A 230,686-nucleotide genomic window follows, 5' to 3' on the forward strand; every position below is an offset into this window, starting at 1 on the left:
TTCCGATAAACGCAACGGAAGGAAACATGTTCTTCCAGCTGATATCCGAACTGCAGGAACGGACAGCAATCATCATAACAACAAACAAGGGATTCGAAGAATGGACAGAGTTCCTTGGGGACGCTGCGCTTGCGACCGCTATATTGGACAGACTCGCATATCAATGCGACAAGATCCCGATGAATGGGAAGAGCTACAGGCTCGAAAACAGAAAATCATTTTTAGAAGAAATGGCATAATGGCAGGGATGGAAAAAAAAATGCCGCGGACTATGGAATCTTAAATGCCGCGGATTATGGAAAATTATCTGCCGAAATTTATGGAAAAGTACTTGCCGGTTACAAATCCGCAAAAATGTCGATTAGAGTATCGAGATCCTGAAGTTTTATTTCCATATCTAATGGAAAAAATCGCTGATAAAGAAATGTAGAAGAACTTCTGAATATTTTATCCTCAGCAATTGGATCGCTTACGAATACCTCCATGGAAAAGGATATCACTCTTAGTGGAAACCTACATTTTTATTTTCCACTTTTACGAAATTTTTATATTATCATTTACATTTATGGAGCCTGCAAGCTACGAAACTTCGTTTCAGAATATTTGTGAAAGGGTGTTTTCAGCTAATTATGGAATGAAGTGGTCCAACGAGTGGTCGCCAAGTGGTGGTCAAGGTCGTTGAATTTCTGCGGAATATAAAGAAAACAACTTCTGGTCCAATGGACCAGAAGCTGTTCTTTTAGAATAAATCTTTTGTAAAGTCTTGTATGAATGTTTTAACTTCATTGTATGAAATGTCATCGCTTATAAGATTCTTAGTAGTTTTTTCATAATCATCTGCATAGAAATCTTTTTCGCAGAATTTTTTTATTAATGCAGGTATATCTATCATTATGCAAGTACATTGTCTAACCTCAATTCATAATAAAATCTAAATACAGTTAAGGGGAAGCATCTAATATACTGATCCACGTCATCCCTGGTAATTTTGTGAGCCTCAATATATTTCAGAAAGTATTTTCTGGCATCTTCATAAGCATAGTCTGAATAGGTGTCAAGATTTGATAACAAATCTAGCATCTGAAGTATGTAGACATTTTCATTCGTGATAGAAATCAGAGGCTTTCTAATATTGAATCTTCGGTTACCTATTTTAACATCTCGTGGGGCGGAATTCGTATTATTACTCACAATCTCAATTACATGGGGAACCTGAGTGGAAATACCAATTTGATTTGCAAACGTGTTGCCGGAGTAATATCCATCCGTTTTCCCATTTTTGGAGATGTATTTATATTTTGCGATTGTATCTGCTGTAGGACCGACGGAAGATTTTAAACGAGTCTTCTTCGGCAGATAGTAGATACCATTGTCGTACTTAGCTAGCAATCCTTTTTTACATAATGTGCTTAACTGCTGTGTAAGAGCAGATTTTGAAATCTCTCCGTTGTAAATATCGGAGAAGAATATCGGTTCGCCTTCTTTGTATTTTTCAGTTAGCATTTCATAAATCATATTATCACCACCTAAACAAAATGTATTCTATAATATAATTTGTTAAGTTAATTCTATCAAATGTATCATAAATGTGGAGCCTGGAATTTTTTTTTTTGATTTTAATTAGCACTCACCTCTTGACAGTGCTAACAATTGGTGCTATAACGAAGTTAGAACAAAGGAATAGAGAAGATTCCGATACAGAATCCAAACGCTCCTTCCCTTGCTCATGAAACTTATTTAATTATATTTTTCTTGAGAAGGAGGAATGACATATGTTATTACCTAGTATTTTTGGTGAGGATTTATTGGATGATTGGATGGATTTTCCAAGGATGGATTTCGGTGATATAGACCGTAAACTCTATGGAAAAAGAGCAGCACAGGTTATGAAGACAGATGTACATGAGCTGGGTGACAAGTATGAGCTTGATATTGATCTGCCGGGATTTAAGAAGGATGAGATTAAGTTGTCGCTTGATAATGGTTATCTGTCAGTGAGTGCATCTAAGGAACTTGATAAGGACAAGAAGGATAAGAAAGGCAAGATTATCCGTCAAGAACGTTACTCAGGTGCTATGAACAGAAGCTTCTACATAGGAGACGATGTGAAGCAGGAAGATGTTAAGGCAAAATATGAGGATGGTGTCCTGAAGCTGGTTGTTCCTAAGAAAGAATCAGAAAAGGTTCAGGAGAAAAAGTATATAGCTATTGAAGGATAAGTTCATAATTAAATCTTTCTATTAAGATAAAAGGGTATCGCAGTTCAGCCATTTGGTTGTGACTGCGGTATTCTTTTTTGTGTGGTGTAATATTTTAATTCAAATTTAACTCGATTTTAACTCGACAATATATCTTTATAGAGTTATAATTGAGTTAAACTCATATTAAGAAGGGAGTTAAAGATGAGAATAATTCCGTATAAAGAGGACTTGGTTACTGAATTTAAAAGTGATTTAAAGAGATATCCGGATAGTGATTTAATAGATGAAATTGTAGGTATGGCAAATACCAAAGGTGGAAATTTATATTTGGGCGTAGAAGACAACGGGCAGATAACAGGGGTAAGCAAAATACACAAAGATGCAATAGGCGTAACAGCTCTTGTGGCTAATAATACTGTGCCGTCCGTGTCTGTACGTGCGGAAATAATTACAGAAGAGGAAAAGGATATACTTAAGATTGAAATACCGATAAGCAGGACTGTAGTTTCCACAAGGTCGGGAAAGATGTTAAAGCGAAGATTGAAGGCAGATGGGACTCCTGAAGTTATCCCAATGTTTTCTTACGAAATAGTTACAAGATTATCAGAATTAGCATTGCTTGACTTTTCTGCCGGACCGTTGGCAGGGGCTTCTACTAACGATTTTGATCCAAATCAAAGAATCAGATTAAGAAATATTATACAAACAAAGCCTGGAGGAGAAAAAAATCTTCTTACATTAACGGATGATGAGTTAGATAAGGCACTACGTTTTACAACAGAAGTAGACGGTAAAGTTTATCCTACAGTTACCGGGATGCTTATTTTAGGGAAAGAAAACCGAATAGTGGAGTTAATGCCTACTGTTAAAGCTTCTTTTCAGGTATTGGAGGGAACAAAAGTTAGAATTAATACAGAGACATCAGCTCCTTTGCTTGAGGTGTTTGAAAAGTTCGAAACATATGCAGAAGCTTGGAATCCGGAACGAGAAGTTGAATATGGCTTATTTAGGGTTGCTGTGCCGGAATTCGACAAAGCAGCATTTCGTGAAGGATTGATTAATGCTTTTTGTCACAGAGATTATACTATGTTAGGAGCTGTGAGGGTGCTGATCGATGATGAGGGAATGACTATAAGCAGCCCCGGTGGATTTATTGACGGGGTGACATTAGAAAACTTGCTAACTGTCGAACCTCACGGTAAAAACCCTGCTCTTGCGGATGCATTAAAACGAATTGGACTTGCTGAAAAGACCGGACGCGGTATAGACCGTATATATGAGGGTTCTATTATATATGGAAGACCTTGGCCAGATTATTCTGAAACAACAAGCACGAATGTTAGGTTGTTCATTCAAAGAGCAAAGGCAGATGACACTTTTACAAAATTCATTGCAGATGAGCAAAATAGATTAGGAAAACCATTGTCAATCTATGCTTTAATGATTCTTTCGTTATTAAAGAATGAAAAGCGACTTACGATAGAACGCATTGCAGAAATGACTCATTTGGCAGAGGGTAAACTACTAGGAGCTATAGAAAACCTAATTGAAGATGGACTAGTGGAAGGGGCAGGAAGCGGTAAATCAAGATCCTATATTCTTTCTGTGAAAGTGTATAAAGAAAACAATAGAAGTATTCAATATGTGAGACAAACAGGAATAGATAGAGTTGCTTATCCTGAAATGATTATTAAACTTGCAAGGGCGCAGGATGGATTTATTACTAAACAGGACGTGGCAGAACTTTTAAAGATAACTCCGGACCAGGCATATTCTGAAATAAAGAAGCTAGTCAGTGAAGGAAAGATATACAAGTACTGTGGCGGAAAATATACTAAGTACAAATTGAGGTAATGATTTTGTGACAGTAAGGTGGAATCATGGCTTGTCAAATAGTGGAGATGTGAAAAACACATGCAAATTAAAATAGGTGAATTTGATTGCACAGAATGTTGGGATGGAGTTTTTTATAAAAAACTTTCAAATTACCCTGCCATTTCAGAATGGGAAATCCAAACCGTATTGGATTTTGAGCGTTATGAAAAACAAAATGGTAGGGATTGTTTTATAGAGGCTGACCATGACATTTTAAAAGCAATTGAAGATTATAAGAGAATATATGAATCTGGTAAACGTGTAAATGCTCCAAAAAAGATAACAGAGTGCGTAGCTTGCCCTAAATATAAAGGGTGTATGACGGATTATGTTTGTCATACTGCACCTGTTGAGAATGCTGTTAATATTTTAAAATGTGGTTCGCTTCAAGCACCTACAAAATGGAAAGGTATATCTGCTTTAGTGTTAAAAGCAGAAAATAAAAATGCTGCTAATGATCCTGAAGACTATTTTGATTATGTAATGTTTTCTTAGGGGAATTGCCAGGCCGGAGACAGATTAGTTATGGAAAGAAAAATGAAGCGTTTCCCTACGGAGGCAGATCTAAGTGTAGATTTCACTCCTGGAGTAAGGTTCTTCTTTAAGTATGATAAGATTGTTAGCCATCCAAATGCGACAATTGAGGGCGTATTACCGCTAAAGATTAAGGAAGACGTAATATTATCAGATTGGGTAGATACAATTATAATTCCATCTGCGGAACGAGGAGTATTTGAAGCAATCGTTCCATACGAGCTGAAGAGTAGGCTATTTTATTTGGAAAATGATTGTAAGGATATCTGGAGTTGGTCAGAAAAGGTATATGAGTTTGTAAAAAACAGAGAACGCTGAAAAGAATTTCATAGATATATTTTTAATTTTAACATTTGGATGAATTCCTGAAAGGTATAGAAATATAAAGGATAACGTGACGGCAGTATAAATAATTGGAGGCGATTAGAGTGATTTCAAAAATGGTTTTAAAAGAGGTAGCAAGTTACAAAAAAGAGGCAGTGCTTGAAACTGATAAAAAAGTAAACTTGATATATGGATTAAATGGTACAGGAAAGAGTACTTTTTCAAACTTTCTTTATGATCAGACAGGAGCAAGATTTTCGCAATGTAGAGTAGAGGGACTTGAAGATAATGACACAATATTGGTTTATAATCAGAGATTTGTTCAGGATACCTTTTATGAACCGCAGGGAATACACGGCATATTTACCTTGTCAAAAGGAAATGCTGAAGCTAAAAAAGCAATTGATAACGCAAGTGCTGAAATGAAAAAGTTGATTGAGCAAAAGAGGAAAATTGAGGAGAAAAAGGCTAAAGATGAGCAGAAGCACTTGAGCGAGATTGAAGAATACAAGAAACAGGTATGGAAAATAAAGACAGAATATACTGGTGGTGATCGGGTTTTAGAATTTTGCTTAGATGGTCTAAAGGGTAATAAAGATACCCTTTTTAAGCATCTTATTTCCATAGAAAAACCAGAAGGTGAGATGGATTATTCTGTAGACGACCTAAAGAAAGAGGCACAGCAGCTCCAAGGTGAAGCTCAGAGTAAACACCCTTTATCAAAACTTTTGATTAATGTTGATGATATTGAGCAATCAGAATTGCTTTCTAAAGTCATAGTTGGAAATAAGAACAGTTCAGTAGCTACCGTGATTGAAGAACTAGGTAATTCGGACTGGGTTAATACAGGAATTAAATTTGTTCATATAGATGGAGAAAAGGGAGTGTGTCCTTTCTGCCAGCAGGAAACCATTACACAGAAATTCCTTGACCAAATCAGTGCTTATTTTGATGAGAGCTATAATCAAGACAAATTGCAGATAGAGCAGATGATTTCAAGATATGAGGCGGAAATAAAAAGAGTAACTGTTTTTTTAGATGCAATTAAAGAGGATGCCTTCCTTGAAAAAATGAAAAAAGAAATAGAAAATCTTAGCGCAAACTTTACTTCTGTATCAGAGCAAAATCTAAACACTTTGAGAGAGAAGGCAAAGAACCTTAGCATTCAGATTTCATTGCAACCAATTGAAGAAATCATAGCATCTGTAAACAGTATTATTGAAAAAGCTAACAGTGAAATTGCCCTGTATAATCAAAGAATTGCTGATATTAACGGATCTAAGAGTAAAATCAGGGGAAGATTTTGGCAACTTATGCGTAAAGAGCATAATTCTGTAATTGAGTTATATTTAGCAAATGAAAAGGCTTATGAGCAATCCGTAAAACAATCTCAAAAGGATTTACAAACAAAAATAACTGAGATTAACACCAATACTGCTCTGATAGAGGAAAATCGAAAGAAAACCGTAAATATTGATGAAGCGGTAGAGAATATAAAGAATGGGTTGATAGATATCGGAATTACGGACTTTACTATAGAAAAGTATTCCGAGGAGGAAGCATTATATAGACTAAAGCGCGAGGATTCTGATGATGATGTCTTTAAAACCTTGAGCGAAGGTGAAAAAATGGTAATAAGCTTTCTCTATTTTATTGAATTATGCAAGGGGGAATCAACCGCTGAGAAAGCTTCAAACAAGAAGATAGTAGTAATTGATGATCCTATATCCAGCCTGTCTCACATTTATGTTTTCAATATTGGAAGATTAATACATAATGAGTTTTTAAGAACTGAAAAATATGATCAACTCTTTATTCTGACTCATAGTCTATATTTCTTTTATGAGCTGACTAATACGAATCATAATGAGCGGAAGAAAACCCAGAAACTCTTTAGGCTTTGTAAGAATATAGAGAGTAGTTATTTCGAAGATATGAAATATGAGGATATTCAAAATGATTATCAGGCATATTGGCATATTATTAAAGATGAAAAACAAGCGCCTGCATTGATAGCAAACTGCATGAGAAATGTAATGGAATATTTTTTCAATTTTGTGGAAAAGCAAGATTTTGCTCAAGTATTCCAACGTCCGGAATTGCAAGAAACAAGTTATATGGCCTTTAATAGGTACATGAATAGGGAATCGCATTCGAAAGGTCAAAACATTTTTGATATAAAGGAGTTTGATTATAATAGTTTTCGACAGGCTTTTAAAAAGGTATTTGAAATTGAAGGATACATTGATCATTATAATAAGATGATTTGTATATAACGGTGAGGTGTAGGAAAGATTACAAGTATGAAGGATAGGTAAATATATTTGTGGTATAAATACTATTGAACTAAAAGATTACATAATTTGCCACCGGTGCCAGTGGTAAGGGAAACAATCCCCTTGCGAACGGGCTTCTTTAGTGTTATGAGACAAACTTATATAGAACAGCATATGATTCCGGAATTTATCTACTGATATTGAATAGAACCTATGACAGGAGAAATTGAAGAGCCGACATACTCGGAAAACCAATTGCTATGTGTGATAACATTAGCTGATACAGTCCGTGTGATATGGACAGCTGGAACCAAATGAAATCAAATCGTAACAGAGAACCTTAACAAAAATGTTTAAGACATAGGTTTGGTTAGGAGGATGAACTGAAAGCAGAAGAAAGATATTCATTAGGTATCGAGATTCCGGATGATATTATAGAGCTTGGATGTATAGAAGCGAAATTACAGAGAGAATAGATACATTATTTTTGACCAAGAAAGTGTGATGACTTGAATAAAGATTTAAAAGAAAAAGTATTCAAATATATAAAGAAAGAATACGGGGTTGACCCTGAGTTTCTATGGGCGCGTACACCGGATAGTGCGATATTCAGGCATGATGACAATAAGAAATGGTTTGCGCTCGTGGCGCCTATTCGATATGAAAAGTTAGGGCTGAAACGTGATGGAGACGTATATTTCATAAATTTGAAGATAGATGATCCTGTATTTTTGGATGTGCTGCTTCAGCAGGAAGGCTGCTTTCCGGCATACCACATGAACAAGAGGTACTGGATTACAGTCATACTGGATGGAACGGTTTCATTTAAGGATGTTTGCTCATTTATTGATTTTAGTTACGGTGCGACGGCGTCAGCGAAGAAGAAAGAAAAGAGCAGACCGCCAAAGGAGTGGGTGATACCTGCAAATCCAAAATTTTATGATGTTGAGCATGCATTTGACACTGAAACCGAAGTGAACTGGAAACAGGGTAATGGCATCAAAGCCGGCGATACTGTATTTATGTATGTGGCAGCTCCGGTATCGGCGATAATGTATAAATGCACGGTGCTCGAGACAGATATTCCATATACTTATCAGGACAAGAATCTGAACATAACGTCTCTGATGAAGATTAAACTTGAGAAGAGATATGATAGAGAGCTTTTTACATTCGATATTCTGAAGGAAGAGTATGGGATATACGCAATCAGAGGTCCGAGAAGAATACCGGATTCGCTGAGTCGGGATTTGTGATGATTGGAGTTCTTCATGTTGACGAACTTCTTAAGGATGCGGATGTAAAATCGCATACATTACATGATCCAACAAAGGCGATTAAGGACATTTTATAGGAAGGAATAATATGCAAGGTCAGTATAAGGTTATTACGTTGTGCGGAAGTACACGTTTTAAAGATGAATTTTTAGAAGTGCAAAAACGACTTACTTTAGAGGGTAACATTGTTATCAGTGTTGGCCTCTTTGGTCATTCCGGAGATTCTGAGGTTTGGGGAAATATGGATGAAGGTACATTAACAAAGACCAAAGCAATGCTGGATGATATGCATAAACGTAAGATCGATATGGCAGATGAAATATATGTAATCAATGTAGGCGGGTATATCGGAGAAAGTACACGTTCTGAGATTGATTATGCCATTAGACATGGTAAGAAGGTTCGTTATTTAGAGAATTAATATTATATAAATACTTAAGGATATGCTTGTATGAATCCAATCAATGGTTCGGTATCACCTGAAAGAAGACAGGAAATCATTGATGAATTTGATGCATATGCAGATAAATCAGTAGCGGCTATAGAAAGTATAGAACTTGATGAAAAAACAATGGGTGATATCATAAAAGAAGAAATCGATAGAATCAATGCAAAACGCAAAAATGAAATTAGTGTAACGTAGAATTGTAAATACTTGATCCTTTATAATCAAACAATCTACACAATCAAAATATTTATGCAAGGGGCAGATTATGAAATTTTTACATTTAGGAGATTTGCATTTAGGAAAAACATTAGGTGATTTTGATCTTATAGACGATCAGAAGTACATTCTGGATCAGATTATATCCATTATAGATGACGAAGCTGCGGACGCGGTCCTTATTGCGGGAGATGTCTACGATAGGTCCATTCCAAGTGAGGCCGCGACGCGGCTTCTGGATTCATTTTTGTCGAAGCTTGCTTCAAAGAATATAAAGACATACATGATCAGCGGAAATCATGATTCGGATGACAGACTGAATTACGGAAGTTCGCTTTTTGAAAGCAACAACATTTTCATTTCTGCCATATATAATGGGCGCATGGATAAGCACATTTTGAAAAACGGCGAAAATGAGATAAATGTCTATATGCTTCCTTTTGTCAAATCATCTCATGTAAAGCATTTCTATCCTGAAGAGAAGATAGATAATTACGAAGATGCGGTTCGGGTTGTGCTCGAACATTCTGATATAGATGAAAATAAATGCAACATTTTGGTTGCTCACCAGTTCGTGGCCGGCAAGGGTGTGGATCCGTCTCTTGGCGGCTCCGAAAGCGTGGCAACAAGGAGTGAGAGTGTTGGAACTGTCGAGAAGATCGGATATGATTTATTTGACAAGTTTGATTATGTTGCGCTGGGGCACATCCATAGGCCTCAGAGTGTGGGAAGAGAAGCGGTGAGATATTCCGGTTCCATCCTCAAATACTCTCTAAGCGAAGCGGGAAATGATAAGTCTGTTCCTGTGATCACAGTGAATGATAAAAATGAAGTGGATATAAAACTTGTTCCCCTGAAGCCACACCGTGACCTGAGGCATATCAAGGGCGACATGGATAAGCTTCTTGATAAGGCGAATGTTTCTGATCCGGACGACTATATCTATGCGACTCTCACGGATGAGAATTATATAAATGATGCCATGGGCATTTTCCAGCAGGTATATCCGAATACGGTTAGGATCGATTACGAGAATTCTCATACCCATGATGTGGAGCAGATTGATATTTCAACAATAGCCGAGGATAAACCATTTCCGGAACTGATCAGTGATTTCTATAAAATGATCTATGGTTGCGAGATAACAGATGAGGAAATGGATGTTATGATGAAGGCAGCCAGAGAGGCAGGTGTTATAGATGAAGCCAATTAAGCTTAAGATCTGTGCCATTGGACCATACGCAGGAGAAGTGCCTTGGATTGATTTTGAACAGTTTGAGAATAAGGGCTTATTCCTGATTTCCGGCGACACCGGAGCGGGTAAGACCACTATTTTTGATGCTATTTGTTTCGCTTTATACGGTAAGAACAGTGCTGTAGACCGAGATGAGAAGAAGATGCGAAGCGAGTATGCAAAGCCGGACGTGGAAAGTTATGTTGATTTTTATTTTTCTCATCAGGGGAAGAATTATCATATAAAGAGAAGTCCGGGATATGACAGACCGAAGCTGCGCGGTGAAGGTTTTATCACAGAACCTCCAAAGGCGACACTTTATCCTGAAGGCGAAACTCCGATTGAGGGAAAATTGAAGGTTGATAATGCTGTAGAGGAACTTCTCAAAGTAAATTATGAGCAGTTCAAGCAGATTGCCATGATAGCCCAGGGTGAGTTCCGCAAAATGCTTGTTGCTTCGAGCGCTGAAAGAACAGATATACTCCGAAATATATTTATGACTGACAAATATAAGAAAATCGGAGAAGTCTTAAAGGGCAAATTAGATGCAAGTTCGGGTATGAAAAATGATGCTGAGAAAAGTATAATCCAGCATTTTTGCGATATTACAGCTGATGAAAATGACGAATGCGCAGGCGAACTCTTTGAAATGCAGGAGTTATACAGAACATCGGTAAGCATCAGAAATGTGGACGACTTATTGGAGATAATCGACCGTATCACAGCATCCGATAATGTATCCTATGGCCGGGTTGAAGAAATCTTCAAAAAGAAGAATGCGGAATACGAAAAAGACAAAGCTGCACTTGCCATGGCAAGGAGCAATAATGAAATTATAGAGAGACTTAAAAATCTTGAGAAAAAGCAGGATGAATATAATCAGCAAAAGCCTTCTGTGGACGAGGAAAATGAATTGCTTGATAGACGTAAGAAGGCAACCAGAGAGGTTTATTCATTTTATGCTGATTGGGTTAAAACGATAAATGATATTTCGAAGACTAAGGATGATATTTCGAAGAATATCATTTTGGAGAAAGAGGCCGGTGAAGCTTTAGAATCGGCCAAGGTAGCTTATGAAGAGGCGGCTAAGAGTAAGCCGCGTCTTGATGAACTGAAGAAGATCATCAATAAAATTCAGGATGAGGAAGATAAATATAAAAGGCGTGACGATCTTAGGATATTGATCGCAGAAGGTGAGAAGAATAAAACGAATATCCTTCAGCGTGAAAATGAAATAACTGATAGAGAAGTTCGTCTTAAAGAGAGGATTTCGGAATTAAAGGACATCATAGATTCTCTTAAGGATATACATACAGAACGTGAGAAGATAAAGAATGCCGGAGAAAAGCTGGGCAGTCTATATAATAGAATAGAGAAGATCCTGACAGATGATAGCTGCGACAGAAAGGCTATGCAGGACAGCTTTGAGAAGTGTCAGGATGCATTTTTTAAAGCAAGAATTCAATATGATAAAGCAAAAGATGTAAGGGAAAAAGCTGAAAGGCAGATAGAATGCTGCAGAGCGGGAATCCTGGCTAAAGACCTTGCTGAAGGTATGGAATGTCCTGTATGCGGTTCGACTCATCATCCAAAACTTGCAGTGCTTACAGACGAATCTATCTCTGATGAAGAATTTAAGAGATTAAAAGAAGCTGAAGAGATTGCCCGTGCTAAAAAGGATGATTCATTAATGAAAGTCGAAGAGGCGAATATAAGAAAAGAAAGCCTTGAAGCAAAGATGAGAGAGGATATCCTGGGGTGCCTCGCTGATAACACATCTATCGGCGTAAGCAACTCGCTTCACGAACAAAGCGAATCCCTTGACGAACTCCTAACAAAACTTGGAGTCGCAGAAAATCTTGTTAAGAGTAAGATTGACGAGAATGAGCGTCTCATGAAAGAAGCAGAAGCATCTGCAAGAAAGTATGAGGATGCCACAGCTGAATTTGAGAAATGCTCAGGCGAAGAATCAAAAAAGCTGGACGAGGATAAGGCGAAGCTTCAAGATGAGAAGAAAAAGGTTGAGGAAAATCTCACCAGAGATAAAGCTTCTTTGGACAGCTTGAAAGATTTAAGTTATGAGAGTCTTGAAGTGGCAAATAAGAGTAAGAAGAAAGCTGAAGAAGAGATAGATAGGATAAATGCATCTATCGAACAGAGTGAGAAGAAGGTGCATGAAGCGGATAAGAATAAAACAGCTATCGAGACAACTCTTAGGAATTTACAGGTTTCGCTTGCTGATCTTGAAATAATGGAAAAGAAACAAAAGAGCGATCTGGATGAAAAATTGTCAGCATTTCATTTTAAAGATGCAGAAGAAATGAAGGGATATGTCCTTTCGGAGGATGAACTGAACAGAATAGAGAAGCGTATAAATAACTTTTACAATGAGCTTTCCAATAATGAAGTTCAGCTTAAGCAGGCAAGGATAGATGCTGAAGGTAAAGAAATAGTAGATATCGAAGAACTTCAGGCAAAATGTGATGAGCAGGAAAAAGTTTTAGGTGATTACACTCGAAAGAAAAATGATATCAGACATAGGATAGATGAGAATACCAAGAAGAAGGCCAGCATCATTTCGAAGAAATCGGAATATGAGAAGGCTTCCAAGGATTATAATATCTGTAAGACTCTTTACGAGCTTGTAAAAGGAAATACCGGAAATGGTAAGATATCTCTGGAAACCTATGTACAGGCAGCGGGATTTGACGGCATCATTGCAGCGGCCAACAGGCGACTTCGTCCTATGAGCGACGGTCAGTTTGTACTTTACAGGCAACAGGATTCTGTCGGAAAGCAGAAGAGTAATTATCTGGATCTTGAGGTTCTTGATAATTATACCGGACACAGACGTCCTGTGGGCAATCTGTCCGGCGGTGAAAGTTTTAAGGCTTCTCTTAGTCTTGCACTTGGTTTATCGGATACGGTTTCAACCAACTTAGGTGGAATACAGATGGATGCCCTCTTTGTGGATGAAGGCTTTGGAACCCTTGACAGAAAGTCCATAGAAAGTGCAATGGAAACTTTGATATCCCTTTCAGGAGCCAATAAGCTTGTGGGTGTCATAAGTCATAGAGAGGAACTTATAGAGAATATTCAGCAGCAGATCCGCGTTAAGAAGACGAAGGATGGAAGTAGTATAGAGATAGACACGGGGGTATAAAATGACTGAAAAAGTTTTGATGGGGCTTTTGCTTCCATTTATTGGTACAGGACTGGGAGCGGCTTGCGTCTTCTTTATGAAGGGGCAAATGAGTGACAAGATACAGAAAGCATTGGCAGGCTTTGCCAGCGGAGTCATGGTTGCGGCGTCCATATGGAGTCTTATCATACCCGCAATGGAGCAGTCCGGTAAAATGGGGAAATTAAGTTTTGTTCCGGCGGTTGTGGGATTTTGGATAGGTATCGCATTCCTTTTACTTCTTGATACAGTGATTCCGCACCTTCATTTAAATGCAGAGAAAGCGGAAGGTCCGAGAAGTAAACTGAAGAGATCGACTATGATGGTTCTTGCGGTAACACTTCACAATATTCCTGAAGGAATGGCGGTAGGTGTTGTATATGCAGGACTCATTGCAAAGAATGCTTCTATATCAACCGGCGCGGCGCTGGCACTGGCTATTGGTATCGCTATTCAGAATTTCCCTGAAGGCGCCATAATATCAATGCCGCTTTGTGCTGAAGGTAAGAGCAAGAAGGGAGCATTTTTTGACGGGGTGATGTCAGGTGCAGTTGAGCCGATAGGTGCGCTGCTTACTATATTTGCAGCGGGACTGATAGTGCCGGCGATGCCGTATCTGCTTAGTTTTGCAGCGGGAGCCATGATGTATGTGGTGGTGGAAGAACTGATTCCGGAAATGTCATCCGGCGAACACTCCAACATAGGAGTTGTGATGTTTGCGGTGGGCTTCACACTGATGATGGCTCTTGATGTTGCGCTTGGCTAAATGACGTATTTTCGTATATTTTTTAATTGTACACTTACGCATTATATGGTACAATCGTACTTGGGTTAATAACTATATATTGTATATAATTTTGTGTTTTCTTATGTTCGATACTATGGGGGTAATATATGGTTGATGATTTTTCAGCAGAATATAAAGAAAAGCTTAGAACTGCTGATGAAGCTGTGAAGGTTGTGGAAAGCGGTAACTGGGTTGATTACACCAGTACGCTTGGAAAACCGGTTCTTCTCGATAAGGCTCTTGCCCGAAGGAGAGATGAACTGAGTGATGTTAAGATCAGGGGGAATCTGATTGACGGACCTATCGAGGTTGTTGAATGTGATCCGTCACAAGAGCATTTCACTTACCATAGCTGGCATTGTTCCGCATACGAGAGGAAGCTTTGCGACAAGGGACTTTGCTATTACATTCCTATGGTATTTTCCAATAACGCAGCATATTATGAATTCTTTTTAAATGTAAATGTCGTAATGGTGAGCGTATCACCTATGGACAGACACGGATATTTCAACTTTTCTGTAAATACAGGAGTTGCCGCACCTATAACAAGGATGGCGGATATCGTTATAGTAGAAGTAAATGAAAATATGCCGAAGGTTCACGGCGGATATGATGAATGCATTCATATAAAAGATGTTGATTTTATAGTGGAAGGTCATCATGAGCCATTTAATCATGGCAGTAAGCTGCAACCGACGGAGATAGATAAAAAAATTTCAGAGAACATCCTTCCTTATCTGGTGGATGGAGCGACACTTCAGCTTGGTGTGGGCAGTATGCCGAATGCACTGGGTAAACTCATCGCTTCTTCGGATCTTAAGGATCTGGGCATGCATACGGAGCTTTGCTCGGATGCATTTTTAAGTCTTTATAAAGCCGGGAAATTAACCAACATCAGGAAGAATATTGACAGAGGCAAGGGAGTATTCGGATGTGCCATCGGTTCGGCTGACCTTTTCGACTGGCTCGAGGATAATCCGGGAATAGCTGCTTATCCGCTTGAATATGTAAATAGACCGAGCATCATAGCTCAGATAGACAACATGGTTTCTATCAACAGTTGTGTGGCTGTGGATCTTTACGGACAGGTGGCGGCGGAAAGCTCAGGCTCGAGACAGATAAGCGGAACAGGCGGACAGCTGGACTTTCTGGTCGGTGCTTCGGCGTCGAAAGGTGGAAAAGCATTTATCTGCATGAGCTCGACCTACAATGGGAAAGATGGATCGCTTCGTTCGAGAGTCCTTCCGCAGTTCAATGGCGACATCATTACTTCACCCAGAAGTCAGGTGTATTTCATAGTCACAGAGTATGGAATAATCAACCTTGAAGGGCGGTCAACATGGGAAAGGGCAGAGGCGATAATCAGCATTGCACACCCTCTTTTCAGGGATGAACTCATCAAAAAAGCCGAAGAACAGAAAATTTGGCGAAAAAGTAATAAAAAAATGTAAATTTATATAAAAAATATGTTTTTATTTTTTGAAAATGTGTTATAGTATGTTTATGCGTAAATGTGCACAAAAAGGATAATTCTTTTTGTGTAATTGTAAATATAGAGCATGGGGTGCAAAAATGATTCTTATCGATACTCAAAAGAAAGAGTTTAACAGACTTAAGGATATCAGGATTCTTGAAAAGGGTGCAGATGAGGTTGGTCTTAATGGTGATATACTTGTCATCGGATTGGGCGGAGTCGGAATAGAGACTGCGCGCAGTCTCAAAGGTATGCTTGCCAATAAGATGAAGCCTGAAGACAACATCGAATTCCTTGTTTTTGATTCAGATATTCCTAACATGGAGCAGACTATCGAGGACAGCCGAGAGGGGGTTGGATTCAATGCTACAGAGGTTATCAGTATTTACAGAAAGACGCTTGACGATCTTTTGATCAAGTCGGATACGAGAGCTTATGCTTATTCGGATCTTGCAAAATGGATGGATCCTGAGATGCCGGAACTTAATATCGGAATCAACGGAACCAAAGGTAACAGACAGATTGGTCGTCTTATGTTCTCGAATGCGTATGAAGAAGTGAGAGTATTACTCTTCAACAAAATCAATATGATGTATGAGAAGAGTAAGAGAAACGGCGGAGACGGTAAACTTGATTTTCTCATTATCTCAGGTGCCGCAGGTGGTACAGGCGGAGGGATCATAATCGATCTCGCATACAACATCAGAGCTTTTTGCAAGGCTAAGAAGTTTGAAAATGTAAGACTTGGTTCGGTTCTCATGACACCGGACGTATTATTTGCAGACAAAGTATTTAAGGAAGACCAGGATCTTACGGATCTCCTTAATGCAAATGGTCTCGCAACTCTCAAAGAGATCACATATTATATGGATCTTAAGCAGAGAGATGAAATGTTCTGCTTTGAGAGTACAACACATAAGCTTACGATCAAAGAAAATGTATTTGATTCATGTATGCTTGTGTCAGGCCGAAAGGATAATCAGGGTTATATCCCGGCAGGAGTTATCTATTCGGATGCGGCATATTTTATGCTTAAACTTGTTAGTAAGAAATTCATTGGTTCCGGTAAGACGGATGGTTCGAAGGAGCTTCTCAGAGATGTATTCTTCAGACCAAATGAAAATGGACCGTTTAAGATAATCAGTGAGACGGATTACCGCATTCCGATCAAAGAGATTGAGAATATCAGCGAGTATGAAGTATTCAAGGAAGCGTATAAGCTTCTGAATGAATCGGCTATAGATAAGCCGGGTATCAAGGATAAGATTGAGGAAATTGTCAGTGAGTTCCGTGAGTTTATCAATCAGCCTGCGGGAGAGCAGATCAACCTCAAAGCTAGTTTCCTTATCGATACTTCGACATACGGAAAGCCGTTATATAAGTCGATTAAAAAAGGAATCGACACACTTCAGCAGGATATTGATGTTGATCTTAATAAATTAAAGAACAACATCCTTGCTGTTCAGAGAGATATAAAGCTCAAATTCATGAGCAGTATTGAAGAACTTGTTAATTATTCGATGGTTCAGTATGGTCCGTTTGCCACTATGAAAATGATCGGTGCGAAGGGCTATCTCGGAATCGAAGAAGATACAGGTCTTGTGAAAGAGATCAAGACTCTTGAGGAAAAGGCACAGAGCTATCGTCCGACAGGTGAATTCGAAAGAATCATTCAGTCAATCAGAGATATTTGCGCAAAGAGATTTTTTGCATTCCCTTCTGCTAAGAGAGAGACTGAAAACGGATATTATGATGCTTGCATTAAAAATGCTCTTTCCAAAGAGAAGACAATCCTCATGGATGCTATAAATGCTGAAGATGTTTATGGCGATACAGTCAGATGGCTCTATAGAGTTGTGGACAGATATAATGATATATTCGGTCCGTTCTGCTCAGAACTTTATGTATCAATAGATGACCTTGCTTCAAATGCCAAGAGAACTCTTGGCTACATGATGAAGGAAGCAAGACAGAGTGAGCTTCTTCCGGTAGATTATGTGACACCTGAACGTATCGAAGATATGAGAAGATGTCTTGTAAAATTATTTGTTGAGAATGAAGCTAATATTGAGAATGACAGAAGCGTTTCGGTTAAGGAAGAAATGGAGAGGATTTACAAGAATCTCTTCGCCGGACTTGGCGCATTCGCTCCGGAGAAATTCATTTTCAATGCATTCAGTGATGAAAAGTCCGGGCTTCAGGAACTTATCACAATGTTCGTTGCGCAGGATAATGAAAAGCGTGACAGATGTCTTTACAGAGCAGCCAAAGCTTTTGTACAGGGAACTTATGAAAAGGTTGGACGTAAGAAGCTTTGCGTGACAGAGAAAGATATCGACAAAGAATACAGAAGTGAAAGATATATATCACTTCCTGATATGATGCCACATTTCAGTGAAGAGATTAAGAAGATCCTTATCAAGGAACCTTATAACATTTCTCCTGATCTTATAACTATGAATGTTGGTGAAGTATCAATCTCTTCAGATGAAATAGTATTTGATGTTCCATATACGGTTCTCGGCTGTGCAGATGATATGCTTTATTCATACGTACAGACTGATGCATATAAGGGACTTCATATAGATCAGGTTCATGACTATGAATCTGTAAGTTAATTTACTGATTGAAAGGGTTAAAAGAATGCTTAGATTTTTTATGAAAGCAAATGAGGTTGAAGATCATGATTCCTTCAATATATATAATGACAGCGGAAGAATCTGTTATTATACGAAGGATGACTTTATGACTACAGGTCATAGAATTAAGATTTATATGGCTGATACAATCTCTGAAGTTGCACATGTTCAGGAGAAAGCCGGAAATGGTGAAGTAAGATTCGAGTTCAGTGCAAGAGGAGATACGTTCGGAGATATCATTCTTAATGGTGGATCGGATCTTGATATTGATTTCGAAAACTGGCGTGTTGAAGGAAGTCCTTTCGATTGGCGTTACGATGTTTACATGGGTTCTCTTCGTATAATGTCAGCAAGACAGACTATGTACATGATACCGGGTCAGGCGCTGAGTATGACTAATACTTATATCTTGGGGGTTGCGAATGATTCCGATGCTTTGATAAGCATAGCCTTTGCTCTTGCAGTATATGCAGCGAAGAAATACCGTTAAATTATTCTTTTTGATTCTAATTAAACGTGGAACGCAGGGTTTAATCCCTGCGTTTCTTACTGTCCGAAATACGTATGATATATGAACCGGGGTGCGTGAAATCGTACACTGACCGGGCGATGGAATCGTACACTGACCGGGTGATTGTGTGATGTATTACCGGTCGATGGGATAATATGTTGCCCACCCTTTAAAATGTATTGTATGGATTGGTTCGATATAATTAATGATTTACGAGTAATGGGATCATGATATAAACCCGGCATGAAATGCACATGGGGTAAGAATATAGAATATTGCAAGTTTGGAAGGAATGGATATATGAAATTTGTTATACAGAGAGTCAGTGAAGCATCTTGCGAAGTTGACGGAAATATCACAGGAAGTATCGGGAAAGGATTCCTTGTTTTTGTGGGAGTCGGACAGGATGATAATAAAGAAATAGCAGACAAAATGGTGAAGAAGCTTCTCGGTATCAGAATCTTTAGCGATGAAAATGACAAGATAAATCTTGCGCTTAAAGATGTTGGTGGAAGCCTTCTTATGATTTCGCAGTTTACCTTATACGCAGACTGCAGTCACGGCAAAAGACCTTCATTTATAAATGCAGGCGAACCAAAGATGGCGGAAGAACTTTACGAATACATTGTTCAGAAGGTAAGGGATGAAGGCTACATCGTGGGAACGGGTATATTTGGCGCAAAAATGCATATCAGCCTAAAAAATGACGGGCCATTTACGATTATTCTTGACAGTAAGGATATTGTAAAGTTAAAGTAAGTAAGATAATGATTAAATTAAGATAAAGAGGGATAACAGGTGTCACATTTAGATCAAAATAAAATAAGAAATTTTTGTATCATAGCGCATATAGATCATGGTAAATCAACTCTTGCGGACAGAATTATCGAGAAGACCGGAACTCTTACAGAACGTGAGATGCAGGAGCAGGTTCTCGACAATATGGATATCGAGCGTGAGAGAGGCATTACCATTAAATCTCAGGCGGTTCGTATTATTTATAAAGCAAATGATGGGGAGGAGTATATCCTCAATCTCATCGATACTCCTGGACATGTGGATTTCAACTATGAAGTATCCAGAAGCCTTGCGGCTTGTGAGGGTGCTGTTCTTGTAGTTGATGCAGCTCAGGGTATTGAGGCCCAGACACTTGCGAATGTATATATGGCTATTGATCATGATCTTGAAGTTTTCCCTGTTATCAATAAGATAGATCTTCCTTCGGCTGAGCCTGAAAGAGTAAAGGCTGAGATCGAAGATGTTATAGGAATCGAGGCTGAAGATGCGCCTCTTATTTCAGCAAAAAATGGTCTTAATATCGAGTCGGTTCTTGAAGCGGTTGTTTCAAAGATACCTGCTCCGAGCGGAACTCTTGATGCTCCGTTTAAGGCGCTTATATTTGACAGTATTTACGATCAGTACAAGGGCGTTATCATTTTCTGCCGTGTATTTGATGGATTCATCACAAAAGGTTCAAGAATCAAAATGATGGCGACAGGTGCTGAAGTAAGCGTAGTTGAAGTCGGCATTTTCGGCGCCGGAAGATTTATCCCTACAGAAGAAATATCAGCCGGTATGGTTGGCTATATAACAGCAAGTCTTAAGGATGTATCCGAAACAGAAGTCGGTGATACTGTTACTGATGCGGACAATCCTTGTGGAGAAGCACTTCCCGGATATAAGAAAGCAAGACCGATGGTTTACTGCGGACTATATCCTGCTGACGGTGCGAAATATCCTGATCTTAGAGATGCTCTTGAAAAGCTTCAGTTAAATGATGCTTCGCTTTTCTATGAGCCTGAAACATCTGTAGCCCTCGGCTTCGGATTCAGAGCAGGTTTCCTCGGGCTTCTTCATCTTGAAGTTATCCAGGAAAGACTTGAGAGAGAATACAATCTTGACCTTGTTACAACAGCTCCGGGTGTTGTATATAAGGTGCATAAAACAGACGGGACAGTTATTGAACTTACCAATCCGTCAAATCTTCCTAGTCCGTCAGAGATTGACTATATGGAAGAGCCGATAGTTTCTGCAGAGATCATGGTTACAACGGAATTCACCGGTGCCATCATGAAGCTTTGTCAGGAAAGACGAGGAGTTTATCTTGGGATGGAATATATCGAGACAACAAGAGCGCTCCTTAAGTACGAGCTTCCTCTGAATGAGATCATTTATGATTTCTTCGATGCTCTTAAATCGAGATCGAGAGGATATGCTTCATTTGATTATGAATTAAAGGGATATGAAAAGTCTAACCTTGTTAAACTTGATATCCTTATAAATAGAGAAGAAGTCGATGCGCTTTCATTTATTGTTCATGCTGATTCAGCATATGAGAGAGCCAGAAAAATGTGCGAGAAATTAAAAGATGAGATTCCTCGTCACCTTTTCGAAATCCCAATCCAGGGCGCAATCGGAGGAAAGGTTATCGCGAGAGAAACTGTTAAAGCGATGCGTAAAGACGTTCTTGCAAAATGCTACGGTGGTGATATCTCTCGTAAGAGAAAACTTCTCGAGAAGCAGAAGGAAGGAAAGAAGAGAATGCGTCAGGTCGGAAATGTAGAAATTCCGCAGAAGGCATTCATGAGTGTCCTCCGTCTGGACGAGGAGTAGGACCAGAGTACTTGTTCGAATATTTGTGTTGGATCGTAGACAGAGTGTTTGCTCATGTATATGGGAATCGTCTATAGAAAGAGTATTTACTCATGTGTTTGGGAAATGCCTAAAAATAGAGTACATACATAAATATTTGTGACTCGCTTGGGATGGAGTGTCCGTGCGTATAAAAGATTCGTTCAGAAATATAAGTGGAAGTGATGGAATCATAAGATGAAAAAAAATCTCGGCATATATGTGCATATACCTTTCTGTGTAAGTAAGTGTAGTTACTGCGACTTCTTGTCATTTGATAACTGCAGCTACGCGGTGCAGCTTCAGTATATCGATGCGCTGATACAGGAGATCAAGCTTTACAAGGCATTTGCCGATCGTTATGTAGTTAAGACTATATTTTTCGGTGGCGGAACTCCGTCATTGCTTGATGAGGTATTTATAGGAAATATCCTTAAAGCCATAAGGAGTGTTTTCAATGTTGACAGATTTCCGGAGATAACTATAGAAGCTAATCCGGGAACGGTGAAATATACTAATCTTCTTGCTTATCAGTCACATGGCATCAACAGACTTTCAATCGGTTTACAGAGCACTGATGATGACTGCCTTATGATGCTCGGAAGGATCCACAACATGGATCAATTTGTTGCAACATATAATTCTGCCAGAAGAGCAGGATTTAAAAATATAAATGTAGATATCATGAGTGGTATTCCGGGACAGACTGAGCATACTTATGTTGAGACACTTATGAAGGTTATTGAATTCGGACCGGAACACATTTCAGCATATTCGCTTCAGGTGGAGGACGGCACACCGCTTGCGGAAAATGAGCCTGTTCTAAGTATGCTTCCTGATGAAGAAGCAGACAGAAGAATGTATGCCATGACCAAGAAAGTCCTTGGTGCAAATGGATACCAGAGATATGAATTTTCCAATTATGCAAAGCCGGGATATGAATGTAAGCACAATATAACTTACTGGACCGGCGGTGAGTATGTAGGACTCGGACTTGGTGCGGCTTCATTTTTTAAGGGAGAAAGATTCAGCAATATCAGAGATATCAATAGATATCTTGAAATAATGCAGGAAGCCCAGTCTGATATAGCATCATCAACCGACAAGATCAGTGTCTATGATGAAGTTACACATCAGCTTCGTGAAAATATCGAGACCATGTATATAGACAGTAGGATCGAAGAGTTCATGTTCCTTGGTCTCAGAATGACAAAAGGTGTCAGCAGGTCTGAATTCCTGAATAGATTTAATAAGGATATTTATGAGGTTTACGGACCGGTTATCAATAAATATGTTACTGAAGGATTCATGGTGGAAGAAGGCGACAGTATAAGGCTTAACGACCGCGGAATCGACGTCAGCAACATCATACTTTCTGATTTCATTCTGGATTAGAAATACATTACAAAGCATGTCATTTTGGCATGCTTTATTTGTTAACAGAAAAGGCTTTTTATCTGATAAAAAATTACGAAATATCTGTCAAAAATCTCTATAATAGTCTTGACAATAAAACATAGAGGCATTATATTAAGAATAGTGGTTAGCACTCAGATTGTTTGAGTGCTAACAAAAATAAAGGCGGTGATGATTTGGAGATAAATGATACTTTGGATGAACGCAAAGAAGTCATCCTAAAAGCAATCATTTCGAATTATCTTGAAACCGGCGAACCGGTCGGGTCAAGAACCATTTCAAAGTATACCGATCTTAATCTTAGCTCGGCGACAATCCGTAATGAGATGTCCGATCTTGAGGAACTTGGATATATAGTTCAGCCGCATACTTCGGCGGGGCGTGTTCCTACAGATAAAGGATACCGATTCTACGTTGACAGGATGATGGCGGAAAAGGAAGAGAGTGAAGCGGCTCAGGGAACACTTCTTGAGCGAGTGGATAAACTTGAAGCTCTTCTGAAGCAGGTCGCAAAGGTTCTTGCATTTAATACACAATATGCAACTATGGTTACATCACCAAGGATGCTGAATAAGAGAATCAAATTCATTCAGTTATCTCAGGTTGATGAGAAAGACCTGGTGGCGGTAATCGTTGTTGGAGATAATGTTGCAAGGAATCAGATCATTCACGTAGACCGACAGCTAAGCAATGAAGATGTGCTGAAATTCAACCTGCTGCTTAATACATTTCTTCAGGGAGCCATGGTTACTGAGATCAATATCGAACTCATGCAGACCATGAAGCAACAGGCAGGGGAATATGCGGATATACTTGAGAGAATATTCGAAGGAATAGTGGATGCAGTGCATCAGGCAGAAGAAACTCAGATTTATACGAGTGGAACATCCAATCTGCTTAAACTCGGAGAACCGGGTGATTATGATAAAGCCAGTGCGCTTCTTGAAACCTTTGAGGACAAGAATGAGTTAAATGAACTTGCGTCGGCGGCACTTGAGCATGTAGATGCAGATGGTGATGGAAATATACAGATATATATCGGTGATGAATCACCGGTTGAAAATATGAAAGATTATTCAATAGTTACTTCGACTTATGAACTTCCTGAGGGAGCGAAGGGAACTATAGGAATTATAGGACCTAAACGGATGGATTACAAGAAGGTCGTAAATACGTTAAAGAGTCTTACGGACGAACTTGATACCATATTCCGTAAGGAAGGAAAGAGGGGTGAATAGAGAATGGCAGAGATTAGTATGGCACAGATGCTGCAGGCGCTGCAGGACGAGAAAGAAGAGAACGTTGCTGAAAAGCCTTCATCCAAGACTGACGGTGTTATCAATGTAGTTATCGGTGAACCTATAGAAGGAACTATCGTAACGGTTGATGATGAGCAGTATGTGACTGAGAAAGACGCAGAAGCCAAGAGACCGAAGCCGGTACCAAAGAAAAACAGAAGAGGCAACAAAGAACTTATAGCCGAACTTGACAGGACAAGAGAACAAGCGGAAGGTAATAAAGAAAAATACCAGAGGCTTATGGCAGAGTTCGATAATGCAAGAGCAAGAAGTGAGAAAGAAAACTCCAAGATGTTTGATTACGGAGCAAAGGATACACTTGAAAAGCTTCTTCCGATAGTTGATGATCTTGAGAGAGCTCTTGATAATGTTCCGGATGCAGAAAAAGGTGCATTCTCAAACGGAATTGAAATGATCTACAAGAAGCTCATGGATACATTTAAGACTATAGGTGTTGAACCTATGAATGCAGTTGATAAACCTTTTGATCCAAATCTTCACAACGCGGTTATCCATGTTGAAGATGAAAATCTTCCTGAGAATACAGTAGTTGAAGAGATGCAAAAGGGATATATGTATAAGGATCAGGTTCTTAGACATAGTATGGTTAAGGTTGCTAACTGACGATTAATATAGATCATTCATTATTATTTAGAAATTCAGTTAATTGATTTATTAGGAGGAAATAAAAATGGGTAAGATAATTGGTATTGACTTAGGTACAACTAATTCATGTGTTGCTGTTATGGAAGGTGGAAAGCCTGTTGTTATCGCAAACGCAGAAGGTGCCAGAACGACACCATCAGTTGTAGGTTTCTTAAAGTCAGGTGAAAGAGTTGTCGGTGATGCAGCTAAACGTCAGGCAGTTACAAATGCTGATAAGACAATATCATCAATCAAGAGACATATGGGTTCTGATTATAAAGTAACAATAGATGACAAGAAGTACTCTCCTGAAGAGATTTCGGCAATGGTACTTCAGAAGCTTAAGGCTGACGCAGAAGCTTATATCGGTGAGAAGGTAACAGAAGCAGTTATCACAGTTCCTGCTTACTTCACAGACTCACAGAGACAGGCTACAAAGAATGCCGGAAAGATTGCCGGACTCGATGTTAAGCGTATCATCAACGAGCCAACAGCTGCTGCACTTTCTTATGGTCTTGATAATGAGAAAGAGCAGAAGATCATGGTATATGACCTTGGTGGTGGTACATTCGATGTATCTATCATTGAAATCGGTGAAGGCGTAATCGAAGTACTTGCAACAGCAGGTAACAACAAACTCGGTGGTGATGACTTCGATAATGCTATCACACAGTACATGCTCGATGACTTCAAGTCAAAGGAAGGAATTGACCTTTCAGGCGACAAGATGGCTATGCAGAGACTTAAGGAAGCTGCAGAGAAGGCTAAGAAAGAGCTTTCTTCACAGACAGTTACAAATATAAATCTTCCATTCATCACAGCTAATCAGGATGGACCAAAGCACTTTGATATGGATCTTACAAGAGCTAAGTTTGATGAACTTACAGCTGACCTTGTAGAAGCAACACGTGGACCTGTTAAGCAGGCTATGGATGATGCAGGACTTACACCGGCTGAGATCGATAAAGTTCTTCTTGTTGGTGGTTCTACTCGTGTTATCGCTGTTAAGGATGCAGTTAAGACAATCACAGGTAAGGATCCATTCCAGGGAATCAACCCTGATGAATGTGTTGCTATCGGTGCTTGTATCCAGGGTGGTAAGCTTGCCGGAGACGCTGGTGCAGGTGATATCCTTCTCCTCGACGTAACTCCACTTACACTTTCAATCGAAACAATGGGTGGTATCGCTACTCACCTTATTGAGAGAAATACAACAATTCCTACAAAGAAGAGTCAGATCTTCTCAACAGCTCAGGATAATCAGGATGCAGTTGATATCAACATCGTTCAGGGTGAACGTGAATTCGCTAAGGACAACAAGTCACTTGGTAGATTCAGACTTGATGGTATCGCTCCTGCAAGAAGAGGTGTTCCACAGATCGAAGTTACATTCGATATCGATGCAAACGGTATCGTTAACGTATCTGCTAAGGATCTTGGTACAGGTCGTGAGCAGCACATCACAATCACATCAGGAACATCACTTTCAGATGATGATATCGAGAGAGCAGTTAAGGAAGCTGCAGCTTACGAAGCTTCTGATAAGAAGCGTAAGGAAGGTATAGAAGTAAGAAATGATGCTGACGCTATGGCATTCCAGACAGAGAAGGCTCTTAAGGAAGTTGGAGATAAGCTTCCGGAAGCAGATAAGAAGAAGGTTGAGGCTGACCTCAAGGCACTCAGAGCTATCATCGATAGCACAGACATTGAAAATCTTACAGAGTTCGATGTTGAGAAGCTTAAGTCTGGTAGAGAGACACTTATGAATTCAGCACAGGAACTCTTCTCAAAGCTTTATGAGCAGAATGGTCCTGGTACAAATGCAGGAACAGGTGCAGGAACACCAAATTTTGGTGATGATGTAGTTGACGGAGACTTCAAAGAAGTTTAAAATATAATAGTAATTTAAGAATCAGCATGGATTCGTGTCAGCCTTTTTCAAGGAAGACTGGTACGAATCCATTGCGAGTATAAAGGAGAAAGTTAAAGGGGATAATATGGCAGAAGTTGCAGATAAGAAAGACGCGTACGAAGTCCTCGGGGTTTCAAGAAACGCGAACGACAATGATTTAAAAAAGGCATACAGAGTTCTCGCAAAGAAATACCATCCTGATGCAAATCCGGGAGACAAAGAGGCTGAGGAAAGATTCAAGGAAGCTTCTGAAGCATATGCTATCCTCAGTAACGAAGAGAATCGTAAAAAGTACGATCAGTATGGCTGGACTGCATTTGATCCAAATGGTAACGGCGGTGACAGCGGATTTGACTTTGCCGACATGGGAGATATCTTCGGTGATATCTTTGGAGACATGTTCGGTGGTGGTGCCAAGAAGACTCAGACAACAGGTCCTGTAAAGGGTGCTGATATCAAGACAACTATTCGTTGTACATTTGAAGAGGCCGTATTCGGTACTCAGACAGAGATAGAGCTTCCTCTTAAGGATGAATGTCCTGTATGTAAGGGAACAGGTGCTCAGCCGGGACATCCTGCTGAAACTTGTGGTAAGTGTGGTGGTAAAGGCCAGGTTGCATTTACTCAGCAGTCACTTTTTGGTATGAACAGAACTATTCAGACTTGTCCTGATTGTCAGGGTACAGGTAAGATTATTAAGTTCAAGTGTAGTAACTGTGCAGGTTCAGGTTTCGTAAAGAGTAAGAAGAATATTCAGATCAAGGTTCCTGCAGGTATCGATAATGGACAGAGTATCAGACTTCGTGAGATGGGTGAGCCTGGTATCAACGGCGGAGGAAGAGGTGACCTTATAGTTTCTATCCTCGTTGATAAGCATGCTATCTTCTCAAGACAGGAGTATGATCTTTATTCTACAGAGAAGCTTAGCTTTACACAGGCAGCTCTTGGTGGAAGAATTAATCTTAATACTATTGATGGTCCTTATGAATACAGCATTCAGCCGGGTACTCAAAACAATACAAAGATTAAGCTCAAAGGAAAGGGTGTTCCTACTCTTAGGAATAAGAATGTCAGAGGTGATCACTATGTAACTCTCGCGGTTGAGGTTCCTGACAATCTTACTGAAGAGCAGAAGCAGATCCTTGCAAGAGCTAAAGATCCGTATGGAGTTGAAGTAAGAGCGGCTACAGATTCGCTTGGCGGATTCTCATTTGGCGGACATAGAAAGAAGAAAAAAGGATTTAAAAATTTATGATATGGAAAAAGTTAACGATTGATACGAGCGTAGAAGCAGTTGACCTTATAAGCGAATTTCTTAATGAGCTTGGAGTAGAAGGCGTTATGATAGAAGATAATGTTCCTATATCAGAAGACGACCTTAAGTCAATGTTTGTTGATATACCTCTTATCGAAGGTGAAAATGATGGCACTGCCAAAGTTTCATGTTTCGTTGACGATTCATTTGATATTGATTCACTTAAGGCGGATATAGCGGCAGAGCTTGTCCGCCTTGAAGAGTTTATAGACGTCGGAAGTAAAGAGATTTCCGTGACTGATACAAGTGATGACTCAACATGGCAGAATAACTGGAAGCAGTATTTCAAACCATTTAGATTATATGACAATATAGTTATCCTCCCGACTTGGGAAGAGTATGAAGATATCAGACCTGACGATATAGTTGTATCTATAGAGTCGGTTATGGCATTCGGAACCGGTACACATGAGACAACAAAGCTTTGTATCGGCCAGTTAAAGAAGTATCTTAAGGAAGGTCAGTCTGTTTTCGATATTGGAAGCGGAAGCGGTATCCTTTCTATCATCAGTGTTTATCTTGGCGCCGGATATGTTCACGGCATGGATATCGATCCGGATGCTGTTAAGGCAAGTTTTGAAAATGCAGAAGCAAATGGATTCGATAAAGACAGAATCGAATTCACATGCGGAAATCTTCTTGACAGCAATTATATTGCCGGAGTTTCAAAGGAAAGAACCGGCGATATCGCTAAAACTGCAGTAAATAACAAGGTCGACAGACAGTATGATATAGTTGTTGCAAATATTCTTGCGGATGTTATCATGCCGCTTTCAGGCGTGGTACGACCATTTATGAAGGAAGGCGGACTTTTTATTACTTCAGGTATCATTGATACGAAGGAAGAGGAAGTAAAGGCAGAGCTTCTCAAGAATGGATTTGAGATCATAGATATAATTTACATGGGTGAATGGGTATCTATAGTCTGCAAGTAATTATGATAAGGTATTTAAATGAGTTTATATAGGTTTTATGTTGAGGGATGCAGCGATGCTTCCTACAAGATATATATATCAGGCAAAGATTATAATCATATAAAAAATGTCCTCAGACTCAGACCGGGTGAGGAGATCATAATCAGTGACGGTACATCAAGAGATTATCATTGCAAGATCGCGGATTTCACAGAGGATGAATCTGTAGCTGCAGAGATAATCGATATCACGGATAATGCAACAGAGCTTCCTGCGGAGATAACATTATTTCAAGGAATGCCCAAAGCTGATAAATTCGAGCATATAATCCAGAAGACTGTGGAACTTGGAGTTCATGAGATATATCCTGTTATGATGAAGCGATGCGTTGTCAAAATGGATACAAACGGTAATGATAACAAGAAAGAAGCGAAAAAGCTTCAGAGATTTAATTCCATAGCAGAAGCTGCTGCGAAACAGTCTCAGCGAGGAATCATTCCTGAGGTAAAGAACTTTATATCATTTAAAGAGGCGCTTACACTTGCAGGTGATATGGATGTGATCCTTGTTCCGTACGAGTCTGCAGAAGGCATGGACTACGCGAGAGGAATCATTGAAGATATAAGGAAGCTATGTGACAGCGATTCGAAGGTTTGTGATCATAAACCGAGGGTGGCTGTATTTATAGGACCTGAGGGAGGATTTGCTCCGGAAGAGATTGAGAGTGCAACTGAAAAGGGTGGCAAGATCATTTCTCTCGGAAATAGAATACTTCGTACAGAGACAGCCGGACCGACAGTTATGTCGATTTTGGGATTCATGCTCGATCGATAAATGTGATAAAAATAGAGTAATATAATTCAGATTAATAAAATTGATAAATCTGGGAATGTGATAGGTATTATGGAAGCATATTTTGATAATTCGGCAACAACAAGAGTATATCCTGCGGTTAAGGATATAATGATCAAGGTTATGGACGAGGATTATGGTAATCCATCGTCGCTCCATATGAAAGGCATTGTGGCTGAAAGATACATTAAGAAAGCGGCGGAAAGTATAGCAAAAACACTTAGGGTGAAACCTGAGGAACTTATATTTACAAGTGGTGGAACAGAGTCCAATAATCTTGCGATTATCGGAACAGCTCTTGCGAGAAAGAGACTTGGAAATCATATCATTTCAACACAGATTGAGCATGCATCGGTTCATGCAACTCTTGATTTTCTGAAGAGTCTTGGGTTCGAAGTTACGCTTGTTGGAACAAATGATAAAGGTATCATTGATCCGAAGGAAGTTCTTGATGCGGTGAGAGAGGATACAATCCTCGTTTCATGCATGTATGTAAATAATGAGATAGGTGCCATCGAACCTGTTGAAGAGATAGCTGCAGGTGTTAAAAAGATTAATCCTGAGATTTATATGCATGTTGATGCTATACAGGCTTACGGAAAGATACCTGTATATCCGACTAAAATCGGTGCAGATCTTGTTTCCATAAGTGGTCATAAGATTCATGGACCAAAGGGTTCGGGTGCGCTATATGTCAAGAAAGGACTTCTTATCAAACCTATCATTTACGGCGGAGGACAGGGAAATGGAATGCGTTCCGGAACAGAAAATGTTCCTGCTATCGCCGGATTTGGAGTGGCTGCAGAAGAGTCATTCAGAGATTTTGATGCAAAGATAGAACATATAAGAGATGTTAAGAATTATCTTATTGAAAAGATGACAAGCCTTCCGGATGTATTTAATAATTCCGGTGATGCTCCGCATATAGCAAGTTTTAGTTTTGTGGGAGTCAGAAGTGAAGTTATGCTTCACAGCCTTGAAGACAGTAATATTTATACATCTTCAGGTTCTGCATGTTCATCTCATAAGAGAGCGGCAAGTAATGTTCTTACTTCTATAGGACTCAGCAAGGACAGACTTGAGTCGACGCTTAGATTCAGTATCGGTGAAGATAATACAAGAGAACAGGTTGATTATATATTTGAAACCATTAGTAAGCTCCTTCCGGTACTCAGACAATTTACAAGAAAATAACTGTGATTAGGGTGCAATAAAGAATTTGCACCCTATTTATTTATATTTTTAAGCGGTTGCTTAATTTTGTAAAGAAAAAGCATTTAAATACATAGTAATTCGTGGGTTTTTTATTAATGAAAATATGTTATAATGCTACTTGTTTTTCATTTTATGAAACGAGATGTTTAATTCGGTAAGATGAATTCTGAAATACGTACACGATATTTGTTCACACAATATGATTTGTTTCAAGAACAAGTAGTGAAACGTGGTTACACAATGTTATTTGATTCAAAAAACAAGTAGTGAAACATGGTTACGCATTATGATTTGTCCAAATGTGATTTGTTTCATGAACGAGTAGTGAAACATGATTACGCGATATTATTTGTTTCATGAACGAGTAGTGAAATACGTACACGAGAAATTGTCATACTCGACGTTAGACATTAAGGATGAGTAAACAAGAGATGTCCTACTTGATATGAGACACATATTTGAGGATAAGATTTCAGGAGGAATAATTTATGGAAACATTTAAGAGTATACCGGAGTTTTACGGCTGCCTGGTATTTAATGACAGAGTTATGAAGGAACGACTTCCGAAGGATGTTTATAAAGCTGTTCAGAGTACAGCGAAGCAGGGCGTTCATCTTCAACTTGAGGTTGCAAATACAGTTGCAACAGTCATGAAGAACTGGGCACTTGAAAATGGTGCTACACATTATACTCACTGGTTTCAGCCTATGACAGGCCTTACAGCCGAGAAGCATGACAGTTTCATCACTCCGCTTGAGGATGGAAGCGTAATCATGGAATTTTCCGGTAAGGAACTTATCAAGGGTGAGTCAGATGCTTCCAGCTTCCCATCAGGAGGTATCCGTTCTACATATGAGGCGAGAGGATATACAGCATGGGATCCTTCTTCACCTGCATTTATCAAGGATGGCACATTATATATACCGACAGCATTCTGTTCTTACAGAGGTCAGGCTCTCGACAAGAAGACACCGCTTCTCAGATCTATGGATGCTATCTCGAATTCGGCAGTTAGACTTCTTCATTTACTTGGAAAGACAGATGTTACAAGAGTAAATGTTACACTTGGTGCCGAGCAGGAATATTTCCTTATCGACAAAGAATTATACAAAGACAGAAAAGATCTTGTGATGTGTGGACGTACACTTATCGGTGCTCCTGCTCCTAAGGGTCAGGAGATGGAAGATCATTACTTTGGTGTTCTTAAGCCAAAGGTAGCCGGTTTCATGAAGGAACTTGATAATGAACTTTGGAAGCTTGGCGTTCCATCTAAGACAAAACATAACGAGGTTGCTCCGGCTCAGCATGAGCTTGCGCCTGTATTTGAAAATGCAAATATTGCCGTTGACCACAACCAGCTCACAATGGAAATAATGAAGAAAGTTGCAGACAAGTTCGGATATGCGTGCCTTCTTCATGAGAAGCCATTTGCAGGTATAAATGGTTCGGGTAAGCATGACAACTGGTCTATTTCGACAGATAAGGGCGAGAACCTTCTTAATCCTGGTAAGACACCGGGAGAGAATACACAGTTCCTCATTTTCCTTATGGCTGTAATTGCTGCGGTTGATGATTATGCTGATTTCCTCAGACTCTCTGTAGCAACACCGGGAAATGATCATAGACTTGGTGCAAATGAAGCGCCACCTGCAATCATTTCTGTATTTGTAGGAGATGAATTAGATGCAGTGCTTAAGGCTATCGAGAAGGGTGAGCATTATATTGGTGCTGACAAGCAGAAGATAAGCTGGGCAGGCATTCTTCCACATATAACAATCGATACAACAGATAGAAACAGAACATCACCATTTGCATTTACCGGTAATAAATTTGAGTTCCGTGCACCGGGTTCTGCATTATCTGTAGCACAGCCAAATATCGTTCTTAATACAGCGGTTGCTGAAGAGCTTGATAAGATTTATGAAGTGCTTAAAGATGTACCTGCTGATAAGCTTGATAAAGAAATCTACAAGCTTCTCCAAAATCTTCTTAAAGAGCATAAGAAGGTAATCTTCAATGGTGATGGTTATACAGAGGAGTGGGTCGTTGAGGCTGAGAAGAGAGGGCTTCATAACTATAAATCAACTCCGGAAGCAATCCCTCATATAATTGATGAGAAGAATATCGAACTTATGGAGAAGCATAACGTTCTTTCCAGCGAAGAACTCCATGCTAAGTATGAGATTTTCCTTGAGAACTATAGTAAGGTTATTCATATTGAAGCGCTCACAATGCAGGAGATGGTTCGTAAGGATGTAACAGCCGGTATTGTACTCTACATGAAGGATGTTACAAATGAAGCGCTTAAGAAGAAGCAGCTTCTTCCAAATCTCAACTGCAATTATGAAGAGAATATAATCACAACTCTTGATGAGACAGAAAATGCAATGTTCGAAATGCTCGCTAAGCTTACTGAGGATACAAAGAAAGCTGAGGGTATCAAGGATGTGCTTGAAGCAGCTAAATTCTATCATGACACAGTTCTTGCAGATATGGACGAACTCAGAAAATCAGTTGATAAAGCTGAGGCTATCATTCCAAATAGCTACCTTCCATATCCAACATACGGAGAGCTTCTCTTCTCACTGAGATAATTAAACTGAAATATATGGCCGCCGCATTTTAGGATGTAGCGGCTATATTTGTGTGAAAATAAAAAGCTTGCGAAATAAAAATAATAGTATACAATAATTTTTGAGAATAAAAACGAAAGAGTGGATAATATGGAATACAATACATTTTTGATCAAGTATGCCGAGATTGGTACAAAGGGAAAGAACAGATATAAATTCGAAGATCATCTTTGCAAGAGGATGAGACAGAGACTTAAGGCTCTCGGTAATTTTGAAGTTAGACGTGAATATGGAAGAATTTTCGTGGTTGCAAAGTCGGACTTTGACTACGATGAAGCTATAAATAGACTTACAAGAATTTTCGGCATTTCCGGTGTTTGTCCGGTTATGGAAATCGATTCCCTTGAGTATGAAGATATCTCAGCGGGAGTTGTTAAATATGTAGATGAGGAATTCTCGGACATTTTAAAAACTGCAGCAAAGTTCAGAAGAAGTGAAGATGAGGCTGCGGTAACATTTAAAATGAATGTTAGACGTCACAATAAGGAATATCCGATCAACTCTATGGAGATGGCTGCAAGACTTGGTGGAGATGTGCTTGCTAAGTATGAAGATGCCGGCATGAAGGTTGACGTTCATAAACCTGAGTACGTCATCAATGTTGAGATTAGAAATGTAGTTTATATTTATTCAAAGATCATTCCGGGTGCCTGCGGTCTTCCTGTTGGTACAAACGGAAAAGCTATATCCCTTCTTTCAGGTGGTATCGACAGTCCTGTTGCAACATATATGATTGCAAAACGTGGTGTTGAAATGGAAGCTGTTTATTTCAATGCACCTCCATATACATCAGAGAGAGCAAAGGATAAAGTTAAAGAACTTGGAACTATAGTTTCTCAGTATGCAGGTCCTATCAAGCTCCATATCGTTAACTTCACTGATTGCCAGCTGGCGATATATAAGAATTGTCCGCATGATGAACTGACTATCATTATGAAGAGAATAATGTTCAGAATGGCAGAGGACATCGCAAAACGAGATGATTGCCAGTGTATAGTTACCGGTGAGAGTATAGGTCAGGTATCTTCACAGACCACATTCAGTCTTAAAGTTATAAATGATGCTGTCAAAGAAGTTCCTGTATATAGACCACTTATAGGAATGGATAAACAGGAAATAATAGAGATGTCGCAGAAAATCGGCACATATGAAACATCAATCCTTCCTTACGAAGATTGTTGTACGATATTTGTTGCAAAGCATCCTGTAACCAAACCAACACTTGAACAAATAATCGAATCTGAGAAGAAACTTGAAGGTATAATTGAACCACTTTATGAAGAGGCACTTAACGGAGCGGAGATAGTATACCTTAAATGATAATATTTTGCACAATGTAATATTTACTAAACAAATTGCTGTTATCGGATAAATATACTCACAGCATTAAGCTATTAAATCAATAAATAATTCATATCGAAAGTTTACGCATATCAAGGGCAGATCCAAAAGATCTGCCCTTGATCAGTTTAGAGAGAACAATATATGATTAACGGTGAATAACCGTTATCCCGCTATATAAAAGGGTTTTAGAAGAATCATGATGTGACATGTCATGATTCTTCTAGAATGGTTTTATCTGATTTTTTGGATTTTTATCAATAATTAGATATGTGTTGTACTGGGATAAGAAGGATATAAATTAATTTTTGGGGTTAATCATTCCTTAATAAGTCCTTAATAAACACTCCGAAAGTTTACTAAACTAAAGGAAAAACGCATATAATTATACAAAAAATCGCTTACAATATATATGAAATGAACAACAAAAAGTTTAAAAATAATTATGAAATTATGAATTTTTTGTTGACGAGACATAATAATTGGTTTAGACTTCACCTTAAGTGTTAATACTTTTTTATGGGGCGTAATTATATAAAACACGAGTAAAGTAAAAAAGGAGGAAAGTATGAAGTTAAAGAAATTTACTTTAGGACTCACACTTGCTTTTGCATTAGCTCTTCCTGCATCAGGACTTAAGGTTACTGTTGATTCTGCATCAAAAGTAGAGGCGGCAGAAGCATCACAGTGTGAAAAGGCAACAACAACGGTGACATTTAAGGCAGGGGGCAATATTTCTGTTACTTTCACCGACCTTACATCCGAGACAAAGAACGATCTCGCACTTGATCTTAATGATGCATTAGGAATTGCATTTGGTAGCGGATCCGTAAAGCCAATTCTGGTTGATGGTGTTGCTAAGAAGATCAAAAAGAGCGGAAGCACAATGCTCATTGGAGATGGAACTAAGTATGAACCACTTGTAGAATATGTTAACAGAACAGTTACTACAGAGACAACAGTTTCATGGACAACAAATACTAAGGTTGCTTCTTACATCAAGAGTTTTGCAGGAGCAAAATCTTATCAGTATGCGATTGTTCTTGAGGATGAGCTTAAGATTACAAACGTAAGCAAATCATCAATAAGAATTAATGGAAAGAATTACAAGTATGTCATCAAAGGTGGAAATCTTGTATTCGACGGAGATCTCACAGATCTTTTTGCTCCACTTGTTTCAGCAAAGGCTGTAGCAACAACGGCAGAAGGTCATGATATCAAGAAGGTAGATAAGGTTCTTGCAACACCATACAAGATGGGAACAAAAGAATATTATGAATGTTCTAAGTGTGGAAAGCTTTATAGCGATGCTGCTCTTACAAAAGAGATCAAGGCTCCTATCAAGACATCTACATTCAGCAAGTCATCAGGACTCCAGAAGAGTAAGAATGGTACAAATGCTGATGGAAAATGGTATGTTGTTAAGAATTGGGTTGTAGATAAAACATACACAGGATTCTGCAAGAATGAGAACGGTAACTGGTACATCGAAAACGGTAAACTTGATTTTGCCAGAAGAGATATCGTTAAGGGCAAGATCGATGGCGTTGAAGGATGGTATTTCGTTAGCGGTGGTGAATTCAAGAAGGTAACATCTATCGAGAAGAACGCAAATGGTTGGTTCTATATCAAAGATGGTAAGGTTGACTTCTCATTCACAGGTATCGCTAAGAACCAGTATGGTTCATTCTATTGCAAGAACGCTAAGGTTGATTTCAGCTTCAGCGGAACAGTTAAGTATAACGGAAAGACATACACTGTTAAGGGTGGTAAGGTCGTAGAGTAAACTAACTGTTTGATTCTAAAATATAATAATGTGCATCTGGCTATACCGGATGCACATTTTATATGAAAAAGTAGTAGGTAACACAAAAAGTGATTATTGATAACAAAACATCTATAAGACAGATGTCAATTAACGACAAGATGATGTCGAAAAAAGATAAAGACTAACCGGCAAGATATACCGGAATAAATACAGATGCACAAAAAACCGGGAGGAGGAAGACAAAATACTATGAAATGCAGAAAGCTTATCGTAGCGATTTCTCTCCTGATGATATCAGTTATATCAATATTTGCGCCTCGGTATTTGGTTCGGGCAGAGTCGGGCATAAACGGAAATGAAGCCTGGGTAATAGCAGTTGTTAATGGTACTTTTGAGTACAACGGCAGATACTACAGAGCTTACTCCGGTTATATAGGTCAGGTATGTGAATACCTAAACAGAGATGATGTTGATCTTGATGAAGGACAGGCTGCAAATGCTGTAAGTTACATATATAGACACGTAGCAGATGGTATTGCAGAAGGCTATATCTACGAGATAGATATTGAATCAGGCCTTCCGATAGAAGACGTTCAGACTACTGAAGAAGTAACTGAAACGACTACCGAGTTAAGCACAGAGATCACAACTCTTGATAATACTACAGAAGCTACCACCGAAAAAGCGGTAGTTACAGAGGAGTTGACTAACTTCGAAGGAACAACAGATCCTGATGAATTTGGCACAGAGCTTCCTACAGATGAGCATGGTGCATTCATCGTTCCGAATCCTGATAAGGATATAATCAAATATGATAAGGTCCTTGATGATGCTTCCATGGAAGAACTTGCGAAGTATGACAAGAAGAAGGATGACGGAATCGAAGACAGACCTGATGAAGAAAAGGCTGATGCAAAGGTTGGTTATGATGAGTCCGGAGATCTTTATATAGAGACTAAGGACGGTTCCAAAAAGATTGATAAGCTTTTCCCTGAATGGATAAAGCTTTCAATAAATATAATATGCATATCACTGTTTGCAGTATCGGTGATCATGCTGATCGTTTCTTTATTTACAAAATGTATTGTCATAAATGAAAAGAAACACAATAAAGCAAGAAAAGGTCATTCCAAGAGAAGAAAGATCAGAAAATGCTGCAGAAGAGTGCTTACGATAGCACTTGTATGTGAACTGTTAATACCGGCTATTGCCGGAGCGGTTTCATTTGCGATGTTCCGTAAAGGAACTATAATGCAGAATCTTAACAAGGGTGGTTACTTCAGATATGAATATATGAATTATCTGGCGGATTCTGTTAAGGATGTCTCAGCTGAAAAGCTCGAGAAAGATTCTGAAGATAAGGTGGATGTTCTGAGCTATGAAGTATTTCTCTTCAAAGCGAAGAATGAAATTTCCAAAACATTAAACGGCGGCAATGCCGGCGATAAGATACTTAAAGTAAATGCAGCTAGGAATGTTTATGATATTAAGCATGAATTTGTTATAGACCTCCTGCCGGCTATAATACTTACATTTGTAGGTGCATTTATAAGTATCATAACTCTTTATCTCGTTGACGGAAGAAGAAGCAGAGGTGTAAAGTGCATCGCATTTTCACTGGCTTTAGCAGGACTGTTGATACTGATTACAGGAATAGTCCTTATATTTACAAAGCTTCATACAAAGATTTATGCAGAACCGGATTACCTTTATTCATTCATAAGAGAGGTTATCCTTTCGATAAACAGATCAGTAGTACTTGAAGGTGTATTCCTTCTTGCGACAGGATTTATAGGACTTGGATTATACAGAAGCATAAGGAAGAGAGAAGAATGAGTTATATTATCGATATGCACTGCCATATAGTGCCGGGGGTTGATGATGGCTCACAGGATATCGAAGAGTCGATGGCACTTATCGAAATGGAATATGATGAAGGTGTTAGAAAGATTATCTGTACACCGCATTATATGAGGAATAAGAATGTTTATTCTTCCAAAGAACTTGATAAGAAATTTCAACTTCTCAGAGATAAAGTTGCTGAAAAGCACAGTGATATGATGCTTTATCTTGGAAATGAAGTTCTTATCGAAAACGGTATTGTTGATGACATCCGAAAGGGTGACATGATACATAGCATGGCAGCAAGTAAGTATATGCTCTTTGAATTTAATATCAAAATTCCATATCATGAACTTTACGATATGACGAAGATGATAGTTGAAACAAGAGTGTGGCCGATACTTGCGCATGTTGAAAGATATCATTGTCTGGTGGGACATCCGGACAGGATAGAAGAATTAAAACAACTTGGCATTTATCTACAGATAAATGCAAGCAGTCTGGAAGGCGGAATGTTTGATGAGAACACACGCTGGTGTAAGAAGATGATCTCTTCGGGGGTTATAGAGTTCATCAGTTCAGATTGCCACGATCCTGAAAGAAGGACACCAAGTTATAAGACAGCGGCATCATGGATCAAAAAGAAGTTGGGGGAAGAGATGCATGACAATCTCTTCAGAGAAAACGCAGAGAAGGTTATAAGGGGAGAATATATACAGATCGATATCTGACATCGACGTATAAATCTTCCGGTAATGATTCACTGAAGAAAAAGGCTTAGGGGAATGCATATGACAGAAAAGACCAGACAGAACAATAACAAAGAAGTAGAAATCGATCTTGCAGAGATATGCAGAGTTCTACTTAACAAAATATGGACACTTATCCTTGTCGTTGTAATAGCCGGTGGGTTTGCGGCAGGATATACTTCATTTTTCATGACGCCGATGTATCAGTCGACATCGCAGATATTTATCCTTAATACTAAGGTTGATCTGTCTTTGGCTGAATTACAGCTCGGTTCACAGCTTACTAGTGACTACATGGAGATCATAAAGAGTAGACCTGTTCTTGAAGCTACTATTCAGGAACTTGGACTTGATATGGACTATGCAGCACTTGGTAATTCTATTACGATCAGTAATCCACAAAACACGAGAATTTTATATATCACGGTTACTAATCAGGACGCTTATATGGCAAAGACTATAGTTGATAAATACACTGAAGTATCTGTTAATTATATCGCTCAGATCATGGATACAGAGAAACCTAATGTAATCGACTATGGACATATTCCTGAGGGTCCTAGTTCGCCTTCTATGAAGAAAAATGCGATTTTAGGTGCACTGTTTGGATTTGTTATCGCAGCAGGAATAATAATCGTTAGATATATGATGAATGACTCTATTCACTCAAGTGAAGATATTGAGAAATATCTGGGAATCAGTACTATAGGTTTGATTCCATTTGACGGAGCAGGATCTAAGAAGAAAATTCGTGGTAAAGACCGGACCGGAGGGAATGGTAAGAAAAAAACACAGAAAAAAAAGAAGATAGAAACAAAGATTGCAGCTGATGACAGTAAAACCTCAAGAGTAAAGCGCAGTGTTAAAGGAGAGGAGGCTGTATCATGAATATAGAATTTGAAAATCTTAATCAGCTGGAATTTAAAACGAATGAAGCATATAAAACTTTAAGAACCAATATAAGTTTTATGGGAGATGATGTAAAAGTCATTTCCATAACTTCCGCAAGACCAAATGAAGGAAAGTCGGAGGTTGCATTCAGACTTTCACAGTCTATGGGTGAAGATGATAAGAAGGTTCTGTTTATAGATGCTGATATACGAAAGTCAGTAACTGTAACAAGATATATGGTCGACAAAGAAACAGTGGGACTTAGCCATTATCTCGCAGGAAAGAAGAAGCTGGAAGAAGTTATATATAGTACGAACATAAGGGGGCTTGACATAGTCTTTACAGGTCAGGTTGCACCTAATCCTGCGGAGCTGCTTGGTAACAATAGATTTGAAGAGTTACTGAAGTATGCAAGAGAAAAATATGATTATGTAATTGTTGATTGTCCACCACTTGGCAGTGTTATTGATGCTGCGATTGTATCGCAGAAGTGTGATGGAGCAATCATAGTTATTGAGACAGATGGTGTTAGTTACAAAGCTGTTCAGGATGTGAAAAAACAACTTGAAAATAGCGGTGTAAGGATACTCGGTGCCGTACTTAATAAGATTGAAGTAAGCGGCAAAGGGTACGGAAAAGGTTATTACGGTTATGGCTATGGTTACGGCTATGGCTATGGAGAATAGTTAAATAATAAAATAATTTTGGGGTAAAGACAGGAGGATATAAACAGCAAGTAAATATACGCAACGGATAAGGGGTTATGAGTTGCGTATTTTTTTGCCTAGCCTAATTCATACATATAAGGGGTGTATGAAGTGATGGGGTCCGTGGGAAAGATTCGTCATAAAAGGTAAAAGAGCTGTATATATCAAGAGGTTTTAATTACGTTGGGGGGTATATATATGGATAAATCTGAGGTAAAAAATACAGTAGTAAAATCTCAGAAGAAGATTTGTATGATCAGCTTAATGCTGGTATTTTATGATATGTTTGCGGTTACGGCTGCTTACTTTCTGGCATTATGGGTAAGATTTGATGCTGATTTTGATATGATTCCAAGGTATTTTCTTGAATCTTATCTAAAATTTATACCATTTTATGTTATAGGTTGCGTATTCCTTTTTACAGCACTTAAGTTATATGACAGTATATGGAAATATGCAAGTTTTGTGGAACTTTTCAGAGTCATGGTTGCCACTATTATTTCAGGAATGGCTCATACAGTTTTAATAACAGCATTGATAAGAAGAATGCCGATTTCTTATTATCTTTTTGGAATGATATTCCAGTTCTTCCTTGTACTCGGAATAAGATTCGCGTATAGATTCTATCTCATCATGAGAAACAGATATACGAGGGGAACAACAATCTATAAGAGAGTTATGATCATCGGTGCAGGTGAAGCAGGTAAAAATGTTATAAAAGAGCTTCATCGTTCGGAAGAGATTAATGAAACACCTGTATGTATCATTGATAAAGATCAGAGTAAGTGGAACAGAACTGTTGAAGGTGTTCCTGTAGTTGGAGGAAAAGAAAGTATACTTCTTAATGTAGAAAAGTATAAAGTAGAAAAAATCTACTTTGCCATTCCTACAGCTAGTAAACAGCAGCAAAGAGATATCCTCAGTATTTGTAATGTTACAGGATGCGAGCTGAAAACCCTTCCGGGCATATATCAGATAGCAAAAGGTGATGTTGACCTTAAGGATATGAAGGATGTTGCTATCGAAGATCTCCTTGGAAGAAATCAGATTAAGGTTGATATGAAAGAGATATATAATCAGATTTCCGGAAAGGTGGTTCTTATAACAGGTGGAGGCGGATCTATAGGTAGTGAGATTGCACTCCAGGTTTCAAGACATAATCCAAAGAAACTTATAATTTTTGATATATATGAAAATAATGCTTATGCGATACAGCATAAGATTTTGAAAGAAAATCCTGACTGTCCGCTTGAAGTACTTATCGGATCGGTCAGAGACAGCAGAAGAGTAAATGATGTCTTCAGAAGATTCAGACCGGACATCGTATATCATGCAGCAGCTCATAAGCATGTACCTCTTATGGAGGACAGCCCTTGTGAATCTATAAAGAATAATGTGATCGGTACATATAAAGTGGCTTATGCAGCTATGATGTATGGAACAAGAAAATTTGTACTCATAAGTACAGATAAAGCTGTAAATCCAACCAATATCATGGGTGCATCAAAGAGACTTTGTGAACTGGTAATACAGTCATTTGATAAGATGATCAAAAATAGGAAAGAAGCTGACATACCTGTGCTTCATATACATCAGCAGGATGAAGATATCAGTATGTATCCTATTGCTGAAGGAACACAGAGATATGATGAATTGGGATATCCAATATTTACATTCCCGGGACAGGATGATAAAGGCCATAGAAAGGCTCAAACAGAATTCATCGGTGTAAGATTCGGAAATGTACTCGGATCGAATGGTTCGGTAATTCCGCTTTTCAAAGATCAGATAGCAAGCGGGGGACCTGTAACTGTAACTCACCCTGATATCATAAGATACTTTATGACTATCCCTGAGGCTGCAAGTCTTGTACTTCAGGCAGGTGCATATGCAAAGGGCGGAGAGCTCTTCGTGCTTGATATGGGTGAACCGGTAAAGATTGATGATCTTGCAAGAAATCTTATCAGACTTGCAGGATTTGAACCTGATACTGATATAAAGATAGAATACACAGGACTCAGACCGGGTGAAAAGATGTATGAAGAAAAGCTTATGTCTGAAGAAGGACTTACAAGAACTCCGAATAAGCTTATATATATCGGAAAACCGGTTGAATTCGATGAGAAGAAATTCCTTAGAAAACTTCCTGATCTTATGACTGTTGCATATGAAAATTCTGAATCAGTAAGACTTATGGTGGAAGAAATGGTTGATACATTTCATCCCACAGTAAAGTCTGAAGTAAAGGATAAGCAATATGCTAAAGAGATAGAAAAGATACTTAAGAAGAAAGTTGCCGGGAGTGGAAATGAATTATGGAAATTAGGGATGATGTAAGATTCAAGGGTATAAATCCTTTTGATAAAAAAATATGGCTCAGTTCTCCAACGATGCATGGTGAAGAGCAAAAGTGGATAAATGATGCTTTTGAAAAAAACTGGATAACTACTGCAGGCGAAAATATAAATGTTATTGAAAAAGAAGTAGCTGATTACATTGGTCGAAAATGTGCGGTTGCTCTTAGCTGTGGAACGGCAGCTCTTCATCTTGCTATAAAACTTGCTGCTGAAAAGCTATATGGAATGCCTAAAGCAGGTCATGGTTCGCTTGAAGGAAAAAAAGTGTTCTGTAGTGATATGACTTTTGATGCGACGCTGAATGGAGTTCTGTATGAAAATGGAGAACCTATATTCATAGATACAGAATATGATTCATGGAATATGGACCCTGTTGCGTTAGAAAAAGCATTCGAAATGTATCCAGAAGTAAAGCTTATAGTGGTGGCACATCTTTATGGTTCGCCTGCAAAAGTAGAAGAGATTAGAAAGATAGCTGATGAACACGGAGCTCTTATCATAGAGGATGCAGCAGAGAGTTTTGGTGCTACTGTAAATGGTGTTCAGACTGGATGCTTTGGTGATTATAGTATCATATCATTCAATGGAAATAAGATAATAACAGGAAGCTCAGGTGGTATGCTTCTTTGTGATGATGAAGAGGATGCTAATAAGATTAGGAAATGGTCAACTCAGTCTAGAGAGGAGGCTCCTTGGTATCAGCATGAAGAACTAGGATACAATTATCGTATGAGTAATATTATAGCTGGTGTTGTAAGAGGGCAGCTTCCACATCTAGAAGAGCATATAGCAAATAAGATGAGAATATATGAGAGATATAAGGATGGTTTAAAGGATTTGCCTATAAAGATGAATCCATTTCTACCGAACACAGAACCGAATTACTGGCTTTCTTGTCTTCTTATTGATAAAGAAGCTATGTGCGAGACGGTAAGAGGTGAAAAGAAAGCAATATATAATTTTGAATCTGGAAAGAGCTGCCCGACAGAAATACTTGAAGCTCTTAGTGCATTTAATACGGAAGGTCGTCCGGTATGGAAACCGATGCATATGCAACCACTTTATCGAATGCATGAATTTATTACTTCTACTGGGACAGGAAGAGCCAGAAGCAATGCTTATATAAAAGAAAAAGGGATGGTTGATGTTGGAGAAGATATTTTTACAAGGGGACTATGTCTTCCAAGTGATAATAAAATGAGTGTTGAACAACAAAATGTAATAATTGATATTATTTGCAAATGTTTTAGTTGAATTAATTTTGAGGGATAGTATTGTGGCTTTTATAAAATTAAAACCTAGTTTAAAGAGTAAGCTGATTAAAATATCTGATATTAATGATTATCAATTGTTAATGTATACTCCATCTATAATAAAAGCGTTTCCTTTTAAGATGGATAATTATTCTTTTTCTTATCGCATTAGATGTTTTCTTGAGTTTTTTTGTGGCTATAGAGTTTTTTATTTTAAATCAAAGGAGAAGTGGATTGGTTATTGCATTGTAACTAATGGTAAAAATATTAGATATAAGTTTTGTGACAAAGATGATATTACTTTTGGACGATATTACGTCAGAGATTCATTTAGAGGAAATGGAATAGGCAGAATAATGGTTGAATCTGTTTTGAATTTGCCAGAATTAGAGTATAAAAACGCGTATGCATACGTTCATGACAGTAATAAGACTAGTAGTTCATTGTTATTAAAAATCGGATGTAAACCTGTTCGGAAATTTAATATGGTTGGCAAATTGAGGAGAATTAAAGAAACAGAAAATGGCAATTATACATTATTCTGTTACTCTCAAAAAAAATAATAAAAATCTAAAAATAATGAAAGAGATTAATGATATGGGTATTAATATTTTAATTCTTGCTGCTGGAACAAGAAATAAGATAGTTCAATATTTTAAGAAAGCGTTGAATGGCGAAGGCAGGGTGATTGCCGCAGATGCAAGTGCTCTAGGACCAGCGATATACGAGGCGGATGATTTCTATATAGTTCCACCTATTACTGAAAATGGATACATAGATAAAATAATAGACATATGTAAAAAAGAAAAAATAAGAGCAGTATTAAGCCTTATTGATCCTGAGTTGAGTTTGCTAGCAGCAAATGAAAGACGATTTAAAGAAATTGGAGTTACTGTGCTTGGAAGCTCGTATGAGTTATGTGAATTGTCACTAGATAAAATGAAAATGTTTCATTGGCTTAATAGTCATGGATATTATTGTGCTCGTTCATGGATAGATAAAAAAGATTTTTATGAGTGTGTAGATTATGGTGAAATAAATTATCCCGTATTTGTTAAACCGTATAAGGGTTCAGCTAGTATTAATATATCAAAAGTTTTTAACAAGGATATGGTCGAGCAATTATTTTTGAGCGAGTCAGATTTGATGATTCAAGAATATCTTGATGGACAGGAAATTGGGGCGGATGTATATATTGATTATTTAAGCGGTGAGGTTGTTTCTATTTTTACAAAAAAGAAATTAAAAATGAGAGCTGGAGAAACTGATAAAGCTGTTAGTTTTAAAGATAATCAATTGTTTGCTTTAATTGATAAATTTGTTACAGAAGCTGGTTTTCGAGGACAAATTGACATAGATATATTTGATATAGATGGACATTATTATATTAGTGAGGTTAATCCTCGATTTGGCGGAGGATATCCACATGCATATGAATCAGGTTGTGATCATATGAAGTTAATTGTAGAAAATCTTAAGGGGAACATTAATTTACCGCAAATAGGAAATTATGAAGAAGGTATTTATATGATGAAATATAATGAAATTAAAATTCTAAAAGAAAAAGGTGACGAATATGAATGTATTAATAATAGCACCTCACGCTGATGATGAAGTGATAGGTTGTGGTGGTACAATATCAAAATTATCAGACGAAGGAAATGATGTGTATTTATGTATTGTAACTAATGGTTGTCCACCGATTTTTGATAATACTGAAGCAAAAAAGAATAATTGGCCACACAATAATTATATTGAGACAACGAACAGTAATAGGATTTTAGGTATAAAAGAAACATTTTATTTGGATTATCCAGCTGCAATGTTAGAAACTGTTCCACGTTATGAACTTAATGGTAGATTAATTGAAATAATAAAAAAAATTAGACCACTTGAGATTTATATACCTCATTTTGGAGATATGCAAAAAGATCATCAAATTGTAGCTGAAGCATGTATGGTTGCTGTACGTCCCAAGTATTCATTTGCTCCTAAAAGAGTTTATGCTTATGAAACATTATCAGAGACTGGGTGGAATACTCCTTCAATTTCAAATGAATTTATTCCAAATTGTTTCGTTGATATTTCAAGGTATTTGCAAAATAAAAAAGATGCAATGCAGTGTTATTCATCTCAATTAGGTGATTTTCCAGATGCTAGATCATTGCAAGCGATAGATTCTTTAGCAAAATATCGTGGAGCCAGTATGAATATGGATGCTGCTGAAGCGTTTATGGTTATTAGAGATATAAGATAAAATGGAGATAACAATAGATGTATTTGTTTTTTAAACGTTTCTTTGATTTAATATCCTCTTTGGTATTATTTATAATAATTAGTCCACTTTTTCTTTTGTTATGGGTATTAGTAAGAATAAAACATGGAAAGCCAGCTTTTTATAAACAAATTAGATCTGGAAAAGGAATGAAAAGTTTTACTATTATTAAATTTAGATCTATGACAGAAGAGAAAGATATAAATGGTGAATATTTACCTGATGAACAAAGAGTGACATCTTTTGGAAAGTTTTTAAGATCTTCATCTCTTGATGAATTACCTGAATTGCTTTCTATTATTAAAGGAGATATGTCAGTTATTGGACCAAGACCATTGCCTATTTCGTATGATGATTATTATACTGAAAGGGAAAAACTAAGATTTAATGTAAGAGGTGGATTAATTCCTCCAGAGGTTTTATATAATAATGTTCAACCAACATGGGATGAACAGCTTGAATATGAAGCTTATTATGGAGAAAACATTTCTTTAAAACTAGATTTTCAAATCATAATGGCGGTTTTTAAAGGACTACTAAAACGGTATAAAAACGACTATGGAGAATATGTTAGAGAAAGTCTTAATGTAGAACGAAAGGAAATGAAAAAGTGATGGTTGTTTCGATACATCAGCCAAACTATATTCCATGGCTTGGTTTATATTATAAAATTGCTCATTCAGATGTTTTTGTGTATTTAGATGATGCTCAATATTCTAATATTGGAGATCATAATGTTAATAAAATCAAAACACCACAAGGAGAATTCAAGTTAAAGATACCAGTTGAGCAGCATTTAGGAGATTTGATATTAAATGTTCGTACTAAGGATGAATTAAATTGGAAAGACAAGCATTTAAAAACAATAGCAATGAATTATTCAAAGACGCCATATTTTGATAAATTCTATCCTGACTTATATAGAATTATTATTAATCATAATGGATCAATTTCAGAATTAAATATGAATATTGATAGATTGATAATAGAAGGGTTTGGATTTGATACTGAAATAATTAAAAGTTCTGATTTGGATATCCATACATCTAAGGAGGAAAGAGTAATAGATATATGCGTAAAATTAGGAGCATCAGAGTATTTATCTGGAAATGGTGCTAGAGCATATGAAAGTGATGAACATTTTTTAAACAGAGGAATTAAATTAACTTATACTGATTATATGCCGATTGAGTATAAACAGATTTGGCCTAGAGTTGGGTTTTTACCTTATATGTCTGCAATTGATTATATATTTAATTGTGGATTTGATTGGGAATATGTAGAGAAAGAAGTTAAAAAATTAAATTATGGAAATAGGTAGTTTTATTGAGCTTCAGTTTGATAAAGGAAAAGAATATTATCGAGATAATAATATAATAAGATTAAATACTGGTAGAGCAGCTATTTGGCACTCATTAAGGATTTTGGGATGTGATTGTATATGGATTCCTTACTATCAATGTGATACTGTTCGAGATTTTCTTTTAAAAAAAGGAGTAACAATTAAATATTATCATATTGATAAAATGTTCAATCCATTAGATATTAATCAGAAATCTGGGGAAGCTGTATTACTTGTCAATTATTTTGGTGTGATGTCGTTTGACAGGATAAATGAATTAGCCTTGATGTTTCATAATGTAATTATCGATAATAGTCAGTCATTCTTTAGTAAACCGAATGAATCATGCTTGAATGTTTATTCTTGTCGAAAATTCATAGGGGTGCCTGATGGAGCCTATGTAATTGGATCTGATGTAAATAGATTTATTGAAGAGTATGATAAGTGCTTTTCTTCAGATACTTCTTTGTTTTTATTGCAACGTATTGAGTATGGATGTGAAGGAAAAGCTTATAAAAACAGAGAGCTAAATGAAAAACGACTTGATTCAGAGGACTGTATGATTATGTCGGATCTCACTAGGGTGATTCTTGATGGTACAGATTATGAATACATTATAAAAAAAAGAATTGAAAATTTTAATTATGCAAGAAAATTATTTGATGGGATTAATTGTATAGATGCATCTATGTATTATGACGAAACTACAATTCCAATGGTTTATCCTTTTGTTTATGAAGACGATGAATTAATGTTAAAACTTCAAAAAGCTAAGCATTTTCAGGGACATTGGTGGAATTATATATGTGACGAAATGAATGATAAAGCATTTGAGTATTGGTTATCGAGATTCATGATTCCAATAACTATAGATCAAAGATATTCATTTAAAGATATTGAATATATTTATTCAATTGTGACAAATAAGGAGGACTTTATATAATGGAACTATTTAATAAGATTATTAATAAAGAGGAAAGTATAGCTATTGTTGGACTTGGGTATGTTGGGATGCCCATAGCTGTAGCTTTTGCTAAAAAAGGAATAAGTGTTATTGGGTTTGATTTAAATAAAGAGAAAATTGAATTATATAGATCAGGGATAGATCCAACAAATGAAGTCGGAAATGATACTATTAAAAAAACATCTGTAAAGTTTACTTACGATGAAAAAGAACTGAAAAATGCAAAGTTTATTATTATTGCAGTTCCAACACCTGTTAATTCTGATCATACTCCGGATTTATCACCTGTTATAGGTGCTTCTGAAATTGTTGGAAGAAATATGGCGAAAGATTCAATTGTTGTTTATGAATCTACAGTTTATCCTGGGTGTACGGAGGATGTTTGTATTCCAATATTAGAAAAGCAGAGTGGTCTAAAGTTTGGAACTGATTTTAAAGTGGGGTATAGCCCTGAACGAATAAATCCAGGTGATAAAATTCATCGTTTAGAAAATATTCGCAAAATTGTATCTGGAAGTGATGTAGATTCGTTAAATGAAATAAAAGCTATTTATGATATTGTTATTGATGTAGGAACATATCCTGTTTCTAATATTAGAACAGCTGAAGCGGTTAAGGTTGTTGAGAATAGTCAGAGAGACATTAATATTGCTTTTATGAATGAGTTGGCAATGGTATTTGATCGTATGAATATAGACACAAATGAAGTTGTAGATGGTATGAATACGAAATGGAATGCACTAGGTTTTCGACCTGGTTTGGTTGGTGGGCATTGTATTGGAGTGGATCCTTATTATTTCACATACGAAGCGGAAAAATTGGGCTATCATAGTCAGATAATCCTTAATGGACGTATTGTAAATGATAGCATGGGCGCTTATGTGGCCAATGCTTCAATTAAGAAAATGGTTGAAGCTGGACAAGCCCCCAAGAATAGTAAAGTTGTAATACTAGGATTAACATTTAAAGAAAATTGTCCTGATACTCGAAATAGTAAGGTAAATGATATTATTAAACATTTAAATGAGTATGGCATAATACCAGAAGTTGTTGATCCATGGGCCGATGAAAAAGACGCAATAAATGAATATAATGTAAAATTATCTAAATTAGAAGATATAAAAGATGCTAATTGTATTATTGTGGCTGTAGCTCATGATGAATTTAAATCATTAGGGTTAGGTAATATATGCAAACTTTTCAAAAATATTCCTAATGAGGAAAAAGTATTAATTGATGTAAAAGGACTTTTTTCTGTGAAAGAATTAAATGCTTATAATATTAAATGGTGGAGATTATAAAAAATAGTTTGATTATATTATAAATAATTGAGGATTACGAATGAAAATAGTTATTTCAGCGTCAAAAGGAAATTCTCTGATTGGTTTTAGAGGCAAACTAATTAAAGAATGGATAAAACATGGAAATGAGGTTATTTGTACATCTATTGAAAGTAATAAAGAAATGGATGATTCAATAACCGATTTAGGGGCAAAATACTATCAGATTAAGGGGAGTAGAACTGGTACAAGCATAATTGAAGGATTTAAAATGATTCACGCCTATAAAAAGTTGTATAAAAAAGAAAAACCTGATGTTGCGTTTTTATACATGTCAAAACCCATAGCGTTTGGTGGGCTTGCAGCTATTTTTTCTAAAGTAAAACATATTTATGTTTTTGTAACAGGCTTAGAAATTGCTTTTTATAGTAAAGGGATAAAAAATGCGATTGTTCGTTTAGTATTAAAAACACTATTTAAAATTGTTCATAGTAAAGCAGATAAAGTGTTTTTTATGAATCAAGATGATTATAATACATTTTTAAAAATGGGATTAGTAAAAAAAGAACAATCACGGTTTGTAAATGGTTCTGGAATTGATTTAAATCACTATACATATAAACCATTACCAGATAAAGATGCTGTTTGTATGGTGGGAAGACTGGTTTGGAGTAAAGGAGTAGGAGAGTTTGTTGAAGCTGCTAAGATAGTTCATCAAAAATATAGAGATGTTGAATTCTATATAGTTGGTGGATACGATGAGAATCCAGAATCTTTATCCAAAAAAGAAATAAAAGAAATAAAAGAACAAGGTGAAGTGGTTTTATATGGTTATCAAAATGATGTTAGACCTTATATAGAAAAGTGTTCGATATTTGTTTTACCTTCATATCATGAAGGAAACGGAAGATCTATAGTTGAGGCAGAAGCAATGGGGCGACCAATTGTGACAACTTTAGCTCCAGGTTGTAGAGAAACAGTGGAAGATTCAATTAATGGATATTTAGTTCCGGTAAAAGATGGAGAGAAAATTGCTGATGCTATTATTCGTATTTTAGATAATCCCGAGTTAAAAGAACAAATGTCAAAGGAGAGTTTAAGAGTTAGTAAAAAATTTGATGTTAACGAAGTAAACAAAGTGTTTTTAAATGAGATGAACATATTATAAATACTAGGAGTCAGAATGAATATTTTGGTAGTCACAACAAGCGCATGGAGAAATGACGATAATGCTGGTAATACCATGACAAATTTCTTTTGTGATGATAAAAAAAATGATTATTATAATTTATACTTTAGATCTGACATACCAGATAATTCTGTCATTAAATCGGCATTTCATATTTCTGATCAGGAAATTGTAAAAAACGTTTTTAGACTAAAAAAAATAGGTAATAAAGAGGAATGCAAATATAGTAATCAGATAAAAAATGCTTCTATTATAGATTCTGTATATAAAAATCGTAGAAGCAAAAAAGGGAAATTTTTGTGGTTTATTAGAGATTTGTTATGGTTTTTAAATCTTAATAAGACAAATTTAAAACAATATCTTGAACAGGTTAAACCTGATGTTGTTTTTTTTACAGCTTCAAATTACATATATATTTATAGAATTGTACATTGGATAATAAAACATTATAATTATAAATTTGTTTCATTTTATGGTGATGACAATTACTTAATCAGAGAAAAGAAAGGATTATCCTACCAAATTTATTATCATTTTTTGCGTAAGTTTATTAAAAAAAATATTGAACTGTCTGATTTAAACTATTGTTCGTCGCCTATTCATTCAGATGCATATTCAAAAGAGTTCAATCGCCCTTTTCTATCACTTATTAAATCTCGAGATTTTATTAGTAGGGACGAATATAGTGTAAATAAAGATAATATAGAATTTTTATATATAGGAAATCTTTATTATGGAAGGTGGAAGACTCTTGTTGCATTGGCTAATACAATAAAAAAAATTAATTCAGAATTACAGACAAATCATATATTAACAGTATTCAGTGCTAATTCGCTTAATGATAAGGTTAAAGAAGAATTTGAAAAATCTGGTATTCAGTTTATGGGTAAAATATCACCGGAACTAGTTGATGGTTTGCAAAAAAAAGCAGATATTTTAGTTTATGCAGAAAGTTTTTATGATAGTACTGCAAAATACTCGTTTTCGACTAAAATAGTGGATTATTTATATGCAGGGAGATGTATTGCTGCATTAGGTAGTTTTGAGTTGGCATCAATTAAATTTTTTAAAGAAAACAATTGTGCTCAAGTAATTGATAATCCACAACATATTTATGATAATATTCTTGAATTACTTAATAATGATAATCTTAGAAGCAAACTTGCAGTGAATGCATGGAATACAGGAAAGAATTATTGTTCTAAAAAAGCTAATTCTCAAAAGATGTTAGAGGAAATAAATAAACTATGTCAATAGATTTTTTAAAAATTGGTATTTTAATTATTTTTATATATGCGTCTATTCTAAATCTGCATGGTAAAATAAATGTTGATCAAAGAAAACGGAGATTATTTTGTGCTTTTGCTACGATTGTATTGTCAGTATTAACAGCATTAAGAGCTGATTCTGTAGGATCAGATACTAGTGCATATATATATGAGTACAATAATTATTCAAATTATTCGTTTTTAATGATAATTAAGTCATTTCCTTCTTGTTGGGGATATTATTCTGTTGGAAAAATCTTTCATGGTTTAGGATGTGATGTGCATTTATGGTTTTTCTTCATTGCGTTTTGTTTTAATGCGGTTGTTTTTTATTTTATTTATAAAAATAGTGAAGATATTATTCTTTCATTTATATTATATATTTCTACCGGTATATTTAGTTTTTCTATGTCGGGACAAAAGCAAGTTTGTGCTATGACATTGTGTATTTTGGCATATAATATTTATCTTAATAAGGAAAAACGATTGATTCCAGTAATAATAATTATAATTGGTTCTTTTTTTCATCAGACTGCATTGATTTTTATGGTTGCTCTTTTTATTAAAAACTTAAAAATAAATAAAATTAATAACTTGATTGCTTTGAGTGTTTCAATCATTGTATTTATAAGTGGAAGTACAATTCTTCGTAATTTTATTACGGCTTTAGCTAATGCCGGGAATAGATTTGGTTATTATCAAAATAATATAAGTAATTATAGTCTTACTATATTTTTTATTCAATTAATGATTGTTTTTGTTTACTGCATATATTTCAAATCAATCAATGAATCAAATTATTCAGGGTTCTTTTATTGCTCAATAATTTCATTATTGTTCTTTTTCCTAAATAAATATGTGAGTTCAATGTTTAGAATTGGATATTATTTTTTGTTTTTTAATTATATTCTTTTTCCTAATTCAGTATGTTCTGAAAATGATTCAAGAACGAGAGTACTTTTGAAATTGGGTGCAGGTACGGTGTTTCTAACATATTTTATTATTTTTTCAAATATAAATTATCAAATGTTCATATAATATAAAAACTTCAACGGTTGTAGATATAAAAACATAGATATGAATGTTTACATAGTATAAAGGGAATTAGCATGAAAATAATCCAAATTAATTGTGTATATGGAAATGGAAGTACTGGAATGCTTGTAAAAAGCTTAAAGGAAGGACTTGAATCACAAGGAAATCAGTGTTTTGTTTTATATGGACGTGGAGAGTTTTCTAAAGATAGATTTACATATAAATTTTCGTCTGAAATTGAAGCAAAATTTCATTCTTTGTTAACACGTTTAACGGGCGTTGAATTTGGTTATTCTCTAATTTCAACAAATAGAGTTATTAAAATTTTGAAAAGAATGAAACCAGATGTTGTGCATTTGCATTGTCTTAATGGACATTGCATTAATGTTTATAAGTTGATTTCATATTTAAAGAAAAACCAAATCAAAACAGTTCTTACACTTCATGCTGAAATAATGCATACTGCAGGATGTGAGCATGCAATTAATTGTGAGAAGTGGAGAGAAAGATGTTATGATTGTGACATTATAAAAGGTAAATTGACGAGATATTTTAGAGATGACGCAGCAATATGCTATGATAAAATGAAAAGATGCTTTAATTGCTTTCCTGAACTTACGGTGGTTGGTGTATCAAATTGGTTAACGAATAGAGCTAAATCATCTCAAATATTTAGAGATTCTAATTGTAGATTCTCCACTGTATTGAATGGAGTTGACATTGATATTTTTAAACGAATCATTTGTAATGATGAGTATATAAAGAAAATAAAAAATGAGGGTAGACCATTACTGTTATATTTGACACCTAATTTTTATCATCATTTAAAAGGTGGTAATAAAGTACTAAAATTTGCTGAAATGCATCCTGAATGGGATTTTTTGATGGTAGGAGTGAATGAAAAGAAAAATGATTGGCCTGCTAATATAAAATGTATTAAACATACAAAAGATAAGAATGAGTTAGTGATGCTGTATAATATTGCAGATATAACGATTGTGATGAGTTTAAGGGAAACTTTTTCTATGGTATGTGCGGAGAGTCTTTGCTGTGGGACTCCGGTGGTAGGTTTTAAATCAGGTGGTCCTGAATCATTTTTACCACATAATAATTCGGCTTTTGTTGATCAAGACGATTATTATAGTTTGGGTGTTTCAATTAAAGCGTTATTAGAAAAAAAATATAGAGATGAGGATTATTATAGTAATCGTGATTTTTTATCTAAAAACAGAATGATAAAAGAATATTATGAATTATATTTAAGTAAATAAAAAGAGTATATAAACATAAGAATATAAAAATGGAAAATGAATCAAGAACAATAAAATCATTTAAAAATGCATATTTTAATCTTTTTAATCAAATCTTTGCTGTTGTTATCCAATTTCTAATTAGAACGGTTTTTATAAAAACACTGTCTGATGAATATTTGGGCGTTAATGGTTTGTTTAGTAATATTTTATCGGTTCTTTCACTGGCTGAACTTGGTTTAGGAACTGCACTTATTACAAATATGTATGGACCTATTGCAAGAGATGAAAAAAAAGAAATTGTAAAATATTTTAAGGCTTATAAAAAAGTATATTCATATATTGGGATAATTATTGGTGTTGGAGGAATAATATTAACTCCATTTCTTAATTATCTACTTGCCGATGCTGAGAATATTCCACAATTAAAATTATTATTTTTATTATATTTGAGTGATACTGTCGCCACTTATTTTTTTGCTCAGTATAGAGCTTTATTTAGTGCTGACCAAAAAGACTTTATAAATGCTAATAATAGAACTATTTTTTTGATTATTCAGTCAATTGTACAAGTGTTAGTATTATTTGCTTTTCATAGTTTTATTTTATATATGTTAATTAAAATAATATGTAATTTATTATCTGGTTATGTGTTGTCATTAAAAGCAAAAAAACAATATCCTTATATATTATATTCTCAGGAGACAGATTCTTTAGATGAGGATGAAAAAAATCAATTAATAAAAGACTCTATTGGCGTTTTATCTACTAGAATTGAATTAACTGTATTAAATAGCACTGATACTATTATTCTTTCCAGTGTTCTTGGAAGTGTGATATCTGGAAGATACTCAAACTATAGTTTGATTGTATGCACGGTAAGCACAATGATTGGAATGATTTTTTCTTCCATGCAGGCTAGTATTGGTAATTATTGTGCACAAAAAGAAGTTATTGAGTCAAAGGAATTATATTTTAAAATTAATTATGTTTATTATTGTTTATATGGAGCTGCAACAATTTGTTTGATTGGGTTACTTACGCCTACAATTATTACTTGGCTTGGACATAAATTTGAATTGGAGCTAATTATTTCAGTAATAATATCACTTAACTTTTATTTCAGTAATTCCCGTCAAAGTAATTTACAGTTTATTACAATATACCATCTTTTGCCGAAGATAAATGTAAAAAATATATGCGAGGCAGTTATTAATTTAGGTGTTTCGCTTGTGTTAGTAAATAAAATTGGTTTGATTGGAATATTTATTGGAACTGCAGTAAGTCTTATTATTACTTCAGTTTGGTTTGAACCATATATATTATATAAATACAAATGGAAAAACGGTCTTGTAGTTTATTATTTGAATTATTTACTTCGTTTCATTATTGTTCTTGTTGGTTCTTATATAACTGTTAAAATTAATACATTGATATATAATGAGAATATTATGTCGCTTATTATGTGTTTTATTATTTCTATTATCATTTCAGTTGTATTTGTTACATTACCATTTATATATACAAAGGAATTTAAGTTTGCTTTTAATTCGTTAAAAAATGTTATTATGAGAGTGTTAAGGAGAAGAAAAAGTGGATAATCAGTATATGTATAAATTGACCATTATTATTCCAACCAAAAATCGTCAATTTTATTGCATCGAATCTATGAAGCAAATAATAGATGCTACTAATGAAAGTGTCCAAATAATTATTCAAGATAATAGCGATGATGAAAAACCATTAAAAGATTTTTGTGATAGATTATCACTAGAGCGAGTTTTGTATCATTATAATAATCGAGTTTTGTCTTTTGTTGATAATTTTAGTGAGGCTGTAGAGTTTTCTCTAGGTGAATATGTTTGTATGATTGGCGATGATGATGGTGTATTACCTAGAATAATGGATATTGTAGAAATTGCCCAAAAAGAGGATATTGATTGTTTTATTCCTGGATTAAATTCGGTATATTTTTGGCCTAGTGATCCTCCTATTGTTAAAGGTGCAATTAACGGTTATGAGTACATTTCATATCTAGATGATACTATTAGAGTTGTTAATCCACAAAAATCATTGAAAGCATTGCTTAAGAGGGGATTTCAAGATTACCAAAAATTGGATGTGCCTAGATTATATCACGGTTTGGTTCATAAAAGAGTTTTGAATCTGATTAAAAATAAGGCAGGAAAATATTTTGACGGATTAACACCAGATATGTTTATGGCTGTTGCGTTGTGTTTTGTTTGTAATAAGGTTCTTGCGCAAAATGTTCCTGTAACGATATCAGGGATATGTCCTAAAAGTGGTTCTTCTGCTTCTGCGTCGGGAGCTCATACAGGAAGTTTAAGTGATGCACCACATTTTATTGGACATAATAATTATGAGTGGGATAAGCGTATTCCTTATGTTTATTCTGTAGAAACAATATGGGCAGAAACGGGATTGAAATCTTTTGATATTTTTAATTCGGATAAATTAAGTATATCATTTGATTCGATGTATTTTTTGTCTCGTTTATGGGCAAAATATCCTCAATTTCATAATGAAATTGCTCTTAGTGCAAAAGAACAAAAAATAAGTGTTTATAAGATTTGTTTATATTCTTATTATATTCGTATTTATCAATTATTTAAAAAAGTTATAAAACGGATAATGAGAAAGAAAAAAGATGTCATAAGGTTTTATGAAATATTTGATATGGTAAGTGCAGCAGAAAAAGCTGATAATTATATTATAAATTTTACTGAAAGGGTGTTGTGATATGAGTGATTTTACAGGAAAAACATTGTTAATAACAGGAGGAACGGGAAGCTTTGGAAATACAGTACTAAAACATTTTTTAACTACTGATATTGGAGAAATTCGTATTTTTTCTCGAGATGAAAAAAAACAAGATGATATGCGTCATGAATTACAACTTAAGTATCCTGACTTTGCAAATAAAGTAAAGTTTTATATTGGTGATGTAAGAGAGTTACAATCTATAAGAGATGCGATGCCAGGTGTCGATTTTATTTTTCATGCGGCTGCTCTTAAACAGGTGCCATCCTGTGAGTTTTTTCCGATGCAAGCTGTTAAAACTAACATAGAAGGTACTGATAATATGTTACATGCTGCAATCGAGGCTGGAGTGAAACGTGTAGTCTGCTTAAGTACTGATAAGGCAGCATATCCAATTAATGCTATGGGAATTTCAAAAGCTATGATGGAACATGTTATTACAGCTAATGCACGTGTTGCAGCGGAAAGAGGCGATACAATAATTTGTTGTACACGTTATGGTAATGTTATGTGTTCAAGAGGATCAGTTATACCTCTTTTTATTGATCAGATTCGTGCTGGTAAACCAATTACAATTACAAATCCTGAAATGACAAGATTTCTTATGAATCTGGATGAGGCTGTTGATTTAGTTAAATTTGCGTTTGAGCATGCTGAACCGGGCGATTTGTTTGTTCAAAAAGCTGATGCAAGTACGATTGGTGATTTAGCTAAAGCTGTTCAAAAACTGTTTGGGGATACAGGTACTCGAATTATTGGTACTCGTCATGGCGAGAAATTATATGAAACATTGCTTACCACAGAGGAACGTTTACGTTCTGAGGATATGGGGCAATATTTCAGAGTATCTGCTGATAATAGAGATCTTAATTATGATAAGTATTTTATTAAAGGACAAGTTCAAACACAGGCTGATGAAGCGTATACAAGTCATAACACAACTAGATTAGATATTGAAGGAACCGTAAACAAATTATTAACAACAGATTATGTTAATGAGCAACTACATATAGATTAATAAATGGGGGGATTAATATGCGCTTTCTTATTCTCGGCTGTAATGGTATGGCTGGTCACACCATAAGCTTATATTTAAAGGAGAAGGGACATGATGTTTTTGGTTTTGATCGTTCTCCTTCCAAATTTATAAATTCTGTTGCTGGTGATGCGATGGAGGAATCATTTATCAAAGAACTTATTGGTTATAATAAGTACGATACTGTAATAAACTGTATTGGTTTATTAAATCAATTTGCAGAAAATAATAAATCTAGTGCTGTTTATTTAAATTCTTATTTTCCACATCAACTTGCAGAACTAACGGCTGATACAGATACTCAAATCATACATATGAGTACGGATTGTGTCTTTAGTGGTGAACGTGGTCAATATACAGAAGAAGATTTAAGAGATGGAAGAACATTTTATGATCGAACCAAGGCACTTGGGGAGCTTGAAGATAATAAAAATATTACTCTTCGAAATTCTATTGTAGGACCTGATATTAATCCTAATGGCATAGGGCTTCTTAATTGGTTTATGCAACAAAATGGGGATGTGACTGGATATACAGGTGCTATGTGGACTGGACAGACTACCCTTCAATTGGCTAAAACAATGGAGGTGGCTGCTCAAGAGAGGGCATATGGATTGTTTAATACGGTTCCTGAAAGTAGTATTTCAAAATGTGATCTTCTTGTTCTTTTTAATAAGTATATTCGTAAAAATAAAGTAAATATTATACCTGTTGATAGAATGGCTGCGGACAAATCTTTAAAAAGAACGAGATGGGATTTTAGCTATAAAATTCCTGATTATGAATTTATGGTGGCTGAACTTGCTGAATGGATGAGAGCTCATAAGGAATTATATCCACATTATGAGCTTTAAAATGTATAATGTATAATCGAGGATATGATGAAAATGAATAAATTGAAATTGATGACTATAATTGGAACACGACCAGAAATAATAAAGATGTCTGAAATAATTAAAAAATCAGATAAGTACTTTAATCAAGTAATAGTACACACAGGTCAAAATTATGATTATGAATTAAATAAAGTTTTTTTTGACAATCTGGAAATTCGTGAACCTGATTATTATCTTGGAGTGGTGGGCGATAATCTTGGACAGACAATGGGGAATATTATTTCCAAGTCTTATGACTTGATGGTAAAAGTTAAACCAGATGCTATAATTGTTCTAGGTGATACAAATTCTTGCCTTTGTGTTATAAGTGCTAAACGACTGAAAATTCCTATTTTTCATATGGAAGCTGGAAATAGATGTAAAGATGAGAACCTACCAGAAGAGGTGATAAGACGTATAGTTGATGTTACTAGTGACATAAATCTATGTTATTCTGAACATGCTAGAAGATATATTCTTGATAGTGGAGTAAAACCTGAATATACATTTGTCGTTGGGTCTCCAATGGCAGAGGTGCTTGATATATATAAAAAGAGTATTCAAAATAGTACAGTACTTGAAGATCTAGGACTAATAAGTGGAAGGTATATTTTATTATCTGCGCATCGCGAAGAAAATATTGATATAGAATCAAATTTCTTTAGTCTTATGAATGCAGTGAATGCGATGGCTGAAAAGTATGATATGCCAATTCTTTATTCATGTCATCCGAGAAGTAAAAAGTATATAGATGAAAGAAATTTCAAGTTTGATAAAAGAGTGATACAGCATAAGCCTTTAGGTTTCTTTGATTATAATAAGTTACAGCAAAATGCTTTTTGTGTTGTTAGTGATAGTGGTACTGTTCCAGAAGAAGGAGCATATTTTAAATTTCCTGCAGTTTCTATAAGAACTAGTACAGAACGCCCTGAAGCAATGGATAAAGGGGTGTTTACGATTGGATCTATAACAACTGAACTGGTTCTTCAAGCTGTTGATTTGGCTGTATCTATGCATGCAAATGGAGATGATGCTATTGATGTTCCTGCTTATTGTGATAAAAATGTAAGTACTAAAGTTGTTAAAATTATTCAAAGTTATACAGGTATAATTAATAAAATGGTTTGGAGAAAAAATCCCATTATATAGTTTTGTCTAAATAAAATCAAAGGCTTATTTGCTTTTGATTTTATTTAGACTACATGTGTTAATTGACATGTGTTAATTGACATATTCTCGTAGAATATATAACTAAAAAGGGAGATACCGTTATTATGAAAATGAAAACAGCAAGAAATGCTCTAAAAGGGTATACATATCAAAATTATTTTTTTGTTTATCTGTTATCAAAAATGGATACAGAAAGGAATATAGAAATAATTATATCTGAAGCTACAGATACTCAAAATTTTGATGATTTCTATATAAAACTTTCTTCCGGTGTTGAGTACCGTATTCAAGTAAAAAACTATGACAAGTTAAATATTCAGGATTTAAAAATTGACAAAAAAAATGATATGTTCATTATAAAATCTAATAAAAATAGTTATAATCCGGAAGATAATAATATTGTGATTGTGAATTCTGATTTATTAGATTATTGTACCACCAAAGTGTTTGGGTTACCCGCATTTAAGATTGGTGAAATTAATGTGATTCCATTTCCTGAAAAAAATATTTCTGATGAATTGGATAAAATGTTTGAAAGTGAGGGGCGGGAGCTTCAGATAATCCAATTTGCAAACGAGTTAATATGTTCAGAGAAATTTGAAATACATATTGATAATTTACCACCGATTATAAGATTTTCTACAGATTTAGAACAAAATACAGTACTCATTCGTGAATTTAATAAACCTCTTAGTAATGGAATAACTTTTATAGAAGGAAAAGCTGGAGTGGGAAAGAGTCATTACGCAAATGAAATAATAGAACAATATCCAAATTCAATAATATATAGGTTTTGGATAAGTTCAAAAGATTCACAATTGACAGCTCGACTAAGATTTGATGTTTTTTTGGAACAAATTGGAATAGAAGTTTTTAATTCTCCAAAATCATTTTCTATAAACGAACTAATAGCTGAACTCGAAAAAACCAATAAAATATTAATTGTAGATGGATTAGATCATGTTGAGAATTATAACCCAATTGAATTAGACAAGTTTATTGATTTTTTTGAATTGTTAAATACATCGAAAGTGTCTGTCTTATTGTTATCCAGACCTTTAAGGAGGAAGATAATATGGAATAAGCTTGAATTGACTAACTGGTCTATGGATGAAACCTTTTTATATTTGTATTTGACATATGGTATAAATGATTATCATTTAAAGAATAATATATATAAATTAACTAAAGGTTATCCTATTATTATATATTATGTTGCTGAACATTATAAAAAAAGGGGAGAACTAGGTTTTGATAATCCAATAAGTGATATATCTGATTATTATGATAAATTACTCACAAATATTAAAGTAAAAGAATTATTAGGTGTTTTTGCAAATAATAATAGTTTTTTTACATATAAAGAATTGGGAGACTTTTCAGGTGCTTTTTTTTCTTCAATAAATAGTTTTATAGAGGATTATCCGTATCTTTTTAATATCGAAGTCAATAGGGTGTCTTTGTTTCATGACAGTTTTAATACTTATTTGCGCAATAGCTTTATTAAATCGCCGGATTTAAGCAAAATAATTATTAATAAGGTATGTGAATCGCTATATTCTGGAGAAGTTGAATATATGGCAAGAGTTTCATCTTTTATGTTAGATGAATCTGTTATTTCTAAACTTATTAGTCAATATTCTGATTTTGATTTTTTTGAAAAATTAATTAATAAGACTATTGATTTTAATTCGCTTTTTTCTTTTTATGATCAATTAAGATATTTATTAGAATGTAGGGCAAATATTCTAAATGTATATCAATATTATTCGTTTGCATTGATATATCAAATTGTCTCAAGAAATGATCTTATAGGATATGAAAACCATATTTATCAAGTATTATTATATCTTAATAAACAAGATGATATAGAAAATAGTATTTTTAGCTCAGGTATTATATGGAATGTATATTTGACATGTAAGTATAAATCAGACAAATACTTAAAACGTTTCTTTTCAAATACCATGTATGGTGCTAATCAAATTGATGACGCTATAAGATCCATATTAGATGAGGATAGTTTTTATGAATGCTTCGATAAAGAACCGGAATATCCACAAATACTAGATAAAATAAATCAAACTGATATTGATACAATAGAAAAGAGAGATTTAATTATTGATTATCTTGTTAGTATTTGGATACATAAAAAAATAGATTATCCATTGTTTATGGAAATTAATGAGTATATTGAAAACAATGATGATAAGGCTATAAATAAAAAGTTATTTAATAAATATATTAAAGATAGATTTTGGGTTGAAAGTATATGTAAAGCAGTAAGATATAAGCTTCATGAATTAGGATTCTTTGAGGAAAATAATATTTTTAGAAATTATAGTTCTGTAAAAGAGATAATAAATAATAAAGCTTGTGAAGGTTCTTTTAATGTTTCTTCGTATTTACTCTCATATATTCGGCTCTCAAATCATGATAATAAATCTATTGATATTAATAATATTAATTATTTTTGGATGATGTATTATCAAAGAAAAGATTATAGTGTTCATACCATAGATGTGGCTTTATATATATTTGAAAAACATGGTTTTTTAGATGAAGATGATTCTGTTTGTATAATTAATCGATTAATGAATCAGTCTGAAAAAGGGATACGCCATCTATTAGCTACCTATATAAATTTAAAAGGTCCTGAATTTACAAATAAACTAGTTGAAACAAATAAGATTTATGATAATAATCTAAAAATCAATTGGTTAGAAATCAGCCCGGAAAATATTAATTGTTTACCAAAGTGCTTTATAAATGAGATTATAAATGAGTTAATAAGTATCCATTATAATACAAAGCATATAGATGGTTGGGATATAAAAGAAGCATTAAAATCAAGGTATAGCAAAATGTTTGTTGATGCTCTTGATTACTATGATATAGCTGTATATGGTGGTTTATCAGAAAATGAAATTAATATATTAGAGTCTGCTGGCGTTCAATATTTAAGCGATGAAAGTAGTTCGTTAAAAAAAGAATATGTACCTTTCGAACATGGATATATTGGAGAAGAAGACTTTGACTATATAAAAAAAAGCGGAATGTCAGCATTGGAATGTTCGCGTTATGCAGATGGTTCATTTTCTTGTTTGCCATATGTTGAAATATATGATTTTTTTGACAAAGTTGTAATAAAAAAAGAATATCTTGCAATAATACATCAGGCTCTGTTTGCACGTGTTATAGATAAACAACATATTGGTAATTGGAACGAAATTATCGGTAATATACCAAACCTTATAGATCATTATGATATAGAAATAGAATGGAATAAACTTTTCTGTATATTTGTTAGATTCTTAGATTTGTCAGAAATATACTATCCGGATAGTTTATTAAAACTTATAAAGGGGGACAGCCATAATGCGTGAGAATTCCCCCTCAAAAGATTATATTGATTTTATTTGTGCTCTCTATGGAGATGTTTATGATGATAGATTAGAAGATTCAAAACCACCAACTGCAGGATACGAATCTCGTGTACCTGGTTCAGATTGGTCACCGGGAAAGTTTTCAATGCATAAAAGTCTTCAAGTTTTTCAAAAAGAATTAGAAGAAAAAGGTATAAAAATGTCAACATCGAAAATAAGAAAAATACTTATTACTGGTGGATGTTGGTCAACGGAAAGAAGTAGAGAAGTGGAACGACTTTTTAAGCTTTATACATTATCTGTATCAAATGGTGGATTAGGATTTAAAGAAGATATAGCTATAAAAAGAATAGCAAATGAACTTAAAGTAAGTGTTGCCACTGTAACTATAAATCTTCCTTATATCAGTGTTGTATATAATCTTGAACATAAGAGTAAAAATGCAGTTCGATGTGAAGAATATAAAAAAAGAAAACAGATTAAAAAGTAGTTGAGTTAAAAAACGCTTGCATTCCCGGAAATTTTCTGATATTATTTCTATCGTAAACGGTGCGTTTAAGATAGAAAGGAAACACATCATGAGAAGCAAGAGTAAGGAATTAATGCTTAAAATTCGAGACTTCGCAGAACAGTTTACTCTAGAATACTCGCGTACGCCGTCCACAGCTGAGATAGGCGAAGCACTTGGCATCAGCAAAGCAACGGCTTTCAATTATCTGAAGGAGATGCATCAGCAGGGGATGATCACATATGAAGAAGGTGTGCTTCAAACAAGGGTTACGAATAAGCTGAATGCAGAGACTGTAAATATACCTATAGTGGGAGTTATTCCTTGTGGTTCTCCGGAAGAACAGATTGAGAATACGGAAGAGTATATAACATTGCCAAAGTCCTTGCTTGGAAGTGGAGATTTCTTTATTCTCCGAGCAAGTGGTGACTCTATGGTGGATGCCGGAATTAATAGTGGTGACTTGGTTATTGTAAGAAAGCAGCTTGAAGCAAATCCGGGAGACATTGTAGCGGCTCTTGTAGATGGTGGAAGTACTTTGAAACGCCTGAGTTACAATAAGGCTACAAGAAAGTATTTTTTACTGCCTGAGAATAAAAAGAAAAACTATCTTCCAATAGAGGGAAAAGACGGGAATATTCAGGGGGTAGCAATAAAAGTATTGAAGGACTTGTAGCGGACTATTATCTGCTGTGATCCTTGGTTGGTGGTGACTGAGGTGTAACAGTCCTGAACCGACAAAGCGGGTTCTTGTACAACTATATATCTGTTAGCAGCGTTGCTTTGACGCTTCGGAATGGCTAATAGACTTCTCATCAACGGTTTTGTTTCCCTTATCCGTATGAGTGATTAATAATCATTTTTTTATGGAGGAATTTTGATGAGCGTAGCAAAGAACGACGCAGAGTATTGTGTGACTTGTCCTAAATGTGCCAAAGTCATACAGAAAACATTTGCAACAGATTCTTTTATCAAGTGTCCTAAATGTGGATTTGATTACTATTCATATGTTAATGACGGAGTGGCTATATCCGTGGATAGATCTAAGTATGTTAGTGATAATACAAGAAAGACTATACTGTTATATGCCAGAGCACTTACTAAACTTGAAAAAGACCATGTACTAACCGACTGATAAGAGAAAACTGAAGAAAAGAGTGATTTGATGAATTCGTTGTACTGACAAGTGATCAGAAGTTCGGCATCATATCGCGAGAGTTTGTCGAGAGACTATATTTGACATTGAATCATCAGAAGTCCGGCAAAACGTGTTAAGACCATTTTGGTTTTATATCGTTTTGCCGGACTTTTTTTGTAAAAAAATTTTGAAAAATACATATTATTTGTTGTAAAACATCCTGCGTTTCGTGGGATAAGTGAAGAACTGTGCCAAGGGTACAGTTACAGGTAAAGAGATTTACAGATAAGAGGAAGATTTCTATCCGGACTATCTGAAAACTAAATAAAAACTTTGGAGGTGAGGCTCACCCAAATAAAAAAAACGGGTGAGTCAAAATCCTCTTCTTTGCGTGCAAATATGTGTTGATGGCCACCCGTAGAAAGGTGGTCATTATGACATTAAAGGAACTTTATTCACAGGTTAGAGGTGGAAAAGCAAAAGGACAGCTTGGAAAGTATCAGCTTCTTTCAAGACATGAGAGACAGCTTGCTAAGTATGTAACAACTATGGGAGGAGGATCTATCAAGGTCTGTATCAGAGTATTTGAGAGTGGTTATGTTCTCTATGAGGAGGATGAGAAGTTCACTGTGTTCCATCTCAGTGAAATCGTAAATAAGAATATGGAATACGACACTACTGATTCAACTCTGGTTTCAAGGAAAGAGAGAAACATACAGTCTGAAGTTTTAATGAGTTCAGAGTGGTATGTCAGAATCATCCTCGAAGGAAATGATCGTATCATGCGTAACCGTGAAAAGGTAGAGGCTGATCATACGGAGTTCTCATACAGTGGAATATCTGAGGATATGGCACAGCTTGGAACATCAGATGATTATCTGAAAGAAATTATCAAAGAACTGGATCATCAGAAGATGCTTGAGATATTCTAAATTGTAAAGAATTCAATGAAGCCTATTAAGTGGGAAATCTTTGTAAAAATCATGGGTGATGGAAAGACTCAGGTTGAAATAGCTCCACTCTTTGGAAAGACTCAGCAGGCGGTCAGCAGACATTATGTTGATGCAAAGAAGATAGTAGAAGCACTTCGTGAGCAGCTTAAAGAGATGTATTACGAAGATTAATTGGTTGCAGGAAAAATATTTTATAAAAATTCGCAAATTATGTTGTTAAACACTTTGCGTTTCGTGTGATAGGTGAGAGTCGTTTATTCAAGGCTTCTCATTTATCGAACATTTACAACTGAATAGCCTGCAACCGACGAAGATATTCCTATGGACGCTTATCCGATAGAAACTATTGCATTCTGCGAAGCTTTCGGACTTGCCCATGGTGGACGCCGCAGAGATCCTGGGGCAGGGAACGGCACGGTTTAGCAGGTGTGCGAGAACTATTATAGATGAAAAAGATGACAATACCTCCGGTTCGACTTCTTTTGTGGAGCCGGAGGATTACACATGAAACAAAAAGGATGTGGTTTGAAATGAAAAGTATTGATAAAACAGGTGCTACAGTAACTGAAATCATAGGAATTGACCACGGATGGAGTTATATCAAGACAGTGGGTACTGTCTTTAAAAGCGGAGTAAAGGAAATAAGTACTGAGCCCGCTTTTTTTGATGATGTACTGGGATATAAAGGGAAGTTCTACAAGGTTGGAACAAGTCGTATGGAAGTAAAGAGGAACAAGGTTGTAACACCTGATTATTACTACCTGACATTGGCAGCCATTGCTAAAGAATTAAAAATCAGAAAAAAGCATGATGCACATGTAGTAATAGCAGCAGGGCTTCCAGCTTCCAGATATGGAGATGAAAAGAAAGATTTTCAAAAATATCTGACTCAGAATAATGAGATTATCTTCAAATATGAAGAAGAGAATTTCCATATATGGATTGATAAAGCTTTTATATATCCCCAGTGTTATCCGGCAGTGATAGACAGTCTGCCGATGTTTGGTTCTAAAGTTGTTGTAGTAGATATAGGAAGCTGGACCATAGATATCGTTCCGGTAATAAATCGTAAGCCGGATGAATCAGGTATCAGTTCTATACCTCAGGGAATCATAACCTGTATGAGGGCAATTAATAAGGAATGTATTAGACGGTTCGGAGAGCAGATAGTGATGATTATTTGAAAGATATTGATCGTAAAGAATTAGGATTTGTTGCGTTAAATGAATATGATAGCTATTTGGATGAGATTCTTGATGATTCAGATTTTAAAAAATCAGTTATTGAAATATTTGATGACATTAACAGTTTATATTCTAATTATGAAGATATTTCAAATATAGTTGACCAATGCTTAAGTATTATAAAGAATAATATGGATAATGTTGTATTAAAAAAAGTATCAATGTGTTTTAAAGACTATAATGATTTTCCGTTGCCTGAAGATACTAGTGCTATCACTATTGATGAAATCGATGATATTGTTTGTTGGTTTGAAGAGCAACAGGATTATTATAATGAATTATCTGATATAGAAAGATTGCCAGATAATTTAAAATATGGAGATAATATATGTATAAGAATTAATGATCAAGTATATTATCTTAAATTAGAAAGTTTGTTGGGCCCCTTATCTGAGGGAGAACAAGAGACTATAGAAGTGAAAATTATAGATGAAAATAATAATATTATTTCAAAAGGAACCATAATTTTAACAGTGGGATATCTGAACTTTGATGAAGAAGGATGTGCTAGTGATGGCCTTGAAGATGATGTTGAATTTTCGTGTTCCGATATAGTTTCAAAGCTAAATTCATTGAAAGATGAATTAAAATCTAATATAGAAAAAAATTTAGAGGGTTATGAGAAATTAAAAAAGATTATATCATAAAAGCATTTTTTCCATATTTATATGTGTTGACTGAAAATATAATGAAAAACTGACAAGGTTTGGCTTTTTTCTTTAGAATATGTTATCGAGTGGTACTACTAAGGGAATATTATTATATGTTCTTATGGTTGCATCTCTTAAGGAAGGATTTGATCTGCTTATTGATGAAGTAGAAAATCATTTTCATAAAACGCTTGTTGAAAACATGATAAGTTTATATAAAGATAAAAGTGTCAACAGAAACAACGCAACTTTAATATTTACTACCCATTATTGCGAAGTGCTTGATCAGATGGGAAGGCAGGATAATATATGGATCTGTAAATCAGGAGTACAGGTTTCTCTCTCCAACATGTATGAAGATTATCAGATAAGACCAGAACTTTTAAAGAGTAAACAATATTATAATAACGCTTTTCAAACAGCTGTTGATTATAATGCTCTTATGAATCTGAAGAGGAAACTAAAATCATGATAAGACTCATTATGTGTGAGGGTCCGAATGAACTGGAGATCATGAGGATTCTCATAAGAAATGACAAGCTGATTTTTGGAGAGGATGAACCAAAGGATTTTGCAAAAAAACATATTAAATGTGGCAGACGACAATATGATAACAGTACTCAGTTTTTTACAGATTATTATGGATCTGATCCAGATAAACTGGTCGAAGCAATTAAGGAGTACAAAAGAATAAAAGGCAAACACAAGAAAGATGAATTGTATCTTGTGGATTTGTTGAAATAGTTGAATAAAAATGTATGTGAAGCCGTTTCGGAGTGTAAAAAACTCCGGAGCGGCTTTTTGTTTTAACCGGAAAGGGGATGATTAAGTTGGAGATAAGAAGTAAGTGGTAAACCACTCGTGTACTTCTAAATTACAGCCACACCCGAAGGGATGGCTGTAAAAGTTACTTATTGATTTGTTTTCGACAGCTGTCAGGTAAGGCTGTTGACCATGGCAGTAGATTTTTTATGTATGTTTCAAGAGCATCATCCTGATGTTTCAGGATTAAGAATCTTTCACCTGAAGAACGTCTAAAGGAACGTCAGGCTAATATAAAGCCCCTTGTAGACGAATACTTTGCGTGGGTGAAAACTGTTCTTAATACAATGCTTCCAAAGGGTAAAACAGCGTCAGGTCTTAATTACAGTATCAATCAGTAAAAACAACTCAGAGTCTTCCTGGAAGATGGGGAAGTTCCTATTGATAACTCAGCATCTGAAAGAGCTATCAGGACCTTCTGTGTTGGAAAGAAGAACTGGTTGTTCTTTGATTCCATACGTGGAGCAGATTCAGGAGCTGCAATATACAGTATTACTGAAACAGCGAAGCTCAATGATTTACGCCCTTATAAATATCTTGAATATCTACTTACAGAGCTTCCAAAGCTCTGTGATGACAAAGGAAATATAGACATTACAAAACTGGATCCGCTGATGCCGTGGGCTACCGAACTACCAGATGAATGTCGGAAACCGCGCCGCTAGTCAGCGGCGTATTTTAATGGGGAGCGCATGGTTTGACGCTTACGTTACATCGAAGTAGAAAATAACATAAATAATCATTTCATTTGTAGAGGAAATGTAGTAAAATATTATAGGGTTGAAAGATTTATTCAATCTAAAATGAAAGAACAGGATTTAGGGGAAAGTTATGAATACTATAATTGTTGGCCTGGGATCCATGGGGTGTCGAAGAGCACGTTTGATAAAAAAAATGGACAAATCTATTAATATTATCGGTATTGATAGTAATCAGGAGAGAAGAGAAAAAGCAGAAGCTGAACTTGGAATCGTTACTGAGGACAGTATAGGAAAAGCATGCGAGAAGTATGAATGTGAGGCTGCTATTATTTCGACGTCTCCTTTATCTCATTCATCCATAATAAATGAGTGCTTGAAGAATAATCTCCATGTTTTTACAGAGCTTAATCTTGTAGACGACGGATATGACGAGAATATTGAACTTGCGGCACGTATGAAAAAGATTTTGTTTCTTTCTTCAACTTTTATGTACAGGAAAGAAGTTGAATATATAAAAGGTGAAGCGCTTAAGCATTCAAAGCCGATCAGTTACATCTATCACGTTGGACAATATCTTCCGGATTGGCATCCATGGGAGAGCTACAAAAACTTCTTTGTTGGCGATAAGAGAACTAATGGATGTAGAGAATTGATGGCTATTGAATTTCCATGGTTAGTAGATGTGTTTGGTGATATCCGTTCATATAAATGGGTAAAGAGTAAGAATAGTACACTCGATATTGACTATGCGGATTCATTTCAGATTCTTTTCCAACATGAAAATGGAAATAAGGGCATGGTTGAAATTGATGTTATATCAAGAAAAGCTGAGAGAAGATTTGAGATGTTTGGCGAAGATGTATTTGTTACATGGGATGGTACACCTGAGACATTGTTTAAGTATGACATCTCAAAAAAAGAATCCGAGAAAGTGAATCTTTACGACGAGTATAGTAGAAAAGAAGGATACGCAAGCTTTATCATTGAAGATGCGTACTATAACGAATTAGTAAACTTTTTCGATTCAATAAGAGGAAAAGACAGTCCGAAATATTCTTTTGAAAAGGACAAAGAGATTATAAATATGATTAACAAAATTGAGGAGGACGACAATGACTAATAATGAAATATATGGAAAAAAAGCACATTCTTTAATCCCGGCCGGAGCTCATACATACAGTAGAACAGATGAGGTATTTCCGGGAAATGCACCTAGAGTTTTTGAGAAAACTAAAGGAGTTTATTGCTGGGATGTTGATGGAAATAAATACATCGATTATGCAATGGCATGTAGATCGGTAACAGTAGGTTATGGATTTGAGAGAATCGCAGATGCTGCTATAGCTCAGATAAGAAACGGAAATACAGCTTCAAAAGCTTCTAAGGTTGAGGTTGATGCTGCTGAAACATTAGTAAATCTTATTCCTTGGATTGATATGGTTAAGTTTGCTAAGAATGGTTCTACAGTTACAACTGCAGCTGTTAAACTTGCAAGAGCATATACAGGAAGAGATTATATCGTTAGATGTAAAGAACACTCATTCTTCTCATATGATGATTGGTTCATCGGTGACACTGTAATGGATTGTGGTATTCCTGAGGATGGTAAGAAATTCACATTACAGTTCAGCTATAATGATATTGATTCAGTTAAAAATATTTTTGAGCAGTATAAAGGCAAGATAGCCTGTCTTATAATGGAACCTGTTGAATCTGAGGAGCCTAAGGATGGTTTCTTACAGAAGGTAGGTGCATTATGTAAGGAATATGGCGTTGTATATATCCTTGATGAGATGATCACAGGATTTAGATGGGATCTTCAGGGCGCTTGTAAATATTATGGAGTAGAACCTGATCTTGTAACATATGGTAAAGGTATGGCAAACGGATTCTCAGTTGCAGCACTTGGTGGTAAGAGAGAGATAATGGAACTTGGCGGCCTGATTCCTGGCAAGGAAAGAGTTTTCCTTATTTCTACAACTCATGGTGCAGAAATGAGTGGATTAGGTGCATTCATTGAGACTGTAAATGTATATAAGGATCTTAATGTTACAGATCATATCTGGAATGAAGGTAAGAAGCTTTGTAAGGGTATCGTAGATATCGCAAAAGAGCACGGACTTGGCGATTATATTTATTATACAGGTGCTGAATGCTCACCAAATCTTGTAATCTGCGACAAAGATAAAAATCCTTCTTTGGAGTATAGAACCGTATTTGTTTCTGAGATGATCAAGCATGGTATACTGATGCCATATATTTCTGTAGCTTATGAGCATACAGATGTTGAGATTAATGAAACTCTTGAAGCGGTTCGTAAGAGTATTAAAGTATATGAAAATGCTCTTAATGGTGATGTTAAAGACTTTATCGAAGGAAACGTTATCAAACCTGTTTTCAGAAAGTTTAATTGAGGTAGATGAATGTATAACGGAAAAAAAATCCTTGCAGTTGTACCGGCAAGAGGTGGTTCAAAAGGACTTCCAAAGAAGAATATAAAAGATATGTTCGGAAAACCTTTAATATGCTGGACACTGGATAAGGCTAAAAAGAGCAAATATATCGATAAGATATATGTATCAACAGATAGCGAGGAGATTGCCGGTATATGTGAGCAGGATGGTTGCGAGGTACCGGAACTTAGACCTGCAGAGTTGGCAGAAGATGGTTCGTCAACAGTTGATGTTCTTTTATATACTATATCTCATCTCAGAGATGCTGGAGAAGAGTATGATTATCTGCTTTTGCTTGAACCTACATCTCCGCTAAGGAAAGATGATGACATGGATGAGATGATAAAGCTGGCTGTTGATAATCCACAGGCTGATGGCGTTATTTCAGTAGGAAGGGTTCAGCTTGAGCACCCTTCAATAGTTAAGAAGACAACTGCTGAAGGATATATATGTCCTTATATGGACAATAATACATTTTATTATCAGAGACAGCTTGAGGATGCTGCATTCTTCCCATACGGAGTTGGATATCTTGTTAATATAAAAAGATTCGAAGAAACAAAGAGCATCTATATGGATAAGATACTGCCATATTACATAGAAAGATGGCAGAATTATGAAGTTGATGATATTTATGACTTTGAATGTATTGCGGCAATAATGAAGATGGAGGAATTTAAGTAATGGCATATTATGTTATTGGATTGGGCTCAATGGGTAAAAGACGTGTACGTTGTCTTATGGCCTTAGGTGTAAAACCGGAAGAAATCTGGGGAACAGATTCAAGAGCAGATAGACTTGAAGAAGCAAAGGAAAAGTACGGTATAAATGTAGTATCAAATGAAAGTGAAGTTGATTTTGATAAAATTGATGCTATCATCGTTTCTCTTCCACCGGATAAACATAAGATAGGTGTAGATGTTGCGGTTAAGTATAATAAACCTGTTTTTGTTGAAGCCAGTGTATTACTTGAGGAAACAAAGGAAATCAGAGAAGCCAGTAAGAATATATTCGTAGCTCCTTCATGTACATTTGTATTCCATCCGATGATTAAGGAGATTAAGAAGATTATCAATTCTAATAAACTTGGTAAGGTTTGTAATTTCTCTTATCATAGTGGACAGTACCTTCCTGATTGGCATCCGTGGGAGGATGTAAATGATTTTTATGTAAGTAATCCTTCAACAGGTGGAGCAAGAGAAATCGTCCCTTATGAACTTACATGGATTACAGATATTTTTGGATTCCCTGAAGAGATAAAGGGGTATTACAGAAAGACAGGTGAGGTTGGTTGTGAGATAGATGACAGTTATACAAGCTGCCTTGATTATAAAGATATGATTGGTACACTGCTTGTTGATGTAATCAGTAGATATCCTGCAAGAAATCTTATCATTAACTGCCAGGATGGACAGATTCAGTGGAAGTGGGATAACAACAGAATAGAAATCTATAATGCAAAAGATGGCAAGACTTCATATGTTGATCAGGCTGAGCAGAGTCATGAAGCCGGATATAGCAGTATGATTGGCGAGGAAATGTACATAGAAGAGATTGATAAATTCCTCAAGGGTACTAAGGATCCTGCTTGTTATCCAAATACATTGGATAAAGATGTTAAGGTTCTTGAACTGCTTTATGCTATAGAGGAATCAGATAAGTCACATTGTTAATAAATCAACAAAACCACCGGTTAAACCGATATGTACCCAGAATTCTGGACACATATCATAACCGGTGGTTTTGTTTTTACAATATTCTGTAATTAATTCTGTATATAAGTTGACGTATCTTTAATATTTTTATATAATTTAAGTATGTAAATATTTGGCAAAGCAGTGGAAACGCTGTGACGCAAAGCTCTAGAACCTGTGAAATGGTAGTCAGCTGCACTTGTTTAAGTATCAGTTTTACCAAAAAGGTTCTAACTGGTGCTTTTTTATTTATATAAAATTGTTTGATCGATATGGTTGAACTTACATGAAATACTGAGTCTACTGATAATGCTTAATCTATATGGGGTGGGTTAGCAAAAACTATTTATAAGTGGCTTGCGGTATTGCGCGAGCACTAAACTATTTTGTAAAGGAGGGGTGTTTATGATATGTCCGATTTGTGGTACAAATCTGCCGGATACGGCGAATATGTGTTTTAATTGTAGGGTTATGTTTAATGCTGCAAGTGACGACCAGGGGAAGAAAGAGGGGGCGTCAAATGCAGGAAATACAGGTAATTCAAGTAAATCAGGTTTTCAACTGAAGAAAGAAGGACCTGCCAAATTAATTAGTGTAGCGAATGCGGATGAGGGTGTTAAGAAGGAAGAGCCGAGTCAACCGGAAGTGCAGATGATAAATCCGGCAAGTCGATTCAGTCCTCCGCTGTATCAGCAAAATACACAAAATGGTAAGAACAATAAGCCTATAAGACAGCCTAAAGTAAAGAGCAAGTCTCCGTTAAAAAAGGTTGTTGGATTTATTATAGCGATTGTGGTTGTAGGTGCCGGAATAGAGGGGATACAAAAGAGTAAGAAAACTGATGAAAATCTATCTGTTTCGAAATCGGGTTCCGGGGTTAATGTAGGTGAGGCTGTCGAAAATGATTACGGTGCCAAATCCGGAGATACAAATGACGGTGCTACAGCTGCTGAAGTGACTGTTTCGGATATGGTTATTTATGATAAGAATAATATCAAGATAACTATTAATGGGCTGGAGGACTCTTGGAGCGGAACCAAATTAAAGATGAATATCGAGAATAATTCTGATAGGACTATCACGATTCAGTCCAGGGATGCAAATGTAAATGGATATATGGTTACGACTTATATGTCTGCGGATATTGCACCGGGAAAGAAAGCAAATGACGGTATGACCTTATCGACGACCGGTCTCAAAGAATCCGGCATTGAAGAGATAGCAACCATAGAATTTAAGCTGAAAATATTTGATGCTGAAACTTGGGATGATATCGATATGTCGGATACGATCACAGTGAAAACTTCAATCGCTGAAACCTATGTTCAAAAAGATGATGATTCAGGAAATGTTATCGTTGATTATGAAGGTATAAGAATTATTGAAAAAGGTTTATCGAGTGATGATTCAATCTGGGGTCCGGGGGTGATTCTTTATATTGAGAATAACTCTGATAAAGACATAACAGTTCAAGTCAGAGATACATCTATAAATGGCTATATGGTAAGCAGTATAATTTCAGAAGAAGTTTTGGTTGGCAAAAAGTCAATCACAAATCTTCAGTTCTTCCAGAAGGATATGGAAGAAAATGGTATAGATAAAATAAATGATGTTGAATTCTATTTCCACATTTTTGAGTGGGATACATTTGATGATATATATGATTCGGATGTAATAACACTGAAATATTAATATATTTATTTACAAAAAATCCACTGTATCGAATTTCATACAGTGGATTTTGGCTTGACAGGCGGGCGAAGTATCCCGCCCGGAAACCTGTGAAACGTTAAAAACGTAGGTTGTGCTTTATCTTACCAGATTGGCCACCATCCCTTGTAACGTAACCACTCAAAAATATTAAATATTGGACCAAACTTCATATAACTACCTCCTTCCACGATTGTATTTGTCACAAATACATTCTATGATATAACGTTATATTTAGCAATTAAAATTCGCAAAAAAACGTTATATTTGTAGTATAAACGGCAGGGTTTTGAATGCCATTTTACATAAAGTATTTCCTTGTATTTATACCCTTGATGACATATAATTAAAGAGTATTTGAGATAAAAAACTTCGTAATAGAGGTTTTATTTTCATTTATAAAATTTATGTTTGTGGAGGGGTTAAATATGTTAGATATGAATACTAAAGCTATGTACAAGTTGTCTTACGGATTATTTATCTGCACTGCTGTTGATGGGGATAAAATGAATGGCTGCGTAACCAATACAGCCATACAGGTAGCTTCAGATCCTAATCTTATTTCATTAGCGATCAACAAATCAAACTATACGCATGATATGGTTGTAAAGACCGGAGAATGCAATATCTCGGTTATCAGCAATGATGCTGATTTTGAACTCTTCAAACATTTTGGATTTCAGTCAGGAAGAGATGTAGATAAATTCGCTGACTATCCAAAGTCTTCGTATGCTATGGCGGACAATAATATTCCATACATCACCGCCGGCACAAATGCATACTTTTCACTTAAAGTTGAAAATATGTTTGATCTTGGTTCGCATACATTATTTATTTGCAAACCAACATTTATGACTGTACTTTCGGATGTGCAGTCATGTACTTACGAATATTATCAGAATAATATTAAACCGAAGCCGGTGCCTGTTGGCGAAACTCCTAAGGGTGAGACTATATGGCGCTGTACAATCTGCGGCTACGAATGGGTCGGAGAGGAGCTTCCGGATGATTTCATCTGCCCGATCTGCAAACATCCTAAAGCGGATTTTGAGAAGGTTGTGAGATGAGAATCTTACTTTTAAATTTGGAGAAATAGAAATGTTTAGTTTAGAAAGCTTTATTAATAAATTTGTGACAAAGCGTCCTTCATCGATGTTCTATCCGGATATCGAATCCAATAAAGATGCGCTTAATAAGAAGATTCAGGGAAAGTCAGTTCTTGTAATCGGAGGAGCGGGTTCCATCGGTTCCTCATTTATCAAGGCCATACTTCCTTTTAAACCTGCATCTTTAGTTGTAGTAGATACAAATGAAAATGCACTTACAGAACTCACGAGAGATTTAAGATCTACAAAAGGCATGTTTGTTCCGGAAGATTATGTTACATATCCGATGGATTTTGCTTCGCCTGTATTTGAGAAGATGTTCAGAAATCGCGGAGGCTTTAATATTGTTGGTAACTTCTCTGCGCATAAACATGTTAGATCTGAGAAGGATATTTACAGTGTTGAGGCATTATTAAAGAATAATGTTCTTCATGCGAAGCTTCTGCTTGATCTTCTTTCAGAGCTTCCGCCTGAAGAGTATTTCTGTGTGTCTACAGATAAGGCGGCTAATCCTGTAAATATAATGGGAGCATCAAAGCGTATTATGGAGGATGTAATATTCAGTTATTCGGATAAGTTCCCTGTAAAAACTGCTCGTTTTGCAAATGTAGCATTTTCAAATGGATCACTTCCTGCAGGATTCCTTTCAAGGATACAGAAACTTCAGCCGCTTTCGGCGCCAAGTGATGTTCGTAGATACTTTGTAAGTCCGGAGGAATCAGGACAGATTTGTCTTCTTTCTTGTATTCTCGGAGAGAATCGTAATATTTTCTTCCCTAAGCTTGAAGAAGCTCAGATGATGACATTCGATTCTATAGGAACGGAGCTTTTGAAAGTACACGGATATGAAGTCCTTGAATGTGACTCTGATGAAGAGGCTATTGATAAAGCTGAAGATTTAAAGAATGGTAGTAATCTTTATCCTGTTCATTATTCTGCTTCTGATACATCAGGTGAGAAACCTTTTGAAGAGTTTGTTACAGACTCTGAGACAGCGGATTATGACAGATTTTCTTCTTTGGGTGTGATCACAGGTAAAGAAATTCCTGACAAGAGCAGAGTGGAGAAACTTTTCAAAGAGTTAAATGCTGCCTTTGATAAGGAGTCGACCACTAAAGAAGAAGTTGTCGCTATTATGAAAGATTATCTTCCGAATTTCGAGCATATTGAGACGGGAAAATCTTTAGACAGCAAGATGTAAAAACTACCAGATATGAAAATTAAGGAAAATGTTATGAATAAATTTATTCCACTTTCAATCCCTAATTTTGAGGGAAATGAAGAAAAATATGTTGTTGATGCCATTGCTTCGACATTTGTATCCACGGTAGGTGGTTATGTATCAAGGATGGAGAAGGAATTAGCATCATTTCTGAATGTTGATAATGTTGCGGTATGCCAGAGTGGTACATCTGCACTTCACCTTTCTATGGTTGATGCAGGAGTGAAGCCCGGCAATGTGGTACTTGTTCCACCATTAACCTTTATAGCCGCGGTTAATCCGGTGAAATATCAATTTGCCACACCCGTATTTATAGATTGTGATGATAGCTTTTGCCTGGATCCTGTGAAACTTCGTTCATTCTGTGAAGAAGAATGCGTATGGAATGATGGAGTTTTGAAGTATAACGGTGCCGATGTAAAGGCTATAGTGGTAGTTCATGTATTTGGCAACATGGCTGATATGGAGTCAATTATGGATACTGCCGAGAAATATAATTTGAAAGTTATTGAAGATGCAACAGAAGCTCTTGGTACAAAATATACAGATGGTAGATATGCCGGAAAGTTTGCCGGAACTATCGGTGATTATGGATGCTATAGTTTCAATGGTAATAAGATAATCACAACCGGTGGTGGCGGAGCTGTTACTTCTGGAAATTCTGCTACTGTTGATCACATCAGATTCCTTTCAACTCAGGCTAAAACGGATCCACATTATTATATCCATGATGAGGTTGGATATAATTACCGTATGACGAATCTCCAGGCGGCGCTCGGAGTGGCTCAGTTGGAGGAATTACCTGAATTTATCAAGAGAAAACAGAAAAATTTTGATCTGTACAAATCAGAATTTGAAGGATTCAAATATGGAAAGCTGATCGATTTCCGAAGTGGTACTGAGTCCAATAAATGGTTTTACAGTATAGAAATTGACCGTGAACATGTAAAGGCTTCCATGCGTGAGATAATCATTTCTCTGGAAAAGGATAAGATTCAGACCCGTGCAATCTGGGGACTTATAAATGAGCAGAAGCCATATGAAGGTGAAGTGACATATAAACTTGAAAAAGCGCCTTATTATGCAGAACGAATTCTCAATATTCCTTCAAGTACACAGATTACAGAGGAAGAGATTAAGTATGTTGCGGATAAGGTAAAGCAATTGTTAGAGGGACTTGCTAATGGATAAACTTGAGATTCAAAAGTTCATAGGAACAGATAAGCTGACTGTTTCTGAAGTAATGCAGAAGATAGATATTAATACAATGGGAATATTATTCCTTGTAGATAAGAATGAACATCTTATTGGCTGTATTACTGACGGTGATGTGCGTAGATATCTGTTGTCCGGTGGAAAGATGGAGAATCTGGCTGTTCATGCAGCGAATAAAGAACCGAGATATGCCAGGACGATTGATGAAGCGAAACATCTTTATCACAGCAAGAATTTTATAATAATTCCTGTTGTGAATAATGTGATGTCGATAATTGATCTTTATACAGGGGAAAAAGACAGAAAGACAAAAAAACATCGTTCTCCTCTAAATATTCCTGTGGTTATAAATGCCGGCGGAAAAGGTACGAGACTGGATCCTTTTACAAGAGTACTTCCAAAACCACTGATTCCTGTGGGCGAACTTCCGATCATTGAGCTTATTATGCAGGAATATAAGACATACAGTTGTGAAGATTTTCATATAATCGTTAATTACAAAAAGGATTTGATGAAAGCATATTTTCACGATAATGAGAATAATTATAATATCACTTGGTATGACGAAGAAAAACCTTTGGGAACAGGTGGAGGCTTAAGTCTCCTTCGAGGTAAGTTTGATTCGACATTTTTCTTTGCCAATTGTGATGCGCTTCTTACAGCGAATTACGAGAGTATGCTGAAATTTCATAAGCAGAATGGAAATGTGATCACAATGGTTTGTGCATATAAGAATATAAATATTCCTTATGGTGTCGTTGATATGGGAAAGAACGGTACGATAGAGAACATGAGAGAAAAACCGCTGATATCATTTTTGACCAATACGGGTATCTATATAGTAGAACCTGAAGTGATGGATTATATAGATGATAATGAGTTTATTGGTTTCCCTGATATAATTACTCGTGTCAAAGAAAGTGGTAAAAAAGTAGCTGTATTTCCGGTAAGTGAAAATGACTGGATGGATATGGGACAGTTATCCGAACTTGAAAAGATGCGTATAAAATTATACGGAGAATAATCCGGAGGATTGAAGTTTGAAAAAAATAGTGTTGCTTGGTGCAGGGGGACATTGCAAATCTGTAATTGATGTTATTAAGAAAATGAATTGCTTTGATGAAATTGTAATAACTGATCCTGTTATCAAACGGGGAACTAAGATTTTAGGTTGTGATGTTGTTGGCACAGATGACTGTCTTGAAGAATTATATCGTCAAAAATTTGAATATGCTTTTATAACGGTTGGGAGTATTGGGATAAATCAGATACGTTTTAAGTTGGCTGATAAAGCATCCGGATTTGGATTTAAATTCCCGGTTATTCAGGACCCTTCGGCCGTGGTTTCTGATTCGGCTGTTATTGGTGATGGAACTTTTATAGGTAAAAATGCAGTTATTAATGCCGAGGCTAAAATAGGTAACCATTGTATTATTAATACCGGCGCAATAATTGAGCATGAATGTGTTGTCGGTGATTTTGCGCACATTTCTGTAGGAACAACTCTTTGCGGACAAGTAAGAGTTGGAAATAACTGTATGATTGGGTCGCAAAGTACTGTGATTCAGTGTTTGAATATTGGAGAAAATTGTATTGTTGGTGCCGGTGCGGTAGTTATAAGTGATTTGACGAATGATAATACAGCGGTAGGTGTTCCGGCAAAAGTGAGATAGTACTTGGAAAGAGATATATATAATGAGTAAAGTATTGATTATTGCAGAAGCGGGAGTTAATCATAACGGTAGTCTTGAAATGGCTAAAAAGTTGGTTGATGCTGCTAAATCCTGTGGTGCCGATATTGTTAAATTCCAAACGGCAAAGTTGGAATCGCTTGTTTCAAAAGCTGCCCATATGGCAGATTATCAGAAAAAAAATACTGGTGTTGAAGAAAGCCAGAAAGAAATGTTATCGAAGTTGCTTTTAAGCTTTGAGGATTTTGTGGAACTTGCAAGATATTGTAAAGAAGTAGGTATAAAGTTTCTGTCAACACCATTTGACATTGAAAGTATACGATTTCTTAATGATATGCAGGATATCTGGAAGATACCTTCAGGTGAGATAACTAATTATCCATATCTTGTAGAGATTGGAAAGACAAAGAAGAAAGTAATATTATCAACCGGTATGGCAGAGATGGAAGAGATACAATCGGCGATTGATGTTCTGAAGGAAAATGGAACTGAAGATATAACAATTCTGCATTGTACAACAGAGTATCCTGCCCCGATTAAAGATGTGAATCTAAATGTAATGCAAACCATGAGAGATGCTTTCGGTTATCCTGTAGGCTATTCGGATCATACGCAGGGTATAGAGGTCAGCTTGGCTGCTGCTACTCTTGGGGCTACAGTTATTGAAAAGCATTTTACATTGGATAGAAATCTTCCGGGACCTGATCATAAAGCAAGTCTTGAGCTTGATGAACTTAAAGCGATGGTGGATGGAATAAGAAAGATTGAACTTGCGCTTGGTTCAAATGAAAAGAAACCATCTGAAATAGAACTGAAGAATAGACTTGTGGCCAGAAAGAGCATCGTAGCTAAAAAGGCTATTAAAGCGGGAGAGGAATTGACTGAAGATAATATAACAACTAAGCGTCCGGGTTCGGGTATAAATCCTATGAAATGGAATGAAGTTATCGGAACAAAGGCTGTTAGAGATTTTGAAGAGGATGAACTGATTGAGTTATGAATAAGATTGCAGTTATTACGGCAACTAGAGCTGAATATGGACTTCTTTCACCTGTGATCAGAGAATTAAGAAAACAGGAAAATGACAGTTTTCGAGTTGATCTTATTGTTACAGGGACACATCTCAGTGATAAATACGGAAAAACAATAGAAGAGATCAGTGAACGTATTGATCATAAGGTTGAAATACCAATTGCTTCTGAAAATGAATTGGATATTTCGAAGAATCAGGCTGAAACTCTTGTCAAATTTACCGTATTATTTTCTGAAGAGAAATATGATGCAATCATCATTCTCGGAGATCGTTATGAGATGCTTTCTGTTGCTATTGCTGCCGGAAATACACGAACTCCTGTTTTTCATCTCTGCGGCGGGGATACCACAGAAGGTGCTATTGATGAATGGATAAGACATTCAATTACGAAAATCAGTTATTTACATTTTGTGACAAATGAGACGAGTAGAAAAAGGGTAATTCAACTTGGTGAAGATCCAAGCAGAGTATTCAATTATGGCTCTACCAGTATAGATAACATACTCACAGTTGCTGATATGAACAAGGAAGAGGCGCTGGAGAGTGTTGGGTTGACTGATTGCAGGTACGCGCTTTGTACTTATCATCCTGTTACTATGGACGGAAGTAGCGTAGATAATGATATAAATGAGCTTTTGGAAGCGATTAAAGCATTTCCTGAAATTCAATTTATAGTTACAAAATCTAATTCCGATCAAGGCGGCGAAAAAATAAATGAAATGTTGGACGCTGCAGAACCAAAGATTGATAATATGCATTTATATACATCCCTTGGAGTAAGACGTTATTTATCACTAATGAAATACTCAGAATTTGTTATCGGTAATTCATCCAGTGGAATAATAGAAACTCCGGCTTTTCATGTTCCTACTGTAAATATTGGTGATAGACAAAGAGGTAGGTTACAAGCGGATAGTATTATTAATTGTTGCACAACAACTGAAGATATAGTTATAGCGATTAATAAATCACTGAGTGATGAGCATAGAGAAATCTGTAAGAAAGTTGTCAGTGCATACGGTGATGGCCATGCCGGAGAAAAAATAGCAAAGAAATCGATTGAAATAGTTAAATCCGGAAGTATAGATTTAAAAAAGAAGTTTTACGATTTATAAGATTATAGTTAAAAGAGTGTAGTTATTTTATATACTATATTCTTTTAACTTTTTTTTCTTATATTTTTATTTTAGATAACAAAGAACCCGGAGGAAAATGAATTTCCTCCGGGTTCTATGATTCTCTCTTCTTGTAAAGTAGTCCGTAGGGGAATCGAACCCCTGATTCCGCCGTGAGAGGGCGGCGTCTTAGCCTCTTGACCAACGGACCGTCTATGATAATATCAAAAAGGTATTATTTATGCAAGTGTTTTTTGAGATTTTTTTGTATTTATTTTTATACAATTTTGTATTGACAAATATCAGAGGGTTAGTGTACTATATGGCTAGTGCAGTGATACAGCCATATGATAATTTCAAGATTTACAATATGCTGCCGGAAAGGAGGCAATATTTGGAATTTAAGAATAATATTCCAATTTACTATCAAGTTGTTACAGATATAAAGAATATGATAGTTAGTGGGATGATAAAGCCGGGAGATAAACTTCCGTCCTCAAGAGAACTGGCATTGAGGTATAGGATAAATCCCAATACTGCGGCAAGGGTTTACAGTGAGCTTGAACATGAAGGGATTACAGAAACCCAGAGAGGTATAGGTACTTTTGTTAAATATGATCCATATATCGTTCAGAAGATTGGAAATGATCAGGTGAATCGAATAGTTGCAGAATTTATAGTATCTATCAGAAATATGGGTTACAACAATGAAGAAATTAAACAGATGATCAGCAATTATCTGGAAAATGAAAAACGATGATAAACATCAAATATAAAATCTCATAGTATTAAGGACAAGGAGTTAAAATATGATTAGATGTGAACAAGTAGGGAAAAAATATAAGTCCAAGTGGGCGCTAAACAACTTCAACTTTGAATTCATTCCGGGACATATATATGCATTACTTGGTCCAAACGGAAGTGGTAAATCCACACTTATGAAAAGTGTAGCCGGACTTGTTAAACCGAATTCAGGAACTATATATTTCGAAAATGAGCCGCTTAATTATACACACAAAGCTCAGATTGCGTATATGCCGACTGAAGCATATTTTTATAATTATATGACAGCCATGCAGGCTGCAAAATATTATCAGGATTTTTTCACCGATTTCAATATTGATAAATTCTTATACGTAATGAATATTATGAATCTTAATCCTGAACAGAAGATTAAAGAGTATTCATCCGGTATGATGGCTAAATTCAAGGTTGCACTTAATATTTCCAGAAACCCGAAAGTTCTTATGCTTGACGAGCCGCTTAACGGTATCGATATGATAGCCAGAGAAGAGGTTCTCAACAATATCGTTATGGGCATTAACAGAGATACTGTTGTTATGATTTCGAGTCACCTTATCGACGAACTGGAAAAGGTTGCTGATTATGCGCTTTTCATAAGAGAAGGAAGCCTTGCGGTTTGCGGTGAGATTGAGATGTTCAGAGAGCAGTATGGTAAATCTATGGAAGACATCTATAGAGAAGTATATGCAGGACTTGCTTATTAAGGGGGGACGGAATTATGATGGGCAAATTAATAAAATACGAAATAATTAAAAGCAAACTTGTTTTCTTCGTTATAGGAGCAATACTCGGCGTTACTGAAATATTTTACATACTGGGACTTACGACGGATGATACTGAAATGGTAGGACTTTCAGCCGGATTCCTTGTAATTGGTTTTTATTGCGGATTGCTTGCTATAGTCATTCTTGGATTGACAAATTATGCAAAAGATTTAAATGAAAAATGCGGTTATATGTGTTTTATGACACCGGTTTCATCTTATAAGATTATATATTCAAAATTTGTAGTTGCATTAATTGAATCATTTACAGCAGTAGCAATTTTCATTACTTTAGGTCTGATAGATGTCAGTTTAGCGTCAGCTAAATATGATAAGGATTTTAATTTATTAAAATCTATTGCTAAATATATGGGGGTTGGAGTTGAAAGAGTTGCATCTGATTTCTTTGGAATAGTTCTCTTATCTGTTTTCAGATTCTTGATATTATATTCTGTTGTATTTTTCGCTTCATCTGTGGCTGCAGCTTCAGCTAATTCAAAGGGTGGCAATAAATTCATTACATTCTTTATAGCTCTTGCGTTATATATTGTATTCATATTGATTGAAGAAATGTTACCTACAATTAGCGTTTCATCATATTCAGTTATGAGTAGGGTTTTAAGAGATCTTCCTACGATAATTTTTGAATCACTGATGTCGATCGGGCTCTTTACATTATGTGGAAAGATAATAGATGAACAAATAAGTTTATAATACAGTATAAATACAAATGATGAACAAATATGTATCAAAAATACTCAAATATATATAACAAGAATAGTATATCAAAAATACTCAAATATATATAAACAGAACAGTATATAAAAAATACAGACAAGACTGTGAATCACAGTTTTGTCTGTATTATTTGATTTATAAAGTTTTTTTCAAAGCCGTCCTTTTGGTCTGACTTTTCGATGATATCATCAACAGGGATGTCCACGAGGATATATCGTTCGGTATGACCACGGAAGAATCTCTTGCCGTTTTTACTTATCATTTCTTCTACAAGAACATTTACCGTTTCACCTTTAAATTGTTTCTCGTATGAAGACTGATTGATATTTCCGAGACGTATCATTTTCTCGCTTCGTTCAGCTTTTACAGGTTCAGGTACCTGGTCGGGCATTTTGTCAGCCACGGTTCCTTTACGTCTTGAGAATTTGAATACATGAGTTTCGTATAATTTTAATTCAGCAAGATTATCTAAGGTTGTATTGAAATCTTCCTCTGTTTCTCCGGCGAATCCTGCAATGAGGTCGGCTGTGAGAGCAGGGCGGTCAAAGTTATCACGAAGAAGCTTAACTTTGTCTTTGACTATCTGAACGGTGTAATGTCTATTCATTCTCTTTAGTGTATTGTCGCAAACGCTTTGAAGAGAAAGATGGAAATGAGGACAGAACCTCTCATCGGATTTCATGATTTCGATAAACCTTTCTGTGATTATACGAGGTTCAAGTGAACCGAGACGAATACGGTCTACTTTTTTGACATTCTGTGAAACCATATGAAGCATTTCACAGAAATCAGTACCGTCATCGTTGTATGAAGAAATATCGATACCTGTAAGAACTATCTCGCGGACACCATTATCTGCGAGAGTATTCATTTCATTTATAATATCATTAACCTTTTTGCTTCTTATGCGTCCTCTGACATAAGGAATAATGCAGTAAGTGCAGAAGAGGTTACAGCCGTCCTGAATTTTAATATATGCGCGGGATGTGTTGGAAGGAGCGGATACTTTGAGATTTTCATAGGTGTCATCATGATTGATATCAATGACATTATCTTTAACATCTTTTCCTTCAAAATACTCTGTGAGTATCCTTACAATATCGATCTTACGGTTATTTCCGATAACGATATCAACGGCTTCATCGGCCAGGAGCTTGTCGGCTGCTGCCTGGACATAGCATCCGGTAGCAACTACGACCGCGTCTTTATTATGACGTTTCATCTTATGAAGCATCTGTCTTGACTTCTGGTCGGCAATATTTGTTACGGAGCAGGTATTGACTATGCAAATATCTGCAGAACTCTTTTCATCGGCATCATTTTCGGAAACCGGAGAAGCTGATTCATCTTGTGAACTGTTTTTCTCGGCTTTACTTATGTTGATACAGCCTGCCGAAAGAAGGTCTTCCTGCATGGCATCGGATTCATATTTGTTAACTTTACAACCCAGTGTAATGATGCTGAATTTTTTGCCTTTTAATATATTTGACATACCTGTTACTCCTGATATTACTCTAAATACTAAATTTGGTATTGCGTGTGATAAAAATCGCAAGATTTATGTGCTGAAACGCTTTATTTCTCGTTATTTTTATTGACAAACAATAACGCAACTTTTATTATATTAACATAAAGAATTTTCGTAGTAAAATACAAATGGGAGGATTTACGAATATGAAGGCAGTAAAAGTATCACTTAATTCCATTGACAAGGTAAAATCTTTTGTAAATGACATCAGTGGTTATACATCGGCTGAGTTCGATCTTGTATCGGGAAGATATGTAATTGATGCAAAATCCATCATGGGTATATTCAGTCTTGATATTTCAAAACCTATAGATCTCAATATCTATGCTGATGACAATATGGATGAGATCATCGAAACGATCAAACCATATTTGGCTGATTAATATAGATATATTTCAAAAGCATAATCATTAGTGATTATGTTTTTGTATGTATATATGTGCTTTAAGGCAGTGGCGAATTATTTGACTTAAAGCATTCGTTCGGGCGGTAACCAAAATGGTTAGTGAAGAATAAAATGTAGAAAGGTAAGGGGTCATTATGAAAAATTGTCCGGTTTGTGGAGCAGTATTAAATGACAATGACAAGTTCTGTGCTACATGCGGAGCTAAGCAGGAAGTAGTACAGGAAGCGCAGAGCGCAGTGAATCAGACAGCACAGGGAGTACAGAATACAGTTGAACAGGCAGCTCAGCCTATTCAGGAAGCAGCAGAGAATGTTGCAGAGACAGTGAATGATGCAGTTAAGGAAGTTTCTGATGGAGCACCTGAGGCTGTTGAAGGATTAGCAGATAAGGTTGAGGAAGCAGTTGATAATTCGGCTGATTCAGCAACAGAAGCATTAAGCACACCTGCTAAGGCCGCTGAAACAGTTAATGAAGCTGTAAATTCTACAAATCAGTTCCAGAACAAAGTTCAGGAAAATGCTAACCAGTTTGGTAATAATGTTGCAAATCAGTTCGGAAATAATGTTCAGGAAGGTGCCAATAACTTCCAGCAGGGAGTTCAGAATCCTGTAAATCAGTTTGCAAATAATGTACAGAATGGTGCAAACCAGTTCGGTAACAATTTCCAGCAGGGAGCACAGAACGGTGCAAACCAGTTCGGAAATAACTTCCAGCAGGGAGCACAGAACGGTGCAAACCAGTTCGGAAATAACTTCCAGCAGGGAGTACAGAATGCAGCAAATCCGTTTGCAAATAATGCACAGGGCGGTGCAAACCAGTTCGGTAATAACTTCCAGCAGGGAGCACAGAGACCTGTAAATCAGTTTGCAAATAACGCACAGGCTGGTGCAAATCAGTTCGGTAACAACTTCCAGCAGGGAGCACAGAGACCTGTAAATCAGTTTGCAAATAATGCACAGGCTGGTGCAAATCAGTTCGGTAACAACTTCCAGCAGGGAGTACAGAGACCTGCAAATCAGTATATGCAGGGCGGCCAGGGCGCTAATCAGTTCCAGCAGGCAGGTGTAGTTGGTGCAGCAATGCAGCAGAATGCATATGGTAATCAGGGCGGATTCGGAAATGATGGATTTTCATCATTTGACGGAGGTAATGTTTATTCAACACCTGCAATACCTACTAAATCAGGAAATGGTAAGAAGATTGGTATCATCATTGCATGTATAGTTCTTCTTGCGGGACTGGGTGTTGGTGCATATTTCCTCTTCTTTAGAAGTGGAGGACAGGGTTCACCTGAAGCAGTAGCTGAAAAGTTTGTACAGTCAATTATTGATGGTGATAAGAGCGGAATCAAAGAATGTCTTCCAAAGGAAGTACAGAGTGTAATGGATCAGGAAATCGCACAGCTTGATACAGCTCTTGAGCAGATGAAGACATTCAAGAATATGGGTGTTGAATTCGAAAAGGTTAAAGCCGGATCTAAGAGAAAAGTTACAGGCGATGAACTTGATGATATCAAGAGTAAGTATTCAATGCTTGATATTTCAGATGTATATGAAGTTGATGTTCCTTTAACAGTTTCATTTATGGGTGAATCACAGAGCTCAACATTTGTATGTACAACTGCTAAGATTAATGGAAGTTGGTATATCATCGACTTCTCTGAGTAATATTTCTTTGGAGGAATTTTAATGAGTAAATGTATTAATTGTGGTAATGAACTTCCGCAGGGCGAAAAGATATGTAGTCTTTGCGGAACAGCTCAGCCAAATGCTACTTCAAAGTATAATCTTGTTGGAGAGCAGACTACAGGCGATGCAGGAAATAGTGATTTACCAGCAGGTTTTTACGATAGAACTAAAGCGCCGGGTCATCCGATTGACCAGCCACCTATGTACGGTAATGACGGTATGAATGGTGGAATGAACACCGGAATGGGCGGTATGAATGCCGGAATGGGTGGAATGAATGCCGGAATGGGCGGTATGAACCCTGGAATGAATAATGGCATGAACGGTGGACAGAGTTATCCACCTGCTTATGGAAGTCAGGGCGGATATGTTGAACCACCTAGAGTTCAGAACAAGAACGGTGCATTAGTTGCGATTCTTCTCGTTCTTTTCTGTGCAATCGGTGTTGGTGCATTTTTCATTTTAAATAATTTCATGTCATCTCCAAAAGGAGTTGCAAAGAAATTCGTTGCAGCATTTGAAGAACTTGATGTTGATGCTTTAGCAGAACTTTTCCCTCCGGAACTTTCTCCTGAAGATGAAGTAGCTGCTATCAGAACACAGTTCGATACATATAAATCATATGGTGCAAAGATGAAATTCAACAACGTTAAATATGATGTTGGATCACCATATTCTAAGTCGATGATCAGAAAAGTTGAGCAGCAGCTTAAAGCTAGTGGCTATAGCTGTGACGGGAAGTTCGACACAATGAAAGAGGTTACGATTTCTGCTACTTTACATGTTGAGGCATCCGGCGAGTCTCAGGATCAGAAGATCAAATGGATACTTGTATGCGGTAAGTATAAAGGTAAGTGGAAAATTATCGGAATGCAATTATAAATATTTATATTGGGTAGGCCTGCCGCTGGTAGGCCTATTCGTATATTGACACATTAGTAGGATGTTATTGATGCTACACTTTGTGTCGGAAACTTCAATGGAAAATGGAAGATAATCGGCGTTAAATAATATGCTTGATAAAGAAATGAGAGAACCGCTGTTTGATTATCTTGATGAACATTTTGGTAAGATAAGGATTATAGAAGAGAAAAATATTCTTAAATCCAGAGCTGATGTTCTCGGGATAGTAAAGGGAGCCATTATCGGTTTTGAGATCAAATCAGACAGTGATACATATGTGAGATTAAATACACAAGTTAAAGATTATGACAGATTTTGTGATTATGCTTACCTTGTCATAGGAAAAAGTCATTTGCTTCATGCCGGTGAACACGTGCCGGAGCATTGGGGAATAATATGCATTTCGGATGAGGTGAAAATGATCCGTGAAGCAAAACTTTGTCCAAAGGTAAAGTTTACAGATCAGCTTGGACTTTTGTGGCGAAACGAGTTGACTGAAATACTTCTAAATAATCACTTTCCGAAATATACATCTAAGAATAAGAAAGAGATAGTTAAGTTTCTTATTGAAAAGGTTGATAATGACCTTCTGCGAGAGCAGATGACGGACTGTCTCTTTGAAAGAGATTACAATATATTTGACGGTGCCAAGAAGACCGTCAAAAAGAAGAGTTCTTCAGGGAAGAGAAGAAAACGTCCACCTAAACCGGTGGGTGTTACTCATGTTATCATGGGCAGAAAAAGGAGAAGAAAGAAATGATATGCAAATATTGCGGCTTTTTAATTAAAGATGGTAGTAAGTTTTGCATTAATTGTAACAATCCGGTAGAACCGGAAGAGATAAAAAAGCCGGAAACTGATGCATCAGATAATGTGATTTCTAACCCGGTATCCGAGGACGGAAATGCATCAACCGGGAAAGCAATCAAAAATGATCCAAGTAAATCTTCGGATATAAAGGAAAATGGATCAAACAAAAAGAAAGAAGTCATATCCTCATTTAAAAACGCGGAAGTCAGTGTGGAAGTTGAAGAAAATGAATCGGTTGTAGATGTTGAATTTGTTGAGATTCCTGAGGGTGAGTCTGCTGCGAAAGCAGATCTTCCGAGCGCTGATGTTAAAAGCAAATACAAGCTGACAGTAGCGGATATGCTGACCATAATAATAGGTATAGTTCTTGTTATTTCTCTTGTTATCGGCGGCGTTATTTACCTTGTAAAAAGGAGTAACAAGAAGGCTGCTGAAAGAAAGTATTACGGCGTAGAAGAGATAAACGGACTGTTCAATGGCATCAATGAGAGAGAGTCGGCCATTTGTTATGAATATATAAATGGTTCAAACAGCAATGCAATCTATGACATGATTGATGATAGAGTTAAAGCTTTCAAAGGTTATGAAGACTTTAAAGTGGACAATATCAAAGTCATAAGTAAGGAAAGACTTAAGGGAGATTTCCTTACGTCCATGGAAATAAAAACAGCTTTAGATCTCGATAAAGTTTATCTGTGCGAAGTTTCATTTGATTATATCGGTGATGATATGGTAATGCCGGGAACGGCAACCATCAGAACAGGAAAATCAAATGGTAAATGGTGGATAATCAGTATCAAGTTTAATGATGTTATAAGCGGTGCCGGCGACTTTATAGATGCATACAACAAACTGGATGCAGAGAAAGTGATAGATTCATTTGTACAGGGAGTTTATTCCGAGAAAGAAGCCAAAATCCTTAAAAAGGCCTATGACAAATATGCCTTTGACAGTTTCGGACTGAAGAATATTTCATATAAATGTTATAAAGTAAGCGGGGATAAACTCAGTGAAGCAGAAGAAGAGTTTGAGGATAAGTCATTAAAATTTGATTCCGCTGTAGGATTTAATGTTGAAACAACCATAGGTAATCAACCTGCAGGCTCAGAAAAACAAAAATTCGATCTTATGATGGTATTTGATGACGGTAAATGGAAAGTCATTAAATTTGATTATAATGATTAACGGTTTAATAATTTCAGAGTGCTGTCAAGAAAAAATACTTGACAGCGCTTTCTTTATTGTGTAGACTAACAAAGTACTTGTTGAGAGTGAATCATTATGTATGGTGAATTTTATGGAGAAAATTGTTCGTCAGACATTATTATTTGATTTTTATGGAGAACTCCTGACGGAGCATCAGAAAAGTGTATATAGTGATGTTATTTCGGAAGATCTTTCTTATTCGGAGATAGCGGAAAGTTACAATATTTCAAGGCAGGGAGTATTTGACCTGATTAAAAGATGCGACCGCATACTTGAAGGATATGAGGAGAAGCTTCACCTTCTTGATAAGTTTGAAAGAGCAAGAAACAGTATGGAAGATATAAGGAATATCGTTCGTACTATCAAAGATAAAAATGAAGATCCTTCCCTGGGAAGGTTGATCGACAATCTTGAGAATACTGCAGAAGAAGTATTTTCGGAATTTTAATCGGAGGTTGGATAATGGCATTTGACAGTTTGAGTGAAAAACTTCAAAACGTTTTCAAGAAACTCAAAAGCAAAGGTGTTCTTACCGAGGATGATGTCAAAGAGGCAATGAAAGAAGTCAAGAGAGCACTTCTTGAGGCCGATGTTAATTTTAAGGTTGTTAAGAATTTTATAAAGACAGTTACTGAAAAGGCTGTCGGTGAAGAAGTTATGAAGGGACTCAATCCCGGACAGATGGTTATCAAGATTGTTCGTGATGAGATGACATCCCTCATGGGAAGCGAAGTTTCCGAGATCAAGCTTCTTCCTTCGAATGAAGTTACCATTATCATGATGTGTGGTCTTCAGGGTGCCGGTAAGACAACTACTGTTGCAAAGCTTGCAGGTCAGTATAAGAATAAAGGACGTAAACCTCTTCTTGTTGCCTGCGACGTATATAGACCGGCTGCTATTAAACAGCTCGAAATTAACGGTGAAAAAGTTGGAGTTCCTGTATTTTCTATGGGAACAGCCAATAAACCTAGAGACATTGTTAAGGCAGCACTTTCGCATGCGCAGAAAAATGATATTAATCTCATGTTTATAGATACTGCTGGTCGTCTTCACATTGATGAAGGCATGATGCAGGAACTTCAGGAGATCAAAGAAACTGTTCCTGTAAATTACACAATACTTACAGTTGACTCAATGACAGGTCAGGACAGTGTAAATGTTGCTACAACATTCAATGATCAGATAGGGATTGACGGTGTTATCCTTACCAAGCTTGACGGTGATACAAGAGGTGGTGCAGCGCTTTCAATCAAGGCGGTTACAGGCAAACCTATACTTTATGCAGGTATGGGAGAGAAGCTTACGGATCTTGAACTTTTCTATCCGGAGCGTATGGCGAGCCGTATCCTTGGAATGGGCGATGTAGAAAGCCTTATCGAAAAAGCTCAGGAAGCTATCGATGAAGAGCAGGCCAGAAAGGTTGAGGAGAAAATCAGAAAGGCAACATTTGACTTTAACGATTTCCTTGATCAGCTTGATCAGATGAACAAAATGGGTGGTTTATCATCACTCATAGGAATGCTTCCGGGTATGGGCAAGCTTAAAAATGTTGAGATTGATGAAAATGCAATGAATAAACCTAAGGCTATCATTTATTCGATGACGATGGAAGAAAGGACTAATCCGGATATTCTCAATGTCAGCAGAAAGAATCGTATTGCCAAAGGTGCAGGTGTTGATATAGCTGAAGTTAACAGATTCATCAAACAGTTCGAGGAATCTCGAAAGATGATGAAACAGATGTCCGGAATTATGGGCAAGAAGAAAAAAAGAGGAATGCTTCCTTTTGGATTCTAGGAAGTATATATTTTTTAAGTAATTATCCGGTACACGGATATGTATCAAGATAACGAACTTACAAAGGGTAAGTTTAGATAATATTTTTATTTTTTTAGGAGGTCATTAAAAATGGCAGTTAAGATCAGATTAAGAAGAATTGGTTACAAGAAGCATCCATATTACAGAGTTATCGTTGCAGATTCTAGATCACCTAGAGACGGAAGCTGTATCGATGAAATCGGTACATATGATCCAAATAAGCAGCCAAGCGAGATCAATATCGATGCAGAAGCTGCAAAGAAGTGGCTTGGTAATGGTGCACAGCCTACTGAGACTGTTTCAAAACTTTTCAAGGTGGCAGGTATTGAGAAATAATCCGGAGGTTATTTGTTAATGAAAGAATTAGTCGAAATCATTGCAAAGTCTCTTGTTGATTCACCTGAAATGGTTGTAGTTACAGAAACTACAGATGCAGACACCATAACAATTGAGCTTAAGGTTGCTCCTGAAGATATGGGCAAAGTCATAGGAAAACAGGGTCGTATAGCTAAGTCTATCAGAACTGTTGTAAAGGCAGCTGCTTCAAAGGGTGACAAGAAGGTTATTGTAGACATCAAATAGAATCATTGCATAATATGTATAAGCCCGGGATTCTTCCCGGGCTTTATTTAAAAAATGTTTTGGTGATAGGAGTAATATGATAGATAAATTTAGAGTTGGCGTGATAACAAAGACGCATGGTATTAAAGGGGAAGTAAGTGTATTCCCTACGACTGATGATAATGACAGATTTGAATATCTTGAAAAATGCTATATTAAAACAGGAAATAAATATACGGAAGTAAAAGTTTCCGGATGCAAATATTTTAAGAATACAGTTATACTTAAATTCGAAGGGCTTGATAAGATTGAAGATGTGGAGAAATATATCAGATCTGAAATCTACGTAGACAGAGACGATGCCCTTGCGCTTGAAGATGGTGAATACTATCTTGCGGATCTTATCGGGCTTGATGTATATGAAGAAAATGGCAATAAGCTTGGTAAGATCAAGGATTATCTTGAGACACCTGTTCAGATCGTTTATATAATCGAACAGGAAGAGGAAGGTAAGAAAGATATCATGATTCCTGATGTTCCGGAATTCATTAAGGACATCAATTTAGAAGAAAATAAGATGACAGTAAAACTTTTGAAAGGAATGATATGATGAGATTTCAGATACTGACTTTATTTCCGGAAATGATGCAGAATATATTTTCATCAAGTGTTACCGGAAAGGCAATGGAAAAGGGGATAGTATCTCTTGAAGCTATAAATATCAGAGATTTTGCTGACAATAAATATAAACATATAGATGATTATATCTATGGTGGCGGTTCGGGTATGCTTATGCAGCCGGGACCTGTTTTTGATTCATTTGAAAAGGCGCTTTCCAATTGTGAAATGACTTATGAGGATTACGAAAAAGCACTCAGCGATCCTGAACTTAAGAAGCCCAGGGTTCTTTATACAACGCCTCAGGGCAGAACTTTTGATCAGAAATTTGCTATGGAGCTTTCAAAAGAAGAAAATATAATAATCCTTTGTGGACATTATGAAGGTATAGATGAAAGGGCTATCGAGCTTATAAAGCCGGAAGAAGTTTCTATCGGTGATTTCGTATTGACAGGAGGAGAGCTTCCTGCGGCAGTTATAATGGACAGTGTCACAAGACTTATACCGGGTGCTCTTGGTAAGGATGACAGTGCGCTCTACGAAACATTTTATGACGACCTTCTTGAATATCCTCAGTATACAAGACCGGAAGAGTATAAGGGAATGAAGGTTCCGCCTGTTTTACTTTCGGGCCATCATAAAAATATAGCCGAGTGGCGACTTGAAGAGTCCATCAAAAGGACTAAGGAAAAAAGACCTGACCTGTATGAGAAATACATGGCTAACCATCCTGTGGTTGAAAAAAAGAAGAAAAAGAAGATATGATAATTCTGTGAATCGGTTCACAGGGGTGTTTTTATGATGTATAATTAACACAATTATCGTTATTTAGAATCTTTTTAGTACCGGAGGTAATAAAAGTTGAGTGATATTAAGATCATGGTTGTTGATGATGAGCTTCGAATGAGAAAGCTTGTTAAGGATTATCTTGTAAAGAATCAATATATAGTAATTGAGGCTGCAGATGGTGAAGAAGCATATAATACTTTCGTGAAGACCAAGGATATTTCACTCATTGTTATGGATATCATGATGCCTAAGATGGATGGTTATGAAGCATGTTCGGAAATCAGAAAGATTTCTGACGTTCCTATAATTCTTCTTACGGCTAAGTCTGACGAAAAGGACGAATTAAAAGGTTTTGAGCTTGGTATTGATGAATATATCACAAAACCTTTCAGCCCGAAGATTCTTGTGGCCAGGATAGAGGCAATTCTCAGAAGAACCACAAGTGAAGAAAGTCAGTTCCTTGAAGCAGGAGGTATTCAGCTGGATATTTCTGCACATAAGGTACTTATAAATGGAAAAGATATCGAACTGTCATTCAAGGAGTTCGAACTTCTTGAATACTTTATGACTAATCAGGGCGTCGCATTATCGAGAGAGAAAATCCTCAATAATGTATGGAATTATGACTATTTCGGTGATGCCAGAACTATTGATACACATGTTAAAAAATTAAGAGCTAAGCTCGGAGAAAAGGGCAGCTATATCAAGACTATATGGGCCCTTGGATATAAATTTGAGATTTAAATGAGGCATTATAATGGCAAATGATGTTAATAAGCGTATGAATATAAAAGACTCGTTGAGATTCAAGATTTCGGTCATAGTTGTTGTGATCACTCTTGCATCACTTCTTCTCGGTATATTTGTAAGCCGTTATGTCATTGAAAGCTTCTTTAAAAAACAGACTAAAGCAGGCCTTGTTGATACATATAATTATTGTAATCAGCTTTTCAAAGAGGCGGATATATATAATTACAGTGTTGATGAGATTCAGAACAAGCTTAAAGATCTTTATAATGACGGATCAAGCTTCCCGGATATGCTTATCTTTATAGTGGATAAGCCGACGATGACTATATTTTATTCGGTTTTCCTGGATGATAATTCTGCAAATGAGATTAAGGGTATCATTAAAAATTATGATTTCAGCAAGATCCAAAATAAAAAATATGTAATAAAAACGTCGGACGATAATGAGCTGAGTTTCACCAAAAAAGGCGAGTTCATGTATCTTATTGGTATGCTTGATGATGGAAATATCATTATCATCAAAAGACCGCTTGTAAGAACCACAAGGCTTTATAGATATGTAAGTAAGCTCTTCCTTATTGCGTTTTCTGCACTTATACTAATCGAACTTATTATAGTAATTTTCGTTTCTACAGTATTCATTAAGCCGATTATCAAAATGTCATATATCGCTAAGAGAATGTCAAATCTTGATTTTGATGCAAAGATTGAAGTTGGATCAAATGATGAGATAGGTATTCTCGGCAACAGTATGAATGAGCTTTCTGTTAAGCTTGAGAAAACCATTTCAGAGCTTAAGACAGCCAATACAAAACTTAGAGATGATATTGAGGATAAGATTCAGATAGATGATATGAGAAAGGAATTCCTGTCTCATGTTTCTCATGAATTAAAAACTCCGATAGCTCTTATTCAGGGATATGCGGAAGGACTTAAGGATAATGTATCAGATGATCCGGAAAGCCGCGAATTCTACTGCGATGTAATCATAGATGAAGCAGGTAAGATGAATAAACTTGTTATGCGACTCATGAATCTTAATGAGCTCGAGTTTGGTGAAAATAATATTTCTATCCAAAGATTCGATATTACAGAGCTTATCGTGGGTATTGTTAAATCTTCAAATATCATGATCGAGCAGTCACAGGCAAAGGTTATTTTTGATGAAGATATGATCGTCACTGTTTGGGCTGATGAATTCATGATCGAGGAAGTAATAACAAATTATCTTACAAATGCTATTCATTATGTAACACCGGGAGGAAATATCAGGATCTGGTACGATCTTGATAATGAAAAGAACAAGATCAGAGTCAGTGTTTATAACGACGGTGATAATATCAGTGATGAAGCAATCGGTAAGGTATTCATCAAGTTCTATAAGGAGGATGCTGCAAGAACCAGAGAATACGGCGGTTCCGGCATAGGTCTTTCTATCGTTGAAACTATTATGAAGAAACATAACAATGATTATGGAGTTTATAATGTGGACGGCGGTGTTGTATTCTACTTCGAACTTGATGTTGAAAATATCGAATATATCACCAAGAAGCAGAAGAAAGAACTGAAAAAAGAAGAGAAAAAAGAGATAAAAGAAATCAAAAAAGAAGAAAAGAAAGAGATCAAAGAAATCAAAAAGGAAGAGAAGAAAGAAATCAAAGAGATTAAGAAAGAAGAAAAGAAAGAGAATAAGGAAAACAAAAAAAATAAAGAAAATAAAGGTACCGGACAGTAGCACACGGTCTTTATTTGCTGGTGGGTTATTTTGATTCGGTTTAAGTTTTTAATATTGACATTTTTTGGGGTTAAAAGTATCATAACACTTGAGAAGAAACTATATAGGAGGGGCATATGAGAACAGATTTTTATGTTGAGTATTTTGGAAAACAGGTTTACAAAGATGAGCTTGTAGATATAGCAAAGAAAATCTGGCTCGATAAAGGGAATAAGGAGTCTGATCTGAAGACTCTTGATCTTTATCTTAAACCGGAAGATAATGCTGTATATTATGTATTTAATAATTCTGAGAATGGTTCATTTATTGTAGACAAAGACCAGAATGACTTCTAAATTGTTAATATGATCATTGATCGGCGAGGGAGACGGTATATCAGTTGGTATACCGTTTTCTTCATTTAAATCAATTGCATAAATCCTGTAATTATAGTATGATGACTAATGTCCGTAAATGCTGTATTTATAAGGATTTACGGGCTGTTAATTGTTGTTAACTATTTGTATTTTTATATTATAAGAGGACTTGATATGGTAGCGATTATAGATTATGATGCGGGAAATATTAAAAGCGTTGAAAAAGCTATTCTCTATCTCGGAGAAGAGTTTGTAATGACACGTGATGAAGATGTGATCATGAATGCTGACAGAGTAATACTTCCGGGTGTTGGAGCTTACGGAGATGCTATGAAGAAACTTGAAGAGTACGATCTTGTAAGAGTGATCAAAGCATATGTTAAGACGGGAAAGCCTTTCCTTGGTATATGTCTCGGGCTTCAGCTTATGTTTGATTCCAGTGAAGAAACTCCGGGAGTTAAAGGACTTGGCCTTCTGCCGGGAACAATAACCAAGATTCCTGATGATGGCGAGATCAAGGTTCCTCAGATTGGATGGAATTCTATTAGCGTTAATCCAACATCAAAACTTTTTAAAGGTATTAAAGATGGTTCTTATGTTTATTTTGTCCATTCTTATTATCTTACTTGTAAAAATAAAGAAGATGTTGCTGCAAAGACATTTTACGGTACTGAGATACATGCAGCTGTTGAACATGACAATATATTTGCATGTCAGTTTCATCCTGAGAAGAGTGGAGAAGTCGGTTTACGTATTATAAAGAATTTTATGGAGATATAATATGCTTACAAAAAGAATCATACCTTGTCTGGATGTTAAAGACGGACGAGTTGTTAAAGGAGTAAATTTTGTGGATCTCAGAGATGCGGGAGATCCTGTTGAATGCGGCATTGCTTATGATAAAGCCGGAGCGGATGAGCTTGTATTTCTTGATATTACAGCTTCATCGGACAGAAGAAATATTGTTGCCGACATGGTTAGAAAAGTTGCTGAAACAGTATTTATACCATTCACAGTTGGTGGAGGTATAAGAAGTGTTGAGGATTTCAGAGCTATTCTAAGAGAAGGTGCGGATAAGATTGCTGTTAATTCTGCAGCTATCGATGATCCTTATCTTATCAGCAGAGCAGCTGACAAATTCGGAAGTCAGTGCGTCGTTGTTGCTATAGATGCGAGAAGACGAAGAGTCGGTAAAGCTGCTGATCCGTCACTTTCTTATTCGGAAAGCATTAAGATAAATGATGAGTGGCAGCCAAAGGATGGCTGGACTATTTATAAAAATGGCGGTCGTCTTGATATGAATATTGATGCTATCGAATGGGCGAAGCGTTGTGAAGAACTTGGTGCAGGAGAAATCCTTCTCACAAGTATGGACGCTGACGGTACAAAGGCCGGTTATGATAATGAACTTACAAGAATGGTAGCTGAAAATGTCGGAATTCCTGTTATTGCATCCGGTGGTGCGGGAACCAAAGAACATTTCTATGATACACTTACATACGGAAAGGCAGATGCGGCTCTTGCTGCTTCACTTTTCCATTTTAAAGAACTTGAGATAAAAGAGGTAAAGGAATATCTTGCGGCAAAGGATGTTCCTGTTAGATTGTAAAATGATCCATATAGAAGATAAGAAAATAAAAGTAAATGAATATTTAGATTTAAGAAGCAGAGTCGGTTGGAAGAAACTGACTAAGGTTCAGGCGGAACTTTCGATAGAAAATGCGCTTTTTATGGTTGCGGCTTATGATGATGATATGCTTATCGGAATGGGCAGAATCGTTGGTGATGGTGCGGTTATATGCTATATCCAGGACCTTATAGTCGTTCCCGAATATCACGGAAAAGGTATTGGCTCCATGATGATCAACAGGCTTCGTGAATATGTTATCAGCCTTAAAGAATCTCCTGATCAGGAGATAATGTTTGGTCTTATGTGCGCTAAAGGACGTGAGAAATTCTATATCAAAAATGGATTCACAGCCAGACCTACTGAGAAGTTGGGTCCGGGAATGATCGATTATCTGTAAATTTACGAGAATTTTTATGATCGATAATAAGCATTTAAAATGTTTGGTGGTATGCGTTTATAAACGATCGATAATTATTTATAAATGATTGGTAATTATTTATAAACGATTGGTAATAGGGATTTATAAGGGGATATATATGAATGAATTAAGATATAAGATTAAGTATAATCTTGTTCCTACAATGACAGTGGTATTTATGGCTATAAATATCATTGTTTTTGTTGTTGAAAGTTTCTTTTTCGGGGATTCGGAAAGTTATTTCACTGCTATGAAATTCGGCGCATATTATTATCCTAAGTTTGAGGACGGCCAGTGGTATAGACTTTTTACAAGTTGTTTTGTCCACTTTGGATTTGAACATCTTTTCAGTAACATGCTTGGTCTTTTTGCAATGGGAATGTATGTTGAAAAATATTTTGGCAAATTAAAATTCACAATATTTTATATTTTATCAGGGCTTGGCGGAAGCCTTATGATTTTATTTTTTGATCTTAATGCCAGAGGTCCGCAGGATTATGTACTTGGTGCGGGGGCATCAGGTTCTATATTCGGACTTGTTGGTATTTTCATAGTATTTGCTTTATCTGAAGAGACAAAAGATGAATTTCCTCTTCCAAGAGTTTTGTTTGGAATAATTTTGATGTTCATTCCATCATTCATGGATAAGAGGATAAGTCTTAAGGCTCATGCAGGAGGATTTATTGTTGGGTTGATTCTTGGTATGATCTTTATGTATATCGAAAGGATAAAGAGAGAGAAGAGACGTAGATACTAATCTGGCATTGGGAAAGTTAAAAGTATTTTATTTATAAGGAGTAATTATCGAATGCAAAAAAACGAAATTTGGGAAATTTTGGGTATAGCTCCAACAGATGACGTTGAGCTTATTAAAGAAGCATACAGATCAAAACTTTTAAATACTAATCCTGAAGATGATCAGGAAGGATTTATGAGACTTAAAGAAGCTTTTGACGAAGCTGTAAGATCTGTTAATGAAGGGGAAGAAGAGGAACAGGAACAGCCTTATGCTGAAATTATAGAAAAGGTAGATAGTATCTATCAGGATATTGACAAGAGAGTTGATATCCAAAATTGGAACGAACTTTTTTCTGATGAGATCTTTTCAGAGCTCGATCAGCAGGACGATATCAGAAATGCATTTCTTGGATATGTGATGGATCATTGTTTATTTCCGTCAAATATATTTAAGAAGTTCGATGAAGTTTTCTCGATAACAGCAGATCAAGAGGCTTTATCAGAAAAGTTTCCTCCTGCATATATTTTATTTCTGATCAATAATATTAAAGCTGATGATGGCGTGATTTTCTCCGAGAAGATACTTAAAGGGAGAAATGAATGCGATAAGGAAGCGGAAGAAGTAAAGATTGAATCAGATTATGAGCTTGAAACAAATGATAATTTTGAGTATGAGATAGATAATTATATCTCTGAAGTAAAGAAACTGACAAATTACTATAGAAGGATTGATGATGAGAGTCTCGCTGAAGAGAAAGAGCAAAGAGAGGAATTGATCGATGCCCTCGGAAGTGAAATTCTTTATTTGCGTTCAATGAATTATTATCATCCGGCTGAAGTAATAGCTGTGACCAGATATCTTTATTACAAAGAAAGATATGATGAATGCTTTAATATCCTCAAAAAGAAGTTTGACGAGATAGTTAATAAGGGCGTTAAGCATTCGGATTATTTTGTAAGTCATATTATATTTATGTATCTTCGATTCATGATCCTTGATATTCACAAGGATATGAATATAAGTATTTCCGATGAAGAATTAAATAAATGTGATGAGCTTATTTCTAAAAAACTTGATGAGAAATTCAATGAAGAGACACATCCGGCGCGTGGACTTATCTTATATCTCCAGGGGGATAAGAAGAAAGCTTCGGATTATCTTTCATATTCATGTAATTATATCAGGGATAATAATTCTTATAATTTAATCCTTAAACAGATAGACAGAGAAAGAATCGCAGAACTTGAAGAGCAGTATGATAATAAAACTATCAGCAACCGTTCTTTGATCAGTCTTGCATGGTTATATTTGAGAAATGATGAAAGAGACAAAGCTGAAAATATTTTAGGTGAGATTAAAGACGGTGATCCTGAATCAATCTTTGAATATGATTATCTTATCGGCTGGTTTAATATGACAGGACAGGATAATGAGAATTCTTTACCTCATCTTATTAAATGGAATCAGATCCTTGTAGATAAATACGGCCTTGAGAAGCCGGAAGATATAAATAAATACACAATCGAAGAGATTAGAGATATTCAGAGGATTCCTTACAGTTTTTATCTCATTTCATATTTATATGCAATGATTGAGGATACTGAAAGTGCCAAGGAAAATTGCAAAAAGGCATTAAAGAATGCTCATCCTAAGGATTTCTACGAATATGCGAGATTGTATCATGCAATCTTAAATGAAAGAGAAGAATTTGAGGAATTATTTGATTTCTGGTCAAGTGAAGTAGACAGAGTCGATAATTATGATTATAGCTTAATGGCTCGTGGCTTCAGACAGTTTGCTGCTTATAAGATATTCAATGCAAGAACTATCATAGATGATTATTACTATCTTAGAGAAGCTGATCCAACTTATATTGACTCATATTTATATGCTCAGGAAGTTTATCTTGCATATAATGATTCAAAGGGAATGGAAGAAAGTTTTGAATATCTTGAGCATTATAATATTGATGACATTCGTATAGATCTTAATAAGGCGAGATATTATAAGCAGATCAAGAATATTGAAGAAGCAATTCCTTTATTTGAAAAAGTCGAAGATGCGATTAATAACGGATATGATGGTATAAGTGAGATACATAAATTTTATATTGCATATGTTTATGCACTTATGGACCTTGAAGGCATGAATAAACCTGATGTCGATAAGGAAGAGCTCGTTAAGAGAATTAAGAATCTTGTTGAAAGAGCAAAACAGGATTGCGAAGAAAATATAAATATTCATTGGATCGAAGTGGATTACTGCGAGAAATATGAAGACAAGGCCGATGGTGCATATGCAAGTCTTCATGAAGCATTTCCTAATTATGCGAAGGGATATGTTGAATTTGGTAAATATCTGAATAAAAACGATCGTGAAGATGAGGCTATAGCTGAATTTGAAAAGGCTTTAGAGATTGATCCGGATAATCTTGACGGTCTTTATTGGCTTGCAAGATTATATAATAACTATCTCTATATTGATAAAGAGATGAATGAATATAATGACAAAGCTGAGGCTCTTTCCTTAAGACTCAATGAATTGGAGAAAGAAGAATATAATGCACTTCAGCTCGTGCTTATCTATTATGACGGAATGAAGTATGATAAAGGTCTTGAATTTGCCGATAAAGCTGTTGTCGATTTCCCTGAGGCACCATTTATACATAATGCCAGGGGAATTATATGCATGAATATGGATAATTACGAAGAAGCTGAGAAGAGTTTGAAGAAAGCTATCGAAGTATTTAATAATCCAAATGCTCGTAGATTTGTGGCATACAGTAACCTTGCAAAGCTTTATTCTATTCAGAGAAGATTTAAAGAAGCTGCTGATATTTACAAGGAATATATTGATAGATTCAATATTGATGAAGAATATTATTATGATAGTTTAGCTGACTATTATGATGATGCCAATATGTTTGATGAAGCTATAGAATGCAGAGAAAAAGCTTTTATATGCGGACTTCGTGAGATTACAGGTACAGATGTATCTGAAAGTGATGTAAGTGTTATCAAGGCTATAAATGATAATCCTGATATACCTGTATATAGATTTGCTGATATTCTTGAGACTGAAAGAAAATATGCATCGTCATTCTTATTTAAAAATGATTATGATAAGCTTACAGAGATAGAAAAAGATTTCGATGCTTATACCGAGAAAGCAGGACTTTTTAAATCGGTTGATGAGAATGCTAAAGAAAATATAAAGAGTTTAAGAAACGCTTTGTGGGAGATAGGTTATTATTATCTTTTCACAAAAAAAGATCCGGAAAAGTGCATAAAGTATTTCGAGCAGTTCCTTAAAGTATTTATGTGCGAGGAAAATAAAGATAAAGAATTCTACGATAAGCTTTTCAGAACAAATGAGATACTTGCCAGAAATTATACTGTTATACATGACGTGGATAATGCGAAGAAGTATTCTGAAAATGCGCTTAAAACTATAGAAAAACAGTATGGTTCTGTTGAGAAATATCTTGATTTCACAAGATTAACTCCATTTAGATTATGTGCTGTTTCAGGTATTTATTTCTACATGGGCAAACGTGATGAATTCAGGAAATATTTAGACATGATCGATCTGGCTCCGAGATGTCATCACTGTCCACATTCATCATGTATAGATAAGAATGATAAACTGGCTTTAGTTGCGGAATTAGACGGTGACTATGAGAAGGCTCTTGAACTTTTTAGAAACGGAAATGAACTTGGAGGCAACGATACCGAGAGAGCAACCGGAATTCGTGAGTGTCTGAGAGTTTTGGGCTAGTTTATGAAAGAGAAAAACAATAAAGAAAATGTATTTTTCAGATATGATAAACAAAGAATAAAATATGACCTTTATGATGGGATTTTACATTTTTTTCTTCCTCTTTTTATGATCGGAATAATACCTTTATTTATTAGACCTTTATCTGTTCGACTTGGATATAAGAATTACGATACCATTAGCGGACTCTTGGAAGGATTATTCGAAGCGTTGATATGGTCCGGTGCGATAGTGGCTATATATTTTATAAGAGGTCATCTTCAGAAGAAGAAAATATTCAGAGAATACGATGACGCAAAGGAACTTATATGTTATAAAAATCTGATCATTATATCATTGATAGTTATAAGTATGATTGCGCTTATGAGTTTTCAGGTTGGATTCAAGGTCAAACTTTTTTATGATTTTGGTGAGAAGCTTACAGGATTTGATTTCTTCAACAGAGGTGGAGAATTAGTCGGCAGGATCGCAAGGTGTGCATTCATACCTTGCGTATGCCGTGGTGCAAATCTTATTTCCGGAATTTTCAAGAATAAATATTTAAGGATATTTATTTACTTCAGTATGATATTCCTGTATGGCTTGTTTGATGTGCTTTATTTTAATGTTGGATTTACTTTGACATATCTTTTGTTCTATATATGTTTTGGTGTGATTTATATTCTCACAAGAAAAAATCTGCATAAAACAGGCTTTCTTGCTACAATCATATACATTTTTTAATGGAGCAGGAGTTATGAGATTTCTTAAAACAAATCTTACGGTTATCATGTATTTTGTCTTTGCAATGATAATAGAAATGATAGCTGTATTTTCTATTGAAAAAAGTCCCTTCATCAGTTATCCGTGGATTGGGTTCGGACTTCTTTTGATCATCTCGGGCGTAATGATCGGTATCAAAAGTGAAAAGGCGAAGATTATAACAGGGCTTGTTTTCTTGATTATACAATCACTTTTATGCATGATAATGGTTGTGCTTTTTGATATGGCCGGTCAGTATTTTGATTTCGGAATGTTAAATCTTAGGAATGATGCTTTCGGAATACTTGAAAATATTCCTATGAATTTTGTGATGTTCTATACCGCATTCTTTTTCTGTACTATATATGTGGTTGTCAATTTCAGACGTTACAGAAGAAATGAATATAAGTTGTTCAGTAGGAAAAAGAGAATGCTTTTCGGTGGTATTGTAACTGTAGTGGGTATTTCTTTACTAACAGTATCTTTATATCACCTTAATAAGACACGGGCCGGTAAGTATGAAAATCTTAGATATTCTACAGATAATTCGGTTTATAATGCATATGGTATAACCGGTAATCTTGTAAATGAATTTGCCGGCGGACTTATATTTACAGAAAAGGATAATCTGTCTGACAGTGAAGTTGAGGATTTTATTTATTCTGAAATATCTGATGCATCGTATGAATATGGTATTTCAAAGGATAATAATGTTGTTGTGATCCTGGTTGAGTCACTTGAATGGTTCGGATTTATGAAAAATGAATATCTTCCGAATGCGCTTCCTCTTACGGACGAGCAGTATGCTGAACTTTTCCCGAACCTTACAATGTTCTACAATGAAAGTATAGTAATGACAGACTTTCATTCAAAGGAAAAAACAGATATATCGGAAACCATGAGCATACTGGGAAGTTATCCGACGACAGGATATATCAATTATGATTATTACGAAGAGGAAATTCCGGAGACTATCCCGAATATTCTTAATCAGTTTTATGGCGATGATATAAAGATTTCTTCATTCCATAACGGTAAGAAGGAGTTCTATAACAGAGATAAAGCACATATTTCATATGGATTTTCCGAATTCTGCAGCTCAGAAGAGATGTATAAAATGAATGAGCAGAAGATGAAGGATAAAAATCTTGATAAAGAGATCATGCATGATTATATGAGTGAAGGCGAGAGAAATCTTGATTCGGAAATGATCGAGCTTTGTAAAGACAAGATGTTTCCAAAAGATAAGAGATTCTTCACTTATATTACTTCCATAACAATGCATGGAATGTATTATGAGAGAGAAAATCTTGCGGACAATAAGAAAAAGCTTTTAGCCATGCTGGGTAAAAAATCTATTTCTGAAGAAGATGCCATACTTATTGATTATCTTACAACCGTAATGGATTTTGATAAGTCTCTTGGTATTATGATGGAAGATCTTGATAATAAGGGTATCCTTGATAATACAACAGTTGTACTCTTTGGTGATCATAACTGTTATTATCAGTGGCTCAGTAATTATGTTAAAGATATTTATGATTATGATACATCCATGAATTACAGTGACCTCTACAGAGTGCCGTTTATGATCTATGATAAGAAGGTTGGACATAGAGTTATAGACAAATATACATGTACTTCGGATATTGCACCGACTATCATGGACCTTCTTGGTATAAGATATTTCAGCAATCTTTACTATGGTCATTCGGTATTCTCAAAGGAAGAGTCGGTCATATATTCAAGAGCCTATAACTTCTTTGTTGATGATGGTATAGTTGCCAAGAGTTTGTCCAGACCTTTATATAGGGCATCTGATGTTACGGATAAGGACTGGGATGATTTTGTGGAAAGAGGAGATTTTTTGATAGAGAAGCTGGAATACTGTGACCAGATATTCACCAATAAATTCTTCTCCCGCAAAGACAATAAAGAAAAATTCATCGCTAAGATGAAGGAAATAAATGATATAGAACCTTAATGGTCTATAAAGAAAACGCATATCACGAAAATGATATGCGTTTTCTTTATGTTATTATTTGCTAATCTATTTTGTATTCTTTTTCTCAAGATTCTTCTTAGCTGATGCAAGCATAAGTTTGATACGGTTGATCTGATTAACTTCAGATGCACCAGGATCGAAGTCGATAGCAACGATATTTGACTCAGGATATTTAGCACGGAGCTTCTTGATAACTCCCTTACCGATAATGTGGTTAGGAAGACATGCAAAAGGCTGTGCACAAACAATATTTGGAGCATCACTTTTTATAAGTTCGATCATCTCACCCGTAAGGAACCAACCTTCACCTGTTTCATTTCCGATTGAAACAACAGGACGTGCATAATCAGCGATAACTTCAATTCTCTTTGGAGCTTCGAATCGCTTACTCTTTTCAAGGGCTTCCCTCATTGGCTTTCTGAAACTTTCAAGGAGTTTGATACCTGCATTTGAAAGAATCTTTGACTTGTATGATTTTCCGAGAAATTCATGCTTGTAGTTTGAATTATAGAAACTATAAAGAACGAAATCGAGAAGGTCAGGCATTACAGCCTCGGCACCTTCCTGCTCAAGAAGATCTACAAGATGATTATTGGCAGAAGGGAGGAACTTAACAAGAATCTCGCCTACAATACCAACTCTTGGTTTTCTGATCGTCTCATCGATTGGGAGTTCATCGAATTCTCTGACGATATCACGAACAATCTTTTTGAAGTTCTTTGAACCGCGTTCGATGTCTCTGATACAGATCTTTTCCCATTTTTTATGTAATTTATTGGCAGATCCCGGAACTTTCTCATAAGGACGGGTCCTGTAAAGTACACGCATGAAAAGGTCACCATAAAGAATCGCATGCATAGAACATTTAAGTCCTTCGAGATTGATCTTGAAACCTGAGTTTTTCTCAAGACCCTGCGCACTTACTGAGATAACAGGTATCTGTCCGTAACCTGCCTTCTCAAGAGCTCGACGTATAAAACCGATATAGTTAGTGGCACGACAACCTCCACCGGTCTGGGTGATGGCTACAGCCAGCTTATTTACATCATATTTACCTGATTCAATAGCCTGCATGATCTGACCAACAACTATGATAGAAGGGTAGCATGCATCATTATTTACATATTTAAGTCCTGTATTAACTGTTTCCTTCTCTGCATCAGGAAGAACCTCGACTTTGATATTCATCTTGGCAAGTCCTGCTGAAAGCATAGAGAAATGAATTGGTGACATCTGAGGAGCGAGTACAGTATATTCTTTCTGCATCTCCTTAGTAAATTCCACTCTGTGAACTCTTGTGGATACCGGAGTACTCTTAAGATTGAGTTTCTTTCTGGCCTTAACTGCAGAAAGGAGAGAACGGATTCTGATCCTTGCAGCACCAAGGTTACTTACTTCATCTATCTTAAGTACGGTATATATCTTATTTGATTTTGATAAAATATCATTTACACAGTCTGTTGTAACGGCATCAAGACCGCAGCCGAATGAGAAGAGCTGGATAAGCTCAAGGTTTTCGTTGGTCTTAACATAGTTAGCAGCTTTATAAAGTCTTGAATGATACATCCACTGATCCGAAACAATAAGTGGTCTTTCAACATCAGCAAGGTGTGAGATTGAGTCTTCTGAAAGAACGGCTACACCATATGAATTGATAAGTTCAGGGATACCATGGTTGATTTCAGGATCAACATGATATGGACGTCCTGCAAGAACGATACCGAGCTTACCTGTTTCTTTGAGGAATTTAAGTGTTTCCTCACCCTTCTTTCTAACATCAGCCTTAACTCTTGCAGATTCTTCATATGCTTTATCTATAGCATTGCTGATTTCTTCCTTAGTAACATCAGTATATTTAGAAAATTCTCTGAACATTCTAGCCTTAAGTGCCTTAGGATTATCAAGAGCAAGGAAAGGACGGATATAAGTGATATTATTTGTGTCGATTTCCTCCATATTATTCTTGATATTTTCAGAATATGAAGTAACGATAGGGCAGTTATAATGATTATTTGCCTTAGGTGTTTCATTCATTTCATAAGGAACACAAGGATAGAATATTTGTCTAAGTCCATTTTCAATGAGCCACATAACATGTCCGTGACTTATTTTGGCAGGATAGCATTCTGTATCACTTGGAATGGACTCGATACCCATCTGGTAAATAGACTTTGATGATTTAGGCGAAAGTACAACGCTGTACTTAAGCTCTGTAAGGAAAGTGAACCAGAATGGATAATTTTCATACATATTAAGAACTCTAGGTACACCAATCTGACCTCTTCTTGCTTTGTCCTTAGGAAGAGGTTCGTAGTTGAATATTCTATTATATTTATATTCGTAAAGGTTTGGCATATTCTCGGCATTCTTAGTCTGACCGAGGCCTTTTTCACATCTGTTTCCTGTGATGAAACGTCTTCCGCCGGGGAATTTGTTGATGGTAAGAAGACAGCTGTTGGTACATCCTCTGCAGTGAGTCATCTGTGTTTCATATGTAAGTGACTTAACTTCTTCATAAGGAAGAGTATTGGATGTGAAACCTTCTGTATAATTATCTCTTGCGATAAGAGCAGCACCGAATGCTCCCATGATACCTGCGATGTCAGGTCTTATGGCAGTTCTTCCGGAAACTATCTCGAATGCTCTAAGTACAGCATCATTGTAGAAGGTTCCGCCCTGTACAACGATGTGTTTTCCGAGCTGCTTTGGATCTGTAAGCTTAATAACTTTCAGTAAAGCGTTTTTGATAACCGAGTAAGCAAGACCTGCGGAAATATCTTCAACAGAAGCGCCTTCCTTCTGGGCCTGCTTAACTTTTGAATTCATAAATACCGTACATCTTGAACCAAGATCTATAGGTGCTTCGGCAAAAAGAGCGATCTTTGCGAAGTCACGTACTTCATATCCGAGAGATTTTGCAAATGTTTCAATAAATGATCCGCATCCTGAAGAGCATGATTCATTTAAAAGTACATTATCAACGACACCATTTCTGATCTTGATACATTTCATGTCCTGACCACCGATATCAAGGATGGTATCAACTTCTGGATTGAAGAATGCCGCTGCAGTATAATGAGCTATGGTTTCTACTTCACCGTAATCAAGATTAAATGCAGATTTGAGAAGTGCTTCACCGTAACCTGTGGAGCATGAACCTGCAATATGAGCGTCTTTAGGTAATTTCTCATATATTTCAGACAAAGCTCTGACAGTTGTCTTTACCGGACTTCCGTTATTGTTGCTGTAGAAATCATAGAGAAGTTCGCCGTTTTCACCTAAAAGAGCAAGCTTGGTTGTAGTAGAACCGGCATCGATTCCAAGGAATACATTTCCCTTGTATGTAGAAAGATCACCGCGTCTTACGTGGAAATCCTTTTGTCTCTCAACGAAATCGTTATAGACTTCCTTATCCTGGAATAAAGGCTCAATACGAGCGGATTCAGCTTCAATCTTAAGGCCGTCATTTAATTTGCCTGAAAGATCTGAAAGGCTGATGGTGATATTGTCATCTGAATGAATAGCAGCACCTACTGCAGCAAAAAGATGAGAGTGAGGTGGTGCGATTATATGTTCATCATCGAGTTTAAGTGTTCTTATGAAACATTCTTTTAACTGATCAAGGAAATGAAGTGGTCCGCCGAGGAATGCAACATGACCTCTGATAGGCTTACCGCATGCAAGACCGGAAATAGTCTGGTTTACAACAGCCTGGAAGATTGATACCGAAAGGTTTTCCTTTGTTGCACCTTCATTTATAAGAGGCTGTATATCGGTCTTTGCGAAAACACCGCAACGCGCAGCAATAGGATAAACAGTATCATATGTCTTTGCGTATTCATTAAGACCTGATGCATCAGTCATAAGAAGAGATGCCATCTGGTCAATAAATGAACCTGTACCACCGGCACATACACTGTTCATTCTCTGCTCAATGCCATTTTCACTGAAATAAATGATCTTGGCATCCTCACCACCAAGCTCTATAGCTACATCGGTTTGTGGTGCATAGTCAGAAAGAGCAGAAGATACGCATACTACTTCCTGCTCGAAAGGAACACCTATAACTTTTGCAAGGGCAAGTCCGCCGGAACCTGTAATATCCGGTGCGACTTCACAGTCACCGATGGAACCGATGGCATTTTGCAGAAGTTCCTTAAGCGTTTCTTTTATTCTGGCGAAATGTCTCTTATATTCGGAATATAAGATTTTGTGTTCTTCATCTATTATTGCAATTTTTACTGTTGTTGATCCGATATCTATTCCTAAATGTTTCATACTACTCAGCGAAATCCGCTCTCCTTATATTTTTTACATATCTATAACGCAGTATTTCTTATTATAATGTAAAATCATTTTTAATTCAATAAAAAGCAAATAAAAGTAGCTGTGATGTTACTTATTTTTCTTTTTTAAGGTTTACTTTAATGGAAATTTAAAGTAAAATGAATTTTATTAGTGAGTGAGGAAAGAGGTAATTCAGTGAGTAAGAAAAATTTTGGATCTAAGCTTGATAAATATTCGATAAAGAATCTTCCTATCATAATTGTGAGTTTTTTTCTTTTCGGGTATTTTTTTTATTATTTATCACCTGATTTTTATGCAAAGCTAATATTAAGTCCATATCATGTCGTTGAATATAATGAGTATTGGAGACTTTTGACATGGGTATTTACCGTGCCGATGGTTCCGGAATATGCAATTGAAATCATATTTATACCTATCATGCTTTTTTTCTATTACTATGTTTCAAAAAAATTGGAACTTGTATGGGGAACCGGCATGTTCAACCTCTATGTGCTCAGCAGTGTTGTTTTAATTGATGTTGCTGTTGTATTGACAGGGTTCATCAAGTTAAAATGGACAACTCCGGACATGATGGAAGCATTCAATGATATAATATATAGTTCAACAGAGTGTATAAAGATAAATTATTATACAACTTTAAGTTTATTCCTTGCTTTTGCTGTTATTTTCGGCGAGGAATACGTTAACCTATATATGTTTATTCCGTTAAAGGTAAAATGGCTCGGATATTTTGACTTTATTTACCTTATATATTTATTCGTTAAAGATAAAAGTATTTACGGCAGGATCATTATTGTTGCTGCAGTTATGAACTTCTTCGTTTTCTTATGGGTCAACAGAAGAAAGAAGGTTGTAAGTAGTGTTCTCCAGAAAAAAAGAGCAGCATCATATCGACATAAGATCAATATGGGCTACAAGATGAATGAGAGAAATGTTCAGAGGCCGAGACCTGATGTTAAAAAAGATAATAAAAAAGCAGATCCGAATCTGCATAAGGTTATAAAGCTTGAACAATATGGCGGACGTAGTTCTTCAGGCGGACCTATACATAAATGCTGTATATGCGGCAGAACTGAAAAAGATGATGAGAATCTTGAGTTCAGATTCTGTTCAAAATGTAACGGAAATTATGAATATTGTTCCGATCACATTTTCACACATGAACATAAAAAATAAAGTTAGGAAATCAGATAAATGAAAAATGAAGTAAGAAATATAGTTAAAGATATTAAAGCAGGAAGAGATATTGCGGGAAATATTAAGAGATATTCCGAGATACTTTCAGCATCATTTACAAAATATGCTGTGATCAAGCTCTCTATGAATTATTTTACAATGATTGAAATGGCTGAAGGTCGTGACGGTCAGAAGAAGAAAGAGACAGAAGATTATTTTAAAGCAGTATCTGAAAGCCTTGATAAAACTCTTAAGAATAATAAAGCTGATGAGGAAGATATAGTATTACTTTTAAAGCTTAGAGATGATGTTACTCGCAAGATGAAAGTGCTTACTTCTTTTACAGATGCAATGTCTATATTTGAATATGCTGTTCTTAGAAAAGATCCAAGTATAGCAAATTCAGAGCTTGATAAGGAAACTATCGCTGACAATATGTATAATTACGTATTCCAGGACAATGATAAACTTGTTATCAATTCAAAGATACAGAGCCTTATCGCAGAGCTTCCGGTCAGAATGACTAAGGAAAGATTTTTTGATATTATAAATAATACCCTTAATATTTATAAGGGCGGAGAGAAGGAAGCTGTAAATGATTTCGCTGAAATGCTCAGAACAGCTGCACTTATCGAGAAACCGGATGGTTTCGAGAAACTTTATCCTGAATTATTTGAAAAATATAAGAAGTTATCAGAAGTTGATTATAAGAATATTGATGCCGGCATTTATGATGAATTATCGGCTGATATTGAAGAAGTAACTGAAATAATCGATGAATATGTAACAGATTATCTTCTTATCATCGAAGTTATAAATGATTCTTTGGTAACACTTTTCACAATTAACAGCGCTGATAAAACTTTATTTGACGATAAGTATGAAACAGCTGTAAAGATACTGAGATCAACAATTGAAGCAGATGATATTTATGAAGCTTCAGCTGAGTTTGATTCGCTTTTTTCAAATCTTGAAGGTGCTCAGGAAGAATCATATGAGGTACTTGCAAATATAAGCAGTAACCTTTTTGATTATAAGACAGAATACGGCGAAGCCATTGAAGAAGCAGGTCTTGAAAATGTTTATGAAAGACTTTTAAAGGCTGATAAGCTTACTTCTACAAGTTACTTTATGGACCTTGATAAAGAGATCAGGATTGTCAGTGATGCTGCTGATGAGGAATTTATAGATAAGATCAAGGCTGATCTTGAAGAAGGCTTCAGAAAAAGATTTGATGAATTATCAGTCAGTCTCAGAAGAAGTGTTATGGCGAAAATCCTATCCGTTATACCTGTATTTTTCAATAATAAAGAAGAGATTAGAGAATACTTTGTATATGCTCTGGACAGATGTTCGGATGAAAGAGAAGTTGCTGCTTCTGTGAATGCTATCAATAATATAATTCTTGGTGAATAAAATGCAGATTATCAGTAATGTCTATACAGACTTGGAAGAGGAAAAGAAAATCAAAAAAATGATCAAAGCGGTTTCAAAATATAAGCCTGTCAAAAGCTTATATCTTATTACTATGCCGCTTTCCAAAGAGGCTCTTCTGGAAGTTTATAATTATAATATGCTTATTCAGCCAATCTTTAAGGAGAGGGATAAGGAAATTATAATTGTTGGTATTACAAATAAGAAAAAATCAGCAAATATGCTTCTTCGTGATATAACAGAGGATTGTCTGAAAAAGTCCGGAGGTCTTGATATTCCGGAATTTATCAGAAACTGCTTTACGCTTTCACCTCTTAAAAAGAGAAAATTTGAAAAAAGATAATATTATGTGGAAAGATTAGAAAATTAAATATAGAGAGGGTTTTATGGGAATATTTCTTACTATTCTTAAAATCCTTGGAATTGTGCTTGCATCGATTGTGGGGCTGCTTCTATTAATTATTTTACTCGTGTTATTTGTCCCCGTAACATATAAGGTCAGCGGAGAATACGGAGATAAAATTGGTGGAAGAGTTAAAGTTGGATGGCTGTTTGCCAGCGCTACCGGAAATATCAAAAAGACTGATGATGGTATGGATGGTATAGCTAAACTTAAAGTATTTGGCATCTCAATCAAGAAGATAAGGCTGATGGGGCATGATGATACTGAGGATAAACATAAGGTAAAGCCAAAAAAAGAAAAAAAGAATAAGAAATCAGGAACCGGCAAAGCACCTGATGAAAGAACCGAGACCGGAAATAGTCAAATGAGTGACTTGGAAAATGATTTGGTGAATAGCCCGGTGAACGGGTTGAAAAACAATACCGGAGCTGCTGATACAACCGGAATAAACGGTAATGTTAGGGTTGGCGAAACCGGTGGTAAGGCCGACAGTATAAACGGAAATGAATCATTTGATATTGATGGAGAATCGGACATCAATAAAGAAATTGATAGAATTTTCGGAACAGGCGATGAAACCCCGGAGGAAGATAAGACCGCAGATGAAAATTCTGGCAAAACTGCAGATGAAGATGTAAATAAAACTGCAGATGAAGACAGTGAAAAAGAAAAAGTCGGTATTATTGAAAAGCTTCGCTTAAAGGCGTTAAAGATACTTGAAAAGATATCCGGAACGAAGGATAAAGTATTAGATAAAAAAGATACACTGATACGTAAGAAAGATCATTTTATTGAATTTCTTGATAAACCATATACCAAGAATACCATTGCAAGGGGCAAGAAGTTGCTTAAAAAGGTATTTAAAAACCTTTTACCAAGAAAAGGAAATGCGAATGTTCTTTTTGGACTTAAGACACCTGAGAAGACCGGAGCTATGCTTGGAAAAGTTTGTATGTTTTATCCTTTATATCATAAATGGCTTCACATCACTCCGGAGTTTTATGAGAAGAAGATTGAAGCGGATTTATGGTTTAAAGGAAGGATTTTTATAGGTAGTATGGCGATTCCTGCATTATTCCTGGTTCTCAGCAAAGATTTCAAGAGAACCCGTAATCTTGCAAAGAAAATATGATGAAGTATTTATGATCAAATTTGATTTTTATCAGGAGGACATATAAATGGCAGACGGAAGAAAAAATAGTGATTTTAATAGTACGGTTAATTCCCTTTTTGACGGAATGAATGCATTTCTTACAGCTAAGACTGTTATGGGACAGCCTCAGAAGATAGGAGATACAACAATCATTCCGCTTATGGATGTTAATTTCAGTGTGGGTGCAGGTGCATCTTCACCGGCTAAGGGTGGAAACAGTGCTGCAGGAGGAATGGGTGGAAAGCTTTCTCCATCAGCTGTTCTTGTAATTCAGGGAGATTATGTGAGAATACTTCCTATTGGCGAAACCAACAAACTCCAGAGCGTTATGGATATGGTTCCGGGCGTTGTGGATAAAGTACAGAAATTCCTCAGCGGAAGAGGTAAATCTGAAGAAGAAATGGCTGTTGATGAAGCAATAGACAGTCTTGATGATACCAATATCTAAATATTTTTCATTAAATATTAAAAAATCAAAAAAATGACTTGCATTAATATGTTATTTCTGATAATATATGCTCGTTGTGGGTCTGTTTAGGAGACTAATATACCATGTTAGGAGGTGCTGGATAGATGGCAAAGTGTTTTATTTGTGACAAAGGAACTCATTTTGGTAACAACGTGAGTCATTCTCATAGAAGATCAAACAGGATTTGGAACTCAAACATCAAGCGTGTAAAGGCTGTTGTTGATGGTTCTCATAAGACAGTATATGTCTGCACATCCTGCCTTCGTTCTGGAAAGGTAGAGAGAGCATAATCTTTCCTACATTCAGACTTTAGAAAAGCGACACCTGAGTTTATATATCGGGTGTCGCTTTTTCATTGTTATTATATTCTTAGATAGCATTTGACTGAAATGACAAGCAATAGGCTTATTATCGGCATGTATTTACAGGCTATGGAAGGATGCTTAACTTGATTTAAAAGTTATATTATGTATAATTTATTTATAACTATTAGGCTGATTTAAATGTGGTCAGAAATGGTCGTGATGACCATACAGACAGGAGGCTTATTATGAATGGGATTATTTCAAATGAACTTGGGGATATAATGGTAGATACAGAGGCTGTCGCAAGATGCGCTGCCATGGCTGCACTTGACTGCTTCGGTGTTGTAGGTATGGCTACAATAAGTATGAGAGATGGCCTTGCTAAGCTTCTTAAAGGAGAAAGCGTAACAAAAGGCATTAATGTAAAGATAGATGATAACAGCCTTCTTGATATTGATTTTCATGTCATTGTTGCATATGGAGTCAGTATAAGAACAGTTGTTTCAAATTTAATTAAAACAGTAAGATACCGTGTCGAAGATCTTACAGGGATGAAGACAAGAAATATCAATGTCTTTGTCGAAGGAGTTCGTGTCATCGACTAAGGAGGAAATTAAAGTGTCAAGTAATACTATTGATGCGGCTACTCTTAAGAGAATTTTCTTATCAGGTGCCAACAATTTAAGTAACAACAAAGAGTATATAAATGAACTTAATGTCTTTCCTGTACCTGACGGAGATACAGGAACTAATATGACTCTTACAATTATGACTGCCGCTGCAGAAGTTAAGAGTGTTAAAGACGTAAATATTGCCAATCTTGCTAAAGCTATTTCCAGCGGATCCTTAAGAGGCGCCAGAGGAAACTCGGGTGTTATACTTTCACAGCTCTTCAGAGGATTCTGCAAGGATATTAAAGATAGAGATGAATTATATATACTTGATTTAGCTAATGCATTTTCAAGGGCAGTGGACACAGCTTATAAGGCTGTTATGAAACCGAAGGAAGGTACAATCCTTACGGTTGCAAGAGGCATAGCCGATAAGGCTCTTGAATGTGCAGATAAGGACATGGAACTTCTCCCGTTTGCAGAGGAAGTTCTTAGTTATGGAGAAAAAGTCCTTGAGAAGACACCGGAACTTCTCCCTGTTTTAAAAGAAGCGGGAGTTGTAGATTCAGGTGGACAGGGACTTGTTGAAGTGCTTAGAGGAATCGTTCTTGCTCTTAAGGGAGAGGATGTTGTAATAAGTGATTCTGTGGCTGAGAAAACTCCTAAGGCAAAGCCTGCATTCAGAGAGATTGATTTCTCGGGAAGCAGCAATGACAATATATCCACAGCTGATATCAAGTTTTCTTATTGTACTGAATTTATCATTATGCTCGATAAGGAGCTTTCAGTAGAAGAGGTTAATCAGTTCAAGGAATATCTTCTTTCTATAGGTGATTCACTTGTATGTGTTGCTGATGAGGAGCTTGTTAAGGTACATGTTCATACCAATCATCCGGGTCTTGCATTTGAGAGGGCTCTTACTTATGGTGCTCTTATCAATATGAAGATTGATAACATGAAGCAGGAACATAATGAAAGAATCAGTCTTGCTGATGAGAGAAATAAGGCTAAGCTTCAGGATGAAGAATTTAAGAAGATAAAGGTTGAACTTGCTGCATCAAAGAATGACAAAGAAAGTGAATCCAATAAGGCACCTGAAAAAGTTAAGAAATATGGCTTTGTTGCCGTTGCTGTCGGAGACGGAATGGTTGATATCCTTAAGGATATGGGTATGGATCATATTATTTCCGGCGGGCAGACTATGAATCCGAGTACAGATGACATTTTAAATGCAGTTGCTGATGTAAATGCAGAGAATGTATTTGTATTTCCAAATAATAAGAATATTATTCTTGCGGCTAACCAGGCTGCATCTATTTGCAAAGATAAGAAAGTGATCATCATTCCTTCAACATCAATTCCTCAGAGTATCAGTGCAATGCTGGCTTATAATCCTGAGGGTGAAATTGATTCGAATGAAAATGATATGAAAGAAGCGCTTTCAACCGTTAAGACAGGTGAAGTGACATATGCTGTCAGAGACACTTCTATTGACGGTGTTGAGATACATAATGGCGACATTATGGGTATAGATGACGGCGGTATTAAGGCTGTTGGTAAAGATATAAATGAAACAACACTTTTACTTATCGATAAAATGGTTGATGAAGAATCGGGACTCATTACTGTTTATACAGGAAATGATATTTCCGAAGAGGATTCTGATAAGCTTTGCGGGTTACTTACTGAAAAGTATAATGATCTTGAAGTGGAGTTCCATAAGGGCGGACAGCCTATTTATTATTATCTTGTTTCTGTAGAATAATTAAAAGGTTCGAAATCACATGAATATTAACAGTAGTATTCTCGAGGTTAAGGGAATAGGCGAAAAGACAGCTAAGTTATATCAAAAATTAAATATCAATACTGTTAAAGATCTTATAATGAATATTCCGAGGGATTATCTGTCATATGATGAACCGACCAGGATAGCTGATATTAAAGAAGGGGTGAGAGTGGCTATATATGCTAAGGTCTCTTCCCGTGTAACTTCTGTAAAAAGAGGCAGATATAATATCAGCAGTTTCAATGTGACAGATTCTTCGGGATATCTTCAACTTACTTTTTTCAATAGTCCATATATTAAAAATGTATATAAAATAGGCGACTCATATATTTTTGTCGGCACTGTAAAGAATAAGTTCGGTAAGAAGGTTTTGGAAATGCCGGAACATTATACCGAACAGCAATACAGGATAATGACCAAATCCATGCAGCCTGTATATAATCTGACATCCGGTCTGTCCAATAAATCATTTCAAAAGACAGTCAGGGATGTTATATGTTTTGCCGGGCAGATAACGGATATTCTTCCTGAAGAGCTTAGAGTGAAATACAGTCTTATGACTATGAGCGAGGCTCTTATGAATGTTCATTTTCCGAGAAATATAGAGATTCTTAAAGATTCTCTGAGGAGGATTGCATTTAATGAATTTTTGGTATTTCTTCTTGAGGTAAACAGACTCAGGGCGGAAAATGTCGCCGATAAAAGCTCATACAAAATAACCGAGGAGGCGAAGGTAAGACTGGAATCATTTCTTGTTTCACTTCCTTATTCTCTCACAGGGGCGCAGAAAAAGGCGATAGATGACATTCTAAATGATATGAGCAGTGAATATGTTATGAATAGATTGGTACAGGGCGACGTTGGTTCCGGTAAAACGGTTGTTGCCGCTGCTGCATTATATGCAACTGTACTGTCAGGTTATCAAGGGGCTCTCATGGTTCCTACTGAAGTTTTGGCTGTTCAGCATTATGAGGATTTCCAAAAGATGTTTACAAAGCTTGGAGTGAAGGTAGGGCTTCTTACAGGTTCGCTGAGCATTAAGGAGAAAAGAGCAGTTTATGAGAAGCTGAAAAACGGTGATATAGATATTATCATCGGAACCCAGGCTCTTATACAGGAAAAACCTGAATATAAGAATCTTGGACTTGTATGTACGGATGAGCAGCATAGATTTGGAGTCAAACAGAGAGAAAAGCTTTCTTTGAAGGGCGACCATCCGCATACTCTTATAATGAGTGCTACACCGATTCCGAGAACTCTGGCCATAATCATTTATGCAGATCTTGATATTTCTGTAATAGATGAGCTGCCGGGCGGAAGAAAGAAGATAATGAATTGCGTTGTGGGCACTTCATATAGGGAAGTGGCATATAACTTTATACGTAAAGAGGTTGAAAAAAGACATCAGGCGTATATAATATGTCCTATGGTTGAAAGTTCAGAGGGCTGTGATGCGGAAAATGTTATCGATTACAGTGATGATCTGAAAAATATATTCAGGAATACAATAAAAGTTGAATATTTGCATGGTAAGATGTCGGAGAATGAGAAAAATGACATTTTACATAGATTTATGACCGGAGAGATTGACGTTCTTGTCTCAACAACTGTTATAGAGGTTGGAATCAACAATCCGAATGCGACAGTTATGATGGTTGAGAATGCCGAAAGATTCGGACTTGCTCAGCTTCATCAGCTAAGAGGCAGAGTTGGACGTGGAGATGCTCAGTCATATTGCATTTTTATAAATACAAAGGAATCGGAAGATTCGGTAAACAGACTTAAGATACTTGAGAATTCAAATGATGGATTCTATATAGCGAATGAAGATCTTAAGCAAAGAGGGCCTGGGGATTTCTTTGGTATAAGACAGAGCGGAGATGTTAACTTCAGAGTGGCTGATATTTATAATCATAGCGACATGCTGAAGAAGGCTCAGGATGCTGTAATAAATTACAGTGATATTTTAAATGAACGTTTAAATGCCATCAGAAATAAGGATGCCACTTTTACTACATTATAAAATGATAGTGAATTCATAACGTATATCCCGGGAAAAGGATTTACGTTTGATTAACTATAAATATGCGGCAAAATGCAAAAATATAATACTTAAGCCGTAGAGCGGAGGGGAAAATGGAAGAAAAGAACAAATTCAGTAAAGGAACATTTATAGCAATTGCGGTTTTAGCACTTTGTGTGATAGGGCTTGTTGCTTTCATTATCGGAGACAAAACGAAGAAAAAGAAAGATACGGATAAAGATACTGAAGCTGTTGTTACAACTGAAGAAGTAACTATTGCAAGTACAGGAGAAGCAACGCAGGAAAAGACTGAGGTAACGACTGAAGCGAAGAAAGAAGAGAAGAAAGACAAAACAGATAAGAAAAAGAATCCTCTTCTTAGCTCTAAGTCACCTGTATATCTTAAGATAGATGACAGTGGTTCATGGCAGAACGGAAGCAATTATGTTCGTCAGTTCAACGTGGAATTATATAATAACGGTGACACCGATCTTGATGATTGGAAAGTTGTATTTCAGATGGATAAGGACGTAAAGCTCAGCGATAACTGGAGCGGAAAATATGACCTTAAAGACGGAAATATTACTGTAACAGCGGTTGATTATAATAAGACTGTTAAAGTAAAGGAAATGATCAATTTCGGATTCCAGGTTGTATATACTTCTGAAGATTCATGCAATAAACCATATGAAATAAAGCTTTTCAACGGTTCTGAAGAGATAAAGGGTAAAGCTGAAGACGAAAGTAAAAAGGAAGATAAGAAAGACGAAAAGAAAGACGATAATAAGGACGACAAGAAAGATACAACTGAGAAGAAGGCTGAGAAAAAGGCTGAAAGCGGTTCACCTTATGAAGTACACGGAAAGCTTAAGCTTAAGGGTGTAGATATCGTTGATAAAAATGGTGAGAAATATCAGCTTCAGGGTGTAAGTACACATGGTATCGCATGGTTCCCTGATTATGTGAATAAGGATGCATTCAAGACTTTTAGAGATGATTGGGGCGTAAACCTCATGAGAATCGCTATGTATACTGATGAAGGAATGGGATATTGTACTGACGGAGATAAGGAAAAGACTAAGAAACTTGTCTGCGACGGTGTTGATTATGCTACAGAACTTGGTATGTATGTAATAGTTGACTGGCATATCCTTCATGACCTTACTCCTATGAAATATAAGGATGAGGCAGCGGCATTCTTCGAAGAGATTTCTTCAAAATATAAGAATAACGGAAATGTTATTTACGAAATCTGTAATGAGCCAAACGGCGGAACATCTTGGGCTGAAGTTAAGGAATATGCTGAAGAGATAATTCCTATTATCAGAAAAAATTCTCCGGATGCAATCATTATCGTAGGTACTCCTAACTGGTCACAGGAAGTTGATAAGGCATCGGAAGACCCACTTAAGTTCGATAATATTATGTATGCAGTTCATTTCTATGCTGCAACTCATAAGGATGATATAAGAAATAAAGTTACAGTGGCAAGAGATGCCGGATGTGCTGTATTTATCAGTGAGTTCAGTATATGTGATGCATCAGGAAACGGTGGAATAGATTATGATTCTGCTGAAGAATGGATGGATATGCTCGATAAGAATAATATTTCATATGCTATCTGGAATTTAAGTAATAAAAATGAGACTTCATCACTTATTGATTCTTCATGTGATAAGAAGAGTGGATGGGAAGATGACGATCTTTCTGAAACAGGTATCTGGTATAAAGAACATTTAAACAAATAAAGTACATTATATTGTGCTAAATCGCCTGTTTTGGTTGACATTTTGTTAAAAAAGTATTACAAATAAATGTAGTGTTTTGTCATGGATGTGCCAAATCATGTTTAAAAATGATTCTTCATGATAATCTAAGCATTATTTGGTCGGATCATGAATTGACATTATAGGAGTATATATGCGAGTTATAGCTGGAACAAGAAGAAGTCTTCCTCTTAAAACAGTTGAAGGACTTGATACAAGACCGACAACAGATAGGATTAAGGAGACATTATTTAATATATTAATGCCGGATCTTCCTGGTGCGGTTTTCTGGGATTTATTTTCCGGAAGCGGTGCTATAGGAATTGAAGGATTATCTAGAGGTGCTAAAAGAGCTGTATTTGTTGAGAATAATATGAATGCGGTTAAATGTATCAATGATAATGTCAAATTCACTAAATTTACAGATGAGTCCGAAGTGTTCAGGACGGATGTTCTTTCATTTGTAAGATCAAGAAAAACCGTTGATGCGGATATTATCTTTATGGATCCACCTTATGGCAAAGGATTAGAAAGAGATGTACTTGCTGAACTCAGTGTGAAGAGTTTCACCAATAATGATGCAATCATTATAGTTGAAGCTTCACTTGATGAGGATTTCAGTTATGTATATGATCTGGGATTCCAGATATATAAGAATAAAGAATATAAGAATAATAAGCATGTTTTCATGCAAAAAAGGATAGATGAATAATGGTAAGAGTAGTATATCCGGGAAGTTTTGACCCGGTTACACTTGGACATCTCGACATAATAAAGAGAGCTTCAGCAGCATTTGATGAAGTAATAATAGGTGTTCTCAACAACTCGGAGAAAAAATCTCCGTTGTTTACTTTAGAAGAACGTGTTATTATGTTGAAGGAAGTAACAAGTGATCTACCAAATGTTAGTGTTGAATGCTTTGGTGGGTTACTGGTTGATTTTGTTAAAGCAAAAGGATCAAATATTATTGTCCGCGGTGTGAGAGCTATGGCGGATTTTAATATTGAGTTGCAGATGGCACAGACAAACCGTGCTGTTGCAAATGATATAGATACTGTATTTTTTTCTACAAGTACACAGTATTCAGCAATTAGCTCCAGTGTTGTGAAGGAATATGCAAGCTATGGAGTTTCAGTGAAGGATTTTGTTCCGGCAAAAGTTCTTCCTAAAATAGAGGAAAAGTATAAGAAACTATAGGATTCAGGAGGGAATCGAAATGGAGAAAAAAGGCGTTGAAGAGATGATAAATGAGATAAGTATATTTATAGATAACTGTAAATATCAGCCTCTCTCATCAAACAAAATCGTAGTGCCTAAAGATGAAATAGATAGAATGCTCAGTGAGTTGAAATTAAAACTTCCTAATGAGATTGAACGTTGTAAAAAGATCATGAGAAATAAGGAAGCTATACTTGCTTCAGCAAGAACCCGTTCTGATGCTATAATTTCTGAATCGGTAAATGAAGCTAATAGACTTGTTGATACAAATCATATTACTGAACTTGCTAATATCAGAGCTAACGAAATCCTTGAGCAGGCTAGAAAAGAAGCTCAGCAGATAGTTGATGATGCAAATGCAGAGGCATCAGAAGTAAGACTTTCAGCTATGGAATATACAAAGAGCAGACTCTCAGAAATGAGAAACTTCTTTGCCCGTACACTTGAAATCGATAGAGAGAATTATCATAATCTTATTGATAATCTTGAGAATACTGTATATACACTTGATTCAAATGTTAATGATATGGATGCAAGTATCAGCCTTCTTACAGGTACACCTATCCAGGCTCCTGTTTCACAGGCTCCACAGGGAGATTTCGGAGGAGAAGATATCTCTGAATTTGACGAAGAGGATGATTTCAGCTTCGCTCCTGAGAATAAGAAGCAGTCAAATGTTGCTCCACCACCAATCGTACAGTCATTAAATTCATCTGATGATGATTATGATGATGAAGAAGATGATGATTACGATGACGATGATGATTTTGATGATGACGATGACTTCCTTGATGAATAATCAGTAGATTATTTGGCGGAGTTTTGTTGGAGTATCCGTACGATAATCGTATATTATTCAGAACTTAAATAGATAAGAATAAAAATACCGGTGAACGAGTAATATCATTCACCGGTATTTTTATATTATGGAAACATTTGAAGATAATTCTTTCGGGGATTTGATTCCTGTTTTGTTGTAGTATATAAGATTATATAAATCCGTAGCTTTCTTATCCAGTAAGTAAAGATCTTCAGCAAATTTATTTTCAGGGATATAATCCGCACGTTTGTTGATTATCTTTATTTTGTCTGTGTTATTTATAGTTTTTAATAAGCCGGAATTATTCTTATTAAGTGCAAGCAGAGTTGTGTAAGGACAATATATTCCGGTATTTTTCTTGGCATTATCGATTTCAAGCAGGATATGTATCAAAACTCTGCATATTCTTGAATATGTTATCTCTTTGGATTTAAGGGCTGTTATTATTTCGTCACAGTTCATCGGAAGGGATAGCTTTTTGATCTTATTATATAAATCCTTATCGAGATCAAGTATATCCTCATATTTAGATTGAAGATCTAGTAACCTTTTATTTATAAGGACTTCAAAGTCTTTGATGGATAATTTTGCCTTTCCATTAAAAATATCAGAAAATGGAATATATTTTTCTGCTTCGACGTCTAAATTATCATGAAGTAATTCGCGTATACTTTTGGCAGAAACTATATTTGAATTCATGCTCATGTTTGTGTCTATGTTCGTATATCCGTATACACATGGATTTATATTATTGTCAGCATTTGTATATGAATTCATTTCTGGGTATATGACTGGATTCGTTTCAATTGCCGAGTCGTGAGATGCGCCCCTACGAGGAATGGCAATCGGTATGATTTCAGAATTCATTTTTTTAAGTGCTGTAAGATATTCAATTGCAAGAATATTGTTAGGAGAAGAAAGGATAGCTGTATCATCTGAACCTATTTCTTCTTCGAGGGCAAGTGCTCTTGCTTTCGGGAAAGAGTAGCCTTCTTTTAAATGATCATTAAGCGAAGACTTAAATGAAGATGTTTCTTTCAAAATAACATCGGAAATGCTCTGAAGTTTATCAACATCCGGTGTTTCTGTTCCGAAAGAAAGATGAGTGATTCCACCTAAAGAGTTTATAATTTCAACTCCTGCATAAGCGAAATCCGGGGAACTTGATGTGCTGTATCTTACAGGTAATTCAAATACTGCATCGATACCGCCTTTAACAGCAGCCGTTGCTCTGGTAAGTTTATCAAAGATCGCAGGTTCGCCTCTCTGAACGAAATTGCCACTCATTACAGCAATCATATTATTTGCACCTGACAGCCTTTTTGATTCTTCTATATGGAATTTATGTCCGTTATGAAATGGATTATATTCGGCGATTACAGCTACTATATTCATGTTTCCTCCGGTTAGAATAATATCTAAGGTATTATATCACATAAATATATTTATATCATATGTTAATAAAAATTGGAAAAGGGCGGTATATTTTAATGATAATTAACAAAAATAGGCCGATTTCAAAAAATATTTAAATAAACATCTTTTATTTTCATAAAAGCATGATATAATAAAATGACTTTAGGGTTAAAGTTTTTGGTTGAGAGACCGAAATAAAGTAGATTATTTGTTTAAAGGAGATTGTTATGAAAGCATATTCTGATATGACAAAAGAAGAACTTGCGAAAGAACTTGAGGAACTTAAAAAGCAGTATCATAAGTTTCAGGAGATGGATCTTAAGCTTGATATGAGCAGAGGTAAGCCTTGCAGAGAGCAGCTTGATATTTCTATGGGAATGATGGATACTCTTAATTCAGCAGCAGATCTTACTTGCGAAGATGGTACAGACTGCAGAAATTACGGTGTTCTTACAGGCATTCATGAAGCTAAAGTTCTTATCGGTGATATGATGGAGAACAATCCTGATAATATTATTATATATGGTAATTCATCGCTTAATGTAATGTATGATACAGTTTCAAGAGCTATGACACATGGTATTCTTGGTAATACACCATGGTGCAAGCTTGATAAAGTAAAGTTTTTATGTCCTGTTCCGGGATATGACAGACATTTTGCGATTACAGAATATTTCGGAATTGAAATGATTCCTGTTCCAATGAGTCCTGAAGGACCTGATATGGATATGGTAGAAGAACTTGTTTCTTCAGATGAGTCAATCAAGGGTATCTGGTGTGTACCTAAGTATTCAAATCCACAGGGTTATTCATATTCTGATGAAACAGTAAGAAGATTTGCAAGACTTAAGCCTGCTGCAAAGGACTTCAGAATATTCTGGGATAATGCATACGGAATCCATCATCTTTATGATGATGAGCAGGATTATCTTATTGAGATCCTTGCAGAATGTAAGAGAGCAGGAAATCCTGATCTTGTATATAAATTTGCTTCAACATCAAAGATTACATTCCCTGGAAGTGGAATCGCAGCACTTGCTTCATCTCCAAATAACCTCGAAGATATCATGAAGCAGATGGGAAATCAGACAATCGGTCATGATAAAGTTAATCAGTTAAGACATGTAAGATTCTTCAAGGATATTCATGGTATGACTGAGCATATGAGAAAGCATGCTGATATCATCCGTCCAAAGTTTGAAGCAGTTCTCAGTGCATTAGAGAATAATCTTTCAGGTCTTGGCGTTGGTGAGTGGACAAAGCCAAAGGGAGGATATTTCATAAGTTTTGATGCTCTTCCTGGTTGTGCCAAGGATATTGTAAAAATGGCTAAGAAGGCCGGAGTTACAATGACAGGTGCTGGAGCTACATGGCCATATGGAAAGGATCCTGAAGATAAGAATATCAGAATCGCTCCTACATATCCTACACTTGATGATCTTAAAACAGCAGCTGAGTTATTTACATTATGCGTAAAGATTGTAAGTGCTGAGAAAATCCTTAGCGAGATGTAATAATAAGTATAATTTTATATATTGATTTAATGTGTAAAATATCTCTTTGCTCGGTTAATACGGGTGAAGAGATATTTTTTTTATACCGAGCTACATTCTTTGTTACTGTGATGCTACAAATTCGAGCATTTTTTCATTTGTTATATGTATATTCTGTGTGATAAAATCACATGTACGGAAATAATTGCAGATCGGAAAACAAGAAGTTTTTAATGTTGACATTTATTCTTAGATATAATATTATAAAAGTCGAACGTATGTTTTGCTCAAGGAGGTTAATATGGCAAGTGAAGATAAGAAGAGAGCACTTGATGCGGCTCTTGCACAGATTGAAAAACAATATGGTAAAGGTTCGGTTATGAAGCTTGGTGATGGCTTCGATGATATGAATATAGATGTAGTTCCGACTGGATCACTCAGTCTTGATATAGCTCTTGGTGCAGGTGGTATGCCTAGAGGAAGAATCATAGAAATCTATGGGCCTGAATCAAGTGGTAAAACAACAGTTGCACTTCATGTTGTAGCTGAAGTTCAGAAAAGAGGCGGTATAGCAGGATTTATCGATGCAGAGCATGCGCTTGATCCTGTATATGCAAAGAATATAGGCGTTGATATCGATAATTTATATATTTCACAGCCTGATAATGGTGAGCAGGCTCTTGAGATTACTGAGACAATGGTTAGATCCGGCGCTGTCGATGTTATTATAGTTGACTCAGTTGCTGCTCTTGTTCCTAAGGCAGAGATAGAAGGAGATATGGGTGACTCACATGTAGGTCTCCAGGCCAGACTTATGTCACAGGCATTAAGAAAACTTACTGCTGTTATCAGCAAAACAAATTGCGTTGTTATCTTCATTAACCAGCTTCGTGAGAAGGTTGGTGTTATGTTTGGTAATCCTGAGACAACTACAGGTGGTAGAGCTCTTAAATTCTATGCATCTGTAAGACTTGATGTAAGAAGAGTCGAGACAATCAAGCAGGGTGGTGAAGGTATCGGTAACCACACAAGAGTTAAGATTGTTAAGAACAAAATTGCTCCTCCATTCAGAGAGGCTGAATTTGATATCATGTTCGGTAAAGGAATATCAAAAGAAGGCGATGTTCTTGATCTTGCAGCAAATAGAAATATTATTGTTAAATCCGGTGCCTGGTATGCATATAAGGGTGAGAAGATAGGACAGGGCCGTGAGAATGCTAAGCAGTATCTTGCTGAAAATCCTGAAATCTTCAAGGAGATTGAGAATAGAGTCAGAATAGAAGCAGGAATCAGTGGAGTTTCAGAAGAGGATTATCAGAAACTTGTGGCTGAAGGACTTGTTCAGAAGAAGGAAGAGCAGCCTGCCGGTGAATAAAAATGCCTTATTTAACGATTAAAGACAAAGGGACAAGAAAGCTTTTAAATATTGATGATGAATATATCGGATTTGTCTATCAATCTGATATCAATGAATATGATCTTAATGATGGTACGGATATTGATATCACTAAGGTTGAAGACTTGCATAGTCTGATATTCAAAAGAACTTACAAAAAAGCTTTATCTTATCTTGAGAGATCCGAATATTGTGCTTCTGAGATAAGATTTAAATTGAAAATGAATGATTATTCATCGGTTGCCATTGAAAGAGTGATTGAAAGCCTTTATAAAAGCAAATTCCTGGATGATAAAAGATATGCAGAAGCTTTTATAAGGTCATATTCTTCAACTAAGGGAAGAAAACTGATGGAAACAGAACTGCTTCATAAAAACATATCTTCAGATGTAATAAATGATGCTTTTGATGCCTTTTATGAGGATGAGGATTATGATGAGGATGAAGTTATCAGAAGCATTCTCGATAAAAAATATAAGGGTGCAGATTTAAGTGATATTAAAACAAAAACTAAGGTACTTTCGTACTTTATGAGAAAGGGCTTCTCGGTCGATAAGGTTAATAATCACTTGACATAATATTAAAAAACGATTAATATTTATGTGTTGTACTTTTGTACGGCGAAAATTAAATAAGGAGGTGCTCCTGTGGACATAGTGATCTTTGCTATTATCCTTGTAGTTGCCGTTGTTGCGACATGGTTTGCTGCTACAGCATATCGTAAGAACATTGCTGAAGCTAAGATTGGCAAAGCGGAAGACAAGGCTAAGGATATAATAGATGATGCACTTAAGACCGCTGAAGACAAAAAGCGCGAGATCGTTATAGCTGCTAAAGAGGAAGCTCTTAGAACTAAGAACGAGATTGATAAAGAAGTCAAAGATAGGCGTAATGAGATTCAGCGTATGGAGAAGAGAGTTCTTGCCAGGGAGGAAAATCTCGATAAGAAGAGTGACGCTATTGAGAAGAGAGAGTCACAGATTTCAGTTAAAGAAAACGAGATTGCAAAGAAAAAGGCAGAAATAGATGAGCTCTCATCCAAAAGGTTACAGGAACTGGAGAGAATATCCGGACTCACCTCTGAACAAGCAAAGGAATATTTACTAAAGACTGTTGAAGATGAAGTTAAACACGAAACAGCAGTCATGATCAAGGAATTGGAATCCAGAGCTAAAGAAGAAGCTGATAAGAAAGCAAAGGATTATGTGGTTTCAGCTATACAGAAATGTGCAGCTGATGTTGTTTCAGAATCCACAATATCACTTGTTCAGCTTCCAAATGATGAGATGAAAGGTAGAATCATCGGTCGTGAAGGTAGAAATATCAGGACTCTTGAAACTATGACAGGCGTTGATCTTATTATTGATGATACACCTGAAGCAGTTATCTTATCATGTTTTGACCCTATCAGAAGAGAAGTTGCAAGAATTGCTCTTGAGAAACTTATCGTTGATGGACGTATCCATCCGGCAAGAATCGAAGAGATGGTTGAGAAGGCCAAGAAAGAAGTAGAAACAATGATTCGTGAAGAAGGTGAATCTGCCGCACTTGAATGTGGTGTTCATGGTTTACATCCGGAAATCATTAAGCTTCTTGGTCGAATGAAGTTCAGAACAAGTTATGGCCAGAATGCTCTTAAGCATTCGGTTGAAGTTTCACAGCTTTGTGGACTTATAGCAGCTGAGATAGGTGAAGATGTTAAGCTCGCTAAGAGAGCAGGACTTCTTCATGATATTGGTAAATCCGTTGATCATGAGATGGAAGGCTCACATGTATCTATTGGTGTTGATATTTGTAGAAAGTACAAAGAATCCGCTATTGTTATTAATTCAGTAGCATCACATCATGGTGACTGTGAAGCTGAAAGTTTGATTGCTTGTATAGTACAGGCTGCTGATACAATTTCAGCTGCAAGACCTGGTGCTAGACGAGAGACATTAGAGACATACACTACAAGGCTTTCTAAACTTGAAGCGATAGCCAATGAATTTAGTGGTGTTGACAAGACCTTTGCTATTCAGGCAGGACGAGAGATAAGAGTCATGGTTGTTCCTGAGCAGGTTAGTGATGCTGATATGGTTCTTCTTGCGAGAGATATCTCTAAGAGAATCGAAGATGAGCTCGAATATCCTGGACAGATTAAAGTCAGTCTTATTCGTGAATCACGCATTACTGATTACGCTAAGTAATAGCATTAATGTAATTACTGATCCCCTGATAGTATTATCAGGGGATTTTTTAATACAATCCTTATTATATAAATTTTGCAAAACTTATATCATCTTTTGAGTGATATTTTTAATATATAAATCACATTGGGGAAGGTGAAGAATTATATGGAAAAAAATCTAAACATAAATAATTCAAAAATGAACGAGCAAAATACAAACAATCTAAACATAAATGATCCAAAAATGAACGAGCAAAATACAAACAATCAAAATACAAACAATCAAAACACAAACCATCAAAATACAGATGATCAGAGGACGAATAATGAATCCGTTATAACTTCGGAACATATGAAACGTCTTGATAGGACACTTATATTTAAAGGCAATAGAGTTGAGGTGTATGAAGATGTGATTTTAAAACCGGACGGTGAAGAGGTTAGATATGATTATGTTCATAACAGAAGCGGTGCCGGAATACTTCTTGTTGATAGAGCTTCTGTTAATGGAGAAGAGAAAGAAGAACTGATATTTGTTAAGCAGTATCGTAATACGCTTGATGATTATGATATTGAGATACCGGCAGGATGTCAGAATTATCCTGAAGAGGATTTTAAAGAATGTGCTTTAAGAGAAGCGGAAGAGGAAACCGGTTTTATTCCTGAAAAGGTGTTTTATATTACAAAGATGATAGCTGCAGTTGGATTGTTTGATGAGCAGACGGCTATATTTATCGGAACTGATCTAAAAAACGGCCAAATCAAAAGGGATGATGATGAATATATAGAACTGATCAGAATGTCGCTTGATGAGGCAGTAAGAAATATATATGAGCATAAGATAATAGACAGTAAAACAATCATTGCAATTTTAGCATATAAAGATATGAAAAATAAATTAAAATAGTTGTTATGTCAACTGAAAATATAAATATTACGAAAATATTACAATTATATTGTTAATATTTTGATTTTTTCCTCGAATATTTTTCAGCAATATATGGTGCAAGGTTACGTAATGCTATACTTGATTTTGTGAAATTGGCTATATGCAACGAAAATGCGTTGTTTTTTGTGAAAAAATTACATTGATTTTATGTTAATTTGTAATTATACTGTAACAAACAGTATTATTTTGGGGCTGGAGATTTATGGGAGAAAATATAGAAAACTTCATTCAATATCTTACGAATGTTAAACGTTCAAGCAATAATACCATTGCTTCATACAGAAGGGATCTTAACAAACTTACAGAGTATATGTCTTTAAATAAGATTTCTTCTTTTTGTGATGTCAATAACACAATGCTTAATTCTTATATTCTAAAGCTTGAAAAGGATGGAATGAGTTCGGCTACCGTTTCAAGAAATGTAGCCAGCATCAGATCTTTTTTTTCATTTCTACTTAATCAGGGAATTATATCAAAGAATCCTACTGAAAATATAAAACCACCAAAGGTTGAAAAGAAAACTCCTGAAACACTCTCTATCGAAGAGGTTTCACTTCTTTTGGAGCAGCCTAGTGGCAAATCAAGCAAAGAAATTAGAGATAAAGCCATGCTTGAACTCTTATATGCAACAGGTATGAGAGTAACTGAATTGATTTCACTTAAAGTCTCAGATGTTAATATATCACTTAATTTTGTGCAGTGTATTGATAATGGTCGTGAAAGAATTATTCCATTTGAAAATGCTGCAAAGAATGCTCTTACAAAGTATTTGTATCAGGTAAGACCTTCAATGTGTGGTGATTCTGAATTCTTATTTACAAATTGTAAGGGTGAGCAGATGACCAGACAGGGATTTTGGAAGATAATTAAGTTATATGCTACAAGAGCTAATATCGATAAAGATATTACTCCACATATGATAAGACATTCTTTCGCAATGCATATGGTTAATAATGGGGCTGATCTTAGATCGCTTCAGGAAATGCTTGGTCATTCTGATATTTCAACCACACAGATTTATCTGAAAAGTAAGAGAAGCAAACTAAAGGAAGTATATGATAAAGCTCATCCAAGAGTTGGTGTTTAATAATAGTTTTAAGAAAGGAACCGGCAGATTTTCAGCCGGATAAATATATGGCAGGATCGGTTTTTGGTAATATTTTAAAATGCACTACATGGGGAGAGTCCCATGGTCCTGCGCTTGGGGCAGTTCTTGATGGTTGTCCGGCAGGGCTTGCTATTGACGAAGATTATATTCAGATGTTTATGGATAGAAGAAAGCCCGGCCAGTCTGATTTTTCCACGAAAAGAAATGAATCTGATAAAGTTATGATTTTGTCCGGTGTGTTTGAAGGTAAAACTACAGGCACGCCTATTTCTTTGATGATCAATAACAATTCGCAGATTTCAAAAGATTACAGCAATATAGCTGAGTGTTACAGACCCGGACATGCTGATTATACTTTTGATGAAAAGTACGGATTCAGAGATTATAGGGGCGGTGGAAGATCCTCCGGAAGGGAGACAGCAGGAAGAGTTGCTGCCGGCGCAATAGCTATAAAGTTACTCAGTGAGTTCGGGATTAATTTCACGACTTTCGTTGAATCGGTTGGAGATATATCAATCGATTATAATAAGTTTGATAAAAATGAAATCTCAAATAATAAACTATATATGCCTGATAAGGACGCGGCAGAAAAAGCTGCGGAATATCTTAAAAATGTTTCGGCAGATAAAGATTCTTCGGGCGCAGTAGTAAAATGCATTATTGATAATGTGCCTGCAGGACTTGGCGATCCTGTATTTGATAAGCTTGATGCAAGGCTTGCTTCAGCAATAATGTCCATCGGTGCCGTTAAATCATTTGAAGTTGGAAACGGTAAGGCTGTTTCGAAACTTAAAGGTTCGGAAAATAATGATGAATTCTATATTGATAACGGTGAAGTAAGGAAAAGAACCAATAATTCGGGTGGAATTCTCGGCGGAATAAGTGACGGAAGCAGCATTATTCTTACTGCGGCATTTAAGCCTACACCGTCAATTTATAAGAGCCAGAAAACAGTAAATAATAAGCATGAAGATATAGAACTTGAAATAAAAGGGCGTCACGATCCGATTATCGCACCAAGAGCTGTTGTAGTAGTTGAAGCTATGTCGGCACTTGTTATTGCAGATGCATTACTTATGAACTGTAGTTCCAAACTCGATAATTTAAAGAAAATATACGAGGTTTAAGCGTGTCGATTTATTGACAATAAAATGAGGTATGATCAATATCTGCATACAGAAGGGTGTGCCGTGATCAATATTTTTAGCGGCAGGATATGATAAAGTTGATATTTTTATACGGCCTGATGTAATAAAGTCAATATTTTTATATGGCCTGATGAAGTAAAAAATATTAATAAAATACAAGTTGCAAAATACTTATATATTTGCTATCATGCTAACGAATTGTTGTTTATTCAACAATCGTATATTAAATAAGCCGTTACTTAGTTTGAGGAAGACTCCGACCTTATTCCCGGTAACAGGCGATACTATTATGAAGGAGGTTGTAACTATGATTACAGCAGAACAGAAGAAAGAAATTATTGCAAAATACGGTAATGGAGATGGAGATACAGGTTCTCCTGAAGTTCAGGTAGCTCTTCTTACAGCACGTATCAACGATCTTAATGAGCATTTTAAGGTTCATCCTCATGATCATCATTCAAAGAGAGGTCTTCTCAAGATGGTAGGTCAGAGAAGAAATATGCTTGCTTACCTTAAGGCTAAGGATATCGAGCGTTACAGAAAGCTCATCGAGAGTCTTGGACTTAGAAAATAATTTTAACTTTCGGAAATTAATATTGACCGGCTTGTTTGTTGGTTAAAGAAAGATCGAAGCAGACTGTATTATTTATAGACTGCGGAGAAAAAATCACGGATCACCTTGCGTAAAGGATTATATTCCTGAAGTAAGATAATCCGTGATTTTTTATTTTCATAAAGTGCTGATTTGCTTTATGAATATTGAGGTTTTAAATGGCTTTAAGGCTTGAAGAATCTTGATTACTATGATAAAATAACTAAGATTGTTTTAAGGTTTGTCCGAGACTACTGAAAAGGGCATTTTCATGACTTAAAATGTAATTTTCAGTCGTTTCGGAACCTTGGAATAAAAATAATGTTTAAGGAGAAACAAAATGTACAAAAAGTTTGAAATGGAGCTTGCCGGAAGAACTCTTCGTGTTGATGTAGACAGAGTTGGTAAGCAGGCAAATGGAGCAGTTCTTATTCACTATGGAGACACAGTTGTACTTTCAACTGCAACCGCAGCAAAAGAACCAAGAGAAGGTATTGATTTCTTCCCACTCTCAGTTGAGTATAATGAGAAGATGTATGCAGTAGGAAAGATCCCTGGAGGATTCAATAAGCGTGAAGGAAAGGCATCGGAGAATGCTACACTTACATGCCGTGTTATCGATCGTCCTATGAGACCACTTTTCCCAAAGGATTATCGTAATGATGTAACACTTGAAAACCTTGTAATGTCGGTTGACCCTGAGTGTGCACCTGAACTTACAGCTATGCTTGGTACAGCAATCGCAGTATCAATTTCAGATATCCCATTCGACGGCCCATGTGCTACAACACAGGTTGGACTTGTTGATGGAGAATTCATTTTCAATCCAAATTCTACACAGAATCTTAATTCTGATCTTAAACTTACAGTTGCTTCTACAAGAGAAAAAGTTATCATGATCGAAGCTGGTGCAAATGAAGTTCCAGAAGATAAGATGCTTGAGGCTATATTTGCAGCTCATGAAGTTAACCAGAAGGTTATCGAGTTCATCGATCAGATTGTTGCTGAGTGTGGTAAGCCAAAGAGCAGCTACACAAGTTATGCAGTTCCTGAAGATCTTATGGCTGACATAATGGCTGAGTATCCAATGGAATCAATGGAAGAGGCTGTATTCACAGATGATAAGCAGACAAGAGAAAATAATATATTTGCAATGAAGGAAAAACTTCGTGAGAAATATGCAGATAATGAAGCTTGGCTTGGACGTCTTGATGATGCTCTTTATCAGTATCAGAAGAAGACAGTTCGTAAGATGATCCTTAAAGATCATAAGCGTCCTGACGGAAGAGCAATCAACCAGATCAGACCACTTGCAGCAGAAGTTGATATCATTCCTAGAGTTCATGGTTCAGCTATGTTCACAAGAGGACAGACACAGATTTGTGACGTTGTAACACTTGCTCCTCTTTCAGAGGCTCAGAAAGTTGAAGGACTTGATGTAAATATCACAACAAAGAGATATATCCATCATTACAATTTCCCTTCATACTCAGTTGGTGAGACAAAGGTTTCAAGAGGACCTGGACGTCGTGAGATCGGTCACGGTGCACTTGCAGAGAGAGCGCTTCTTCCTGTAATTCCTTCAGAAGATGTATTTCCATACGCAATACGTGCGGTTTCAGAAACATTTGAATCAAATGGTTCTACATCAATGGCTTCTACATGTGCTTCATGTATGTCGCTTATGGCAGCAGGTGTTCCAATCAAGGCTCCTGTAGCTGGTATCTCATGTGGTCTCGTTACAGGTGAGACAGATGATGATTATGTAGTACTTACAGATATACAGGGACTTGAAGATTTCTTCGGAGATATGGACTTCAAGGTTGCAGGTACAAAAGAAGGTATCACAGCAATTCAGATGGATATCAAGATTCATGGTCTTACAACAGATATCATCAAGGAAGCTATCAGAAGAACAAGAGAAGCAAGAGTTTATATTCTTGATGAAGTAATGCTTAAGTGCATTCCTGCTCCAAGACCTGAAGTTAATGAATATGCTCCAAAGATCCTTATGATGCAGGTTGATCCTGATAAGATTGGTGAGATCATCGGTCAGAAGGGTAAGACAATCAATGCTATTATCGATGAGACAGGTGTTAAAATCGATATCGATGATGACGGAAAGGTTTCTATCTGTGGCGTTGATAAAGCAGGTATCGAAAGAGCAATCGAAATCATCCATTCAATTGTTGATCCAATCGAAGTTGGTAAGACATATGTTGGTAAGGTAGTAAGAATCATGCCATTTGGTGCATTTGTTGAACTTTCACCAAATAAGGATGGCATGATCCACATTTCTAAGCTTGATTCAAAGAGAGTTGCTAAGGTTGAAGATGTTGTTAATATCGGAGATACAGTAAGAGTTAAGGTTCTCGATGTTGACAGAATGGGCAAGATCAGTCTTAGTCTCAAAGATGCAGATAAATAAAAGTATAGCTACGGCGGGGAGAAGAATAATTAAATGAGATTTGGCTTTTTTGATGAAATAAACAAAGAATATGTAATTGATAAACCAAATACACCGGCACCTTGGGTTAATTACCTTGGTTCACCACTTTACGGTGCTATAATCTCTAACAATGCAGGCGGTTACAGTTTTGAGAAGTCCGGAGCAAACGGACGTATTCTCAGATATGTATTTAACAGTTTTGACCAACCGGGAAGATATGTATATCTTAGGGACAATGAGACAAAGGATTACTGGTCTGCCACATGGCAGCCGGTAGCCAAGCCTCTTGATACATACAAGAGTGAATGCCGTCACGGTACAGGATACTCAAGAATGAAGGCGGAATATTCCGGAATTGAATCGGAAGTTCTCTATCTTGTTCCTCTTGATAAGAAATATGAAGTATGGAAAGTAAAGGTTACTAACAATTCTGACAAGGACAGAAGTCTTACTGTTTCAGGTTATGCTGAGTTTACTAACAACAATAATTATGAGCAGGATCAGGTTAATCTTCAGTACACACTTTTCATTACAAGAACTTATTTCAGAGAAAATCGTATCAGACAGGTTATTAATGAAAATGTTAAAAATAATGCTGTTAATGGCGATGCTGCAACTGATAGATTCTTTGGACTCGCAGGCGCAGAAGTATCATCTTATACAGGTAGTAAAGATGATTTCCTTGGAAGTTACAGAGGATACGGAAATCCTGTAGGTATTGAATCAGGAGATCTTGGCAATACTCTTAACTATAACGGAAATGCATGCGGTGCTCTTTCAACTGTTATTAGTTTAAAAGCGGGAGAGTCAAAGGAAATAGCATTTATCGTTGGTATGAAGGACGATGAAGAGGCTTCACAGATTGTTGCTTCTTATGCTGATCCCGGAAAGAAAACTGAAGAAGATTGTGCTGAACTTATTAAATATTGGCATGAGAAATTATCTCATCTTCAGGTTAAGACACCATGTGCAGAATTTGATCAGATGGTCAATACATGGAATGCATATCAGTGCTTCATGACATTTACATGGTCAAGAGCAGCTTCATTCGTATATTGCGGCCAGAGAAATGGTTACGGATACAGAGATACAGTTCAGGATATACAGGGTGTTATTCATCTTGCTCCTGAAATGGCAAAAGAGCAGATTACATTTATGCTTTCAGCTCAGGTAAGTAACGGTGGTGGACTTCCACTTGTTAAATATACTCATAATCCTGGTCATGAGGATACTCCTGATGATCCTTCTTACGTTAAGGAAACAGGACATCCTGCATATAGAGCCGATGATGCATTATGGCTTTTCCCAACAGTATACAAATATATCGCTGAAACAGGTGACACAAAGTATATTGATGAGATTATTCCATATGCTGATAAAGAAGAAGACAGTGTTTATGCACATCTTAAGAGAGCTATTAATTTCTCTATGGAGAGACTTGGTAATCATAAGATGCCTGCAGGACTTCATGCAGACTGGAATGACTGTCTCAGACTTGGAAAGGCCGGAGAATCTACATTCGTTGCAATGCAGCTTTATATGGCGTTTTCAATCATCAGCAAATTTGCTGAATTTGAGAATGATAAAGAATATATCGAATATGTAAATAAAGAACAGGAAGCCCTTGGTAAGATTCTTAATGAGCTTTGTTGGGAAGATGATAGATTTATCAGAGGTTTCACAGAAAAGGGAACTGTTATCGGTTCTAAGAACGATCCTGAAGCAAGCATGTGGCTTAATCCGCAGAGCTGGTCTGTAATAAGCGGACTTGCTACAAAGGATCAGGCTGAAGCAGCTCTTGAATCTGTTCATAGAGAACTTGCAACAGATAATGGTGCAATGCTTATGGCTCCTGCGTACAGAAATCATGCATTTGACGGAGCTCTTATGCTTCTTTTCAATGCTTCTACCAAGGAAAATGGTGGTATATTCTCTCAGCCTCAGGGATGGCTTATCCTCGCTGAAGGTTTGATGGGACATGGAAATAGAGCTATGGAGTATTATCTCGATTGTGCTCCTTCAGCTATGAATGACAAAGCGGAGATAAGAAAACTTGAGCCATATTGTCATGGACAGTTTACTGAAGGAAAGGATAGTCCTAACTTTGGTAGAGCTCATGTTCATTGGCTTACAGGTACAGCATCTACCGTTATGGTTGGATCTGTTGAAGGTATACTTGGACTTAGACCTGATTTTTATGGTATTCATATCAATCCTTCTATACCATCTGACTGGAAAGAATTTGAAATGAAGAAATTCTTCAGAGGAAAATGGCTTAATATAAAGGTTGTTAATGAAACAGGATCTGAATCAGGAGTTAAGAAACTTGTTTTAAATGACAAAGTTGTGGATGGAGATTATATCAAGGCAGAAGATCTGACTGATGTAAATGATATAGTGGTTTCACTATAAGCTGAAACAATAAAAATATCCCTCCGTATAGCGAATAAGCTTTAACGGAGGGATAATTATGAGGTGAAAAATGGCTGCAAGCAAGGGAAGAAAAACTTCAACTGGCACAAGAGGCAGTAATTCAACTAAAAATATTAATTCTAATGCAGAAGACAGTAGAAAGGTTGAAAGGCAGAAGGAAATATATCTTTTTGCATTTCTTGCTGTCTCTGTTTTTTTGCTACTCAGCAATTTTAAATTATGCGGTTTTGTGGGTAATGTGATATCTGGATTCTTTTTCGGACTTTTCGGAACTATCACTTATCTTATTCCTTTTTATCTGTTTTTCTCTGCTGCTTATCTTTTATCAAACGGAACTAACAAGAAAGTCTTAAAGAAGATTATCTGGGTTGGTATTGCGTTGCTTTTGATAGGATTTATCATGCAGTTAATTGCCGGAGCCGGCAATGTGACGGTTAAGTCGCTTTACATGGAAGGATATAAACATAAAGATGGTGGAGGAGTTATCTTCGGCGGTCTTTTGTCACTTTTATATAAATTGATCGGTAAAGTAGGTTGTATCATATTTACAACATTATTTGTAATCGTTGCCATAATTGAAATAATCAATATTTCATTTATCAAATTATTTAAACGTATGGGCAGCAGTATAAAAGAAACTGCAAATTATGATTACAGCCAATATGAGGATGAATATGACGATGAGAGATATGAAGAGGCTCTTTCCGGTGGAAAGATTGTTAATCATGAGCCAAAGCATATTCTTAATAATACGACAATACTTAGTGAGTCCGGAATTCCTGTTCCGGAAAAACCAAAGAGAAGAAAGAAAAAGAAAAATGTTGAGTATCCGGCTGATGAAATGATGGAACTTAACGGTGATGGCACTGTTAAAGATATCTATGTCAGTGGTGAAGATGAAAATGATATGATGCCGGAATTCCTTAAGGACAGCCATGAAAAAGTTAAGGATAGGAAGGGCAAGAGAAAGAAAGATAAGGCATATTCTGCTGAGAGTGATAATGATTCGGAAGATGCTTATAATTCGATAAATAGTCTTAGCTTTAAAGAAAGAAGCAAGGCAAACGGCGGTATTTTTGATGAACCGAGTGAAGAGGTATATAATGACCTTTTCAGTGAAGGTATAAATGATTCGGACGAGATTTCAAGCGACTCGGAAGGTGAAGCAGAAACTTCGGAAGAAATATTTGTCGATAATGGATCAAAGGTTGAAAAGCAGCCCGGAAGAACCGGTGTTCATACAAGGAAACAGCCGATTAAAACAGATATTTTTGATCTTAAATCAGGATCCGGCAGGAAGAAGTCTTCCTTCGGAGAAAGCGGAGATTTTGTTAAATCTGTAAATGAATCTCTTTTTGGAAGCTCGAGAAAATCAGATGAAGTAAAGATATTTAATGATGATGAGAGCTCTTTAGCTAAAGATGCATCCGGTTCAAATGGTAAAGATGATTTGAATGAGGAACTTGACTCATCTTCTATAAAAGAAATTAAAAGAAAAGAATATAAATTTCCGCCGGTTTCGCTTCTTGAAAACGGTAAGAGTAAGAAGTCAAAGAGTAATGAGGATTTTGTAAGAGAAAATGGTGTGAAGCTTAAGGAAACATTTGAAAGTTTTGGTGTAAATGTTACCATTACAGATTATAGCGTCGGACCTGCTGTTACAAGATTTGAACTCCAGCCTGAGCAGGGTGTTAAGGTAAGTAAAATCGTGGGTCTTCAGGATGATCTTAAACTTGCTTTAGCGGCTGAAGATATACGTATTGAAGCACCTATTCCGGGAAAATCTGCCATTGGTATTGAGATACCGAATAAAGAAAATCAAAAGGTATTCTTTAGAGAAGTTATAGATAATGATAAGTTCAAAACATTTGGATCGAATCTTGCATTTGCAGTTGGTAAGGATATCGGTGGACAGGTAGTTGTTACTGATATTGCAAAGATGCCTCACCTTCTTATTGCAGGTGCTACGGGATCGGGTAAATCCGTATGTATAAATACTATTATTATGAGTATTTTATATAAGGCAAAGCCTGATGATGTAAAGATGATCATGATAGATCCGAAGATGGTAGAGCTTGCAGGATATAATGGTATACCACATCTTTTGATACCTGTAGTTACCGATCCTAAAAAGGCGGCGGGGGCTCTTAACTGGGCTGTTGTCGAAATGACAAAACGTTATCAGCTTTTTGCTAAAAATAACGTAAGAAATATCAGTGGATTCAATCAGAAGTTTGAAAGTGAAGGACCACGTGATGATGATCCTGAATTCAGAAAGCTTCCTCAGATTGTAGTTATAGTAGACGAGCTTGCAGATCTTATGATGGTTGCTCATGCTGAAGTAGAAGATGCAATCATAAGACTTTGCCAGTTGGCAAGAGCGGCCGGAATACATCTTATTATAGCTACACAAAGACCGTCGGTTGATGTTATTACCGGACTTATTAAAGCCAATGTTCCGTCAAGAATAGCATTTGCGGTTTCATCAGGTGTTGATTCAAGAACAATACTTGATATGAATGGTGCGGAAAAACTTCTCGGTAAGGGTGATATGTTATTCTATCCAACCGGTTATCCGAAACCTGTCAGAGTTCAGGGAGCGTTTATTTCCGATGATGAAGTTGTTTCTATAGTCGGATATATAAAGAAAAATAATGATGGTTCATATGATGATTCAGTAAGTGAATCCATTGAAAATAATTCAGTTTCGTCAAGTTCCCAAGGATCTGCCGGAGGTGATGACGGAAATAGATATGATGAATTATTTGAAGATGCTGCAAGGCTTGTTATTGAGAAAGATAAAGCCTCAATCGGAAATCTTCAAAGGGTATTCAGAATAGGCTTCAACAGGGCTGCGAGAATAATGGATCAGCTGTCCGAAGCCGGGGTTGTGGGACCTGAAGAAGGTACAAAACCAAGAAAAATACTTATGACTATGGATCAATTTGATGATTATATAAGTTTGTAGTATTATAGTTTATGCTTTACAGCTTACTAAGGTTTCTGTTATAAAGATATACGATTAATATTTTTTAAAAGGAAGGTTATTTTCATGTTAAGTGATATCGAAATTGCACAGCAGGCAAAAATGAAAAAGATTAAAGATGTGGCTGCAGGAGTCGGTCTCGGAGAGGATGATATTGAACTTTACGGTAATTATATGGCTAAGTTCTCTGATTCAGCTCTTGAGAGACTTCAGGAAAAAGAAGATGGAAAACTCATCCTTGTAACAGCTATTAATCCTACAGCTGCAGGTGAGGGAAAAACAACTGTAACTATCGGTCTTGGACAGGGGCTTTGCAGACTTGGCAAGAATGCTGTAGTTACACTTAGAGAGCCTTCACTTGGACCATGTTTCGGTGTTAAAGGTGGTGCAGCAGGTGGTGGATATGCTCAGGTTGTTCCTATGGATAAGCTGAATCTTCATTTTACAGGAGATTTCCATGCTATCACATCGGCTAATAACCTTTTATGTGCTATGCTTGATAATCATCTTCAGCAGGGAAATACATTAAGAATAGATCCAAAGAGAATAGTTATAAAGAGATGTCTCGATATGAATGACAGAGCTCTCAGAAATATTACTATTGGTATGGGTGCAAGAACTGACGGAGTTGTAAGAGAAGATCATTTCATAATTACAGTTGCATCAGAAGTTATGGCGATTCTTTGTCTTGCAGAAGATCTTCCTGATCTTAAGAGAAGACTTAGCAGAATGATCGTTGCTTATACTTATGATAATGAACCTGTTACTGCAGAAGACCTTCAGTGTGTTGGTGCTATGGCACTTCTTCTTAAGGATGCAATAAGACCAAATCTTATCCAGACTCTTGAGAATACACCTGCCATAGTTCATGGTGGTCCATTTGCAAATATTGCTCATGGATGTAATTCTATCAGAGCTACAAGAACAGCTCTTAAGCTTGGTGATTATGCAATTACTGAAGCCGGTTTCGGTGCAGATCTTGGTGCTGAGAAGTTCCTTGATATTAAGTGTCGTAAAGGACATCTTAAGCCGGATTGTATCGTCCTCGTTGCAACAGTAAGAGCGCTTAAATATAATGGTGGCGTTAAGAAGGAAGACCTTTCCAACGAAAATATGGAAGCTCTCGAGAAGGGTATAGTTAACCTTGGAAAACATATTGAGAACCTCAAGAAATACAATGTTCCTGTAGTTGTAACTCTCAATAAATTCATTTCAGATACAGATGATGAACTTGACTTTGTTAAGAAGTACTGCGAAGGCTACGGATGCAGCATGACTGTTTCCGAAGTTTGGGAAAAGGGTGGCGAAGGCGGAATCGCTTTAGCAGAGGAAGTTCTCAAGACACTTGAGACAAAGAAGGCTGATTTCAAGCCTCTTTATGATGATGATATGCCAATCAAAGATAAGATCAGATATATTGCTGAGAATATCTATGGTGCTAAGAATATAGTTCTTTCAAAGAGCGCAGAAAATTCTATTAAGAAGATTGAAGAAATGGGATTTGGTAAATTCCCTATCTGTATGGCAAAGACTCAGTATTCACTTTCTGATGATCCGACTCTTCTTGGCAGACCTCAGGATTTCGTTCTTAATATTAGAGAAGTATATGTATCTGCAGGAGCAGGATTTGTAGTAGCTCTTACAGGCTCAATAATGACAATGCCCGGACTTCCGAAACATCCTGCAGCAGAGAGTATTACAGTTGATGATAACGGAATAATCTCGGGATTATTCTAAAGAATAAATAATATGATTGCACGAAAATATTATAATTGATAAAAGAAAGGGAGAGAAAAATGGCTGATTTAATCGATGGAAAGAAAATATCTCAGGATATTAAAGACGAAGTCAGGGATAAGGTAACATGGCTTAAGGAAAAGAAAAATATTGAGGTTTCATTAGCTGTTATACTTGTAGGAAATGATCCTGCTTCAACAGTATATGTTAACAATAAGAAGAAAGCATGTGAATATACCGGAATTAAATCTGTTTCATATGAACTTCCTGAAGAGACTACTGAAGAAGAACTTCTTAGTCTTATAGATAAACTGAACGAAGATAAGACTATTAACGGTATCCTTGTTCAGCTTCCTTTACCAAAACACATAAATGAAGATTCTGTTATTAAGAGAATCTCTCCTGATAAGGATGTTGATGGTTTCCATCCTGAAAGCGTTGGAAGATTAAGCATCGGCGAAAGAGGATTTGTATCTTGTACACCTGCAGGCGTAATCCAGCTTCTTAAGAGAAGTCATGTTGAAATATCAGGTGCTGAATGTATTGTTGTCGGAAGAAGTAATATTGTAGGTAAGCCTATGGCTATGCTTCTTATCAGAGAAAATGGAACAGTTACTGTTTGCCATTCTAAGACAAAGGATTTAAGAGAAGTAACAAAGAGGGCTGATATCCTTGTTGTTGCTATTGGTAAGCCTGAATTTATAGATGCATCATATGTTAAAGAAGGCGCAGTTGTTATCGATGTAGGTATTCATCGTAAAGAAGACAAGAAACTTTGCGGTGATGTATTATTTAATTCTGTTTCAAAAGTTGCTTCACAGATTACACCTGTTCCGGGCGGAGTAGGTCCTATGACAATAGCAATGCTTATGAATAATTGTTATGAAGCCGCAGAAATGCAGAATGGGATTGAAGCTATTTAGTTATGATTAATATATTTTTTGTTTCACTTGGTTGTGATAAGAATACAGTAGACAGCGAGGAAATGCTCGGTCAGCTTAAAGATAAAGGTTATAATCTTACGGATGATGAAAATGAAGCGGATGTAGCTATAGTAAATACATGCTGTTTCATTAAGGATGCGGCAACAGAAAGTATAGATACTATATTTGATCTTGCGGCACTTAAAAAGGATCGTCTTAAATATCTTATAGTTACCGGTTGCATGGCTGAAAGATATAAAAAAGAAGCTCATGAAGAACTTCCTGAAGTTGATGCATTTGTGGGTGTTTCTGCGATCAATAAGATAGCTGATATAGTTGACGGACTTGTATCAGGTAAAAAAGATGATGCTTATGAGACACTTGATCAGCTTCCTGTATTTTCATCTAACAGAGTTCTTACAGGTGCGGTTCACAGCGAATATTTAAAGATTGCTGAGGGCTGTGATAAAAGATGTACATATTGTGCGATACCGTCATTTAGAGGTAAATACAGAAGTATTCCGAAAGAGATACTTTATAAGCAGGCGGAATATCTTGCTTCACAGGGCGTGAAGGAACTTATTCTCGTAGCTCAGGAAACTACATGTTACGGTATTGATAAATATGGTAAAAAATGTCTTCATGAACTTATACATGAATTATCTAAGATTGAGGACATTAAGTGGATCAGACTTCTTTATTGTTATCCTGAAGAGATATATGATGAGCTTATTGAAGAGATGGCAACCAATCCAAAGGTTTGTCATTATATAGATATGCCGCTTCAGCATACTGAGACCAAGATTCTTCGTAAAATGGGAAGAAGACTTGACAATGAGGATATAATAGATATTGTAAGTAAACTTCGAAAGAAGATTCCTGATATAGCGATAAGAACAACATTTATTACCGGATTTCCGGGAGAAACTGAAGAAGATCATAAAAACCTTATGGAATTCATTGATAAAATGGAATTTGACAGGGTTGGTGTTTTCACATATTCGAAAGAAGAAGGTACACCTGCAGCTTCATTTGAGGATCAGGTTGATGAAGATGTGAAAGAAAGATATAAAGATGAGATAATGAGTCTTCAGCAGGAGATTTCTTTTGATATTAATCAAAGACTTGTTGGCAGTACAATGGATGTAATGATTGAAGGTTATATTCCGGATGAAGATATATATGCTGCCAGAAGTTTCAGAGATGCGCCGGATGTTGATGGTTATATATTTGTAAAATGTAATTATGAACCTATTTCCGGAACCATCCTTAAAGCAAAGATAAATAGCGCCAATGAGTATGATCTTATTGGGGAAGTGGAGGAACAATAAATGAATTTACCAAATAAAATAACGACGTTTAGAGCTATACTTGTTCCGTTTTTTGTATTTTTCATGGTATTTGATAAAATACCTGGCAATAAATGGTATGCTTTAGGCGTATTCATAATCGCCAGTTTTTCGGACCTTGTGGATGGAAAGCTTGCAAGAAAATATAATCTTGTAACAGATTTTGGAAAATTCATGGATCCTCTTGCGGATAAGCTTCTTGTATGTTCGGCTATGATTGCTCTTTGCGGCATTGGAAGACTTTATAGTGTGGTAGTAATAATTCTCATTGGTAGAGAATTTATCATAAGCGGTTTCAGACTTATAGCTGCTGACAATGGTAGAGTTATTGCAGCAAGTATGTGGGGCAAAGTAAAAACTGTTGTTCAGATGATAATGGTTTGCTTCCTTATCGCTGATCTTGGTGCTGAGTTCGGTGGAACAGTTCATGATGTGATCGGATGGCTGGAAGCAATCCTTGTAGTCGGATCTACAATGCTTGCAATCATTTCACTTCTTGAGTATATCGTAAAGAATAAAGATGTTATTTCAACACAGAAATAATTAATGAAAAATGAACCAATCAGACGTTTTAAAATATGTCTTTTTGGTTCGTTTTTTTATTTATTTTATTGCAAATAAAAAGACAGACAATACAAAATTAAATGCATAAATAGAATGACAAAAATATAGAAATATTATATAATAAAAATGTATTTGATTGATTGTTGCGATACTTTTAAAGAACTGCGCAGTTGATGATACTTGAAGATTAAAATGGGTATTGCAGGTATAGAGATACTTGTTGTGCCTGTTTTTTTATTTCAGCAAAAAAACAATATTTATGGGGAATATTTTTATTAAGGAGGCTATGAAATTAACATGAACATTAAGTAAAAATATTGGGCAATTAGAGGGGTTGCCTGTAGCAAAGAAAGGGGAAAGGTTATATGAAGAAATTACGTAAATTTTTGGCTATGATTCTTTCGGCAGCACTTATTGTCGGTACTATTAATGTCAAAGCATATGCTAAAGAAAATGATGATCTTAATTCTCTCATTTCCAATATTACTTTAGGTAATACAGTAATATTGGAAGGGGATAAGTATGAATCAGGACCGGAAGAATATCGGTATAGGTTTGATCCTTCAAGTCTTGAGATAGAACTTTCTACCGGTGAGGTTTTTAAGAATGATGGGCCGTACGGAAGTATTTGGGATGTTCAGGAACAGTTTAGACATGCAATGATTGATAAATATCCTGAAGTAAATTTTTCTTTTGTTTGTGAAGATATATATGGTGATAAAACCGATTTGGATGTGGGCGAATATAATGTGAATTATTATGTTTATGCTGATGATGAAATCATTGCCACAGGTCAATATTCATTTGAAATAGTCGAAAATGACATAGAAGCAGTGCGATTAGAAGACAAAACTTTGGTTGAAGGGAAGACTCAAGAAAGATGGGATGATAAATTAGATCAGTCTTATAACGTTTATGATGTGTCTCCGAGTGGTGTGACCATCGAAACTTCTTCGCATGGTATTTATTCAGGAAATTTCTATGACACTATTGATGAGTTTCAGAAGGATTATGGTTTAACAAGTGTTAGTCGTGATGTATATGATGATTATCAGAGTGTTGATCAAAGTCTTGGTTTAGGTGATTATTATTTCCATGTTTTATTTGCGGGTCAAAGCTACGAATACAGTGCAAGTATTATCAATAATCCAATAACCTCCATACAAATATCGGATAAGGTTTATCTGGAAGGTGAGTACGAAACAAGAGATGAATATTTTGTAAATGATGAAAGTGTTAAATATGATTGGTATGCGTATAATACTTGGCCGGAATATATAAAAGTTACTGCAGGAAACGTAACTTATGAAGGAAATTATGATGAAGTCAGTGATAAAATAAAAAAGGATTATCCATATATGGATACAGGATTCTGGAATGATGATGGTAATCAGGAAGTGGATAAGCTTTGGGGTGCAGGACAGCACACTGTAAAATTCAAATTCCTTGAATTGGAAGGAACCTACGAAATTGTCATTAAGGCTAATCCTATAGATCATATAGTTGTACAGGATTTTGAAATTTTGGAAGGAAATACCCGTACAGAAAAAGAATATTGGGATAATGATGAAAGAATAGAATTAGATTGGGAAAGATATAATGTTGAACCGGAAAAAATTGATGTGTATTTAAAAGATGACACAGTTATATCCGGTAACGTATGGGATGTCAGAGACCGTCTGGAAGATATATATAAATTAAAATTTGATACAGGATTTGATGATGATCAAACACCTACTAACATTTGGGAAGCCGGAACAGAGCATGCGGTTAGACTTTTTATGGGTCCTGTTTCATGCGGATACAAAGTTAAGATTTTAGAGTCGCCTATAGCTAATGTTGTAGTTAATGATAAAACTATAATTGAAGGTGACGTTCATAAAGAATATGAATATTGGGTAGACGGCGAGAGATATGAGTATGAATGGGAAAAATATAATGTTGATCCGGGTGAGATCATAGTTACTTTAAAGGATGGTACACAGATTACCGGTAATGCATGGGATCTTGGACAGCAATTAAGTGATCAATTTGGATTAAAGTTTGATGTTTATACTAATGATGATCAAACACCATCAAATATTTGGGAAGCAGGTAAGACTTATCCGGTTACATTGAAATTCGGATCTGTATCATGTAATTACAGTGTTAGTATTATAAAATCACCTTTAAAGAATGTGACAATACTTGGTGATGTATATATGTTGGATGACGACTATGAAGTGATCACTGAGTATAATGGCGATAAAGAAATTACATATAAAAAGTATAATTATTGGCCTGATGAGATTGAAGTTGAGTTAGTTAATGCTGTTAACGGTAAAAGCAAGATCAGCGGAAGAACAGATGATGTTATTGATGAACTGGCTTCTATATACGAATGTGACAGAAGAGATATTTCAGCTTATACCATTGACGGACAGGCGGATGGTGAAAGCTTTGAAATGGGAGAAAATACTGTTTCATTCAAGATCCTTGGAAAAAGTGCGGAATTTAAGGTTGTTATAATAAAAAATATCATCGATAAGCTTACAGTTGGAGATGGATACTGCGATATTAAAGATAAGACAGTGCTTTATTCGTATTTTGATAAAGACGAAAAAGAAGTATTTGAGCAGTTTGACGGATACTTTGTTATGCCTGAGAAAGCGAAGATATTCTACACTGACAACACTTCATTTGAAGGAAACTTACAAGAAGTATATGACGACCTTATTGCAAAATATAATATTACAAATGGATTTTTGCATATAAATAACAGCGTTGTTACCAATCAGAGACCGGATAATTCTTGGGATAAAGCAGGAAGCTATGATGCAGTATTCTATTTCGGGAATTTTGTATGTCCATTTAATATAATTATCTATGATGGAATCCAACCTGATGCATTTATGATAATATCAAGTCCGATTGATACTACGGCGTTTGAAGGTGACTATGCTAATTTTTCTGTAGAAGCACAAGGTGAGAATATTTCTTATCAGTGGATGCTTTCTAAAGACGGAGGAAAAAACTGGACTAACAGTTCGGCAACCGGCAGTAAGTCTAAAACAGTTAAAGTTTTGGCAAAAGAAAGCAACAGCGGATATTTATACAAATGTGTTGTTAAGAGCGGAAATGAAACTCTTGAAACTGATCCGGTGATTCTTATAGTTGACTCAAATATTGCATCAAGTGTTTCAAGTTATGAAACTTGTGCCGGGGATACAGTTAAATTCAAAGTTAAACTGAATTCACCAAATAATGCTTCATATCAGTGGCAGATAAGTAAAGATAACGGAAAGAGCTGGAAAGACAGCGGGTCTACCGGAAATAAGACAAATGTATTGCAGATCACAACAAGATTTGATCTTGATGGAGCCAAATACAGATGTAAGATAACCAAAAACGGATATACGATCATTTCTGATGCCGGAGTGCTGATTATAAATCCTAAGATCACTTCTGAACCTGGTTCTGCATCTGCATATTATGGTGAAACGGCAACATTTAAAGTTGTGGCAAGAGGAACAAATCTTAAATATCAGTGGCAGGTAAGTGGTGACAACGGAAAGAATTGGTCAAACAGCGGGTCTACCGGCAATAAAACATCTACTCTCAAAGTGATTGCAAAATCAACCAATAATGGTAAGAAGTTTAGATGTGTTATTACTGACGGTGTTAATATGATGACATCGCAGACTGTTACTATAACTTCAAAGAATAATATTATTTCACAGCCTATTTCAAAAACAGCTAAATCAGGAGCAAAAGCTATATTTACTGTTAAGGCAAACGGAAGTAAGCTCAGTTATCAGTGGCAGATAAGTAAAGATAATGGAAAAACCTGGAAGAACAGCGGATCTACAGGTAATAAAACGGCAACACTTACTGTAAAGGCTGAAACAAGATTAAACGGTACAAAATACAGATGTGTTGTCACAAACGGTACAGTTAAAATAAATTCAAATGTTGCAATTTTAACTGTAAAGTAATAAGATAATCAATGTTTTTGTTTTCTTTGGCCCGGGTGCTAACTTATTCATTTAAGTGGTGCCCGGGTTTTTAAATTTGAAGTTGAAAAAAATGAGCAAAAGTAATACAATATACTAGGCGAAAATTGGGTCTGTAGTTATGTGAAAATATAGTTACAGAATCTGGTAATATAACAATAATGGAGGACTGAAATGAGTAATCAAGGTTTATCAGCGAGTGAGCGTATTGCCTGCTTACTTGATGATTCAAGTTTTGTTGAAGTTGGTGCTTATGTAGAAGCCAGAAGTACAGATTTCAACATTCCAAATTGCGAAACACCTAAGGATGGAGTCATTACAGGTTATGGCCTTATCGGCAATAAGCTTGTATATGTTTACAGCCAGGATGCAAGTGTTCTTGGTGGAGCTGTAGGTGAAATGCATGCAAAGAAGATTTCCAACATCTACAATATGGCAATGAAAGTTGGAGCGCCTGTAATTGGTCTTATTGATTCAGCCGGAATCAGACTTCAGGAAGCAACAGATGCACTTAATGCATTCAGCAGACTTTATCTTAAGCAGACAATGGCTTCAGGAGTTATCCCACAGGTAACCGCCATTTTTGGTAACTGCGGTGGTGGTGCGGCGATAATACCTGCATTATCTGACTTTACATACATGACAAAGAATAATTCAAAGCTCTTTGTTAACAGTCCTAATGCTCTTGCAGATAATTATACTGAGAAGCTTGATACTGCCGGAGCTGCATATCTTAGTGAGAATACATCTTTGGTTGATAATGCATTCGATACAGAAGAAGAGGTTCTTGGTGAGATCAGAAACCTTATAAGCATTATCCCATCAAATAACGTTGAAACAGCTATCAATGAAAATGATGACGATCTCAACAGAATCATACCTAACCTTGATGGTTTTGCTGATGATGCGAGAGCTGTTCTTCAAAATATTTCCGACAATTCACTTTTTGTAGAAATTAAGAAGGATTTTGCAAAAGACATGGTAGTAGGATTTATTTCACTTGGCGGCGCTACAGTAGGTTGTGTTGCTAACCAGGTTAAGGACGGTGGAAAAGCTCTTACAACAAATGGCGCAAAGAAGGCTGCAAAGTTTGTTAACTTCTGCGATTCATTCAATATACCTGTACTTTCTCTTACAAATGTTGAGGGATATGCTTCAACAGTTGAAGAGGCAGGAACAATTGCACCTGCAGCAGCAGAACTTTCTTACGCTTTCGCAAATGCAACAGTTCCAAAGGTAAATCTTGTTATCGGTAATGCATTCGGATCTGCATATACTGTAATGAACAGCAAGGCTCTTGGTGCTGATATCGTTTACGCTTGGCCAAATGCTAAGATCGGTATGATGGATGCAGAGATGGCTGTTAAGATCATGTATGCTTCAGAACTTGAAGCTGCTACAGACAAGCAGGCATTTATCTCAGAGAAGATTGCTGAATATAACAATGTTCAGAGCAGTGTATTAGCTGCTGCTAAACGTGGTTATGTCGATGATATCATTGAGCCTGATGCTACAAGAAAGAGAATAATTGCGTCACTTATCATGCTTGCAACAAAGGATGAGCAGAGACCATTCAAAAAACATTCCAGCCTGTAAAATCTAGGTTTTATGATATTGCAGAAGAGAAAGGGTTAAAAAATGAAGAAAAGACTATTACTCATTTTAAGCTTAGTTATGCTCCTTTCACTTGCAGGATGTAAGAGTTCTGATGATGGAAAGCCATTTGATTATAATGAAAATATTATGGCAACGATGACCGCAAGCTACATTAACCAGTTTAAAGATGTAACAGGTGATGAAGCTGAATATTATATGACAAAAGGTACAGAACTTGAATCCAGCTTGGTTAAAGGTTTTAATCAGTTAGAGTCAACTGATAAGGTTGGAGCATTTGTAACTATTCCGGGTGGCGGAAGTGCAGAACAGGCTAAGTTTAAAAACGGATCAAGTAATGATATTTTATGTACTGTAAGATGTACATATGAGAACAGAGATGTTGATGTTACTGTTTCATTTGTAAAAAATCTTGAGTACTATAAAGAAACAGCTGCTTTTCGCAGACAGTTAGAAGCATATTGCAAGGATAATCAGATCGATCCTGATGAAGCTGCAAAAGAAAGCGGATATGAGAGTTTTGATGAATTTATTGATGCACAAATGCTTCAGCAGGGTATTTATCCTTACACACCTGTTCAGGGTGAAGTATCTGCGGTATACAGTAAGAGTGAACTTCTTAAGAAAGCCGGAGCAAATACAGCTATCGGTATGAGTACAGTATTCTGTGCACTTATATTTATTTCATTTATTATCTCTCTTCTTAAGTTTGTTCCAATGCTTTTCAATCCTGACCGTAAGAAGAAAGCGGCAGCTGAGGTTGGAAAAGTTGTAAATAAACCTGAAGAGATAATTCCGGAGAAGGTTGCTGAACCGGTTATCGATAATGAAAATCTTGCATCTGACGATGAACTTGTTGCTGTAATTACTGCAGCACTTTATGCAGCATTATCAGATGAGAGTAAAACAAATGCAATCAGCAAGGACAAACTTGTTGTTAGATCAATCAGAAGAGTAAGATAATCAGGAGGATTATTATAATGAAGAATTATAGAATTACAGTAAATGGTACAACATATGATGTAGCTGTAGAAGAAGCAGATGGATCAGCAGTTTCAGCAGCTCCAGCTCCGAAGGCAGCAGCTCCTGCACCAAAGGCAGCAGCTCCAGCTCCAAAGCCTGCAGCACCTGCAGCATCTGGTAGCGCAGGTAGCGTAGTAGTAGCAGCTCCAATGCCTGGAAAGATTCTTGGTGTTAAGGTTGACAGTGGTAAGGCAGTTAAGAAGGGTGAAGTTCTTCTTATCCTTGAAGCTATGAAGATGGAAAATGAGATCGTTGCACCTCAGGATGGAACAGTAGCATCTGTTAATGTTCAGGTTGGCTCTCAGGTTGAAGCCGGCGATACACTTGTAACACTTAACTAATATAAGTTGTTAATTGTATTGCGGTAGATATCCAGAGGAGGTAAAGAAATGCTCGATATATTAAAAAATTTGGCAGATCAGACAGGCTTTGCTACTCTTGGCTGGAAGAATTACGTGATGTTACTCATTGCATTTTTCTTCATGTATCTTGCAATAGCTAAAGGGTTTGAGCCTCTCTTGCTCGTTCCTATCTCTTTCGGTATGTTCCTTGTGAATATGTTCCCAAGTATTATCGAAGAGGGCGGATTATTACATTATTTCTATAAACTTGATGAGTGGAGTATTCTTCCTTCACTTATATTCATGGGCGTTGGTGCTATGACAGACTTTGGTCCGCTTATCGCTTACCCACCAAGTTTTATACTCGGTGCAGCCGCTCAGTTTGGTATTTATGGTGCTTACTTCCTTGCAATCGTTCTTGGATTCACAGGAAAAGAAGCAGCAGCTATTTCAATCATCGGTGGTGCGGATGGTCCTACATCAATCTTCCTTGCAGGAAAGCTTGGTATGGGTAGTACACTTCTCGGACCGATAGCCGTGGCGGCGTACTCATACATGTCGCTGGTACCTGTTATCCAGCCACCTGTTATGAAGCTTCTTACTACAGAAAAGGAAAGACTTATCAAGATGCCACAGCTTAGAAAAGTTACAAAGCTTGAGAAGATTCTTTTCCCAATCATTGTTACTCTTGTAGTAGTTATGATCCTTCCGACAACAGCTCCACTTGTTGGTATGCTTATGCTCGGAAACCTCTTTAGAGAGAGTGGTGTTGTTAAACAGCTTACAGAAACATCTTCAAATGCACTTATGTATATAGTAGTTATCCTTCTTGGTACATCAGTTGGTGCTACAACAAGTGCTGAAGCATTCCTTAAGCCAACAACACTTAAGATAGTTGTTCTCGGACTTGTTGCATTTATCCTTGGTACGGCCATGGGTGTCGTGTTCGGTAAGATAATGTGCAAAGTCACGCACGGCAAGGTTAATCCGCTTATAGGTTCTGCCGGAGTTTCAGCGGTTCCTATGGCTGCCAGAGTTTCACAGAAGGTTGCTGCAGAATATGATCCTACAAACTTCCTTCTTATGAATGCGATGGGTCCTAATGTTGCCGGAGTTATCGGTACTGCAGTTGCTGCCGGTTCATTTATGGCGATATTTAATGTTCACTAATCCTGATGGGAATTTAATTTTGTTATAAATAAATCTAATGTGACTTTTAAATTGATCTGGATAAATAAAGATATACAGAAAGGACAATAAAATGGCTGAACAGATTAAAAAGGTTGGTATTACCGAAACTGTTCTTCGTGATGCTCATCAGTCACTTATAGCTACACGAATGACAACAGAGGAAATGCTTCCTATTATTGATAAAATGGATAAAGTCGGATATCACTCAGTAGAGTGCTGGGGTGGTGCTACATTTGATGCATGTCTCAGATTCCTTAAGGAAGATCCATGGGTAAGACTTAGAAAACTTAAAGATGGTTTCAAGAATACAAAGCTTCAGATGCTTTTCAGAGGACAGAATATTCTTGGTTACAACCATTATTCAGATGATGTTGTAGAATATTTCGTACAGAAGTCAATTGCAAATGGTATTGATATCATTCGTATATTTGACTGCTTAAATGACCTTCGTAACCTTGAGACAGCTGTTAAGGCTGCAAACAAGGAAGGTGGTCATGCTCAGATAGCTCTTTCATATACACTCGGTGATGCATATACTCTTGATTACTGGAAGAATATTGCTAAAGAAATCGAGGATATGGGTGCTAACTCAATCTGTATCAAGGATATGGCAGGTCTTCTTGTTCCATATGAAGCAGAGAGACTTGTTAAGGCTCTTAAGGAAGGTACATCACTTCCGATTCAGCTTCATACACATTACACATCAGGTGTTGCTGCAATGACATACCTTAAGGCTGTTGAAGCCGGATGTGATATCATCGATACAGCTATGTCACCTATGGCAATGGGTACATCACAGCCTGCAACAGAAGTTCTTGTTGAGACATTTAAGGGAACACCTTATGACACAGGAATCGATCAGAACCTTCTTGCAGAGATAGCTGATTACTTTGCTCCACTTCGTGATAAATATATTTCAAGCGGACTTATGAGCACAAAGGTTATGGGTGTTAATATTAAGACACTTCTTTATCAGGTACCTGGTGGTATGCTTTCAAACCTTGTTTCACAGCTTAAAGAAGCAGGACAGGATGACAAGCTTAGAGCCGTTCTTGAGGAAGTTCCTAAGGTTCGTAAAGATTTCGGTGAACCACCACTCGTAACACCATCTTCACAGATCGTTGGTACACAGGCAGTTCTTAATGTTCTTTACGGAAATGGTGGAGAAGGCGCTGACAGATATAAGATGTTTACACAGCAGTCTAAGGACCTTCTCGCAGGTAAGTATGGACAGACAGTTAAGCCATTCAACAAGGAAGTTCAGAAGAAGGCTATCGGCGATGTTGAACCTATAACATGCAGACCGGCAGATAATATTCCGGCTATGCTTCCTGAATTTGAGAAGAAGGTTGCTCCTTACAAGCAGCAGGATGAGGACGTTCTTTCATACGCACTCTTCCCACAGGTTGCTACTGAATTCTTCAAGTACAGAGATGCACAGCAGAAGAAGATTGATACAACTGTAGCGGATACAGATGCAAAAGCTTATCCTGTATAATAAATAATTAAATGCTCCCTTGATATAAAAGTGTTGCAGTGCCTGTCTAAAGACAATTACTATTATCTTTTATATTTAGGGGGCATATTTTCTGGGTTTATAAATTTTTACAAGGTCGATGTATCATATCGATATATCATATCGGAAAGAAAATTATATGAAAAAAATGATAATTATAGGTGCCGGAGCTGCCGGGATGATGACAGCTGTTCACGCATCAAAAAACTATGATGTAACTATAATTGAAAAAAATGAAAAACCGGGAAAGAAGCTCTTTATTACCGGGAAGGGAAGATGTAATGTCACTAATAATTGTGATGAAGAAACATTCCTGAAAAATGTCATAACAAACTCTAAGTTTTTATATAGTTCAATTTATAATTATAATCAGAGTTCCGTAATGAAGGATTTTGAGAAATGGGGAGTTAAGTTAAAGACTGAAAGAGGTAACAGAGTATTTCCTGAAAGCGACCACTCATCGGATGTTATAAAAGCACTGACTGAGCAGATGAAAAAATGTTCTGTTAAGGTTATTTATAATACTGAGGTTGTCAGGGTTATCACAGAAAAAAGAACAGAATCAAATGACTCTTCGTATGACTCTTCACATGACTCTTCACACGACTCTGTAAATTGTTTCGGTGAAGCAAATAGAAACTCGAGTGATTTGGTTGCTATCGGGGTTGAAATCATTTCTCAAAATAGTAAGAATCGAAAAATATTAAAAGCCGATGTTATAGTTATAGCTACAGGTGGATATAGTTATCAGACCACCGGATCAACCGGTGACGGATATAAATTTGTAAAAGATATGGGTGTCGATGTTACACCGATAAGAAGCGGCCTTGTACCTATAGTTACAAGAGAAGCTGAAGTTAAGGATCTCATGGGGCTTTCTTTAAAAAATGTTTCACTAAAAGTAACTGCTTTAAAAGAAAATTTCCCTAAACTGAAAAAGGATAAAGTTATCTTTGAAGATTTCGGAGAAATGCTTTTTACCCATTTTGGTATAAGCGGACCTTTGGTTCTTTCGGCGGCTTCATATATAAGCTTATTTGTTTATAAGGAAAGGCATAAGATGATTTCAGCAGATGAGGAAGAATCATTTATCATGGATAATAATATCTCCGGCATCAAAATGGAAATTGATCTAAAGCCTGCCTTATCTATAGATGAACTTGATAAGCGAATACTTAGAGATTTTGATGAGTTTCACAATAGAGAATTCCAGAATAGCCTGGGTAAACTTCTTCCTAGACTCCTTATACCTGTAATAGTAAAAAGAAGCGGAATTAAGGCACAGAAAAAGGTAAATGAAATTACTGCGGAAGAGAGGATAAAGTTGAGGGATACACTGAAGCGATTTACTCTAAATATGCATAGTTTCCGTGGCTTTAATGAGGCTATTATTACCGGTGGAGGTATTTCGGTAAAAGAGATAAATCCGCAGACTATGGAACTGAAAAAGGTGAAAAATCTCAGGGTGGCAGGTGAGGTTATAGATGTTGATGCACTCACTGGCGGATTTAATCTGCAGATTGCATGGTCGACTGCGAAAATTGCAGCCGAAATATAATGTTTAATAAAAAATTATTTTTTGTAATATGATATATATGGTACAATAGAAAAATGAAAAATACAAAATATTATATGGGGGTGCGTTATGAACATAGCCATTGATGGTCCTGCCGGCGCAGGCAAAAGTACTATCGCAAGACTTGCGGCAAAAAAACTTGGATTCTTGTATGTTGATACAGGAGCGATGTATAGGGCCATAGCATTATATTTACTTTGGAACGAAACTGATATTGATGATGAAGAAGAACTTAAAAAAGCTCTTGAGAGAATCAATATTAATATAGTTTACGAGAATAATGTTCAGCATGTATTTTTGAATTTCCAGGATGTTTCTGCAGAGATAAGAAGTGAAAAAGTCAGCATTATGGCTTCTAAGACATCAGCTCTTCAGCCTGTAAGAGACAAGCTTCTTAATCTTCAGAAAGATATCGCAACCAAGAATAATGTTATTATGGACGGCAGAGATATCGGAACAAATATACTTCCAAATGCTGAAGTAAAAATCTATCTTGATGCTTCCGTTGAGGTTAGAGCTAAAAGACGTTTTGATGAAATGAAGAACAAGGGTGAAAATCCTGATCTTGAATCTATCAAGCTCAATATTATCGCGCGTGATGAACAGGATATGAATAGAAAGATTGCTCCGCTCAAAAAGGCGGAGGATGCTACTCTTATCGATAGTTCATATATGTCAATTGACCAGGTTGTAGATAAGATCATAAGTCTTGAAAGAGAAGCAAATAAAGATAAATAAGACTTTTGAAACAGAATCAAAAATCTTAAAATATATTTAATTTTATAAAACGACTCGTACAAAGTAAAAACGACTCGTACAAAGTAAAAACGACTCGTACAAAGTAAAAATGACTCGCACAAAGTATAAATGACTTGTACAATTTATAATTAAAAAATGTAAAACTTAAATCGGAAAGGTATGGATCTGTATTCCGGATCAGGATTATTTATGGAAGTTATACTTGCTAAAAAAGCAGGATTCTGCTTTGGTGTGGAAAGAGCTGTAAATGCAGCATTTTCTGAGGCGGATAAAGCTAAAAAAGAGAATAAGCCTATCTATACATTTGGTCCTATTATTCACAATCAGATAGTTGTGGATGATCTGAAGGCACATGGCGCGGATATGATAAGTTCGGTGGATGAACTTGATAAGATTCCACCATCCAGGATAATAATCAGATCTCACGGAGTAGGAAAAGATGTTTATGAATGCATTACAAAAAACAGACATGAGATAATTGATACGACTTGTCCTTTTGTAAGTAATATTCATAAGATAGCGCATGATACAACTGAATCAGGGGCTGATCTCATAATAATCGGCGATGCATCTCATCCTGAAGTTATAGGAATAAAAGGATGGTGCACCAAAATGCCATTTATAATAAATGATGTATCAGATATCGACGAACTTCCTGATTTTAAAGGAGATGTGACAGTTGTATCGCAAACAACATTTAATTCAAAAAAATTTAATAATTTAGTTGAATTTTTACAAAAAAAATATTATAATATTCGTGTTTGTAATACTATCTGCAATGCGACTGCAGAGAGGCAGGAAGAAACAAAAAAACTTTCTTCCGAAGTTGATGTGATGGTTGTCATTGGGGATCCTAGTAGCTCAAATACTAAGAAGTTATATGAAATAAGCAGACAGCAATGTGAAAATACTTACTATGTACAGACACTTAATGACTTGGATTTAACTGTTATTGAATCCGCTAGTAGGGTAGGTATTACTGCTGGGGCATCTACCCCGAAGAAAATTATTAAGGAGGTTCATGACAGTATGTCGGAGACTAATGAATTTGAAAAATTATTACAGGAGGAAGAAGATTTCTCTATCAGAACAGGCCAGATTATCGATGGTACTGTTATAGGTGTTAAGCCGGATGAAATAATTGTTGATATTCACTACAAGTCAGAGGGTATCGTTACAAGAGAAGAATATTCGAACACACCTAACATCGATCTTACAACAGTAGTTAAAGAAGGCGACCCAATTACAGTAAAGGTTGTTAAGACTAACGATGGTGAAGGTCAGGTTGTTCTTTCTTATAAGAGAATTGCAGCTGAGAAGGCATATGCAAAGCTTGAAGAAGCTTTCAATAATGAAGAAGTTCTTAAGGGAACAGTTACACAGGCACTTAACGGTGGTCTTAGCGTAACAGTTGATGAGTGCAAGGTATTCATCCCTGCAAGTCTTGTATCTGATGCATTTGAGAGAGATCTCAAGAAGTATGAAGGTACAGAAGTTGAATTCGTACTTACAGAGTTTAACATCCAGAAGAGAAGATTCATCGGTAACAGAAAGAAGATTATCGTTGAGAAGAAGGAAGCTCTTGCAAAAGAACTCTTCGGACGTATTGAAGTTGGTCAGACTGTAGAAGGTACAGTTAAGAACGTTACTAACTTTGGTGCATTCATCGATCTCGGTGGTGCTGACGGACTTCTCCACATCTCAGAGATGTCATGGGGAAGAGTTGATAATCCTAAGAAGCTTTTCAATGTTGGTGATAAGGTTAAGGCATTCATCAAAGATATCAATGGAGACAAGATTGCTCTTTCTCTTAAGTTTGATGATCAGAATCCTTGGCTTTCAGCAGAAGAGAAGTATGCTGTAGGTAATGTGGTAACTGGAAAGGTTGCTAGAATGACAGATTTCGGTGCTTTCGTAGTGCTTGAGCCTGGTATTGATGCACTTCTTCATGTTTCACAGATTGCTCTTGAGAGAATCGAGAAGCCTGCAGATGTTCTTAAGGTTGGTGATGAGATCACAGCTAAGGTTGTTGATTTCAAGCCTGAAGAGAAGAAGATCAGTCTTAGCATCAAGGCATATCTTAAGGATCAGGGAATCGAAGCTGAAGATTCAGCTGATTATGATGATGCTGAAGCAACAGATGCTGAGTAATTATTCTGAATAATATATAAAACGAAAAGAATGAGTTTTTCTCATTCTTTTTGTTTGTAAAATATAAAATATACTTGCATTATTTTATTTGCTATGATATATTATAACAGTTGTTTAAGAAAGATGGTCCGCTGTATCGCATAGATAGTAAGAACATCGAATATTATAAATGGAGGAACATTTCGATGAATAATTTTGAAATCATGAAGAGCATTGAAGATGCTCAGCTCAGAGAGCAGACATTTGATTACAATGTTGGTGATACAGTTAAGGTATCAGCATTGATCAAGGAAGGTAACAGAGAAAGAATTCAGGTTTTTGAAGGAACTGTTATCAAGATTCAGGGTACAGGTTCAAGACAGACATTCACAGTTAGAAAGAACTCTAACGGTGTTGGTGTTGAGAAGACATGGCCAGTACATTCACCTCTTATCGAGAAGATCGAAGTTGTCAGAAGAGGTAAGGTAAGAAGAGCTAAGCTTAATTATCTCCGTGACAGAGTTGGTAAGAGTGCCAGAGTTAAAGAGATTGTTAAATAAGCAATTAATTTTGACCGGAGTATATTTATACTCCGGTTTTTTGTTTTATAATTTTCAGATAAGGATTAGATGACTGTATGGATGATTTGAAAAGAAGAAAACAAAAAAATATAGTTGATTTTAGTCTCGTTAAAAGTGAGAAGAAGATCAAAGGGAAGAAGAAACCACTCAAAAAACTCGAGTTTTACATTATTCTTATAGCATCTGCTCTTGTATTCGGTTTTGCTTTCGTAACCTTTATGTATCAGACTGTTACCATGAAAGGTCCTTCGATGCAGGGTACTATTGAAGATGAAGATGTAGTTGTTGTTTCAAAAATGCGTAAATTCATCAAGGGTGTGCATGTTAATGATGTGATTGCTGTTAAAAGATCGAAGGATACTTATTACAGTATTAAGAGAGTGGTTGCAAAACCGGGCGACTCAGTACAGATAATTGGTGGAAAATTATATGTAAATGATGAGCTGCAAGAGAAGTTTAAAGATCAAATCATAGTAAATCCCGGTAATGCATCGAATAAGATAGTACTCGAAAAGAATCAGTTTTATGTACTGGGTGATAATGTAAATAATTCCGATGACAGCAGATTTCCTGCAGTAGGAATTGTCCAGAAGACGGATATTACAGGTATAGTAATTTATAAACTTAGTCCAAAAGAACATAAAGGCAAAGTCAAATAATAATGCAGATTATATTAAAAAACCATTGACTAGCCTTGAAATATATGTTATAACAATTTAGTGCAATTTTGTTTGACCCAAACAGTTGTTATGCACAAAATTCATTTCACAACTGGAGGGAGGGTGGAAAATGTCAAGCGTAGTAGTAAAAGAAAATGAGACTCTCGACAGCGCTCTTAGAAGATTTAAGAGAAACTGTGCTAAAGCTGGTATCCAGCAGGAAATTCGTAAGAGAGAACACTACGAAAAGCCTAGCGTAAAGCGTAAGAAGAAATCTGAAGCTGCTAGAAAGCGTAAGTTTAAGTAATTTAATTTGAGTTTATACAAAGTCCTTTGCATATTTATGCAGAGGACTTTTTTCGTGCAAATAATAATCAAATTTATATTAAAAATCATATAAATGTAAAGATATTTCGGGAATTCTCAACTAAGGTTTCTTAAGGTAATTTACTTTGACATACATGGGGGATTATGGTAATATTGTGAGTGTTTGCGAGAGGAAGAATCTAATGGAAAAAGATAACAAGAAAAAAGGTAATAAACTTCTTTGGTCTATACTTTTTATTGTGATTGCGGTGCTAAGTGTTTGGGCTGTCACGCAGCAGAATAAAAGCTTTTCCGTGAAGAAATTTGCCCAATTCATTGATGGCGCTAAGCCTTCATTTATTATCGGTGCTTTCATTTCAATGCTTATGTATATCGGATTTGAAGCACTCGCTCTTAAGTCAATAACACAGATATTTGGATATAAAACTGATTTTTTATCCAATTATTTTTACGCTTCGGGAGATTTGTATTTTTCAGCGATCACACCTTCGGCAACCGGGGGTCAGCCGGCATGCGGATATTTCATGAATAAAGACGGAGTTCCGCTTATGGCAACAACAATAGTGCTTGTTGTTAATACATTTCTTTATACATTTTCACTTGTAATCCTTGGAGTTGGTGATCTTATCATCAATCCGAAAACAATACTTAGATTTGGTCCATTATCAAGATTTTTCATAATTTTTGGTATTGCTATACAGATCGGACTTGCGGTTTTCTTCTACTTACTTATCAAAAAAGAATACCTTCTTGAAAGAATTCTCAGATGGTTTATCAGAGTACTCGGAAAGCTTCATTTTGTTAAGAATGTTGATCAGAAGACAGAAAAGATCAAGAAGAAGATGGACGAATACAGAGAAACGTCCGAAATGATAAAAGGAAAAATGAATAAGCTGTTTATTCCGCTTATTTATAATATATTTATGCGTCTTTCCCTCATTGCCGTAAGCGTATTTGTTTACCTTGCTACAGGCAATTTGGCTGCAGATGTATGGAAGGTTGTATCTATTCAGATATTTGTAATCATCGGTGCATATGTAATTCCTATACCCGGTGCCATAGGTATAACTGATTATCTTATGATCGATGGATATAAGAGTCTTTTTGATTCAGAACAGGCAGTTAATCTCGAATTACTTAGCAGAAGTATTTCATTTTATGCATGTATATTGCTATGTGGAATTTTAACACTAATCAGATTTATCTGGGTTAACAGGAGGAAGAAATAAAATGATCGGTTTTTATGACTATACAATGTTTTTAACATATATGTCACTTATCTCTGCAGGTACCGGAATTATAGTTACCCTTAGCGGACATGGACATCCATTTATAGGAATATTTTTCCTGATGTTAAGTGGATTTTGTGATGCTTTCGATGGAAGAGTTGCAAGAACTAAGAAGGATCGTACACCTACTGAGATGAAGTACGGAATGCATCTTGATTCATTATCGGACATCGTTGCATTTGGTGTTCTTCCGGCATGTATCGGTTCTGCTCTTATAAAGACTTCACCGTTCCTTGATAAATCATGGCATATTTATGATGGTTCTGTAAGAGCTGTTGTTATTCATGTTATTCTTAATGCAATTCTTGTATTTTATGTGCTTTGCGCACTTATCAGACTTGCTTATTTCGATGTGACTGAGGAAGAAAGAATTAACAAAAATGAAGGCCCAAGAAAGAGCTATACAGGACTTCCTGTAACTAATTCAGCTCTTATTTTCCCTACAGTTATGCTTCTTCAGTATATTACTAAGATTGATATCACACTTGTTTATTTTGTTATAGCACTTATCACAGGTTTCCTTTTCATATCAAAGATCAAGGTTGTTAAAGCCGGCCTTAAGGGAACTCTTATGTGCATTGGATTTGGTGCGGTTATATTTGCGCTTATGTTAATATACAGATATGTAATAAAATAATTGTGATATTAAAGTAATTTCATTTCATTTGAAAGATTTTGAGGGGTTAAAGATTATATTGGAAAATGAAGAGAAAACACTTGAATTAAACATCCCTGATGATAAGATTCAGAATATCTTCGGGAATTTTGATTCAAATATCAGAAAGATTGAAAGATCATTTAATATAGATTATTTCCAGCGCGGAAGTAATCTTGTTCTTAGCGGCAGTCCCTCAGGGATAGAGTCCGCATCTTACGTTATAAACGAAATGCTTAAGGTCTTATCATCCGGCGAAGAGATTAATGAACAAAAGCTGGATTATATTATTTCCCTTGCTATAGAAAATAATAAAGAAGACAGTTTGTCCGATCTTGACAGAAATATCATTTGTCATACTGTTCAGGGCAGACCTGTAAAAGCAAAGACTTTTGGTCAGAAGAAGTATGTTGAAGCTATAGATAAGAGTATGATCATTTTTGGTACGGGACCTGCCGGAACAGGAAAGACTTATCTTGCCATGGCGAAAGCTATTTCAGCATTTAAGAAAAATGAAGTGGAGAGGATCATTCTTACACGACCTGCTATTGAGGCGGGAGAGAAACTTGGATTTCTTCCGGGTGATCTGCAAAGTAAGATAGATCCGTATTTAAGACCGCTTTATGATGCTTTATATGAGATAATGGGTGCTGAGCAATTCATGAAAAATATGGAGAAAGGGCTTGTTGAAGTGGCTCCTCTTGCATATATGAGAGGTAGAACTTTGGACAATGCATTTATAGTTCTTGATGAGGCTCAGAATACAACACCATCTCAGATGAAGATGTTTCTTACTCGTATTGGATTTGGTTCAAAGGCTATTATTACAGGTGATCTTACACAGAAAGACCTTTCTGCAGATACTAAATCCGGTCTGGAGATAGCTCTTAGAGTTGTAAGAAATATTGAGGGTATCAGCATATGCGAATTTACAAGTAAGGACGTTGTAAGACATCCTCTTGTACAGAAGATTGTTGAAGCATATGATGAGTATGATAAAAAGACAGTATCCAAGAAACCGGATCAAAAGAGGCGTTATAATGATAATAAACATTGATTCTGAATATTCTGGAGAATTAATAATTTCCGATGAATTTTATGATATAATAAAAGACGTGGCTGAATATGCATGTGACTTTGTCAAATGTCCTTATGAGACTGAGGTGAATGTACTTCTTACAGACAACGAAGGAATCAGGGAGATAAATAAAGACAATAGAAATATCGATAAGCCAACAGATGTATTATCTTTTCCGATGCTTGATTATAACGAGCCTGCTGATTTTTCCCTTGCAGAAGAAAATACATATGATTATTTTGATTCTGAAAGCGGAAATCTTATGCTTGGTGATATCGTTATTTCAATCGATAAGGTTTATAGTCAGGCAGAAGAATATGGACATAGTCCAAAGAGAGAGATAGCATTTCTTACTGCACATAGTATGCTTCATCTTTTTGGTTATGACCACATGGAGGATGACGAGAGGGAAAGAATGGAACATCTTCAAGAAAGAATACTAAACGAGAAAGGATATACTAGAGATTATGAATAAGAAAATTATTACAAAGGCATTACTCGTAGGAATGAGTCTTATGATGCTTACAGGTTGTGGAAAGAAAAAGAAAGAGAAACCTACTACTGAAGCTCCTACTACAACAGAAGCAACAACAGAACAGACGACAAAGGCAACAACGGAGGCAACAACAGAGGATGCACACCATGGGCTTGTACAGAGCGACCTTAATGGTGAATGGGTTAAGCCGGAAGTGGCTAAGAAGAGACCTATTGCAGTAATGATAAACAATATTGATGTTAGCTGGCCTCAGTCAAGTATTTCTAAAGCAGATGTTATATATGAAATGACAGCAGAAGGTGGTATTACAAGACTTCTTGCAGTTTATTCTGATTATTCAAATCTTGAGAAGATTGGTTCAGTCAGAAGTGCCAGACAGTACTTTGTTATGAAATCAGTTGAGCATGATGCTATCCTTGTCCATGTTGGTGGATCTACATGGGGTAAAGAAGCTATTGCAAATAATAATGTAGATGATATTGATGGACTTGATGAGACATATTTCTACAGAACTGATGACAGAGAAGCTCCACATAACTGCTATATAAGTACAAAACTTATCGATGAAAGTATTGATTATCATGGTTATGAAAGAAATCACAGTTCATCATACAAGAATGTATTTGATTTCAATGAGGAAGATACACCTCTTGCATCAGGTGAAGATTGTAATAAGTTAACAGTTAGATATAACTCATTTACAATTCCTTACTTTGAATATGATAAGGATAAGAAGGTTTATAAGAGATTTGAGTATGACACAGCTCATATAGATGATACAAATAATGAGCAGGTAACATGTAAGAATATATTCGTTCTCTTCACAACAGTATCTATAATGCCTGATGGCAAATATAGTGATGTTGAACTTAATGGTTCAGGAGAAGGGTATTATGCTACAGACGGTAAGATCGTTCACATTAAATGGGAAAGATCAGGCGATGATAGTGTTACAAGATTCTACACAGATGATGGTAAGGCTATAAAACTTAATCCAGGTAAGACAAATGTCGAATATTTTGACGTTGAAGATAGTGAAAATGTAACTTGGGAGAAATAATAGATTTTATATGGATCTTTATGATGTATGTATAATTGGTGCCGGAGCAGCCGGAATGACAGCAGGAATTGCTGCTTCCGGATACGGCAGCAATGTTATAATTATTGATAAGAATAAAAAGGCCGGAATGAAGCTGTATGCAACAGGCAATGGTAGATGTAACCTTGCCAATTCGCATATGGCTTCTTGTTGTTATTATGATAATCAATTTGCACTTAAAATACTCGGTGAAAAACCACATTTAGAAGTGCTTGATCTTATGAATAAATTCGGTATTAAGTGCATAGAAAAGAATGGATATTATTATCCAAGATCTAATCAGGCATCATCAGTTGTTTGGGCATTGCTTGATAAGCTGAAGGAAAATAATTGTGAGATCAAATTAAATACTCTTGTTACAGATATTAAGCCGGAAGAGGATATTTATAGCATTTCATTTGAAAAAGGCGGATGTATAAAAGCTAAAAAGGTTATTTACACAGGTGGCGGTTTATCAATGCCAAGTCTTGGTGCTGTGGATAAGAAGATTGCAGATAAAATTCTAAAGTCCCAAAATATAAATATTAAATCATATAGGCCGATACTTTGTCCGCTTATAACTAATGTGGATGACCTTCATAAGGAATTATTGAATGGAGTCAGAGTCAGTGCTGAAGTAAAGATAAAGAATAAAAATACCGGCGAGAATGTAAGTGAAATTGGCGAGGTTCAATTTACTGACTACGGCTTGTCCGGAATAGTTATATTTAATATGTCTTATTATGAATTTGATAAGATTAAAGTAGATGTTTTATATGATATTTCAAGAGATGATTTCATTGAACAATATAGAGAAAACAGTGAGAGTTTAAGAAGTATTTATGGATTTCTGAATGGATTTTTAAATGATAAACTGGCTTTGTATATACTGGAAAGATACGGAAAATACAGCAAAAAAATACTGCTTAAAGATTTGAATGAGAATGATATAAATGATTTATATGATTTTATAAAAGAGCTTAGTTTCACATATAAAGATAATTATGGATATGATCATTCTCAGGCAACAAGCGGAGGCGTTGATGTATCCGAATTAAATGAAAATATGGAAATCACTCGTTTTAAAAATATGTATGCTGCAGGAGAAGCAGTAGATGTTGTAGGAAAATGCGGTGGATATAATCTTATGTGGGCATTTATTTCCGGTTATAAGGCAGGAGGAGCTGCGATATGCTGAGAATTGATAATATAAAATTAAAACCCGGATATTCAAAAAAAGATCTTGAGGACAGCATTAAAAAGGTTCTTAAAAAGGTTGAATATAAAGATTATAAGATTTTACGCCGTTCACTTGATGCAAGAAAAAAGGATGATATTATCTATTTACTATCAATTGGAGTAAATATAAAAGGAAATGAAGAAAAATGCGTAAAGATGATTAACAATAAAAATGTTATGTTGATCAAAGGAAAGAAATATCGTTTTCCTTATAGTATGAATCAGTTTAATCTACGAGATGAATCATCTGATAAACATTCAGATAAATCATTCGAAGATCATTCTGATGAATCAATCAATAAATTATCAGATAAATTAATCGAGATATCATCAGATAAATTATCTGAAGATCTTCGACCGGTTATAATTGGTGCAGGGCCGGCGGGATATTTTGCGGCTCAAATTCTTGCCGAAAATGGTTTCAGACCTATCGTTATTGAAAGAGGCAAAAATGTTACAGACCGTAAGAAGGATGTAGAAGCATTTTGGGCCGGAGAGAAACTAAATAATGACAGCAATGTTTCATTTGGCGAAGGTGGCGCCGGCACATTTTCGGATGGTAAATTAAATACCGGAAATAAGGATAAATTCGGCATATTTGCTCATATTATGAATGTTTTTCATAGGTTTGGTGCTGATGAAGCAGTAACTTATGATGCAAAACCGCATATTGGTACCGATAGATTAATACTTATCATGGAAAATATGCGTGAGAATATTCTTAAAAATGGTGGGGACATCAGATTTGGACATAAACTTATAAATATTGAAGAGGCTGATGATCAAAAGGATTCGAATAAGATTTATGATCTTGAGATATCAGATGGTAAAGATATTTATAAGTTAAGAACAAGAAATGTTATTCTTTCTATTGGCCATAGCGCCAGGGATACATTTGAAATGCTTTACAATAAAGGATTTAGAATGGAGCAGAAGCCATTTGCTGTGGGATTAAGAATCGAGCATCCGAGAAAGAATATCGACAGAGCACAGTATGGTGATAAATATATGGACAAGCTGCCCGCTGCCGATTACAAGATGACATATCATGCTACTAACGGACGAAGCGTATTTTCATTTTGTATGTGCCCCGGTGGCTATGTAGTAAATGCATCTACAGAAGATAAAAGGACAGTTGTAAATGGAATGAGTTACAGTGGCAGAGACGGCGATAATTCAAATGCAGCTCTTGTTGTAAATATACTTCCGGAGGATATTGCAGGTAACAATCCTCTTGATGCAGTCGAGTTCCAAAGAAGGCTCGAAGAAAAGTTCTATGAGGCAGGAAATGGGAATATTCCTGTTCAAAGATTTGAGGATTTTTCGGTTGGAAGAAAAACCGAGAAACTGGGAACTGTGATGCCTGCGATTAAAGGAAAATACGTGCTTTCAGAGCTTAAAAGCTGTTTGCCAGAATATGTTTCAGATGCTATAATTGAAGGAATAAAAAGTTTCGGAACAAAACTGCACGGATTTGATAATAATGATGCAATTTTATCAGGAATCGAATCAAGAACTTCATCACCTGTAAGGATTTGCAGAGATGAGGATCTTATGATGAATGATCATCCGGGAATCTTTCCTTGTGGTGAGGGTGCAGGTTATGCCGGAGGTATTACATCAGCAGCAGCTGATGGTATAAAATGTGCTGAAAAGGTGGCACAAAGAATAATTACTAATTTAAATTTTCAGGAGATTTAGAAAATGTCAGAAGATAGGTCGTTTATTAAGGACAAGAAGAGAATAGTTGTTAAGATCGGTTCTTCATCACTGATCCATCCCGAAACAGGTGGAATTGATTACGTGAGATTAGAGAAACTCGTAAGAATACTCAGTGATCTTAAGAACAGAGGGAAGGAAGTGGTTCTTGTTTCATCCGGTGCCATTGGTGTCGGAAGAAAAAGTCTTGGCCTTAAGGAAAAGCCCGAAAATCTCGCTCTTAAGCAGGCTTGTGCTGCTGTAGGTCAGGGACAGCTTATGATGATCTATCAGAAGTTATTTTTGGAATATAATCATAAAGCAGCTCAGGTTCTTCTTACATTTGATGTTATTACATCAGACGAAAGACGTAAAAATGCCAAGAATACTTTAAATGAGCTTATCGGCTTAGGTATTATTCCCGTTGTAAATGAAAACGATACAGTTGCTACAGAAGAAATTGAGTTCGGTGATAATGATACTCTTTCTGCTATTGTTGCAACTCTTATAAATGCAGATCTTTTAATAGTTCTTACAGATCAGGATGGATTATTTACAGATGATCCTACTAAAAATCCTGATGCAAAGAAGATTTCTGTTGTTAAGAAGATTGACGAAAGTCTTGTGAATATGGCTAAGGGATCGTCTACAACCTTCGGTACAGGTGGTATGTCAACAAAGATTGCCGCTGCACGGATTGCGACAGATACAGGTACAGACATGGTTATCTGTAATTCCAACGATCTTACCAATATTTCCAGAGTCGTTAACGGTAAAGATGTGGGTACACTGTTTATCTCACATGAGCAGGATGATTTCGACGCTAAGGACTTTATAATCAATAAAAAATATATGGATTGATGATCATGTCTTCCGTATATTTTGCGGAGGATTATGATGGATAAGGATTTACTTAGAAAAAAGAATATGAATATTCGCGACAGTCTTGATGCATCAGAGGTCGAAATGCTTTCTCATAAAATCTGTGAGAGATTAAGACAGCTGGATGAATACAAAAAGTCCGGTGTATTTCTGATGTTTTATCCCAAGGGAAATGAAGTAAGATTAAACGAATTATTTACAGAAAATGAGGTATATCTCCCAAAAACTGTTGGGAAAGATATGACTTTTCATAGATACACAGGGGAAGAAGATTTAGTAAAGGCGAGGTTCGGTATCATGGAACCGAGTTCTTTGGAAGTCCCCGATTATGATAAGAATATATTTATGATCATGCCCGGACTTTGTTTTGACAGATCAGGCGGCCGAGTTGGTTATGGCGGCGGATTTTATGATCGCTTCCTGGAAAAGTATAAAGACAAGAATATATTTAAAGCTGCGGTTGCATTTGATTTTCAGATTATATCTGAGGATATTCCAACTGAAGAGTTTGATATTAAACCGGATATGATCGTCACGGAATCCGAAGTAATAATGATTGGTAAATCATGTATATAATTACATAAGCAAAACTAATAAAGATTAATTAGCAATATATGGAGGACAGTTATGTTTGATCTTGAGAAAATTTGTGAAACGGCAAAGAATTCAAGCCGTATTATAGGAAGAGCCGGAGTAGAAGCCAAGAATAAAGCGCTTCTTAAGGTTGCTGATGCACTTTGTGCCAATAAAAGCGATATCATTAAAGCTAATAAAATAGATATGACTAATGCAGAAGAGAACAATATGAGCCCTGCACTTCTCGATAGACTTAAATTAACAGATGAGAGAATTGAAGCTATCGCTGAAGGAGTTAGACAGGTTGCAGCTCTTGAGGATCCAATCGGTGAAGTTCTTGGGATGAAAAAGAGACCTAACGGACTTATTATTGGTCAGGTAAGAGTACCTATGGGTGTTATCGGAATCATTTATGAATCACGTCCAAATGTAACTATTGATACATTTGCATTATGCTTCAAGTCAGGAAATGCAGTAATCCTCAGAGGTGGAAGTGATTGCATTAATTCGAATATTGCACTCGTTAAGGTTGTAAAAGAAGCGTTGGCAGAGACAGATATTACACCTGATGTTATCAGTCTTATTGAAAATACAGATAGAGAAGTTGTAAATCAGTTCATGAAGATGAATAAATATCTTGACCTTCTTATTCCACGTGGAGGAGCAGGTCTTATAAATAATGTTGTTATGAATGCTACAGTACCTGTTATCGAGACAGGAACAGGAAACTGTCACATATATGTAGATAAGGATGCTGATTTCGATAAGGCTGTTAAGATCATAAGAAATGCAAAGCTTCAGAGACTTGGAGTTTGCAATGCTGCAGAGTCACTTGTTATTCATAAGGATATAGCTGAAGAAGTTATTCCTCTTATTGCTGCAGATCTTGCAAGTGAAAATTGTGAGATAAGAGGTGATGAGCGTGCTCAGGCTATAAGCAATATTATTGTTCCTGCAACAGAAGAGGATTACGGAACAGAATATCTTGCAAAGATTATTTCAGCTAAGGTTGTTGATTCACTTGATGAAGCTATCGATCATATCAATAAATACAGCACAGGACATTCAGAAGCTATCATTACTGAAAATTATGAAAGTTCACAGAGATTCCTTGCGGAAGTTGATTCTGCATGTGTTTATGTAAATGCTTCCACAAGATTTACAGATGGTTTTGAATTCGGATACGGAGCTGAGATCGGAATTTCAACACAGAAGCTTCATGCAAGAGGACCAATGGGTCTTAATGCTCTTACATCAACTAAATTTATAATTTACGGAAACGGACAGACACGTTAGTCAGAGCCTTGTGATATATGACTTAAAAACTATTTATAAAAAACGACAAGAATGCAAAATAAGGGGACAATTATGAAGAGTAAAAGTAGTAAATTCTTTTTAAGTAAGTTATTTATCATGTTTTTATTTGGAATCGGAATGATCATAGTTCCGAGCGTTAAAAGTATTGCCGCTGCAAAAAACGGTTTTGTTAAAGAAGGTAATTCCTGGATTTACTATGTTAACGGGAAAGTATCTGACAAGACGGATATTGTAAAAGGAACTGTCAATAAAGAAACCGGTTGGTGGTATATCAAGAATGGTAAGGTTCAGTTTGTTAACAGTGTGGAGAAGAATTCCAACGGCTGGTTCTATGTTAAAAAGGGAAAAGTTGATTTTTCTTTTAACGGAGTTGCCAAGAATTCATACGGATATTGGTATTGTAAAAACGGCCAGGTGGATTTTTCGCACAGCGGTATAACGAAGTGTACTGTCAAAAATAAAACAGGCTGGTGGTATATAAAAGGCGGCCAGGTTTTATTTATAGATTCCATCGGTAAAAATGAAAATGGCTGGTTTGCGGTTAAAAACGGACTGGTTGATTTCAGTTTTACAGGAATAGCTAAAAATGAATATGGATATTTTTATTGTAAGAATGCCAAAGTTGATTTCAGTTATGAAAATATAATAAAAGCCACTGTTAATAATGTCACAGGTTGGTGGTATGTAAAAAATGGTGAAGTAAAGTTTATCACTTCAATCCAGAAAAATGAAAATGGCTGGTTTTACATTAAAAATGGTATGGTGGATTTTTCTTTCACCGGTATTGCAAAAAACGATTATGGCTATTTCTACTGCAAAAATGCAAAAGTAGATTTTAATTATACAGGACTTGGTAAAAATGAATACGGCTTATGGTATTGTAAAAATGGCAAAGTGGATTTTAGTTACAAAGGTCTTGTAAAATATAATAATGAAATATATTACATTTCCGGAGGTAAGTTCCAGAGTGATTATAGCGGATATTATACCGGGAAAGTAAATGGAGTAAACGGAACATATCAGATAGTTAAAGGTAAAGTTTCCAAGAACTCCGGAATAGTTACAATAAACGGTAAGAAAAATTACATTAATAATGGTCGTGTTGATAAACGTTATACAGGTCTTCAGGCTGATAAAAGCGGAACATACTGGTATGTGGAAAATGGAATTATCGACTGTAAACATACTCAGGTTGTTAAAGGTCGTGTTAAAGGCGTTGATGCATGGTGGTATGTAGAAAACAGTAAAGTTGTATATAAAACTGCTGTTGCCAGAAATCAATACGGACTCTGGTTTGTTAAGTCAGGTAAAGTTGATTTTTCATTCTCAGGAAACTTTAAATATAATAATAAAATTTACAGAGTTGAGTCAGGCCGTGTTGTTGCTGATATAGAAGAAGAAAAGAAAATGGTAAAAAAGGCGCAGAATTACAGTAGCAGTACAAGTTATCTGATACTTGTTGACAAGGCTCAGCACAAGACCATGATCCTTAAAGGAAGTAAAAATAACTGGAAGGAACTGTATTACTGGGATTGTAATGATGGTGCTCCGGAATCGGAAACTCCAACAGGTGAATTTACTACAGCACTTAAAATTCTTTATTTTGGTGAAGATGATTATAGATGCTGGTATGCAACTCAGTTCTGGGGAGATTACCTTTTCCATTCAGTATTATATGAAATTGATGATGCTCCAAAGGTTATAACCGACGGACGCATGGCAATGAATACATCTCACGGATGCGTAAGACTTGATCTTGAAAATGCAAAGTGGATGTATGACAACATTCCTGAGGGAACAAAGGTAGTTATATATTAATCAAAAAATATCCTGTTAAAGGAAGAAAATAAAAACTAGGAGAATAGGAAATAATGAATTTCGACGCAGAAAAATTTAAAGGTTCTGAAACTTATGTCGCTTCAGAAGAGCTTATGAAAGCTGTTGATGTGGCAATCGCACTTGAGAAACCGCTCCTTATAAAAGGTGAGCCGGGTACAGGAAAGACGATGCTCGCACAGGCTATAAGCGATGCACTTGATAAGAAACTTATAATCTGGAATATTAAATCAACAACCAAGGCTCAGGAAGGACTCTATGTATATGATACAATTCAGAGACTTTATGACAGCCAGTTTGGTGCAGAAGGCGTTGATGATATTGCTCATTATATTAAACTCGGAAAGCTCGGTGAAGCTTTTAGAGAAGAAGAGCAGTGTATCCTTCTTATAGATGAGATTGACAAGGCTGATCTTGAATTCCCGAACGATCTTCTTTGGGAACTTGATAAGATGGAATTCTTTATAAATGAAACTAAGGAAACTGTTAAAGCAAAGACAAGACCTATTGTTATCATTACTTCAAATGCCGAGAAAGAACTTCCTGATGCATTCCTCAGAAGATGTATTTTCCATTATATTTCTTTCCCTGAGAAAGAAGAGATGGAAGAAATTGTAAAGGTTCATTTTAATGATCTTGATGAAAATCTTCTCAAATATGCTATGGATACATTTTATTGGATAAGAAGTATCAAAGAAGTAAGAAAGAAGCCAAGTACATCAGAACTTATCGATTGGCTGCAGGCTCTTATGGTTGGCGGAATTGAACCTGAGACTATAAGAACAAAGCTTCCTTATCTTGGAGTATTGATCAAAAAAGATGAGGATATAAATGTGGTTAACAAGAATAAGATTATGTAAACTATTATAAGGAGACTCTTTTGTTTACTGAATTTTTTTACGTTCTAAAAGATAAAGGACTTAATGTATCTATGACTGAATGGATTACATTTATGGATGCTCTTAATAAGAATCTGTCCGAATCCAGTCTGGATGTATTATATTATCTTGGAAGAATGATACTGGTTAAAACTGAATCAGATTATGATAAATATGATCTGGCATTCATGGAATATTTTAAAAATATAAAGCATACTGATGAAGTTCCTGAGAATATCATGAAATTCCTTGATAAAGAGGGAATGAAGCCTGATGAGCAGAATATTGCCTTGTATGGTTATGATCAAAAACGTGATATGAATGAGACAAAGCGTATGTTCCGCGAAAGAATTACCGAACAGAATTCAGAGCACAATGGTGGTAATTACTGGATTGGTACAAGCGGCGGATCTGCATTTGGACATTCAGGAAGAAATAAAGGCGGTATCAGAGTCGGCGGTAAAACCGGAATGAGATCTGCATTTGCTGTTAATGGTGAGAGAAAATATGTCGACTTTAGACATGATAAAACTCTTGATATCAGACAGTTTCAGGTAGCTTTTAGAAAGCTTAGACAATATTCATCAAAGCTTGATGTTCCGGAAACAGAGCTGGATCTTGATAAGACTATAGATTCGACATGTAATAACGGAGGATATCTTAAACTTGAATATATGAAGCCAAGAAAGAATACCGTAAAACTTCTTCTTTTATTTGATTGTGGTGGTACGATGTATCCTTTTATGGAATTATGCAACTCCCTTTTCCAGGCGGTTCATAAGGCAAATCATTTTAAAGAGGTTAAAACCTATTATTTCCATAACTGTATTTACAGCAAGGTTTATAAAACTGCCGAATGTGAATATGGAGATTGGATCGATATCGAAGAGGTATTCAGACTGACCGATAAGGATTATAAAGTAATCATTGTAGGAGATGCACAGATGGCTCCAGAAGAGCTTTTTGATGTGAATGGTAATTATAGAGGTCCTAATGATGGAAAAAGCGGATATGAGTGGAATATGATGCTCAGCAAGAAATATAAGAAGATCATATGGCTTAATCCGAGATATCATGCCGGACTTTCAAGCAGACTTACATGGATGGAAGCTGAGGATACGCTTTCTCAGATTTATCATATGTATCCGCTTACCGTAGACGGATTAAAAGAAGGAATCAAGAAACTGATGTCACCAAGATAGAGAAGAATTCGTATTGGGGAATATGTATTTTCCTTAGAATATCTTGAGTATTACCTTTAAGGAGACGAGATAAATTTATGGAAAACGAATTTGAAAATGAATTTAGCAGTGATTTTGAAAGTGATTTTGAAAGTGATTTTGAAAATCCATCTGATAATAATACTGTGACAAATGATGCTAATGAGAATATTCCGAAACCCGGAAATGAGAATACATCAAATGATAATAGCATAAATATACCAAATGCCGGCAGTGAAAACGTTTCAGATAATGATGACAAAAATGCGCCAAACGGCGATAACAAGAATGTTATTGATAATGGTAAAAAAACAGGTCTGATACTTGCGGGAGGCGGTGCTAAAGGCGCATATCAGGTTGGTGTTTTAAAGGCGCTGAAAGAAGCCGGACTACTTGATGATGTGGGCTATGTTTCCGGAGATTCCATCGGTGCAATAAATGCAATGTTATTTTGTCATAATGATATTGATTTCATGTACAAAGTTTGGGAAAATATAAATATGCCTGAAGTATTTGAACCGGAGATGGATCTTTTTTCCGAAAATCCAAATCTATTTTCAAGAAATCAGGTTACTGATATGATGAATAAATTTATATCGGAAGATGTGGTACGGAATCTTCCATATACTGTATTTGCCGGTGTTTCACGTGTGGAAAACGGTGAATATTATCCTGAGTATATGAAATTAAATGGACATACAAAGAAAGAAATGATAGATATTCTGCTTGCTTCATCAGCAATGCCGGTTGTATATGAGTCTGTAAATATTAACGGTAAGGAATATCTTGATGGTGGGCTTACAGACAATGAACCGTTAAAACCTTTATATGACATGGGTATAAGGAGATTTATTATTATAGGTCTTAATCATGCAAGACAATTTCCAGCTCATAAATATCCGGGTACTGAATGCTTTGTAATTTATCCGAGTCATGATCTTGGGGATCTTTTTTCCGGAACTATGAATTACAAAACTGAGGCTAAACATTTCAGACAACAGCTTGGATATAAGGACGGACAACTTGCGATAAAGACTGTATTTGAGAAGGATCCTATCTATATCAGTCTTATAAATGAAATCAATCGTACTAATTATCTTGAAATCAAGAATAATATGAAGGTTGAAACCGCTCAGCGTGAGCTGGGTGCTTCAATAGATAAACATATGGAGTATTTTAATCAGATAGCTGACAAGTACAAGAATTACTAGAGGAGGATTTATTATGGGAATGAAGATAATCACAATCGGAAGACAATTTGGCAGCAATGGAAGAAACATTGGAAAACTGGTTGCTGATAAGCTCGGGGTTAGTTATTATGACAAGGAAATCCTGAAGCTTGCTGCAAAAAATTCAGGTGTATGTGAGGAATTATTGCAGAATCTTGATGAAAAGCCAAATAAGAGCTTTTTATATTCTGTTGTCATGGATCCATATGCATTCGCTTACAGCTATAATAACAGCGGTTACAGTATGAATCTTAATCAACAGGCATTTCAGGCTACATTTGAAACCATCAGGGATCTCGCTGATAAAGAATCCTGTGTAATAGTCGGTAGATGTTCAGATTACATTCTCCGCGAAAGAAATGACGTACTTAACGTATTTATCTATGCACCTTTAGAGGAAAGGATAAAAATCGTAAGTGAACGTTTTCCTGAGCTTAGCGAGAATAAAGTAAAGGATCAGATCAATAAAGAAGATAAAGCCAGAGCGTCATATTATAACTATTATTCTTCTAAGAAATGGGGAAAAATGGAAAGCTATGACCTGTGTATTGATAGCAGTATCATGTCACTTGAAAACTCTGCAGATCTTATTATAAATGCCTTCAAAAATGGCAAAAAATCAACAAATAATTGAAAGGACTAATGGTGAATACAAAAGTGGATAATAAGAAAGAAGCATTAAATCCATATCTTCCTTCATGGGAATACATTCCGGATGGGGAACCTTACGTATTTGATGGACGTGTTTATATATATGGATCTCATGATATTTATGATGGACAGGTTTTCTGTTTAGGAGATTATGTATGTTATTCTGCACCTGTGGATGATCTCGGAAACTGGAGATATGAAGGTGTTATCTACAAAAAGACTCAGGATCCTTTAAATGAAGATGGTCATATGTGCCTTTATGCACCTGATGTGACTATTGGACCTGATGGCAGATATTATCTTTATTATGTACTTGATAAAGTAAGTGTAGTATCTGTTGCTGTTTGTGATACTCCTGCAGGTAAGTATGAATTTCTTGGATATGTTCATTATAGTGATGGAACTTTACTTGGAGATAAAGAAGGCGATGAACCTCAGTTTGATCCGGGTGTTATCACAGAAGATGGAAAGACATATCTTTATACAGGATTTTGTGCAAGAGGAGATAAGAGCAGAAGTGGTTCATTTGTAACTGTTCTTTCTGAAGATATGCTCACTATCGAACAGGGTCCAAAACTTGTTGCCCCTGGTATCGAAAATCCTGAAAAAAGAGGATTTGATGGACATGAATTCTTTGAAGCTTCTTCTATCAGAAAAAGAGGCGATACTTATTATTTCATTTATTCATCAATTGTTATGCATGAACTTTGTTATGCAACATCTAAGAGTCCTTTCGGACCATTTAACTATGGTGGAGTTATTGTAAGTAATGCTGATATTGGAATTGGTACATATAAGGATTCAAATATGCCTTCAATGTATGGTGCCAATAATCACGGAAGTATTGTTGAAATTAATAATGACTGGTATATCTTTTATCATCGTCATACACTTAATAATTGGTATTGCAGACAGGGATGTGCTGAGAAGATTCATTTTGAAGCTGATGGTTCGATTCCTCAGGTTGAGATCACAACCAGTGGATTAAATGGCGGACCGCTTGTTGGTAAGGGCGAACATCTTGCTTATACAGCTTGTAATTTATTTACATCTGAACCTTCAATCTATGTAGGTGCACCCGGAGCTCCAAGAATTAAGCAGAGACAGGATGAAGGTATGGAAAGACCTGAAAGCTTTATTTCCGGAATTAAAGATACAACAACAATCGGATTTAAGTATTATGATTGTAAAGGTATTACTAAATTTGGTATTAAGGTTAGAGGCTACGGTGATGGTACATTTGAACTTCGTACAGCTATTGATGGCGAAGTACTTGCATCAATCAAGGTAGAAAATACAAATATCTGGACACTTAAAACTGCAGATATTGATCTTAAAGATGGTGTATATTCGATTTATATCAGCTATAAGGGACCTGGAGACCTCCAGATGTATAGTTTTATACTTGAGTAATCCTATTTAAATATTTTAGTAGAAAAGATGCTGCTATATTTATCTATAGCAGCATCTTTTACTGTTTATTTACTGTTTTTGTTACAAATCTATATATGTCGTTTTTTTATGTGTTTTTACTGTTCTTCACGGAGTTTTACAGCATTTCTATTGGCTCGTTTTTTGTTTTCGTCCATATCAGCATAATGTTTACGGGTTGTATTTACGTCTTTATGTCCAAGAATGTCGGCAACAAGATAAATATCGCCTGTTTCCTGATAAAGAGCTGTTCCGTATGTACTCCTTAATTTATGAGGAGTGATATGCTTAAGTGGAGTAGCAGTACGTGAGTATTTCTTGACAATGAGCTCGATAGAACGTACACCAAGTCTTTTTTTCTGAGATGAAAGGAAAAGTGCGTCTTCATGACCGTCAGCAGCTGTAATATTTTCCCTTTCTTTGAGATAAGCTTTGATTGCTTCACCTGCTTCGTCACTGAAGAAAACAAAGGCTTCATTTCCACCTTTTCTGGTAACTTTTATACGCATATTATTGAAATCAATGTCATAAATATTTAAGCCAACACATTCAGAAACACGGATGCCGGTACTTAACATGAGAGTCATAATAGCAAGATCTCTGGTAGATAACTTTTCGTGAAACCTTTGCTGATTTTTCGTAAGACCTATTCCAAATTCGACATGATCAAGGAAATCAGCAGTTTCATTTGCATCCATTCGAATGATTGCTTTATCACGTATTTTAGGCAAATTTACCTTGGTTGTAACATTTTGAGAAATAAAGTCACTTTTATAAAGATATGCGAAAAATACTCTGAGTGCGCATAATTTACGTTTCTTGGAACGTGCATCATTTGTATATTCACGACCATTTCTGGTATATAAAGTAATGAATGACATATATTCATCGAAATCAAGAGCTGTAAGCTTATCCAAATCCTGAAGGGATATATCCTTAATAGGTTTATTGTTTAATGAAGGATTTTCTTCATGAAGATATTCAAAGAAATGTTTAATATCATATGCATAAGCAATTCGTGTACGTGGCTGAGTTGTTTCCTCAATGCTGCGAAGGAATAAGTTAACATATGATGGAAGTATACTTGTAATTTCACGAAGACGAAGAATTTGTTTCTTAGACAGTTCTTTAGCATAAGGTACATGTATGTTTTTATTTGTTGTTTTTGGCTTATTTTCAACATTTTCTGACATAATATACACTCCCGGTAAATTACGCGAAATTATTTCGCTAAACTATGGTTTCACGAATAAATAGATTAATACTCCTCTGTGAAGAAATGTCTTTCTCCATCTTTTTTATATCCAACGATTGTATTCATATTGACGTTTTCAACACTCTTAAAAATATTACCTTCAACAAATGGATTGATCTTTTTCATTTCAGCAATTAGATGTTTGATTTCCTGTCTCTTGGAATTGAAATGTGTTGGATCGGTTTGTATAGTACATGTTTCTGTAAATCTGCAGGCACACTGGAGGAAATGAAGTTTGTTATAATCCCTCCACCATCTGATATCTGATTCTCTGATCATATACATAGGTCTGATAAGTTCCATGCCTTCAAAATTAGTACTTTTAAGCTTTGGCATCATTGTCTGTACCTGGCCACCGTAAAGCATTCCCATAAGAATTGTTTCGATTACATCGTCATAATGATGTCCAAGAGCAATTTTATTGCAACCAAGCTCTTTTGCATTGCTGTAGAGATAACCTCTTCTCATTCTTGCACATAGATAACAAGGGGATTTCTCAACATTGTATACACTGTCAAATATATCTGATTCAAATATTTTGATTGGAATTCCAAGAGTTTTGGCATTACTTTCGATTATTTTACGATTGTCTTCACTGTATCCCGGGTCCATAACAAGGAATGTAAGCTCAAAGTCAAACTTATTATGCCTTTTAAGTTCCTGGAAAAGCTTTGCCATTAGCATTGAATCCTTTCCACCGGAAATACATACAGCTACATGGTCTCCCGGCTGAAGAAGATCATAATAATTTATGGCTTTTGCAAATGGAGTAAATAATTGTTTGTGGAATTTCTTACGTATACTAAGCTCGATTTCTTTTAATCTTTCGTCGGACTCTTCTGTATTTATATCTTTTAAAACGGCCTTTGCAAGCCATTTGTAATATCCTCCGTCAAGATTATATGCATCATAGCCTTTATCACAAAGTAAACTGACAGCATCTTTACTGATAATGCCATTTTCGCAATAAACGACTATTTTCTTACTTTTATCGAGTTTTATTCCATTGATTGTATCTGAGTCATTTAAAATATCAATATTTTTTTGAAGGATGTCCATCGGTATATTCTGTGAACCGGGAATAAGCCCATATGACATGGATTCAGGTTCTCTAATATCTATTATCTGGCAACTTCCCTCAGGTAACTGATTAAATTCTTCTAATTCAACTGTATTATTTTCCATTTCAAATCCTTGATATCTTTATAAATCTATACTATATATCCGTACATTTCAGGTCTTCTGTCTCTAAAGATTCCCCATTCAAGGCGAATATCTCTAAGTGAAACAAAATCATATTCGGAATAAAGAATCTCTTCTTTATCACGACCGGCTTTGGCTATTATCTCACCGGTTTCATTTGTCATAAAGCTTGAACCGTAAAAGTTCAGTGAGCTTTCCTGATTCGAATTTTCCGGACAAGGTTTTACTTCTTCCAAGCCATAACGATTGGCTGCAACAACTGGAATAATATTTGCTGCAGAATGACCCTGCATTGTTCTTGTCCAATGACCCGAACTGTCCATACCGAGTATTGGCTCAGAACCGATTGCTGTAGGATAAAGAATTATATCCGCTCCGAGAAGTGCCAAACTTCTGGCTGTCTCCGGGAACCACTGATCCCAGCAGATTCCGATACCAACTTTACCATAAGTTGTATCAAACACTTTAAATCCGGTATCTCCCGGTGTGAAGTAGAATTTTTCCTGATAGAAATGGTCATCAGGAATATGAGTTTTTCTGTATATTCCAAGATTCTCACCCGAATCAAGCATAACAACTGTATTATATAGAGTTGTATTATCTCTTTCATATATGCTTACAGGTATTACTACGGATAATTCTTTGGAAAGCTGTGTAAATCTTATGACAGCTTCATTTTCTTCTACAGGCTTTGCAAATGTATAATAACTATATTGTCTTTCCTGGCAGAAATATCTTCTTTCAAAAAGTTCAGGAAGAAGGATGATTTTCGCACCATTTTCAGCAGCTTCTCGAACAAGTTTTTCTGCTTTATCGATATTTTTATTTAAATCCGTATCACAGCTCATCTGAACTGCGGCTACTTTGATATTCGACATTTTATCCTCCGTAAATAAAATTGTAAAATCATAATGAATGATGTTATGTTTTATAAATCCAAATACTAAAATGTATTATAGTGATCTACTTGATTCATATATATAAATGTACATTTATATATATGGAATTTGCTGAGTTATGCAATGTATATTTCCGCCTCCAAGAAGAATACTGCGAGTATTTATCAGGATGATCTTTTTATCGGAGCATATTTTTTCAAATATTGCCTGTGCCCGTTTATCGCTTTCTTCATTTTCACCACCGAATTGTGGAAGGAGTATACATCCGTTTGCAAAATAAAAATTCACATAACTTGCTGCGAGGCGCTCTCCTGCTTCTCTTTCATCCTCTCCCGGTTCAAAGATATAATTATCAATATCTGCCTCTGTACATCGTACAGGAATATCCGGAACAGGAATCTTATGTATTGTCAGTTTTCGGCCTTTTGCATCTGTTTCCGAAGACAAATAATCATAATCAGCCTTTGACATATTATATTGTGGATCGGATTCATTTTCTGACCAAGCGAGAACTATTTCACACGGTTTTATGAATGCTGCAACATTATCTACATGTTCATTTGTTTCATCATTATAAATACCAAAAGGAAGCCAAAGAACTTTCTTTACGCCAAGAAATTTTTTTAGTGTATCTTCTATTTCTGTTTTGGTAAGAGATGGATTGCGGCCTTTAGATAAAAGGCATGACTCAGTAACCATAAGAGTTCCTTCGCCGTCGGTATGAATGCTGCCGCCTTCAAGAACAAATGAACCGGCATCAAGTATTTTATCACCTAAATAATTAGTGAAATTCTTAGCTACTTTATCATCTTTATCCCAGGATGCATATAAACCGTCATATTCGCCGCCCCATGCATTGAAAGTCCAGTTTATACCTATTCTGGATAACACATCGCCGTTTTTATTAAACACAAATGTAGGACCTGTATCTCTGGCCCAGGAATCGTCTGTTTCCATCTCGATTATATGAAGATTAAATTTGCCAATCTTATACGATACAGATTTTGAAGTGGTAATACTATGATCATCAACTGATTTTTTATCAGATGAAGATTCAGAAATACTATGATCATTAGATAAACGCTCAGTATTATCATGATCATCAGAAAATATATCGCGTAACTTTGTACTTATGGCCTCAAATGAAGCTTTACTGACAAGCAGGTATACATCTTCTACTTGAATAAGATTTTTAATAATATTTATGTATGCTTTTTCGGCTCCGGAAGTATCTTTGCCCCAACTTCCCGGTCTTTCAGGCCAAATAAGCAATGTTCCGTGATGAGGCTCAAATTCCGCAGGGAATCTTATCTCACCAATTTTTTCCTCTTTTATATTAATGGACATTTTACGAAAGCCTCATCTTAAAATCTAAATAATCAAATTGTTTTACAATCTCAAATCTATCTTCCAAATCACTGTCATGTTCGAGAACAATATCAGGAAGCGCCATTCCATTGAATGTATTATTCTTGACCATGCTATAGATTGCCATATCTCCAAAGGTTAAAATATCTCCGACAGAAGGCACCTCAGGTAAACAGTATATTCCGATTACATCGCCTGCAAGACATGTTCTTGAAGCAAGACGAACTTTATATAACTTTACACCTGATTTTCCTTCATTTGGCTTAACGTCAGATTCCTCAGATTCGTCTGATTCTTCAGATTCTTCTTCAAGAGCTCCAAATAATGGTGGTGTATACGGCATTTCGATAACGTCAGGCATGTGGCATGCAGCTGATGCATCAAGAATAAGTGTCGGCATATCTTCTGTGTCCACAATATCAAGAACGGTTGTAATAAGAGTTCCTGCATCAAGTGCTATTGCTTCGCCGGGTTCAAGATATACTTCAAGATTCCATTTTGCCTTTATTTCTTTAATAAAATCAATAAGACCGTTAACATCATAATCTTTTTTGGTTATATGATGTCCGCCGCCCAGATTGATCCAACTTACAGTCTCAAGATATTCAGGGAAATTATCTTCTACACTTCTAAATGTATCTATAAGAGGCTGAAGTCCCTGCTCACATAATGTATGAAAATGAAGTCCCGTCACGCCCGAAGGAAGTGTCTTTGGTAAATTACATTTTCTTATTCCGAGTCTTGATCCTGTTGAACATGGATCATAGATTTCATGACCTTCCTGAGTAGAAAATTCCGGATTAATACGTAAGGCTATTTTAACTAAGCCTTTCGATACCTTAGGCTCCCATATTTTTCTATGACATTCAAGCTGCGAAATTGAATTAAAATAAATATGGCTGCATATATCTGCAAGAACTTTCATTTCATTAGATTTATAAGCCGGTTCAAATACATGATTTTCCTTATTTTCACCGAATTCTTCATGTGAAAGTCTAGCCTCATATATGCCTGAAGCCGTGGTTCCGGACAGATATTTACTGATAAGAGGATAAGTCTTATACATTGAAAAAGCCTTCTGCGCAAGAAGGATCTTGCAGCCGGCTTTTTCTTCTACATTATGCAATGTTTCAAGATTTTCTCTAAGTTTTCCTTCCTGAATTATATAGGAAGGTGTTCTAAGTTCATTATATTTCATGGTTATTATTCAAAATAATTAATATATGATCAATCAACTAATACAGGATTCTCATCAACTACCCAAGGAAGTCCGTATTCATTTAACATTTCCATGTATGGATCCGGATCAAATTCATCTGTTGTAAATACGCCCGGCTTCTTCCATGCGCCATTAACAACCAGTGCAGTTCCTATCATTGCAGGAACACCTGTTGTATAACTGATAGCCTGGCTTCCAAGTTCTTTGTAGCATTCCTGATGATCGCATACATTATAAATATAAATGCGTCTGTCCTTGCCATCCTTTTTACCTGTAAAAATACATCCGATATTTGTTTTACCAACAGTTCTTGGTCCAAGACTTGCAGGATCAGGTAAAAGAGCCTTTAAGAACTGGATAGGAACTATCTCGTGACCTTCGAAATTAATAGGGCTTGTTGAAAGCATACCTACATTTTCAAGGCATTTCATATGTGTAAGATAACTCTGGCCAAATGTCATGAAGAATCTTATACGCTTAACATTTGGGAAGTTTCTTCCGAGAGCCTCAATTTCTTCATGATGAAGAAGATACATATCTTTTTCACCAACTTCAGGGAAATTATAAACTCTCTTTATTTCCATAGGTTTTGTCTCAACCCATTTACCGTTTTCCATATAACTTCCGTTTGCTGAAACTTCACGAAGGTTTATCTCCGGATTAAAGTTTGTTGCAAATGGATAACCATGATCTCCACCGTTACAATCAAGAATATCAATTGTTTCGATTTCATCAAAATAATGTTTAGCAGCATATGCAGTAAATACACTTGTTACACCCGGATCAAATCCTGTTCCGAGAAGTGCTGTGATACCGGCATTCTTGAATTTCTCTTCATATGCCCACTGCCAGCTGTAATCAAAATAAGCTGTGAATCCTTTATCTTTGCATCTTGCTTCATATATCTCACGCCACTTTGGATCGTCAGTATCTTCCGGTTCATAATTGGCTGTATCAATATAATCAACTTTACATTCAAGACAAGCATCCATAATAGTAAGATCCTGATATGGAAGTGCTACATTAAGGACTGCATCAGGTTTATAACTATTAATAAGTACAACTATTTCATCTTTATTATCAGCGTTTACTTTAGCTGTGCTGAGTTTAACATTTGTTCCTGCTGATTCTATCTTATTCTTTAACTGAATGCATTTTTCTTCAGTTCTGCTTGCAATCATAAGTTCTGTAAATGTCTTATCATTCTGACAACATTTCTGTATTGCAACCTGTGCAACACCACCGCATCCAATAACAAGTAATCTGCTCATTTGTCTATATCCTTTCATCAAACGGTACTTACATTATTTTCGTACTACTCTTCTTCTTTGAGAATATCCTCTACATACTTAGGAAGCATGAATGCACCCTTATGAAGATGAGTTGTATAATACCAGGTTTTTATATTTCTGCTCTCCCATCTTTCAGGATTAAAATCCTTGATCGGATGGTATTTTTTGGAAGCAAATCCAAATAACCAATATCCTGCCGGGCAGGTTGGAATATGTGCCTGGTACACTCTCGATATCGGGAATGATTTAAAAGCCTTTCTATGCATAGCCCTGCAGTTTTCTTCGTCTTCATCAAAAAATGGACTGCCGTGCTGATAAACCATTATGCCATCGTCATGTAAAGCTTTATAACAATTGCCGTAAAATTCTTTGGTGAAAAGCCCTGCTTCATGGCCAAGCGGATCTGTTGCATCATTGATGATCAGATCATACTTATCTTGACATTTACGTAAAAATCTGAGGCCGTCTTCGTAATATATTCTTACTCTGACATCTTCAAGACCTATTGCATTGTCAGGGAAATATTTGCGGCAGACATCCACAAACATTTTATCAGGCTCAGCTATATCTATAACTTCAATCTCTTTATAATGTGACAATTCTCTGGCAACACCACCGTCACCACCACCTATAACAAGAACCCTTTTTACATCAGGATGCACGGCCATAGGAACATGAACTATCATTTCATCATAAGTAAATTCTTCCTGTTCCGAGAAGATAACATTACCGTTTGAAGTAAGAAATCTTCCGAATTCAGGGGAATCAAATACATCTATTCTTCTAAATTCACTGGTTCCACTGTAGAGGTGCTGGTCAACTCTTATGGACATTTTTACATTTGATGTATGCATCTCTTCAAACCAGTATTCCATTTTGCTTTTAGCCATTTTAAGATAATCTCCTTTCAGAGAATCAATTTATAAAATGAAAGCCTACTTAAGGACACAAAGTTCTGAAATATCTTCGCTTTCAGGTCCCTGCATAGAACATCCTTTTTCTTTCGCTAATTTAATATAATCTATAATCTCGCATGTGATCATCTCGCCCGGTGCAAGGATTGGTATTCCGGGTGGATAACACATAACAGATTCTGCACAGATTTTTCCGACGGTTTCATCAATAGGAAGCTTAATCTTTTCAGCATAAAATGCTTCCTGCGGAGTTGCTTTAACTATCGGTGTTATATATTCGGCACTGAAGAAACTTCCTTCAGGCTTTGAATAAAGTCGTGCTATATCACTTAAGGCACCTGCAAGTCGTTCGATATCCTGGAGTCTGTCCCCGATGGAAATATATGCAAGAACGTTTGACAGATCACCGAATTCCATCTGAATATCATATTCTTCACGAAGAAGATCATAAACTTCGATACCTGTAAGACCGATACCGCGAGTATTTATAACAAGTTTGGTCTCGTCAAAATCATAAATGCTTCCGCCGTTTATAAGTTCCGAACCAAATGCATAATAACCATCAATTTCATTTATCTCGGATCTTGCATATGAAGCCATCTCACATACTTTTCCAAAGCTTTCCTCACCATGAAGCGCAAGATTTCTTCTGCTTATATCAAGACTTCCGAGCAATAAATATGAAGCGCTGGTTGTCTGAGTTAAATTGATTATGTTGCTGACATAACCTTCATTTATCTTATCTCCTATAAGGAGAAGTGAACTCTGTGTAAGTGAACCACCGGATTTATGCATACTTATGGCGCACATATCGGCTCCTGCTTTCATACCGTTAAGAGGCAGGTTTTTACCAAAATATAAATGTGTTCCGTGAGCCTCATCTACTAAAGCAAGCATTCCGTGTTCGTGAGCAAGATCTACAATTGATTTAAGATCTGAACAAATACCGTAATATGAAGGATTATTAATGAGAATTGCTTTTGCATCAGGATTAGCTTTAATAGCATTTCTTACATCTTCAAGCTCCATACCGAGAGGTATTCCAAGTTTTGTATCAACCTTTGGGTCGATATATACAGGCTCTGCTCCGCAAAGTACAAGAGCATTTATGGCGCTCTTATGTACATTTCTTGGCATTATTATCTTGTCACTTCTTTTACAAGCTGTGAAAACCATGCTCTGAACAGCACTTGTAGTTCCTCCAACCATAAAAAAAGCATGAGCAGCGCCAAATGCATCAGCCGCCAGATCCTCAGCTTCTTTGATAACAGAGATAGGATGACACAGATTATCAAGAGGTTTCATGGAATTAACATCTATTTCAACACATTGTTGCCCAAGAAAATCGACAAGTTGTGTATTTCCTCTGCCTCTTTTATGTCCGGGAACATCGAAAGGTACTACTCTTAACCTTCTGAATTTTTCAAGCGCGTTATAAAGAGGCGCATCATGCTGAAGCTTAATATTCATCAATCAAATCTCCTGTTTCATGTTCGAAATTGCAATAAACATTGTATCACATATTATTCTGTGTTTCTATTATTTTATAGTGAATTTACAAAAATCCTTTTCTAAAAAAATAAACTTAAGGCACCCTCTAAAGGATGCCTTATAAGCTTATTTGATTTTATCAAATTTTATATAATAAAGTTTTATGTTCAAATAAATATATTATAGATTTATAATTAGCCAAGCATAGTTTTTGCTTCTTCTACACCAAGTTTTAATGCTTCATCTATCTTAGAAGCATCTTTACCACCTGCCTGAGCCATATTTGGACGACCACCGCCGCCTCCGCCTACAACAGGAGCAATTTTCTTGATGATATTTCCGGCATGGATTCCTGAAGCTACAGCATCATCTGAAGCCATAACAAGGAGGGAAACCTTACCATCTGCATCTGAAGCCATGATAATAACCGAATTACCGAGCTTAGCTTTATAATCATCACCGAGATTTCTCATAGAAGCAACATCGGCACCTGAAAGCGCAAGGCTGAGAATGCTGGTATCTCCTACCTTTACTGCACCTGAAAGTGCATCACCTGCAGCATCTTTAGCAATCTTATCCTTAAGCTTTTTATTCTCAGATGTGAGAGCCTTTATCTCAGCAAGAAGTGACTCAATTTTATCGGCAAGCTTTGAAGGCTCTGATTTAGCAACTGCAGAAGCTTTAAGGATCTCAGCTTCTAATTCTTTATAGTAGCTGATAGCACCTTCGCCTGTTAATGCTTCGATACGCCTTACACCGGATGAAATACCTGTCTCAGAAACAATCTTGAAAAGTCCGATACTTGAAGTATTTGAAACATGAGTACCACCACAGAACTCTCTTGAGAAGTCACTCATCATAACAACTCGAACTGTTTCACCGTACTTTTCACCGAAGAGCGCCATAGCACCTGTTTTCTTAGCTTCATCTATAGTCATAACTTTTGTTTCAACAGCTATGCCTTCTTCAATTTTAGCATTAACAATCTTCTCAACTTCAGCAATTTCTTCAGCTGACATTGCATTATTGTGTGAGAAGTCAAAACGAAGTCTTCCTTCTGAAACGAATGAACCCTTCTGCTCTACATGATCACCAAGGACTGTTTTAAGTGCCTTCTGAAGAAGGTGTGTTGCTGAGTGGTTCTTGCATATAAGTCCTCTTCTCTGACTATCTACAGTAAGTGTAGCAATATCACCAACACTTATCTCACCTGACTCAACATATCCATGATGAGCAATCTTATCTCCGGCAACCTTAGTTGTATCCTGAACAACAAATACACCATTCGCTGTCTTAATAACACCTGTATCACCAATCTGTCCACCCATTGTTGCATAGAATGGAGTTGATGCAACGATTACGGCACCGTTTGCACCCTCTGTGAGCTTATCTTCAACAGTACTTGCAACCTTATCTGTGCCATCTTCTGCCTTCATAAGTGTATTTAATGTAAGAGCAAGAATCTTGTCATCCTTCTCTAACTTGTCATAACCATCAAATTCAGACTTAATATCAAGTGGAAGAAGCTCAAATACAGTAGCATCTGCACCCATGTAATTTGTAACCTTACGAGCATTTCTTGCTGTTGTCTTCTGAACTTCCATGCACTCATGGAACTTATCTTCATCTACTGAAAGGTTATCCTCTTCAAGAATATCCTTTGTAAGATCAAGAGGGAATCCATATGTATCATGAAGCTTGAATGCTTTTTCTCCGTCGAGTACTGTAGAACCCTTTTCTTTAAGTTCTTTCTTGTACTCAGCAAGGATTTCAAGACCCTGATCGATAGTCTTGTTGAAGCTTGATTCTTCATTTTCAATTGTTGAGAAGATAAATGCTTTCTTTTCAACAAGTTCCGGATAAGCATCCTTTGAATTTTCAATAACTGTAGCAACAATGTCATTTAAGAAAGCGCCCTTGATACCAAGAAGTCTTCCGTGTCTTGCTGCTCTTCTTATAAGACGTCTTAATACGTATCCTCTTCCTTCATTTGAAGGTGTGATACCGTCAGAAGTCATAAATGTAGCTGAACGCATATGATCTGTGATAACTCTTATAGAAACATCAGAATCATAATTTGTTCCGTATGAAACTCCGGCCTTCTCAGAAACCTTATCTCTGATTGCCTTGATAGTATCTACATCAAAGATAGAATCTACATCCTGTACTACTACAGCAAGTCTTTCGAGTCCCATACCTGTATCGATATTTTTATTCTGAAGAGTTGTATAATTACCCTTTCCATCATTTTCAAACTGTGTAAATACGTTGTTCCAAACTTCCATATATCTGTCACAATCGCATCCTACAGTACAACCCGGCTTACCACAACCATACTTTTCTCCACGGTCATAGTAAATCTCAGAACATGGTCCGCAAGGTCCTGCACCATGCTCCCAGAAGTTATCTTCCTTACCGAATCTAAAGATTCTTTCAGGAGCTATACCAACTTCCTTATTCCAGATTTCAAATGCTTCATCATCATCCTGATAAATAGATGGATAAAGTCTGTCGGCATCAAGTCCTACAACTTCTGTAAGGAATTCCCATGACCACTTAATAGCTTCATGCTTGAAATAGTCGCCAAATGAGAAGTTTCCGAGCATTTCAAAAAATGTACCATGTCTTGCTGTTTTACCAACATTTTCAATATCACCTGTTCTGATACATTTCTGGCATGTAGTAACTCTTTTTCTTGGTGGAACTTCCTGTCCTGTGAAATATGGCTTAAGTGGTGCCATACCCGCATTTATAAGAAGAAGGCTTTTATCATTATGAGGAACAAGCGAAAAGCTGTTCATCCTGAGATGACCATTCCTTTCTTCAAAATATGAAAGATACATCTCTCTTAATTCATTAACTCCGTACTTCTTCACTGTTCTTTGCCTCCTCAACAGTCTTCATATCTTTTGATTTTCTCCATTTTGTACCTGCAATAAATCCTAAAACAGCAAGTACGAGAAAAACTAAGTATTTAATAATATATGTTGCAAATTCAGATAATACCTGATCCATAATCCTATCTCCTTATGAACAACAAAATACAAAATGATTTGTATATCTATAATTATACTTATCTACGTTCTGCTAATTCTTTTGTGATGTCTTCCCAGGTTGTTCCGCGATCAGCCATAAGAACCATTAAGTGATATAAAAGATCTGAAATTTCATACTTCATTTCTTCAGGATCAGGATTCTTAGCTGCTATAACAACTTCAGTACACTCTTCTCCGACTTTCTTAAGGATCTTATCAATACCCTTATCGAAAAGATAATTTGTATATGAACCTTCCTTAGGATTCTTCTTTCTGTCCATGATGATATTATAAACATCACTGAATACAGTAAGCGGATTAGTATCATTATATTCTTTACTTACAAGCGGTGTGAAGAAACATGATCTGTTGCCTGTATGACAAGCAGCTCCGACCTGTGAAACCTTTGCAAGTATAGTATCATTGTCACAATCAATTGTAAGAGATTTTACAAACTGATAATGTCCGGAAGTATCACCTTTTGTCCAAAGCTCATTTCTGCTTCTTGAATAATAAGTCATACGTCCTGTTTCAATCGTTTTATTATAGGACTCTTCATTCATATAAGCAAGCATAAGAACTTCGCCTGTCTTATAATCCTGGGCGATACAAGGAACAAGTCCGTTTGCATCTGTCTTAAATTCTGAGAATTTCTTAGAGCTTTCAAAAAGATTTACATATACATTCTTCTTTTTACAAGCCTGCTTGATCTGCATAACATCATGCTGTGCAAGATTATAAAGGCTTATAGCTTCTGCATTTGTATTTGAAAGCATCTCAGCTATCTCATCACCATCTGTGGAATATGAAGATACAACAGTTGGAAGCGGAGCTTCTTTTCTGATCTTCGCTACTATCTCTTCATAATTATCTACTTTATTGTGATGAAGGATAAGGAAATTTCCTGCTCCTGCCTGCTTTACTTCCTTAGCATATTTAACAGGATCTATATCTTCTGTAAGATCGATAGTAACTATGATCCTTTCAGAACCAAATCTTTCGGAAGCTTCGGTAACTATAGAAATATCCTGCATAGGAGCTGATTTCATACAAACTTTTGAAGCACCGGCATAAAGAAGCTTTTTAACATCTTCAAGTCTTCTTACTCCTCCGCATGCGATAAGAGGAATATCGATATTTCTTGTTATCTCTTTAATGATAGGTATATTTTTATCAAGTGATTCACGACTGGCTGCACTGTCGAAGAATGCAACCTCATCAGCACCTGAATCATTATAGAATTTTGCTTCTTCTATAGGGTTTTCCATAGTTACACATGGAATTATCTTTCTATAATCCATAAAAGCCTCCTAAAAACTATTATTTCGGACATATATTCTCCGGTAATAAATATCAGTAATTTATCTGAATAAATATAGTATTATTTATAATTTATTATTTAAAATGTATTTTAAAGTGCACCCTTTGTTGAAAGAAGGTTTCCGTCAAGTCTTTCATCCAAACGAGATGCTTCTTTAACTGCATTGGCAAATGCCTTAAATGCAGCTTCAATTATATGATGATTATTATCTCCTGAAAGCTGCTTGATATGTATGTTCATCTCAGCTGCATATGAAACTGCATAGAAGAATTCTTTCACCATTTCCGTATCAAAATCACCAACCTTTGGAGTTGTGAGATTAAGATCGTAAACAAGATATGGTCTGCCGGAAAAATCTACAGCTGAAAGAACAAGGGCATCATCCATAGGCATAGTAAATGATGCATATCTCTTAATTCCCTTCTTATCTCCTAAAGCCTCTTTAATGGCCTTTCCGAGCACGATACCTGTATCTTCGATGGTATGGTGTGAATCTACATAAAGATCTCCTTTTGCCTTGACAGAAAGGTCAAAAAAACCATGCTTTGCAAAGCTGTTGAGCATATGATCAAGAAAACCGATTCCTGTATCAACCGAAGCAACTCCTGCACCGTCAAGATTAATGGCTATAGTGATATCTGTTTCACCTGTTGTTCTAGTATAAGATGCTTTTCTTTCTTCCATACCATTTTCTCCTTGTTTTATATATTAACTAATCTTCAAATCTTACTCTGATTGAATTAGCATGAGCTGTCAGATATTCTGAGTCAGCAAATTTAGCAACATCTTTATATACATCCTTAAGAGCATCTCTTGAGTATGAAATGATGCTTGATTTCTTTATAAAGTCATCAACACCAAGTGGTGAGAAAAATCTTGCTGTTCCGTTTGTAGGAAGAACATGATTTGGTCCTGCAAAATAATCACCGAGAGGCTCAGATGAATATTCGCCAAGGAACATTGCACCTGCATTTCTTATCTTGGTCATTGTATCATATGGATTCTTTGTCATGATCTCAAGGTGTTCAGGAGCGATTTCATTTGTAACATCTATTCCTTCTTCAAGAGTGTCTGCAAGTAAAATATATCCGAAATTATCAAGAGATTTCTGAATGATCTCTTTTCGGCTGAGCTTTTCAGTAAACTTATCAACCCATTCAGATACTTTATTTGCAAATTCAGCATCTGTAGTAACAAGAATAGCTGAAGCAAGCTCATCATGTTCAGCCTGAGATAAAAGATCTGCAGCAATGTATTTCGGATCGGCAGAACCGTCTGATAATACAAGGATCTCACTAGGACCGGCTATTGAATCGATACTAACATGTCCGTAAACAGTTCTTTTTGCAAGAGCAACAAAGATATTTCCGGGACCTACTATCTTATCTACCTTTGGAATACTTTCTGTACCGAAAGCAAGGGCAGCGATAGCCTGAGCTCCACCTGCTTTGTAAACTGCTGTAACGCCTGCTTCTTTAGCAGCAACAAGAGTTGTAGGATAAACTTTTCCTGTTGCATCACAAGGTGTTGTCATAATGATATTCTCAACTCCGGCAACATGTGCAGGAACAACATTCATAAGAACTGTTGAAGGATAAGCAGCTTTTCCGCCGGGTACATATACACCTACATATTTGAGAGGTGTGATCTTCTGACCAAGCATGATACCGTTTTCCTTAGTTGTAATCCAGCTGTTTCTCTTCTGAAGCTCGTGATACTCTTTGATATTCTTGATAGCTTTTCTGATAACTTCAAGAAGCTCAGCATCAACTTCCTTATAAGCCTCTTCTATCTCTTCATCTGTAACCTTAACATTCGAGGCATTAATATCAGCTTTATCAAATTTATGAGTATACTCAAAAAGTGCCTTATCACCGTTTTGATGGACATTTTCCACGATTTCTTTTACGGTTGCTTCATAAGTCCCATAGTTGTCAGGACTTCTTTTAAGCATATTTTTAAGTATATCTTTTTTTGATTCCTCTGTGAGTTTAACTATACGCATATTATGCCTCCTTAGTTATTAGTTAACATAAAAAATTTATTGTAAATTATTATAATACAGTATTAAGATCTGTGAGAAGTTTTTGAATTCTCGCATGCTCCATTCTAAGGCTAACCTGGTTTACTACCATTCTTGCCGATAATGGACAGATCTCTTCAAGCACATCAAGTCCGTTTTCTCTAAGAGTTGTACCTGTCTCAACGATATCAACTATTACTTCTGAAAGACCTACTATAGGTGCAAGTTCAACAGAACCATTGAGTTTAATTATCTCAACTGTCTGATTCTTCTTATTGTTAAAATAATCTTTTGCGATATTAGGATACTTAGAAGCTACTCTTATAATCTCATTTCTTTTAAGTACTTCTCTGGCAGATTCAGGACCGCATACACACATACGACATTTTCCGAATCCAAGATCCATAACCTCAAGAAGGTTCCTACCCTCTTCAAGGATTGTATCAAGTCCTACAACACCGATATCAGCTGCTCCGTATTCAACATAAGTTGGAACATCTGATGCTTTGGCAAGAAAGAAACGAAGTTTTAATTCTTCATTTGTAAATATAAGCTTTCTTGTATCAGGATCCTTCATCTCTTCACATGTGATCCCTATCTTCTCGAATATATCAAGAGTTTTTCTGGCAAGTCTTCCTTTAGCAAGAGCAAATGTTAAATATCTCATAATGTACCTCCTGCTTTATTATCATTATATTTATCTTTAAGAAGTGATATTTCTTCTGACATTACCAAATGCTCCTCAACTTCTTCATTTTCTTTAACAATATATAATCTGTCGAATTCATAACGTCTTGCATATTTGAAATATTCTGATATTTCATGACGCTTTGATTTTCTAATAAGTGAAGCCTCAACATTTCTCATTCTGAGTACTTCTGCAAGTCTTACTGCTTCTTTCTGATTTTCAATCTCATAGATAACAAGAGCTCTGTTTGTATCTGTATCAACATAAATATGCTGTCTTGAGATCGCCATCATAAGATCGTCAACCATTATCGCAAATCCGATAGAAGGTGCGTCCTTACCGAATTTGGCAAGAAGATTATTATATCTTCCTCCGAGTACTACAGGACTACCTGTTCCATATGTATATGCTCTGAATACTATACCTGTATAATATCCATAACCATTTAACATACCGAGATCGAATCCGATACAGTCTTCATATCCGTAAAATTTAAGTGCATTATAAACTTTTCTAAGTCTGCCTACAGCAGTTAAAGCTTTTTCATTTGATGTATATTCTTCAGCTTTATCAAGCATTTCAACACCGCCAAAAAATTTATCAAATGAGCATAATGTTTCCTTTGACTTATTGGAAATATCAAGATTCTTTACATATTCTGTAAGTCCGAAGAAATTCCTTAACTGAATAAGTTTTCTTATCTCTTCTTCCTCTTCTTTTCCGATGCCGGCTTCTTCGATGATTCCATTGAAGAATTCAACCTCACCGATTTCAATCTGAAAATCCTTAAGTCCGGTAACTTTTATAATATCAACTATGCAGGCAAGCATTTCTGCGTCTGCAGCGGAACTGTCATCATTAATAAGTTCGCAACCGATCTGTGTTGTCTCATGAAGTTTTCCCTGATGCTGAGGCTCATTCTTATATGTTCTGCCCATATAGCTGAGTCTTATAGGAAGTTCTTCATCAGGAAAATATTTTGCAGCACTTCTTGCGATACTTGGTGTGATATCAGGACGAAGCACTAATGTATTATTATCTCTGTCAAAAAACTTATACATCTCATTTGACGGTGCAGAGCCTTTATCCATATTAAAAATATCAAAATACTCAAATGAAGGTGTTTCTACTTCGCTATAAGCATAGCTCTTTATAACCTTCTGTATACGACTAACGATCTCGTGTCGCGCAAGGCACTCTTTTCCATAAATATCTCTGACTCCCACCGGAGTATGAAGAAGTTTTTCGTTCATCTTTTCGTCTCCTTTTTTTGCCATAAATCCATTTATCTCATTTATGACTATTTTGTCTAAAAGTTTGTAATAACTAACTCTAGACAATACCTCTCTATATAATAATTCAAAACAATTAACTATTCAAGCTTCTTTTAAACAATATTTTTAGGAGTTTTCCGGCAGTTTTCTAAGTCTGTATCCCATACCCCAAATTGTTTCGATATAGTCAAAATCATCTTTTGATTTTAATTTTGATCTGAGATTACTCATATGAACCTTCAAAGATTTGTCTTCAGGGAAATATTCCTCATTCCATATGCTTTCATAAAGATTGGCTTTTGAAAAGATCTTCATGGGATATTTCATCATAAGTTTGAGGATATCCAGCTCCTTAGATGTAAGAAGCAACTCTTCGCCATTTATCGATATTGTATTATTTGAAGTATCTATTTTAATATTTCCGTAAGTAAGTACTTTTGCAGTTTCTTTATCGGTTTTATCGATGACATTTTTATTATATCTTCTTAGAACAGCTTCTATCCTGGCGAGTACATCAGGTAGTTCAAAGGGCTTTATTATATAGTCGTCAGCTCCGTTTTTCATCATGTACAGTCTTTCATCAAGAGCTGAAACTGCAGAAATGACTATTATCGGAACATCGGAAATACTGCGTATCTTACCGATCAATTCATTTCCTGAAAAACCGGGAAGCATCATATCAAGAAGTATTAGTGAATATTCATTTTTTATAATCTTGTTAAGCCCATCTACTCCGTCATAAGAAGATACGGTAGCATAATCATGCTTATTCAGATAAACCGACAAGATATTATTTATTTCTTTATCATCTTCTATAATAAGTATGTCCATTATTTAGTCCTCTTATTGATAAATGTGTGAATATACTATTCAGTCCTCTTATTGATAAATATACTATTTAGTCTTTATCATGATTAAATGAATCAACTATTTAATCTTTATCATGATTAAATGAATCAACTATTTCGTCGGCATATTAAGAACGATTGAAAAATTATTGTTCTTTATATCACCGCTAATTTTGAAATTCATTGCATTAGCAAGTTCTTTACATACATATAAACCAAGACCTGCTCCCGGTCCGCTTCTTCCTTTAGCACGGTAGAACGGCTCAAATATATGATTCACATCAAATTCCAGCATATTATCCAAGTCATTTATAATCGTAAGTATTACTTCGTCATTTGAAATATTTACGGAAATATCCAGATGATTCTGCGCATATTTTTTTACATTTGTAAATAGATTATCAATGATCCTTCTCAAATTATGCTCATCTGCTTTGACATATATTGCTTCATCCGGAATATCTATAATGGTTTCCAAATCTCTTTCTTTCATCCAATCATGATTATCCATAAGGACTTCCGAGATAATCTTGTCAAAGCGCACATTTGATAACGAATCTTTTTCGAGAGCATTGATATAAGTTACATCAAAAAATTCTTCTGATAAAAGCTTAAGATATTTGATTTTTTCGTTGATGATATTAAACTGCCCGATGATCATACTGCTATTTTTATCATCTTTTTTAAATATATCGCATTCCTCCAGGGTTTCGTTTATTAACTGGAGATATCCGTCAACAGTTGTAAGAGGTGTCCTGAAATCGTGAGAAACTCCCGCCATTATCAGCTTATTATTCTTCTCGGACTGTTTGGCTCTGCGGGCCATATCCTTTAAATCTTTGATAAGATAATTTATCTCATTTGCAAGATCAACTGTATTTGCATCAAAAGAAGCAACCGATAACGGCTGCTCCCTTTCTGACAATCTGACTTCTTTTATCTGTTCACAAAATGATTTCATATTATTTTTTATATAATAGCATTTCATAGAAACTGATATAAGCAGAATCAAAAATATAGTTGATGATAGCAATAAAATTATATCGAATGTCGTCATAATTTAAAAATCTTTCTTTTTATATTGTCTGTATGTAATGAAAATAAGTGCTGAGACTGTAATAACAAATCCTAAAATCACATCTGTAACAACTTCCGAATTAACAGGTATTGAATTGATCTTTTGTATTTGAATTGATGTGAAAAGAATATTAAATATTCTTGGTATAGGTGATTTTCCTACAAACGAATCCATATATTCCATTATTTCTTTAAAATTATTATTTAAAAGACCATATACCAATAAGATAATCATTTCCATTTCTAAAATAATATATGAAATTAATATTGAAATATTACTTCTAAATATAAGTGTTAAAAGAACAGACACTATGCTGCATCTGTAAATCATTGTGATAAATAATATTTCACTGTATATAGATTGAGTCGTAATATTTCCATCTATAAATAATAATATAAAAAATATATAAAATAAATGAATTAATGAAACGATCGTAGCAACAATCAATCCGGAGGAAATAATTTTTGAGATGATTATTTTCATCGGTCTATTGCCGGACATTATCTCATAAAGGTGTGTTCGTTGCGAGAATCCATGTCCTATCATCATTGCGGACATAGCCATTACAACAACGAAAAAAAGTGATCCGTATCCTAATGATGTCTTTATAAAATAATTCGGATTTTTTTCGGGGAATGTTATTAAAAGGAGTAAATACCACAAAAATATACTGAAAATAAATATCCAGAATGATGTCAGTCTTTTATATTTATATAATTCAGCTTTTATTATCTTATTCATGTTTATGCTCCTTTCTTTCTGAACAATTTAAATCTTTTAGAGTTGTTTTTTGTATCTACTGAACTATCAACTTTAGAAAGGTAATATTCTTCAAGGCTTTCATTTTGTATTACAAATTGAAGAATAATGAATCCCGAATCAGTAATTGTTTTTGAAATCTCAGCAATATTATCAAGTTTTTCATAAATTCTAAGTTCATTATCATTGTACATTTTATAATCGGAAAGCTGCATATTTTTTTCAAGTGTTGCTGCTGTCTTATTGATATTATCTGTTTTAACAGAAATATAACTTCTCGAATGAGAAAGCAGTTCTTCAGTTGAAATGGATTCAACTATCTTTCCCTTATTTATAATAATATAATCAGTACAAAGTTCTGAAAGCTCTGAAAGGATATGGCTTGATATTATAATTGTTTTACCCTGGTTTTCACAAAGATCTTTTAAAATATATCTGATTTCATAAATACCTTCAGGATCGAGACCATTTATCGGCTCATCAAGAACGAGGACATCCGGATCAGGCAAAAGTGCCATTGCTATTCCAAGCCTTTGCTTCATACCAAGAGAAAAATACTTTGCATTTTTATTAACGTCATTTAGTTTAACATAAGTAAGAAGTTCATTTATCCTTGCTTCATCAGAAACTCCTCTCAGCATCCTCATATATTGCATATTTTCATATGCAGTAAGACTAAGGTCAATGATTGGATTCTCAATCATGAAACTGATGCGGTTTCTATTCTTATGAATATCTCTATTACTTTCAAAAAGCTTAAGCTCTCCACCGCTTCGATGTATAAGCCCCGAAATTATTTTCATTATTGTGGACTTACCTGCACCGTTAGGTCCGATAAGACCTACGATATGTCCTTTCTCTATCGAAAAAGTCACATTGTCAAGAACTTTATTCTTTCCATATGATTTATCGACATTTTTCATCTCAATAGTATTCATTAAGTTTTTCCTCCATATATCAATTTGAATTAATCTAATTATAAAAATATATAGTAAAGAAAAGGTAAATTTTAAAACAGAACATTTGTTTGCAATCGAACACATGTTGTGTTATACTGATCTCTATAAAAATATAATTTTTTATGCTTTCAGTGATTTAAATCAGGAGGTTATATATATGTCAAAGGATAAGATTTCCGCAAAGCAGGAACAGATTCTGAATATTCTCAAAGAAAATATTCTAAAGAAAGGTTATCCTCCGACCGTTAGAGAGATTTGTGAAGCAGTAGGCCTCAGTTCTACTTCTTCAGTTCATGCTCATCTTAATTCCCTCGAAGAAAAAGGTTATATCAGAAGAGATCCAACTAAGCCTCGTGCAATTGAGATACTTGATGATGATGGATTCAATCTTACAAAACGTGAAATCGTAAATGTTCCTGTAGTAGGAACTGTTGCTGCCGGTCAGCCAATCTTCGCTGAAGAAAATATAACAGATTATTTTCCTGTTCCGCCTGAATATCTTACATCCAATGAAACATTTATGCTTAAGGTAAGAGGCGACAGTATGATCAATGCCGGTATTCTTTATGGCGATACCATCATAGTTGAACAGACAAATGTGGCTAAAAACGGCGATATTGTCGTAGCGCTTATTGAAGATTCTGCAACAGTCAAAACATACTATAAAGAAAATGGTCATTACAGACTTCAGCCTGAAAATGATACTATGGATCCAATCATAGTTGATGATCTTACCATCATCGGTAAAGTAATTGGTCTTTTCAGATCATACAAATATTAATCAATTTCATAACCAGGTTTATAATTTTATTTTTAATTATATTGATGTTTATAAAATACAGCTATACATAACAATCCGATTGATCATGTTATATATAGCTGTATTTTTTAGTTCAAAATTATATCTGCATAAACTGCACTTTTATCTTCTTTTGAAGTCACAAATCTATATCTGACTCTAACTCCTTCATTATATCTTACAAATATCGAAGAATAAGAAAATTCCACAGCTTTTACAAGCTCTCTGAAAAGCTCATCTGCGCTTTCAACAGAATACTTATCCATCTTAATATCTATAATATATTTATTGTAATTCTCGTTGATGCAGAATTTCTTTATGTCTTTTCTGTCACTAAGAAATATCTCTGTGCTTGCTTTGAAATTCTGATCAGCAGAAACATTTACTACAGAAAGATATTGATTTATGATCCTAAACATGTTTAAGCCTCCGCGCGGAATAAATATTAGTAAATTTTCATATCCGGAATCTTCTCTCTTATTTCTTTGAATTTATCAAAATTCTGAATAAATAATTTGACAACTTTCGGATCAAATTGCTTTCCGCTATTTGTTATTATCTCATTATATGTATCTTCAAGGGACCATCCCTTTTTATACATTCTTTCAGCAGTAAGGGCGTCGAATACGTCGCAGACAGCAACTATTCTTGATATATAAGCAATTTCTTCACCCTTCATACCAAGATAACCTCTACCGTCCCATCTTTCATGATGTTCTTTCGCAATTATCATGGCGAGATGCATAACCTCACCCGGACATTTCTGAAGAAGGGCTTCACCATAAAGAACATGGTTCTTCATTATCTGATATTCTTCATCAGTAAGCCTATCAGGTTTATCAAGTATATCATCGCTTATGAAAAGCTTTCCGATATCGTGCATCATGGCAGCGGTTGCAAGCTTATCTACATATTCCTCGTCAAAGCCGGAAGCTCTACCGAGAATTTTAGTATATTCTGCAACTCTCTTGATGTGTTCACCGGTTAACTTGGATTTATTTTCACTTATTTCCGAAAAGGCAAAGCAAAGACCCTTTTCATTTTCCACTGTGATAAGTGCTGTCTCGATATTTCTGTCGATCATAAGAGCATTTCTATCTACGATGAAATATGCAATGAACGACATAAATAAGATGATAAGTATCGATGGAATTGTAAAGTTCATAAGAACTTCAATATAATCTTTTTTACCTTCAATCGATACTATGGTTTTGTAATTAACCTGAATGAATTCAGCTATAACAACCATAGCCGTTTCAAGAAGCGATGTATAAAGTATAAAGGTTCTGTTGTAGTAAAGTGATGCAATAAGTATCGGGAACAGCATCATAGGAAATGCATAATATGTTAGCTCGGTAATATATATACCGGTTATGATGACTGTACATATTATGATTATATGTTTTGTTAAGATGCTTTTATCGAATTTCAGAATATTTACAATAAGAATAGGAATAAGCGAAATGAAAAGACATGCCGCTGTTAAGATGCCAAGAAATAAAGCATCATATTTGTTGAGAATTAGCATGAACGAAAAAAAGACCAGCAAAAAATACATGATAATTCTCATACATCTGGCTGATACTCTATTTACTTCAGCTATAATTTTTTGTTTTTCTCTGACTTTATCCATCAGACCACCCTGTTATATTTTTATAATCATCAATAAATAACTATAAATATATTATAACTCCATTATATAAATCGAGCAAACTTCATATAAGAGTTTATAATCATAATAACTTTAAGTATTAAATTATTTAATTAAAACTCTTTATAATCATTTGAACGAAAAATTATCAAGTTTCAATTGTAAGACTGGCTTCTTCCATTGCCTGTCTTCTGAAATCTTCAATCTTATCAGATGAAACAACAGGAAGATCTTCCATTGAAGATATACCAAAACTTCTAAGGAAATCATCTGTTGTACCAAAAAGTATAGGTTTTCCCGGAGCATCAAGTCTTCCAACCTCTGTTATAAGATTATATTCGATTAACTTATTAACAGCATGCTGGCAGGAAACGCCTCTGATCTGTTCAATCTCAAGTCTTGTAACCGGCTGTTTATATGCAACGATAGAAAGAGTCTCAAGAAGAACATCTGTAAGGATATATTTTTTTGGAATATTTACCAGATTGATAAGTTTATCGTAGTACATATTCTTTGTACAAAGCTGAAGCTTATCATCTAATTTGATTATACGTATTCCGTAATCATCGCTGTCATATCTTTTATTCAGTTCTTCATAAGCATTTTCAACATCTTTTGGTTTGACACCGATTGAGTCTGCAAGCTTATTGATTTCTACCGCTTCACCGACTGCAAACAAAAGAGCCTCTAAAGCCCCAACACAATTTATATTACCGAAAGCATCGTTTACAATAGCTGATTCGTCATATAAATCTATTGAATCATTATTATTAGTATCACTCATTATAAATACCATTATTCCAATGAATCTATTATGATTTCATCGAATATACCTTCCTGTCTGATCGTCAGAACACCGGTTTTCATTAATTCCAATATGGCGAGAAATGTAACTATTAAGTTCATCTTGCCCTTACGTCTTCCAAGTAAAGTTCTGAAATTAATGCTCTTAAGTCCTCTGATTTCATCTCTTACTTCAATCATCCTGTCTTCGAGCTTAATCTCTTCTCGTGTGATCGTACCGAAACGACTTCTGACAGGGTCTATTCTGTCGATTTCTCGTTTCATGATCTGCTCAAAGATTTCTTTCAGTCTTACCAGAGTAAGATCTCCAACCAGTTCAGCCGGATCAACTTCCTCTTTATAATTCTTTACCTCTGCAGGGATGGTTGAAGGTTTAAAATATGCGCCTTCCGCATCCATTTCCATATCTTTAAGTTCATAAGAAGCGTATTTATACATCTTATACTGAAGGAGTCTCTGAACAAGTTCATCTCGAGGATCGCCTTCCTCCTCAACTTCCTCTTCTTCTTTCGGAAGAAGCATCTTGGCTTTAATGCTTATAAGCTGTGCAGCCATTAAAAGGAAATCACTCATTCTGTCATAATCTTCTTCAGAAAGATCGTCAAGATATGCAAGATACTGTGCAGTAATTTCTACAATAGGAATATCAAATATACTGTATTTGTTTTTATCTATAAGATGCAGTAAAAGATCAAGAGGTCCTTCAAAATTACTGATCTTTACGTCTACAGTTGCCATTATTTTACTCTCTTATATGTATGTCTGAGGATATACTCAAGTATACGTCTGCTATAATCAGCCGAACAATGCTTTCCGTCAGAAGTACCTTCCTCAGGAAGATATCCATCACTATTTCTTACTGAAGCTGCATAATCAAGATAGACAACATCACCTCTATCCTGACATAACTTATAAAGTGCTTCATTGAACTTATCTACATTTTCTTTATTGAATATTTCATCTGTATCCGATACGCTTTTTGAAACAGGTACTATCTGAGCTACGTAAACTACTGCATCAGGATTATGCTTGTAAATAATATCTATAAGTTCATTTATGTCATCTACGAATACATCAAGATATACCCAACCAAGTTCATTTATACCAAATGAAATATAATAATTATCGTACATTGTACTGTTGATTGCTTCTTCAACAGTTAATTTACTATCACCGACTTTAATGCATTTTTCATCTTTGATAGAACCTACATCAAGCCCTTTATGGGCAAATGCATTGATATTATCATAACCTGAATATAGTGCTAAAGCTTCTGTTCTTGAATCACCGATAAATACTGAATTATCAAAATAATCTTCGCCTACTACTTTATTTGGTGTAAATAACTTTGGATCAGCAAAATCATTTCCCTTTATCTCAGCTACAGCCGGAAGTTCAGGAACGTCAGTATCCATATCAAGTTTAACATCTTCTTTTGATTCAGGGTTATCTTTCTTTTCTGCAGTTTCTTTAGTAGTTTTTTCTGTCTTATCTTCTGCTTTTTCTGTAGTCTTTTCAGTCTTTTTTTCCGTTGGCTTCTCAGTAACCTTTTCTGTTGGTTTTTCTGTAACTTCAGTTGTGACTTTTTCAGTTGACACTGCTTCAGTAGTAGAAACTTCTGTTTTAGCTTCGGTCTTGTCAGATACAACATTTATTATTTCGGTACCAACAGGAGAACCTTCAGCATTCACAACTGTTCCACCCGGGAAATATTTTTTAACATTTATAAACTCCGAAATTAAAAATGCAGCAGAAATCAGAATAAAGAAAGAAAGCATCGTAATGATAGCTCTTCTGTTATTTTTGTTTAATTTGAATTTATTATTGTTATTATCGTCTACCATGTTAATCCTATCACTTCTTTAGTTTTATCTCGAGTTATGAGATCAAATAAAGCATCTTTTGCAGAATAATTTTCAAAAAGAACTTTATTGACCTGCTCGGTTATAGGCATAGAAACTCCATACTTGAGAGAAAGTTTATATGCAGCCTTTGCAGAATAAACGCCCTCAACTACCATTTTTACTTCATCCATAGCTTCGTGATATGTCTTTCCCTGACCGATAAGATAACCGGCCTTACGATTACGGCTATGAATTGAAGCACAAGTAACAATAAGATCTCCTATACCCGATAAACCTGAAAAAGTTTCCGGACTACCACCCATTTTAATACCGAGTCTGCTTATTTCGACAATACCTCTTGTAATAAGGGCAGCCTTTGTATTATCGCCACATCCAAGACCGTCAGCGATACCTGCGGCAAGAGCTATAACATTTTTAAGAGCTCCACCTAACTCGATACCTATAATATCAGGGCTAATATAAACCCTGAAGAAATCATTCATAAATGCATCCTGAATCATTTCAGCGATTGCTTTATCTTCGCAACCTACAACTACTGTAGTTGGAAGACATTTACCAACTTCCTCAGCATGGCTTGGTCCTGAAAGTACAGCAACCTTAGCTGAAGGAATTTCATCCTTTATAACTTCAGAAAGTCTCATAAGAGTTTCATCTTCAATACCCTTTGAAACACTTACGATAATCTGATTTTCTTTGATAAATTCTGCAGCTTTCTTTGCAGTATCTCTTACAAATGGACTTGGTACTGCCATAACAACAATATCTTTACCTTCAATAGCTGCCTTTAAATCAGTTGTAAATGTAACAGTTCCGCTGAGTATAACTCCCGGAAGTTTTGTCTTGTGCTCACAATATTCATTTAACATATTTATTTCTGTAGCATCTATAGACCAAACTGTTACTTCATGTTCATTTAAAGAAAGAAGCTTTGCAATAGCTATTCCCCAGCTACCGGCTCCTAATATACAAATATTCATTTGATCAAACCTCCTAAAATTTTTCAATTTACAGGAAAACTTGCTTCTGTAATAATATTATTTTTTTTCTGACCGAGCTTATTCTCTTCACCATGAATAAGTCTGATGATATTTGCTTTATGCTTATAGATAGACATAACTGCAAATATACCGGCAAGAACAAAACTTTCGATCATAGCAGATCTTGAACTGCCATTAGGATCGAAACATAGCATCTTATTAAGAGCCATAACAACATAAGTTATGAAAAACTCTATCATAAGAAGAATCGAACCGAGTGAAACATATTTTGTAGCTGCTACTACAGCAACAAAAAGTACAAGTAAAATAAGTATCATAAGTGGTATAAAGAGCCCGAATATTGTTCCGGCTGTGGCTGCAACGCCCTTACCACCCTTGAATTTCAGATAAAATGGAAAATTATGTCCCATTACTACACCAAGACCTATATATAAAACAAATAAAAGAAATCTGTCAGGATAAAGACCCTGTGTTATAAACCTGACTATAAGACATGGAATTGCAGCTTTAAAGAAATCACCGATAAATACAACAAGACCGGCTTTTTTGCCAAGTACTCTCAGTGCATTGGTGGTTCCGGAATTACCGCTTCCATAATTACGAATATCAATACCTTTTAATTTTCCATATATATAACCTGTTTCAAGAAGGCCGCAGAAATATCCGCTGACCAGACAGATTATTCTTATCAAGACAGTCATTAGTTATCTTTCCTTTCACGAATAATAAATCTAAGAGGAGTACCCTTAAATCCAAAGGCTTCACGAATCTTATTCTCTATATATCTGATATATGAGAAATGAGCCAATTCTTTATCATTTACAAATATAACAAATGTTGGCGGCTTAACAGAAACCTCAGTAATATAATACAGTCTGAGTCTTTTACCCTTATCTGAAGGTGGTTCTGCAAGAGCAACCGCTTCTGCAAGGATCTCATTCAAGATACCTGTAGCAATTCTGAGTGTCTGATTCTGAACAACCATATCGATTGTTGTAAATAATTTTTCAAGTCGCTGTCCTGTCTCAGCAGAGATAAAGAGCAATTCAGCATAAGGCATAAATGAAAGAGTCATTTTGATGTCATTTTTGAATTTATTCATGGTCTTGTCATCTTTTTCAATAGCATCCCACTTATTAACCGCAACAATAACACCTTTACCTCTTTCATGGGCAATACCTGCAATCTTTGCATCCTGCTCAGTAACTCCCATGGTTGCATCAATAACGAGAACAGCAACATCGCATCTTTCAACTGCGGTAACTGTTCTTATGATACTAAATCTTTCTATTTCATCTTTTATCTTACTTTTACGTCTAAGACCTGCTGTATCGATAAATACATATTCTTGACCATTTCTCTTAACGGCAGTATCGATAGCATCTCTTGTTGTACCGGCGATATCGGATACAATAACTCTGTCTTTTCCAAGAAGCTTGTTAATGATTGATGATTTACCAACATTAGGTTTACCGATTATGGCAACCTTTGGTCTGTCATCCTCTTCATCAATATCAGCCTTCTTGTTGAAATGACTGCATACTTCATCAAGCATCTCACCGAATCCAAGCTTTCCTGAAGCTGATACAGGGAATGGATCACCGAGGCCGAGATTATAAAATTCATAAACATCACCCATGAATTTCTCGAAATTATCAACCTTATTTACAACAAGAACAACCGGTTTATGAGAACGTCTAAGCATATCAGCTACTTTAGAGTCCGCATCAACCAGTCCCTGTCTAACATCTGTAAGAAAAATAATGACATCAGCAGTATCAATAGCAATCTGAGCCTGCTCTCTCATACTCTTAAGAATGATGTCGCTTGACTCAGGTTCAATACCACCTGTGTCTATCATAGTAAAACTCTGGTCAAGCCAGGTTATATCTGCATATATTCTATCCCTCGTAACTCCGGGGGTGTCTTTAACTATCGAAATCCTTTCTCCTGCCAAAGCATTAAAAAGGGTTGATTTACCAACATTAGGTCTGCCAACTATGGCTACTACGGGTTTACTCATCTTTATACTCCCAGTATATCTTTTAAATATTCAATACCATATGATTTTACAATAACCGTCTTTACTTGTAAAGCGTTCTTTAATTCCTCCAAAGTCATGTCATCAAGGAATATTTCCTCGTCTGCCTTAAGGCAACTGGACGGGATCAGCAGTGCATCTCCCAGCTCTTTCCCCTGCAAACCACTTACTATATCACTTCCGGTAAGAAGGCCTGTAACGGTTATCTTAGGTCCGAAAAACTTGTTCTCCAGAGGATAAACCATGAATTCTACATCCGGTCTGACACGCTTTAATTCATTACATATATGAATTCTGTTGTCCTTAGAAAGCATGCCGCAAATAGTTGATGCTTTTCGTCCCTGATTCTTATTGATCATAGCTTCAAAAAGTTTTTCTTCCTTAGTCTTTCTATGGAACAGTTTCTTTTTTCTGTTCTTATATTCGAGAACCTGATCAACGGCATCAGTAAATTCATCATACAGAAGTCTTGTCATACCCACACCGTTCTCAAGCTGATTGTAACCGTCATACTTATCTTCGGAAGGCAACTCCCTTCCTGCAAGTATATACCACTCATCACTTGGATGCGCAAAATGGATTCCGTATTTTTCATATACTTCGTCCTGGATATACTCAATCATGTCTATTACTTCTTCAGCATCGCTCGGTGTGAAATCCTTCATAGGGAAAAGGCCTTCTCTATATCTTGTAACTCCGACAGGAACGACTGAAACACTTCCCATTATCGGAACATATTTTGCAAGATCTCTTAATGAACGAAGAAGCTCCTCGCCGTCATTTACACCTTTACACAGAACTATCTGTGAATTCATAGGAATCTCAGCCTGATAAAGCTTCTCAATCTGATCCATGATCTTTCCCGCAAATCTGTTATGGAGCATCTGACATCTAAGCTCAGGATTAGTAGTATGAACGGAAATGTTGATCGGTGCAAGTTTATATTCTATGATTCTGTCAATTTCCGAATCCTTCATATTGGTAAGAGTAATATAGTTACCCTGGAGAAATGAAAGTCTTGAATCATCATCTTTGAAATAAATTGTTTCTCTCATTCCCGGAGGATTCTGATCGATAAAGCAGAAAATACATTTGTTGTAGCAGGATTTATAATTATCCATCAAAGATTCTTCAAAAAGAAGGCCAAGATCTTCACCCTCGTCTTTGGTTATCTCATAATGCTTTTCTTCGCCACTTTCAGTTCTTATATCGAGAGTGACACTGCTGTCTTCTGCAATAAAATCATAATCAAAAATATCGATGATCTCTTTACCGTTTAATGAGATAAGAATATCACCTTTACAAATACCGGCTTTATCAGCAGGACTATCTTCAATTACACTTACAATAAGATGTTCTTTCATAATATTATCCTTTTATTGAAAGAGCAGCATTTACTGTTTGAGCATAATAACAGCTGCCAAATTGCCTCTCTTACCATTTGTTTTCCTGTGTGAAAATAAAATATCACTGTTGCAGGCTGTGCAAATATCGGAAATTTCAATATTTTCTTCTTTCATTCCTTCCTTAATCAGAGTTTTTCTGATAGCCTTCTGAAGCGAAAGATTATATTTACCATTATGATTATCTCTTAAAATGATTCCGTCATTAAAATCCATGAAATTCTCTGCGGTATCAGGACCTATTTCATAACAGCCACCACAGATTGAAGGCCCGATATAGCAAATAAGTTTACTTATATCTGCATTTCTGTCTCTGAAAAGTTTCACGGTTTTAGGCCCGATTCTTAAAAAAGTACCCTTCCATCCGGAATGTACAGCTGCCACTGTATTAATATCAGGTGCATAAAAAAGAAGCGGAACACAATCAGCAAAGAAAGTAATAAGGGGAAGCCCCTTAACTTCTGTCATAAGTCCGTCTGTTTCTTTGATATCACTTTCAATTATTATACCTTTTCCGGCATCTTCTTCTGTACAGATCCTTATATGATCCTTATGAACCTGGTCCGAAAAAACAAGTTTCTTTTCATCATAGCCCAGTGCCTTTGCAAATCTTCTGTGATTTTCAAGAACATTATCTCTTTCATCGCCTCTGCTAAAGCTAAGATTCATCGAAGAAAGATGATCTTTACTTACACCACCGAGTCTTGTGGAAAAGCCGTGAACTATCTTGTCATCAAATTTAGATAGCAACTTTGATTTAATGACAGAAACGGTAGTATCATTATCAATTTTTATTTGAGTTAATCTTTTTTCATCTATCATATTGTTAATTCATCACTTTATTAGTGCATATAGTTTTCTTGTTAATATTGTATTATTAAATATAATATACATTCAATAATCGAATAAATATGTGCTGCTACAGTACTATTTTCTCGTCTTATTAAAAATCTCAACCTACATACATAAATGCATTTTCAATATGCGTTATCTTATCTCCGTCGATACCAACCACATCAAAGCGTATATTAACAGTATCCGGATTGATTTTTTTGTAGTTAAGATAATAAAGAGCTGCTTTACTTACCTTTCTCTGTTTAGCAAGACTTACAGCTTCGAGCGAAGAACCGCTTTTGGCAGAACTTCTGTATTTGACTTCAACGAAAATAAGGATTTTCCTTACTTCATCATAAGCTACTATATCAATTTCAGCCTGCCTTATATAAAAATTCTTTTCTATTATGCGATAGCCTTTATTTGCAAGAAATTCAGCAGCTAACTCTTCTTTTTCACTTCCGACAGATCTTTTATTCATAAATTAAATATAATTCTTTATAAATGATCTTCTGTGTATTTCACATGGACCATATTTAACAAGAGCTTCCAAATGTTTCTTTGATCCGTATCCCATATTATTCTTAAAATCATATTCAGGATAAAGATCATCATATTCTTTCATGAGTCTGTCTCTTGTAACTTTGGCAATAATGCTGGCAGCTGCAATGGATACAGATAAGGCATCACCTTTAATGATCGAAACCTGCTTAATATCCATTTTAGGAATTTTGACAGCATCAACAAGAACAAGATCGGGCTTTATACTGAGGTTGGAAACAGCTTTTCTCATTGCATCATAGTTGGCTTCCTGAATACCGTCAGTATCAATAAATGATTCAGAATTCATACCAAGCCCAACAGAAACAGCATTTGCCATAATGATATCATAAAGCTCTTCTCTTACTTCCTTTTTAACCTGCTTAGAATCATTAAGACAAGGGATAACAAATCCTTTAGGAAGTATTACTGCAGCAGTGACAATAGGGCCTGCAAGAGGTCCTCTTCCAACTTCATCTGTTCCGCAGATATACATATAATCACTGTACTTTTCTTCGAATTTCATCATGTTTTTAACACGTTTCACTTCATTATCGATGGCTTCGACAGCTTTCTCAGCCCTGTTTCGTACAGCAACAACGCCTTTACGCTCATCACTTTTGATATTTTCTATCAGATTAAGATACTGATTCTTTTTTTCCTCATACTTCATTATCGGCAGAGTATTTATTGAATCATATATTTTTTTTATCTCACAAATATTCATTCAAACACCACTTTAATAAATTTATTTATATAAAAAAGTTCTATCGACATAGAAAGAGGGAATAAATGTTTACTCATATATTCCCTCTTATATAACTACTTGATTTTACCAAATTTCGATAATGGCGACAATCTAAATATTGCCTTGCCGATTATCTCTTTCTTTTTAATATTTCCTATGGATGACTTTCTACTATCCTGACTGTTATTTCTGTTATCACCCATTACAAAGTATTCATCATGTCCCAGAATAACTTCATTGCTGGCGACACCTCTTGTTTCAGGTGAAATAACTTCAAGTCCGTATGCTTCTTTAAGCTCTTTTCCATTAATATAGATGATTCCCCATTCATCAATTCTAACTGTTTCTCCGGGAAGACCGATAACTCTCTTGATATATAAATTATCCGGATTATCCTTTGGAGGAAATACAACTATATCAAATCTTTTTGGATCTGAGAATCTATAAGTTATCTTATCAATCCAAAGACTTTCGCCATTATGAAGCGTCGGATTCATAGATTCACCGTCTACGGTCGTTCTCTCACCGACGAAAGTTACGATAAGATAGCAGGCAAGAATTACAACACCTATATAAATAGCAAGATAATAAAGTTCTTTAACTATATTAACCTTCTCTTTTCTTTTACGGCGTCCTCTGTATTTCTTTTTTCCTTCTGTTTCATCCGTTGTTTCTTCTTCGGAATCTTCTGTTGATGATCCATCATTTTCTAAAGCCGAATCAGAATCTGATGATTCATCATTATCTTTATGTTTAGATTTAGATTTCTGAAGTTTAGCTTCTTCCTTAGCAGCTTCTTTAGCAAGTCTTTTTTCTTCCTTAGCAGCTTCTTTCAGAGCTCTTTTATCCTGTTTTCTATCTTCAGCAAGACCATAGAAAAGCTCTTTGGCTTCATCTATACTCTCGATATCATTATTCTTTTTGCTACTCAATTGTCTTACTCCTTATCAGCAGAAGGCTCTTCAAGAGATATCTTTCCAAGACTTCCGTTTCTTAGGTCATCTATAAGAATAGTGGCTGCTTTCTCAATATCCGGCTCACCACCTTTAAGAATACATCTTCTTGTATCAGCTATCGAACTAAGTACTTCATGACCTTCTTTAACCTCTTCAATATTATACCTTTTTGAAATAATACCGCAATAGTTATTTTCTAAAAAATCGATCAGGTGAAGTGCAAGATCATATTTGCTGAGTATATTATCATTAATAGATCCTATAAGCGCAAGATTGATTCCTGTTATCTTATCATCAAACTTTGGCCATAAAACTCCGGGTGTATCCAGAAGATCCAGATTATTTCCGAGTCTTATCCACTGAACACCTTTTGTAACGCCCGGTTTATTACCGGTCTTGGCGCTGGCTCTTCCTGCATAAGAATTGATAAATGTTGACTTTCCAACATTTGGAATTCCAACTATCATGGATTTAATAGGTCTTTTAAGAAGGCCCTTTCTTCTGTCTCTTTCAAGCTTTTCCTTGCAGATTTCCATAACTATAGGTGTGATATTTCTTGCATCTTTGGTTTTTCTTGAATCCATAGATACGGAAACCCAGCCTTTTTCTTTATAATACTCTTCCCACTTTTTTGTTAAAGCAGGATCGGCAAGATCTGTTTTATTAAATACAAGAAGACGGTATTTATCTTTAGCAAGTTTATCGATTATCGGATTTCTGCTTGAAAAAGGAATTCTTGCATCAAGTATCTCTATTACAATATCTATAAGTTTAATGTTCTGCTCCATTTCCCTAACAGCTTTTGTCATATGTCCGGGAAACCAGTTAATATTAGCTTTATTATCGCTCATGAGATCAATCTCCTTGTTGTTTCTTAAGTCTTCATTTTAAATACATTTATATTCTAATGCATTTTGGCTGAAATAAAAAGAACTCTTTTTAGGAGTTCTTTTTATAAAACTATGAACTTACTTAGGTATTCCATAGCGAGCAAGATGTCCGTTCTTATAACGAATATCATCAGTAACATCTTTTATAACCCATGACGGAGTTTCAAAAGCATCACTTTCTTCTTTGTTCGGAAATTCTATTTCCATATATGCCAGTCCGTCCAGATCATCATGGAATATATCAATACATATAAGCTGATTATCCGCATAAAACTGATATCTGGTCTTATGAATAGTATTACCTTCCTGCTTTGGTACAAGATTTTCATATTCTTCTTTTGTGATATTCAGGTTATACTCATCTCTGACAACACCATCTTTTGACATATTAGTCTTGATGGTAAATTCATAATCTGAATCATAATTATAGTTTCTAACTCTGATTTCCGGATCAAAACATAAATATGTCTGTATAATATCATATACATAAACATCTTTATCATTCAGATCATAAGGAACCTTATCTTTGTCAATCAACCATTTCCTTTCGACTTCGATGTCATCGGCCATTATTTCATCCATTCTTTGGTCATATTTACCTTTATCAAAAAGCTTTTTGCCGCAGAATAATCCGACAAGCATACCAAGTATAAAAATGGTAATACCTATAAAAATCTTTTTTACCATAAAATACCCCCAAATAGATCAAAAAGGTTTTAGTAAAGTTTATTATTATCCTCATCATTGCTAACCATGGCAAAAATAAGAATATTTACAACATTAAGTCCCAGACCTGCATAAAGTAAAATCTTTGATAAAGTTCCGGTTGTGTTGAAATACATCAGAATGCAAATGATTGCAATTATTTCGACGATTATTCCTATAACAAATCTTATCTTACTCTTCATTTAAAAATACCTCTTTCAATTAGTCATCAATACTGCTGATAACAACCTTGCCGTCAACGACTTCAACTTTAACACGTGTAGATGTTATTCCTGTCTGCTCTCTGATCTCATCTGAAAGCTTAAGACGTCCGGCTTTATCAAGTACAGAATATTCTTCATGAACAAGAGACATATCAAATGTTTCTGAATCCAAAGAAGAGATACTCTTCTGGTATTTCTCCTTCATGACCTTTTCAGTGGTTACTCGACCATCCGAAATCATTACAACACGGTTAACTTTATTAGCAAGACTGATATCATGTGTTACTATTATAACAGTTATTCCGCGTTCTTGGTTAAGTTTTCTGAAAAGATTTTGAATCATATCAGATGTTTTAGTATCCACAGCACCTGTAGGCTCGTCGGCAAGAAGGATTTCCGGATCTTTTATGAGGGCAGCCGCAATAGTAACTCTCTGCTGCTCACCACCTGACATTTCTCTGGGAAATGAATCCGCCTTATCTTTAAGACCTACTTCATCTAAAAGCTCCAGAGCTTTCTTTCTTCTTTCCGCCTTAGACATTTTCTGATAATAAAGCTGTGATTCCACATTCTCAACAGCAGTCATATAAGGAAATAGATTCTGTGAAGATTTCTGCCAAATAAATCCAATCTTTTTTCTTCTGAGCTTTTCGAGTTCCTTTCTGGACATAAGACTTAAATCTTCACCGTCTATAATTATCTTACCTGCAGAAGGCTGCTCAAGGGCACCTATAATATTGAGAAGTGTTGATTTACCACTTCCGGATTTACCAATAATAGCTATAAGTTCTCCTCTTTCGATATTAAGTTCAAGCCCCTGTAATGCCATTGCTTCAACTTCATTTGTCTTATAAAGTTTAACAAGACCGTCGCACTGTACGATATAATCTTTATCTTTCGGAGTATTATCTTCTTTTGATTTGCCGCTTTCTTCAGCATCTACTGATTTATTCGGATTTGTGGTACCTAAAGAATCATCGGAATCTGTTATATCATTAGATTCATCATCTGCTGAATCATCCATGCCGGTCACATTACCGTATTCATCATTTAATGATTCATCTTCACCGGTTCCTTCATTATTTTCATCTTTAAATAAGGATGTATCGATTAAATTGTCCTTTTCATTTTTATGTTTTTTTCTCTTCATAAGCCACCTACTGTTAATCATTGTCAATAATATTGATTATCTTACCATCATTCATTTCAAGAACTCTGTCACCCATCTGCATAAGACCGGGATCGTGAGTCGTCATGATTATGGTGATTCCTTCTTTTTCAATCAAATGCTTAAAAAGCGATACAACCTTAATACCGTTTTCTGTATCAAGAGCTCCTGTTGGTTCATCAGCGAATACAACATCAGGCTTTGGCGCAATTGCTCTTGCGATAGCAACTCTCTGCTGCTCACCACCTGACATTTCTTCAGGATTATGCTTCATTCTTTCCTCTATACCAACCATGCTCATTGCTTCTTTAATTCTTTCGTCTCTATTATCTTTATAATCAGCAAGCCTGAGCGCAAAATCAACATTTTCATAAGCACTCATTATCGGGAATAAAGCCACAGACTGAAATACAAATCCCATATGAATTCTTCTGTAATCTTCAAGCTCATTTATATTCATTTCATTGATGCAGACATCATTCATACGAATAGTGCCTGAGGTAGGTGAATCAAGTCCACTGAGCATATTTATAAGAGTTGTTTTTCCTGATCCTGATCGACCTTTAATTATAGTTAATTTCGATCTTGGAATCTCGATAGAGACATTATCAAGAGCGGGAAATGATTCATTTTTACCATTTTGATATATCTTGGAGATGTTTTCTCCTGTTATGATCACATTATTATCCATTTTAGCCGATCCATCCTTTCAGCATTCATCATTCAGCAGGAATCAGACCTGCGATATAGTAATTTTTGTCAATATATAAATAAATATAGAAATCATATCTTGTATGATCTGAAGCATTCGATCCTACGCTGATTTTACTAACCTTAAGCTTACTTAAATCATAATTTTCTATCTTCAGTTCTTTGCTTGTTACATAATCATAAATAGTATTATTAAATATTTTATCTTCAAGCTGCTCATTTAATCCATTTGCAGTTTCAATTTTTGATATAGAATAATCGGGACCAAGCATGATAGATGCCAGTGCTATGATCTTACCGTCAGGGTAATATGGATTGAAGCTGGCGATAACATTATCATCTTTTGTGTATATTTCCAGCATAACCAAATTATCTTTATCGGTCTGGCATACAAGTATCTTAGTATCCTTGATATAATGATTAAATTCCGTCATATTCATGATTCCGGCATAAGTAAGAAGATTTGTATCAAGAGCCATTAAAACTTTAACATCCCAGTTGTACCATTCGTTATAATCAGAATTCACATATATTGGACTAAATCCTATACCATAAAGATTATTTAATTTTTCTTTTGCTGATTGAGATATGAGGTATCCGCTTTTATCCCAATAATCATTTGAAAGTTCGCTGATTCTACTTTCCCATACTCCTGAAAGAAGCTGCCTCACCTGGTAGTCAGTCAATTTTTGAGAAGAATTCTTGATAACATTATAATTTGAGTTTGTAGGATAATACTTATCAGGAACTTTTTTTACGCTGTTTATTTCTTCCTTATAATGACGATTTATAAGAATTCCGGGCAGAATCATGCTGCAAACAGCAAATATTAAAGCAGTAAATATTAAAATAAAACTTTTCTTATTCCAACGTTTCTTCATTTGATTCCATTCCGGTAATCGGCCACTTGATCGTAAAAGTAGTTCCTTTACCAAGTTCACTATCAATCAGAACTTTTGCATTATGTCTGTTGAGAATGATAGATACAAGTGACATTCCAAGACCGGCTCCACCTTCTTTTCTAGCTCTGGATTTATCAACCATATAAAATTCATCAAAAATCTTTTTCTGATCTTCTTCCGATATTCCTATACCATTATCTTTAATGGTCACTTCATACATTTTTTCGTTAGCTTCGTCTTCTACAACATGTCCGTTAAAATAAATATCGCTGCCTTCATTTGAAGCTTTTCTTGCATTATCAAGTATATTGATAAATACAGTCTTGATCAGTTCCTTGTCTCCGTATATATCACCTTTTTCGAAGTTGGATATGACCTTTATCTTCTTCCTGTCCATAACAGGTTTCATAAGAAGCACAACTTCTTTACCCATTTCATCCGCACTTACTTCTTCCATCGGTATATCATGGCTTTTCAGATAAATAAGTTTGAATAGCTTTTGTGACATGGTTTCAAGACGTTTACCTTCGGAATATATATAATCAAGAGACATATTTTTCTCATCTTCCGAAAGCTCTACATTTTTTAATGTATCTGCATAACCTATAATTGTCGTCATAGGAGTCTTCATCTCATGAGTAAAATCCGCAACGAACTGGTCTCTTCGGTGAACCATATCTTTTAGTTCGCCTATATATTCTTCAACGGAACCTGCCATGGTATTGAAATTATCAGCAAGAATACCAACCTCATCATCTGATTTATTGTCTGCTCTTACATCATATTCACCTCCCGATATACGGGTTGTTACTTTGTTGAGCTCTTCAAGAGGCCTTGTCAAATAATAGCTGACAAGATAGATGATAATTGCTGCAATTACCAAAACTATCAGGGACAGAATTCTCATGAAATTAAGATTGTTTTTTAACTGCGTATAAACCTTCGAGATGTTTTTTTTCGAAATAATGGTGAAATTATATTTATCAAAGATACTTTCCGACCTGATAAATATATAATGCTTATTATTTATTTTTTTAATGTAATATATTTTTTTATGATTTTCATTCGACGTAATTTCCTTCGGAATACTTTCGACATCGTCATCCCCTGTATAGATAAGTTCATCATTATATATTACATATAAAGAACTTTCTGAAATAAGTACTCCGTTATGTACCTTTTTAACCATATCATTCACAGCGCTTGTAGGTATATAGCTGTTATATGTAGGATTATTCAAAAGAGACAGAAACTCATATTCAAGTGAAGCCTTAAAAAGATTATTCTCAGAAACGGCGACACTAAGCTCCGAATCAATTGAATTGAAAAAATCCCTTCTAACAGACAAATATTCTATGACACCAAGCGCAATAGATAATACTATTAAATTGATCAAAAGTACTTTATATCTGAATTTCAATTAATTAGTCATCCTTCAATTTGTATCCCATGTTATATACTGTGACGAGTGAATTTTTAAGTCCTGCTTTTTTTCTGAGTCTTTGGACATGAATATCAACAGTCCTTGTTTCATAATCAGATTCACCGCCCCAGACTTCTTCATATATCCTATCTCGATATATTGTTATATTCTTGTTGCGAACGAATAAAACCAGCATCTCAAATTCCTTAGGAGTAAGTTTTATGGTTTCATCATTCTTTTTAACTTCCATACTTTCGGTATTGATACTGAGATCATGAAAGCTAAGAATTTTTTCGGTTTTATCAAATCTTCTTAAAACGATATTTACTCTTGCAAGCAGTTCCGATATTTCAAAAGGTTTGATCATATAATCTTCTGCACCAGAGGTAAGTCCTTTTATTCTGTCATCAAGAGCAGATTTTGCTGTTATAAATATTACCGGTATATTAAGCGGCTTGATGTAATCCATAACTTCAAAGCCATCTGCTCCGGGAAGCATTATATCAAGCAGTACTAAATCAAATCTTTCTTTGTCAACGATCTCTATTGCATCAACTCCGTTATAAACTGCTTTTACTTCATATCCTACTTTTCTGAGATTAAGTCTTATGAGATCTGAAATAGGTTTTTCGTCTTCAACAACAAGTATTTTTATCATTTATATTTTGTTTCCCCTTCACCTTGTTGATTATTATTTTGAATTCCACCGAAGTATATTTCCATGCTTTCATTTCCATGGTAGAAGCCATCAGGATAATCAGTAAGATTATCTTCGATTTTTATTATACTTCCATCTATGGCATTTACAAGCACAAATGGTTTAATATATCTCTGATAGCTCTTTGAATCAAAAGGAGAATTAGGTGCTAAAAACTTGCTGTAAAGTAAATAAGCAGGAACATATTTATATACACCCTTTTCATCTGATTTAATCGGAAAGCTTGTAAGTAATATATTTTCAAGGTTTATAACTGTAGCTTCTGAATTGGTTGGTATATTATATATAGATTCATCGTTATAATTATTCTGATATATATCCTTGAAATCATTAAAACTGATGATCGAACTGACATCTTCTGATTTAATGAGTGTTGCCGGATTAGTAATGCTGCAACCTACTACACCATTATCTGTCACATAAACCGAAATATATGATCTAGGATCTGCACAATCGAGTTTTTCGGTATAAGCCGGCATGATAAGGTCGTAGGAACCAAATATTTTTGAAGTTTCACCTGTAATACTGAATACAAATGCATATCCTTCAAAATCAGATATTCTTGTAAACTCAAGATTCTCATCGTAAACTTCCAGTGCTTTGAAGACATCACGGTCTACACCCTTATAATATAAAATATTATAATACTGGCCGTTATACATATAATCCGAAAATCCAAGCTGATTTACGAATTCTTTAGCCTTCTCAAGAAGAACGTCCTGTTTGCTGTTCGCTTTATTCTCAATGTTTTTAGGCCATCCGAGAGATGAATCAAAAGGATACTGTTCAAAATATCTGACTTTATTAGCTTCTGCTATTTGATCATCATTATAAGAACCCTTAAAACTATTTGAATCATCCGAATTAAACATAGACAATGAATCGCTTCTGAATAAAGATATTATTCTACCGTCAAATGCAAATGTTGTCGGGAGCTGTGTCATCTCATCAAAGTTTCTATTGCCGAGACACATATAATATTCTGTTCCGTTTATGTTTCCGATGTATCCACCATAAGAATAATCATTATCTACATTTTCGGGAGCATTTTCCATCTCGTCTTTTAATGTATTTATATTCTTATTGAGTTTTTCTATATTATCCTTATTACCCGGCATGAACTGATTATAAATATTTAAGCAGTCTTCATTTAACTTTATCTTGTCTTCGTAATATCTTTTTGTTTTGGCATTTGCATCATAAACAATAGGTTCTGAGTCAAATACTTTATCACAAAGATTCTTTATATAGTCTTTATTCATTTCCTCAAATTTAACTGTTGAAATGGTCTGCTTTTCATCGTCAGCATTTTCATAATCAACTCTGACGATTACATTTGTAATCTTACTATCACTTAATGTATATTTTTCTGACCAATGAACCGGTTCATTTGAATCATTGGTTTCAACAGTCGCAGCTTCGGATGAAATATTTGTATCATTATCAATATCATAATCATCTATTGTTTTTGATTTTTTTCCGCATGATGCGAATGATAATAATGATACAGCTGCCATAGTTACAAGCATTCTTCTTTTTTTCATATACCTTCTCCTTAATACCTCTTAATGAAGTTAATTAATCCTCTTTATTAAACATTTCCCACTGAAGTTTAGATAAACTTTCATACCCTTTATTTCCATTCGAAGCTCCCATAGGATAATTTTCCAATTGTTCGCTTACATTTATATAACTTCCATCTAATGCGTTGATTATTAACGTTGGATAGAAATAGTTTTTGTTAATTGCTAATCCGCCTATATTTATATCTATATCATGATAGACAACATAACACGGAATATAACTATATTCTGATGGGTCATCTTTTGAACGAATCGGGAAATAAGCGAATTGCATTCTATCAATTTCCACAATATCGCGATCATTTCCGTTAGTATTCCATACAGATTTGTCATTTACGCTATTTTTTACAATGTCTTTAACATCTTCATAGTCTAATAATTGTTTGACCCCTTCACTTTTCTTATGTGTAATTGGATTTAAAATCTGGCATCCGAGTATTTCATCACCCTTTATAAATACATCTATATTATTATCAAAATGATATGTATCACCGGATTCAGCGAAAGCATCAAAATTATAAGTTTCTGAAATAGAACAATATTTACTTGATTCTGCTTTGATCTTATATGATATTTTTATACCACCGGTTTCATCATATAATTTCATATCAAATGGCTGAAATTTATAATCTCTTGAAAGAAATAGTGCAGCTGACATTGGTGTTGACCAACAAATAGGTTCAATTGATTCTACATAACAATCAGTATAACCAAGTTTTCCTATAAACTCTTCCGCAAGTTTCATCTCTTTATCATAATCATTTAAATTACTGTCATCAGGAATTACAGTATGATCGCTAATACTTAATCCCGTATAACCAATAGAATAATGAGAAAAATTGTTAATGCAATTGAATTTAATGTCAAACTTTTCTATATCGTCTACTTTGAGATTAATATCTTCATGTGCATCGTTTAAAAAAATGTTCTGATTCATGTTGTCATCACTTAAAGCAACACCTGTCAAATCATAATTCAAGTCTTTTTTCATGATAGTTATAACGCGGTTATTAATCTGATATGATCTCGGTGAATTTACATATTCATCAAGATTTCTGTTGCCAAAATACAGATAGTAATCTTCATTATTGATCTTACCTAAATATCCCTCATATGAATAATCATTTTCTATTGTTTCAGGAGCTTTTTCATATGATGATTTTAAATCTGATATTTTATTTACGATTGCATCTTTACTTGCTTTATCAAGAGATTCCTGAAATGTATATTCATCATTCAAACTAATTAATTTATTTGGAAAATAATACATTATCTTTCTGGTATCAGAAGCTTTATCATAATAATTCAGAATACTTTCATATGTATCAATCTTTTCCTGTAAAGCTTTTTTAGTCGGATTCTTATGATCATATACTTCTACTTTGCTCTGATCAAAGATGCTGTCACATATTTTTTTATGATATTCGTTTGTAAATTCCGGTACATCAAAGATATCTACTGTAATAGGAGTTTTATCAAATCTATTATATCCACAGTCAATTTTTACTGTATCAAATCCATCATTACCACCGTTTAGAGTTTCTTTCCATGTTTCATCATAACTCATTTCCGCAGGATAATAATCATCCATGTCTGAAGTATCACCCGGATATTCTGTATCTTGCTCCGTATTATCCATAGATTGATTTTCACCGTCATTTGTACTATCGACATTATAATCTTCAATAGTACCTGCTTGTTTTTTACCGCAGGAACATAAGGATAAAGCTAAGATTAACCCTGCTGCACATAATAAATTATTTTTCTTCATATTCTTTAAACCTTTCCCATTTATAATCTTTTAAGTTACCATATCCAATATTTCCGTTATTTGCGCCTTTGGGATAATCATCAAGAGTATCTTTTATATTTACAATACTTCCATCAATTCCATTAATCACCAGACAAGGAGTTACACTAACTTCGTCTACCACATATAAATCTTTATCAAGCGTAACATTAGGATTATATTCGCCTGTTTTTTTATAAATGATATAACAAGGGATTAACTTGTATTCATCATTATTTGTATCTGACTCAAAAGGAAAATATGTTAATTTTACTGAATCAATATCGAATGAAGATAAATTATAACTTGTTATATTCCATGAATTTTTGTTATTAACACTGTTTTCGGTAATCTCCTGAATATCTTTTGCAGATATAAGACTTTTTACATTTTCTGTTTTAATAAGTTGTGCAGGATTATATATCTGACAACCTAAGATTTTATTATCATCATTTACAAAAACGTATATATCACTATTCCTGTCAAAAACGTCTTTGTCCTCAGAATAATTATCTAAAGGAACATCATAATCATTAAATCTATCTGAATTATCAGAAATTAGTGAATATCTGAGTGCGTAGCCACCTTCTATTTCATAAGAGGTTGATGGACAAAACTTAAATCCTTGTGAATAAACATATGACAGATTAAGTTTATTGCCCCACTTAAGCCTATAGGTTTCTTTCTTTAATTGATAATCACCAAAGCCTATCTTTTTGACAAATTCATCTGCTGTATTTATACATTCATCTGATACATTCAAATCGGTATTTTTATATTCGTATGAAATTACAGCATCAAAATTTGCTTCCAGGATATCATCCATATTTTTTTCGGTATTATTTAATCCTTGAATATCCTTTTTCATCAAGGTAATTACTCTGTTGTTTTTTTGTACAGAAATAGGTGAATTTAAATATTCATCATAATTTCTGTTTCCGAAATACATATAATATTCCTCACCATCTATAAGTCCGGAATAACCATCATACGTAAAGTTATTATCTAACTTTTCGGGTGCTTTTTCTTTTTTTGACTCAAATTTTTCTATCCTTTTTAAAATCTCATTTTTATCAAAGGCATCAACTTTATCCTTAAGTTCAAAATCATAACCGTACCCTCTTGGTGATGCAGGATAAAAATTCTCAAATCCTGTTTCATTATAAGTTGGTTCTTTATATAAAGCATCCAGATCACTTATCTTTTCATCATATATCGATTTAGTAGGATTACTATAATCGTAAACATCAACAGTCTTCTCATCAAAAATATCTTCACATAATTCTTTTTTATATTCAGGATTAAATGCTTTATATTTCACCGAATATATATTTAAATCCGCAGGATCATATTCACTTATTGATGTGTTGATCTTGATTGATGAAAAACCATCATTGCCACCTCGGAGATTTTCATTCCAAGATTCTGTTAAAACACTTCTTTCATTATCTGAATCGGAATTTCCGGAATTTAACTCAGTACCTTTCCCCTGTTCATCTTCGTTATATTCTGAAATATTCTTCGACTTTTTCCTACAAGCTGTCATCGATAATGATATGATGACAACTGACGAGAACAAAATGATTTTACCAACCTTCCTCTTTTTAATCATATAAATCACTCCTATTAAATTACTCTTCACCCATTTTAATCGCTTCAGTTATATTCATGTCTTTAATGTATTTAATGATAATGGTCATACATAAAACTATGGCTATAGCTATAAAGATTCCTATTCTTATAATTCCTTTCTGTGAAACAAGTATCTCAAGCGGGATACTATGTTTCTCCGGAAGATATACACAGCTTATAAGGTCAATGAAACACTTCGATGTTAAAGCACCTACAATAAAACTTGAAATTACCGAGAAGAATGTACTAAAGAAATGTTCCTTGATAAGCATACGATTAATCCCCTTCATGCCAAGTCCCATTGCCCTGTATATACCAAAATACATTTGTCTCGAACGTATAGATGTAAGCCAGTAAATAAGAAATCCTATTACGCAGATGATCATCGATACGATAAAACTTATATTGAATAAACCATTTGTTATAAGGATAACAGCTGATGAGAAGAATTTTTCAATCTCTATGTCATAACTTGTTATTGATGATTTTTCGATATTATTATCGTTTAAAAACTGTTTTATATCATCTACACCTTTTCCTTCAGCAAGATCGATCCAGTATTCAGGAACGACATCACCATAATTAAGTGAAAGAAGTGTTTCATTTACAACACAAAGATATTTTTTCTTTTCTTCTATCTTCTTATTATCTTTTTCGTAATAATATCCGTTATATCCCGGGAAATTGTCGACTATCGCCACAACATTTACATTGACAGTTGTTTGTGCTGATTTTGAACTGTCATCATGTACAACCGGAGACTCAATATTAACTCTGAAAGTTGAATCTATATCAAGGTTATAATCTTCAGCAAAATCTCTTGAAATGATTGCACCCTGAGATACCTGCGAAAGAGCATTCAGATCATTAAACCAGTGTCTTTTATTTAAAGTTGTATCGAATTTGGCTGATTTACCAAACTGGTAACTGTTGATACTGTATAATTCTATTTTTTCAACATTACCCTTATCGGTAGAAGCCGATGCTCTGTCTGTTTTATAAACAGAAGCCATATTATCGGCGATTCCGTCATTTAACATTCCCTTGAGTTCATTAAATGTCGGACCTGATACAACCCAGCCACCATCTTCGCCTTTTTCGGTTACACTGTATACCGGTTCAAGTATGATCTCCGTTCCTATATCATTTGAAAGTCTTACTTTCTTATTGGTATTAACTGTTTCTGCAAGGTTTGCATTATAGATACCCATTGAAATAGTAAGTATAAGGAAAACAGAAATAACCCATGATTTCTTTCTTGTTCTGAGAACTTCCAAAAATGCTGCTAAAGTTCCAGGCTTCCATTTATTCTTCCTAAGCTTAAAGACCAAAAGAACTATAAGTCTTGAAAGTCTTATCATCAAAAATGCTGCACCAAAAATGAATAATTCAGCATTGAAGAAAATAAACGGATCCATCATCTTGCCACTGAGAATATCGGTGATCATAATACCTTTCTGCTTGATGTAGTTATATAAAAGGTAAATAGATATTCCGAGTAAAATGATATCCAAGAAATATTTCTCGATAAAATTTTTGCCTGTAATCTTATGATTACGTCCACGGTTTGATATGGTTGTATTTTTCGACATGATAATAACCGGAATAATAGATATTATCACTGATATCAAAATTGCAGCTGTAGCATAGACAGCAACCATCGGATTTAATGTATATGTCGGTGAATTCCTGAATTTAAAATCGAGGAAACTTACTGATGAAGCACCAAGCTTAGTCAGTCCGTATCCAAGAAGAACTCCAGGGATTAATGCTAATAAACCAACCAGAAATGACTGCAAAATGTACTGTTTTATAATCGTATATCTTGATATACCTCGGCTTCTCAGAACATTTATTTCAGTTTCTTCCGCTTCTATTATTCTGTCCGAAACCATATAAATGAATAAAAGGAGAAGGACAAAAAGCGGTATAAGAATTGAAATGATGATTATCTTTATATTTCTTTCAATATCTGAGTAATTTCTAAGCACTTCCAGGAATTTACATTTGAAAGATTTATCTTTTCTCTGAAACTGTTTAAGATAATCAACTACCACATAGATATTATCTTTAGTAATATATCTGTAATCATATAAAACATTGATCTCATATGCGACGCCGCTTACCTTATGCTCTGTCATCATCTTTTCGAAGGTATCATTTTTAACGAAAAGTGTATAAAGTCTTGTTCTCTGCTTTGTATACCAGAAATATTCATTCGGATCTTTTTCTTCTACATAACCGACGATCTTAACTTTAACATCGTCATTTTTCTCATCGGAAAATGATGACAATGTAAGAACTTCACCGATTGTAAGATTCAGTTCATCCATAATAACTTTTGACATATAAACCGGATAAGCTTCATTTTCTGTTACCGATTTATTAATATCTGTCTCGACATCATGGAAAACCATATGATCTTCGATATTCTCAAAAGTTCCTATCTCAATATTCTTTTCTTTTGAATCAAGATCCGCCTCAAATCTTCCTGCATTAAATTTATAGAAAAGCTGCTCAGCGATTATTGGAAGTTCAAGATATTCATTCCATTTATTTATGTATTTATGTACATGATTTTGGAATGCTTCATATGTTATATTCTGATTTTCATCACCTTTATA

The 230,686-nt window shown here is 35.7% G+C and carries 202 protein-coding genes, 1 tRNA gene, 1 pseudogene and 1 riboswitch (1 of these 205 cut by a window edge); of the genes and pseudogenes, 155 read left to right on the forward strand and 49 right to left on the reverse strand.

Annotation, left to right across the window (positions count from 1 at the left end):
* Positions 1-239 (forward strand): ATP-binding protein (locus tag B5D25_RS04230; RefSeq protein ID WP_159444079.1); only part of this gene is annotated, 239 nt, incomplete at its 5' end.
* 652 nt (positions 240-891) lie between these two features.
* On the opposite strand, the gene B5D25_RS04235 is transcribed toward B5D25_RS04230, so the two are convergent.
* Positions 892-1,515: a DUF6088 family protein gene (locus tag B5D25_RS04235; RefSeq protein ID WP_078786714.1), complete on the reverse strand. Its 624-nt coding sequence runs from the start codon at positions 1,513-1,515 to the stop codon at positions 892-894.
* Between the two features lie 257 nt (positions 1,516-1,772).
* Between B5D25_RS04235 and B5D25_RS04240 the strand changes: the two genes are divergently transcribed.
* The 73 genes and pseudogenes from B5D25_RS04240 (at position 1,773) to neuC (ending at position 83,822) form a co-directional block, all read left to right on the forward strand.
* Positions 1,773-2,219, forward strand: a complete 447-nt coding sequence (locus B5D25_RS04240) for an Hsp20/alpha crystallin family protein (protein WP_078786715.1) — start codon at positions 1,773-1,775, stop codon at positions 2,217-2,219.
* 183 nt (positions 2,220-2,402) lie between these two features.
* Positions 2,403-4,055 (forward strand): RNA-binding domain-containing protein, encoded by a 1,653-nt coding sequence (locus B5D25_RS04245; RefSeq protein WP_078786716.1) that lies wholly within the window; start codon positions 2,403-2,405, stop codon positions 4,053-4,055.
* A 60-nt stretch (positions 4,056-4,115) separates the two neighbouring features.
* Positions 4,116-4,571 carry a hypothetical protein gene (locus B5D25_RS04250; protein ID WP_078786717.1) on the forward strand — a complete coding sequence of 152 codons (456 nt, stop codon included), beginning with the start codon at positions 4,116-4,118 and terminating at the stop codon, positions 4,569-4,571.
* 30 nt (positions 4,572-4,601) lie between these two features.
* Positions 4,602-4,928: a hypothetical protein gene (locus tag B5D25_RS04255; protein WP_078786718.1), complete on the forward strand. Its 327-nt coding sequence runs from the start codon at positions 4,602-4,604 to the stop codon at positions 4,926-4,928.
* Between the two features lie 110 nt (positions 4,929-5,038).
* On the forward strand, positions 5,039-7,210 hold the full coding sequence (locus B5D25_RS04260; RefSeq protein WP_078786719.1) for an AAA family ATPase: 2,172 nt from the start codon (positions 5,039-5,041) through the stop codon (positions 7,208-7,210).
* A 509-nt stretch (positions 7,211-7,719) separates the two neighbouring features.
* Positions 7,720-8,466, forward strand: a complete 747-nt coding sequence (locus tag B5D25_RS04265; protein ID WP_078786720.1) for an MmcQ/YjbR family DNA-binding protein — start codon at positions 7,720-7,722, stop codon at positions 8,464-8,466.
* Between the two features lie 109 nt (positions 8,467-8,575).
* Positions 8,576-8,908, forward strand: coding sequence for a hypothetical protein (locus B5D25_RS04270; RefSeq protein ID WP_078786721.1), 333 nt, complete (start codon positions 8,576-8,578; stop codon positions 8,906-8,908).
* A 30-nt stretch (positions 8,909-8,938) separates the two neighbouring features.
* Positions 8,939-9,130, forward strand: a complete 192-nt coding sequence (locus B5D25_RS04275; RefSeq protein ID WP_078786722.1) for a hypothetical protein — start codon at positions 8,939-8,941, stop codon at positions 9,128-9,130.
* 70 nt (positions 9,131-9,200) lie between these two features.
* Positions 9,201-10,364: an exonuclease SbcCD subunit D gene (locus tag B5D25_RS04280; protein ID WP_078786723.1), complete on the forward strand. Its 1,164-nt coding sequence runs from the start codon at positions 9,201-9,203 to the stop codon at positions 10,362-10,364.
* Complete coding sequence (locus tag B5D25_RS04285; RefSeq protein WP_078786724.1) at positions 10,351-13,548, forward strand: AAA family ATPase; 3,198 nt, start codon at positions 10,351-10,353, stop codon at positions 13,546-13,548. The genes B5D25_RS04280 and B5D25_RS04285 overlap by 14 nt, the downstream gene beginning before the upstream one ends.
* Before the next feature lies 1 nt (position 13,549).
* Positions 13,550-14,332: a ZIP family metal transporter gene (locus tag B5D25_RS04290; protein WP_078786725.1), complete on the forward strand. Its 783-nt coding sequence runs from the start codon at positions 13,550-13,552 to the stop codon at positions 14,330-14,332.
* 128 nt (positions 14,333-14,460) lie between these two features.
* Positions 14,461-15,804, forward strand: coding sequence for an acetyl-CoA hydrolase/transferase family protein (locus B5D25_RS04295; protein WP_078786726.1), 1,344 nt, complete (start codon positions 14,461-14,463; stop codon positions 15,802-15,804).
* Between the two features lie 121 nt (positions 15,805-15,925).
* A complete protein-coding gene (locus tag B5D25_RS04300; protein ID WP_078786727.1) occupies positions 15,926-18,445 on the forward strand; it encodes a tubulin-like doman-containing protein in 2,520 nt (839 codons plus the stop codon).
* Between the two features lie 25 nt (positions 18,446-18,470).
* Complete coding sequence (locus tag B5D25_RS04305) at positions 18,471-18,956, forward strand: LURP-one-related family protein (protein ID WP_078786728.1); 486 nt, start codon at positions 18,471-18,473, stop codon at positions 18,954-18,956.
* 321 nt (positions 18,957-19,277) lie between these two features.
* Positions 19,278-19,736 (forward strand): D-aminoacyl-tRNA deacylase, encoded by a 459-nt coding sequence (gene dtd, locus B5D25_RS04310; protein WP_078786729.1) that lies wholly within the window; start codon positions 19,278-19,280, stop codon positions 19,734-19,736.
* A 39-nt stretch (positions 19,737-19,775) separates the two neighbouring features.
* Complete coding sequence (gene lepA / locus B5D25_RS04315) at positions 19,776-21,590, forward strand: translation elongation factor 4 (protein WP_078786730.1); 1,815 nt, start codon at positions 19,776-19,778, stop codon at positions 21,588-21,590.
* 216 nt (positions 21,591-21,806) lie between these two features.
* A complete protein-coding gene (gene hemW, locus B5D25_RS04320; RefSeq protein ID WP_078786731.1) occupies positions 21,807-23,003 on the forward strand; it encodes a radical SAM family heme chaperone HemW in 1,197 nt (398 codons plus the stop codon).
* Positions 23,004-23,200: 197 nt separating this feature from the next.
* Positions 23,201-24,262, forward strand: a complete 1,062-nt coding sequence (gene hrcA / locus B5D25_RS04325) for a heat-inducible transcriptional repressor HrcA (protein WP_242870184.1) — start codon at positions 23,201-23,203, stop codon at positions 24,260-24,262.
* A gap of 3 nt (positions 24,263-24,265) precedes the next feature.
* Positions 24,266-24,946, forward strand: coding sequence for a nucleotide exchange factor GrpE (gene grpE / locus B5D25_RS04330; RefSeq protein ID WP_242870182.1), 681 nt, complete (start codon positions 24,266-24,268; stop codon positions 24,944-24,946).
* 67 nt (positions 24,947-25,013) lie between these two features.
* Entirely contained in the window at positions 25,014-26,858 is a 1,845-nt protein-coding gene (gene dnaK / locus B5D25_RS04335) for a molecular chaperone DnaK (RefSeq protein WP_078786733.1), read from the forward strand.
* A 106-nt stretch (positions 26,859-26,964) separates the two neighbouring features.
* Entirely contained in the window at positions 26,965-28,134 is a 1,170-nt protein-coding gene (dnaJ, locus tag B5D25_RS04340) for a molecular chaperone DnaJ (protein WP_078786734.1), read from the forward strand.
* Complete coding sequence (gene prmA / locus B5D25_RS04345) at positions 28,131-29,129, forward strand: 50S ribosomal protein L11 methyltransferase (RefSeq protein WP_078786735.1); 999 nt, start codon at positions 28,131-28,133, stop codon at positions 29,127-29,129. Before dnaJ ends, prmA begins: the two co-directional genes overlap by 4 nt.
* 18 nt (positions 29,130-29,147) lie before the next feature.
* Complete coding sequence (locus B5D25_RS04350) at positions 29,148-29,942, forward strand: RsmE family RNA methyltransferase (protein ID WP_078786736.1); 795 nt, start codon at positions 29,148-29,150, stop codon at positions 29,940-29,942.
* Between the two features lie 69 nt (positions 29,943-30,011).
* Entirely contained in the window at positions 30,012-31,154 is a 1,143-nt protein-coding gene (locus B5D25_RS04355; protein WP_078786737.1) for a cysteine desulfurase family protein, read from the forward strand.
* Between the two features lie 509 nt (positions 31,155-31,663).
* Entirely contained in the window at positions 31,664-33,769 is a 2,106-nt protein-coding gene (locus tag B5D25_RS04360) for a glutamine synthetase III family protein (protein WP_078786738.1), read from the forward strand.
* 129 nt (positions 33,770-33,898) lie between these two features.
* Positions 33,899-35,128 carry a tRNA uracil 4-sulfurtransferase ThiI gene (gene thiI, locus B5D25_RS04365; protein WP_078786739.1) on the forward strand — a complete coding sequence of 410 codons (1,230 nt, stop codon included), beginning with the start codon at positions 33,899-33,901 and terminating at the stop codon, positions 35,126-35,128.
* A 589-nt stretch (positions 35,129-35,717) separates the two neighbouring features.
* Positions 35,718-36,935 (forward strand): hypothetical protein, encoded by a 1,218-nt coding sequence (locus tag B5D25_RS04370; RefSeq protein WP_078786740.1) that lies wholly within the window; start codon positions 35,718-35,720, stop codon positions 36,933-36,935.
* A gap of 231 nt (positions 36,936-37,166) precedes the next feature.
* Complete coding sequence (locus B5D25_RS04375) at positions 37,167-38,753, forward strand: hypothetical protein (RefSeq protein WP_078786741.1); 1,587 nt, start codon at positions 37,167-37,169, stop codon at positions 38,751-38,753.
* Complete coding sequence (locus B5D25_RS04380; RefSeq protein ID WP_078786742.1) at positions 38,750-39,490, forward strand: CpsB/CapC family capsule biosynthesis tyrosine phosphatase; 741 nt, start codon at positions 38,750-38,752, stop codon at positions 39,488-39,490. Before B5D25_RS04375 ends, B5D25_RS04380 begins: the two co-directional genes overlap by 4 nt.
* A 60-nt stretch (positions 39,491-39,550) precedes the next feature.
* Positions 39,551-40,396 carry a YveK family protein gene (locus tag B5D25_RS04385; protein WP_159444080.1) on the forward strand — a complete coding sequence of 282 codons (846 nt, stop codon included), beginning with the start codon at positions 39,551-39,553 and terminating at the stop codon, positions 40,394-40,396.
* On the forward strand, positions 40,393-41,085 hold the full coding sequence (locus B5D25_RS04390) for a CpsD/CapB family tyrosine-protein kinase (protein WP_078786744.1): 693 nt from the start codon (positions 40,393-40,395) through the stop codon (positions 41,083-41,085). The genes B5D25_RS04385 and B5D25_RS04390 overlap by 4 nt, the downstream gene beginning before the upstream one ends.
* A gap of 219 nt (positions 41,086-41,304) precedes the next feature.
* Positions 41,305-43,443: a polysaccharide biosynthesis protein gene (locus tag B5D25_RS04395; RefSeq protein ID WP_078786745.1), complete on the forward strand. Its 2,139-nt coding sequence runs from the start codon at positions 41,305-41,307 to the stop codon at positions 43,441-43,443.
* Positions 43,422-44,717, forward strand: a complete 1,296-nt coding sequence (locus B5D25_RS04400; RefSeq protein ID WP_078786746.1) for a DegT/DnrJ/EryC1/StrS family aminotransferase — start codon at positions 43,422-43,424, stop codon at positions 44,715-44,717. The genes B5D25_RS04395 and B5D25_RS04400 overlap by 22 nt, the downstream gene beginning before the upstream one ends.
* A gap of 22 nt (positions 44,718-44,739) precedes the next feature.
* Positions 44,740-45,279: a GNAT family N-acetyltransferase gene (locus tag B5D25_RS04405; RefSeq protein ID WP_078786747.1), complete on the forward strand. Its 540-nt coding sequence runs from the start codon at positions 44,740-44,742 to the stop codon at positions 45,277-45,279.
* Positions 45,239-46,324 (forward strand): ATP-grasp domain-containing protein, encoded by a 1,086-nt coding sequence (locus B5D25_RS04410; RefSeq protein ID WP_341465070.1) that lies wholly within the window; start codon positions 45,239-45,241, stop codon positions 46,322-46,324. The genes B5D25_RS04405 and B5D25_RS04410 overlap by 41 nt, the downstream gene beginning before the upstream one ends.
* Positions 46,293-46,973, forward strand: coding sequence for a PIG-L deacetylase family protein (locus B5D25_RS04415; protein ID WP_078786748.1), 681 nt, complete (start codon positions 46,293-46,295; stop codon positions 46,971-46,973). Before B5D25_RS04410 ends, B5D25_RS04415 begins: the two co-directional genes overlap by 32 nt.
* A 17-nt stretch (positions 46,974-46,990) precedes the next feature.
* Positions 46,991-47,605, forward strand: a complete 615-nt coding sequence (locus tag B5D25_RS04420) for a sugar transferase (protein WP_078786749.1) — start codon at positions 46,991-46,993, stop codon at positions 47,603-47,605.
* Positions 47,605-48,312 carry a WbqC family protein gene (locus B5D25_RS04425; RefSeq protein WP_078786750.1) on the forward strand — a complete coding sequence of 236 codons (708 nt, stop codon included), beginning with the start codon at positions 47,605-47,607 and terminating at the stop codon, positions 48,310-48,312. The genes B5D25_RS04420 and B5D25_RS04425 overlap by 1 nt, the downstream gene beginning before the upstream one ends.
* The gene (locus B5D25_RS04430; RefSeq protein ID WP_078786751.1) at positions 48,299-49,276 is read left to right on the forward strand and encodes a hypothetical protein; all 978 of its coding nucleotides are present in this window, start codon (positions 48,299-48,301) and stop codon (positions 49,274-49,276) included. Before B5D25_RS04425 ends, B5D25_RS04430 begins: the two co-directional genes overlap by 14 nt.
* Positions 49,276-50,598 (forward strand): nucleotide sugar dehydrogenase, encoded by a 1,323-nt coding sequence (locus B5D25_RS04435; protein ID WP_078786752.1) that lies wholly within the window; start codon positions 49,276-49,278, stop codon positions 50,596-50,598. The genes B5D25_RS04430 and B5D25_RS04435 overlap by 1 nt, the downstream gene beginning before the upstream one ends.
* Positions 50,599-50,638: 40 nt before the next feature.
* Positions 50,639-51,745, forward strand: coding sequence for a glycosyltransferase family 4 protein (locus tag B5D25_RS04440; RefSeq protein ID WP_078786753.1), 1,107 nt, complete (start codon positions 50,639-50,641; stop codon positions 51,743-51,745).
* 15 nt (positions 51,746-51,760) lie between these two features.
* Positions 51,761-53,023: a glycosyltransferase family protein gene (locus tag B5D25_RS04445; RefSeq protein ID WP_078786754.1), complete on the forward strand. Its 1,263-nt coding sequence runs from the start codon at positions 51,761-51,763 to the stop codon at positions 53,021-53,023.
* Positions 53,014-54,072, forward strand: coding sequence for an EpsG family protein (locus B5D25_RS04450; protein WP_078786755.1), 1,059 nt, complete (start codon positions 53,014-53,016; stop codon positions 54,070-54,072). The genes B5D25_RS04445 and B5D25_RS04450 overlap by 10 nt, the downstream gene beginning before the upstream one ends.
* A gap of 71 nt (positions 54,073-54,143) precedes the next feature.
* Positions 54,144-55,340 carry a glycosyltransferase gene (locus B5D25_RS04455; protein ID WP_078786756.1) on the forward strand — a complete coding sequence of 399 codons (1,197 nt, stop codon included), beginning with the start codon at positions 54,144-54,146 and terminating at the stop codon, positions 55,338-55,340.
* A 29-nt stretch (positions 55,341-55,369) separates the two neighbouring features.
* Positions 55,370-56,920, forward strand: a complete 1,551-nt coding sequence (locus B5D25_RS04460) for a lipopolysaccharide biosynthesis protein (protein ID WP_078786757.1) — start codon at positions 55,370-55,372, stop codon at positions 56,918-56,920.
* The gene (locus B5D25_RS04465) at positions 56,913-58,079 is read left to right on the forward strand and encodes a glycosyltransferase family 2 protein (RefSeq protein ID WP_078786758.1); all 1,167 of its coding nucleotides are present in this window, start codon (positions 56,913-56,915) and stop codon (positions 58,077-58,079) included. Before B5D25_RS04460 ends, B5D25_RS04465 begins: the two co-directional genes overlap by 8 nt.
* 1 nt (position 58,080) lies before the next feature.
* A complete protein-coding gene (locus tag B5D25_RS04470; RefSeq protein WP_078786759.1) occupies positions 58,081-59,118 on the forward strand; it encodes a polysaccharide biosynthesis protein in 1,038 nt (345 codons plus the stop codon).
* A gap of 17 nt (positions 59,119-59,135) precedes the next feature.
* Positions 59,136-59,990: an SDR family oxidoreductase gene (locus tag B5D25_RS04475; RefSeq protein ID WP_078786760.1), complete on the forward strand. Its 855-nt coding sequence runs from the start codon at positions 59,136-59,138 to the stop codon at positions 59,988-59,990.
* 33 nt (positions 59,991-60,023) lie between these two features.
* Complete coding sequence (gene wecB, locus B5D25_RS04480) at positions 60,024-61,160, forward strand: non-hydrolyzing UDP-N-acetylglucosamine 2-epimerase (protein ID WP_078786962.1); 1,137 nt, start codon at positions 60,024-60,026, stop codon at positions 61,158-61,160.
* 125 nt (positions 61,161-61,285) lie between these two features.
* Positions 61,286-64,567, forward strand: a complete 3,282-nt coding sequence (locus B5D25_RS04485) for an AAA family ATPase (RefSeq protein WP_078786761.1) — start codon at positions 61,286-61,288, stop codon at positions 64,565-64,567.
* On the forward strand, positions 64,560-65,057 hold the full coding sequence (locus B5D25_RS04490; RefSeq protein ID WP_078786762.1) for a hypothetical protein: 498 nt from the start codon (positions 64,560-64,562) through the stop codon (positions 65,055-65,057). Before B5D25_RS04485 ends, B5D25_RS04490 begins: the two co-directional genes overlap by 8 nt.
* Before the next feature lie 88 nt (positions 65,058-65,145).
* The gene (gene lexA / locus B5D25_RS04495; protein ID WP_078786763.1) at positions 65,146-65,751 is read left to right on the forward strand and encodes a transcriptional repressor LexA; all 606 of its coding nucleotides are present in this window, start codon (positions 65,146-65,148) and stop codon (positions 65,749-65,751) included.
* A 204-nt stretch (positions 65,752-65,955) separates the two neighbouring features.
* Entirely contained in the window at positions 65,956-66,210 is a 255-nt protein-coding gene (locus B5D25_RS04500; protein ID WP_078786764.1) for a hypothetical protein, read from the forward strand.
* A gap of 437 nt (positions 66,211-66,647) precedes the next feature.
* A complete protein-coding gene (locus tag B5D25_RS04505) occupies positions 66,648-67,145 on the forward strand; it encodes a hypothetical protein (RefSeq protein ID WP_078786765.1) in 498 nt (165 codons plus the stop codon).
* Positions 67,146-67,160: 15 nt separating this feature from the next.
* Positions 67,161-67,337, forward strand: coding sequence for a hypothetical protein (locus B5D25_RS12845; RefSeq protein ID WP_159444081.1), 177 nt, complete (start codon positions 67,161-67,163; stop codon positions 67,335-67,337).
* A 359-nt stretch (positions 67,338-67,696) separates the two neighbouring features.
* Positions 67,697-68,350 carry a ParM/StbA family protein gene (locus B5D25_RS04510; RefSeq protein ID WP_090348104.1) on the forward strand — a complete coding sequence of 218 codons (654 nt, stop codon included), beginning with the start codon at positions 67,697-67,699 and terminating at the stop codon, positions 68,348-68,350.
* Positions 68,347-69,057 carry a hypothetical protein gene (locus B5D25_RS04515; RefSeq protein WP_078786767.1) on the forward strand — a complete coding sequence of 237 codons (711 nt, stop codon included), beginning with the start codon at positions 68,347-68,349 and terminating at the stop codon, positions 69,055-69,057. Before B5D25_RS04510 ends, B5D25_RS04515 begins: the two co-directional genes overlap by 4 nt.
* 79 nt (positions 69,058-69,136) lie before the next feature.
* The gene (locus tag B5D25_RS04520) at positions 69,137-69,532 is read left to right on the forward strand and encodes an AAA family ATPase (RefSeq protein ID WP_078786768.1); all 396 of its coding nucleotides are present in this window, start codon (positions 69,137-69,139) and stop codon (positions 69,530-69,532) included.
* Positions 69,529-69,804 carry a hypothetical protein gene (locus B5D25_RS04525; RefSeq protein ID WP_078786769.1) on the forward strand — a complete coding sequence of 92 codons (276 nt, stop codon included), beginning with the start codon at positions 69,529-69,531 and terminating at the stop codon, positions 69,802-69,804. The genes B5D25_RS04520 and B5D25_RS04525 overlap by 4 nt, the downstream gene beginning before the upstream one ends.
* Before the next feature lie 263 nt (positions 69,805-70,067).
* A pseudogene (locus B5D25_RS13230) lies at positions 70,068-70,340 on the forward strand (IS66 family transposase); the annotation flags it as partial.
* A complete protein-coding gene (locus B5D25_RS12715; RefSeq protein WP_176755071.1) occupies positions 70,323-70,547 on the forward strand; it encodes a transposase domain-containing protein in 225 nt (74 codons plus the stop codon). The pseudogene B5D25_RS13230 and the gene B5D25_RS12715, both read left to right, overlap by 18 nt.
* A 166-nt stretch (positions 70,548-70,713) precedes the next feature.
* Positions 70,714-71,703 carry a Gfo/Idh/MocA family oxidoreductase gene (locus B5D25_RS04535; protein ID WP_078786770.1) on the forward strand — a complete coding sequence of 330 codons (990 nt, stop codon included), beginning with the start codon at positions 70,714-70,716 and terminating at the stop codon, positions 71,701-71,703.
* Positions 71,696-72,997 (forward strand): glutamate-1-semialdehyde 2,1-aminomutase, encoded by a 1,302-nt coding sequence (locus tag B5D25_RS04540; protein ID WP_078786771.1) that lies wholly within the window; start codon positions 71,696-71,698, stop codon positions 72,995-72,997. The genes B5D25_RS04535 and B5D25_RS04540 overlap by 8 nt, the downstream gene beginning before the upstream one ends.
* Positions 72,998-73,006: 9 nt before the next feature.
* Entirely contained in the window at positions 73,007-73,720 is a 714-nt protein-coding gene (locus B5D25_RS04545; RefSeq protein WP_078786772.1) for an acylneuraminate cytidylyltransferase family protein, read from the forward strand.
* Entirely contained in the window at positions 73,720-74,709 is a 990-nt protein-coding gene (locus B5D25_RS04550) for a Gfo/Idh/MocA family protein (RefSeq protein ID WP_078786773.1), read from the forward strand. The genes B5D25_RS04545 and B5D25_RS04550 overlap by 1 nt, the downstream gene beginning before the upstream one ends.
* A gap of 146 nt (positions 74,710-74,855) precedes the next feature.
* A riboswitch (cyclic di-GMP riboswitch) is annotated at positions 74,856-74,931 on the forward strand.
* 204 nt (positions 74,932-75,135) lie between these two features.
* Positions 75,136-76,422 carry a zinc ribbon domain-containing protein gene (locus tag B5D25_RS04555; protein WP_078786774.1) on the forward strand — a complete coding sequence of 429 codons (1,287 nt, stop codon included), beginning with the start codon at positions 75,136-75,138 and terminating at the stop codon, positions 76,420-76,422.
* A gap of 446 nt (positions 76,423-76,868) precedes the next feature.
* Entirely contained in the window at positions 76,869-77,507 is a 639-nt protein-coding gene (locus tag B5D25_RS04560; RefSeq protein WP_338082869.1) for a flavin reductase, read from the forward strand.
* A gap of 31 nt (positions 77,508-77,538) precedes the next feature.
* Positions 77,539-78,747, forward strand: a complete 1,209-nt coding sequence (locus tag B5D25_RS04565) for a polysaccharide biosynthesis protein (protein ID WP_078786775.1) — start codon at positions 77,539-77,541, stop codon at positions 78,745-78,747.
* 33 nt (positions 78,748-78,780) lie between these two features.
* A complete protein-coding gene (locus tag B5D25_RS04570) occupies positions 78,781-79,959 on the forward strand; it encodes a LegC family aminotransferase (RefSeq protein ID WP_078786776.1) in 1,179 nt (392 codons plus the stop codon).
* Positions 79,952-81,007: a sugar phosphate nucleotidyltransferase gene (locus B5D25_RS04575; protein WP_078786777.1), complete on the forward strand. Its 1,056-nt coding sequence runs from the start codon at positions 79,952-79,954 to the stop codon at positions 81,005-81,007. Before B5D25_RS04570 ends, B5D25_RS04575 begins: the two co-directional genes overlap by 8 nt.
* 16 nt (positions 81,008-81,023) lie before the next feature.
* Positions 81,024-81,656: an acetyltransferase gene (locus tag B5D25_RS04580; protein WP_078786778.1), complete on the forward strand. Its 633-nt coding sequence runs from the start codon at positions 81,024-81,026 to the stop codon at positions 81,654-81,656.
* Positions 81,657-81,678: 22 nt separating this feature from the next.
* Positions 81,679-82,674, forward strand: a complete 996-nt coding sequence (gene neuB / locus B5D25_RS04585; protein ID WP_078786779.1) for an N-acetylneuraminate synthase — start codon at positions 81,679-81,681, stop codon at positions 82,672-82,674.
* The gene (gene neuC / locus B5D25_RS04590; RefSeq protein WP_078786780.1) at positions 82,671-83,822 is read left to right on the forward strand and encodes a UDP-N-acetylglucosamine 2-epimerase; all 1,152 of its coding nucleotides are present in this window, start codon (positions 82,671-82,673) and stop codon (positions 83,820-83,822) included. Before neuB ends, neuC begins: the two co-directional genes overlap by 4 nt.
* 139 nt (positions 83,823-83,961) lie before the next feature.
* Here the strand turns inward: neuC and B5D25_RS04595 are convergent.
* Positions 83,962-84,033: transfer RNA gene (locus B5D25_RS04595), tRNA-Glu, on the reverse strand.
* 183 nt (positions 84,034-84,216) lie between these two features.
* Here B5D25_RS04595 and B5D25_RS04600 point away from each other — a divergent pair.
* Genes B5D25_RS04600 through B5D25_RS04610 form a run of 3 tightly spaced genes read left to right on the forward strand, consistent with a single transcriptional unit; the run spans position 84,217 to position 86,103 of the window.
* Positions 84,217-84,582 (forward strand): GntR family transcriptional regulator, encoded by a 366-nt coding sequence (locus B5D25_RS04600; protein WP_159444082.1) that lies wholly within the window; start codon positions 84,217-84,219, stop codon positions 84,580-84,582.
* A gap of 49 nt (positions 84,583-84,631) precedes the next feature.
* Positions 84,632-85,330, forward strand: a complete 699-nt coding sequence (locus B5D25_RS04605) for an ABC transporter ATP-binding protein (RefSeq protein WP_078786782.1) — start codon at positions 84,632-84,634, stop codon at positions 85,328-85,330.
* 14 nt (positions 85,331-85,344) lie between these two features.
* Positions 85,345-86,103 carry a hypothetical protein gene (locus B5D25_RS04610; protein WP_078786783.1) on the forward strand — a complete coding sequence of 253 codons (759 nt, stop codon included), beginning with the start codon at positions 85,345-85,347 and terminating at the stop codon, positions 86,101-86,103.
* Positions 86,104-86,236: 133 nt separating this feature from the next.
* Here the strand turns inward: B5D25_RS04610 and mtaB are convergent, their stop codons facing one another.
* Entirely contained in the window at positions 86,237-87,619 is a 1,383-nt protein-coding gene (mtaB, locus tag B5D25_RS04615; RefSeq protein WP_078786784.1) for a tRNA (N(6)-L-threonylcarbamoyladenosine(37)-C(2))-methylthiotransferase MtaB, read from the reverse strand.
* Between the two features lie 182 nt (positions 87,620-87,801).
* Between mtaB and B5D25_RS04620 the strand changes: the two genes are divergently transcribed.
* The 21 genes from B5D25_RS04620 to B5D25_RS04720 all read left to right on the forward strand — a co-directional run bounded on the left by B5D25_RS04620 (position 87,802) and on the right by B5D25_RS04720 (position 108,584).
* Positions 87,802-88,038 (forward strand): HPr family phosphocarrier protein, encoded by a 237-nt coding sequence (locus tag B5D25_RS04620; RefSeq protein WP_078786785.1) that lies wholly within the window; start codon positions 87,802-87,804, stop codon positions 88,036-88,038.
* 157 nt (positions 88,039-88,195) lie between these two features.
* Complete coding sequence (locus B5D25_RS04625) at positions 88,196-89,728, forward strand: hypothetical protein (RefSeq protein ID WP_078786786.1); 1,533 nt, start codon at positions 88,196-88,198, stop codon at positions 89,726-89,728.
* 21 nt (positions 89,729-89,749) lie between these two features.
* A complete protein-coding gene (locus B5D25_RS04630; RefSeq protein ID WP_078786787.1) occupies positions 89,750-90,631 on the forward strand; it encodes a zinc ribbon domain-containing protein in 882 nt (293 codons plus the stop codon).
* Positions 90,632-90,761: 130 nt separating this feature from the next.
* Positions 90,762-91,412 (forward strand): sce7726 family protein, encoded by a 651-nt coding sequence (locus B5D25_RS04635; protein WP_143000639.1) that lies wholly within the window; start codon positions 90,762-90,764, stop codon positions 91,410-91,412.
* Positions 91,409-92,647 carry a zinc ribbon domain-containing protein gene (locus B5D25_RS04640; protein WP_078786788.1) on the forward strand — a complete coding sequence of 413 codons (1,239 nt, stop codon included), beginning with the start codon at positions 91,409-91,411 and terminating at the stop codon, positions 92,645-92,647. The genes B5D25_RS04635 and B5D25_RS04640 overlap by 4 nt, the downstream gene beginning before the upstream one ends.
* 112 nt (positions 92,648-92,759) lie before the next feature.
* Positions 92,760-93,116, forward strand: coding sequence for a YlxM family DNA-binding protein (ylxM, locus tag B5D25_RS04645; protein ID WP_078786789.1), 357 nt, complete (start codon positions 92,760-92,762; stop codon positions 93,114-93,116).
* Between the two features lie 14 nt (positions 93,117-93,130).
* Entirely contained in the window at positions 93,131-94,465 is a 1,335-nt protein-coding gene (gene ffh / locus B5D25_RS04650) for a signal recognition particle protein (protein WP_078786790.1), read from the forward strand.
* Positions 94,466-94,576: 111 nt separating this feature from the next.
* A complete protein-coding gene (rpsP, locus tag B5D25_RS04655) occupies positions 94,577-94,822 on the forward strand; it encodes a 30S ribosomal protein S16 (RefSeq protein WP_078786791.1) in 246 nt (81 codons plus the stop codon).
* A gap of 18 nt (positions 94,823-94,840) precedes the next feature.
* Positions 94,841-95,068, forward strand: a complete 228-nt coding sequence (locus B5D25_RS04660; protein ID WP_078786792.1) for a KH domain-containing protein — start codon at positions 94,841-94,843, stop codon at positions 95,066-95,068.
* Positions 95,069-95,144: 76 nt separating this feature from the next.
* A complete protein-coding gene (gene rimM / locus B5D25_RS04665; protein WP_078786793.1) occupies positions 95,145-95,657 on the forward strand; it encodes a ribosome maturation factor RimM in 513 nt (170 codons plus the stop codon).
* Positions 95,654-96,430, forward strand: coding sequence for a tRNA (guanosine(37)-N1)-methyltransferase TrmD (trmD, locus tag B5D25_RS04670; RefSeq protein WP_341465071.1), 777 nt, complete (start codon positions 95,654-95,656; stop codon positions 96,428-96,430). Before rimM ends, trmD begins: the two co-directional genes overlap by 4 nt.
* Before the next feature lie 96 nt (positions 96,431-96,526).
* Positions 96,527-97,198: a response regulator transcription factor gene (locus B5D25_RS04675; protein WP_090168442.1), complete on the forward strand. Its 672-nt coding sequence runs from the start codon at positions 96,527-96,529 to the stop codon at positions 97,196-97,198.
* A gap of 13 nt (positions 97,199-97,211) precedes the next feature.
* Positions 97,212-98,939 (forward strand): sensor histidine kinase, encoded by a 1,728-nt coding sequence (locus tag B5D25_RS04680; protein WP_078786794.1) that lies wholly within the window; start codon positions 97,212-97,214, stop codon positions 98,937-98,939.
* A gap of 116 nt (positions 98,940-99,055) precedes the next feature.
* Positions 99,056-99,274 carry a DUF6465 family protein gene (locus tag B5D25_RS04685; protein ID WP_078786795.1) on the forward strand — a complete coding sequence of 73 codons (219 nt, stop codon included), beginning with the start codon at positions 99,056-99,058 and terminating at the stop codon, positions 99,272-99,274.
* 195 nt (positions 99,275-99,469) lie between these two features.
* Positions 99,470-100,075: an imidazole glycerol phosphate synthase subunit HisH gene (gene hisH, locus B5D25_RS04690; RefSeq protein WP_078786796.1), complete on the forward strand. Its 606-nt coding sequence runs from the start codon at positions 99,470-99,472 to the stop codon at positions 100,073-100,075.
* A 1-nt stretch (position 100,076) separates the two neighbouring features.
* Positions 100,077-100,904, forward strand: a complete 828-nt coding sequence (gene hisF / locus B5D25_RS04695) for an imidazole glycerol phosphate synthase subunit HisF (protein WP_078786797.1) — start codon at positions 100,077-100,079, stop codon at positions 100,902-100,904.
* 1 nt (position 100,905) lies between these two features.
* Positions 100,906-101,322 carry a GNAT family N-acetyltransferase gene (locus B5D25_RS04700; RefSeq protein WP_078786966.1) on the forward strand — a complete coding sequence of 139 codons (417 nt, stop codon included), beginning with the start codon at positions 100,906-100,908 and terminating at the stop codon, positions 101,320-101,322.
* Positions 101,323-101,461: 139 nt separating this feature from the next.
* A complete protein-coding gene (locus B5D25_RS04705) occupies positions 101,462-102,100 on the forward strand; it encodes a rhomboid family intramembrane serine protease (protein WP_078786798.1) in 639 nt (212 codons plus the stop codon).
* A gap of 51 nt (positions 102,101-102,151) precedes the next feature.
* Positions 102,152-105,859: a J domain-containing protein gene (locus B5D25_RS04710; protein ID WP_078786799.1), complete on the forward strand. Its 3,708-nt coding sequence runs from the start codon at positions 102,152-102,154 to the stop codon at positions 105,857-105,859.
* 3 nt (positions 105,860-105,862) lie between these two features.
* Complete coding sequence (locus B5D25_RS04715) at positions 105,863-106,582, forward strand: hypothetical protein (RefSeq protein WP_078786800.1); 720 nt, start codon at positions 105,863-105,865, stop codon at positions 106,580-106,582.
* 13 nt (positions 106,583-106,595) lie between these two features.
* Entirely contained in the window at positions 106,596-108,584 is a 1,989-nt protein-coding gene (locus B5D25_RS04720) for an LTA synthase family protein (protein WP_078786801.1), read from the forward strand.
* A 66-nt stretch (positions 108,585-108,650) separates the two neighbouring features.
* On the opposite strand, the gene B5D25_RS04725 is transcribed toward B5D25_RS04720, so the two are convergent.
* Positions 108,651-112,883, reverse strand: a complete 4,233-nt coding sequence (locus tag B5D25_RS04725) for a 2-hydroxyacyl-CoA dehydratase (protein WP_078786802.1) — start codon at positions 112,881-112,883, stop codon at positions 108,651-108,653.
* Between the two features lie 204 nt (positions 112,884-113,087).
* Between B5D25_RS04725 and B5D25_RS04730 the strand changes: the two genes are divergently transcribed.
* The 13 genes from B5D25_RS04730 (at position 113,088) to B5D25_RS04790 (ending at position 126,056) form a co-directional block, all read left to right on the forward strand.
* Positions 113,088-114,089: a hypothetical protein gene (locus B5D25_RS04730; protein WP_078786803.1), complete on the forward strand. Its 1,002-nt coding sequence runs from the start codon at positions 113,088-113,090 to the stop codon at positions 114,087-114,089.
* 18 nt (positions 114,090-114,107) lie between these two features.
* On the forward strand, positions 114,108-115,505 hold the full coding sequence (locus B5D25_RS04735) for a hypothetical protein (RefSeq protein WP_078786804.1): 1,398 nt from the start codon (positions 114,108-114,110) through the stop codon (positions 115,503-115,505).
* 1 nt (position 115,506) lies between these two features.
* Positions 115,507-115,866 (forward strand): hypothetical protein, encoded by a 360-nt coding sequence (locus tag B5D25_RS04740; RefSeq protein WP_078786805.1) that lies wholly within the window; start codon positions 115,507-115,509, stop codon positions 115,864-115,866.
* Positions 115,867-115,909: 43 nt separating this feature from the next.
* Positions 115,910-117,058, forward strand: coding sequence for a hypothetical protein (locus B5D25_RS04745; RefSeq protein WP_078786806.1), 1,149 nt, complete (start codon positions 115,910-115,912; stop codon positions 117,056-117,058).
* 46 nt (positions 117,059-117,104) lie between these two features.
* A complete protein-coding gene (locus tag B5D25_RS04750; protein ID WP_078786807.1) occupies positions 117,105-117,527 on the forward strand; it encodes a GerW family sporulation protein in 423 nt (140 codons plus the stop codon).
* Between the two features lie 125 nt (positions 117,528-117,652).
* Positions 117,653-117,838, forward strand: a complete 186-nt coding sequence (gene rpmB / locus B5D25_RS04755; protein ID WP_078786808.1) for a 50S ribosomal protein L28 — start codon at positions 117,653-117,655, stop codon at positions 117,836-117,838.
* A 260-nt stretch (positions 117,839-118,098) separates the two neighbouring features.
* Positions 118,099-118,458, forward strand: a complete 360-nt coding sequence (locus tag B5D25_RS04760) for an Asp23/Gls24 family envelope stress response protein (RefSeq protein ID WP_078786809.1) — start codon at positions 118,099-118,101, stop codon at positions 118,456-118,458.
* A gap of 13 nt (positions 118,459-118,471) precedes the next feature.
* Positions 118,472-120,229, forward strand: coding sequence for a DAK2 domain-containing protein (locus B5D25_RS04765; RefSeq protein WP_078786810.1), 1,758 nt, complete (start codon positions 118,472-118,474; stop codon positions 120,227-120,229).
* Between the two features lie 19 nt (positions 120,230-120,248).
* Entirely contained in the window at positions 120,249-122,273 is a 2,025-nt protein-coding gene (recG, locus tag B5D25_RS04770; RefSeq protein WP_078786811.1) for an ATP-dependent DNA helicase RecG, read from the forward strand.
* Between the two features lie 113 nt (positions 122,274-122,386).
* Positions 122,387-124,021, forward strand: a complete 1,635-nt coding sequence (locus B5D25_RS04775) for a cellulase family glycosylhydrolase (RefSeq protein ID WP_078786812.1) — start codon at positions 122,387-122,389, stop codon at positions 124,019-124,021.
* Positions 124,022-124,193: 172 nt separating this feature from the next.
* Positions 124,194-124,751: a 16S rRNA (guanine(966)-N(2))-methyltransferase RsmD gene (rsmD, locus tag B5D25_RS04780; RefSeq protein ID WP_078786813.1), complete on the forward strand. Its 558-nt coding sequence runs from the start codon at positions 124,194-124,196 to the stop codon at positions 124,749-124,751.
* A complete protein-coding gene (gene coaD / locus B5D25_RS04785) occupies positions 124,751-125,236 on the forward strand; it encodes a pantetheine-phosphate adenylyltransferase (RefSeq protein WP_078786814.1) in 486 nt (161 codons plus the stop codon). The genes rsmD and coaD overlap by 1 nt, the downstream gene beginning before the upstream one ends.
* 19 nt (positions 125,237-125,255) lie before the next feature.
* On the forward strand, positions 125,256-126,056 hold the full coding sequence (locus tag B5D25_RS04790; protein ID WP_078786815.1) for an ATP synthase subunit B family protein: 801 nt from the start codon (positions 125,256-125,258) through the stop codon (positions 126,054-126,056).
* A 120-nt stretch (positions 126,057-126,176) separates the two neighbouring features.
* On the opposite strand, the gene B5D25_RS04795 is transcribed toward B5D25_RS04790, so the two are convergent.
* Positions 126,177-127,472 (reverse strand): tRNA(Met) cytidine acetate ligase, encoded by a 1,296-nt coding sequence (locus B5D25_RS04795; RefSeq protein ID WP_078786816.1) that lies wholly within the window; start codon positions 127,470-127,472, stop codon positions 126,177-126,179.
* 248 nt (positions 127,473-127,720) lie between these two features.
* Here B5D25_RS04795 and B5D25_RS04800 point away from each other — a divergent pair, with 248 nt between their 5' ends.
* The 43 genes from B5D25_RS04800 to B5D25_RS05010 all read left to right on the forward strand — a co-directional run bounded on the left by B5D25_RS04800 (position 127,721) and on the right by B5D25_RS05010 (position 182,034).
* On the forward strand, positions 127,721-129,007 hold the full coding sequence (locus B5D25_RS04800; RefSeq protein ID WP_078786817.1) for an aspartate aminotransferase type Ic: 1,287 nt from the start codon (positions 127,721-127,723) through the stop codon (positions 129,005-129,007).
* 280 nt (positions 129,008-129,287) lie between these two features.
* On the forward strand, positions 129,288-130,361 hold the full coding sequence (gene recA, locus B5D25_RS04805) for a recombinase RecA (RefSeq protein WP_078786818.1): 1,074 nt from the start codon (positions 129,288-129,290) through the stop codon (positions 130,359-130,361).
* 2 nt (positions 130,362-130,363) lie between these two features.
* Positions 130,364-130,960, forward strand: a complete 597-nt coding sequence (locus tag B5D25_RS04810; RefSeq protein WP_078786819.1) for a regulatory protein RecX — start codon at positions 130,364-130,366, stop codon at positions 130,958-130,960.
* Positions 130,961-131,029: 69 nt separating this feature from the next.
* A complete protein-coding gene (gene rny, locus B5D25_RS04815; RefSeq protein ID WP_078786820.1) occupies positions 131,030-132,571 on the forward strand; it encodes a ribonuclease Y in 1,542 nt (513 codons plus the stop codon).
* A 393-nt stretch (positions 132,572-132,964) separates the two neighbouring features.
* The gene (locus tag B5D25_RS04820) at positions 132,965-133,459 is read left to right on the forward strand and encodes an NUDIX hydrolase (protein WP_159444083.1); all 495 of its coding nucleotides are present in this window, start codon (positions 132,965-132,967) and stop codon (positions 133,457-133,459) included.
* A gap of 244 nt (positions 133,460-133,703) precedes the next feature.
* On the forward strand, positions 133,704-134,588 hold the full coding sequence (gene xerD, locus B5D25_RS04825) for a site-specific tyrosine recombinase XerD (RefSeq protein WP_078786822.1): 885 nt from the start codon (positions 133,704-133,706) through the stop codon (positions 134,586-134,588).
* A gap of 47 nt (positions 134,589-134,635) precedes the next feature.
* Positions 134,636-135,736, forward strand: coding sequence for a chorismate synthase (gene aroC, locus B5D25_RS04830; protein ID WP_078786823.1), 1,101 nt, complete (start codon positions 134,636-134,638; stop codon positions 135,734-135,736).
* 328 nt (positions 135,737-136,064) lie between these two features.
* Positions 136,065-136,331 (forward strand): 30S ribosomal protein S15, encoded by a 267-nt coding sequence (gene rpsO, locus B5D25_RS04835; RefSeq protein WP_078786824.1) that lies wholly within the window; start codon positions 136,065-136,067, stop codon positions 136,329-136,331.
* 358 nt (positions 136,332-136,689) lie between these two features.
* Complete coding sequence (locus B5D25_RS04840) at positions 136,690-138,777, forward strand: polyribonucleotide nucleotidyltransferase (RefSeq protein WP_078786825.1); 2,088 nt, start codon at positions 136,690-136,692, stop codon at positions 138,775-138,777.
* Between the two features lie 33 nt (positions 138,778-138,810).
* The gene (locus B5D25_RS04845) at positions 138,811-141,210 is read left to right on the forward strand and encodes a glycoside hydrolase family 94 protein (protein ID WP_078786826.1); all 2,400 of its coding nucleotides are present in this window, start codon (positions 138,811-138,813) and stop codon (positions 141,208-141,210) included.
* Between the two features lie 70 nt (positions 141,211-141,280).
* Positions 141,281-144,199 carry an FtsK/SpoIIIE family DNA translocase gene (locus tag B5D25_RS04850; protein WP_078786827.1) on the forward strand — a complete coding sequence of 973 codons (2,919 nt, stop codon included), beginning with the start codon at positions 141,281-141,283 and terminating at the stop codon, positions 144,197-144,199.
* 84 nt (positions 144,200-144,283) lie between these two features.
* On the forward strand, positions 144,284-145,954 hold the full coding sequence (locus tag B5D25_RS04855; protein WP_078786828.1) for a formate--tetrahydrofolate ligase: 1,671 nt from the start codon (positions 144,284-144,286) through the stop codon (positions 145,952-145,954).
* Positions 145,955-146,013: 59 nt separating this feature from the next.
* Positions 146,014-146,877 carry a bifunctional methylenetetrahydrofolate dehydrogenase/methenyltetrahydrofolate cyclohydrolase FolD gene (gene folD, locus B5D25_RS04860; protein WP_078786829.1) on the forward strand — a complete coding sequence of 288 codons (864 nt, stop codon included), beginning with the start codon at positions 146,014-146,016 and terminating at the stop codon, positions 146,875-146,877.
* 2 nt (positions 146,878-146,879) lie between these two features.
* Positions 146,880-148,208 (forward strand): 30S ribosomal protein S12 methylthiotransferase RimO, encoded by a 1,329-nt coding sequence (gene rimO, locus B5D25_RS04865; protein ID WP_341443609.1) that lies wholly within the window; start codon positions 146,880-146,882, stop codon positions 148,206-148,208.
* A complete protein-coding gene (gene pgsA, locus B5D25_RS04870; RefSeq protein ID WP_078786830.1) occupies positions 148,209-148,769 on the forward strand; it encodes a CDP-diacylglycerol--glycerol-3-phosphate 3-phosphatidyltransferase in 561 nt (186 codons plus the stop codon).
* Between the two features lie 386 nt (positions 148,770-149,155).
* A complete protein-coding gene (locus tag B5D25_RS04875) occupies positions 149,156-152,764 on the forward strand; it encodes an immunoglobulin domain-containing protein (RefSeq protein ID WP_078786831.1) in 3,609 nt (1,202 codons plus the stop codon).
* A 192-nt stretch (positions 152,765-152,956) separates the two neighbouring features.
* Entirely contained in the window at positions 152,957-154,378 is a 1,422-nt protein-coding gene (locus B5D25_RS04880) for an acyl-CoA carboxylase subunit beta (protein WP_078786832.1), read from the forward strand.
* Positions 154,379-154,420: 42 nt separating this feature from the next.
* A complete protein-coding gene (locus B5D25_RS04885) occupies positions 154,421-155,359 on the forward strand; it encodes an OadG family protein (protein WP_078786833.1) in 939 nt (312 codons plus the stop codon).
* 17 nt (positions 155,360-155,376) lie between these two features.
* On the forward strand, positions 155,377-155,760 hold the full coding sequence (locus B5D25_RS04890) for a biotin/lipoyl-containing protein (RefSeq protein ID WP_078786834.1): 384 nt from the start codon (positions 155,377-155,379) through the stop codon (positions 155,758-155,760).
* A 48-nt stretch (positions 155,761-155,808) separates the two neighbouring features.
* Positions 155,809-156,930: a sodium ion-translocating decarboxylase subunit beta gene (locus B5D25_RS04895; protein WP_078786835.1), complete on the forward strand. Its 1,122-nt coding sequence runs from the start codon at positions 155,809-155,811 to the stop codon at positions 156,928-156,930.
* 91 nt (positions 156,931-157,021) lie between these two features.
* A complete protein-coding gene (locus B5D25_RS04900; RefSeq protein ID WP_078786836.1) occupies positions 157,022-158,449 on the forward strand; it encodes an oxaloacetate decarboxylase subunit alpha in 1,428 nt (475 codons plus the stop codon).
* A gap of 157 nt (positions 158,450-158,606) precedes the next feature.
* Entirely contained in the window at positions 158,607-160,025 is a 1,419-nt protein-coding gene (locus B5D25_RS04905) for a BaiN/RdsA family NAD(P)/FAD-dependent oxidoreductase (RefSeq protein WP_078786837.1), read from the forward strand.
* An 87-nt stretch (positions 160,026-160,112) separates the two neighbouring features.
* Positions 160,113-160,781, forward strand: a complete 669-nt coding sequence (gene cmk, locus B5D25_RS04910) for a (d)CMP kinase (protein WP_078786838.1) — start codon at positions 160,113-160,115, stop codon at positions 160,779-160,781.
* 210 nt (positions 160,782-160,991) lie between these two features.
* Positions 160,992-162,953 carry a bifunctional 4-hydroxy-3-methylbut-2-enyl diphosphate reductase/30S ribosomal protein S1 gene (locus tag B5D25_RS04915; protein WP_078786968.1) on the forward strand — a complete coding sequence of 654 codons (1,962 nt, stop codon included), beginning with the start codon at positions 160,992-160,994 and terminating at the stop codon, positions 162,951-162,953.
* A 185-nt stretch (positions 162,954-163,138) separates the two neighbouring features.
* Positions 163,139-163,492 (forward strand): 50S ribosomal protein L19, encoded by a 354-nt coding sequence (rplS, locus tag B5D25_RS04920; RefSeq protein WP_078786839.1) that lies wholly within the window; start codon positions 163,139-163,141, stop codon positions 163,490-163,492.
* 77 nt (positions 163,493-163,569) lie between these two features.
* Complete coding sequence (gene lepB / locus B5D25_RS04925) at positions 163,570-164,172, forward strand: signal peptidase I (protein ID WP_078786840.1); 603 nt, start codon at positions 163,570-163,572, stop codon at positions 164,170-164,172.
* A 130-nt stretch (positions 164,173-164,302) separates the two neighbouring features.
* Complete coding sequence (gene rpsU / locus B5D25_RS04930; protein WP_027117384.1) at positions 164,303-164,479, forward strand: 30S ribosomal protein S21; 177 nt, start codon at positions 164,303-164,305, stop codon at positions 164,477-164,479.
* Positions 164,480-164,681: 202 nt separating this feature from the next.
* Positions 164,682-165,728 (forward strand): lysylphosphatidylglycerol synthase transmembrane domain-containing protein, encoded by a 1,047-nt coding sequence (locus B5D25_RS04935; RefSeq protein ID WP_159444084.1) that lies wholly within the window; start codon positions 164,682-164,684, stop codon positions 165,726-165,728.
* Between the two features lies 1 nt (position 165,729).
* Positions 165,730-166,425, forward strand: a complete 696-nt coding sequence (locus B5D25_RS04940; protein WP_078786842.1) for a CDP-alcohol phosphatidyltransferase family protein — start codon at positions 165,730-165,732, stop codon at positions 166,423-166,425.
* Positions 166,426-166,483: 58 nt separating this feature from the next.
* Positions 166,484-167,500 (forward strand): PhoH family protein, encoded by a 1,017-nt coding sequence (locus B5D25_RS04945; protein WP_078786843.1) that lies wholly within the window; start codon positions 166,484-166,486, stop codon positions 167,498-167,500.
* Complete coding sequence (gene ybeY / locus B5D25_RS04950; protein WP_090168446.1) at positions 167,484-167,996, forward strand: rRNA maturation RNase YbeY; 513 nt, start codon at positions 167,484-167,486, stop codon at positions 167,994-167,996. The genes B5D25_RS04945 and ybeY overlap by 17 nt, the downstream gene beginning before the upstream one ends.
* Positions 167,989-169,077 carry a DUF3048 domain-containing protein gene (locus B5D25_RS04955; protein ID WP_078786844.1) on the forward strand — a complete coding sequence of 363 codons (1,089 nt, stop codon included), beginning with the start codon at positions 167,989-167,991 and terminating at the stop codon, positions 169,075-169,077. Before ybeY ends, B5D25_RS04955 begins: the two co-directional genes overlap by 8 nt.
* A 10-nt stretch (positions 169,078-169,087) precedes the next feature.
* Entirely contained in the window at positions 169,088-170,293 is a 1,206-nt protein-coding gene (locus B5D25_RS04960; protein WP_078786845.1) for an aminoacetone oxidase family FAD-binding enzyme, read from the forward strand.
* Positions 170,287-172,035 carry an NAD(P)/FAD-dependent oxidoreductase gene (locus B5D25_RS04965; RefSeq protein ID WP_090168448.1) on the forward strand — a complete coding sequence of 583 codons (1,749 nt, stop codon included), beginning with the start codon at positions 170,287-170,289 and terminating at the stop codon, positions 172,033-172,035. The genes B5D25_RS04960 and B5D25_RS04965 overlap by 7 nt, the downstream gene beginning before the upstream one ends.
* A gap of 3 nt (positions 172,036-172,038) precedes the next feature.
* Positions 172,039-172,893, forward strand: a complete 855-nt coding sequence (proB, locus tag B5D25_RS04970; RefSeq protein WP_078786846.1) for a glutamate 5-kinase — start codon at positions 172,039-172,041, stop codon at positions 172,891-172,893.
* A 36-nt stretch (positions 172,894-172,929) separates the two neighbouring features.
* Positions 172,930-173,490, forward strand: coding sequence for a 5-formyltetrahydrofolate cyclo-ligase (locus B5D25_RS04975; protein WP_159444085.1), 561 nt, complete (start codon positions 172,930-172,932; stop codon positions 173,488-173,490).
* 51 nt (positions 173,491-173,541) lie between these two features.
* Positions 173,542-174,786 carry a glutamate-5-semialdehyde dehydrogenase gene (locus B5D25_RS04980; RefSeq protein WP_078786848.1) on the forward strand — a complete coding sequence of 415 codons (1,245 nt, stop codon included), beginning with the start codon at positions 173,542-173,544 and terminating at the stop codon, positions 174,784-174,786.
* 72 nt (positions 174,787-174,858) lie between these two features.
* Positions 174,859-176,625: a L,D-transpeptidase gene (locus B5D25_RS04985; RefSeq protein WP_159444086.1), complete on the forward strand. Its 1,767-nt coding sequence runs from the start codon at positions 174,859-174,861 to the stop codon at positions 176,623-176,625.
* A gap of 53 nt (positions 176,626-176,678) precedes the next feature.
* Complete coding sequence (locus tag B5D25_RS04990; RefSeq protein WP_078786850.1) at positions 176,679-177,503, forward strand: AAA family ATPase; 825 nt, start codon at positions 176,679-176,681, stop codon at positions 177,501-177,503.
* 20 nt (positions 177,504-177,523) lie between these two features.
* The gene (locus tag B5D25_RS04995) at positions 177,524-178,723 is read left to right on the forward strand and encodes a VWA containing CoxE family protein (RefSeq protein WP_078786851.1); all 1,200 of its coding nucleotides are present in this window, start codon (positions 177,524-177,526) and stop codon (positions 178,721-178,723) included.
* A gap of 77 nt (positions 178,724-178,800) precedes the next feature.
* A complete protein-coding gene (locus tag B5D25_RS05000) occupies positions 178,801-179,952 on the forward strand; it encodes a patatin-like phospholipase family protein (protein ID WP_078786852.1) in 1,152 nt (383 codons plus the stop codon).
* Between the two features lie 13 nt (positions 179,953-179,965).
* Positions 179,966-180,604, forward strand: a complete 639-nt coding sequence (locus B5D25_RS05005; RefSeq protein ID WP_078786853.1) for a cytidylate kinase-like family protein — start codon at positions 179,966-179,968, stop codon at positions 180,602-180,604.
* A gap of 23 nt (positions 180,605-180,627) precedes the next feature.
* Positions 180,628-182,034 carry a family 43 glycosylhydrolase gene (locus B5D25_RS05010; protein WP_242870174.1) on the forward strand — a complete coding sequence of 469 codons (1,407 nt, stop codon included), beginning with the start codon at positions 180,628-180,630 and terminating at the stop codon, positions 182,032-182,034.
* 116 nt (positions 182,035-182,150) lie between these two features.
* Here the strand turns inward: B5D25_RS05010 and B5D25_RS05015 are convergent, their stop codons facing one another.
* The 19 genes from B5D25_RS05015 to B5D25_RS05100 all read right to left on the reverse strand — a co-directional run bounded on the left by B5D25_RS05015 (position 182,151) and on the right by B5D25_RS05100 (position 203,657).
* Entirely contained in the window at positions 182,151-183,245 is a 1,095-nt protein-coding gene (locus B5D25_RS05015; protein ID WP_078786855.1) for a tyrosine-type recombinase/integrase, read from the reverse strand.
* A gap of 65 nt (positions 183,246-183,310) precedes the next feature.
* Positions 183,311-184,492, reverse strand: a complete 1,182-nt coding sequence (locus tag B5D25_RS05020; RefSeq protein WP_078786856.1) for a PP-loop family protein — start codon at positions 184,490-184,492, stop codon at positions 183,311-183,313.
* Between the two features lie 26 nt (positions 184,493-184,518).
* Positions 184,519-185,388: an N-carbamoylputrescine amidase gene (gene aguB, locus B5D25_RS05025; RefSeq protein WP_078786857.1), complete on the reverse strand. Its 870-nt coding sequence runs from the start codon at positions 185,386-185,388 to the stop codon at positions 184,519-184,521.
* A 114-nt stretch (positions 185,389-185,502) separates the two neighbouring features.
* A complete protein-coding gene (locus tag B5D25_RS05030; RefSeq protein WP_078786858.1) occupies positions 185,503-186,756 on the reverse strand; it encodes an agmatine deiminase family protein in 1,254 nt (417 codons plus the stop codon).
* Between the two features lies 1 nt (position 186,757).
* On the reverse strand, positions 186,758-187,975 hold the full coding sequence (gene nspC / locus B5D25_RS05035; protein WP_078786859.1) for a carboxynorspermidine decarboxylase: 1,218 nt from the start codon (positions 187,973-187,975) through the stop codon (positions 186,758-186,760).
* Between the two features lie 29 nt (positions 187,976-188,004).
* The gene (locus B5D25_RS05040; RefSeq protein WP_078786860.1) at positions 188,005-189,267 is read right to left on the reverse strand and encodes a saccharopine dehydrogenase family protein; all 1,263 of its coding nucleotides are present in this window, start codon (positions 189,265-189,267) and stop codon (positions 188,005-188,007) included.
* Between the two features lie 44 nt (positions 189,268-189,311).
* Positions 189,312-190,163 carry a polyamine aminopropyltransferase gene (gene speE / locus B5D25_RS05045; RefSeq protein WP_078786971.1) on the reverse strand — a complete coding sequence of 284 codons (852 nt, stop codon included), beginning with the start codon at positions 190,161-190,163 and terminating at the stop codon, positions 189,312-189,314.
* A 60-nt stretch (positions 190,164-190,223) separates the two neighbouring features.
* The gene (locus B5D25_RS05050; protein ID WP_078786861.1) at positions 190,224-191,672 is read right to left on the reverse strand and encodes an aminotransferase class I/II-fold pyridoxal phosphate-dependent enzyme; all 1,449 of its coding nucleotides are present in this window, start codon (positions 191,670-191,672) and stop codon (positions 190,224-190,226) included.
* A 215-nt stretch (positions 191,673-191,887) separates the two neighbouring features.
* Positions 191,888-194,536, reverse strand: coding sequence for an alanine--tRNA ligase (gene alaS, locus B5D25_RS05055; protein ID WP_341443613.1), 2,649 nt, complete (start codon positions 194,534-194,536; stop codon positions 191,888-191,890).
* A 13-nt stretch (positions 194,537-194,549) separates the two neighbouring features.
* The gene (locus B5D25_RS12850; RefSeq protein WP_159444087.1) at positions 194,550-194,708 is read right to left on the reverse strand and encodes a hypothetical protein; all 159 of its coding nucleotides are present in this window, start codon (positions 194,706-194,708) and stop codon (positions 194,550-194,552) included.
* A gap of 58 nt (positions 194,709-194,766) precedes the next feature.
* On the reverse strand, positions 194,767-196,029 hold the full coding sequence (hisIE, locus tag B5D25_RS05060; RefSeq protein ID WP_078786863.1) for a bifunctional phosphoribosyl-AMP cyclohydrolase/phosphoribosyl-ATP diphosphatase HisIE: 1,263 nt from the start codon (positions 196,027-196,029) through the stop codon (positions 194,767-194,769).
* 110 nt (positions 196,030-196,139) lie between these two features.
* Entirely contained in the window at positions 196,140-196,733 is a 594-nt protein-coding gene (gene hisB, locus B5D25_RS05065; protein ID WP_078786864.1) for an imidazoleglycerol-phosphate dehydratase HisB, read from the reverse strand.
* Between the two features lie 28 nt (positions 196,734-196,761).
* Positions 196,762-198,054 carry a histidinol dehydrogenase gene (gene hisD / locus B5D25_RS05070; protein ID WP_078786865.1) on the reverse strand — a complete coding sequence of 431 codons (1,293 nt, stop codon included), beginning with the start codon at positions 198,052-198,054 and terminating at the stop codon, positions 196,762-196,764.
* Between the two features lie 49 nt (positions 198,055-198,103).
* Complete coding sequence (gene hisG / locus B5D25_RS05075; RefSeq protein WP_078786866.1) at positions 198,104-198,739, reverse strand: ATP phosphoribosyltransferase; 636 nt, start codon at positions 198,737-198,739, stop codon at positions 198,104-198,106.
* A complete protein-coding gene (gene hisZ, locus B5D25_RS05080) occupies positions 198,736-200,013 on the reverse strand; it encodes an ATP phosphoribosyltransferase regulatory subunit (RefSeq protein ID WP_078786972.1) in 1,278 nt (425 codons plus the stop codon). The genes hisG and hisZ overlap by 4 nt, the downstream gene beginning before the upstream one ends.
* 147 nt (positions 200,014-200,160) lie before the next feature.
* The gene (locus B5D25_RS05085; protein WP_078786867.1) at positions 200,161-200,865 is read right to left on the reverse strand and encodes a response regulator transcription factor; all 705 of its coding nucleotides are present in this window, start codon (positions 200,863-200,865) and stop codon (positions 200,161-200,163) included.
* A gap of 129 nt (positions 200,866-200,994) precedes the next feature.
* Complete coding sequence (locus B5D25_RS05090; RefSeq protein ID WP_159444088.1) at positions 200,995-201,807, reverse strand: sensor histidine kinase; 813 nt, start codon at positions 201,805-201,807, stop codon at positions 200,995-200,997.
* Positions 201,808-201,942: 135 nt separating this feature from the next.
* Positions 201,943-202,701, reverse strand: a complete 759-nt coding sequence (locus B5D25_RS05095; RefSeq protein ID WP_078786869.1) for a hypothetical protein — start codon at positions 202,699-202,701, stop codon at positions 201,943-201,945.
* 2 nt (positions 202,702-202,703) lie between these two features.
* Positions 202,704-203,657 (reverse strand): ABC transporter ATP-binding protein, encoded by a 954-nt coding sequence (locus B5D25_RS05100; protein ID WP_078786870.1) that lies wholly within the window; start codon positions 203,655-203,657, stop codon positions 202,704-202,706.
* A 178-nt stretch (positions 203,658-203,835) separates the two neighbouring features.
* On the opposite strand from B5D25_RS05100, the gene lexA (B5D25_RS05105) reads away from it, so the two are divergent.
* Entirely contained in the window at positions 203,836-204,459 is a 624-nt protein-coding gene (gene lexA, locus B5D25_RS05105) for a transcriptional repressor LexA (RefSeq protein ID WP_078786871.1), read from the forward strand.
* A gap of 107 nt (positions 204,460-204,566) precedes the next feature.
* Here lexA (B5D25_RS05105) and B5D25_RS05110 read toward each other — a convergent pair whose 3' ends face one another.
* From B5D25_RS05110 to B5D25_RS05230, 25 genes are all read right to left on the reverse strand, one after another.
* Positions 204,567-204,896 carry a hypothetical protein gene (locus tag B5D25_RS05110; protein ID WP_078786872.1) on the reverse strand — a complete coding sequence of 110 codons (330 nt, stop codon included), beginning with the start codon at positions 204,894-204,896 and terminating at the stop codon, positions 204,567-204,569.
* 26 nt (positions 204,897-204,922) lie between these two features.
* Entirely contained in the window at positions 204,923-206,110 is a 1,188-nt protein-coding gene (locus B5D25_RS05115) for an HD-GYP domain-containing protein (RefSeq protein WP_078786873.1), read from the reverse strand.
* A gap of 166 nt (positions 206,111-206,276) precedes the next feature.
* Positions 206,277-206,912, reverse strand: coding sequence for an SMC-Scp complex subunit ScpB (scpB, locus tag B5D25_RS05120; protein WP_078786874.1), 636 nt, complete (start codon positions 206,910-206,912; stop codon positions 206,277-206,279).
* An 11-nt stretch (positions 206,913-206,923) separates the two neighbouring features.
* On the reverse strand, positions 206,924-207,670 hold the full coding sequence (locus B5D25_RS05125; protein WP_078786875.1) for a segregation and condensation protein A: 747 nt from the start codon (positions 207,668-207,670) through the stop codon (positions 206,924-206,926).
* On the reverse strand, positions 207,670-208,776 hold the full coding sequence (locus tag B5D25_RS05130) for a GDSL-type esterase/lipase family protein (protein WP_078786876.1): 1,107 nt from the start codon (positions 208,774-208,776) through the stop codon (positions 207,670-207,672). Before B5D25_RS05130 ends, B5D25_RS05125 begins: the two co-directional genes overlap by 1 nt.
* Positions 208,770-209,774 carry an NAD(P)H-dependent glycerol-3-phosphate dehydrogenase gene (locus B5D25_RS05135; RefSeq protein ID WP_078786877.1) on the reverse strand — a complete coding sequence of 335 codons (1,005 nt, stop codon included), beginning with the start codon at positions 209,772-209,774 and terminating at the stop codon, positions 208,770-208,772. Before B5D25_RS05135 ends, B5D25_RS05130 begins: the two co-directional genes overlap by 7 nt.
* A 23-nt stretch (positions 209,775-209,797) precedes the next feature.
* A complete protein-coding gene (plsY, locus tag B5D25_RS05140; RefSeq protein ID WP_078786878.1) occupies positions 209,798-210,496 on the reverse strand; it encodes a glycerol-3-phosphate 1-O-acyltransferase PlsY in 699 nt (232 codons plus the stop codon).
* Positions 210,496-211,818: a ribosome biogenesis GTPase Der gene (der, locus tag B5D25_RS05145; protein WP_078786879.1), complete on the reverse strand. Its 1,323-nt coding sequence runs from the start codon at positions 211,816-211,818 to the stop codon at positions 210,496-210,498. The genes plsY and der overlap by 1 nt, the downstream gene beginning before the upstream one ends.
* A gap of 2 nt (positions 211,819-211,820) precedes the next feature.
* Positions 211,821-213,200: a DUF512 domain-containing protein gene (locus tag B5D25_RS05150; protein WP_078786880.1), complete on the reverse strand. Its 1,380-nt coding sequence runs from the start codon at positions 213,198-213,200 to the stop codon at positions 211,821-211,823.
* 30 nt (positions 213,201-213,230) lie between these two features.
* Positions 213,231-214,061 carry a peptidoglycan editing factor PgeF gene (pgeF, locus tag B5D25_RS05155; protein ID WP_078786881.1) on the reverse strand — a complete coding sequence of 277 codons (831 nt, stop codon included), beginning with the start codon at positions 214,059-214,061 and terminating at the stop codon, positions 213,231-213,233.
* Between the two features lie 130 nt (positions 214,062-214,191).
* Complete coding sequence (locus tag B5D25_RS05160) at positions 214,192-214,554, reverse strand: YraN family protein (RefSeq protein ID WP_078786882.1); 363 nt, start codon at positions 214,552-214,554, stop codon at positions 214,192-214,194.
* 3 nt (positions 214,555-214,557) lie between these two features.
* Complete coding sequence (locus B5D25_RS05165; RefSeq protein WP_278286082.1) at positions 214,558-215,340, reverse strand: ribonuclease HII; 783 nt, start codon at positions 215,338-215,340, stop codon at positions 214,558-214,560.
* Between the two features lie 95 nt (positions 215,341-215,435).
* Positions 215,436-216,293: a signal peptidase I gene (lepB, locus tag B5D25_RS13235; protein ID WP_341443607.1), complete on the reverse strand. Its 858-nt coding sequence runs from the start codon at positions 216,291-216,293 to the stop codon at positions 215,436-215,438.
* 5 nt (positions 216,294-216,298) lie between these two features.
* Positions 216,299-217,168, reverse strand: coding sequence for a ribosome biogenesis GTPase YlqF (ylqF, locus tag B5D25_RS05175; protein WP_078786883.1), 870 nt, complete (start codon positions 217,166-217,168; stop codon positions 216,299-216,301).
* Between the two features lie 117 nt (positions 217,169-217,285).
* Entirely contained in the window at positions 217,286-217,894 is a 609-nt protein-coding gene (locus tag B5D25_RS05180) for a CYTH domain-containing protein (RefSeq protein WP_078786884.1), read from the reverse strand.
* A 29-nt stretch (positions 217,895-217,923) separates the two neighbouring features.
* Positions 217,924-218,115, reverse strand: coding sequence for a hypothetical protein (locus B5D25_RS05185; RefSeq protein WP_078786885.1), 192 nt, complete (start codon positions 218,113-218,115; stop codon positions 217,924-217,926).
* Between the two features lie 19 nt (positions 218,116-218,134).
* Positions 218,135-219,286, reverse strand: coding sequence for an ABC transporter ATP-binding protein (locus B5D25_RS05190; RefSeq protein ID WP_242870172.1), 1,152 nt, complete (start codon positions 219,284-219,286; stop codon positions 218,135-218,137).
* Between the two features lie 13 nt (positions 219,287-219,299).
* Positions 219,300-219,995, reverse strand: a complete 696-nt coding sequence (locus B5D25_RS05195) for an ABC transporter ATP-binding protein (protein WP_078786886.1) — start codon at positions 219,993-219,995, stop codon at positions 219,300-219,302.
* 28 nt (positions 219,996-220,023) lie between these two features.
* A complete protein-coding gene (locus B5D25_RS05200) occupies positions 220,024-220,896 on the reverse strand; it encodes a hypothetical protein (RefSeq protein WP_078786887.1) in 873 nt (290 codons plus the stop codon).
* The gene (locus B5D25_RS05205; RefSeq protein ID WP_078786888.1) at positions 220,877-222,337 is read right to left on the reverse strand and encodes a sensor histidine kinase; all 1,461 of its coding nucleotides are present in this window, start codon (positions 222,335-222,337) and stop codon (positions 220,877-220,879) included. The genes B5D25_RS05200 and B5D25_RS05205 overlap by 20 nt, the downstream gene beginning before the upstream one ends.
* Positions 222,338-222,341: 4 nt before the next feature.
* Positions 222,342-222,998 (reverse strand): response regulator transcription factor, encoded by a 657-nt coding sequence (locus tag B5D25_RS05210; protein WP_078786889.1) that lies wholly within the window; start codon positions 222,996-222,998, stop codon positions 222,342-222,344.
* Complete coding sequence (locus tag B5D25_RS05215) at positions 222,995-224,602, reverse strand: hypothetical protein (RefSeq protein WP_078786890.1); 1,608 nt, start codon at positions 224,600-224,602, stop codon at positions 222,995-222,997. Before B5D25_RS05215 ends, B5D25_RS05210 begins: the two co-directional genes overlap by 4 nt.
* A 34-nt stretch (positions 224,603-224,636) precedes the next feature.
* The gene (locus B5D25_RS05220; protein ID WP_078786891.1) at positions 224,637-226,412 is read right to left on the reverse strand and encodes a hypothetical protein; all 1,776 of its coding nucleotides are present in this window, start codon (positions 226,410-226,412) and stop codon (positions 224,637-224,639) included.
* Positions 226,399-227,751 (reverse strand): hypothetical protein, encoded by a 1,353-nt coding sequence (locus B5D25_RS05225; RefSeq protein ID WP_143000638.1) that lies wholly within the window; start codon positions 227,749-227,751, stop codon positions 226,399-226,401. Before B5D25_RS05225 ends, B5D25_RS05220 begins: the two co-directional genes overlap by 14 nt.
* 310 nt (positions 227,752-228,061) lie before the next feature.
* Positions 228,062-230,686: the 3' portion of an ABC transporter permease gene (locus B5D25_RS05230; RefSeq protein ID WP_078786893.1), read on the reverse strand. It continues 204 nt past the right edge of the window; only the last 2,625 of its 2,829 coding nucleotides appear in the window; its start codon lies beyond the right edge, outside the window — the gene reads right to left on this strand; its stop codon occupies positions 228,062-228,064.

The organism is Eubacterium ruminantium (assembly GCF_900167085.1).
Classification (GTDB): Bacteria; Bacillota; Clostridia; order Lachnospirales; family Lachnospiraceae; genus Eubacterium_Q; species Eubacterium_Q ruminantium.

What these genes read in the sequence shown, in the direction of transcription:
- B5D25_RS04235 (WP_078786714.1), bottom strand. Translation starts at nt 1,515, where the DNA reads ATGATTTATGAAATGCTAACTGAAAAATACAAAGAAGGCGAACCGATA.
- B5D25_RS04240 (WP_078786715.1), top strand. Translation starts at nt 1,773, where the DNA reads ATGTTATTACCTAGTATTTTTGGTGAGGATTTATTGGATGATTGGATG.
- B5D25_RS04245 (WP_078786716.1), top strand. Translation starts at nt 2,403, where the DNA reads ATGAGAATAATTCCGTATAAAGAGGACTTGGTTACTGAATTTAAAAGT.
- B5D25_RS04250 (WP_078786717.1), top strand. Translation starts at nt 4,116, where the DNA reads ATGCAAATTAAAATAGGTGAATTTGATTGCACAGAATGTTGGGATGGA.
- B5D25_RS04255 (WP_078786718.1), top strand. Translation starts at nt 4,602, where the DNA reads ATGGAAAGAAAAATGAAGCGTTTCCCTACGGAGGCAGATCTAAGTGTA.
- B5D25_RS04270 (WP_078786721.1), top strand. Translation starts at nt 8,576, where the DNA reads ATGCAAGGTCAGTATAAGGTTATTACGTTGTGCGGAAGTACACGTTTT.
- B5D25_RS04275 (WP_078786722.1), top strand. Translation starts at nt 8,939, where the DNA reads ATGAATCCAATCAATGGTTCGGTATCACCTGAAAGAAGACAGGAAATC.
- B5D25_RS04280 (WP_078786723.1), top strand. Translation starts at nt 9,201, where the DNA reads ATGAAATTTTTACATTTAGGAGATTTGCATTTAGGAAAAACATTAGGT.
- B5D25_RS04285 (WP_078786724.1), top strand. Translation starts at nt 10,351, where the DNA reads ATGAAGCCAATTAAGCTTAAGATCTGTGCCATTGGACCATACGCAGGA.
- B5D25_RS04290 (WP_078786725.1), top strand. Translation starts at nt 13,550, where the DNA reads ATGACTGAAAAAGTTTTGATGGGGCTTTTGCTTCCATTTATTGGTACA.
- B5D25_RS04295 (WP_078786726.1), top strand. Translation starts at nt 14,461, where the DNA reads ATGGTTGATGATTTTTCAGCAGAATATAAAGAAAAGCTTAGAACTGCT.
- B5D25_RS04300 (WP_078786727.1), top strand. Translation starts at nt 15,926, where the DNA reads ATGATTCTTATCGATACTCAAAAGAAAGAGTTTAACAGACTTAAGGAT.
- B5D25_RS04305 (WP_078786728.1), top strand. Translation starts at nt 18,471, where the DNA reads ATGCTTAGATTTTTTATGAAAGCAAATGAGGTTGAAGATCATGATTCC.
- dtd (WP_078786729.1), top strand. Translation starts at nt 19,278, where the DNA reads ATGAAATTTGTTATACAGAGAGTCAGTGAAGCATCTTGCGAAGTTGAC.
- hemW (WP_078786731.1), top strand. Translation starts at nt 21,807, where the DNA reads ATGAAAAAAAATCTCGGCATATATGTGCATATACCTTTCTGTGTAAGT.
- grpE (WP_242870182.1), top strand. Translation starts at nt 24,266, where the DNA reads ATGGCAGAGATTAGTATGGCACAGATGCTGCAGGCGCTGCAGGACGAG.
- dnaK (WP_078786733.1), top strand. Translation starts at nt 25,014, where the DNA reads ATGGGTAAGATAATTGGTATTGACTTAGGTACAACTAATTCATGTGTT.
- dnaJ (WP_078786734.1), top strand. Translation starts at nt 26,965, where the DNA reads ATGGCAGAAGTTGCAGATAAGAAAGACGCGTACGAAGTCCTCGGGGTT.
- prmA (WP_078786735.1), top strand. Translation starts at nt 28,131, where the DNA reads ATGATATGGAAAAAGTTAACGATTGATACGAGCGTAGAAGCAGTTGAC.
- B5D25_RS04350 (WP_078786736.1), top strand. Translation starts at nt 29,148, where the DNA reads ATGAGTTTATATAGGTTTTATGTTGAGGGATGCAGCGATGCTTCCTAC.
- B5D25_RS04355 (WP_078786737.1), top strand. Translation starts at nt 30,012, where the DNA reads ATGGAAGCATATTTTGATAATTCGGCAACAACAAGAGTATATCCTGCG.
- B5D25_RS04360 (WP_078786738.1), top strand. Translation starts at nt 31,664, where the DNA reads ATGGAAACATTTAAGAGTATACCGGAGTTTTACGGCTGCCTGGTATTT.
- thiI (WP_078786739.1), top strand. Translation starts at nt 33,899, where the DNA reads ATGGAATACAATACATTTTTGATCAAGTATGCCGAGATTGGTACAAAG.
- B5D25_RS04370 (WP_078786740.1), top strand. Translation starts at nt 35,718, where the DNA reads ATGAAGTTAAAGAAATTTACTTTAGGACTCACACTTGCTTTTGCATTA.
- B5D25_RS04375 (WP_078786741.1), top strand. Translation starts at nt 37,167, where the DNA reads ATGAAATGCAGAAAGCTTATCGTAGCGATTTCTCTCCTGATGATATCA.
- B5D25_RS04380 (WP_078786742.1), top strand. Translation starts at nt 38,750, where the DNA reads ATGAGTTATATTATCGATATGCACTGCCATATAGTGCCGGGGGTTGAT.
- B5D25_RS04385 (WP_159444080.1), top strand. Translation starts at nt 39,551, where the DNA reads ATGACAGAAAAGACCAGACAGAACAATAACAAAGAAGTAGAAATCGAT.
- B5D25_RS04390 (WP_078786744.1), top strand. Translation starts at nt 40,393, where the DNA reads ATGAATATAGAATTTGAAAATCTTAATCAGCTGGAATTTAAAACGAAT.
- B5D25_RS04395 (WP_078786745.1), top strand. Translation starts at nt 41,305, where the DNA reads ATGGATAAATCTGAGGTAAAAAATACAGTAGTAAAATCTCAGAAGAAG.
- B5D25_RS04400 (WP_078786746.1), top strand. Translation starts at nt 43,422, where the DNA reads ATGGAAATTAGGGATGATGTAAGATTCAAGGGTATAAATCCTTTTGAT.
- B5D25_RS04410 (WP_341465070.1), top strand. Translation starts at nt 45,239, where the DNA reads ATGGCAATTATACATTATTCTGTTACTCTCAAAAAAAATAATAAAAAT.
- B5D25_RS04415 (WP_078786748.1), top strand. Translation starts at nt 46,293, where the DNA reads ATGAATGTATTAATAATAGCACCTCACGCTGATGATGAAGTGATAGGT.
- B5D25_RS04420 (WP_078786749.1), top strand. Translation starts at nt 46,991, where the DNA reads ATGTATTTGTTTTTTAAACGTTTCTTTGATTTAATATCCTCTTTGGTA.
- B5D25_RS04425 (WP_078786750.1), top strand. Translation starts at nt 47,605, where the DNA reads ATGGTTGTTTCGATACATCAGCCAAACTATATTCCATGGCTTGGTTTA.
- B5D25_RS04430 (WP_078786751.1), top strand. Translation starts at nt 48,299, where the DNA reads ATGGAAATAGGTAGTTTTATTGAGCTTCAGTTTGATAAAGGAAAAGAA.
- B5D25_RS04435 (WP_078786752.1), top strand. Translation starts at nt 49,276, where the DNA reads ATGGAACTATTTAATAAGATTATTAATAAAGAGGAAAGTATAGCTATT.
- B5D25_RS04440 (WP_078786753.1), top strand. Translation starts at nt 50,639, where the DNA reads ATGAAAATAGTTATTTCAGCGTCAAAAGGAAATTCTCTGATTGGTTTT.
- B5D25_RS04445 (WP_078786754.1), top strand. Translation starts at nt 51,761, where the DNA reads ATGAATATTTTGGTAGTCACAACAAGCGCATGGAGAAATGACGATAAT.
- B5D25_RS04450 (WP_078786755.1), top strand. Translation starts at nt 53,014, where the DNA reads ATGTCAATAGATTTTTTAAAAATTGGTATTTTAATTATTTTTATATAT.
- B5D25_RS04455 (WP_078786756.1), top strand. Translation starts at nt 54,144, where the DNA reads ATGAAAATAATCCAAATTAATTGTGTATATGGAAATGGAAGTACTGGA.
- B5D25_RS04460 (WP_078786757.1), top strand. Translation starts at nt 55,370, where the DNA reads ATGGAAAATGAATCAAGAACAATAAAATCATTTAAAAATGCATATTTT.
- B5D25_RS04470 (WP_078786759.1), top strand. Translation starts at nt 58,081, where the DNA reads ATGAGTGATTTTACAGGAAAAACATTGTTAATAACAGGAGGAACGGGA.
- B5D25_RS04475 (WP_078786760.1), top strand. Translation starts at nt 59,136, where the DNA reads ATGCGCTTTCTTATTCTCGGCTGTAATGGTATGGCTGGTCACACCATA.
- wecB (WP_078786962.1), top strand. Translation starts at nt 60,024, where the DNA reads ATGAATAAATTGAAATTGATGACTATAATTGGAACACGACCAGAAATA.
- B5D25_RS04485 (WP_078786761.1), top strand. Translation starts at nt 61,286, where the DNA reads ATGAAAATGAAAACAGCAAGAAATGCTCTAAAAGGGTATACATATCAA.
- B5D25_RS04490 (WP_078786762.1), top strand. Translation starts at nt 64,560, where the DNA reads ATGCGTGAGAATTCCCCCTCAAAAGATTATATTGATTTTATTTGTGCT.
- lexA (WP_078786763.1), top strand. Translation starts at nt 65,146, where the DNA reads ATGAGAAGCAAGAGTAAGGAATTAATGCTTAAAATTCGAGACTTCGCA.
- B5D25_RS04500 (WP_078786764.1), top strand. Translation starts at nt 65,956, where the DNA reads ATGAGCGTAGCAAAGAACGACGCAGAGTATTGTGTGACTTGTCCTAAA.
- B5D25_RS04505 (WP_078786765.1), top strand. Translation starts at nt 66,648, where the DNA reads ATGACATTAAAGGAACTTTATTCACAGGTTAGAGGTGGAAAAGCAAAA.
- B5D25_RS12845 (WP_159444081.1), top strand. Translation starts at nt 67,161, where the DNA reads ATGAAGCCTATTAAGTGGGAAATCTTTGTAAAAATCATGGGTGATGGA.
- B5D25_RS04510 (WP_090348104.1), top strand. Translation starts at nt 67,697, where the DNA reads ATGAAAAGTATTGATAAAACAGGTGCTACAGTAACTGAAATCATAGGA.
- B5D25_RS04520 (WP_078786768.1), top strand. Translation starts at nt 69,137, where the DNA reads ATGTTATCGAGTGGTACTACTAAGGGAATATTATTATATGTTCTTATG.
- B5D25_RS04525 (WP_078786769.1), top strand. Translation starts at nt 69,529, where the DNA reads ATGATAAGACTCATTATGTGTGAGGGTCCGAATGAACTGGAGATCATG.
- B5D25_RS04535 (WP_078786770.1), top strand. Translation starts at nt 70,714, where the DNA reads ATGAATACTATAATTGTTGGCCTGGGATCCATGGGGTGTCGAAGAGCA.
- B5D25_RS04540 (WP_078786771.1), top strand. Translation starts at nt 71,696, where the DNA reads ATGACTAATAATGAAATATATGGAAAAAAAGCACATTCTTTAATCCCG.
- B5D25_RS04545 (WP_078786772.1), top strand. Translation starts at nt 73,007, where the DNA reads ATGTATAACGGAAAAAAAATCCTTGCAGTTGTACCGGCAAGAGGTGGT.
- B5D25_RS04550 (WP_078786773.1), top strand. Translation starts at nt 73,720, where the DNA reads ATGGCATATTATGTTATTGGATTGGGCTCAATGGGTAAAAGACGTGTA.
- B5D25_RS04555 (WP_078786774.1), top strand. Translation starts at nt 75,136, where the DNA reads ATGATATGTCCGATTTGTGGTACAAATCTGCCGGATACGGCGAATATG.
- B5D25_RS04560 (WP_338082869.1), top strand. Translation starts at nt 76,869, where the DNA reads ATGTTAGATATGAATACTAAAGCTATGTACAAGTTGTCTTACGGATTA.
- B5D25_RS04565 (WP_078786775.1), top strand. Translation starts at nt 77,539, where the DNA reads ATGTTTAGTTTAGAAAGCTTTATTAATAAATTTGTGACAAAGCGTCCT.
- B5D25_RS04570 (WP_078786776.1), top strand. Translation starts at nt 78,781, where the DNA reads ATGAATAAATTTATTCCACTTTCAATCCCTAATTTTGAGGGAAATGAA.
- B5D25_RS04575 (WP_078786777.1), top strand. Translation starts at nt 79,952, where the DNA reads ATGGATAAACTTGAGATTCAAAAGTTCATAGGAACAGATAAGCTGACT.
- neuB (WP_078786779.1), top strand. Translation starts at nt 81,679, where the DNA reads ATGAGTAAAGTATTGATTATTGCAGAAGCGGGAGTTAATCATAACGGT.
- neuC (WP_078786780.1), top strand. Translation starts at nt 82,671, where the DNA reads ATGAATAAGATTGCAGTTATTACGGCAACTAGAGCTGAATATGGACTT.
- B5D25_RS04605 (WP_078786782.1), top strand. Translation starts at nt 84,632, where the DNA reads ATGATTAGATGTGAACAAGTAGGGAAAAAATATAAGTCCAAGTGGGCG.
- B5D25_RS04610 (WP_078786783.1), top strand. Translation starts at nt 85,345, where the DNA reads ATGATGGGCAAATTAATAAAATACGAAATAATTAAAAGCAAACTTGTT.
- mtaB (WP_078786784.1), bottom strand. Translation starts at nt 87,619, where the DNA reads ATGTCAAATATATTAAAAGGCAAAAAATTCAGCATCATTACACTGGGT.
- B5D25_RS04620 (WP_078786785.1), top strand. Translation starts at nt 87,802, where the DNA reads ATGAAGGCAGTAAAAGTATCACTTAATTCCATTGACAAGGTAAAATCT.
- B5D25_RS04625 (WP_078786786.1), top strand. Translation starts at nt 88,196, where the DNA reads ATGAAAAATTGTCCGGTTTGTGGAGCAGTATTAAATGACAATGACAAG.
- B5D25_RS04630 (WP_078786787.1), top strand. Translation starts at nt 89,750, where the DNA reads ATGAGTAAATGTATTAATTGTGGTAATGAACTTCCGCAGGGCGAAAAG.
- B5D25_RS04635 (WP_143000639.1), top strand. Translation starts at nt 90,762, where the DNA reads ATGCTTGATAAAGAAATGAGAGAACCGCTGTTTGATTATCTTGATGAA.
- B5D25_RS04640 (WP_078786788.1), top strand. Translation starts at nt 91,409, where the DNA reads ATGATATGCAAATATTGCGGCTTTTTAATTAAAGATGGTAGTAAGTTT.
- ylxM (WP_078786789.1), top strand. Translation starts at nt 92,760, where the DNA reads ATGGAGAAAATTGTTCGTCAGACATTATTATTTGATTTTTATGGAGAA.
- ffh (WP_078786790.1), top strand. Translation starts at nt 93,131, where the DNA reads ATGGCATTTGACAGTTTGAGTGAAAAACTTCAAAACGTTTTCAAGAAA.
- rpsP (WP_078786791.1), top strand. Translation starts at nt 94,577, where the DNA reads ATGGCAGTTAAGATCAGATTAAGAAGAATTGGTTACAAGAAGCATCCA.
- B5D25_RS04660 (WP_078786792.1), top strand. Translation starts at nt 94,841, where the DNA reads ATGAAAGAATTAGTCGAAATCATTGCAAAGTCTCTTGTTGATTCACCT.
- rimM (WP_078786793.1), top strand. Translation starts at nt 95,145, where the DNA reads ATGATAGATAAATTTAGAGTTGGCGTGATAACAAAGACGCATGGTATT.
- trmD (WP_341465071.1), top strand. Translation starts at nt 95,654, where the DNA reads ATGATGAGATTTCAGATACTGACTTTATTTCCGGAAATGATGCAGAAT.
- B5D25_RS04680 (WP_078786794.1), top strand. Translation starts at nt 97,212, where the DNA reads ATGGCAAATGATGTTAATAAGCGTATGAATATAAAAGACTCGTTGAGA.
- B5D25_RS04685 (WP_078786795.1), top strand. Translation starts at nt 99,056, where the DNA reads ATGAGAACAGATTTTTATGTTGAGTATTTTGGAAAACAGGTTTACAAA.
- hisH (WP_078786796.1), top strand. Translation starts at nt 99,470, where the DNA reads ATGGTAGCGATTATAGATTATGATGCGGGAAATATTAAAAGCGTTGAA.
- hisF (WP_078786797.1), top strand. Translation starts at nt 100,077, where the DNA reads ATGCTTACAAAAAGAATCATACCTTGTCTGGATGTTAAAGACGGACGA.
- B5D25_RS04700 (WP_078786966.1), top strand. Translation starts at nt 100,906, where the DNA reads ATGATCCATATAGAAGATAAGAAAATAAAAGTAAATGAATATTTAGAT.
- B5D25_RS04705 (WP_078786798.1), top strand. Translation starts at nt 101,462, where the DNA reads ATGAATGAATTAAGATATAAGATTAAGTATAATCTTGTTCCTACAATG.
- B5D25_RS04710 (WP_078786799.1), top strand. Translation starts at nt 102,152, where the DNA reads ATGCAAAAAAACGAAATTTGGGAAATTTTGGGTATAGCTCCAACAGAT.
- B5D25_RS04715 (WP_078786800.1), top strand. Translation starts at nt 105,863, where the DNA reads ATGAAAGAGAAAAACAATAAAGAAAATGTATTTTTCAGATATGATAAA.
- B5D25_RS04720 (WP_078786801.1), top strand. Translation starts at nt 106,596, where the DNA reads ATGAGATTTCTTAAAACAAATCTTACGGTTATCATGTATTTTGTCTTT.
- B5D25_RS04725 (WP_078786802.1), bottom strand. Translation starts at nt 112,883, where the DNA reads ATGAAACATTTAGGAATAGATATCGGATCAACAACAGTAAAAATTGCA.
- B5D25_RS04735 (WP_078786804.1), top strand. Translation starts at nt 114,108, where the DNA reads ATGAAAAATGAAGTAAGAAATATAGTTAAAGATATTAAAGCAGGAAGA.
- B5D25_RS04740 (WP_078786805.1), top strand. Translation starts at nt 115,507, where the DNA reads ATGCAGATTATCAGTAATGTCTATACAGACTTGGAAGAGGAAAAGAAA.
- B5D25_RS04745 (WP_078786806.1), top strand. Translation starts at nt 115,910, where the DNA reads ATGGGAATATTTCTTACTATTCTTAAAATCCTTGGAATTGTGCTTGCA.
- B5D25_RS04750 (WP_078786807.1), top strand. Translation starts at nt 117,105, where the DNA reads ATGGCAGACGGAAGAAAAAATAGTGATTTTAATAGTACGGTTAATTCC.
- rpmB (WP_078786808.1), top strand. Translation starts at nt 117,653, where the DNA reads ATGGCAAAGTGTTTTATTTGTGACAAAGGAACTCATTTTGGTAACAAC.
- B5D25_RS04760 (WP_078786809.1), top strand. Translation starts at nt 118,099, where the DNA reads ATGAATGGGATTATTTCAAATGAACTTGGGGATATAATGGTAGATACA.
- recG (WP_078786811.1), top strand. Translation starts at nt 120,249, where the DNA reads ATGAATATTAACAGTAGTATTCTCGAGGTTAAGGGAATAGGCGAAAAG.
- B5D25_RS04775 (WP_078786812.1), top strand. Translation starts at nt 122,387, where the DNA reads ATGGAAGAAAAGAACAAATTCAGTAAAGGAACATTTATAGCAATTGCG.
- rsmD (WP_078786813.1), top strand. Translation starts at nt 124,194, where the DNA reads ATGCGAGTTATAGCTGGAACAAGAAGAAGTCTTCCTCTTAAAACAGTT.
- coaD (WP_078786814.1), top strand. Translation starts at nt 124,751, where the DNA reads ATGGTAAGAGTAGTATATCCGGGAAGTTTTGACCCGGTTACACTTGGA.
- B5D25_RS04790 (WP_078786815.1), top strand. Translation starts at nt 125,256, where the DNA reads ATGGAGAAAAAAGGCGTTGAAGAGATGATAAATGAGATAAGTATATTT.
- B5D25_RS04795 (WP_078786816.1), bottom strand. Translation starts at nt 127,472, where the DNA reads ATGAATATAGTAGCTGTAATCGCCGAATATAATCCATTTCATAACGGA.
- B5D25_RS04800 (WP_078786817.1), top strand. Translation starts at nt 127,721, where the DNA reads ATGAAAGCATATTCTGATATGACAAAAGAAGAACTTGCGAAAGAACTT.
- recA (WP_078786818.1), top strand. Translation starts at nt 129,288, where the DNA reads ATGGCAAGTGAAGATAAGAAGAGAGCACTTGATGCGGCTCTTGCACAG.
- B5D25_RS04810 (WP_078786819.1), top strand. Translation starts at nt 130,364, where the DNA reads ATGCCTTATTTAACGATTAAAGACAAAGGGACAAGAAAGCTTTTAAAT.
- xerD (WP_078786822.1), top strand. Translation starts at nt 133,704, where the DNA reads ATGGGAGAAAATATAGAAAACTTCATTCAATATCTTACGAATGTTAAA.
- aroC (WP_078786823.1), top strand. Translation starts at nt 134,636, where the DNA reads ATGGCAGGATCGGTTTTTGGTAATATTTTAAAATGCACTACATGGGGA.
- rpsO (WP_078786824.1), top strand. Translation starts at nt 136,065, where the DNA reads ATGATTACAGCAGAACAGAAGAAAGAAATTATTGCAAAATACGGTAAT.
- B5D25_RS04840 (WP_078786825.1), top strand. Translation starts at nt 136,690, where the DNA reads ATGTACAAAAAGTTTGAAATGGAGCTTGCCGGAAGAACTCTTCGTGTT.
- B5D25_RS04845 (WP_078786826.1), top strand. Translation starts at nt 138,811, where the DNA reads ATGAGATTTGGCTTTTTTGATGAAATAAACAAAGAATATGTAATTGAT.
- B5D25_RS04850 (WP_078786827.1), top strand. Translation starts at nt 141,281, where the DNA reads ATGGCTGCAAGCAAGGGAAGAAAAACTTCAACTGGCACAAGAGGCAGT.
- B5D25_RS04855 (WP_078786828.1), top strand. Translation starts at nt 144,284, where the DNA reads ATGTTAAGTGATATCGAAATTGCACAGCAGGCAAAAATGAAAAAGATT.
- folD (WP_078786829.1), top strand. Translation starts at nt 146,014, where the DNA reads ATGGCTGATTTAATCGATGGAAAGAAAATATCTCAGGATATTAAAGAC.
- rimO (WP_341443609.1), top strand. Translation starts at nt 146,880, where the DNA reads ATGATTAATATATTTTTTGTTTCACTTGGTTGTGATAAGAATACAGTA.
- pgsA (WP_078786830.1), top strand. Translation starts at nt 148,209, where the DNA reads ATGAATTTACCAAATAAAATAACGACGTTTAGAGCTATACTTGTTCCG.
- B5D25_RS04875 (WP_078786831.1), top strand. Translation starts at nt 149,156, where the DNA reads ATGAAGAAATTACGTAAATTTTTGGCTATGATTCTTTCGGCAGCACTT.
- B5D25_RS04880 (WP_078786832.1), top strand. Translation starts at nt 152,957, where the DNA reads ATGAGTAATCAAGGTTTATCAGCGAGTGAGCGTATTGCCTGCTTACTT.
- B5D25_RS04885 (WP_078786833.1), top strand. Translation starts at nt 154,421, where the DNA reads ATGAAGAAAAGACTATTACTCATTTTAAGCTTAGTTATGCTCCTTTCA.
- B5D25_RS04890 (WP_078786834.1), top strand. Translation starts at nt 155,377, where the DNA reads ATGAAGAATTATAGAATTACAGTAAATGGTACAACATATGATGTAGCT.
- B5D25_RS04895 (WP_078786835.1), top strand. Translation starts at nt 155,809, where the DNA reads ATGCTCGATATATTAAAAAATTTGGCAGATCAGACAGGCTTTGCTACT.
- B5D25_RS04900 (WP_078786836.1), top strand. Translation starts at nt 157,022, where the DNA reads ATGGCTGAACAGATTAAAAAGGTTGGTATTACCGAAACTGTTCTTCGT.
- B5D25_RS04905 (WP_078786837.1), top strand. Translation starts at nt 158,607, where the DNA reads ATGAAAAAAATGATAATTATAGGTGCCGGAGCTGCCGGGATGATGACA.
- cmk (WP_078786838.1), top strand. Translation starts at nt 160,113, where the DNA reads ATGAACATAGCCATTGATGGTCCTGCCGGCGCAGGCAAAAGTACTATC.
- B5D25_RS04915 (WP_078786968.1), top strand. Translation starts at nt 160,992, where the DNA reads ATGGAAGTTATACTTGCTAAAAAAGCAGGATTCTGCTTTGGTGTGGAA.
- rplS (WP_078786839.1), top strand. Translation starts at nt 163,139, where the DNA reads ATGAATAATTTTGAAATCATGAAGAGCATTGAAGATGCTCAGCTCAGA.
- lepB (WP_078786840.1), top strand. Translation starts at nt 163,570, where the DNA reads ATGGATGATTTGAAAAGAAGAAAACAAAAAAATATAGTTGATTTTAGT.
- rpsU (WP_027117384.1), top strand. Translation starts at nt 164,303, where the DNA reads ATGTCAAGCGTAGTAGTAAAAGAAAATGAGACTCTCGACAGCGCTCTT.
- B5D25_RS04935 (WP_159444084.1), top strand. Translation starts at nt 164,682, where the DNA reads ATGGAAAAAGATAACAAGAAAAAAGGTAATAAACTTCTTTGGTCTATA.
- B5D25_RS04940 (WP_078786842.1), top strand. Translation starts at nt 165,730, where the DNA reads ATGATCGGTTTTTATGACTATACAATGTTTTTAACATATATGTCACTT.
- ybeY (WP_090168446.1), top strand. Translation starts at nt 167,484, where the DNA reads ATGATAATAAACATTGATTCTGAATATTCTGGAGAATTAATAATTTCC.
- B5D25_RS04955 (WP_078786844.1), top strand. Translation starts at nt 167,989, where the DNA reads ATGAATAAGAAAATTATTACAAAGGCATTACTCGTAGGAATGAGTCTT.
- B5D25_RS04960 (WP_078786845.1), top strand. Translation starts at nt 169,088, where the DNA reads ATGGATCTTTATGATGTATGTATAATTGGTGCCGGAGCAGCCGGAATG.
- B5D25_RS04965 (WP_090168448.1), top strand. Translation starts at nt 170,287, where the DNA reads ATGCTGAGAATTGATAATATAAAATTAAAACCCGGATATTCAAAAAAA.
- proB (WP_078786846.1), top strand. Translation starts at nt 172,039, where the DNA reads ATGTCAGAAGATAGGTCGTTTATTAAGGACAAGAAGAGAATAGTTGTT.
- B5D25_RS04975 (WP_159444085.1), top strand. Translation starts at nt 172,930, where the DNA reads ATGGATAAGGATTTACTTAGAAAAAAGAATATGAATATTCGCGACAGT.
- B5D25_RS04980 (WP_078786848.1), top strand. Translation starts at nt 173,542, where the DNA reads ATGTTTGATCTTGAGAAAATTTGTGAAACGGCAAAGAATTCAAGCCGT.
- B5D25_RS04985 (WP_159444086.1), top strand. Translation starts at nt 174,859, where the DNA reads ATGAAGAGTAAAAGTAGTAAATTCTTTTTAAGTAAGTTATTTATCATG.
- B5D25_RS04990 (WP_078786850.1), top strand. Translation starts at nt 176,679, where the DNA reads ATGAATTTCGACGCAGAAAAATTTAAAGGTTCTGAAACTTATGTCGCT.
- B5D25_RS05000 (WP_078786852.1), top strand. Translation starts at nt 178,801, where the DNA reads ATGGAAAACGAATTTGAAAATGAATTTAGCAGTGATTTTGAAAGTGAT.
- B5D25_RS05005 (WP_078786853.1), top strand. Translation starts at nt 179,966, where the DNA reads ATGGGAATGAAGATAATCACAATCGGAAGACAATTTGGCAGCAATGGA.
- B5D25_RS05015 (WP_078786855.1), bottom strand. Translation starts at nt 183,245, where the DNA reads ATGTCAGAAAATGTTGAAAATAAGCCAAAAACAACAAATAAAAACATA.
- B5D25_RS05020 (WP_078786856.1), bottom strand. Translation starts at nt 184,492, where the DNA reads ATGGAAAATAATACAGTTGAATTAGAAGAATTTAATCAGTTACCTGAG.
- aguB (WP_078786857.1), bottom strand. Translation starts at nt 185,388, where the DNA reads ATGTCGAATATCAAAGTAGCCGCAGTTCAGATGAGCTGTGATACGGAT.
- B5D25_RS05030 (WP_078786858.1), bottom strand. Translation starts at nt 186,756, where the DNA reads ATGTCCATTAATATAAAAGAGGAAAAAATTGGTGAGATAAGATTCCCT.
- nspC (WP_078786859.1), bottom strand. Translation starts at nt 187,975, where the DNA reads ATGAAATATAATGAACTTAGAACACCTTCCTATATAATTCAGGAAGGA.
- B5D25_RS05040 (WP_078786860.1), bottom strand. Translation starts at nt 189,267, where the DNA reads ATGAGCAGATTACTTGTTATTGGATGCGGTGGTGTTGCACAGGTTGCA.
- speE (WP_078786971.1), bottom strand. Translation starts at nt 190,163, where the DNA reads ATGGAATACTGGTTTGAAGAGATGCATACATCAAATGTAAAAATGTCC.
- B5D25_RS05050 (WP_078786861.1), bottom strand. Translation starts at nt 191,672, where the DNA reads ATGAATATTAAGCTTCAGCATGATGCGCCTCTTTATAACGCGCTTGAA.
- alaS (WP_341443613.1), bottom strand. Translation starts at nt 194,536, where the DNA reads ATGTATCTTTCATATTTTGAAGAAAGGAATGGTCATCTCAGGATGAAC.
- B5D25_RS12850 (WP_159444087.1), bottom strand. Translation starts at nt 194,708, where the DNA reads ATGGATCAGGTATTATCTGAATTTGCAACATATATTATTAAATACTTA.
- hisIE (WP_078786863.1), bottom strand. Translation starts at nt 196,029, where the DNA reads ATGGATTATAGAAAGATAATTCCATGTGTAACTATGGAAAACCCTATA.
- hisB (WP_078786864.1), bottom strand. Translation starts at nt 196,733, where the DNA reads ATGGAAGAAAGAAAAGCATCTTATACTAGAACAACAGGTGAAACAGAT.
- hisD (WP_078786865.1), bottom strand. Translation starts at nt 198,054, where the DNA reads ATGCGTATAGTTAAACTCACAGAGGAATCAAAAAAAGATATACTTAAA.
- hisG (WP_078786866.1), bottom strand. Translation starts at nt 198,739, where the DNA reads ATGAGATATTTAACATTTGCTCTTGCTAAAGGAAGACTTGCCAGAAAA.
- hisZ (WP_078786972.1), bottom strand. Translation starts at nt 200,013, where the DNA reads ATGAACGAAAAACTTCTTCATACTCCGGTGGGAGTCAGAGATATTTAT.
- B5D25_RS05085 (WP_078786867.1), bottom strand. Translation starts at nt 200,865, where the DNA reads ATGGACATACTTATTATAGAAGATGATAAAGAAATAAATAATATCTTG.
- B5D25_RS05095 (WP_078786869.1), bottom strand. Translation starts at nt 202,701, where the DNA reads ATGAATAAGATAATAAAAGCTGAATTATATAAATATAAAAGACTGACA.
- B5D25_RS05100 (WP_078786870.1), bottom strand. Translation starts at nt 203,657, where the DNA reads ATGAATACTATTGAGATGAAAAATGTCGATAAATCATATGGAAAGAAT.
- lexA (WP_078786871.1), top strand. Translation starts at nt 203,836, where the DNA reads ATGTCAAAGGATAAGATTTCCGCAAAGCAGGAACAGATTCTGAATATT.
- B5D25_RS05110 (WP_078786872.1), bottom strand. Translation starts at nt 204,896, where the DNA reads ATGTTTAGGATCATAAATCAATATCTTTCTGTAGTAAATGTTTCTGCT.
- B5D25_RS05115 (WP_078786873.1), bottom strand. Translation starts at nt 206,110, where the DNA reads ATGGATAAAGTCAGAGAAAAACAAAAAATTATAGCTGAAGTAAATAGA.
- scpB (WP_078786874.1), bottom strand. Translation starts at nt 206,912, where the DNA reads ATGAGTGATACTAATAATAATGATTCAATAGATTTATATGACGAATCA.
- B5D25_RS05125 (WP_078786875.1), bottom strand. Translation starts at nt 207,670, where the DNA reads ATGGCAACTGTAGACGTAAAGATCAGTAATTTTGAAGGACCTCTTGAT.
- B5D25_RS05130 (WP_078786876.1), bottom strand. Translation starts at nt 208,776, where the DNA reads ATGGTAGACGATAATAACAATAATAAATTCAAATTAAACAAAAATAAC.
- B5D25_RS05135 (WP_078786877.1), bottom strand. Translation starts at nt 209,774, where the DNA reads ATGAATATTTGTATATTAGGAGCCGGTAGCTGGGGAATAGCTATTGCA.
- plsY (WP_078786878.1), bottom strand. Translation starts at nt 210,496, where the DNA reads ATGACTGTCTTGATAAGAATAATCTGTCTGGTCAGCGGATATTTCTGC.
- der (WP_078786879.1), bottom strand. Translation starts at nt 211,818, where the DNA reads ATGAGTAAACCCGTAGTAGCCATAGTTGGCAGACCTAATGTTGGTAAA.
- B5D25_RS05150 (WP_078786880.1), bottom strand. Translation starts at nt 213,200, where the DNA reads ATGAAAGAACATCTTATTGTAAGTGTAATTGAAGATAGTCCTGCTGAT.
- pgeF (WP_078786881.1), bottom strand. Translation starts at nt 214,061, where the DNA reads ATGATAGATGAAAAAAGATTAACTCAAATAAAAATTGATAATGATACT.
- B5D25_RS05160 (WP_078786882.1), bottom strand. Translation starts at nt 214,554, where the DNA reads ATGAATAAAAGATCTGTCGGAAGTGAAAAAGAAGAGTTAGCTGCTGAA.
- B5D25_RS05165 (WP_278286082.1), bottom strand. Translation starts at nt 215,340, where the DNA reads ATGAATATTTGTGAGATAAAAAAAATATATGATTCAATAAATACTCTG.
- ylqF (WP_078786883.1), bottom strand. Translation starts at nt 217,168, where the DNA reads ATGAGCGATAATAAAGCTAATATTAACTGGTTTCCCGGACATATGACA.
- B5D25_RS05180 (WP_078786884.1), bottom strand. Translation starts at nt 217,894, where the DNA reads ATGGTAAAAAAGATTTTTATAGGTATTACCATTTTTATACTTGGTATG.
- B5D25_RS05185 (WP_078786885.1), bottom strand. Translation starts at nt 218,115, where the DNA reads ATGAAGAGTAAGATAAGATTTGTTATAGGAATAATCGTCGAAATAATT.
- B5D25_RS05190 (WP_242870172.1), bottom strand. Translation starts at nt 219,286, where the DNA reads ATGAAGAGAAAAAAACATAAAAATGAAAAGGACAATTTAATCGATACA.
- B5D25_RS05195 (WP_078786886.1), bottom strand. Translation starts at nt 219,995, where the DNA reads ATGGATAATAATGTGATCATAACAGGAGAAAACATCTCCAAGATATAT.
- B5D25_RS05200 (WP_078786887.1), bottom strand. Translation starts at nt 220,896, where the DNA reads ATGAAGAAACGTTGGAATAAGAAAAGTTTTATTTTAATATTTACTGCT.
- B5D25_RS05210 (WP_078786889.1), bottom strand. Translation starts at nt 222,998, where the DNA reads ATGATAAAAATACTTGTTGTTGAAGACGAAAAACCTATTTCAGATCTC.
- B5D25_RS05215 (WP_078786890.1), bottom strand. Translation starts at nt 224,602, where the DNA reads ATGAAAAAAAGAAGAATGCTTGTAACTATGGCAGCTGTATCATTATTA.
- B5D25_RS05220 (WP_078786891.1), bottom strand. Translation starts at nt 226,412, where the DNA reads ATGAAGAAAAATAATTTATTATGTGCAGCAGGGTTAATCTTAGCTTTA.